Below are 227,519 nucleotides of genomic sequence, written 5' to 3'. Positions count from 1 at the left end.
GATCCGCTGGAAGTCTTCAACACCGCTCTCGGTAACGTGAAGCCGGTCGTTGAAGTCAAGAGCCGCCGTGTTGGCGGTGCAAACTATCAAGTTCCGGTCGAAGTGCGTCCGTCGCGTCGTATGGCATTGGCGATGCGTTGGTTGCGTGAGGCCGCGAAAAAGCGTAGCGAGAAGTCGATGGCCCTGCGCCTGGCAGGTGAGCTGATCGAGGCCTCGGAAGGCCGTGGCGGCGCCATGAAGAAGCGTGACGAAGTTCACCGCATGGCCGAAGCCAACAAGGCATTCTCGCACTTCCGCTTCTGACGCTGGCAAGCAGTACCTAGAGCAGAAACCGGGGCGGGTGCGCATGAGAAATTGCGCCTCGCCCGTTTGTGTTAGTAGCCCCCTCAAAAATGGCGGCTACATTGAAAGAGGCTTAAAGTGGCTCGTACAACCCCTATCGAGCGCTACCGCAACATCGGTATCAGCGCTCACATCGACGCAGGTAAGACCACGACGACCGAGCGCATTTTGTTCTACACCGGTGTGAACCACAAAATCGGTGAAGTGCACGATGGTGCCGCGACGATGGACTGGATGGAGCAGGAACAAGAGCGTGGCATTACGATTACGTCGGCTGCCACGACCTGCTTCTGGTCCGGCATGGCGAACAATTACCAAAAGCACCGTATCAACATCATCGACACGCCGGGACACGTCGACTTCACGATTGAAGTCGAGCGCTCGATGCGTGTTCTCGATGGCGCGTGCATGGTGTATTGCGCCGTGGGTGGCGTGCAGCCCCAGTCGGAAACCGTTTGGCGTCAGGCCAACAAGTACGGCGTGCCGCGCCTGGCGTTCGTCAACAAGATGGACCGTACCGGCGCGAACTTCTTCAAGGTCTACGACCAACTGAAGAACCGCCTGAAGGCCAACCCGGTGCCGGTGGTGGTGCCGATCGGTGCAGAAGAAAGCTTCAAGGGCGTGGTCGACCTGATCAAGATGAAGGCGATCATTTGGGACGAAGCGTCGCAAGGCATGAAGTTCGACTACGTCGACATTCCGGCCGAGTTGCAAGCGGAAGCTCAGAAGTGGCGCGAAGGCATGGTCGAGGCTGCTGCCGAGTCGAGCGAAGACCTGATGAACAAGTACCTGGAAGAGGGCGACCTTTCCGAGGCTGAAATCATCAACGGTCTGCGCACGCGTACCATCGCTTGCGAAATTCAGCCGATGCTGTGCGGTACCGCGTTCAAGAACAAGGGTGTGCAGCGTATGCTGGACGCCGTGATCGACTTCCTGCCGTCGCCGGTCGACATTCCGCCGGTCAAGGGCACGGACGACAAGGAACAGCCGGTCGAGCGTCGTGCGTCGGATGACGAGAAGTTCTCGTCGCTGGCGTTCAAGATCATGACCGACCCGTTCGTTGGCCAGTTGATCTTCTTCCGCGTCTACTCGGGCGTTGTGAACAAGGGCGACACGCTGCTGAACTCGGTCAAGGGCAAGAAGGAACGTCTGGGCCGTATCGTGCAGATGCACGCGAACCAGCGCGAAGAAATCGACGAAGTGCGCGCAGGCGACATCGCCGCAGCCGTCGGTTTGAAGGACGCGACCACGGGTGACACGCTGTGCGACCCGACCGCCCCGATCGTGCTCGAGCGCATGGTGTTCCCGGAGCCGGTGATTTCGCAGGCTGTCGAGCCGAAGACCAAGGTCGACCAGGAAAAGATGGGCCTCGCCCTGAACCGCCTGGCGCAGGAAGACCCGTCGTTCCGCGTGCAGACCGATGAAGAATCGGGTCAGACCATCATTTCGGGGATGGGCGAGCTTCACCTCGAAATTCTGGTCGACCGTATGAAGCGCGAATTCGGCGTGGAAGCCAACATCGGCGCACCGCAAGTTGCTTACCGCGAAACCATTCGCAAGTCGGCAGCGGACGTCGAAGGCAAGTTCGTCAAGCAGTCGGGTGGTCGCGGCCAATTCGGTCACGCGGTCATCACGCTGGAGCCGAACGAGCAAGGCAAGGGCTATGAGTTCCTGGACGAGATCAAGGGCGGTGTCATTCCTCGCGAATACATCCCGGCGGTCGACAAGGGGATTCAAGACACCCTCAAGAACGGTGTTCTGGCTGGCTTCCCGGTCGTGGACGTCAAGGTGCATCTGACGTTCGGTTCGTACCACGATGTGGACTCGAACGAAAACGCGTTCCGTATGGCCGGTTCGATGGCTTTCAAGGAAGCCATGCGCCGCGCCAGCCCGGTGATTCTCGAGCCGATGATGGCCGTGGAAGTCGAAACGCCGGAAGACTACATGGGTAACGTGATGGGCGACTTGTCGAGCCGTCGCGGCATTATCCAGGGCATGGACGACATGGTCGGCGGCGGCAAGATCGTGCGCGCTGAAGTTCCGCTGTCGGAAATGTTCGGCTACTCGACATCGCTGCGTTCGGCCACGCAAGGCCGCGCCACGTACACGATGGAGTTCAAGCACTACGCTGAAGCTCCGAAGAACGTGAGCGAAGGCATCATCAGCGCTAAGAACAAGTAATTGATTTGGTGGGTGAGCGCATCGGGCGATGCGGCACCCTACTCACTGTTTAATCGTCTATTCAGTATCTGAGGATTCGGAAATGGCAAAGGAAAAATTCGAGCGGACTAAGCCGCACGTGAACGTTGGCACCATTGGTCACGTTGACCACGGCAAGACCACGCTGACGGCTGCTATCGCAACGGTTCTGTCGTCGAAGTTCGGCGGTCAGGCCAAGAAGTACGACGAAATCGACGCAGCACCGGAAGAAAAGGCACGCGGCATTACTATCAATACCGCGCACATCGAGTACGAAACGGCCGCTCGCCACTACGCACACGTTGACTGCCCGGGCCACGCCGACTACGTCAAGAACATGATTACCGGTGCCGCCCAGATGGACGGCGCGATCCTGGTTTGCTCGGCCGCTGACGGCCCGATGCCGCAAACGCGTGAGCACATCCTGTTGGCCCGTCAGGTTGGCGTGCCGTACATCATCGTGTTCCTGAACAAGTGCGACATGGTCGACGACGCCGAGCTGCTCGAGCTGGTCGAAATGGAAGTTCGCGAACTTCTGTCGAAGTACGAGTTCCCGGGCGATGACCTGCCGATCATCCAGGGTTCGGCCAAGCTGGCACTGGAAGGCGACAAGGGCCCGCTGGGCGAAGAAGCCATCATGAAGCTGGCTGATGCTCTCGACACGTACATCCCGACGCCGGAGCGCGCTGTTGACGGCACGTTCCTGATGCCGGTGGAAGACGTGTTCTCGATCTCGGGCCGCGGCACCGTGGTGACCGGTCGTATCGAGCGCGGCATCATCAAGGTCGGCGAAGAAATCGAAATCGTCGGTATCGCCATGGACGGCGACAAGCCGAAGATCGACAAGACGACCTGCACGGGCGTCGAAATGTTCCGTAAGCTGCTCGACCAAGGTCAAGCTGGCGACAACGTCGGTATTCTGTTGCGCGGCACGAAGCGTGAAGAAGTTCAGCGTGGTCAGGTTCTGGCCAAGCCGGGCACGATCAAGCCGCACCGCAAGTTCTCGGGCGAGGTCTATATTCTGTCGAAGGACGAAGGTGGCCGTCACACTCCGTTCTTCAACAACTACCGTCCGCAGTTCTACTTCCGTACGACGGACGTGACCGGTTCGATCGCCCTGCCGGAAGGTAAGGAAATGGTCATGCCGGGCGACAACGTGTCGATCAAGGTTGAACTGATTCAGCCGATCGCCATGGAAGAAGGTCTGCGTTTTGCAATTCGCGAAGGTGGCCGTACCGTCGGCGCCGGCGTCGTTGCCAAGATTGAAGACTAATCGCGAATCCGATGACCCAGGTGCCGGTGCTGCCGGCACCTGTTTCTCGAAGTCTGTTTGCTCTTTGTGATTTACCCGGCACCCGAACGAGGGCTGCCACGCTCTTTGGAGAATTTCCATGCAGAACCAAAAGATCCGCATTCGCCTGAAGGCTTTCGACTACCGCCTGATCGACCAGTCGGCCGCCGAAATCGTTGAAACCGCCAAGCGCACCGGCGCCATCGTCAAGGGCCCGGTGCCCCTGCCGACGCGCATCGAGCGTTTCGACATCCTGCGTTCGCCGCACGTCAACAAGACGTCGCGCGACCAGCTTGAAATCCGCACGCACCAGCGCCTGATGGACATCGTCGATCCGACGGACAAGACCGTTGACGCGCTGATGAAGCTGGACCTGCCGGCTGGCGTCGACGTCGAGATCAAGCTGCAGTAAGGCTTGCGAGCGACTTTGCTCTTGAAAGCCCCGCCAATGCTGGACCGGCGGGGCTTTGTTATGCGATTTAGCAACACTTGTCAAGCGATAAAAGTCCGTCTATAATGGCGGGCTCAAGTGTAGTTTTGAAAAGATGGCCCACATCCGTGGACCATCCTTTTGTCATTTAGCCCCGGCCAATCGCAGTCGGGAATGGAGAAAATCATGAGCCTTGGCCTTGTCGGTCGCAAGGTTGGCATGACGCGTATTTTCACGGACGACGGCGATTCGATTCCCGTTACCGTGCTCGACGTGTCTAACAACCGCGTGACGCAAATCAAGACGGATGAAACGGACGGCTACACCGCCGTTCAAGTCACTTTCGGCAATCGCCGCGCAACGCGCGTGGTTAAGGCCGCCGCCGGTCACTTCGCGAAAGCGGGTGTCGAAGCCGGTGAAATCCTCAAGGAATTCCGCGTTGACGCTGCCAAAGCTGCTGAATTGCAGCCGGGCGCAGTGGTTGGCGTCGATCTCTTCCAAGTGGGCCAGAAGGTCGACGTGCAAGGTGTGTCGATCGGTAAGGGCTACGCCGGTACCATCAAGCGCTACAACTTCGCTTCGGGCCGCGCTTCGCACGGTAACTCGCGTTCGCACAACGTGCCGGGTTCGATCGGTATGGCGCAGGATCCGGGTCGTGTGTTCCCGGGTAAGCGCATGACGGGTCACCTGGGCGACGTCACCACGACGGTGCAGAATCTCGAAATCGCGCGCATTGACGCTGAGCGTAACCTGATCTTCGTGAAGGGTGCCGTTCCGGGCGCCAACGAAGGCAAGGTTTTCGTGACCTCGGCAGTCAAGGCCAAACTCGCGAAGGGAGCGTAACAATGGAACTGAAGCTCCTGAATGAGCAAGGTCAGGAAGGCGCTGCTGTCAACGCGTCGGACGTCGTGTTCGGCCGTGACTACAACGAAGCGCTGATCCATCAGGTTGTGGTGGCTTATCAAGCCAACGCCCGTAGCGGCAATCGTGCGCAGAAGGACCGTGAACAGGTCAAGCACACGACCAAGAAGCCGTGGCGTCAGAAGGGTACGGGCCGCGCTCGTGCCGGTATGTCGTCGAGCCCGCTGTGGCGCGGCGGTGGCCGTATCTTCCCGAATTCGCCGGAAGAGAACTTCACCCACAAGGTCAACAAGAAGATGTACCGCGCCGGTGTGTGCTCGATTCTGTCGCAGCTCGCCCGCGAAGGTCGTCTGTCGGTCGTCGAGGACATCAAGCTGGATGCTCCGAAGACGAAACTGCTCGCTGAGAAGATCAAGGCCATGGGCCTTGAGTCGGTGCTGCTGATCACGGATAGCGTGGACGAGAACCTGTTCCTGGCCTCGCGCAATCTGGCTCACGTTGCCGTCACCGAGCCGCGTTTCGCCGACCCGCTGTCGCTCATCTACTTCAAGAAGGTGCTGCTGACGAAGGGCGCGATCGCCAAGATTGAGGAGATGCTGTCATGAGCGACGTGCGTAAAAACGACCATCGTCTGTACCAGGTCCTGCTCGCGCCGGTGATCTCCGAAAAGGCGACGCTGGTGGCTGACAAGAATGAACAAGTGGTGTTCCAAGTTGCACGCGACGCGAACAAGCAAGAAGTGAAGGCTGCGGTTGAGCTTCTCTTCAAGGTGGAAGTCGAGTCGGTGCAGATCCTGAACCGTAAGGGCAAGCAAAAGCGCTTTGGCCGCTTCATGGGTCGTCGCGACCACGAGAAGAAGGCCTACGTGAGCTTGAAGCCGGGTCAGGAAATCAATTTTGAAGCGGAGGCCAAGTAATCATGGCACTCGTCAAAACGAAACCGACGTCGCCGGGCCGCCGTGCGCTGGTCAAGGTTGTCAACAAGGATCTGCATAAGGGCAAGCCGTTCGCCCCGTTGCTCGATACCAAGAGCAAGACCGCTGGCCGTAACAACAACGGTCACATCACCACCCGTCATATGGGTGGCGGTCACAAGCAGCACTACCGTATCGTCGATTTCCGTCGCAACAAGGACGGCATCACGGCGAAGGTCGAGCGTCTGGAATACGATCCGAACCGCAGCGCGAACATCGCTCTGCTGTGCTACGCCGATGGCGAGCGTCGTTACATCCTTGCACCGAAGGGCGTGACCGTCGGTCAGCAACTGGTGAGCGGCTCGGAAGCGCCGATCAAGGCTGGCAACACGCTGCCGATCCGCAACATTCCGGTCGGTACGACGATTCACGGCATCGAGCTGCAACCGGGCAAGGGCGCGCAAATCGCTCGTGCCGCAGGTACCTCGGCAATGCTGCTGGCTCGCGAAGGCACGTACGCTCAAGTGCGTCTGCGTTCGGGTGAAGTTCGTCGCGTGCACATCGAGTGCCGCGCGACCATCGGTGAAGTCGGTAACGAAGAGCACAGCCTGCGCCAACTCGGCAAGGCCGGTGCAAAGCGTTGGCGCGGTATTCGCCCGACCGTTCGCGGTGTGGCGATGAACCCGGTGGATCACCCGCATGGTGGTGGTGAAGGTCGTACGGCTGCTGGTCGTCATCCGGTCAGCCCGTGGGGTCAGCATACCAAGGGTAAGCGTACCCGCTCGACCAAGCGCACCGACAGCATGATCGTTCAGCGTCGCAAGAAGCGTTAATTGGAGCTAGCAAATGACTCGTTCTGTTAAAAAAGGTCCGTTTTGCGACGCTCATCTGCTGAAGAAAGTGGAAGCGGCAGCTGCATCGCGTGACAAAAAGCCGATCAAGACCTGGTCGCGTCGTTCGACCGTCCTGCCCGATTTCATCGGCTTGACGATCGCCGTGCATAACGGCCGTCAGCACGTGCCGGTGTACGTGACGGAAAACATGGTCGGCCACAAGCTGGGTGAGTTCGCGCTCACTCGTACCTTCAAGGGCCATGCGGCCGACAAGAAGGCGAAGAAATAAGGGGCCGATCATGGAAGTGAAAGCAATTCATCGCGGTGCCCGTATCTCGGCGCAGAAAACGCGTCTGGTCGCTGACCAGATTCGTGGCCTGCCGCTGGAGCGTGCACTGAATGTCCTGACCTTCTCGCCGAAGAAGGCCGCGGACATTATCAAGAAGGTTCTCGAGTCGGCTATCGCCAACGCCGAGCACAACGAAGGTGCTGACATCGACGAACTGCGCGTTAAGGGCATTTACGTCGACAAGGGCACCTCGCTCAAGCGTTTCACGGCCCGTGCAAAAGGCCGTGGTAACAAGATCGAGAAGCAAACCTGTCACATCACTGTGACGCTGGGCAACTAAGGGGTCACGATGGGACAGAAAATTCATCCGACTGGCTTCCGTCTGGCTGTCAGCCGTAACTGGGCTTCGCGTTGGTACGCCAACAACCAGAATTTCGCAAAGATGTTGAAGGAAGACATCGACGTTCGCGAATATCTGAAGAAGAAGCTGAAGAACGCTTCGGTCGGCCGCGTGATCATCGAACGTCCGGCACGTAACGCTCGCATTACGATTTTCAGCTCGCGTCCGGGTGTTGTGATCGGCAAGAAGGGCGAGGACATCGAAATCCTCAAGGCCGAGCTGCAAAAGCGCATGGGCGTGCCCGTGCACGTGAACATCGAGGAAATCCGCAAGCCGGAAACCGATGCGCAGCTCATCGCTGATTCGATCGCTCAGCAGCTCGAGCGCCGTATCATGTTCCGTCGCGCAATGAAGCGCGCGATGCAGAACGCGATGCGTCTGGGTGCCCAAGGCATCAAGATCATGAGCGCCGGCCGTCTGAACGGTATCGAAATCGCCCGTACCGAGTGGTATCGCGAAGGCCGTGTGCCTCTGCATACGCTGCGCGCCGACATCGACTACGCAACTGCGGAAGCGAAGACGACGTACGGCATCATCGGTATCAAGGTGTGGGTGTACAAGGGTGACACGCTGGGCCGCAACGACGCTCCGGTGGCTGAAGAGCCGGCCGAAGAAAAGCGTCCGCGCCGCAACGCGCGTCCGGGCGACCGTCGCCCCCGTCGTGACGACGCTGGCGATAAGGCCGGTGCGAAGCGCGGTGGTGCACGCCGTCCGGCTGGCAAGCCTGAAGGCGACGCCAAGACTGGAGAATAATCATGCTGCAACCGAAACGCAGAAAGTATCGCAAAGAGCAGAAGGGCCGTAACACTGGCGTCGCCACTCGTGGCAACGAAGTGTCGTTCGGCGAATTCGGCCTGAAGGCGGTCGGTCGTGGTCGCCTGACGGCTCGTCAAATCGAAGCCGCGCGTCGTGCCATGACTCGCCACATCAAGCGCGGTGGTCGTATCTGGATCCGTATCTTCCCGGACAAGCCGATCTCGCAAAAGCCGGCAGAAGTGCGTATGGGTAACGGTAAGGGTAACCCGGAGTACTACGTCGCCGAGATTCAACCGGGCAAGATGCTGTACGAAATGGACGGTGTGGATGAAGCGCTGGCGCGCGAGGCGTTCCGCCTGGCTGCCGCCAAGCTGCCGATTCAGACGACGTTCTTCGTACGTCGCCTTGGCGCCTGAGGGGAGAATTTGAAATGAAAGCATCCGAACTTCGTGCCAAGGATGTCGACGGCCTGAACAAGGAACTGTCGGATCTGCTGAAGGCCCAATTCGGTCTTCGCATGCAAGCGGGCACCCAACAGCTGAGCAACACCAGCCAGCTGAAGAAGGTGCGCAAGGACATCGCGCGTGTGCGTACCGTGTTGACTGAGAAGGCGAGCCAGAAATGAACGATACCGCTAAGACCTCGCTGAAGCGTACCCTCGTGGGTAAGGTTGTCAGCGACAAGATGGACAAGACGGTTACCGTGCTGGTCGAGCGTCAAATGAAGCACCCGCTCTACGGCAAGTACATCGTGCGTTCGAAGAAGTACCATGCGCACGATGAGACCAACCAGTACAAGGAAGGCGATACGGTCGAGATTCAAGAATCCCGCCCGCTGTCGAAGACCAAGGCCTGGGCGGTCTCCCGTCTCGTGGAAGCCGCCCGTATCATCTAAGGTGAGCTGAAGCGAAGGCTTGACTTGCAAGTCCGGAATTATCATTGTATAATTCCGGACTTTCCGCTTCTTTCGCTAAAACCGGTCTTTGGTTTCGCAAGGGGGTGGATGGCTTCCTGACCCGATTCGTATCCTCTACGAGTCAGGTGAAGGTAGCAAGGTTGTCCACTTTTGAACGACTCAACCCAAACGGCACCCTTTGGTGCTGACGGGGACCAAGACTGACCGACGCGTATGTGTCGGATTAAGTTGGGAAGATAACACCATGATTCAAACTGAAACCCGGCTCGAAGTAGCCGACAACACCGGTGCGCGCGAAGTGATGTGCATCAAGGTGCTGGGCGGCTCCAAGCGTCGCTACGCCGGCATTGGCGACATCATCAAGGTCAGCGTGAAAGACGCTGCCCCGCGTGGTCGCGTCAAGAAGGGCGAAATCTACAACGCAGTGGTCGTGCGCACCGCCAAGGGCGTGCGTCGCCAGGACGGCTCGCTGGTCAAATTCGACGGCAACGCCGCCGTGCTGCTTAACACCAAGCTCGAGCCGATCGGCACCCGTATCTTCGGGCCGGTTACGCGTGAACTGCGTACCGAACGCTTCATGAAGATCGTGTCGCTGGCCCCGGAAGTGCTGTAAGGAGCCGACACATGAACAAGATTCGTAAGGGTGACCAGGTCATCGTACTGACGGGTAAGGACAAGGCCAAGCGTGGTACGGTCCTGGCCGTTGATGGCGACAAGTTGGTCGTCGAGGGCGTGAACGTTGCCAAGAAGCACGTCAAGCCGAACCCGATGAAGGGCACGCAAGGTGGCGTGGTCGACAAGACGATGCCGATCCACGTTTCGAACGTGGCGCTGGTGGATGCCAATGGCAAGCCGTCGCGTGTGGGCATCAAGGTCGAAGACGGCAAGAAGGTCCGCTTCCTCAAGACGACCGGTGCTACGGTCGTCGGTGCCTAATCGCAGGGAGTATAGATAATGGCCCGTTTGCAAGAATTCTATAAAGACAAAGTTGTCGCCGAGCTGACTAAGCAGTTCGGTTACAAGTCTGTCATGGAAGTGCCGCGCATCACCAAGATCACCCTGAACATGGGCCTTGGTCAAGCCGTTGCTGACAAGAAGATCATTGAGCACGCCGTTGGCGACCTGACGAAAATTGCCGGTCAAAAGCCGGTGGTGACGAAGGCTCGCAAGGCTATTGCCGGTTTCAAGATCCGCGAAGGTTACCCGATCGGTACGATGGTGACGCTGCGCGGTGAACGTATGTTCGAATTCCTGGATCGTTTCATCACCGTGGCTCTGCCGCGCGTGCGTGACTTCCGTGGTATTTCGGGTCGTGCGTTCGACGGTCGTGGCAACTACAACATCGGTGTGAAGGAACAGATCATCTTCCCCGAAATCGAGTACGACAAAATCGACGCGCTGCGTGGTCTGAACATCAGTATCACCACGACCGCGAAGACTGACGAAGAAGCCAAGGCTCTTCTGTCAGCGTTCAAATTCCCGTTCCGTAACTGAGGTAATCGTGGCTAAACTGGCACTTATCGAACGCGAAAAGAAACGCGCCCGTCTGGCGCAGAAATTTTCTGCCAAGCGCGACGCCCTCAAAGCGATCATCGAAGACACCAGCAAGTCGGAAGACGAGCGTTATGAAGCACGCCTGGCGCTGCAACAGCTGCCGCGTAACGCCAATCCGACGCGTCAACGCAATCGTTGCGACCTGACTGGCCGTCCGCGCGGTACCTTCCGCAAATTCGGCCTGGCCCGTAACAAGATCCGTGAAATCGCCTTCCGTGGCGAAATCCCGGGCGTGACCAAAGCTAGCTGGTAATAGGAGAAGCACCATGAGCATGAGCGATCCTATCGCCGATATGCTGACTCGCATCCGCAACGCTCAGATGGTTGAGAAAGCATCGGTGAAGATGCCCTCTTCCAAGCTGAAGGTCTCGATCGCCAAAGTCCTTAAGGACGAAGGCTACATCGAAGACTTCGCGGTTGAAGCAGAAGAAACGAAGCCGGTGCTGAACATTGCACTGAAGTACTACGCTGGCCGTCCTGTGATTGAGCGCCTCGAGCGCGTGTCGCGTCCGGGTCTGCGTGTGTACAAGAGCCGCAACGACATCCCGCAGGTCATGAATGGCCTCGGCGTTGCTATCGTCTCGACCCCGAAGGGCGTGATGACCGATCGCAAAGCACGCGCCACCGGCGTGGGCGGCGAAGTCATCTGCTACGTCGCCTAACCGAGGAGAGTTGAAATGTCTCGAGTAGGTAAGAGTCCCATTGCACTGCCGAAGGGCGTTGAAGCAACGCTGGCTGGCAATGTGCTGACGATCAAGGGCGCCCTGGGTTCGCTGACCCGCGGCATCAATCCCCTTGTGATCGTCAAGATCGAAGACGGCACCGTCACCTTCGCCCCGGCCGATGAAAGCCGCGAAGCGAATGCGCTGTACGGTACGGAACGTGCGCTGGTCAACAATATGGTGACCGGCGTGAGCAAGGGTTTCGAAAAGAAACTGCAACTCGTTGGCGTGGGTTACCGTGCCAAGGCTGAAGGTAACAACCTGAAGCTCGAGCTGGGTTTCTCGCACGATGTTGTGCATGCCATGCCGGAAGGCGTGAAAGCAGAGACCCCGACGCAGACGGAGATCATCATCAAGGGCGTTGATAAGCAACGCATCGGACAAGTGGCTGCGGAAGTTCGCGGTTACCGTCCGCCCGAGCCCTACAAGGGTAAGGGCGTCCGCTATGCGGACGAGGTGGTGATCCTCAAGGAAACCAAGAAGAAGTAAGGGTGCGAAACATGGACAAGAAACAATCTCGTGTGCGCCGCGCTCGCCAGACTCGTATCAAGCTGGCAGCTCAGAAGGTGCATCGCCTTTCCGTGCATCGCACCAACGTGCACATTTACGCGCAAGTTTTCTCGGAAGACGGCACGCAAGTGTTGGCCAGCGCTTCGACGCTGGAAGCCGAAGTGCGCAAGGAACTGGGCGACAAGGAAGGCAAGGGTGGCAACGCTGCCGCTGCAGCGCTGATCGGCCGTCGTATCGCCGAAAAGGCGAAGGCTGCCGGCATCGAAAGCGTTGCTTTCGATCGCTCGGGCTTCCGCTATCACGGTCGCGTTAAGGCTCTCGCCGACGCTGCCCGTGAAGCCGGCCTCAAGTTCTAAGTAAGGATCCGTCATGGCAAAGATGCAAGCGAAAGTTCAGGCTGACGAACGCGACGACGGTCTTCGCGAGAAGATGATCGCGGTCAACCGTGTCACGAAAGTTGTGAAGGGTGGCCGTATTCTCGGTTTTGCCGCGTTGACCGTGGTTGGTGACGGCGATGGCCGCATCGGCATGGGCAAGGGCAAAGCGAAGGAAGTCCCGGTTGCCGTTCAAAAGGCAATGGAACAAGCCCGCCGCAATATGTTCAAGGTGCCCCTGAAGAACGGCACCCTGCAACACAACGTTCTCGGCCAGCATGGCGCCTCGCGCGTCCTGATGTCGCCGGCAAAGGACGGTACCGGTGTTATCGCCGGTGGCCCGATGCGCGCGGTGTTCGAGGTGATGGGCGTGACCAACGTGGTGACGAAGAGCCTTGGCTCGACGAACCCGTACAATCTGGTCCGCGCCACGCTCGACGGCCTGAAGAAACAATCGACTCCTGCTGACATCGCCGCCAAGCGTGGCAAGTCGGTGGAAGAGATCCTCGGCTAAGGGTGATCAATATGTCGCAGCAAACTGTGAAAGTTAAGCTGGTCAAGAGCCTGATCGGTACGCGTGAAGAACACCGCGCGACCGTCAAGGGTCTGGGCCTGCGTCGCCTCAATTCGGTCAGCGAGTTGCAGGATACGCCCGCTGTGCGGGGCATGATCAACAAGGTCTCGTACCTTGTGAAGATCGTCGACTGAGCGAGGGCAAAATGGAATTGAATTCGATTAAGCCGGCAGAAGGCGCCAAGCACGCCAAACGCCGCGTTGGCCGTGGCATCGGTTCGGGTCTGGGTAAAACCGCCGGCCGTGGTCACAAGGGTCAGAAGTCGCGTTCGGGCGGCTTCCACAAGGTGGGCTTCGAAGGCGGTCAAATGCCGCTGCAACGTCGTCTGCCGAAGCGTGGCTTCAAGTCGCTGACGCGTCGTTTCGTGGGCGAAGTTCGCCTGGCTGACCTGAACAACCTGCCGGTCGACGAGATCGATCTGCTGGTTCTGAAGCAGGCTGGTCTGGTGAGCGAGCTGTCGCTGTCGGCCAAGATCATCGCCTCGGGCGAGATCACCCGCAAAGTCGTTGTGAAGGGTCTGGGCGTCACCAAGGGTGCGCTCACCGCCATTCAAGCGGCTGGCGGTTCGGTTGCAGAGTAAGTTAGGTCACCCCGGAGCCAGCATTGGCCAAGTCTCCTAATCTCGCTAAGCCTGGTACGCAGGGCCCGAAGTATGCGGATCTGCGTCGGCGGCTGGTTTTCCTGCTGCTGGCGCTGATTGTCTACCGTATTGGTGCGCATATCCCGGTGCCGGGCATCGACCCCGATCAGCTGGCGCAGTTGTTCCAGCGCCAGTCGGGCGGGATCCTGGGCATGTTCAACATGTTCTCGGGCGGTGCGTTGTCGCGTTTCACGATCTTCGCGCTGGGGATCATGCCGTATATCTCGGCATCGATCATCATGCAGCTGCTGGCGATGGTTTCGCCTCAGTTGGAAGCATTGCGTAAGGAAGGCCAAGCCGGACAGCGCAAGATTACGCAGTACACCCGGTATTTCACGGTAGTACTCGCACTCTTCCAGGCTGCGGCGATCGCGGTGACGTTGGAAAGCGAGCCGGGGCTCGTCGTCGATCCGGGCATGTTGTTCCGCCTGACGACGGTGATCACGCTCGTGACCGGCACGATGTTCCTGATGTGGCTCGGTGAGCAGATCACCGAACGCGGCCTCGGTAACGGTATCTCGATCATCATCTTTGGTGGTATCGCGGCCGGTTTGCCGAATGCTGTGGGCGGTCTGTTCGAGCTTGTCGGTACCGGTTCGATCGGTCCGTTCTCGGCCATCGTGATCTGTGTCCTCGTGGTGCTCGTGACGTTCTTCGTCGTGTTCGTCGAACGTGGTCAGCGCAAGATCCTTGTGAACTACGCCAAGCGTCAGGTTGGCAACAAGGTGTACGGCGGTCAGGCTTCGCACCTGCCGCTCAAGCTGAACATGGCAGGCGTGATTCCGCCGATCTTTGCGTCGTCGATCATCCTGTTCCCGGCAACGATTGCGAATTGGTTTGGTGCGGGTGATAACGCGCGCTGGCTCAAGGATATTGCGGCGAAGTTGTCGCCGGGTCAGCCGATCTACGTGATGCTCTACGCACTGGCGATCGTGTTCTTCTGCTTCTTCTACACCGCATTGGTGTTTAACAGCAAGGAGACCGCCGAGAACCTGAAGAAGAGTGGTGCGTTTGTTCCGGGGATCCGTCCCGGCGACCAGACTGCGCGATATATCGACAAGATCCTGACGCGCCTGACACTGGCCGGCGCAGCTTACGTCACCTTGGTGTGTTTGCTGCCTGAGTTTCTGGTGTTGCGTTGGAATGTCCCGTTCTACTTCGGTGGAACCTCACTGCTGATTATCGTGGTGGTGACGATGGACTTCATGGCGCAAGTGCAGTCGTATGTGATGTCGCAACAATATGAGTCGCTGCTCCGTAAGGCGAATTTCAAGGGCGGCAATAACATGACGCTTCGCTAATGATCCTGGATCATGTCGAAAGACGACGTTATTCAAATGCAGGGTGAGGTCCTTGAAAACCTCCCCAATGCCACCTTCCGGGTAAAGCTGGAAAATGGCCATGTAGTACTCGGACATATCTCCGGCAAGATGCGGATGCATTACATCCGCATCCTTCCCGGAGATAAGGTGACGGTAGAGTTGACGCCCTACGATCTGTCGCGTGCGCGGATCGTCTTCCGGGCGAAGTGATTAGAGAGAGGGAATTGTCATGAAAGTTTTGGCATCTGTTAAGTGCATCTGCCGCAATTGCAAGTTTGTGAAGCGCAAAGGCGTGCTGCGCGTGATCTGCAGTTCGGATCCGCGCCACAAGCAACGTCAGGGCTAATCGGCCTTTAACGCTATTTAGTTGGGGAATTACGAATGGCTCGTATCGCAGGGGTTAACATCCCGAACCACCAGCACACCGCTATCGGCCTGACGGCTATTTACGGTGTCGGCCGCACGCGCGCTCGCCAGATTTGCGAAGCCGCCGGTGTGCCGTTCTCGAAGAAGGTCAAGGACCTCGACGACGCTGATCTCGAAAAGCTGCGTGATCAAGTCGGTCAATTGACGGTTGAGGGTGACCTGCGCCGTGAAGTGACGATGAACATCAAGCGCCTGATGGATCTGAGCTGCTATCGCGGTATGCGTCACCGCAAGGGCTTGCCGCTCCGCGGTCAGCGCACCCGTACCAATGCGCGTACCCGTAAGGGCCCGCGTAAGGCCGGCGTCTCGCTGAAGAAGTAACCAGAGGATAGGAACTCATGGCTAAGCAACAGAACAACGCCGCTTCGCAGCGCGTTCGCAAGAAGGTCAAGAAGAGCGTTGCAGAAGGCGTCGTGCACGTCCACGCTTCGTTCAACAACACCATCATCACGATCACCGATCGTCAGGGCAATGCGCTGGCATGGGCGACGTCGGGTGGCCAGGGCTTCAAGGGTTCGCGTAAATCGACCCCGTTCGCTGCCCAGGTTGCTGCTGAGTCGGCCGGTCGCGTGGCACTGGAATACGGCGTGAAGAACCTGGAAGTTCGCATCAAGGGCCCGGGCCCGGGTCGCGAATCCGCAGTTCGCGCGCTGAATGCGCTGGGTATCAAGATCACGGCCATCTCGGACGTGACGCCGGTCCCGCACAACGGCTGCCGCCCGCCGAAGCGTCGTCGTATCTAAGACGCTTCAAATCCTGCTATAATCGCGGGTTCGCGCACGGTCTCGGCCGTGCGCGTAGCAATTTCTAAGACCACCGTCCGGTACATTGGTACCGGACTTGCGTAGTGGACAAAGTTCGCTACGTCAGATTTTGAGATAAAGGAACAACCGTGGCACGTTATATCGGCCCGAAGGCCAAACTCTCCCGCCGTGAAGGTACTGACCTCTTCCTGAAGAGCGCACGTCGCTCGCTCGCCGACAAGTGCAAGCTGGATAGCAAGCCGGGTCAGCATGGCCGCACCTCGGGTGCTCGTACGTCGGACTACGGCAACCAACTGCGTGAAAAGCAGAAGGTCAAGCGTATTTACGGCGTGCTCGAGCGTCAGTTCCGCCGCTATTTCGCGGAAGCCGACCGTCTAAAGGGCAACACGGGTGAAAACCTGCTGCAAGTGCTCGAGTCGCGCCTGGACAACGTCGTGTACCGCATGGGTTTTGGCTCGACGCGCGCTGAAGCGCGTCAGCTGGTCGGCCACAAGGCGATCGTGCTGAACGGTGTTGTTGCCAACATCCCGTCGATCAAGGTCAAGGCCGGTGACATCATCACCGTGCGCGAGAAGGCCAAGAAGCAAGTGCGTATTCAAGAATCGCTGTCGCTGGCTGAGCAAGTCGGTTTCCCGATCTGGGTTTCGGTTGACGCCAAGAAGATGGAAGGCACTTTCAAGGCACTGCCGGAACGTAGCGATATCGCGGGCGACATCAACGAAAGCCTGATCGTCGAATTGTATTCGCGTTAATCCGTATGCTGACGCGCCTCACGGCGCGTTTTGCGTTCCGTGCAGGTTTGTCACCCATCAGCCTTATCGGTGTAACGAGCCGAGGGTATTGAAAAGGAAACCTATGCAAACCAGTTTGTTGAAGCCCAAGATCATTGCGGTTGAGCCGGTCGGTGAGCATCACGCCAAAGTCGTGATGGAGCCGTTCGAACGTGGCTACGGCCACACCTTGGGCAACGCGCTTCGCCGCGTGCTGTTGTCGTCGATGGTGGGCTACGCGCCAACCGAAGTGACGATCGCCGGCGTTGTGCATGAATACTCCACCATCGACGGTGTCCAGGAAGATGTCGTCAATTTCCTGTTGAACCTGAAGGGTGTCGTGTTCAAGCTGCATAACCGTGACGAAGTCACTGTTACGCTGCGCAAGGATGGTGAAGGTGTAGTGCGCGCTTCGGATATCGAAGTGCCGCATGATGTGGAACTGATCAACCCCGATCACGTGATTGCGCATCTGGCCAAGGGCGGTAAGCTCGACGTTCAGATCAAGATCGAAAAGGGGCGTGGTTATGTCCCGGGTAACGTGCGCCGTTATGGCGATGATTCGGCCAAGGTGATTGGTCGTATCGTCCTCGACGCGTCGTTCTCGCCGGTCAAGCGTGTGAGCTATGCGGTCGAATCGGCCCGTGTGGAGCAACGTACGGACCTGGACAAGCTCGTGATGAACATCGAAACCAACGGTGTGGTGTCGCCGGAAGAAGCGATCCGTCAATCGGCTCGCATCCTCGTCGACCAACTGTCGGTGTTCGCTGCGCTGGAAGGCACGGAAGCCGCCAGCGAAGCGCCGTCGCGTGCGCCGCAGATCGATCCGATCCTGCTGCGTCCGGTGGACGATCTCGAGTTGACGGTGCGTTCGGCCAACTGCCTGAAGGCCGAAAACATCTACTACATCGGCGACCTGATCCAGCGTACCGAGAACGAATTGCTCAAGACCCCGAACCTGGGTCGCAAGTCGCTCAACGAGATCAAGGAAGTGCTTGCCTCGCGTGGTCTCACGCTGGGCATGAAGCTCGAAAACTGGCCGCCGGCTGGTCTCGAGAAGTAAGTTGTAACGACATGGCCGCCTTCGGGTGGCCATGTCGCTACGTAAGTGCGGCACGTCGGAGTGTTCCGATACGGCCGATAGCGAAGGTACCGGCCCGCGGTGTTTGTCACCGATAGAAGAGCTAGGTCGAAAACTCTGTTTAAAGGAAAGTCGAAATGCGTCACCGCCATGGTTTGCGTAAACTGAACCGCACCAGCAGCCACCGTCTGGCAATGCTGCGTAACATGTCGAACTCGTTGATCCAGCACGAAGCGATCAAAACCACGCTGCCGAAGGCCAAGGAACTGCGTAAGGTTGTCGAGCCTCTCATCACCCTGGGTAAGAAGGACTCGGTTGCCAACCGTCGTCTGGCGTTCAATCGCCTGCGCGATCGTGAAATGGTCACGAAGTTGTTCAACGAACTGGGTCCGCGCTTTGCCAACCGTCCGGGCGGCTACCTGCGTATCCTGAAGATGGGCTTCCGCGTGGGCGATAACGCCCCGATGGCTTTCGTCGAACTGCTGGACCGTCCGGAAGTCGACACGGAAGCGCCGGAAGTCGCTGAGTAAGCGATTCACGCAACGATCTTTTCGAGATCGTGAGTCATATGAAAAAGCCAGGTCGTTGACCTGGCTTTTTTCGTTTCGGCGTGTTGTCCGAAGACGTGATGGCATCAGTCCGGAAATCGCAGACCGGTTGCGCACGTTTCACGGTGTCGGTGTACAGTGAACAATCCTCATGCCTGAACGGTCTACCGCACACTATGGATGCTCTTCTTATCGTCATGACGACGTTTCCCGACGAGGCTAGCGCCGAAGCCGCGATCGACGGCATGCTTTCCGAGCGGCTGGCGGCGTGTGTGCAACAAATGACGCCGGTGCGTTCAAGCTATCGGTGGCAAGGCAAGCGCGAGGCGAGTGTGGAAGTGCCGCTCATGATCAAGACGACTGCCGCGCGTTATGGCGCGCTTGAGCAGTACATCAAAGAACATCATCCTTACGACGTACCCGAAATCGTTGCATGGCCCGCCACTGCGGCATTGCCTGCCTATGCGCGCTGGGTCGAAGATGAGACGCGGGGGAAACTGCATGTTTGATGTGACGAGAATTGCTGGGCCGCTGATCGTGAGAGCTGGTAGCGATCCGCGGGCATTACTACGCAATCGCGTCTTCCGGCGATGGACGTTTGCATGGCTGGTCTTGGCCGTCGTGCTATCGCTAGGCGCAGGGCTTGCACATGCTGCCGACGATTTTCTCGATCCGGATGTCGCCTTCAAGGTATCGAAAACGGAGCAGCCCGGTGCTGTTCTGCTGCATTTCGAGGTGGCAAAGGGCTACTACCTTTACCGCGAGCGATTCGCCTTCGCGGCAGACAACCCTGCCGTCAAGCTTGGTACGCCGGAATTTCCGAAGGGAGAGGTCAAGCATGACGAGACCTTCGGCAAGGACATGGAGGTGTATCACGAACCCATCGACGTTCGTATTCCCGTCAGTCAGGCGGGCGGCCCGTTCACACTGAATGTCACCATGCAGGGCTGTGCGGACAAGGGGCTGTGCTATCCGCCGATGGATAAGCCACTCAAGATTTCAGCGGCTGCGGTTGGTGGTGCGGCGAGCGAGAGTTCAACGGCCGCACCGTCATCTGGGTCAGTCACGAAGGCACTGCTCGGCGACGGGGCGCAGGCGCCTGGTGGCAAGCCGGCTGAGGCAGCTCAGGCGGTAACGTCCGCCCGCACGGCAGGTAGCTGGTTGTCGGCGCGAGAAGACTACAGCGAGGCGGAGCGCATTCTTTCCGGCGGCAGTTTTGCGCTGGCGCTGGCCATCTTCTTCGCGCTCGGTGTCGGGTTGGCTTTCACGCCATGCGTATTGCCGATGGTCCCGATTCTTCTGTCGATCGTCGCGGGACAAGGGGCTAGCCGCGGTAAGGCGATACGTCTTGCCATTGCTTACGTGCTCGGCGTGGCCGTGGTGAATACCGTCATCGGTGTGGCCGCCGGACTATTGGGGCAAGGTCTCATCGCGTTCTTGCAAGCCCCGTGGGTGTTGGTTCTGTTTGCGTTGCTGATGGTCATCCTGTCGCTGTCGATGTTCGGGATGTACGAGATTCAGTTGCCGTCTGCATTGCGCGCCAGAATCGATGATGCCGCACGCAAGCAAAGGTCCGGTCAGTGGATCGGTGCTGCCATGATGGGCGTGCTCTCGGGGCTGATTGTCAGTCCATGCGTGACGGCTCCGCTGGCGGCCGCGCTCGCCTTTATCGCGAAAACAGGGGATGCAGTCTTTGGTGGTGCGACGCTCTTTGCATTGTCGTTGGGGATGGGGTTGCCGCTCGTGATCCTCGCCGGCGGTGGTGGCGCATTGCTGCCGCGCGCCGGGGCGTGGATGGACGGCGTGAAGCGTTTCTTCGGCTTCCTGCTCCTTGGTGTCGCCCTGTGGATTGTGCGGCCGTTGCTGCCAACGCCCGTTCTGTTGTTGGGCTGGGGAATCCTGCTGTTGGTGGCCGCTTCCTTCATGCACGTTTTCGACAACCTGCCTGAGGGCGTGAGCGGTGCTCGACGCCTTCTCAAGGGGCTCGGTGTTGCCGTTGCGCTTCTTGGGGCTGTCGCGTTGGTGGGCGCTGCGGCCGGGGCACGTGATCCGCTCGCGCCACTGGCCGGGCTAACGACGGTGGCTTCGGGGAACGCCGGTGCGAGTTCTGTGGCGGTCGAGGGCGTCAGGTTCCAGCGCGTGCGCAGCGTTGCGGAACTCGATCGGGTCTTGGCAACGGCGGGGCGTCCGGTGATGTTCGATTTCTATGCCGACTGGTGCATTAGCTGCAAGGAGATGGAGCGCTTTGTCTTCACAGATCCGAAGGTGAAAGCACGCCTTGATCAGATGGTGCTCGTGCAAGCCGATGTCACTGCGAATAATGCCGACGATCAGGCGCTACTTAAGCGCTTCGGATTGTTTGGGCCGCCCGGCATCATCTTCTTCGATGGCCGTGGCGAGGAAGTGGCTGGCACACGCGTCATCGGCGCACAATCCGCAGACCAGTTCCTGCGCAGCCTCGACAAAGCATACGGACCGCCGGTTTGAGCGTCTGAGCCTCTGAGTGGCAGCCGATGTGTTTGCCGGCCCGAGTCTGCGGATCTGGCGATAGCTTGATCCCATAGCAATGCAAAACGGCCAACCCGAGATGGGCCAACCTCCGAGCGTTGGGTGCAAACCCAACCCTTGGGGGCAGTTCAGAAATCGGGTTGGCCGTTCTTTTCGCCGCAGAAGATTGCGCTAGCGCAGGCAGCCAAGTCGCGTTGGCTGATCTGACGCCACGTGCAAATTCTGCCGTTCGCGTTTTGCGCCGCGCTCAGGCCTGCGTGCGGATCAGACGTGCTGCATCAAGGGCGAAGTACGTCAGGATGCCATCCGCCCCAGCCCGCTTGAATGCGAGCAGCGATTCCATCATCACCTTGTCGTGATCGAGCCAGCCGTTCTGCGCGGCGGCCTTGAGCATCGCGTATTCGCCGCTGACTTGATATGCGTACGTGGGGAAGCGGAACTCATCCTTCACGCGGCGCACGATATCGAGATACGGCATGCCGGGTTTGACCATCACCATGTCCGCGCCTTCCTCGATGTCGAGCGCCACTTCGCGCAGCGCTTCGTCCGAGTTGGCTGGGTCCATCTGGTAAGTCATCTTGTTGCTTTTGCCCAGATTGGATGCCGACCCGACAGCATCGCGGAACGGGCCGTAGAAGGCCGATGCGTATTTGGCGGCGTACGCCATGATGCGCGTATGAATGTGGCCAGCCGCCTCAAGGGCTTCGCGAATAGCGCCGATACGCCCGTCCATCATGTCGGAAGGGGCGACGATGTCCACACCGGCTTCGGCCTGTGTGAGGGCTTGCTTCACGAGAATGCGCGTCGTCGTATCGTTGATGACGTAACCGTTTTCGTCGAGTACGCCGTCCTGACCGTGGCTCGTGTACGGGTCGAGGGCCACGTCGGTCAACACGCCGAGATCGGGGAAGTTACGTTTGAGTTCGCGCACGGCGCGCGGGATCAGACCGTCCGGGTTGGTCGCCTCAATGCCATCGGGGGTCTTCAGAGATGCCTCGATGTTCGGAAAGAGCGCAATCACTGGTACGCCGAGCGTGACGCATGTGTCGGCCACGTGGAGCAGCTCATCGACGGAGACGCGCTCGACGCCGGGCATCGAATCGACTGCCTCACGGCGTTTTTCGCCTTCGAGCACGAACACCGGGTAGATGAGGTCGTCGCAAGTCAGGCGGTTTTCACGCATCAGACGGCGTGAGAAGTCATCGCGACGCATGCGGCGCGGGCGAAGCAGGGGGTAGGAACTCATGCGATCGGTCCTTTGGACGAAGAGTGGTGCTTCGAAGGTTCCCGCGAAATCGGCGGTGTGGACGTGTCCCGAAAACGGATAGTCGTTGCGTTTGGCTCAACGGCTCCCTAAGAGGGAAGGTGCGCAAAAAAGGGCACTTGCCGGGAAACTTTCGAACGCATGGTATATCATACCAACCGGATGTTCGCACTGTGTGCGAGGTCCCCCGCTTCTCCTCCCTGAGCGGGCGCCTGTCGTTCTACGATAAGGCTTATTTGAACCCGCCGTGCCTACACGGCGGTTTTTTTATGTGCGCGCGAATCGTCGCGGCAAAGCCCCGGACAATCGGGCTTCCCGGCCGATTCAAACGATCTCATCCGTTCGGCTGAGGGGACGCTACGCCGTCAGGTGCGCTCACCAATTCTCGATGACTCCAAGAATCGCCGCGCGGCTCGCCGCGACGATTTGTCGCGCCCGTTGTGCATGTCCGCCGTCTACCTTAGCGGTTTGACGCAGCGCTGCCTCGCGGTTACGGTAAGTGTCGTTCGCGGGACTGAACATTGCCGAGAAGGACGCGTCCGCCCCACGTGTGCGATAGGCCCGGATAACCTTACTTCTTGGCGGTGTTGCGCGCCGGAATGGCGAGCCACGCTTCGAGCATGCTCTGCGCCGCATCGACACCCGTGCGCTTGAGCGACGAGAACAACTGGGCCGTGAACTGCGGCGGCGTCGCGGGATCGTCGGACGGCAGCCCGTCGGTGCGAGGCAGCGCAGCCAGGCGTTTTTGCGTGTCGCGCAGTACGACAGTCGCTTCCTGACGCGTGAGTTTGTCCGCTTTGGTCAGCAGCACATGGATGGGACGGCCCGTCGGCATGAACCAGTTGATCAGTTCGCAATCGAGGTCGGTGAACGGCCGGCGCGAGTCCATGACGAGCACGAGACCGCGCAGTTGCGGACGCTGCACCAGATAGTCGCCGAGAAGCTGCTGCCAGTGAACCTTCACGCCACCGCCGACTTCCGCGTAACCGTAACCCGGCAAATCGACGAGATAACCGTACAGGTGTTCGAGGTGAGCGATCTCGAAGTAGTTGATGTGCTGCGTACGCCCCGGCGTCTTGCTCGAGAAGGCCAGCCGCTTCTGGTTGCAGAGGATGTTGAGTGCGCTGGACTTACCCGCGTTCGAGCGTCCCGCGAAGGCGACCTCGGGCACGGCCGTAGGCGGCAGATCGCGCAGATGATTGACGGTCGTGAAGAAGCGGGCTTGATGAAGTAGGGACATGACGGAAACCGGGGAGCGCTGCAGCCACAGGGATCGGGCCGCAACGCGGGTGCAGGGGCGCAAAACGGTGAGTTTGATGCCCACCGGCAACAGGCCGGGGAGCCCCGTTCTGCGGCCTTCTACATGGAAATCCCCTAAAGTCGGGGAAAGACTTTATTGTACAATATGAAAGTTAACCTTGGCCTTGCCAGGGCTTGCCCGAACGTCTCGCGCGCCGTGAGGTTGGAGGAGAAACACGGCGTCGGACGGTGAGTTCGAACGACCGATTTCCCGACAAAACAGATATAAGGTGTGCGAATGAACCGAGGAGTGTGGAAGTCTCTCGCTGCAACACCGTTGGCGCTGGCATGCTTTCTTCTGAGCGGTGCAGGACAAGCCGCCGAGCCCCAGGCGCCTGCCAAACCGGACCTGAACCGGGGACAGGCAATTGCTAGTCAGGTCTGCGCCGCGTGCCACGCGGCAGACGGCAATAGTACTGGCGGCGCCTACCCGAAGCTCGCCGGCCAGCACGCCGAGTATCTGGACAAACAGCTCGTCGACTTCAAGGCGCAACCCGGCAAAACTCCCGCGCGTAACAACCCCATCATGGCCGGCATGGTCGCGGCACTGTCCGAACAGGACATGCGCAACGTGTCTGCCTATTTCGCCTCGCAGACCGCGAAGCCGGGCGTCGCGCGCAACAAGGATACCGTGCCGCTGGGCGAGAAGATCTATCGCGGTGGTCTGGCCGAGAAGGGGGTGCCCGCGTGCGCCTCTTGCCACGGCCCCACCGGTGCCGGTATGCCGTCGCAGTATCCGCGTCTGTCAGGCCAATGGGCAGACTACACCGCAGCTCAACTGGTCGCGTTTCGCGATGAGACCCGTAAGAACAATGCTCCCATGCACACCGTGGCCTCGCGTTTGTCGGACAAGGAAATCAAGGCAGTCGCGGATTACATTGCCGGTTTGCGCTGATCGGCAGCCCCTGCCCTGACATCATGTGAACGTCAGGGTATATTCGCTGACTTATAACGAAACCAGCAGCGGCGCCGCAGAGCGACCGGATCGATCTGGTTTAGCATACACAGGGTGGCGGGCGCGTGAGAAACGCGTCCCCGCCCTTTTTTGTTGTCGGAAACAGGATGAGCATCAGTACCTCCGGAATACAGATCAAGGGCGCGCAACGATGGGTGCGCGATGGTATCGAGCTGGTCAGTTCGATGCGTTTTGCCATCAGCCTGCTGACCGTGCTCGCCATCGCCAGCATCGTTGGCACCGTGCTCAAGCAGGGCGACCCGTATCCCAACTACGTCAATCAGTTCGGTCCATTCTGGGCCGACGTTTTCCGTTCGCTCGGCCTGTACACCATGTACAGCTCGTGGTGGTTCCTGCTGATCCTGTTCTTCCTGATGGCGTCGACGACGCTGTGCGTCGTGCGCAATGCGCCGAAGATGATCGCGGACGTTCGCAGTTGGCGCGATCATGTGCGCGAGGGCAGCCTGCGCGCCTTCGGTCACAAGGCCGAATTCACCGGGCCGACGTCGCGCGGCGACCTGCTGCCGCGCCTCACGAGCTATCTCGGACGCCGCGGCTACCGTTTCGTTGTGCGCGAGCGCGACAACGCGACGCTCGTCGCGGCCAAGGCGGGCGCAATCAACAAGATCGGCTACATCTTCGCGCACAGTGCCATCGTCATCATTTGCCTGGGCGGGCTGGTCGACAGCGATCTGCTGATCCGTGCCCAGATGCTGCTGTTCGGTAAATCGCCGATGCAGGGCAATGCGGTGATCTCGCAGATTCCGGAGACGCATCGTCTCTCGCCGAGCAATCCGGCGTTCCGCGGCTACGCGTTCGTGCCGGAGGGCGGTAAATCGACGACGGCGATCCTGAATTTTCAGGATGGCTCGGTCGTGCAGGATCTGCCGTTCGCCATCGAACTGAAGAAATTCCACGTCGACTACTACTCGACGGGCATGCCGAAGCTTTTCGCGAGCGACATCGTGGTCACCGACCCCGAGACCGGCAAGACGATGGACGCGACGGTGAAGGTCAACGAGCCGTTCATCTTCAAGGGCGTAGCGATCTATCAATCGAGCTTCGAGGACGGCGGTAGCAAACTGAAGCTGACCGGTTACCCCATGCACGGCGCGTCGGATCGGACGTTCGCGTTCTCGGGCGACATAGGCGGCTCGACGCAACTGCGTGGCGGTGCCGCAGGCAAGGACGAATACACCGTGGAGTTCAGCGACTTCCGGGCGATCAACGTTGAGAACATCAGCAATGGCGGCGGCGAGCGCGATGTGCGCGGTGTGGCTCGCAAGTCGTTGCGCGACGACCTGAGCGCACAACTTGGCTCGGGCGCCCGTACGGATCTGAGCAAGGATCTGCGCAACGTCGGCCCCTCGGTGCAATACAAGGTGCGCGATCGCAGCGGACAGGCGAAGGAGTACCGCAACTACATGCTGCCGATTCTGGTGGGCGATGGTGAGCGTGTCTTTATGACGGGGGTGCGTGACACGCCGGACGGTCCGTTCCAGTACTTGCGCATTCCGGCGGACGAGGACGGCTCCGTCAAGCAATGGATGCTGCTGCGTGCCGCCCTTCAGGACGATGGCGCGCGCGCCGAAGCCGCTCGCCGCTTCGCTGCACAGTCGCTGCCGGCGCAGACCTCGGCGACGCTCCGCGGTCAGTTGCAAGAAAGCGCCAAGCGCGAACTGGATCTGTTTGCCGGTGTGATTCCGGCAAGCAAAACCAGCCAGACGAAGGGCGGCTTGCAGGCGATTGCGGAGTTCGTGAACGAAAAGGTGCCGCAGGAGCAGCAATCCAGCGCCGCAGACATGTTCCGCCGCATTCTCGATGGTACGGTCTGGCAATTGTGGCAGGTCGCCCGTGAACAGGCCGGGCAACCGGCGATGACGCCCTCGCCGGAGAACGAGCGCTTCGTGCACACGGCCACCAACGCGCTGTCCGACAACTTCCTGTACGACGCCCCGGTTTTTCTGCAACTCGATTCGTTCGAGCAAATCCAGGCGAGCGTCTTCCAACTCACACGCTCGCCGGGCAAGAAGATCGTGTATCTTGGCAGCTTGCTGCTGGTACTCGGCATCTTCTCGATGTTCTACGTACGCGAGCGGCGTCTGTGGATGTGGCTGAAAGACACGCCGGACGGTGGCAGTTCGGTATTGATGGCGGTATCGACGACACGCCGCACACTGGATTTCGAAAAGGAATTCGCCCGCACGAAGGCGGAGATGGACGAGATCGTCACAAAACGATGAAGGTGAGACAGATGGAGTTATCGCAAAGCTATTCAGACGTCTCCTGGCTGCGCCAGCGCAGTATCGGCGACTGGCTGTTCGCACTGGCGCTGGCGATCGGTGCGGGCTTTGCCCTCAACCGCTACGGCCATTACATGGATTACTACGAGCACACGATTCTGGTGCTCGCCGTACCCACCTTCGCGCTACTCGGCTGGCATTGGCGATCCGTGCGCTGGCTGATGGCCGGGATCGCCATTCTCGCGCTCTCGGGTATCGGCTTGTATCACCATGATCTGGCGCGGGCCGATCAGGCGTTCTTCCTCAAATACTTCCTCTCGAGCCAGTCGGCCATCCTGTGGATGAGCGCGCTGTTCTTCCTGGCGACGCTTTTCTACTGGGGCGGTCTGCTCGCCCGTTCGCCGTTCGGTGCGAGCGTGGGCTCGTCATTGTGCTGGGCGGCGGTGCTGCTTGGCTTCACCGGCATGATGGTGCGCTGGTACGAATCGTATCTGGTGGGGGCCGACGTCGGCCACATTCCGATCTCGAACCTGTACGAAGTCTTCGTGCTCTTCTGCCTGATCACGGCGCTGTTCTACCTGTACTACGAGCGTCGCTATGAAACGCGCTCGCTCGGACCGTTCGTGCTGCTCGTCATCAGTGCGGCCGTCGGTTTCAACCTCTGGTACAGCGTGGCGCGCAGCGCCTATGAGATCCAGCCGCTGGTGCCGGCGCTGCAAAGCTGGTGGATGAAAATCCACGTGCCGGCGAACTTCATCGGTTACGGCACGTTCGCTCTCGCCGCGATGGTCGCGGTTGCGTATCTGCTCAAGTCGAGCGAAAACCGGCGTCTGGCAGCGGCCGGCAAGCCGCTCGACAGTGGTTTCTTCTCGTCGCGCCTGCCGTCGCTCGAATTGCTCGACGACGTGATGTACAAGGCCATCGCCGTGGGTTTCGCTTTCTTCACGATCGCCACGATTCTCGGCGCGTTGTGGGCTGCCGACGCGTGGGGCGGTTACTGGAGTTGGGACCCGAAGGAGACATGGGCGCTGATCGTCTGGCTGAACTACGCCGCGTGGCTGCACATGCGCCTGATGAAGGGGCTGCGTGGTGTGGTGGCGGCGTGGTGGTCGCTGACCGGTCTGCTGATCACGACGTTCGCGTTCCTCGGTGTGAACATGTTCCTCTCGGGGTTGCACAGCTACGGACAGCTCTGACGCGGGTCACCGCGTCGGGGCCCGCTCGGAAAGCCGCCGCGCTCAGGTGCCGGCGGTTTTTTTCATCGTGCCGTATGATTTCCCGCGGCGTGGTGGCGGGAACGGCGTCGCCGGAGCGTCAGTCTCAGTCGACAGTGGCGTCCGCCATTCAACGGAATGGACAACAGAGGCAGACCGGGCAGGTCTGGGAGGCGAATCATGAGTACGAGCAAATCGCGTTTGCGCGGTGCCGACATTCCGGCGAGCAGCATCACGCCTCGCGAGGTCGTCACCGGACGACGGCGCTTTCTGCGCGCTTCCGGCGCCGGACTGACGGGGCTGGGCGGTGCGGCCTTCGGCGTACTGCCGCAACGTCTCGCGTTCGCAGCCGATAGCCCCGGCACTGGCCTTGCAAAACTGACGTCCACACGTAACACGCGCTACGTGATTACCGACAAGCCGACCGACATCAAGGACGTCACCACCTACAACAACTTCTACGAGTTCGGCACCGACAAATCCGATCCGGCGCGCCGGGCCAGCACACTCAAGCTGCGCCCGTGGCAGATAGCGATCGAGGGCGAGGTGAAACAGCCGAAGGTCTACGATATCGATGCGCTGCTCAAGCTCGCACCGCTCGAGGAGCGTATCTATCGTCATCGGTGCGTCGAGGGCTGGTCGATGGTGATCCCGTGGATTGGCTACTCGCTCGCCGAACTCATCAATCAGGTACAGCCGACGGGCAACGCGAAATACGTGGAATTTGTCACGCTGGCCGATCCGAAGCAGATGCCGGGGCTGTCGTACCCCGTACTCAGTTGGCCGTACGTCGAGGGCCTGCGCATGGACGAGGCGATGCATCCGCTTTCTCTTCTGACGTTCGGGCTGTACGGCGAGGTGCTGCCGAACCAGAACGGCGCACCGGTGCGGATGGTGGTGCCGTGGAAGTATGGGTTCAAGAGCGCTAAATCCATCGTGAAGATCCGTTTCGTCGAAAAAATGCCGCTGACGAGCTGGAATCGTGCCGCGCCGGAGGAGTATGGCTTCTATTCCAACGTGAATCCCGGTGTCGATCATCCGCGCTGGAGTCAGGCGACCGAGCGGCGCATCGGCGATGGCGGTATTTTCACGCCCAAGCGCAAAACGTTGATGTTCAACGGCTACGGTGAGCAAGTCGCCAGCCTGTATCAGGGTATGGATCTGCGCAAATTCTTCTGAGCCGACAACCTCGTGCCGATGACGCCATCCAATTCGGGCGATGTGCCCGGCGCTGCCGCCGGCGCCGCCCGTGCCGCAAAATATTCGCCCCCCGTGCCGCGTTGGCTGCCGGGGGCAAAAGCGGCTATCTTCCTGCTGGCGACGGTGCCGTTGCTGCGGCTTGGCGTCTACGGATTGACGGATCGGCTTGGTGCGAATCCGGTCGAGTTCATTACGCGTTCGACAGGCACCTGGACGTTGGTGATGCTTTGCGTCACGCTCGCGATCACGCCGGTGCGTCGCGTGTTGGGGCAGCCATGGTTACTGCGCTTGCGCCGCATGCTCGGGCTGTTTGCGTTTTTCTACGGCGCGCTGCATTTCACGACGTATTTCTGGCTGGATCAGTGGTTCGATTGGGCGAGCATTCTGCGCGACGTGTCGGGCAAGCGCCCGTTCATTACCGTGGGTTTTGCGGCGTTCGTGCTAATGGTGCCGCTGGCGCTTACGTCGCCGTACGCGATGGCGCGACGCATGGGCGGGAGGCGCTGGCAGCGGCTGCATCGCGTGATCTATGCGATTGCCGTGCTGGCGATCCTGCACTACTGGTGGATGAAGGCGGGCAAGAACGATCTCGCCCAGCCGGCGATCTATGCGATCGTGGTGGCAGGCCTGCTCGGCGCCCGTCTGATCTGGGCACTTCGCAGGCAGTGGGGTCAGGCGTTCCCGGGCAGCAGCCGTTCGCCGGCAAACAGCGACTCGACCGTTTCACGTTCGCGCACGAGGTAGGCCTGGTCGCCGTCGACCATGACTTCGGCGGCGCGTGGACGCGTATTGTAGTTGGAACTCATCGTGAAGCCGTAGGCGCCCGCCGAGCGGATCGCGAGCAGATCACCCGGGGCAATCGCCAACGCGCGGTCGCGGCCGAGCCAGTCGCCGCTCTCGCACACGGGGCCTACCACGTCATAAGTCACTTCATCGGCTGCGCGACGCGCAACCGGGTCGATCGCGTGATATGCCTCGTACATTGCCGGACGCGCCAGATCGTTCATCGCCGCGTCGACGATGGCGAAATTCTTCGTCTCGCCGTGCTTGAGGAATTCCACGCGCGTGAGCAGCACGCCCGCGTTACCGACGAGCGAGCGGCCCGGCTCGAACAATACCTGACGATGACCATGACCGCGCTTGGCGATGTGATCGAGCAGCGTGGTGGCGAACGCGGTGATGTCCGGCGGCGTCTCGTCCGTATAGGTGATGCCCAGGCCGCCGCCAACGTCGATGTGATGCAGTGAGATGCCGGCGGTTTCGAGTTTTTCGACGAGATCGAGGATCTTGTCGGTCGCGTCGAGATACGGCGAAATTTCCGTGATTTGCGAGCCGATATGGCAGTCGATGCCAACGACTTCGAGGTTTGGCATCGCGGCGGCGACGCGATAGGCGTCGAAGGCTTCTTCGTAGGCCACGCCGAACTTATTGCCGCGCAGACCCGTGGAGATATACGGGTGCGTCTTGGCATCGACGTTCGGGTTCACGCGGAGCGACACGCGGGCACGCTTGCCGGCTTGTCCAGCCACTTCGTTGAGACGGTCGAGTTCCGGACGCGATTCCACGTTGAAGCAGAAGACATCCTTTTCCAGCGCGTAGCGCATCTCGTCCGCATGTTTGCCGACGCCCGAGAACACGGCGCGCTTCGGATCGCCCCCCGCCGCGATGACACGGGCGAGCTCACCGGCCGACACGATATCGAAGCCTGCGCCGAGCTTGGCGAACACGCCGAGCACGGCGAGGTTCGAGTTGGCCTTGGCGGCGTAGTGCACGGCGGCGTTGCGGCCTTCGCACGCCTTGGCGTAAGCCTGATAGGCGTTCGTCAGGGCCGCTTTCGAATAGACATACAGCGGCGTGCCGAAACGCTCGGCGAGCACGGGCAGGGCAACGTTCTCGGCGTGGAGTACGTTGTCGCGGTAGGAGAAGATAGCGTCGGACATCGCAAAAACTCGGTAATCAACTGGGGCACGCTGGCAAGGCGGAGGGCTTTCAGGCCTGACCCTGCTTATTCCGGCTTGGCTGCAGGCAGCGACGCGGCCGAGGGCACGTCGACCGACGGTCCACGCTGCGGCTCTGGCACGAGCGGCGGTGGCAGCAGCGGTGCACCTGGGGGCGGCACCGGTTTCGCCGGACGGGCCGGTATGTACAACGGCCCGGCCTGACCGCAGCCAGCCAACACGCTCAAAAGGGCAATCGAGGCTACAATCGCGCAGGTTCGAATAGGTGCAGTCATTGGGGGTATCGCCGCGTGGTGCGGCATGCGAACGATGACGCAAAGCATGGAGTTTAACATGACGGAAAGTGAATTCCTGGCGCTCGCCGAGGCAGTGCTGGCGCAGGTGGAGGTGGCCGTCGAGGGGAGCGACGTGGATATCGATTGCGAACGTACGGGCAACGTCCTGACGCTCGAATTCGAAGACAGCAGCAAGATCATCGTCAACCTGCAAACGCCGATGAGCGAAATTTGGGTGGCCGCGCGCTCGGGCGGTTTCCACTACCGTCTAAAGGGCGACGAATGGCGTGACACGCGCGACGATTCCGAACTGTTCGACGCACTGTCGCGTTTTGCGTCGCTACAGGCGGGCGAGACGGTGACGTTGCAGGCCGGCTGACAAAAAAATCGCGGTGCAGGGCTCCAGCCACGCTGGAGCCCTGCACCGCGTGGCGGTCCTGGGCGGTGCCGAGAGTTTCCGGGCCGCTGGCCCGGAGGACCGCGTCAGGGCTTGCTGTTGAACATGTCCAAAATGCGCTGACGCTCCTGACGGTCCACCGGTACGGGGGCTGGATTCGATTGAGCGGGTATCTGACCGGGCAGCGATCCGCCCGACGGGCCGGGCGCCGCCGACCCATCCGGCGCGGTATCGGCGCTCAAACCGACCGTACTCACCGCGCGTCCCGGCGGATAGTCATCGTAGAAGTAGTCGCCATTCGCCTGAATGATGCCCTGCGGCATCGCCCGCGTCGATTCCGGCACGCCGCGCAAGGCCTTCGACATGTAGTCGATCCAGATCGGCAGTGCCAGACCGCCGCCCGTTTCTCGATCGCCCAGATTGCGCGGCTGATCGAAGCCGATCCACGCCACGCCCACCAGTTGCGACTGATAGCCGGCGAACCAGGCATCGTGCGAATCGTTTGTCGTACCCGTCTTGCCGGCCAGATCTCTGCGCTTGAGCACGTTGGTCTTGGCTGCGGTCCCGCGTGTCGCGACGTCGTGCAACATCGAATTCATGATGAACGCATTGCGTGCCGGAATGGCCCGGATCGTCTCATCGCCCGCCATGGAGGGTTTTTCCTCCATGACGACATTACCCTTCGAGTCGGTAATGCGCGCCACGATGAACGGATTCACGCGGAAGCCGCCATTGGCAAACACTGCATAGGCGCTCGCCATTTGCAGTGGCGTGACCATCCCCGCACCCAGCGCCATCGGCAGATAGGCCGGATGCTTATCGGCTTCGAAGCCGAATCGTCCGATGAACTTCTGCGCATAGCCAGGCGTAATGCTCTGCAGGATTCGGATGGACACGAGGTTGCGTGAGCGCATCAGCGCAACGCGCATCGGCATCGGGCCTTCGAAGCCGCCGCCGTAGTTCTTCGGCTCCCACGGCTGACCACCCGTCTGCGCCGCCGTGAAGTACAGCGGGCCGTCATTGATGACGGTCGCCGGCGCGAAGCCCTTTTCAAGGGCCGCCGAGTAGATGAACGGCTTGAAGCTCGAGCCCGGTTGACGCCACGCCTGTGTGACGTGGTTGAACTTGTTCCGGTTGAAATCGAAGCCACCGACCAGCGATCGAATGGCGCCGTTCTGTGGGTCGAGCGATACGAACGCCGCTTCGATATCCGGCATCTGCACGATTTGCCAGTTTTCCTTCGCATCTTTTGTCACACGAATCACCGAGCCCCGGCGAATCTTCTGTTTCGGCTGGGCTTTTGCATTCAAACCGGCTGCGGCAAAGCGCAAACCGTCGCCGGTCACGGTAACGTCGTCGCCATTCAGCAGCACGGCCTTGACCTGCTGGGGCGAGGCGGAAAGCACCACAGCGGCAACCATATCGCCACTGTCCGGATGCTCGACCAGCGTGTCGTCGATCAATTGTTCGCGCTCGTCCTGATCGTCCGGCAGATCGATATTGGCCTCGGGGCCGCGATAGCCATGACGCAACTCGTAAGCCATGACGCCGGCGCGCAATGCCTCGTAGGCGGCTTCCTGATCGGCGGAATTGATCGTCGTGTAGACGTTGAAGCCACGCGTGTAGATCTCGTCCTTGAACTGGGCGTAGAGCAACTGGCGAACCATTTCCGCGACGTACCCTGCATGCACGCTGAACTCGCTGCCCAGCCCGCGCACTACCAGTTCCTGTGCGATGGCCTGATCGTATTCGGCCTTCGTGATGTACCCGAGGTCGTACATCCGCTTGAGGATGTACTCCTGACGCACGCGAGCGCGCTTGTAGTTGACGATCGGGTTATATGCCGACGGCGCCTTAGGCAGTCCGGCGAGCATGGCGGCCTCAGCGAGCGTGATGTCCTTCAGATCCTTGCCGAAGTAGACGCGTGCCGCACTGGCGAAGCCGTAGGCGCGTTCTCCGAGATAGATCTGATTCATGTATAGCTCGAGAATCTGATCTTTCGTGAGGCGTGACTCGATCTTGTAGGCGAGCAGCGCTTCGTAAATCTTGCGCGTATAGGTTTTCTCGCTCGACAGGAAGAAGTTGCGCGCGACCTGCATCGTGATCGTACTGGCGCCCTGCGAGGACCCGCCACGTGTGAAATTCGCGACGCCCGCGCGGAAAATGCCGATGAAGTCGACCCCGCCGTGTTGATAGAAGCGATCGTCCTCGATGGCGATCACCGCTTTCTTCATGACGTCCGGAATATCGGCGAAGTGCACCAGATTGCGACGCTCCTCACCGAATTCGCCAATCTGGATTTCATCGGCGGTGTAAATGCGCAACGGGATCTTGGGCCGGTAGTCGACGATCGTGTCGAGCGATGGCAACTGTGGCGTCATCACCACCAGGATGTACCCCACGAGCAACGCGCCACAGACGACCATCGCGGCGATCAGGCCGGCGAACCAAAGAGCGAGGCGCAGCCAGATGGAGCGGCGCAATTTGGGCGGGCGCTTGTCGCGGGGTGTCTCAGTTTGGGGTGTGCTTGCCATGGGGGAACCGGAAAAATCGATGGGCCGATTATAACGAACGACCCGCAACCTCCCGTTGCAGCCCCCCGAAATCGGGGTTCAGGCCTACGGGTTCCAGGAATTGGACGAAGAAAAAGCGGCGTGAATTCCTAAAGCGCATCTCGCTTACCTCGTCGACGCGTGGATTCGGACTGGTCCGATTGGGCTGTCTCGTTGCGCTGGATAGCATCGATCACATCGACAAGAAGAGAGAAGGGAGGACGTCATGATCGAAGCGGTCTTGCGCAGTGTGCGCCACGTCGGCAGCCAGTTTTCGGCGGTGTTGCCGCGCGCCGGGGGTGGGGGTTGCGGTATTTATTTTGACGCTGGCGGCCTGCATTTCGTTCGCCTGACGCGTGTGGCCGGACTTGCGCGATTGCGTCTGGCCGGCCACGGGTCGGCCGTGTTGGAGGATGACATGCTGCGCGGTGCGTTGATCGCCAAGCCGGAAGCGGCAGCCCGTCGTCTGGACGAGCTACTGGAACGAATCGGCATCAACGCCACGGATTTGCATGATGACACCATCGTGCTCGCCCTACCTGCGCACGGGCTCAAAACGCAGGTCGTCGACTATCCGGCGGACCTTCCGGCGCGTGCGTTGCGCGCTTGGTGCGAGCGGCGCGCCGCCTTGTTGTTGCCTGGGGACGGCGACCCCGATTTGCGCAATCGTGTCGGTGTGACGTGGGCCGACCCGGGCAATCACCGGCTGCGGTTGTACGCCTGCGAGGCCGAATTGGTGGACGACCGCGTCGCCGTGCTCGAAATGTCGGGACTTCGCGTGCATGCGATCGACGCGGCGCACGAGGCGGGGCGCAGAGCATTCCGATGGGCGTGGCCGACAGATGGCGACGCGAGTGCGCCCGAGCGAGCCGGCACGCCTAAGGCGCTGTTGCAGGTGGATGCTCACGATCTCGATCTGTCGGTATTCGACTCAGACACCTGTGTTGCCGACGCGCGAGAGCGATTCGATGGCGTCGGTGCGCATCCCGATGCATTGGCAAGCGTTGTGCGAGAGTTGGCGGGCAAGCTGCCGGTCGGTCCCCGCGTCATGTACGTGGCTGCGCAGGGCGCGAGTCCCGGTGAGCTCGTGGCGATCTGCGATGCCTTGGGTGCGGCGTGCGGCATACCGGTGAGGCCATTCGATCCGCTGCGGCGCTTTGAGGCGCAGGGTGCGGCGGGGCCGAGGCGTCAGACGTTCGCGCAACGCACATCGCTTGCTGTGCCGTGCGGGCTCGCACTGCGTGCCATGTCGATGCAGGGGGTGGCATGCGAATGAGTGTGGAAATGCCGCCGCTCGATTTCCTTCCCACCTTGGCTCAGCGACGGCAGCGCGACTTTCGGCGGCAATGCCGCATGTGGGCGTGCGTGGCGGCGTTCGGCGCGCTGGCGTCGCTTGTGCCGATTGTCCGCGACATTCACCTGCATCGTGAGGCGCTGGCGCAATTGGCAGTGTTACGCGTAGCCAGCGACAAGTTGAGCGCAACGTTGACGGCGTTCGACATCACGGGGCGCAAACTCGCCATCATGCATGCTCATCGCCGGGCTGCCGTCGCACTGGTCGAACGGCGGCAACCCGTCGCTTACCGATTGCTGGACATCATGCGCGCCTGCGCCGACGGCGTGCGATTGACCGCGGTGACGACGGGCGACGCTCAGCTACGTGTCGAGGGCTATGCGACGACGCAATCGCGAGTGCGCGAAACACAGAAGCGCTTGAGAGCGCTACCGTGGGTGCGCAAAGTGGCGGAAGTCGAATCGAGTGTCGTACCGGAGCGCGTCAGACGTCAGTGGGTGAGCGCTGCGGCGCAGGCACTGGCGCCGAACATCCGGCGATTCACGCTACGTATCGAATGGAAAGTGGACGCTAAACCGATTGCACTCGCCGTCGATGCGGATGCCGGCGTTGCATCGAGAGAAGAGGTGCCCGATGTACGGTGAGCACCCTCCGCCGGATGATGTCCGCGACATTTTTCACGACGTGGTGGCCCGTTGGCGCGCGCGACGGTCGGCATGGCGCTCGGTCTCGCCGGCCGAATGGGCGCGGCCGGTGCGGTGGGCGCTGGCAAGCCTCGCGTGGCTGATGGGCCTTGCAATGGCGTGGTCGGTCTGGTGGCTGGTGGGCTTGCCTGCGCGCGCAACCTTGCAGAAGGATCTCGGCGTCGAGCAGCAGACATTGGATAGTGCTCACGACGCTGCGCGTCGATTGCCCGTCCTGATGGCGGCGCTTCAAGATGCAGAGGCCGAGTCGGCGGCCTGGCGGCGTTTGCTGCCGCTCGCCGTGAAAGGCGAAGGCGATGACGCTCTGGCAACGGGTCAGTCCGAGACTCCGCTGCCCGAATCCGCGAATGACGCGGATTCGGCGTGGCGTGCCGATCTCGAGCATCTCGTTGCTCGCGCGGGCCTGACGTTGGAGACGGCCCGCGCGGGACCGTCGGCGTTAGCGGGCGATATCGCGATCGAGCGGGCGGAAGTCCGCGTCAGGGGGCCCGTCTCGAACTTGCTTGGCTGGCTCGCCGAGATCGACAGCGTGCCGCGTCATGTGGCTGTCGAGCACCTGTCGCTTCAGGGGCCCGGATGGGGATCGTCGGGCGCGACAGGTGCAGGCGATGCCGACGCCGGACTCACCGTCACGGTGGCTGCCTACCTCTGGCAGCAGCCCTCGGATCTGCCCGGTGCGCCCGTGGCGCAGCCTTTGCCGGCGTTGCCGGTGCCTGCGTCGCGCTGGCGCATGCCCGAAGACACGAATGACGTCTTTCGCACACCGCTCACACGTCATTCCGCGCAAGACGCCGTGACGATGTCACCTTCCGGGCCGCAGCAGGCATCGGACGACGATGGGACGCCGGTCGGATCGATGCGTGCGGGATCGCGTCAAGTCACGCTGCGACGCACGACCACGCCCGGATTGGCGGCGACATGGCACGAGGAGCCGTCACGGCAACGGACAGCGGATGCGCTGTGCGTTGATATCACGCTCCATGGTGTCGACGTGGTCGATGCGCTACGGGCATTCGCGCGTCTGACCGAGCGGAGCGTGGTGATCGGCGAGCGTGTTGCAGGGCGCCTCGACATGGAGGTGCGGTGTGTGTCTGCGGCCACGGCATTCGACGTGATGATCCGGAGTGCCGGCCTCGGCGTCCAATCCCTGAACGGCGTCGATTGGATCGCCCCGCGAGCTGACCTGCTGGCCGACGAGCAGACGCAACTGGAGGCTGCGGCAAAGCGTGAGGCGTTGTTGCCGCTGGCCAGCCGGCGCTTCACGCTGAACTACCCCCGGGCGTTGGCGTTGCGGGAGATCATCATGGGCGAGAAAGACCGTAAGGGGCAGCGGCTGTTGTCCTCGCGAGGCAGTCTGATCGCCGATCCGCGAACGAACCAATTGTTCGTGACCGACTTACCGGAAAAACTCGATGCGCTGGCTTCGTTCGTTGCGCGGATCGACGTACCCGTGCGGCAGGTGCTGATCGAAGCGCGCATCGTTGAAGCCGACGACCGGTTCAGTGAGTCGCTTGGCATCCGGCTGGCGGGATACGACGGGCGGGGAGATAGTGGGCAGAGGGCGCGCGGCCGACCTGCGGCAGGCAATTCGTCCGGCAACGGCGGCACGAACCAGAGCGATGGACAGTCGCAAGGCCATACGCTCGACGTTGGCCTGTCTGCGGCGGCGCTGGCAGGCGTCACGCCGCCCAGTCTGGCAATCACGCTATTCGGTCGCTCGGCAACGCGCTTTCTGCAATTGGAACTGTCGGCGCTCGAGACGACCGGGCGTGGGCGTGTCGTTTCCCGGCCGCGCGTGGTCACGGCGGATAAGATTCAGGCCGTCATCGAGCAAGGCACGGAGTTGCCATACCAGACCCGCAGCGGGCGTCGTAGCGTGACTTCCGTCCAATTTCGCAAGGCTACGCTGAAGCTCGAAGTGACGCCGCTGATCACGCCCGATGGTCAGGTGATCCTGGATGTCGACGTGCGCAAGGACAGCATTGGGCAAGCCGTGGCCGAGGGCTTTGCTGTGGACACCCGGCACGTCAAGACGCAGGTCCAGGTCGAGAACGGCGGGACCGTGGCTATCGGCGGGATCTACCAGGAGGAGCGCCGCGACACTCATGCCAGCGTGCCATGGTTGGGGAATGTGCCATTGCTGGGGGCGCTGTTCCGTAATCGAGCCAACAACGACCGCCGTACTGAACTGCTGGTGTTTCTCACGCCCAGCGTGGTGCCTGAGGGTAAGCATGGTGAAGCTACTGCCGATCCTGCGAGGCATTCATCCTTGGGCGCGGGCACGAGCATGGGCACGAAAGCCGGCCCGTCGAGCCCCGGTGGCGCGGTGGATGGCGCGCATGCGCTGGCGCCGGGGCAAGCGTCAGCACAGGGCGCAACCCCGAACTCCCCCCGAGCAGCCCGCATCCCGCCAGCATCGGGGACGTTGCCGGCAGCGCTCTTCGAACCGTCGCCAAACGTCCTGCTGTTTGGCCATCCCCGGCTTACCGGGGTGTTCCCCGAGGCGACGCGTTCCGCACGCCCGACGCATATCCCGGTATCATCGGGGGCTGGAACCCAAATATCAGCGATTTATGCTGGAAAACGTAATACTTGTCGGATTGATGGGGGCGGGCAAGACCACGGTTGGACGCGCAGTGGCACGACGTCTTGGACGGCAGTTCTATGACTCCGACCATGAGATCGAGGCGCGCACGGGTGTGCGCATTCCGGTCATCTTCGAACACGAAGGCGAGGACGGCTTCCGTCAGCGCGAAGCCCAGACCATCGACGAACTCACCCAACGCAGTGGAATCGTACTCGCGACGGGCGGGGGCGCGGTGCTGCGCGCCGAAAATCGCGAGAACATCAAGTCGCGGGGCACCGTCGTGTATCTGCGCGCCAATCCGCACGATCTCTGGCTGCGCACGCGTCGCGACAAGAACCGTCCGTTGCTGCAAACCGCAGACCCGCGAGCGCGTCTCGAGCAGTTGTTCCAGGAGCGCGACGCGCTGTATCGCGAATGCGCGACCTTTGTCATCGAGACCGGTCGGCCGAGCGTCAATGCGCTCGTCAATATGGTGCTGATGCAACTGGAAATGGCTGGGATCGTACCCAGCAACGCCGGGGTGTCGCACGAGGTGCCGGACACCGCCGAGGGTGCGCAAGCCGAGGCTCGCGACGTCGCGCACGATGTAGCGCACGACATGACAGGGCAGGCGGACGGCAGCGACGGGGATCCCGCGCAAGCCGGTCGCGAGGATGCGCCGCAGACGACACCTGCGACACCCGCACCCGACACGCTTCCTCGCTGATTCCGCCGATATCGCTGAACATGACAACAAGCGGCATGATTACCCTCAAACTTGATCTCGGCGAGCGCGCCTACCCCATTCACATCGGCACCGACCTGCTTACGCAGGAAGCCCTGTTCGCGCCGCATGTGCGTGGCACGCACGCCGTGATCGTGACGAACACGACCGTTGCCCCGCTTTACGCGGAACGTGTCGCAGCAACGTTGCAACGACTCGGCAAGCGCGTGGTCACCGCAGTGCTACCCGATGGAGAGGCACACAAGAACTGGCAGACGCTCAATCTGATTTTCGACGCGCTGCTGGGGGCGCAGGCGGACCGTAAGGCTACACTCATCGCGCTGGGCGGCGGTGTCGTCGGCGACATGACGGGGTTTGCCGCCGCCTGCTACATGCGGGGTGTTCCCTTCGTGCAAGTGCCGACGACGTTGCTCGCGCAGGTGGATTCGTCCGTCGGCGGCAAGACGGGCATCAACCATCCGCTCGGCAAAAACATGATCGGGGCGTTTTGGCAGCCGAGCGCGGTACTCGCCGACATTGGCACGTTGTCCACGTTACCTGAGCGTGAGTTGGCGGCCGGGATGGCAGAAGTCATCAAGCACGGCGCGATTGCCGATGAAAAGTACTTCGACTGGATCGAAGCGAGTATCGACGCATTGAATGCCCGCGATACGGCGGCGCTCTCTTATGCGGTGCAGCGTTCCTGCGAGATCAAGGCACAAGTCGTCGCCAGCGACGAACGTGAACAAGGCCTGCGTGCTACGCTGAATTTCGGCCACACGTTCGGTCATGCCATCGAAGCCGGGCTTGGCTACGGCGAATGGCTGCATGGCGAAGCCGTGGGATGCGGTATGGTGATGGCCGCCGATCTGTCGGCTCGGTTGGGCTTCATCGACGAAGCCCTCCTGTCGCGTATCAAGGCGCTGGTCACGGCGGCCAAGCTGCCAGTGAAGGGGCCGGACCTCGGGGAAGATCGCTATATCGCTCTGATGCGGGTCGACAAGAAGGCGGAAGGCGGGGACATCCGCTTCGTGCTGCTTAACCGGCTGGGGCAGGCGTTCATGACGAGCGTTCCCGACGCCGAACTTCGCGCTACCTTGCGCGCCAATACTTGAGGACGGAGGGCTGGCGATGATCGATTACGAAGCGTCGCTTGCCCCTTACGCGGCGCGCTCCAGCGCGTCACGCGGGCGGCGGTTCAAGGAGCCGGTATCCACGACGCGCACGGACTTTCAGCGCGACCGCGACCGCATCATTCATTCGACCGCATTTCGCCGGCTCGAATACAAGACGCAAGTCTTTGTGAATCACGAGGGCGATCTGTTCCGCACGCGTCTGACGCACAGTCTGGAAGTCGCGCAGATTGGCCGGTCGATCGCGAGGAATCTGCGCGTCAACGAAGATCTCATCGAGGCGATAGCGTTGGCGCATGACCTGGGGCACACCCCCTTCGGCCACGCCGGACAGGACGCGCTCAACGCCTGCATGCAGGACCACGGCGGGTTCGAGCACAACTTGCAAAGCCTGATCGTTGTCGACGAACTCGAGGAGCATTACGGCGGCTTTAACGGTCTGAACCTCTGTTTCGAGACCCGCGAAGGCATTCTCAAGCATTGCTCCCGCGCCAATGCGAGAGGCTTGGGCGAGCTTGGCGAACGTTTCCTCAAGGGACGCCAGCCCGGCATCGAGGCGCAGATTGCCAATCTCGCCGACGAGATCGCGTACAACAATCACGATATCGACGACGGCGTGCGCTCAGGTTTGCTGTCACTCGATCAGCTTGACGACGTACCGCTCTGGAAGCGCTACTGCGCTGAAGCACGGTTAGCATGGCCGGAGATTTCCGGTCGGCGGCTGGTGCATGAAACAACGCGACGGATCATCAACGCACTGATCGTCGACCTGATTACGACCACACGCCAACGTGTGACGGACGCTTCGCCGTCCTCGATGGATGACGTGCGCGGCGCTGGGCCGCTAGTGGCTTTCAGCAGCGAGATGCGCGAGCAGGCAGGACACCTCAAGCGGTTCCTGTTCGATAACCTGTATCGGCACTACCTTGTCATGCGCATGGCCGCGAAAGCGCAGCGTATCGTTCAGGAGCTGTTCGATGCTTTCCTTGCTGATCCCCGCTTGCTGCCACCGAATTACCGCGCCGGGAATGCAGAGGATCAGCCGCGCTGGATCGCGCACTACGTCGCTGGGATGACGGATCGTTACGCCATCAAGGAATACCGCAGGTTGTTCACGATCGAGCCCACGCTTTGAGGCCCGGTGAGGGAATAAAACGAAACAGCCGGCATTTGCCGGCTGCTTTCATCCTGGCCGTGCCGACGAGAATCTGGATCGCTTCGTCAGACGGAAAACCCGGACGTGTGCAATGCCTTGCCGGGAACGATCAACTGCGTCCCGCGATGAAACCGAGTACCAGCGCCACGGCGGCTACGGCGCCCAAGGTCTGCCACGGACGTTCGTGCACGTAGCCGTCGGCTTCCTCCCAGACTTCGTTGGCGCGGCGGCGCAGGTTGGCACGCACATCGCCGAAGTCGCTGCGCGCCTGCCGGAGTTTGTCGCCGATTTCGGCTCGCAGGGCCTCAACATCCGAAGCCGATTTGGCGTTGGAGAGGGCGTGCTCAAGATCGTCCAGCAGATCGCGCACACGCGCCGAAACATCGCCGTTTGCCAGACGCGCTGCGCGCGCCGCACGTCGTCCGGCATAGCGCGCATCTTCCAGACCGCTGTTGAGTACTGTTTCCGCTTTCGAGGTAATTCCCATTTTCAGACTCCCAAAAGGTGGTATTGAAATGCGGCGTTCGATGCACCCTGGTTGGGCCGACGCCGGTGGAACCCTGAGGCGAACAGCCATTATGGCGCGGCAGTTCGCGTGCGTACACCTTCAGAGACAGTGGAGGAAGAAAGAAAGTTGCGGTGTGTTTGCTGAAGATCGTGTGAGAAGACGCCTACGTTGTTGCCAGAAATGAGAAAACGCCGCGCGAGGCGGCGTTTTCGGAACCGCTTGACGCGTCTTTCGACGCGTCGAGGCTGGTTAGAAGCGATAACCCAGCGACAGGAACGTCACCACCGGGTTCAGTCTGACCTTGGCTTCGCTGGTCGTCGTGATCGGACCGCGAGTCGTCGTCAGCTTGGCCGTCGTGCTGACCGGGATGTACGACACCGAGAAAGCCAGCGTCCAATGCTTGTCCATGTTGTAGTTGATACCGGCGTTGAAGACCGGAGCCCACGAATTGGTCAGACTTGCCGTCGTGTTGCCGCCGGGGCCGAGGGTCAGCGCATTGCTGGCCAGCGACTGGAAGCCCGGCGTGAGTTCGATGTTCGAGTAGAAGAAGTAGCTGGCCCCGATACCCAGGAACGGGCGCCACTTGTCGTTTGCCTGGCCGAAGTAATACTTCAGCAACAGCGCAGGGCTCCACTGCTTGGCCGAGGCGAGCGAGCCTCCACCCGGCAACGCAAGGCTACCCTGGCCGTACAGGCGGAACTTCGGCGGAAGGCCGAGCACAGCTTCCACGGCGATGTTGTCGGTGAAGAAGTGGGAAACCGTGAGGCCCACCGTGTCGGCGTCGTCCACCTGTGCGCCGGTGTTGCCCAGGCGGCTGTTCAACGCATTGGCCAGGCCAGGTACGGTCGATCCCGTCACATTCAGCGGCTTACTCGAGACCTGGGGCGAGAGATGGAACCAGCCAAGGTTGATAACGTTATCGCCAGCTTGCTGTGCGAAGGTGGCCCCCGATGCCGTCAGCATGGCTGCGGCAGCAATTGTCAAATGCTTCAACTTCATCGATTCGTCTCCTGCTCAAGATTCTTTATTGTTGAGAATTCCGTTAAATGAAATTCAGGGCCATTATGCCGACCGTGCAAAACGCCGGATAGCAAGAGTCTGGAGGCCGCGCTCTAAAGGTGTTGTTTCCGCGCATCGAATCATGGAATGCCCCTAGAAAAAAGCGCTGGACGAAAGAAAAGCGTGCCCTTATACGTCAGGCACGCTTTTGGGAATTCACTGCGGAGTCCGACATGCCGGACGCATTTTGCGTCCCGCACACTGAGTTTTAGAACTTGTAGCCGAGCGATACGAAGGTCACAATCGGATTCAGCTTGATTTCGGCGTCCGATGACGAGAGAACCGTTCCGTCCTGCGCCTTGATCTTGATGTTCGCGGTGGTTTTGAGTGGCAAGTAGGAGACCGATGCGCTCGCGACCCAGTGTTTGTCGAAGGCGTAGGAAAGGCCGGCGTTAAAAACCGGTTGCCACGACGCCGACGATTTCGCTTCAACGCTCGTTGGCCCGTTATGCCCGGAAGTCAATGCAAGCACGCTACCGAAATTCTGATTCAGTGCCGCTTCGAAATTCGGATTGAGACTGACGTTCGTGAAGAACGTGTAGCTCACACCGACACCCAGAAAAGGGCGCAACGACGAATTGGCTTGTCCGAAGTAATATTGCAGCACGAGCGCCGGACTCCATTGGCGAACGCTTTGCACAATCGGGTTGTTTTGCGCCACGCCGAGGTCGATACTCGTAAGCGCGCCGGCGATGCTTGGCGGTGCGATCACGCCCTGACCCGTGAGCTTGAATTTGGCGGGAACACCGGCCACTGTCTGCAAGGCAATGTTGTCGGTGAAGAAGTGGGTAACGACAAGCCCGAGCGTGTCGGCGTTGCTGACCTTCGCGCCGCTGCCGGGAGAAGTGAAGTTCGACGGCACCAGGGCCGGTGTGAGACCCTCCTGAGTGACGCTGGTGGTCATCGGCTTGCTGGAGTCTTGCGGGGCGATGTGAAACCATCCGAGGTTGACGACGTTGTCGCCGGCTTGTTGGGCAATGGCGCTGGTGGACGCCAGGGAAATGCCGAATCCGAGCGCGCAAAGGCGCGCCGCGAACCGATAGGTTCGAGTTGTCATTTGTCTATCCTCCCAAGATTATTTATTTATTTTTCGGTGCATTATGCGCTTGGGATTTCATGGCGCAATTGCCGGATCTAGAGCTTTTGCACGAATTAACGGGTTTGGCTGGATATCAGTATTTAAAGAGATTTTTCGAGATAAAACTCTCTCGTGAATCGTGATGTCGAGCTTTAAAGAATTACATTTAAACAAGCATGGCCCGATTACCGAGACTTTTTATTCCGCGCCAACCGCAGCATGTCATTCTGCGCGGCAATAACCGGCAAGCAATCTTCGTGGACGATGAAGACCGCCGCGTATTCCACGACCGGCTGCGCGACGCGGCGCGCGCCAACGGATTGGCGATTCACGCGTGGTGCATGATGCCGAACCATCTGCATCTGGTCGCTACGCCGTCCGACGAGCGCAGTCTGCCGGCAACCTTGCAGGCGGTCGGCCGCTATTACGTGCTGTATTTCAACCGTCGCCACCACCGCACCGGCACCCTGTGGGAAGGCCGGTATCGCGCCACGGTGATCGAGGCCGAACACTATCTGCTGCTGGCGAGCCGTTATGTCGAGCTCAATCCGGTACGCGCAGGTCTGGTAGACGCCCCAGGTAATTACGTGTGGTCGAGTTACAACCATCACGTCGGCCTCACGGTCGACAGCCTGGTGACGGACCACGCGCTGTACTGGGCGCTCGGCAATACGCCGTTCGAACGTCAGCGCGCTTACGCAGAGGGGTTCTCGATTCCGCTGCCACCGCATGAGATCGACGCACTGCGTACAGCAACGCAAAAAGGGTGGTTGCTCGGCGGCCCCGAGTATCAGGCGCGCATGTCGCTCGCCGCGAATCGCCGGGTGAGTCCGCTAACGCGTGGCCGCCCCCGAAAGCCGGTGTCCGATACCCTTTGATGCACCTCCCGGCGGGCCGGCTCCGGTCCGCCGTCTATCTCCCAAGCACTTGAAATCACGAATCTTTCCTCAAATCTTTATCGTGCGAAATTGATTTGACCCCAATAAAAACAAGCCTTCTTTTGGTGCGGTTTTTAATTAGAATCTGACCCCATTAAAATATTTTGTCATTGTGAATTTCATGGCGTATATTCCAACTTCGGCCGATTGGTGCGATGCGCAAAAGCGTGCGCGCTGAGTCGGCTTCTGTGGCGACGCCCGAGAACGATCTTCGACGCGCGCGAATCCGCAGCCCTGGCCCGCCCGGCCAACCCCACTTAACCCGGTCGACCGCGACGAGCATGCGCGCGGCGACCTCGCCAAGAGACGGTGTAACTCGTGGAAATGAAACAACAACCGATTGCGACGGCAGCAGCGCTGCCGGGTGAGGCGTACTTGGCGCCGGACGCACAGGGCATGTACGATCCGGCCAACGAACACGATGCCTGCGGCGTGGGCTTCGTGGCGCACATCAAGGGCGTGAAAAGCCACGCTATCGTCGAGCAGGGCCTGAAGATTCTCGAAAACCTCGATCACCGGGGCGCCGTCGGTGCCGACCCGTTGATGGGGGACGGCGCCGGTATCCTGTTGCAGATTCCCGACCAGTTCTACCGTGAAGAAATGGCCAAGCAGGGCGTGACCCTGCCGCCGGCCGGTGAATATGGCGTCGGCATGATCTTCCTGCCGAAGGAGCACGCGTCGCGTCTGGCCTGCGAACAGGAACTCGAACGCACCGTGAAGGCTGAAGGGCAGGTCGTGCTGGGCTGGCGCGATGTCGCGATCGATCGCGACATGCCGATGTCGCCCAACGTGAAGGCCACCGAGCCGGTGATCCGTCAGATCTTCATCGGTCGCGGTCAGGACATCATGGTGACGGACGCCCTCGAGCGTAAGCTGTACGTCATCCGCAAAACGGCGAGCCACCGTATCCAGGCGCTCAAGCTCAAGCACGGCAAGGAATATTTCGTGCCGTCAATGTCGGCACGCACCATCGTCTACAAGGGCCTGCTGTTGTGCGATCAGGTCGGTCGCTACTATCGCGATCTGGCCGATCCGCGCACCGTCTCGGCACTCGCTCTCGTTCACCAACGCTTCTCGACGAACACGTTCCCGGCCTGGGAACTGGCGCACCCGTATCGCATGGTCGCGCACAACGGTGAAATCAACACCGTGAAGGGCAACGTGAACTGGATCAACGCCCGCACGGGCGCGATCTCGTCGGCAGTGCTCGGCAGTGATCTGCAAAAGCTGTGGCCGCTGATCTATCCGGGCCAGTCGGACACCGCATCGTTCGACAACTGCCTCGAAATGCTCACGATGGCCGGCTACCCGCTCGCGCACGCCGTGATGATGATGATCCCGGAAGCCTGGGAACAGCACACGCTGATGGACGAGAACCGCCGCGCGTTCTACGAATACCACGCCGCGATGATGGAGCCGTGGGACGGCCCCGCCGCGATCGCGTTTACCGATGGCCGTCAGATCGGCGCGACGCTCGACCGTAACGGTCTGCGTCCGGCGCGCTTCGTGATTACCGACGACGAGATGGTTATTCTGGCGTCGGAGTCGGGCGTGCTGCCGATACCGGAGTCGAAGATCGTCAAGAAGTGGCGTCTTCAACCGGGCAAGATGTTCCTGATCGACATGGAGCAGGGCCGCATCATCGACGACAAGGAACTCAAGGACAACCTCGCCAACGCGAAGCCGTACAAGAGCTGGATCGACGCTGTGCGCATCAAGCTCGATGAGATCGAGCCGAAGGTCGAAGAGGCTGGTGTGCATCACGACACCGCCACGCCGCTGCTCGACTTGCAGCAGGCGTTCGGCTACACGCAGGAAGAAGTCAAGCTGCTGATGACGCCGATGGCGATCAATGGCGAAGAAGCCGTGGGCTCGATGGGCAACGACAGCCCGCTCGCGGTCATGAGCAACAAGAACAAGACGCTCTATCACTACTTCCGCCAGCTCTTCGCGCAGGTGACGAACCCGCCGATCGACCCGATCCGCGAGAACATGGTGATGTCGCTGGTGTCGTTCATCGGCCCGAAGCCGAACCTGCTCGACACGAACAACATCAACCCGCCGATGCGTCTCGAAGTGTCGCAGCCGGTGCTGGACTTCAAGGAAATCTCGAAGATCCGCCACATCGACAAGTACACCGGCGGCAAATTCCGCTCGTACGAGTTGAACATCTGCTATCCGGTTGCGTGGGGCAAGGAAGGCATCGAGGCACGCCTCGCGTCGCTGTGCGCCGAAGCCATTGACGCCGTGAAGTCGGGCTACAACATCCTGATCGTCTCCGACCGTCTGACGAACCGCGAACAAGTCGCGATCCCGGCGCTGCTCGCCACGTCCGCCGTGCACCAGCATCTGGTCACGCAGGGGCTGCGCACGAGCACGGGCCTGGTGGTCGAAACCGGTTCGGCGCGTGAAGTGCACCACTTCGCATTGCTCGCGGGCTACGGCGCGGAAGCCGTGCACCCGTACCTGGCGATGGAAACGCTTGCCCAGATCGCCCGCAAGCAAGGCGGCGATCTGACGCCTGAAAAGGCGATCAAGCACTTCGTCAAGGCCGTGGGCAAGGGCCTGCACAAGGTCATGTCGAAGATGGGCATCTCGACGTACATGTCGTACACGGGCGCGCAGATCTTCGAAGCCATCGGCCTGTCTCAGGAACTGGTCAGGAAGTATTTCCACGGCACGGCATCGAACGTTGGCGGGATCGGCATCTTCGAAGTGGCCGAGGAAGCCGTGCGTCTGCATCGCGACGCCTTCGGCGATAATCCGGTGCTGGCCAATATGCTCGACGCCGGCGGTGAATACGCGTTCCGCATTCGTGGCGAAGACCACATGTGGACGCCGGACGTCATTGCCAAGCTCCAGCACTCGACCCGTTCGAACTCGTACCAGACGTACAAGGAATACGCGAACCTCATCAACGACCAGAGCAAGCGCCACATGACGCTGCGCGGTCTGTTCGAATTCCGCGTCGATCCGCAACGCGCGATCCCGCTCGATCAGGTGGAGTCTGCCAAGGACATCGTGAAGCGTTTCGCCACGGGCGCCATGTCGCTCGGTTCGATCTCGACCGAAGCACACGCCACGCTGGCCGTCGCGATGAACCGTATCGGCGGCAAGTCGAACACGGGTGAGGGCGGTGAAGATCCGCGCCGCTATCGCAACGAACTGAAGGGCATTCCGATCAAGAAGGGGGAATCGCTCGCGTCGATCGTGGGTCGCGATGTCATCGAGACCGATATCGAATTGCAGGATGGCGACTCGCTGCGCTCGCGCATCAAGCAGGTCGCGTCGGGCCGCTTCGGCGTGACGGCCGACTATCTGGTCTCGGCCGATCAGATCCAGATCAAGATGGCGCAGGGCGCGAAGCCGGGCGAAGGCGGTCAGTTGCCGGGTCACAAGGTGACGGAATACATCGGCAAGCTGCGCTACTCCGTGCCGGGCGTCGGCCTGATTTCGCCGCCGCCGCACCACGACATTTACTCGATCGAAGATCTGGCGCAGCTCATTCACGATCTGAAGAACGTGAACGCCTCGTCGTCGATCTCGGTGAAGCTCGTGTCCGAAGTGGGCGTGGGCACGGTTGCCGCCGGTGTCGCGAAGGCCAAGGCCGATCACGTGGTGATCGCCGGTCACGACGGTGGCACGGGCGCGTCGCCGCTCTCGTCGGTGAAGTACGCCGGCACGCCGTGGGAACTGGGGCTGGCGGAAACGCAACAGACGCTGGTGCTCAACCGCCTGCGCGGCCGTATCCGCGTGCAGGCCGACGGTCAGATGAAGACCGGCCGCGACGTGGTGATCGGCGCATTGCTCGGCGCAGACGAATTCGGCTTCGCGACGGCACCGCTCGTCGTCGAAGGCTGCATCATGATGCGCAAGTGCCACCTGAATACCTGCCCGGTGGGCGTGGCGACGCAAGACCCGGTGCTGCGCAAGAAATTCCAGGGCAAGCCGGAACACGTCGTCAACTACTTCTTCTTCGTGGCCGAGGAAGTGCGCGAAATCATGGCGCAACTGGGCATCTCGAAGTTCGACGACCTGATCGGCCGTGCCGACCTGCTTAACACCAAATCGGGCGTGGAGCACTGGAAGGCGAAGGGGCTCGATTTCTCGCGCATCTTCTATCAGCCGGAAGTGGCCGCCGACGTGCCGCGTATGCATGTCGAATCGCAAGACCACGGCCTGACGGGGGCGCTCGATCATGCGCTCATCGAGAAGGCGCTGCCGGCGCTCGAGAAAGGCGAGCATGTCTCGTTCATCCAGCCGGTACGTAACCGTAACCGTACGGTCGGCGCGATGCTCTCGGGCGAAGTGGCCAAGCGCTACGGTCACGACGGCCTGCCGGACGACACGATCCATGTGCAGCTCAAGGGCACAGCGGGTCAGAGCTTCGGTGCGTTCCTCGCGCGCGGCATCACGCTCGATCTGGTGGGTGACGGCAACGACTACGTAGGCAAGGGGCTCTCGGGCGGCCGCATCATCGTGCGTCCGACCAACGACTTCCGTGGCAACGCCGAAGACAACATCATCGTGGGCAATACCGTGATGATCGGCGCCATCGAAGGCGAAGCCTTCTTCAACGGTGTGGCCGGCGAACGCTTCTGCGTGCGCAACTCGGGCGCCACCGCAGTGGTGGAAGGCACGGGCGATCACGGTTGCGAATACATGACCGGCGGTACGGTGGTCGTGCTGGGCGAGACCGGCCGTAACTTCTCGGCCGGTATGTCGGGCGGTGTGGCTTATGTGTACGACGCTGACGGTACGTTCACCGCGAAGTGCAACACGGCGATGGTCGCACTCGATCCGGTGCTGCCGCACGCCGAGCAGGAGCGCACGGTGAGCCAGGGGCTGTGGCATCGCGGCCAGACCGACGAGGCACAACTGCGCGAACTGATCGAGCGCCATTTCCAGTACACGGGCTCCACGCGCGCGAAGGCGCTGCTCGAAGACTGGGACGGCGCGCGTCGCAAATTCGTGAAGGTGTTCCCGAACGAATACAAACGAGCCTTGGGCGAAATGGCCAAGGCGGGCGACAAACAAGCACTGGCGGCCTGAAGCCGCTCGCGCGGCAACGCCACGGGGTGAGGGCCCTGCGGCGTGCCGCGCGCGGGCGAGGCACGGTAACCACAAAACTTTCCGACTGAAGAAACATGGGCAAGGTCACAGGTTTTCTCGAATTCGAGCGCCAGAGCGAGTCGTATGAAGCACCGCTGGCGCGCGTGAAGCACTACAAGGAGTTCGTGCTCGCGCTCTCCGACGATCAGGCAAAAGTGCAGGGCGCACGCTGCATGGACTGCGGCATTCCCTTTTGCACCAACGGTTGCCCGGTCAACAACATCATTCCCGACTTCAACGATCTGGTGTATCGCCAGGACTGGAAATCGGCCATCTCGGTGCTGCACTCGACGAACAACTTCCCGGAGTTCACGGGCCGTATCTGTCCGGCGCCGTGTGAAGCTGCGTGCACGCTGAACATCAACAGCGACGCGGTGGGCATCAAGTCCATCGAGCACGCGATCATCGACAAGGCGTGGACCGAAGGCTGGGTCGAACCGCAGCCCGCGAAGCACAAGACCGGCAAGACGGTCGCTGTGGTCGGTTCGGGCCCGGCGGGCATGGCGGTGGCGCAGCAACTCGCACGCGCCGGTCACGACGTCACCGTGTTCGAAAAGAACGATCGCGTGGGCGGGCTGCTGCGTTACGGCATCCCCGACTTCAAGCTGGAGAAGTGGCTGATCGACCGTCGCATGCGCCAGATGGAAGCCGAAGGCGTGACGTTCCGCACCGGGGTTTATGTCGGCCGCGATGCCCCCGATGCGCACATCAACAACTTCTCCAAAGAGACGATTACGCCGGATCAGTTGCAGGCGCAGTTCGACGCCGTGGTGATCGCGGGTGGCGCAGAGCAGCCGCGCGATCTGCCGGTGCCGGGCCGTGAGCTGGAAGGCATCCATTTCGCGATGGAATTCCTGCCGCAGCAAAACAAGGTGAACGCGGGCGACAAGCTGGCGAACCAACTGCTGGCCACGGGCAAGCGTGTGATCGTGATCGGCGGTGGCGACACCGGCTCCGATTGCGTGGGCACGTCGAACCGCCACGGCGCAAAAAGCGTGACGCAGTTCGAACTGCTGCCGCAGCCGCCCGAGCACGAAAACAAGCCGATGGTGTGGCCGTACTGGCCGACCAAGCTGCGTACGTCGTCGAGCCACGAAGAGGGCTGCGAGCGTGACTGGTCGGTGGCGACGAAGCGCTTCGAAGGCAAGAACGGCAAGGTCGAGAAGCTGATCGCCGTGCGTCTCGAATGGAAGGACGGCAAGATGCTGGAAGTGCCGGGCTCGGAATTCGAACTCAAGGCCGATCTGGTGTTGCTCGCGATGGGCTTCGTCTCGCCGTTGCAGACCGTGCTCGACGCGTTCGGCGTCGACAAGGACGCACGCGGCAATGTGCGCGCCTCGACCGAAGGCGAGCGCGCCTACACGACGAACCTGCCGAAGGTCTTCGCCGCCGGTGACGTGCGCCGTGGTCAATCGCTGGTGGTGTGGGCGATTCGCGAAGGCCGTCAGTGCGCCCGTGCCGTCGACGAGTTCCTGATGGGGCATTCGGAACTGCCGCGCTAAGTGTCAAAGCGTGCCCTTCGGGGTGCGCGCAGGTAATGCCTGCCAAAACCACAAATACGGGGTTGAGAGGAGGGGCGCAGAGGTAGGCATCTGCGTCACTGTGGAGAAACCGTCCGGACGGCAACGTCCGGGCGGTTTTTTCTTGCCCATTCATCTCGCCTGCAAGGATCTGTGGCACCCCTGATGGAACTGATGAATCCGTCGATCTCCAAATATAAGATGTCATACAACAAAACTTTTTCGCCACTGATTCATATGTAGGAAAACGTTCAAAGCATATGTAATCTTCAACTAATGCAAGGGTTATAGCGTCAGACGGCGGAATCGAAGGAACCCCTAGGGATTATCCGTAAACAGCGTATCAGGCCATTGTCATCGTACATCTTCTGACGTAGGATGCCTCTCCATGCGAGCTGCGCGCTCGCGACAAGAATACTCACGGAGAGAGACAACCATCATGGCACTGAAGGTCAAAGGCCTGCGCTGGTGGATGATCGGACTGCTGACGCTCGGCACGGTCATGAACTACCTTGCGCGCAGCTCGCTTGCCGTTGCCGCCCCCACGGTAATGAAGGATCTCCACATTACGACTCAGCAATACGGCTGGATCACCGGCGCATTCCTCGTGTTGTATCCGATCGGCGCCCCGCTCACCGGCTACCTGATGGACCGCATCGGCCTGCGATTGGGCTTCCTGTTGTGCGGCGTGATGTGGTCGGTGGTGTGCATGCTGCACGGTCTGGCAGACGGCTGGATCGGTCTGTTCGTGCTGCGCGGGTTGCTGGGGCTGGCCGAGGCGTCGTTCATTCCGGCCGGCATGCGCGCGGCCGCGTTCTGGTTCCCGTCGAAGGAGCGTGCGCTTGCCGCAGGCATCTTCAACATCGGTACGTCAGTAGGCGCGATTCTCGCGCCGCCACTGATCGCCTGGTCGATCATGCGTTACAACTGGGAAACGGCGTTCGTGATCGCGGGCGGTCTCGGTCTCGTGTGGGGCGTGCTGTGGTACCTGTTCTACCGTCACCCGACCGATCATCCGGCACTCACGACGGCAGAGTCCGAGTACATCAATGAAGGGCATGCCGTCGACCTCGCTGCCGACGCACGCAAACCGAATCCGCTTTCGATCCTGCGTCAGCGCAATTTCTGGGGTATCGCCCTGCCGCGCTTCTTCGCCGACCCGGTGTGGGGCACGATCGTGTTCTGGATGCCGCTGTACCTCAATCAGGCGCGCGGTTTCGATCTGAAGACGATTGCCGCGACGGCATGGCTGCCGTTCGTGGCGGCGGACATCGGGTGCCTGATGGGCGGCACGATTTCCGTCTGGCTGAACAAGCATTTCAAGATCACGATCTTCAACGGCAAGCGGGTTGTGTTCACCGTCGGCGCCATCATCATGACGGCGATGTGCGGGGTGGGCTTCGTCGCTGACCCGATGATGGCAATCTTCCTGCTGTGCCTGGGCGGCTTTGCGCACCAGACGCTTTCGATCAGCGTGATTTCGATGTCGGCCGACCTGTTCCCGCGTAATGAAGTGGCAACGGTGACGGGCATGGCCGGATTGTCCGCCGGGATCGGCAACCTGCTCTTCACGCTGGTGATCGGCACCTTCGTGACGGCGGTGGGCTACGCCCCGTTCTTCGTGGCGCTGGGCCTGGGCGATCTGATCGGCGCGGTGATTTTGTGGAGCGTGGTCAAGCCCGGCATCACGGGCACGGCCACGCCGTCGCCGGGTAGACGTGTCGACGTAGGCCGCACGGCCAATGCGTAGCGGTAGCGGACTAGGCGGCGAGGCAAGACTTCGCTGCATGACGATTTGACGTGCGTCGCGCCGCGCACTTCCCCTCGGGCGTGCGGCGCGGCGTCGGCTTTGTTGTCGCGATGCAGCGTGGCATGCATTGCGATCTACCGATGAACAAGGAGTGACATGAGCCAGACTTCCGGCAAACCCTTCCGCCGTCTGCTGCTGACCGGCGCGGCGGGCAATCTTGGCAAACAGCTGCGCGGCAAGCTCGCCGAATGGGCAGACATCGTGCGCGTGAGCGACATCGTGCCGCTCACGGCCGATGCCCCGCACGAAGAAGCCATGCAGGTCGACCTCGCCGATCGCGCAGCGGTGCACGCCTTGCTCGAAGGGGTGGATGCGCTGGTGCATCTGGGCGGCGTTTCCGTCGAAGCGCCTTTCGACGACATTCTGCAAGCCAACATCCTCGGCTTGTATAACGTCTACAGCGCGGCGCAGAAGCAGGGCGTGAAGCGTATCGTCTACGCCAGCTCGAATCACGCGGTCGGTTTCCATCCCGTGACGGAAGTGCTCGACATCGACACACCGCATCGCCCGGACGGCATGTACGGCATCTCAAAGTGCTTTGGCGAAGACTTGTCGCGCTACTACTTCGACCGCTTCGGTCTCGAGACCGTGTGTCTACGCATCGGGTCGTCGTTCGAGCAGCCAAAGAATCCGCGCATGATGGTGACGTACCTGAGCTATCGCGATTTCGTCGAACTCGTGCGTTGCTCGCTGTTCACGAATCGCGTGGGACATGCCATTGTCTACGGCGTGTCGAACAACCCGACGCTGTGGGTCGATAACACGAAGGCCGCGTTCCTCGGCTTCCGTGCGCAAGACAGTTCCGCCGAATTCGCCGGTCTGTTCCCGCCCAAGGCCCCCGATCCGCAGATGGACGACTGGACGCAGCGCTTCCAGGGCGGCCCGTTCGTGTTGTTGGGACCGATGGAGCCCAAGGCATGAGCGTGTCCATCGAACGACTCGAGCCGTCGCGAGACACACCGCACGCGGTGGGGGAAAGCCCGCTGTGGTGCGCGAACGAGCAAGCGCTCTACTGGGTAGACATCACCGCGAAGCAATTGCATCGTGTGACGCCCGCCGACGGCGAGCATCGCCAATGGACCTTCCCGGAACAGATCGCGTGCTTCTCGTTCGACGTCTCGGGCACGTTGCTCGCGGGTTGTGAAACCGGGCTGTTCGCGGTGCGGCTGGGGACGCCCGGCGTCATTGCGGCATCCGAATGGCAGCGGGTGGCCGCCCCCCCGTTTCCCGCGCCGGGCATGCGCTTCAACGACGGGCGCTGCGACCGTCAGGGCCGCTTCTGGGCGGGCACGATGGTGCAGGACATGTCGCTCGCGAGCGACGCGGGTTCGCTCTTCCGTTACGATGCCGAGGGGCGTCTGTCTGCACCGCTCGTCGACGGACTTGTCACCCAGAATGGTCTGGGCTTCTCTCCCGACAGCCGCACGATGTACCTTAGCGATTCGCATCCGACGCGCCGTCGCGTGTGGGCGTTCGACTTCGATGCCGAGAGTGGCGCGATCGGCGAGCGGCGTTTGTTCGTGGACATGAATCGATATCCGGGCCGCCCCGACGGCGCGGCCGTCGATGCCGATGGCGGCTACTGGACGTGCGCCAACGATGGCAGCCGTTTGCTGCGCTTCACGCCGGCGGGCGAGCGGGATCGCGAGATTGTGCTGCCGGTGTCGAAGCCCTCGATGTGCGCGTTCGGCGGGCGCGACTTCGATACGTTGTTCGTGACATCGATTCGTCCGGGCGTGGGCGCCAACGAGCACGATGGTCATGTGTTTGCCGTGCGTTGCGGTGTGCAAGGATTGCCGGAAGCGCCTTATGCAGGATCGGCAGGATCGGCGGGCGCATTCTCGGCGGCAGGTGTGTAGGCGGGGGTGTGTCGGTGGCGACGCCGCGCAAGCACATAAGCGGCGAGCACTGCGGAAGTGGTTCCGGGTTGGCTGGCTTACACGGATGGCCACCCGGTGAGGCGGCGGGACGTCGGATCGACGGTAGTCAGCGATCCGGCGTCCCGTTTTGCCATCGGCGGACCGATGGCGTTTCGTGGCATCCGTGCGATCAGTGCGTGAAGTCCGCCGTGACGAGCGATTTGCCGCGCGTCTCGGGCAACAGCAGCGCGCACACAACCACGAGCAGGTAACCGCCACCCGCCACCATGCCGATGGCCTTCACGAGCGAGCCGGTTTGCGCGAGCATGCCGACGGCGATGGGGAAGAACGAGCCGATGCCGCGTCCCAGGTTGTAGCAGAAACCTTGTCCGGAACCGCGAATGTGGTTCGGATACAGTTCGGTCAGATACGCGCCGATCCCCGCGAAAATGCCTTGCACGACGATGCCGAGCGGGAAACCGAGCAACAGCATCGCGCTGTCGGTGATCGGCAGCATCGTGTACGCCATGCCGAGCAGGAACGATGCGACGGCGAAGAAGATGAAGGCGCCGCGACGTCCGAGTTTGTCGGAGAGAATCGCACCGACGATGTAGCCTACGAACGAGCCGACGATCAGCACGATCAGATACGCGCTCGTGTTGAACACCGAGAGCCCGCGCACGGTCTTCAGATAGGTCGGCAGCCATGTGGTGATCGCGTAGTAGCCACCCAGCATGCCGGAGCACAGCAAGCTGCCGAGGATTGTCGTCTTCAAATGCTCCGGGGCGAAGATCTGCATGAAATTGCCGTGCAGTTTGCCCTCGGCGATCTTGCGGCGGGTCTGCGTGTAGATCTCTGGGTCCGACACGTTACGGCGCACGTACGTGATCCACAGCGCGGGCACGATGCCGATCCAGAAGCACGCGCGCCATGCGGTGCCCTCGTCGAGCACGGCGAAGAAGAACCAGTACAGCAGCGCGGCGGCGGCCCAGCCGACCGACCAACTGCTTTGCACCGTGCCGACCGCCTTCGCGCGATGCTGCGGCGAGCGGATCATCTCGCCCATCATCATCGTGACGACAGTCCATTCCCCGCCGAAGCCGATGCCTTGCAACGTACGCGTGATGAGCAACTGCCAGAACGAGTTCGTGAAGCCCGAGAGGAACGTGAACAGGCAAAACGTGGCGATCGTCCACTGAAGCACGCGCACGCGGCCGAAGCGATCCGCGAGAATGCCGGCGAGCCATCCGCCCACCGCGGACGAGATGAGCGAACTGGTCGCAATCATGCCCGCTTCGCCCTTCGTCATCCCCCACGCTGCGATGAGCGTGGGAATCAGGAAAGAATAGATCATGAAGTCGAACGCATCGACGGCGTAGCCGCCGAAGCCCGCATACAGGGCCTTGCGCTCCTTCGTGTTGAGTTCCTTGAACCAGGAAAAAAATGCCATGAAGACTCCTCGGTGGATCGTGTGCTTGTCGTTATGTGTGTGACGTGTGTTGTTTTTTTGTACCTGCGCGGGTCACGTGTGACTCAGAGTGTCAGGCCCCCGTCGACGTGGATCACCTGTCCCGTGATCTGGCGCGCGTGCAGGCCGAGCAGGAAAACGGCGAGCGCGGCGATATCGTCGGGCTCACAGAGGCGGCCGGTCGGTGTGGCGTCGGCCGCGCGCTGCCATGCGGCCGGATCGATGGCCGAGTGCCCGCTGTCCTTGCGCGTGTAGCCGGGTGCAACGCAATTGATCGTCACACCCGAGCTTGCATATTCGGCGGCGGCGCTTTTGGCGAGCGCTTCGATGGCGGCTTTGGCGGCGGCCGTGGCGGGAAAGCCGGGCTGATTCGGTGCGAAGCGATGGGCGACGAACGAACTGACGGCGACCACGCTGGCCTGCGGCGAGCGTTGCAGGTCGGGTAACGCACTGCGCAGCAGCGCTGCAAACGCGCCCGGCATGGCCGCGAGCGTGAGCGCGAAGGCGTCGTCGTCCACGTCGGTCAAGCGCTGGCGCGTCGCGAAACCTGCGTTGCTCACGAGTTGATCGATAGGGCCGAAGGCGTCGTGCGCGGCGTCGATCAGACGCGCGGCGGCGGAGGTCTCAGCGAGATCGCCGAACCAGACGGCGCACTGCGCGCCGAGACTCTCACAGGTCTGACGCACCTCGGCGAGACGCGCCTGACTCGCGTCGGACGCCCCACGGGTGTGCAGCAGCAGACGCGTCTGCGTAGAGGCGAGCCGGCGGGCAATGGCCGCGCCGATGCCGGAAGCGGCGCCGGTCACGACGATAGTGCGCGCGGCGCGGTGATGAGACTGGCCGGACGAGGAAGCAGGGGTGGTCACGATGAACCCGAGTCGAGCAAAGGGTGCTCGTGATTATGCCAAAGCCCTTGTGCACCGGGACAGACGTATCAATATTATTGAGGAAGTGAATGAATTGGCGTGCATGCGTGCTAGGCGGCGCCGACCACCCGTGAGCGTTCGACGTCGTTGGTCGCATGCAGTGTCATGGTGTGTTGATGGAAGCGCCCGAGTGTTTCGCGATGCGCCACGCTGACCATCATGGTGCCGGGCAAGCGCGAGTGCAGGGCTTCGTACACGGCCTCCTCGGTCTCCACGTCAAGCGCGCTGGTCGCTTCGTCGAGGAACAGGTAGTCGGGTTTCTGAAGTAAGGCGCGTGCGGCTGCGATCCGTTGCTGTTCGCCGCCCGAGAGCCGCCGCGCCCAGTGCGCGACCGTTTGCAAGGCGTCATTGTATTGGCCGAGATTGACGGCAGTCAGCACCGCGCGGCACTCGGCGTCGCTGAACGCGTCGGGCGGCGAGGGGAACGCCAGCGCGGCCTTCAGCGTGTCGATGGGGAGATAGCTTTGCTGCGAGAGGAACAGCACGCGGGCGTTGGCGGGAACTTCGATGCGGCCGCTGCCGAAGGGCCACAGCCCGGCGAGCGCGCGCAGCATGGTGCTCTTGCCGCAGCCCGAGCGGCCGCGGATGAGCCAGCGTGAGCCGGGCGTGAACGCGAACGATCCGGCCACCGCGAGCGGTGCGCCGTTGGGAAGCGCGAGATGCAGATCGGTCGCTGCATACGCGGGAGACGCCGAACTGCTCGCCGTCACGATGGAGATCGCGCCCTCACGCGGCACCTGCGGCGGTTCGTCGATCACGCGCGTGAATTCGCACAGACGATTGACCGTCGCCTTCCAGTCGGCCAGGGTCGCGAAACTGTTCACGAACCACGAGAAGCCGTCGCTCACCTGCCCGAAGGCGTCGATGATCCGCATGAGCACGCCGAGCGTGAATGCCCCCGCGAAGTAGCGCGGCGCGGCCGCCATGATCGGGAAGACGATGGCGATCTGCGCATAAATCGAGTTCGCGAAGATCAGGCGCTTCGTCACGACCATGATCTGCCACCAGTTGTCGCGCACGGCGCCGAAGGCCGCCTTCAGGCGCGACAACTCGGCGCCTTCGCCGCGATAGAGGGCGACCTGCTCGGCCGATTCGCGCAGGCGCATCAGCAGAAAACGGAAATCCGCTTCCACCTGCTGCTGCCGATAGCTCAGCCCGACGAGCGGGCGGCCGACCTTGAAGATGAAGTACGAACCCACGACGGCGTATAGCGCCGCGACCCAGACCATGTAGCCGGGAATCGTGATGTTCATGCCGCCCAGCGCGAATGACACCGCGCCCGAGATCGTCCACAGAATCGTGATGAACGAGAACAGCGAGACGAGTGTCGTCAGCAAGTCGAGCGACAGCGCCAGCGACGAACTCACGAGCGTGCGGATGTCTTCCGAAATACGTTGGTCGGGGTTGTCGGCGAGATGGTCGCGTTCGATGCGGTAATACGCCTGATGGGTAAACCACTTTGCCAGGTTCGTATCCGTTATCCATTGCCGCCACCGGATTTCGAGCATCTGCCGGAAGTACGTGCGGAACGTGGCGATGATGATGAAGCTGAAGGCGAGCATCGCGAATTCGGCGAGCGAAGACTTGAAGACGGGCCAGTCGCGCTTATCCAGGGCGTCGTAGAAGCCGGCGTTCCACGCGTTCAGGCGCACGTTGATGAACACGACCGCAAGGTTGAGCACCACGACGAGGGCGAGCAACCGGCGTCCCTCCCAACGCTTCTCCGAGATCCAGTAAGGCCGGATCAATTGCCAGGCTGTGGGGTGCTTTGGCGGTTTGGGCGCGGGTGCAATAGGGTCGCCGGCCGGCGGCACGTCGGAAGATTGGGGAGGCATCGGCGTGTGAACCATGATCGTCTGGCGGCGCTGCCGCAGGGGTGCAACGTGTTATGGGGGCGACGGCTCATTTGACCTCAGTTCCCGATGCTGCGTTGCACGAATTCCGGCCTGGAACTCGCGTCACGTCGAAATTCAGTTTACGTGTCGTTACAAGGCTCGGGAGATTCGTCAAAAAACGAGACGCGACGGACGTGCAACCGGCCGGAAACCTAGCTTGCACGGGCGTCGGCATCTATGTTGTAATGGCTGCGGGCGAAACAGGGGTGCTCCGTGCCGGACGCGGGTGTTGACCATGCGTAACGATGTCACGGGGCTGAGAGAGACCCTTTGCACCCGACCCGGGTAATACCGGCGTGGGAAGTTTCCGACTCCTCCAGTGGGGTAAGGTGTCCAACACCGTTTCGTCCTTTTGCTTTCATGAGGAAAGGACCCCCATGCGCTGCCTTCCACAAATTCCTTCGTGTTCCCCTGAGTGCCTGCGCGCCGTGATGGCTTGCGCGGCGGTGCGCGTATGAGCGCATCCACTTCGCGTTCCGCTTCCCGTCCTGACGTCGCCGTCCTTGGCGGCGGGCTGTCCGGCCGTCTTCTCGCCTGGCAACTGATCCGCGCCGGCGCGCGCGTGGCGCTGTTCGAGCGCGGCGACGCCGACGGGTCGTCCGCTGCCGGCTGGGTCGCGGCCGCCATGCTCGCACCGCTGGCCGAGGCCGCCGTGGCCGAACCGAGCATCGTCGAGATGGGCGCGGCGGGCCTCGAGCGCTGGCCGTCGTTGATCGACGGCCTGCCTGAGCATGTCTTCTTCCAACGCAACGGCACGCTGGTCGTGTGGCATCAGCCCGACCGTGCCGAAGCACTCATGTTCGATCGCCGCATGCGCGCGAATGCCCCGCCGGCATTGCTGCGCGGTGGCGTCGAGCGGGTGACGGGCGCGCAATTGGGCGAGGTCGAGCCTGCGCTTGCCGGACGTTTTCAGGAAGGCTGGTTGCTGCCGAACGAGGGCCAGCTCGATAACCGTCAACTGCTGCGCGCGCTGGCGGCGGGGCTCGCCAAGGCCGGGGCGGAACTGCATTGGCATACGGAGATCGCCGAGGGGGCCTACCCCGACGCCGGTCTTGTCATCGATTGCCGCGGGCTGGGCGCACGCGGTGTGCTCACGCGCTTGCGCGGCGTGCGTGGCGAAGTGGTGCGCATTCACGCGCCGGGTGTCGGACTGCGCCGGCCGGTACGGTTGCTGCATCCGCGATATCCGATCTATATCGCGCCCAAGGAAAACGATCTGTATGTGATCGGGGCGACCGAACTCGAGTCGGAAGACATGTCGCCGATGACCGTGCGCTCGGCGCTCGAACTGCTCTCGGCGGCGCATTCGCTGAACCCGGCGTTCGGCGAGGCGCGCATTATCGAGTTGAACGTCAACTGCCGCCCCGCGCTGCCCGATCATCTGCCGCGCGTGCAGTGGGACGGTGCGCGGCTGCTGCGGGTGAACGGCTTGTACCGGCACGGCTATTTGCTGGCGCCGGCAGTCACGGGGGAGGCTTGCGCGCTGGCGCAGGCGTTGATGCAATCGACGGGTGCGCCAGCGGGCGTTGGCCATGCGTTCGACTGGGAGACGTGGCGAGCGAGCCGGCCGTGGCCGGACCTGTTCCGTCAGGTGTGAGAGGGAGCTGTACGCGATGGACATCCATATCAATCAGCAGACACTGAGCGTGGCCGAGACGGCGACGCTGGCCGAGGCGCTGGTCGCCTACGGCGCCAAGCCGCCGTTCGCCACGGCGATCAACGGGCAATTCGTACCCAAGACGCAATACGCGGCGCGTTCGCTCTCGCAGGGCGACAAGATCGATGTCGTGCAACCGGTGGCCGGAGGCTGAAATGAACGCAATCACCGAATCGGCCAACGTGGCCGCAGGCAGCGCGCGCGACGCGCTTACGCTGTACGACACCCGCTTTGGCAGCCGTTTCCTGCTCGGCACGGCGCGCTATCCGTCGCTGCAAGCGCTGAGCGATTCCATCGACGCGGCGCGTCCGGGCATGGTGACGGTGGCGCTGCGCCGTCAACTGTCGGGTGCCGGGGCGCAGGCCTCGGAGGGACCTTTCTGGGAGACGCTGCGCCGTCTCGCGGTGCCGGTGCTGCCCAATACGGCGGGCTGCCATTCGGTGCAGGAAGCGATAACGACGGCGCAAATGGCGCGCGAAGTCTTTGAGACCGACTGGATCAAGCTCGAACTGATCGGCGACGACTATACGCTCCAGCCCGATCCGTTCGGTCTCGTGACGGCCGCGGAGCAATTGATTCGCGATGGCTTTAAGGTGCTGCCGTATTGCACGGAAGATCTGGTGCTGTGCCGCCGTCTGCTCGACGTCGGCTGCCAGGCGTTGATGCCGTGGGGCGCGCCGATCGGCACCGGTAAGGGGGTGATCAATCCCTACGGTTTGCGGCTGCTGCGCGATCGTCTGCCGGACACACCGCTGATCGTCGACGCTGGCCTCGGTCTGCCGTCGCATGCCTGTCAAGTGATGGAGTGGGGCTACGACGGCGCGCTGCTCAACACCGCCGTGGCGCGCGCCGCGCAACCGGTGGAGATGGCCGGTGCGTTTGCCATTGCGATCAAGGCAGGGCGCGCCGCGTGGCTTGCCGGGCCGATGGCCGAACGCGAGAGCGCCGAAGCCAGCACGCCGGTGGTCGGTGTGCCGTTCTGGCATCAGACGGGCGTCTGAACGTCGTTCGCCGCTAGCCCGAACTTCGCCCGTCGCCCCGCATCGCCCGATTCACAAGGAAATTTCATGACGACGCATACCGGCGCCGCCCCGTTGCCGCACGTGCAATGCCTGCCCGCCGACACACCGCTTGCCATGGCGTGGCAGCAGGCCGCTGCCGACATTCGCGCGCGGCTCGCGCCATGGCCCTCGGACAAGACGGCACCGCATTGGCGTCTGCATGCGCAGACGCCGGCCGGCGCAGGTCGGGGTGACGTGGTCTGGTGGCCGCTTTCGCCGCAAGGCGAGATGGGCACGGCCGCATCGGTGCAGCTCGACGTCTGGCGCGCGGCGGGTGCCGTCGTGCTGTGTTCGCACGCGCTCGCGCATGGGCATGTGCAAGACACGCTGTACACGCATGACGCGATTTATCGCGTGGCGGGCGTGGCCGATCCCGCCTTCTTCCCCGCGTTCGCCGCGTTTCTCGACTGCGGCTTCGCGCCGCACGACGCCCTCGTGCTGGCCCGAGCCTGGCGCACCGACGGCAGCCACGCGCGCCCGGAAGATGAGAGTGCGCTGGGGGCATGGCCGACCGTGCTCGAGACATTCCCTGCTGTGCTTGGACAGGTGCCGTCGCCCGGGCGCTTCCCGGCCTGCCCGTCACGCCTCGGCCTGTATCCGGTGTTGCCCGATGCCGGCTGGTGCGAGCGCATGGCCGATCTTCAGGTCGGTACCGTTCAATTGCGCATCAAGAACCCGGCGCACCCCACGCTGCGTTCGGAGATCGAACGGACGGTGGCCGCCGGGCGCCGCGTGACGCGCGACAGCGCATGGTTCATCAACGACCACTGGCGCGAGGCGGCGCAAGCGAACGCGTACGGCGTTCACCTCGGGCAGGAAGACATGGCGGCGCTCTCGGCCGACGAGGTGGCGGCGCTGTTTGCGAGCGGCATGCGGCTGGGTATCAGCACGCATGGCTATTACGAAATTCTCGCGGGGCATCACTTCCGGCCAAGCTATCTGGCGGTCGGGGCCGTGTTTCCCACGACGACCAAGGTGATCGCAACTGCGCCGCAGGGGCTTGCGAAGCTGGCGCGGTATGTGAAATTGATCGCTCCGCATTACCCGCTGGTGGCGATCGGCGGCATCGACGCGGCGAATCTCGCGCAGGTGCTCGATACGGGCGTGGGATGCACGGCGGTCGTGCGTGCCGTGACGGAAGCCGTCGATGTCGTGGCCGCGGTGCAAGGAATGCAGCGGGAGTTTGCGCGGCGCGCCTGATGTGCCGTGATGTGCCGCAGGCCGGAGGCTACAGGTTGCGTGTCATGAACACTGCACCGTCGCCGTACCCGGCCAGCTTGGCGGCAATGAGCGGCGAGACATCCGTCGCGGCGACATAACCGAAGCGCGCCCAGAACCCTTGCGATTGCTGCACCGCGACAAGCGCCGACGCACGCAACCCCAGCGACTGCGCCGAAGCCAGTGCGACGGTATACAGTTGGCTTGCGACACCCGCGCCGCGCGTGCGGGGGGCGAGCGCCATATCGTGCACATACCAGCAGTCGGGCGCATCGGGCAGGGCGTCGAGGGCAGTATCCAGCGGCGGCGGGGCGGCGATGCGCCAGGGATGCGTGAACAGATAGCCGGCCACCGGAGCGTGCGCCGAGCCAGCGTCGACCGCGACCCAGCAGGTGGACGCCGACAACGTGAGCCGCGAGGCCAGCGTGGCTTCCGACTCATGCATCAGATCGAGATAGGCTTGCGCCTGCACCGTCAACACCTGGGGAATATCGCTAGGTTGCATCGGACGAATCCGAAACTTCGGCATCTCCGTAGGCTGCGTCGGAAGGGGGCGGGAAGGCGATGACGTGGCGCGGGACATTCGGGTCAATGACTTATTGCGTGAAACGCCATATTGTAGCAACCGCACAACACCCATGCAGGCAACGGTATTGGTAAGTCTTTGCTGCGGTTACGTTTTCTGTCTGTTGCGCGCTTCGGAACGCGTCGGCGCGAATATGCCAAGGCACTGTAGAATGCCGCGGGGCTGCGCCGATCCTCGCTTTCGCCCACCCTGGTTGGGCGGCATCGATTTGCATTCCCCCCTATAATTGGCGTTTTGCGCCGCACTATAAGACCCGAAACGTGCCTACCCCGAATCCGGAAAATTTGCTCGAATTGCGCGACGTTAGCTTTGGTTACGGCGAACGTCTGGTGCTTTCCGGGTTGAATATGCGGTTTCCCCGCGGAAAGGTCATTGCCGTCATGGGCGGCTCGGGTTGCGGCAAGACAACGGTGCTGCGCCTGATCGGCGGGCTCGTCCATGCCAGCCAGGGCACTGTCGATTTCGACGGCACCGATGTTGCCTCGCTCGACCACAACGGTTGGTACCGGCTGCGTCGCCGCATGGGCATGCTGTTCCAGTTCGGTGCACTCTTCACCGACATGACGGTGTTCGACAACGTGGCGTTCCCGCTACGCGAACACACCCGGCTTGATGAAGAACTCATTCGCGATCTTGTGCTGATGAAGCTCAACGCGGTCGGACTGCGTGGCGCACGCGACATGAAGCCGGCCGAGATCTCGGGCGGGATGGCGCGCCGTGTGGCGCTGGCACGCACGATGGCGCTGGACCCGGACCTCATCATGTACGATGAGCCGTTCACCGGTCTGGACCCGATCTCGATGGGCATTACGGCGAATTTGATTCGCAAGCTCAACGATGCGCTGGGCGCCACGTCCATCATTGTTTCGCACGATGTTGTGGAGACGTTCACCATCGCCGACTACATCTATTTCATCAGCGAAGGCCGCATTGCGGCAGAGGGTGAGCCCGACGCGCTGCGTGCCTCGAACGACCCGACGGTGCGCCAGTTCATCGACGCGCAGCCGGACGGCCCTGTGAAGTTTCAGTATCCCGCACCACCGCTGGCGGAAGATTTCGGTATCGGAGCGCGTGCATGATCACCGCCATTGGCAGTTTTGTTCGCGGCCACGTTGAGCGAGTCGGCTACGGCGCACGCTTGTTCCTGCGCATGCTTCGCTCGAGCGGCGCGCTGTTGCGCCGGCCCCGTCTGGTGACCGACCAGGTGCATTTTCTGGGCAACTATTCGTTCGTCATCATTGCCGTCTCGGGCCTGTTCGTCGGCTTCGTGCTGGGCTTGCAGGGCTATTACACACTCAATAAGTACGGCTCGGAACAGGCGCTGGGGCTGCTCGTGGCGCTCTCGTTGGTGCGTGAGCTGGGCCCGGTGGTGTCGGCGTTGCTGTTCGCTGGACGCGCCGGCACTTCGCTCACGGCCGAAATCGGTCTGATGAAGGCGGGCGAACAACTGACCGCCATGGAGATGATGGCGATCGATCCGATCGCGCGTGTGGTGGCCCCGCGTTTCTGGGCCGGCGTGATCGCCATGCCGATTCTTGCGGCGATCTTCTCGGCCGTGGGTATTTTTGGCGGTTATCTGGTCGGCGTGCAATTGATCGGCGTGGACTCCGGCGCGTTCTGGTCGCAGATGCAAGGCGGCGTGGACGTGTGGGCAGACGTCGCCAACGGCGTCATCAAGAGCATCGTGTTCGGCATTGCCGTCACATTTATCGCGCTGTATCAGGGGTTCGAGGCGCATCCGACACCGGAGGGCGTGTCGCGTGCGACTACGCGCACGGTGGTGCAGGCATCGCTGGCCGTGCTCGGCCTCGACTTCCTGCTCACGGCCCTCATGTTCAGCTAACGGGCCAACGTGCCTGCCAAGACATAGACAGACAGTTTGCGCACACTGACACAATGAAAAAACACCCCCTCGACTTCTGGGTCGGCCTGTTCGTGGTTCTCGGATTTGCAGCACTGCTGTTCCTCGCGCTCAAGGCTGGCAACATGAGTTCGCTGTCGTTCTCGAGTACGTATCCGGTAACGGTGCGCTTCGACAACATCGGCGGTCTCAAGCCGCGTGCGCCGGTCAAGAGCGCGGGCGTGGTGGTCGGTCGCGTGGCGTCGATCAGGTTCGACGACAAGCGTTATCTGGCCGATGTCACGCTCAATATCGATGCGCAGTACCAGTTTCCGAAGGACTCGTCGGCGAAGATCCTGACCTCGGGTCTGCTCGGCGAGCAATACATCGGCCTTGAGCCCGGCGGTGACGATCAGATGCTCAAGGGCGGTGATACGATCACGCTCACACAATCCGCCATCGTGTTGGAAAATCTGATCGGCCAGTTCCTGTATAACAAGGCGGCGGATGCCGGTGGCGCCCAGGCGGGCGGTGCATCGGCTGCGCAGGCGCCGGCAACTCCTGCTGCCCCACCGGCGCAAGGGGCAGCAACGGTAAACCAAGGAAAATAAGAGAATGACCCGCTTCCGTACTTCGGTAGTGCTCGCCGCCGGCGCAATGACGCTGGCAGGTTGCGCCACCGTCACCAACCCGAATGCCGCTGACCCCATCGAAGGTTTCAACCGTTCGATGTATACATTCAATGACACGCTCGACAAGGCTGTCCTGGTACCGGTAGCCAAGGGCTACCGCTACGCGGTGCCGGATCCGGCGCGCGACATGGTCACGAACTTCTTCTCGAACGTGGGCGACGTGTACAACTTCGCCAACAATCTGTTGCAGTTGGAGATCACGGCCGCCGCGCAGGATCTGATGCGCCTGACGATCAACACGTTCTTCGGCGTGGGCGGTCTGTTCGACTTCGCAACGCCGGCCGGGCTGCCGAAGCACAGCCAGGATTTCGGCGTGACGTTGGGCAAGTGGGGCTTGCCTGATGGTCCGTACCTCGTGCTGCCATTGCTCGGGCCGAGCACCGTGCGCGACACCGTCGGCATGGCCGGCAACATGGTCATCGATCCGACGTCTTACATCAGGCCGGACTGGGTGAGCTATTCGCTCTTTGGCGTGCGTCTGGTGAACACGCGGGCGAACCTGCTCGACGCATCGAGCCTGCTGGAAGCTGCCGCACTCGATCCGTACTCGTTCACGCGGGACGCCTATCTGGCGCGTCGCAAGTACCTGATCAATGGCGGCGCATCGGGTGATGCCACGCTGCCGAACTACGAGGACGAAGGGGACGCGGCGGGCGCCGCAGGGGCCGCCGGCGGCAAGCAACAGCCGATGCCGGCCACACCCGCGTCGGGCGCAAGCGCGCCGGCACCGGCGCCGGCCTCGGGCGCGCAGGGCGAATCGGAAGTGCCGCAAGGCTCGCCGGTGCCCGGAAAGTTGGTCCCGGGCGGCCTGCCGTTCCATCGTTGATCGACGCGGATCGAGCGCAGTTCGGCGTCGATCCGAATATATGAAGCGCGCCCCGCTCGCCGGGGCGCCGTCGGCAGGCCCTTCGGGCAACAGTTTGTTACACGACACTGCCGTCATTCCGAGAACTCAAGACACGACGCGGGTATCCAATCTCGCAACACTCGTTACTCGAAAGAGGAAGTCCACAATGAAGAAGTTCTGGCTCATTCCCGTCATGGCGTTCATGACGTACACCGCCGCCGGCTCCGCCGTGGCGCAGGCGCAGGCCCCGGAAGTGCTGGTCAAGCAGACCGTGACCGAAGTCATGATCGCCGCCAAGAGCGATCCGAACATCCAGAAGGGCGATCTGAACAGCATCACCAAGCTGGTCGAGCAGAAGATCATGCCGCACGCCGACTTCAAGCGGACCACACAATTGGCGACGGGCCGCGCTTGGGCAACGGCGACCGAAGTTCAGCGTCAGCAACTGACGGAGCAGTTCAAGATGTTGTTGCTGCGCACGTATGCAGGCGCCATTGCGCAGATTCGTGACCAGCAGATCAACTACAAGCCGTTTCGCGCTCAGCCGAACGACACCGACGTCGTGGTCTACACCGATGTCATCAACAACGGTCAGCCGGTCGAACTCGACTACCGCCTGTACAAGACGGCCAGCGGCGAATGGAAGCTGTACGACTTAAACGTGCTGGGCGCCTGGCTCATCCAGACGTACCGCAATCAATTCTCGGAGAAGGTCAATCAATCGGGCATCGATGGCCTGATCAAGTTCCTGACCGAGCGCAACCAGCAACTCGCCGGCGGCAAGTAAGCGCATGCTCGCGTTGCAGACCGACCTCACGCACGACACCGCCGGCGACGTTCTCGCAAAGGCTATCGATCGCATCGATGCGGGCGAAACCCAGATCGATTGCGCCGGACTGACGCATTTCGACTCGTCGGCGCTTGCCGTGTTGCTGGCGCTGCGCCGCCATGCGGTTCGCCGCGGTGCGACGTTGGCGTTCACTAACTTGCCGACGGGATTGGCCAGCCTTGCGCTGGTGTACGGTGTCGACCATCTGCTCTCGAGCTGATGCGTCTGGCCGGACTGCCGCCCCTGAAGAAAGCGCCGTCTCCCTACGGCGCTTTTTTTGTGGGCCATGCGGTAGTGCCCGCCGAACGTCGTGTGTTACAGCCGTTACCGGCGTTATGGGCGTTATGGACGTTACGGCACTGCCAGACCGGCTGTAAGCACGGCCAGTACCGGCTTCCTTTATAATCAGGGGTTTTCTGCCGACTTTTGGGCAGTTATCTCCATCCGGGCACCCTTGCCGCCGATTTGGCTGCTGCCGCGATCCCAGCGGTCAGCGCCCACGGCCAGCCGTGACCGGAGAACACAATGGCGTGCCCGCCAAGACGGGTGCGCGCAGTCCATGGCCGCCATCGAAATCCGTAACGTCAAAAAACGCTATCAGGCGTTGCAGGCGCTCAAGGGCGTCAGCTTCTCGATCGAAGAAGGTGAATTCTTCGGTCTGCTCGGCCCCAACGGCGCTGGCAAGACTACGTTGATCAGCATTCTCGCGGGCCTCGCGCGCGCGGATGCGGGCAGTATCAGCGTGCTCGGGCACGACGTGGTACGAGACTACCGCAATGCCCGCCGCAAGCTCGGCGTGGTGCCGCAGGAACTCGTTTTCGATCCGTTCTTCTCCGTGCGTGAAACGTTGCGTATCCAGTCCGGCTACTTCGGACTGACGCGCAACGACGACTGGATCGACGAAGTGATGGCCAACCTCGATCTGACCGACAAGGCGAATGCCAACATGCGCCAGCTCTCGGGCGGCATGAAGCGGCGCGTACTCGTGGCGCAGGCGCTCGTGCACCGTCCGCCGGTGATCGTGCTCGACGAGCCGACCGCCGGGGTCGACGTGGAACTGCGTCAGACGCTCTGGAAGTTCATCTCGCGTCTGAACCGTGAAGGCCACACCATCGTGCTGACCACGCACTATCTGGAAGAAGCCGAAACGTTGTGCGATCGCATCGCCATGCTCAAGCGCGGTGAAGTCGTAGCGCTCGAGCGCACTGCCTCGCTGCTTCAGCGCTTCGCGGGCACGCGTCTCGTGCTGCGTTTCAAGCAAGGCACGCTGCCCGACGAACTGCGCCCCCTGCTGGTCGACGGACAGGACACGGGCGGGCATCAGTTCGCGCTGCGTCTGGCAGGCTGCGACGAAGTGGAATCGATTCTCGCCACCTGCCGTGCGGCGGGCGGCATCGTCGAGGACATCGACATTCAGAAGGCCGATCTCGAGGACGTGTTCGTGCAGATCATGTCCGGCTCGCGCGCGCAGGAGGTGGCAGCATGATCGGCTTTCGCACGCTGCTCTATAAGGAAGTGCTGCGTTTCTGGAAGGTGAGCTTCCAGACCGTGGGTGCGCCGGTGCTCACTGCGCTGCTGTATCTGATGATCTTCGGCCATGTGCTCGAAGATCGCGTGAAGGTCTATGACCAGATCACCTACACCGCGTTTCTGGTGCCGGGTCTCGTGATGATGAGCGTGTTGCAGAACGCGTTCGCCAACAGTTCGTCGTCGCTGATTCAGTCCAAGATCACGGGCAACCTTGTGTTCGTGCTGCTGCCGCCGCTCTCGCATTGGGAGATGTACGGCGCGTACGTGCTCGCCGCCGTGGTGCGCGGGCTGTCGGTGGGGCTGGGCGTCTTCGTGGTGACGGCGGCGTTCACGCATCTGTCGTTTGCCGCGCCGCTGTGGATCATCGGCTTCGCGTTCCTCGGGGCGGCGATTCTCGGGACGTTGGGACTGATCGCGGGCATCTGGGCCGAGAAGTTCGACCAGCTCGCGGCGTTCCAGAACTTCCTGATCATGCCGGCGACGTTCCTCGCGGGCGTGTTTTACTCGATTCACTCGCTGCCGCCGCTGTGGCAGGCTGTCTCTCACTTCAACCCGTTTTTCTACATGATCGACGGGTTCCGCTACGGCTTCTTCGGCGTGTCCGACGTGGCCCCGGAGACGAGCCTCGCCGTCGTCGGCGCGACGTTCCTGATACTCGCAATCGTGGCGCTGAATCTGCTGCGCCGCGGCTACAAACTGCGTCACTGAACTTCTCTAGGATCGGCAATGCTGCCTACCCCCGAACAAATCAAACAGTACATCGAAGCCGGTCTGGCTTGCGAACACGTGGCCGTCGAAGGCGATGGTCAGCACTTCTTCGCGACCATCGTGAGCGCGCAATTTGAAGGCAAGCGCCTCATTGCGCGTCATCAACTCGTGTACGCCGCGCTGGGCGATCGCATGAAGGCGGAAATTCATGCGCTGTCGATGAAGACCCTCACGCCCACGGAGTATCAGGCGCAATGAGGATTACGCAAGAGAGCGCTGGCGCCGCCGGCAACAGCGAGGCCGCCGCCGGCGAGCGCGTGGCCGCGGACCACCTTGAAATCGAAGGTTGCGAGCGGCTGGCAGGAGAGATTACCGTCTCGGGTGCCAAGAACGCCGCGCTGCCCATTCTGTGCGCGAGTCTGCTCACGGCTGAGCCGCTGGTGCTCGGTAACGTGCCCGATCTGCACGACGTGCGCACCATGCTGACACTGCTCGCGCGCATGGGCGTCAAGGTCGAGCGCCGCGGCGAATCGGTAACGCTCGACGCGTCGCAGATCACCGAGCCTGCGGCCCCTTACGACCTCGTGAAGACGATGCGGGCGTCGATTCTCGTGCTCGGCCCGTTGCTCGCCCGCTGTGGCGAAGCGCGCGTGTCGCTGCCGGGCGGATGCGCCATCGGGGCGCGTCCGGTCGATCAGCACATCAAGGGCCTGCAGAAGATGGGCGCCGAGATCATGCTGACGCACGGCGACATCGTCGCCAGGGCGGCACGCCTGCGTGGCGAGACGCTCGTGACGGACATGATTACCGTGACGGGCACCGAAAACCTGCTCATGGCGGCAACGCTCGCCGACGGCGTGACCGTGCTGGCCAACGCCGCACGCGAGCCGGAAGTGACGGATCTGGCCCACCTGCTGGTGAAGATGGGGGCGAAGATCGAGGGCATCGGCACCGATCGTCTGGTGGTGACCGGCGTGGCCCGCTTGCATGGTGCAACGCACGATGTCGTGCCCGACCGGATCGAAGCCGGCACGTTTCTATGCGCGGCCGTGGCAACGCGTGGCGACATCACGCTGCGTCGCGTAGTGCCGTCCACGCTCGACGCCGTGATCGGGAAGTTGCGAGAAACCGGCGCCAACGTGAGCGCCGGTGCAGATTGGCTGCGCGCGACGATGGACCGGCGCGCGCGCGCGGTGAGTTTCCGGACGTCGGAATATCCGGCGTTCCCGACCGACATGCAAGCCCAGTTCATGGCGCTGAACTGCATTGCCGAGGGGGCCTCGCAGGTCGTCGAAACGATCTTCGAGAACCGCTTCATGCACGTGCAGGAATTGATGCGTTTGGGCGCAAATATCGGCGTCGACGGCAACACGGCGCGGATTTCCGGCGTGGATCGCCTGTCGGGTGCGCATGTCATGGCGACCGATTTGCGCGCTTCCGCCAGCCTGATCGTCGCGGGCTTGACGGCCGACGGCCGCACGCTCGTTGACCGTATTCATCACCTCGATCGCGGCTATTATCGTATCGAGGCAAAGTTGCGCGCCGTGGGCGCGCGAATCCGGCGTGTCGAAGCACGCCAGGGAGAGATTGCATGAGTTCCGCCAAGCCGGCCCAGCCGCTCGCTCAGCCGTTGACGCTGGCGCTTTCCAAAGGCCGTATCTTCACGGAGACGCTGCCGTTGCTGGCCGCTGCCGGTATCGAAGTCACGGAAGACCCGGAGACCTCGCGCAAGCTGATTCTGCCGACGACGGACCCGAACCTGCGGGTGATCATCGTGCGCGCGACCGACGTGCCGACCTATGTGCAATATGGTGCCGCCGACTTCGGCGTGGCCGGCAAGGACGTGCTCATTGAACACGGCGGCGGAGGTCTGTACCAGCCGATTGATTTGAACATTGCGCGCTGCCGCATGTCTGTGGCTGTACCGAAGGGCTTCGATTACGCGAATGCTGTACGTCAGGGTGCGCGCCTGCGGGTGGCGACCAAGTACGTGCAGACCGCGCGCGAGCACTTCGCGGCCAAGGGCGTGCACGTCGACCTGATCAAGCTGTACGGCTCGATGGAATTGGGTCCGCTCGTGGGACTGGCCGACGCGATCGTCGATCTGGTGAGCACTGGCGGTACGCTGCGGGCCAACAATCTGGTGGAAGTGGAAGAGATCATGGACATCTCGTCCCGCCTCGTAATCAACCAGGCTGCGCTCAAGTTGAAACGTGAGTCGTTGCAGCCTATTCTGGATGCCTTCGAGCAGGCGTCCCGGCAAACAGCATGAAACTCGATATTCGCAAACTCGATTCCTCCGCTGAAGGCTTCGCGAAGCAGCTTCGCGACGTTCTGGCGTTCGAGGCGAGCGAAGACGCCGCCATCGACCGCGCGGCCGCCGAAATTCTTGCCGACGTGAAGACGCGCGGCGATGCGGCCGTTATCGAATACACCAACAAGTTCGACCGTCTGAGCGCGGGCGGCATGGCGGCGCTCGAACTGCCCGCCGAGGCGCTGGCCGCAGCGCTCGAGAGCCTCGAGCCGAAGCGCCGCGCCGCGCTCGAAGCGGCGGCCGCCCGCGTGCGTGCCTATCACGAGAAGCAACGCATCGAATGCGGCACCCATAGCTGGCAGTACACCGAGCCGGACGGCACGGTGCTGGGCCAGAAGATCACGCCGCTCGACCGCGTGGGCATCTATGTGCCGGGCGGCAAGGCGGCGTATCCGTCGTCCGTGCTGATGAACGCGATTCCGGCGCGTGTGGCTGGCGTGAAGGACATCATCATGGTGGTGCCCACGCCGGACGGCGTGCAGAACCCGCTGGTGCTTGCCGCTGCGCACATCGCCGGTGTGGACCGCGTGTTCACCATCGGTGGCGCGCAGGCCGTCGCGGCGCTGGCGTATGGCACCGAAACGGTGCCTGCCGTCGACAAGATCGTCGGCCCGGGCAACGCCTTCGTGGCCGCAGCCAAGCGTCGTGTGTTCGGCACCGTCGGCATCGACATGATCGCCGGGCCGTCCGAAATCCTCGTCATCTGCGATGGTTCGACAAACCCCGACTGGGTTGCCATGGACCTGTTCTCGCAGGCCGAGCACGACGAACTCGCACAGTCGATTCTGCTGTGCCCGGACGCCCAATACCTTGCACGCGTGCATGCCTCGATGGAGCGGCAGATCGACGAGATGCCGCGTCGCGACGTGATCGCTGCGTCGCTGCAAGGCCGTGGCGCGCTGGTCAAGGTGCGGGATATGGCGGAAGCCTGCGAGATCGCCAACGTGATCGCGCCGGAGCACCTCGAAATCTCGGCCGAGACGCCGCAGCAGTGGGGCGAGAAGATCCGTCACGCCGGTGCGATCTTCCTCGGCAAGTTCACGAGCGAGAGCCTGGGCGATTACTGCGCTGGTCCCAACCACGTGCTGCCAACGTCGCGTACCGCGCGTTTTTCGTCGCCGCTGGGCGTGTACGACTTCATCAAGCGTTCGAGTCTCATCGAAGTGAGCGAGAGCGGTGCCCGCATGCTCGGCGAGATTGCCGCCGAACTGGCGTACGGCGAAGGCCTGCAAGCGCACGCGCGCAGTGCCGAATACCGTTCGCATCGCGAGTCCTGACATGCGCGACGACGCCCTGCGGCCCGCGTACTGTCAAACGACGCCGGCCGCCGCCTGGCGTCGGACCCGCGCAATTCCTGCTTCCCCGTCGTTTTCGCTGTCAGCCCGCTTTGCGCGGGCTGCGCTGCGGGCTGCCGCCGTGTTTGCCCTCGGTGTCACGGCCAGCGCCGCTGCTCATGCCGCCAGCAATAACTGCCAGCACGCGACGTTCGACGGTGCGTCCGCCGAGCGTTTGACGGTGTGCGTGCGTCGTCAGGCATTCGACAACGACGTCTACGTATTGCGGCTCAACGGCAAGACCGCCCTGCGCGGCACGGACGACGAAGTCGCCCACGGGGTGTTCGGACGCGTTGGCAACCGCCTTGTGGCCATGCGCTGCGAGGCCGAGGCGTCGCCCGCGCGTGTGAGTCCGGCCGTGGCGCAGGCGCTGTCCTGGCAGACCGGCGTGCGCGTGCAGCGCATTACCGACGCCCTCGGCAGCGTGGAGACCGGCCGCCGGTGCACCGTCAAGATCGACGGCGCCGATGCGGGACGGCTGACCTTCGCTTTCAACTGATTCGCGCTACACGACCTTCACACACGAACCTCATTCTTCGCCATGTCCGTCGATCAAGTGATCCGCCCCGACGTGCTCGCCATGAGCACCTACCCCGTGTCCGATGCCAGCGGCTTCCTCAAGCTCGACGCGATGGAGAACCCGTATGGCCTGCCGGACGCACTGCGCGGCGAACTGGGGCGTCGTCTGGCCGACGTGGCGCTCAACCGCTACCCGGCGCCGCGTCCGCAGGCGCTGCTCGACAAGCTCGCGCGCACGATGGGCGTGCCGGCCGGGGCGCGGCTGTTGCTGGGCAACGGGTCGGACGAGATCATCAGCATGATCGCCATCGCCACGGCGCGTCCGGGCGCTGCCGTGATCGCCCCGACGCCGGGCTTCGTCATGTACGAGATGTCCTCGCGCTTTGCGGGCATCGAGTTCGTTGGCGTGCCGTTGCGTCCCGACTTTTCGCTCGATATGCCGGCGATGCTGAACGCCATCGCGGCGCATCCGGGCGCGGTGGTCTATCTGGCCTACCCGAACAACCCCACGGGCAATCTGTTTGCCGACGACGACATCGAAGCACTCATACGCGCCGCTGGCCGGGGGCTGGTGGTGATCGACGAGGCGTATCAGCCGTTTGCCCGGAAAACGTGGATGCCGCGCCTGCCGGAGTTTCCGAATCTGCTGGTGATGCGCACCGTCTCCAAGCTCGGTCTGGCGGGTATCCGGTTGGGCTACGTGGCGGGCAGTGCGGACTGGCTGGACCAACTCGACAAGGTGCGCCCGCCGTACAACGTGAATGTGCTTACTCAGGCGTGTGCCGAATTCATGCTCGATCACCTCGATGTGCTCGACGCGCAGGCGGCCGAATTGCGGGCCGAACGCACGCGGCTGGCTGCGGCCGTGGCGGCGCTGCCCGGTACGACGGTGTTCCCGAGCGACGCGAATTTCCTGCTCGTTCGTGTGCCGGATGTGGACAAAACGCACGCTGGCATGCTCGCACACAAGGTGTTGATCAAAAACGTGGGTAAAATGCACGTATTGCTGGCCAATTGCCTGAGATTGACGGTCGGCACCCCCACGGAGAATGCGGCAATGGTTCAGGCCCTGGCTGCATCGCTCTAACAAGCTATACGACGAGAACTCACCATCATGCGCATTGCGGAAGTCGTTCGCGATACCAGCGAAACGCAAATACGCGTCAAGATCGATCTGGACGGCGCCGGCCGGAAGACGCTCGATACCGGCGTGCCGTTTCTGGACCACATGCTCGACCAGATTGCGCGCCACGGCCTTATCGACATGGAAGTCGAGGCCCGAGGCGATACTTTCATCGACGATCACCACACGGTGGAAGATGTCGGTATCACGCTGGGTATGGCTGTCGCCAAGGCCATCGGCGACCGGAAGGGCATCGTGCGCTACGGCCATAGCTATGTGCCGCTCGACGAAGCGCTCTCGCGCGTGGTGATCGACTTCTCGGGCCGTCCCGGTCTCGAATTCCACGTGCCGTTCACGCGCGCCCGTGTCGGTAATTTCGACGTCGACCTGACCATCGAGTTTTTCCGTGGCTTTGTGAATCACGCGGGCGTCACGCTCCATATCGACAACCTGCGCGGTATCAACGCCCACCACCAATGTGAAACGGTGTTCAAGGCGTTCGGCCGCGCGTTGCGCATGGCGGTGGAGATTGATCCGCGTGCGGCGGGTGTCGTGCCGTCTACGAAGGGAAGCCTGTAACGCGAGACCGACCGGCGCCGTCTGCCGGATAGGATAGCCCGCCGGTCTGTCAGGCCGGTGGCCCCCGACGACGCATCATCGACCGGCCGGACGCCGGCGCCGTGTGCCCCTTATGACGCTCGACGCCTTCAAGTTCTTCATCTCGCTGCTGGCCCTGATCAATCCGCTCGGGGCGATTCCGCTGTTCATCAGCCTGACGTCCACGCAGACGCGCGAAGAGAAACGCCATACGATCGACATTGCGGCGATTGCCGTGGCGCTGGTGGTCGCAGGTTCGGGACTGTTCGGCGAAGCCATCATCCGCTTCTTCGGCATCTCGATTGCGTCGCTTGAAGTTGGCGGCGGCGTCATCATGTTGCTTATGGCGGTGAACATGATCAACGCGCAGACGGGCAACACACGGGCGACGGCCGAAGAGCGTCACGAAGCGGAAGAGCGGCCGAATATCGCCGTGGTGCCGCTTGCAATCCCGCTGCTCACCGGTCCGGGCACGATCAGTACCGTGATCATTTACTCGGGCCGTGCGCATGGCTGGGCGCAGATTTTGGCGCTTGTGGCGATCGGGGTGGGCGTGGGCGCGGTGTGCTGGGTGGCGCTGCGCAGCGCCGGGCGTATCGAAGGCTGGCTTGGGCGCACGGGCATCAACATCGGCACGCGTCTGATGGGGTTGATCCTCTCGGCGCTGGCCGTGGAATTCATTATCGATGGTTTGAAAATACTGCTGCCGAGTTTGAGATGAACAAGATTGCGATTGTCGACTATGGAATGGGCAACCTGCGCTCGGTTTATCAGGCGCTGCGTGCGGCCGCGCCGGAGGCCGACGTGAGCATCAGCAGCGACGCCTCCGAAATTCGCGCCGCCGATCGCGTGGTGCTGCCCGGGCAGGGGGCCATGCGTGACTGCATGGGCTGTCTGAACGAATCGGGCCTGCGCGAAGCGGTCGTCGAAGCCGCCGCCACCAAGCCGATGTTCGGCGTGTGCGTGGGCGAGCAGATGCTGTTCGACGTGTCGGACGAAGGCAACACGCCTGCCCTCGGCCTGCTGCCGGGGCGCGTGGTGCGCTTCGACCTCGAGGGCCAGTTGCAGGATGACGGCTCGCGCTTCAAGGTGCCGCAGATGGGCTGGAATCGCGTGCATCAGACGCACGGTCACCCGATCTGGGCCGGTGTGCCCGACGACAGCTATTTTTACTTCGTGCACAGCTACTACGTTGTGCCCGCCAAGCCCGGACTGACGGTCGGCGAGACGGTTTATGGCGTGCCCTTTACCTGTGCAGTGGCCCAAGATAATATCTTCGCCACCCAGTTCCACCCGGAAAAGAGCGCCCAGGCCGGCCTTGCCCTTTATCGCAACTTTGCGCAGTGGAAGCCCTGATCCTGATCGCGACCCGAGTGGCACGTGGGCGCCCCAATTCCTCTCGGAGCGCTTGTGCCATCACGGCTTATACTGTGTGTCATGTTGACGAATCCGATCCCGATGTGCCGGTGCCCGGCAAGGCAGGGATCGGTTTTGTGTTGTCCGCGTAATTTGCGAATTTCTTTTTCTTCCCACTAGCGACGTTTCACGATTGCCTATGCTGCTCATCCCGGCCATCGACCTTAAAGACGGTCAATGTGTTCGCCTCAAACAAGGCGACATGGATCAAGCCACCGTATTCTCGGAGGACCCCGCTGCCATGGCTCGACATTGGGTCGAGCAAGGCGCACGCCGCCTCCATCTGGTGGACTTGAATGGTGCATTCGTCGGCAAGCCGCGCAATGAAGCGGCCATCCGCGCCATCATTCAGGAGGTAGGCGCCGATATTCCCGTGCAATTGGGCGGCGGCATTCGTGACCTGAATACCATCGAGCGTTATCTCGACGACGGCCTGTCGTACGTCATCATCGGGACGGCTGCGGTCAAGAACCCCGGCTTCCTGAAGGACGCATGCACCGCGTTCGGCGGACATATCATCGTCGGCCTCGATGCCAAGGACGGTAAAGTCGCCACTGACGGCTGGAGCAAGCTCACGGGCCACGAAGTCGTGGATCTGGCGCGCAAGTTCGAGGATTACGGCGTCGAGTCGATCATCTACACCGACATCGGCCGCGACGGCATGCTCCAGGGTATCAATATTGATGCGACGGTACGTCTGGCGCAGGCGGTGACCGTGCCGGTGATCGCCAGCGGCGGCCTGTCGAATCTGGGCGATATCGATGCGCTGTGCCAGGTCGAGCACGAGGGTGTCGAAGGCGTCATCTGCGGCCGCGCGATCTACTCGGGCGACCTGAATTTCTCGACGGCGCAAACGCGCGCCGATGAGCTTTCCGGAGGAGCGGCATAAGCGAGCCCACGGCTGCGGCCGCCTCGCCTGCCATCATCATGGCTCTCGCTAAACGCATCATCCCGTGTCTGGACGTGACGGCCGGCCGTGTGGTCAAGGGCGTCAACTTCGTTGAACTTCGCGACGCGGGCGACCCCGTCGAGATCGCCCGCCGCTACGACGAGCAGGGTGCCGACGAGCTGACGTTCCTCGACATTACGGCGACCTCCGACGGGCGCGATCTCATCCTGCCGATCATCGAAGCGGTGGCCGCGCAGGTCTTCATTCCACTGACCGTGGGCGGTGGCGTGCGCGAGGTGGCCGATGTGCGCCGCCTGCTCAACGCCGGTGCGGACAAGGTCAGCATGAACTCGTCGGCGGTGGCCAATCCGCAACTGGTGGCCGACGCGGCTGCCAAGTACGGCTCGCAGTGCATTGTCGTGGCGATCGACGCCAAGCGTGTCTCGGCCGACGGCGAAGCGCCGCGCTGGGAGGTTTTCACGCACGGCGGCCGTAAGGGAACCGGGCTGGACGCGGTCGCCTGGGCGAAGCGGGTCGAAGCGCTCGGCGCGGGCGAAATTCTGCTCACCAGTATGGACCGCGACGGTACGAAGAGCGGTTTCGATCTGGCGCTCACGCGCGCCGTGTCGGACGCCGTGAGTATCCCCGTGATCGCCTCGGGCGGCGTGGGATCGTTGGCCGATCTGGCCAACGGCGTGACCGAAGGTCATGCCGATGCCGTGCTCGCCGCAAGTATCTTCCACTACGGCGAGCACACTGTCGGCGAAGCGAAGCACTTCATGGCCGACAAGGGCATTTCGGTGCGGCTCTGAACGGGAATCGACGGATCATGACGCAAGACTGGCTGGACAACGTAAATTGGGATGCGCAGGGCCTCGTGCCCGTCATCGCGCAGGAAGTCGGCAGCAACGACGTACTGATGTTCGCCTGGATGAACCGTGAGGCGCTCGCGCGCACGGTGGAGACGGGCGAAGCTGTCTACTACTCGCGTTCGCGCAAGCGCCTGTGGCATAAGGGCGAGGAGTCGGGCCACGTGCAGAAAGTGCGTGAGATTCGACTGGATTGCGACGAAGATGTGGTGCTGATCAAGGTCGAGCAGATCGACGGCATCGCTTGCCATACCGGCCGTCATTCCTGTTTCTTCCAGAAGTTCGAGGGCAGTGTCGACGATGGCCGCTGGGCCGCTGTCGAGCCGGTGCTCAAAGACCCCCACAAGATCTACAAGTGACCGCCATGAACGATACGCTCGAGCGTGTTGCCGAAGTGATCGCCTCGCGCAAGGGCGGCGATCCCGACAAGTCGTACGTCGCCCGTCTGTTCCACAAGGGCGACGACGCCATCTGCAAGAAAATCGGTGAAGAAGCCACGGAAGTGGTGCTCGCGGCGAAGGACATTCGCATCGGCGGGGCCGACAATCTGCGCCAGAAACTCGTCAACGAGACGGCCGATCTGTGGTTTCACTGCATGGTGCTGCTGGCACATCACGACCTGAGCCCGAACGAAGTGCTCGCCGAACTGGCGCGCCGCGAAGGATTGTCGGGGCTCGTCGAGAAGGCGCAGCGCAGCACGCGCGGCGAACACGCGGACTGACTCCCCTTTGGCCGTCATGCCCGACTTGACTCACATGGCGGGCAGGCTCACGCGAGGAAACGCCTCATGAACGATCCGCAGACCGGTACGACCGGCTCACCCGGCAGCACGGACCACCCATACGTCGCCAACACGCCAAGCGCACCGAGCGCCGAGCAGGAGCGGGCGCTGCGCAAGCTCACGCACGTGCTCTACGCACTTTATGCGCTGTTCTGGCTCACGGGCGGCGTGACTGCCATCGTGGCGATCATCATCAACTACATCAAGCGCGACGACGTGGCCGGCACGCTCTACGCCTCGCATTTCACTTGGCAGATCCGCACCTTCTGGTGGTCGGTGGCCTGGGGCGTGCTTGGCGTGGCGCTCGCCGTGGTGATGGTCGGCTTTGCGATTCTCTGGGTGCTTGGCATCTGGACGCTGTACCGAATCGTCAAGGGCTGGCTCTATCTGAACGACAACAAGCCCATGTACGCTGCGCGCGCCTGAACCGCTTCGGGCCGCGCTTCGCTCCATTCGAGAATCCGTGAGGAAGACACACGCATGACGCAAGATAACTGTATCTTCTGCAAGATTATTGCCGGGCAGATCCCGAGCGCGCAGGTCTATGCCGACGACGACGTCGTGGTGTTCAAGGACATCAATCCGGCGGCCGACCTGCACCTGTTGATGGTGCCGCGCAAGCACATTGCCACGCTGCAGGATTGCAAGCCCGAAGATCAGGCACTGCTGGGCAAGATGATGATGCTCGCACCGAAGCTCGCTGCCGAACAGGGGTACCGGTTCGATGGCGATGCATCGAACGTTGAAGGCAACGGCTTCCGGGTCGTGATGAACACCGGGCCGGGGGGCGGGCAAGAGGTTTATCATCTCCACATGCACATTCTGGCCGGACCGCGGCCGTGGAAGCGCATGTAAGTGGTGACGGCGGCATTTCGTGACGAATTGCCGCGTTGAGTTGTTAGATTGTGCAACGCTCCCGCATCGGGAAAGGTTTCGCGAAACATTTATTTCTACCCGGCGCCCGGCCCGGTTACGATGCAGGGCGTGACATGCAATGTGCCACAATGGGGCATTGTTGCTGTGGGCGCCGGGGCAAACACAGAGCACCCCGACAAGACCTCGCCGCGAGGCGGCAGGGGTGGGGAAACGCAAGGAGAGTGGTCATGGGTTCGTTGAGTATTTGGCACTGGCTGATCGTGCTGGTGATCGTAATGATGGTTTTCGGCACCAAGAAGCTGCGTAACATGGGCAGCGATCTGGGCGGCGCGGTAAAGGGTTTCAAGGACGGCATGAAGGAGGGCGAAGGTGGGGCTCCGGCCGCCAAGGACGACCCGGCTGCTGCCAAGGAACTGCGCGATTCGACCACCATCGACGTGCAGGCCAAGGACGCGAGCAATCATAAGCAAGGCTAAGCCGGCGTCGACATGATCGATCTCGGCCTTTCCAAACTGATGTTGATCGGCGTTGTCGCGCTGGTCGTGATCGGTCCCGAGCGCCTGCCGAAAGTGGCTCGCACGGCGGGCGCGCTCTTCGGCCGCGCACAGCGCTATATCAACGATGTGAAGGCTGAAGTGAGCCGCGAGATGGAACTCGACGAGTTGCGCAACATGCGCACGCAGTTCGAGGACGCGGCCCGCAGCGCCCAGAACACCGTTCAGAAGCAGTTGCACGAGCAGGAAACGTCGCTCAACGACGCCTGGGCGAGCGCCACTGGGACGTCGACCGGCGAAATCGCCGGTGGCGGCACGGATGCAGCGACCGGGTATTCCGACAGCTATCTTGCCGAACCGGTGGTGACATCGGGTATCCGCGCGTCGACCAAGCGCCGCAACTGGCGAGTGCGCCGGGCTGCCACGCCGATGTGGTTCAAGCAGGCCAGCATCACGCGTACGCGGGTGCAGTCGGGGGCAGCGCGCGTGGCGCGTCATACGCCGGCCAAGCTGCGCCGGCCCGTCAAGTTCTTCTGAGGCGCTTGCGCACCGAACTTCCCGCCATCTGGCACTGTGCTGCCGGCTTTATTCCTGGATAAGTCGACGTGAGCGACGACAAGCAAATCCCCGACGGGGGCACCGAAGAGACTTTCATTTCGCATCTGATCGAGTTGCGAAATCGCATCATTCGCGCGGGTACGGCGGTGATCGTGGTGTTCCTCTCGCTGGTCTACTGGGCACCGGACATTTTCCGCCTGCTCTCCCGTCCGCTGATGCAATCGCTGCCCGCCGGCGGCAAGATGATCGTTACGGACATCACCGGCTCGTTCTTCGTGCCGATGAAGGTGACGATGATGGTCGCGTTCGTCGTCGCGCTACCCGTCGTGCTGTATCAGGCGTGGGCGTTTGTGGCGCCAGGGTTGTATCAGCACGAGAAGAAGCTGGTCATGCCGCTCGTGGTCAGCAGCTACACACTGTTCCTGCTCGGCATGGCGTTTGCCTACTTCCTGGTGTTCCCGACCGTGTTCCACTTCATGGCGCATTACAACGCGCCATTGGGCGCGGAGATGAACACGGATATCGACAATTACCTGAGTTTTGTCCTCACGATGTTCCTATGCTTCGGGGTGACCTTCGAAGTGCCGGTGGTCGTGGTGGTGCTTGCACGCATGGGCGTGGTGAGCATCGAGAAGCTCAAACAGATCCGTCCGTACGTGGTGGTGGGCGCCTTTGTGCTGGCCGCCGTCGTCACGCCGCCAGACGTCCTTTCGCAACTGATGCTGGCCATTCCGCTCATCATCCTCTACGAACTGGGTCTGATCGCCGCGCGGCTCTTCGTCAAGCAGGGGCGGCCGGAAGGCGAAGGCAGCGAAGGGAATGGGCAGGCGACGCCCTGACGACTTACTGCCGTAAAATAAAAAGCACGGGTCAGCGCCCGTGCTTTTTATGGGGGCCCTGTGACGACAGCCGCCTGGGCACTTGATTGGATTGCGGCCGCAAAGGCGTAACGCCGGCGGCCGGATGCGAAGCTCAGGACGGCATCGGACGACCGAAGAAGCGCAGCACCGTCGAGTACAGCTCCTTCACGTGGCTCTGGTCGTTGGGCGCGTATTGCGCGACCCCTGAGCTGAAATACGAGAACCCGGTTTCCTGGTGCATCCCGTTCTTGATCGCGACGAACGCGACGTGCGGCGCGAGCGGCAACTGCTTGCCATCGATTTCGACGAGCAGATCGGCATCGATCTCCTGCGGATACGTCAGCGTGACGAAAAGGCTGTCGCCACGGTTGTCGATCTCGCCAAAGATCAGCGTGCCGTCCTTGACCGTTTTGAGGCTCGACAAACGGGCCTGTGCTGCCGACGCCTCCTGTGACGAATAGAACTCCAGGAGGAAGTCGCGGGTCATGCGCGGCTGAATCGATTTGACGCGAACGCCGAGCTTGTCCATGAAGCTCGCGTGATCCTTGAGACGGTAGTAATACTTCACGCGGTCATACGGGCGTTGCGACAAGCCGGTCGCCACGATGACCTCCGTGTTCTTCAGGCTCATGTAATCTGCCACGAGCCGGTCGTACACCTCCAGCATTTCCGCGATCGGGTCCAGATCGCTGGACACGTACCAGGCGGGATTCGCGATCTTGGTCCGGCCCTTGACTATGCGTGAATTGAAGAAATAGTGATGCTGGATGTGCGCGCCGGCGTTCAGGAATACGGTGGAGAAATCGGGCGAGTGTGTGCGGAACAGCTTCGCATGGATGTCGTGCAGCAGCAGGTCGAGCACCAACGCCTTGCGCCACGATGCGCCCCGGGCCTTCGCCACGAGCTTGGCATACAGGCCGTAGTGCTTGGGCTGCGCGAAGCGCAGCAGCCCCAATGCCAAGTGCATCGCGCTCTTGGGCGTGATGCGGGCCTGCGCGTTGTCGTTGACCGTTTGCGATACGGCGTCCGTGAGCACTCGGCTCCACCATGAGCCATCGCTAGGTGTTGCCGTCCAGGGGTCAGGAATGAAGTAGGCGGGGGTATTCAGGCGGTTTTCCGCGTTCATCGCAGACACACAGCCGATGCGCAAGCCGCTTCGCTCGAGTTGCTCGAACAGTTGCGGGACGTTGGAGCCGACAATGTCGCCGAGGCGGAAGATGCCGTGTTCCGAATAGGACTTGCCGCTGTGGACGGAAGCCCATTGAATCCAGGGCTCGATTTCTTCGTAATTCTTTTCGCAGGTAGAACGGATGCCGGCACCGGCGATCAATTTGGCAATGGCGGGAAACCGCCCGGGGTACTCCCGGACATAATCCGCTCCAACGTCGAAATTGATTTCGTTCAGCTCAACCAGAACCAGCTTCTTGCGCACTGAAGTTTGTGAACTCTGCATCTCTTCGCGGCCTTGCATATGTGTTGGTGACGGCATCAATGCCAGATTTACGATGACAAGACGACCGGCCACACCATAACGTTCGCGGTGGGAGCGGTCATTGATCGGTGACAAAAGTGCTTCGGTTTCGTTTTGACGTTCAGGCGAGTCGAAGGGACTCAACGCATCGTCGTATTAAACGATTTTAACCCCGTGTATCTAACCGGGATGCCAATTCCGATGTGGCGCAATTCTCCAGTTTTCGTTAAAGCGGTATCAATGTCACATATTATAAATGCACCGCCTGGCGGTTCTCCCGAACTGCCGGGAGCGCCGCGGTCGCCGTGATCTTTGCGGCGGCATTGTCGTATCTCTATAACCTGGGGCGGGGCCGGGGATATTGGCGAGAGTCCGTTCTATAGGACTCTCGATCACGAGAATCCGGGCGAAATTGCCTGAACGCGTCGGCCGAGTTCAGTATCCGAAGGCGCCTGACCCGTCTCCACGCTTCAGAACGGGTCTGGTTCGGGACGTTGCGGGGCCAGAATCGCCTCAGTCAGCGCTGTTGTCGTCGCTGCCGTCGTCTTCTTCCTGTGCCGGCCGCTTGGGCGGCGGCGGGCGCATGCCGATGGTCGCCGTGAGATCCAGCTCCTTCTTCTTGCGCGTGACGTGCAGCTTGGCCTGCGTGCCCGGCTTGATCTGGGCGATGACGTTGAGCAATTCGGTCGTGTCGCGAATCGACTCGCCATTCACCTTGGTCAGGATGTCGCCCGGCTGAATGCCCGCCTTGTCGGCCGGTCCGCCCTGCACAACGCCGGCGATGATGACGCCCGAATCCTGCTGCAGGCCAAACGACTCGGCGATATCCGAGGTGATGTCCTGCGGCTCGACGCCGACCCAGCCGCGCGTGACCGCGCCGGTGGTGATGATGCTTTCGAGCACCGAGCGGGCCGTCGACACGGGGATCGCGAAGCCGATGCCCATATTGCCGCCGCTGCGCGAGTAGATCGCCGTGTTGATGCCAAGCAGGTTGCCGTTCACGTCGACCAGCGCGCCGCCCGAGTTACCCGGGTTGATGGCGGCATCCGTCTGAATGAAGTTCTCGAACGTGCTGATATCAAGGTGATTGCGCCCCAGCGCACTGATGATGCCCATCGTGACCGTCTGACCGACGCCGAACGGGTTGCCGATGGCGAGCACCACGTCGCCCACCCGCACCTGATCCATGCGGCCGAGCGTGATGGCGGGCAGGTTATCGAGCGTGATCTTGAGCACGGCCAGATCGGTCTCGGGGTCGCTGCCGACCAGCTTGGCGCGGGCCTTGCGGCCATCGGCGAGGGCGACCTCGATCTCGTCGGCGCCGTCCACCACGTGATGATTCGTGAGAATATAGCCTTCGCTGCTCACAATCACGCCGGAGCCGAGGCTCGACACCGGGTCTTGCCGCATCGTGCCGCCGTCGCCGAAGAAATAACGGAACAGCGGATCATCGAGACGCGGATCGCGGTTCTGCTTTTGTTCCTTGCTGGAAAAAATGCTGACGACCGCGGGCATGGCCTTTTGCGCACCATCGGCATACGAGCCGGCAGCCGGCTTGTCCGACAGACTTGGCGCAACCTCTTGCAAGGCGATGATCGGATTAGCCAGTTGCTTGCCGAACGAACCCTGGCGTTGCAGCCACTGAGGCTTGAGAGTGGCAATGATGAATAGCAACGCAAGCAGCACGGTGACCGCTTGCGCGAACAGTAGCCAGAAGCGTCTGAGCATGAAAGAGCGGAACCTTATATGAATCGTGTTGAACTCGAATTGTATCTGAACGATACCCTGCAAATCGCGCAATTTCGCGATTACTGCCCGAACGGCCTACAGGTCGAAGGGCGCAGCGACATCCGGAAAATCGCCAGTGGCGTGACCGCGAGCCTGGCCTTTCTCGAGGCTGCCCGCGACTGGGGAGCCGATGCCGTTCTCGTCCACCACGGCTATTTCTGGAAGAACGAAGATGCCCGGATTACCGGGATGAAGCGCCGTCGTCTGGGGGTGTTGATCGGTTATGACATCAACCTGTTCGCTTACCACCTGCCGCTCGATGCGCATCCCGAGCTGGGGAATAACGCACAACTGGGCAAATTGTTCGGTTTTGCCGACGATGGCGGGCGTTTCGGTCCGGATGAGCTCGGTTGGCTCGGTGCCCCGGCGCAGCCGACGACACTGGCGGCGCTTGCGGCGCACGTCGAGGCCCGGCTGGGGCGCGTGCCCCTGATGCTGGGCGATCCCAACCGGGAAGTGCGCCGAGTGGCGTGGTGCACCGGTGGGGCGCAGGGCTTCTTCGAGGCGGCGATTGCGGCCGGGGCCGATGTTTACATTAGCGGCGAAGTGTCGGAACCGACTCAGCACCTCGCGCTCGAAAGCGGGGTGGGATACCTGGCGGCGGGGCATCATGCGACGGAACGCGGCGGCGCGAAGGCCGTTGGCGAGCACATCGCGGCGCGCTTCGGGCTCGAGCATCGATTCTTCGATATGCCGAACCCGGCCTGACCTGAACAAGCGCCGGTAGGGGCGGCGCGTTGCCGCCCGGGCGATATTACCCGTTCTGTTTCTTCAGGCTGTCGCGGATTTCGCGCAACAGAACGATGTCTTCCGGGGTGGGGGCGGGTGCTGTCGGGGCTTCCGGTGCCGGGCGCTTGAGCCGGTTGACCTGTTTGACCATCAGAAAGATGATGAATGCCAGAATCAGGAAGTTGAGGGCAACGGTGATGAAGTTGCCGTAACCGAAGGCGGCCACACCGGCTTTGGTCAGGTCGGCGTAGGACGTCGGATTGCCTTTGAAGTCCGGCGGAATGGTGCCGAGCAGGATGAACTTGCTCGAGAAGTCGAGACCGCCGAAGATCGCGCCGACAATCGGCATGATCAGGTCTTTGACGACCGAATCGACGATCTTGCCAAAGGCACCGCCGATAATCACACCGACGGCCAGATCGATTACGTTGCCTTTGACGGCAAATTCCTTGAATTCCGACATGAAGCTCATGCCATTCCTCCGCTGTTTTGATGAGTGGCCGGGGGGAGCATCGCTGCGCCAGCCCTCACGAATTGGCATTGATTGACCGGTAACTCCATGCGGGCCGCAAGGCAGCGGCATCGGCAACGTCGAATAAATGTCACGCGATTGCCACAGGCCGCGCACGATGTCACCGGGACGAGACTGGGAAAATGATGACTAAATGTCGTGCACGCGTCAACGAAAGCGGCGATCATAGCGATTCTCGTGCAGCATCCCAGAAGCGAAACCCCGGGTGAGCGTTAGCCACCCGCAGGGTACGTTAATCCTTTGAAAATACGCGAAAACCACTAGGAGACTGGGGCGTTTTGCCGTTGTTTCAGGCATTTACGCTCGCGTATGATTTCAGGTTGACGGAAATACCAATTCAACCGTGTGGGGCTTGTGATGAGTGACAATCAAGAAAAGGCCGTCGACAGTAGCCGCCGGAATCTGTTGATTGCGACGTCCGTAGCTGGAGGTGTGGGCGGCGTTGCAACACTGGTTCCTTTCGTCAGTTCCCTCGAACCCTCGGAGCGCGCCAAGGCAGGTGGGGCGCCGGTCGAAGCCGACATCAGCAACCTCAAGCCCGGTGAGAAGATGACCGTGGCGTGGCGGGGTCTGCCTGTGTGGATCGTGCGTCGCACGCCGGAAGAGATGGCTTCGCTGTCCAAAGTGACGGCGGAGCTGGCTGATCCGGACTCCAAGGAAACGTTTTCTTACCCGATGCCCGACTATTGCAAGAACGCGTTCCGCGCGCGTGCCGAGCATAAAGATCTGCTCGTAGTCGTCGGCATCTGTACCCACCTCGGTTGTATCCCTTCCGGCCCCTATCAGGCGAATACCAACGCCGCGCTGGGCCACGATCCGGGCTTCCTGTGCCCGTGCCATGGTTCCACCTACGATATGTCGGGCCGTGTCTTCAAGAACAAGCCGGCGCCAAAGAATCTCGACGTTCCTCGTTTCATGTTCGTGAACGACACCAAGCTCGTGATCGGTAAAGACGAAAAAGGAGAAGCGTAATCATGGCCGCCGACAAACAGGTCGACACGACGGGCTTGCTGGGCTGGATCGATCGCCGCTTTCCGCTCAGCCAGCTCTGGAAGGAGCACGCGTCCGAGTATTACGCGCCCAAGAATTTCAACTTCTGGTATTTTTTCGGATCGCTGGCCATGCTGGTGCTGGTGATTCAGATCCTCACCGGTATTTTCCTGGTGATGAATTACAAACCCGACGCCAACCTCGCGTTCGCGTCGGTCGAGTACATCATGCGCGAAGTGCCGTGGGGCTGGCTCATTCGCTATATGCACTCGACGGGTGCCTCGATGTTCTTCGTCGTGGTGTATCTGCACATGTTCCGCGGGCTTTTGTACGGCTCGTATCGCAAACCGCGCGAACTGGTATGGGTGTTCGGCTGCCTGATATTCCTGTGCCTGATGGCCGAAGCGTTCATGGGCTATCTGCTTCCCTGGGGGCAGATGTCGTACTGGGGCGCGCAGGTGATCGTGAATCTGTTCTCGGCGATCCCGTTCATCGGTCCGGATCTGTCGCTGTGGATTCGCGGCGATTACGTCGTGTCGGACGCCACGCTGAACCGCTTCTTCGCGTTCCACGTGATCGCCGTCCCGCTGGTGCTTATCGGGCTGATCGTTGCGCACATCATTGCGCTGCATGAAGTCGGGTCGAACAACCCGGACGGCATCGAGATCAAGGACAAGAAGGACGCTAACGGCCGGCCGCTCGACGGCATTCCGTTCCATCCGTATTACACGGTGCACGACATCATGGGCGTGGGCGTGTTCCTGATGGTGTTCTCGGCGATCGTGTTTTTCGCGCCGACGATGGGCGGTTACTTCCTGGAAGCGAACAACTTCATCCCGTCCGATCCGCTGAAGACGCCCCCGCACATCGCGCCGGTGTGGTATTTCACGCCGTTCTACTCGATGTTGCGCGCTACGACCGATGACTTCAAGCACGTGCTCATGGTGCTGGCGGTGATCGTCACGGCCATCTGGTGGGTGAAGGGGAAGGCGGCGGCGACCACGAAGGTTGCGGCATCTGGCGGCGTGGTGTTGCTGCTGCTGGCGATGTACCTGATCGAAGCCAAGTTCTGGGGTGTGGTGGTGATGGGGGGCGCGGTGGTTACGCTGTTCTTCCTGCCGTGGCTGGACCATAGCCCTGTGAAGTCGATTCGGTATCGTCCGGGATTCCACAAAGTGCTGTTGGGTATTCTCGTCGTCGTTTTTGCTGTGCTGGGGTATCTGGGGATCCAGGAACCGACGCCCGTGAAGACCGCGATCTCGCAGGTCGGCGCGCTGTACTACTTCGGGTTCTTCTGGTTGATGCCGCTCTGGAGCAAACGGGGCACGTTCAAGCCGGTGCCGGAGCGCGTGACCTTCGCGGCGCACTGAGCGTACGCAAACGACGACTAGGGATATCAAGATGAGAAAACTGTTGCTTATCCTGGCGCTCCTGAGTGGTTTCACGGCGCCGGCTTTTGCTGAAGAGGGTGTGGCGCTCGACACGGCGCCCAACCGGATCGACGATCTCGCCTCGCTGCAGCGCGGCGCGAAGCTGTTCGTGAACTACTGTCTGAACTGCCACTCGGCGGCGTCGATGCGGTATTCGCGCCTGAAAGATCTGGGATTGTCGGACACGGAGATCAAGGACAATCTGCTCTTTACGACGGACAAGATTGGCGAGACGATGACCGTGGCCATGCGCACGGCCGATGCTAAAGAGTGGTTCGGTTCGGCGCCGCCAGATCTGTCAGTTGAGGCGCGGGCGCGGGGGACGGACTGGCTCTACACCTACTTGCGTACGTTCTATCGGGACGATGCCCGGCCGACGGGTTGGAACAATTTGGCGTTTCCGAATGTGGGCATGCCGAACCCGTTCTGGCAGTTGCAGGGACAGCGCGGCTTGAAGGGCGTAGAGGGTGCGGAGCATGGTCCGGCGCAGTACGTTCAGATCACGCAAGGGACGATGAAACCGGTGGAATTCGATTCTGCCGTGGCTGATCTGGTATCTTATCTGGATTGGATGTCAGAACCGGTGCAACGCACGCGCCGGCAGTTGGGTGTCTGGGTTTTGTTGTTCTTGGGACTCTTTACGGTACTTGCCTGGCGCCTGAATGCGGCCTATTGGAAGGACGTGAAGTAAAATAACGTCTGTACGACGGGGCCAGGGTTTGGGAAGCGTCGATTTCCCGCCCCGGCCCCGTTGGTTTTTAAGGAAGACGCGCTATGATGGTTTTGTACTCGGGCACTACGTGCCCCTTCTCCCAGCGTTGCCGGCTGGTTCTGTTCGAAAAAGGCATGGATTTTGAAATCCGTGACGTCGACCTGTTCAACAAGCCGGAAGACATTGCGGTGATGAACCCGTACGGTCAGGTGCCGATTCTTGTCGAGCGCGACCTGATTCTGTACGAATCGAACATCATCAATGAGTACATTGACGAGCGGTTCCCGCATCCGCAGTTGATGCCGGCCGATCCGGTGCAGCGTGCGCGTGCGCGCTTGTTCCTGTTCAATTTCGAGAAAGAGTTGTTTGTGCATGTCAGCTCGCTTGAAAACGAAAAGGGCAAAGCGGCTGAGAAGACGCACGAGAAGGCGCGAGGTGCGATTCGTGATCGTTTGACGCAGCTTGCGCCGATTTTCGTTAAGAACAAGTACATGCTGGGCGAAGAGTTCTCGATGCTCGACGTGGCGATCGCGCCGCTGCTGTGGCGTCTGGATCACTACGGCATTGAATTGTCGAAGAATGCTGCGCCGTTGATGAAGTATGCCGAGCGGATTTTCAGCCGTCCGGCGTACATTGAAGCGCTGACGCCGTCCGAAAAGGTCATGCGTCGCTAATGCGTTGAATTGCCTGCTGGCGAAGCTGGCTTGCCGAGGGTGGTGAGCGGGTTTCGCGGCGGGGTGAGTTGGTTATATGCCTGAAACGTCTACCAAGCCTTATCTACTGCGCGCGCTGTACGAGTGGTGTACCGACAACGGATACACACCGTATTTGGCCGTGCATGTCGATGCCAAGACGCGAGTTCCGCGCGAGTTTGTGAAAGATGGCGAGATTGTGCTGAACATCAGTTTCGACGCCACTAGCGGATTGCAGATGGGCAACGACTGGATTGAATTCAGCGCCCGCTTCGGGGGTATCTCACAGAAGGTGGAAGTGCAGGTACCGAACGTGCTGGCGATTTATGCCCGTGAGAATGGTCAGGGGATGGCATTCCCGGTCGACAAGCAGGCGTCTGCGGACGAAGGTACGGAGTTGGAAGCCGTGCCATCGGTGGTGCAGGAGCCGGGCGATGACGATCCGGAGCCACCGCGACCGGATGGCAACGCGCCAGCGGGTGGTAACGCCGGTCGCGCTCGCCTGAAGGTGGTGAAGTAATACGCGATAGCGGGTGAGTGGGGAGGTGCCTCCGAGCATTCCCCCAATTGCCCGCGTCCGCGGACGATTTTTCACCGTCAGGTAGCCGCAGTGGCCGATGAATCGGTTACAATACGCGACTTCGCCGGCTTAGCTCATCTGGTAGAGCAGTTGATTTGTAATCATCAGGTGGCGGGTTCGAGTCCTGCAGCCGGCACCATATACAGCAAGGGGTTACGTGATTTTCACGTAGCCCCTTGTGCATTCTGGGTGTTGAAAAGTATATTTTCAGTACAGCAAACTCTCAGAGCAGGTACATGGCGACCATCGTCAAGACGGCGTCCGGCACATGGAAGGCGGTCAACGTCACAAGCTAGATGAGAAGCATTTGATTATTGAGATTTACCAAATCAATGACAACCGAATCGCAGCTTATGCGTTATCTTTCACAAACGTTCTGACATCGACGGACCCAAGCTCGCCAGCAAGGGTCCGGACTACTGATTAAGCGTTACTGCGCGGTCCAGCCGCCGTCGACGGCCCACGTTGCGCCGCGCACCTCGGACGCCATCGGCGAGCAGAGCATCAGAGCCACATTTCCCAAGGCTTCGGGTGTCACGAACTCCCCCGACGGCTGCTTTTCTCCCAGCAAGCGAGCGCGCGCGTCGTCGGCAGACAAGTTCTCGCGCATGGCCAGATCGTCGATCTGCTTCTGCACCAACGGTGTCAGCACAAAGCCCGGGCAAATGGCGTTGCACGTCACACCGGTCTTCGCAGTTTCCAGTGCCGTGACCTTCGTCAGTCCCACCAGCCCGTGCTTGGCCGCCACGTAGGCCGATTTGTTCGCGGAGCCGACCAGACCATGCACCGACGCGATGTTGATAATCCGCCCCCAGTTCCGCTCACGCATGCCTGGAAGGGCGAGGCGCGTCGTATGGAAGGCCGAGCTGAGGTTGATGGCAATGATGTCGTCCCATTTGTCCGGATCGAAGGTTGCGATGGGGGAGACATGCTGAATGCCGGCATTGTTGACGAGAATGTCAACGCCGCCGAAGCGCGCTTGCGCGGCCGAAAACATCGCTTCGATCTCATGAGCGCTGCGCATGTCCGCTGCATGGTGGATGACTTGCGCGCCAATCGATTCGATGGCCGAGACGGCAGCATCTGCATCGCCAAAGCCGTTGAGCACGAGGTTTGCGCCCGCGTGTGCGAGCATCTGAGCGATGCCCAAGCCGATGCCACTGGTCGAGCCGGTGACAAGCGCGGTTTTTCCCTTGAGAGTCGTCATGGTGTCGCCAGAAGAATGCGTGAGGATCGAGTGCGTGCCTGTCATGTTCAAACCAGGCCCGTCACGTAGTAGAGCGCGATGACGAAGAACACGGCCATCGTCTTGATGACGGTCACGGCGAAGATGTCCCGATACGATTCGCGGTGCGTCAAGCCCGTGACGGCGAGCAGCGTGATGACGGCGCCGTTGTGCGGCAGTGTGTCCATGCCGCCGCTGGCCATCGCAACGACGCGATGCAGTACCTCGAGCGGAATGTGCATCTCCTGCGCGGCCTTGATGAAGGTATCAGACATGGCGGCAAGCGCAATGCTCATACCGCCCGACGCCGAGCCCGTAATGCCTGCAAGTGTCGAGACCGACACAGCCGCGTTGACGAGCGGATTGGGAATGCTCTTCAGGGCGTCTGCCACCACCAGAAAGCCCGGCAGCGCAGCGATGACGCCGCCGAAACCGTACTCGGAAGCTGTGTTGAGCGTGGCGAGCAACGCCCCGGAAACGGCGACCTTGGTGCCATTCGCGAATCGGTCGCGGACTTTGCTGAATGCCGCAATCAGCACCAGCAGGATACCGGTGAGCAACGCACCTTCCACGGCCCAGATGGCGACCACGCTGTTGATCGAGACCGACAACGGCGCATGAAGGCCGGGAAGAAGGTCGGGGGTCACATCGAAGCGATCACCATACCAATGCGGAATGGCTTTCGTGAGCGCATAGTTGACCACGCCGACGAGGATCAACGGGGCAATGGCGAGGAAAGGATTCGGCAAATTGTCCGAATTCACGCGCTCGGGTTCGTTGAGCAACGAAGTGCCATAGCCTTCTCCGTTGGCCGCGGCAACCCGGCGACGCCACTCGAGATAGGTCAGCCCGACCACGATGATGAAGAGCGCGCCGGCAATGCCGAGCACCGGTGCCGCCCACGCCGTGGTCTTGAAGAACGTGGTGGGGATGATGTTCTGGATTTGCGGCGTCCCCGGGAGCGAATCCATCGTGAAGCTGAAAGCCCCCAACGCAATGGCGCCGGGCATCAGCCGTTTCGGAATATTGCTCTGCCGGTAGAGTTCTGCCGCGAACGGATAGACCGCGAACACAACGACGAACAACGAAACGCCGCCGTAGGTGAGCAGCGCACACACCGCGACGATGACGGCATTGGCCCGTGTGCGTCCGATGTACTTGATCGCTGCCGCGACGATGGACTCGGAGAAGCCGGATAGCTCGATGACCTTGCCGAACACGGCGCCGAGCAGGAAGACGGGCAGGTAGAGTTTGACGAAGCCGACCAGCTTCTCCATGAAGATGCCGGAAAAAACGGGGGCGACGGCTTCGGGGCTGGTCAGCAGGATAGCGCCCAGCGCAGCAATGGGGGCAAAGAGAATCACGCTATAGCCGCGATACGCGACCAACATCAGAAACGCCAATGCGGCGAGCACGATGAGAAACGACATCTTGTCTCCAGTATGTTTGCCTGCGCTTTGTTGTGCAGGTTGATGTTCTTACGACCGGCTGCCCATACGCAAAAAGTATGCCGAGACGGCTTAAGTCGTTGATCGGGAAGGACTCCGACATGGATTGCGGGCTTTACGCGGTCGGTCGGCCAAGGGGAAGCCACAGTATGGCGGCGAAATGTCTCAATTTTGAGACGGTGGTGCGGGTGTCACCCCTGCAATGGGGCGAATCATCGGAGAATATTCGCTGAGATAGATATTTTCGCTGATGGAGTGCGTGTCTCTATTCGTGGAATAATCGTCTCGAAATGGAGACTGGCGGCAATTTCAATATGTACGAAGACGAAAAACCGGACCCGATTGCGTTGGGCGAACAACGTGGGTTGCTCTCCGACTATGCATTTGTTCGCAAGCAGGCGATGCAATCGCTGTTCGAGACGCTCGACACTTCCAGTGAAGGCACCGTTGTCGTGGATAGCGATGCGCGAATTGTCTGGATCAACCGGAGCTACGCGGAGCGATTCGGATTCACCAATCCGGAAGCCGTGATCGGGCTCGATTGCGAAGTCGTGATCCCGAACAGCCTGATGCGCGAGGTCGTCACGACCGGCAGACCGATCCTGCTCGATATTCTTGAGACGGGACAGGAGCCTCTGGTGGTCACCCGGTTGCCGATCAAGGATTCGCATGGCAAGACGGTGGGCGCAGTGGGGTTCGCGTTGTTCGATGAGTTGAAGGTGCTGACCCCTATGTTCAGCACGTACTCGCGACTACAGTCGGAACTCCTCGCGACCCGTCAGTCGCTCGCACAGGCGAGGCGGGCAAAATACAGTTTTTCGAGTTTCGTCGGCACCAGCGCGGCAAGTCTGGAGACGAAGCGCCTCGGGCGCCGCGCCGCACAGCTCGACTCGCCGGTGTTGCTGCTCGGTGAAACGGGCACCGGAAAGGAGTTGCTGGCGCACGCGATTCATGGCGCGTCTCCACGGGCCGACAAGCCGCTCGTCAGCGTTAATGTCGCCGCCATTCCCGACGCTTTGCTCGAAGTCGAATTCTTCGGCGCCGCAGCCGGTGCGTACACTGGCGCAGACCGGAAAGGCCGAACCGGCAAGTTCGAGTTGGCACAGGGCGGAACGCTCTTCCTCGATGAAATCGGCGACATGCCGCTGCCGCTGCAAGGCAAGCTGCTACGTGCCTTGCAGGAGCGGGAGTTCGAGCCGATCGGCTCGAACCGCGTGGTGCAGACGGATGTGCGCATCATCGCCGCCACCTCGGCGGATTTACCGGCGCTCGTTGCGCAGGGGCGATTCCGCGCGGATCTGTACTATCGGCTCAACGTACTGATGATTCGGGTGCCACCGTTGCGCGACCGTCCGTCGGACATCGAAGCCATGTCCTACGCCATTCTGGACAGGCTGAGTTCGCAGCGCGACGCAGGTCATCTGGAACTGGACGAGGGGGCCATCAAGCGACTCATGGCCTACCACTGGCCGGGCAATGTGCGAGAGCTTCAAAATACACTTGAGCGTGTCGCGTTGCTCTCCGAGAGCGAGCGCATCGACGCGCTCGCGCTGGCGCGTTTCATTGACGATGGGCGCGGTTCGACGAGCGAAGCCGGTGCGCAGAATGTCGCCAAGGTGGCCGATGTGACCGAGGCGATGCCGACGGAACCGGTGGTGGAGTGGAAACGATACGATGACGCAATGAAGGCGTTCGAGCGGCAATTCCTCACCGAGTCTCTGCGCGCCGCCGGCGGACGGGTGTCCGAGGCGGCTGCCCGGTTGGGCATGGGACGGGCGACGTTGTACAAGAAGATGACATTGCTCGGCATTGACCTGCTTGCCCCCGAATAGTCCTGCGGCGGTGTAGCGTCATTAGCCTTCTCAGTCGTGCATAATCTGTCACCAGGTACATAGGTTACCTAATTGTTTGCACTTGCGTTTTCGCGCATGCAAACGATCTCCATCCGTGCTGCCTCTGGGAATTGGTGTAAGCATCTATGTCGAATGCCGTGCCATCAATCAGGCTCAGAAGCTTTCTGCAAATGGCGCCCTATCTCGCCATGCGAGGGGTGTCGTCGCTGGAGTTCCTCCGGCGGCTTGGTATTTCGTCGGATTTCTTTCAAAACCCCGATATCTGGTTGCCACAGACGGCCTGCTTTCGTATCGGCAATGAAATGGCGGATATTACACAGGATCCGTTCGGCGGCGCGTATGTAGGATTCCTGACAGAAATACGCTCACTCGGCGCATGGGGGGAATCGATATTGGGTTCGGAGAACATAGCTCAGGCTTGTGCGCTGGCTGCATCCAATTCGGTCTTACTGCATCAGGCGGGCAAAGTAAAAATCGTCACCGAAGGCCGTACGACGAAACTGATTCACCAGTTCACGGGGCCATGCGAAGCCGATCCGAGGCATTTCATCCTGGGTAGTCTTGCCGTGCTCAGGAAAATTCCTCTCATGTCCGGTGAGCCTTCCGCCATACGCGTACACATCAAAATGCCAAGAGCGAGAGGGGACGATGTCCTTGAAGAATGCCTGGGTCAGAACCTCGAAACGGGCGCGGAGTACAACATGATCGAGTTCGACCGCGATTTGCTCGACAGTCCCCTGCAACATACTCGGGATAACGCGTGGAAAACCACAGAAGCCATCAGATCGACGCTGCAAACGGCAAACACGCTCATTACGCGGATATCGGATCGGGATCAATCAAAACTTGCCACTATTTCAAGAAGCGTTGGGCTGTCTCCCCGAACTCTGCAACGCCGTCTCAATTATTGCGGTGTTGACTTCGATGCCTTACGTGACGAGACACGTCGACTTGAGGCGCTCCAGCTAATTTCCAGCGGTAATTATTCCGCGACCGAAATTGCGTATATGGTCGGCTATAGCGATCAAGCACACTTTACTCGCGCCTTCAAACGCTGGACGGGGAGCATCCCGTCGCGCTATCGCTTTACCTCATAAATGGCAGGGCCCACCCAATGACGTCTCTCTGTCAATGAAGGCTAGAGGCCGTACGTCTTCGTTTTTGGCGCCAAATGGCAAGTCTCCATCGGGTCGTTCTTATATAGTCTGCAAGAACAGTTCCGAGGCCAACTAGCTGTGCGGCGTGCGATGCGTGCGCCATCCGATTATTTTTCTTATACATATAGGAATGCGAACTAACTGCTTGACTGTCGGCGCGACGGCATGCTTCTGATCCCGCCCGTGCGTCAGGTGGTTCACAACCCAGGGGTACGCGTATGAAGATTACTCGTCGTTCTGTATTGTTAGGTGGATTGGGCCTGGCCGCTGGCTCCGCAATGACCCGTTCGGCGCTCGCCGCGCAGGGGGCCCTTGACGCTTCGGGCGGCCGTTCCGAGGCTTCCCAGCTGGCGATCGACGCTTACGTCTTCGGATACCCGTTGGTGACGATGGAGATGACCCGGCGGATTATCTCCAATGTCTCCGAGATAGCAGGCTCGCGCGGACCGATGGGGCACATCATCAAGATGCGCAACTATCCTGACGCAGCGTTCAGGGACGTCACAGCGCCGAACGCCGACACGCTCTACACAAACGCCTTCTTCGACGTTGGCAGCGAACCCTGGGTGCTCAGCATCCCCGATATGAAGGGGCGCTATTTCCTGATGCCGATGCTCGATGGCTGGACAACGGTGTTCCAGGTTCCGGGTAAGCGCACGACGGGCACAGGCGCACAGACGTATGCGATCACCGGTCCGGGCTGGAAAGGAACGCTGCCCGACGGCGTGAAGGAATACAAGTCGTCTACTAATATCGTGTGGCTGCTTGGCCGCATCTATTGCACTGGAACACTGGAAGACTACGCTGAGGTCCACAGGCTGCAAGACGAGTTCAAGCTCGTTCCGCTCAGTGCCTATGGCAAGCCTTACACACCGCTGCCGGGCAAGGTCGACCCGTCAATCGACATGAAGACGGCGGTACGCGATCAGGTCAATCGTATGGATGCGGTGTCCTACTTCTCGCTGCTTTGCGAACTGATGAAGACGAACCCGCCGTCGGCTGCCGATGCGGCTCATATCGCGAGGTTCGCGCGCATCGGCATTGTCCCTGGCAAGCGCTTCGACGAGAGCAAGCTCAAAGGGGATTTCGTCAAGCGCGTGCCGGAGATCGGATTCAACAGGATCATGCAGCAGTACAAGACGCTCAAGAACGAGAACGGTTGGTCGTTCACGACCCGTACCGGCATCTACGGCACCGATTACCTGACGCGGGCTCTCATCACCGCTATCGGGCTGGGGGCAAACCGCCCGCAGGACGCGCTCTATCCGACCTCGAATCTGGACGTGAAGGGAAAAAAATACAACGGGTCGAACAAGTACGTCATGCATTTCCCCAAAGGCCGCTTGCCGCCCGTAGAGGGGTTCTGGTCGTTGACGATGTATGACGACGGCTACTTCTTCGTGAACAATACGCTCAACCGATATGCGATCAGTCCGCGCCAGAATCTGCGGGTCAACGCAGACGGCTCGACCGATCTCTACATCCAGAAGGATTCGCCTGGTAAGGATAAGGAGTCGAATTGGCTCCCGTCGCCTCCCGGGGACTTCATTCTGATGTTGAGAATGTACTGGCCGAGCGAGACGGACCCGTCCATCATCAATGGAACATGGACCATTCCTGCCGCCCGGATGGTTGGCTGAGGGAGGAGTGACCCGCCGGCGCGCTCGAGCCTGCTATAAATCCGGCGTGACCGTCGCGATGCCGAATCGCTTACCATCCTGCGCCGCTTCCAGAATTGGCGACTCGCAGATGCTGACGATGGGCATGTGGGGAAGCCGGACACGAACACTTGTCGCGCGGCCACGATGGCCTTCGCAATTCTGTCGATCTCCGTGTTCGACAGCCGCCCGAATGTGCCGGCCAGGTTCAGCACGCCCTGGTTGGCATGGGCTTCCACCGCATTGGGACTGGCAGCTTTGGCCGAGCTATGGGCGCTTCGGTTGATCGATGCTGTCGTCGATTGACCTCCCCCCGAAAAATCGTAGCATTCAAAGCTGTGGATTTCTGGCAAATTTGAAGCCCTGACAGGCAGGAGATTTGCATGAAGAAATCGAAGTTCACCGATGGGCAGATAGGTTTCGCGCTGAAGCAAGCCGCAGCGGGTACCACGGTGGCGGAAGTGTGCCGGAAGATGGATATTTCCGAAGCCACGTTCTACATATATGGACTGCCCTAGATAGCAAGTTGATGTTTTGATGAGCACGGGAGTCGATTGCGTACATATATCCGGCGTCATGGGTAAGCGCGAGCTGGCCAATTTCTTGATTCAAGCGTATCGGGTGAGCATCCGGTGGGCCACAGCGGTATTGCAGCTACGCCAGGCCACGCACTTCTATGTGCCGAGCCCAGGTGATGACCGCGCCGAGCATCGGCGCATCCGGGAGATTGCCGAAACTCGGATACGTTATGGCGTAGAGCGCATTCACGTTCTACTTCGACGCGAAGGCGGGGGATGTCGTGGCCACGATGTCTCATCGGAAAGCGCTGCGCGGTGCGCCGAAACGAATACAGGTCGATAACGGCAGCGAGTTCATCTCACATGCGCTGGATCACTGCGCGTATGAAAATGGCGTAATCTTGGACTTCTCCCGACCAGGCAAACCCACGGACAATCCGTTTATCGAATCATTTAATGGCAGTTTCCGGGATGAATGCCTGAACGTGCACTGGTTCTTGTCATTGGACGAGATTACAACGATTTCAGGCCGCATAGCTCGCTAGGCGCTCTGATCCCGCGCGAGTTCCGACTCGCACACCTTGACGCTGCAAATCTCCAGCCCAAGGTGCTCGGTTAATCGGGGGGAGGTCAATCGGAAAGATGGTGATCGGTCACTGAAGCAAGAACTCCGTGATCGCTTGTGCGACCTTTTCTGCCTGTTCGACTGGGCTGGCGTGTCCACCCGGAATTTTCACAAACCGCGCGTCGAGACATTGAGCGAGTGCCTTCCCCTCCTCAAGCGAAGCTATTCGATCTTCAGAAGCCGAAATGACGAGCGCGGACCCTTTCCATGGCTTGTTGATCATCTTGGCATCAAAAAGTTTTAGGGCGTCCAATTGGCGTTTCTGATCAGCCACTGACTGGGGAAAGGGATTGATTCTAAGCGCTTGCTTGAAATCGGCAATATTTTGCGGTTTTGCTAACCAGTCATTGCCAGAAAGCCAAGGAAGTGTCGCATCAATCAAAAGATCAAAGTCGACATTGGCCTTTCTCAGCGCCAACAGGCTTTCCAATGCTTTGAACGCAATGGTGTCAAACTTTTGTGATGAATTTAATATTACGCACCGATCGCCCACCTTTGGGAACTTAGCGAGTAATGATTGCACGATCGCTCCCCCCATGGACTGACCTATTACCGCAGGTTGCTGCAGCCCCAGGTGCTTGATCAGCGCGGCCGTATCAGCGGCCAGATCTTCGATCGAAAATGATTGACCGGCATCTTTCGTGCGGCCGATTCCTCGATTATCAAAGGTTATCACTTTGAAATGCCTTGCCAAATTAGGCACCATTCCTTGCCAGAATGTGTGATCGCAAGTGTAACCTGCGATCAGAACGATTGCTGGCCCTTTGCCATGAATTTCATAGTATATTTCCGCATCGTTGATCTGGGCAGTCGCCATAATATCTTTCCTCCATGCTGTAAATTTTTATGCTTTTGCTGATGAAAGGCGAGAATAATTTTAAAAAACAAGTAATGATTCGGCAACTCTGCAAAATTCACGTAAGTTAAATTTTTTCATAACTTACTCCATAATGCTCGAAATGCTTGACGGAGAAGCCCAGAGCCGCGAAGAGTTTTAAGGATGTCTAAAAGCGCGCAAGCACCAAGGAGTAACCCCATGGCTAGTGTTTCTCAGAACGTCATCAAACACAAGGTTGGCTTGCTGAACTTAGCGGCCGAGTTGGGCAACGCCTCTCGAGCCTGCAAGGTAATGGGCTTCTCGCGAGATACGTTCTATCGCTATCAATCGGCCGTGGAGGCTGGTGGTGTAGAGGCGTTGCTCGATGCCCGCCGCCCAATCTGCGTAACCGGGTCGAGGAAGCGACCGAAGCGGCGGTGGCGGCATTCTCATCGAATATTGCGGCAGGCCAGAGCAACACGACTACCCGCTTTACCTGGCCGTGAACGACATCGAGCACACGAAGACCTAGGCGAACCACCCGCAAACCAACGGGATCTGCGAACGGTTCCATAAAACGATTCTCAACGAGTTTTATCAGGTCGCCTTCCAGCGGAACATCTACCTGAACATTGAGGAGTTGCAGACCGATTTAGACGATTGGGCTGCACATCACAACACCGAGCGAACGCACCAAGGCAAGATGTGTTGCGGGCGCACACCGATGCGAACCCTCGGAGACGGAAAGGAGGCGTGGAACGATAAAATCACCACATTGAACAACTCAATTTGACCTGACAATCGCCTTCGTCAAATCGGGTAACCGTCAGATCAGATCGCGCTTACCACAATTCACCGCTCCACCCGGCACGTTGACGAGCCCGCCATAGGGCCGCGTCAACGAACCCATGCAACTCGCTCTCAGAACGCCCGGCGGAAGATCTCTTCGATCTCGGCTTGTTCTGCACGGCGCGGGTTGGTGAACCCGCAGGCGTCCTGCATCGCATTCGCGGCAAGCGTCGGGACGTCTTCGAGCTTCGCGCCGAGTTCGGTCAACCCGTTCGGAATCCCGATGTCCTTCGACAGCCGGCGGATCGCGGCAATCGCCACCTTTGCGCCTTCTTCGTCGCTCAGACCGTCCACCTTCTCACCCATCGCCTGCGCGATATCCTTCAACCGTCCCGCACTCACGCTCGCGTTGAACTCTTCCACATGCGGTAGCAGCACCGCGTTGCAGACGCCATGCGGCAAGTCGTAGAATCCGCCGAGTTGATGCGCCATCGCGTGCACGTACCCGAGGGATGCGTTGTTGAACGCCATCCCTGCGAGGAACTGTGCGTACGCCATGTTCTCGCGCGCCGTCATGTCGTCGCCATGCGATACCGCGCGACGCAGGTTCTGCGAAATCAGCGTGACCGCCTTCAACGCACAGGCATCGGTGATCGGCGTGGCCGCGGTCGACACATACGCTTCCGTCGCATGCGTTAGCGCATCCATCCCCGTCGCCGCCGTCAGCCCCTTGGGCATCGCCGCCATCAGCGCTGGATCATTGACCGACAGCAACGGCGTGACGTTACGGTCCACGATTGCCATCTTCACATGACGCTTTTCGTCCGTGATGATGCAGAACCGCGTCATCTCGCTCGCGGTGCCGGCCGTCGTATTGATCGTGACGAGCGGCAGTTGCGGCTTCTTCGAACGGTCGACGCCTTCGTAATCGGCAATCCGCCCGCCATTGGCAGCGCACAGCGCAATGCCTTTCGCACAGTCATGCGGCGACCCGCCGCCCAGCGAGATCACAAAATCGCACTGGCTCTGCTTGAGGATGGTAAGCCCGGCTTCCACGTTGCCGACCGTCGGGTTCGGCTTCGCGCCGTCGAATACCACGGATTGAATGTCCTGTTGCGCCAGCAGCTTCGCTACCTTGTCCGCAACACCCGCCTTGGCGAGTCCGGCGTCGGTCACGATCAGTGCACGGCGGAAATGGTACTGACGCAGGGCGCCAATCGCCTCGTCGAGGCTGCCGATGCCCATCATGTTGACGGCGGGGATAAAGAAGGTCGTGCTCATGGTCATGCTCCTTATTCGTTCTGTGAGGGGCACACCACGCGCGCCGGTTTCTCGACGCGAGCGCGCATGTGGTGTCCAGAATCATCGTTCGCAAGCACTGAAGACAGCATCGCACCTACGGCGCGATGCGTCTTTGATCTGCTGCAAACTCAGAGGCGACTAGAGTGAACGCTCAGAAGAATCCGAGCGGATTGATGTCGTAGCTCACCAGCAGATTCTTCGTCTGCTGATAGTGGTCGAGCATCATCTTGTGCGTCTCGCGACCGATACCGGACTTCTTGTACCCGCCGAACGCGGCATGCGCCGGATAGAGGTGATAGCAGTTGGTCCACACGCGTCCCGCCTGAATGCTGCGGCCCATGCGGTACGCGCGATTGATGTCGCGTGTCCACACCCCGGCGCCCAGACCGAACTCGGTGTCGTTGGCGATCGCCAGCGCTTCCGCCTCGTCGCGGAACGTGGTCACGCCGACTACCGGACCGAAGATCTCTTCCTGGAACACGCGCATGCGGTTGTCACCCTTGAGCAGGGTCGGCTGGATATAGAAGCCCGACGCCAGCGGGCCCTCCAGTATTTCGATGCCGCCGCCCGTCAGCACCTGTGCACCTTCCTTGCGGGCGAGATCGAGGTACGTGAGGATCTTGTCGAACTGCTGCTGCGACGCTTGCGCGCCGACGGCCGTTTCCGTGTCGAGCGGGTCGCCGCGCTTGATACGTGCGACCCGTGCCATCACGACTTCCATGAAGGGCTCGTAGATCGATTCCTGTACGAGCGCGCGCGACGGGCAGGTGCAGACCTCACCCTGATTCAGAAAGCCCAGCACGAGGCCTTCGGCGGCCTTCTCGATGAACTCCGGCTCGCCGCGCATGATGTCTTCGAAGAAGATGTTCGGCGACTTGCCACCCAACTCGACGGTGCTCGGAATCAGATTGGCGGCGGCCTTCGCCAGGATGTGCCCGCCCACGGGCGTCGATCCGGTGAAGGCGATCTTGGCGATGCGGCGGCTGGTCGCCAGGGCTTCGCCGGCTTCCTTGCCGAAACCCTGAACGATGTTCAGCACCCCCGGCGGCAGTAGATCGCCGACCAGTTCGGCGAACAGGGTGATCGAAAGGGGCGTTTGCTCGGCGGGTTTGAGCACCACGCAGTTGCCTGCGGCGAGCGCGGGGGCCAGCTTCCACGCGGCCATCAGCAGCGGGAAATTCCACGGAATGATCTGGCCGACGACGCCCAGCGGCTCATGGAAATGATAGGCGGCGGTGTGCTCGTCGATCTCCGCAGCCGTCCCTTCCTGCGCGCGGATGCACCCGGCGAAGTAGCGAAAGTGATCGATGGCCAGCGGAAGGTCGGCGGCGAGCGTCTCGCGCACCGGTTTGCCGTTGTCCCATGTCTCGGCGACGGCGAACCGCTCCAACTGCGCTTCGAGGCGGTCGGCGATTTGCAACAGAATGCGCGAGCGCGCCTGTACCGACGTCTTGCCCCACTTGGGCGCTGCGGCATGCGCCGCGTCGAGCGCAAGCTCGATATCTGCGCCGCTGGATCGCGGAAACTCGCCGATGATGCCGCCGGTGACGGGCGACGTGTTGACGAAATACCGTCCTTCCACGGGCGGGACGAACTTGCCGCCGATGTAGTTTTCGTACCGCGCTTGCAAAGACAGCAGGGCACCGGGCGTGCCGGGTGGGGCGTATCGCATGTTGTGTCTCCGGATATTGTCGTGTCGGCGGCGCTGTGGCCACGCGGGGTAGTAAGCAATTCGCGGGCCACCTTCGGCCAATGCCGTATCCACGCGGGTCACGGGCGTGTGGCGGTCGCCAGGTGTCACGAATCCGTGACACCTTTGTCTCGGACGGTGACATCCCTTGTCTCGTGGTCGTGACAGGCAATCGACTTGCGTCTTCCGATTGACATAGCGCATTGCAATGAGCTCCGGCATGGGACATGCTTCGGGAACGACTACGAGATCATCCGGCACGGGGGAGACCGACCAATGCCAGCCAATACAGAGTCTGCGCACGCGCGCCGTGTGCTCAATGCGGTACAGGGTCATTCGCTGCATGGTGCTGCCGCGACAGACCCGAACATCGCCGATTCCTGGCGCCGCTGTCTGGATACCCATGCGCTCGATCCGGGCGCGCGGATGGCGCCGCGCGTGCTGGAGTCGGCACAGTTGCGCGAGCGGCGCAGCGCAATGGAGTGCCTGCGCAGCGTGTCCACCCCTGTGCTCGAGCGTCTGCAACGCCAATTGATGAATCCGCACCAGGCGGTGTTGCTCACGGCACCGGACGGGGTGATCGTCGACTCCCGGCTCCACGACGGCCAGCGCGACGATTTCCATCGCGCAGGGCTTTGGCCGGGCGCCGACTGGAGCGAGTCGTGCGAAGGGACCAACGGTATTGGCACCTGCGTGGTCGAGCGTGCCCCCGTCATCATCTGTCAGCAGGATCACTTCCGAGCGCTGCATACGGCGCTCACCTGTACGGCAAGTCCCGTATTTGCCCCGCAAGGCGAACTGCTGGCCGTGATCGACGTGTCGTCGACGAGCGCCGACCTCACCCGGCAGAGCCAATTCCATACGCTCGCGCTCGTGAACCTGTCGGCGAAGGTGGTGGAGAGCGAGTATTTCTTCCTGCACTATCGCGACGAATGGCTGCTGCAATTGCAGGAGCAGGCCGATCATCTCGGCGGCTTCGCGCAGGCGTTGATCGCGTTCGACGACGCCGGCCGCGTGCTTGCCGCCAACCAAAGCGCGTTGAATCGACTGGGCGTGATACGCGACGAGATCGTGGGCACCCGCGTGGATCGATGGTTTGCGCAAACGCTCGACGCGCTGCTGGCACAAGCGCACCCCGCGCCGAGCGCGTGCTGGCCGATTCGCACGCATCACGGCGAATCGCTGCTGGCGATGGTGCGGGCGCCGCATCGCGCGGCACGGCGCATTGGCCATCTGCCGATTCCCGGGCAGGAAACGTCTGCGCCGCCGTTTTCCGATCCGGCGCTGGCACGCGAGTTTTCCCGGGCGTGCCGTGTCTTCGCCCACGATGTGCCGGTCCTCATTCGCGGCGAAACCGGGAGCGGCAAGGAAGTCTTCGCGCGCGCGGTGCACGCGGCAAGTGCGAGAGCGAACGGTCCGTTTGTCGCGCTGAATTGCGCGGCGATTCCCGAGTCGCTCATCGAGAGCGAGCTTTTCGGATACGTGGGCGGCAGCTTCACCGGGGCGCGCAAAGAGGGGATGAACGGCAAGCTGTGGCAGGCGAATGGCGGCACGCTGTTTCTCGACGAGATCGGCGATATGCCGTTTGCCATGCAAACCCGCCTGCTGCGCGTGCTCGAAGACCGCATGGTGTCGCCGCTTGGCGGCGGCGAGCCGGTGCCGCTGGACATTCGCATACTCAGCGCGACGCACCGCGACCTTTCCGAGCGTATCGCCGAACGGCTATTCCGCGAGGATCTCTTCTATCGCCTGAGCGGCCTGGAAGTCGGTGTGCCGCCGCTGCGCGAGCGTGAAGACAAGATCGACCTGATTCAGCGGCTATTGGCACAGGCCTGCGAGCAAGGCCGGATCACTGTGACCGACGCGGCGCAGGACCAGCTTTGCGCCTACGCGTGGCCGGGCAATGTGCGTCAGATGCGCAGCGTCATCCGCACGCTCGTCGCGCTGAGCGAGAGCGGTGTTGTCACGCTGGACGACTTGCCCGATGAGTTGCTCGACGTGGAGCGGGTGGCGGCCGAAGCATCTCAGACGGAGGCCCCGCTGGAAGCCGCAGAGCGCCAGGCGCTGCGGGCTACGCTCGACGCTTGTCAGGGGCAAGTGAGTGCAGCGGCGCGCAAGCTCGGCGTGAGCCGCAACACGCTTTACCGGAAATTGAAGCGATTCGGCTTACTGCGCGGATGAGGCCTGCCGCGCAGTAAGCCAGGTCGAGCGCTCACTTCATCGGAATCGGCGTGCCCCGGTCCACGGGCACCGCGGTCACGCTGTTCTGCGGGGAGCCGTCGATGAGCTTGTCGGAGTAGGTGAGATAAACGAGTGTGTTGCGCGTCTTGTCGACCATGCGCACGATACGCAGCTTCTTGAAGAGCGGGGACAGCCCTTCGGAGAAAACCTCTTCTTCCTTCGGCAGTGGCGCGCCGAACGAAATCGGTCCCACGGGGCGGCAGGCAATCGAGGCTTCGGACTTGTCTTCCGCCAGCCCGACCATGCCCTTCATGCCACCGGTCTTCGCGCGCGACACGTAGCAAGTGACGCCGCGCACCTTCGGGTCGTCGAAGGCATCCACGACAATCTTGTGATCCGGGCCCAGCAATTTGAATGCCGTGCTCACGTCGCCGATCCTCTCGGCATGTGCCCAATTCGCGGCGGCCGTCAGCGCCACTGCGAGTGCGAGTGCTTTCTTCATGAGGATGTGTCCCGTCAAATGTTGCGTTAGCAGCGACCTTCGCCCGCCATGTTCGCCGCGCGTTGCGGATTCTACCCGCGTCGCGCGAACTTCGTTACAACCATTGCGAGAAGGCCGCCGAGTCCTTCTCCGGCGTGATGTACCACTGTCGCCGCGCCGGGTCGTAGACGGCGCCGAGGGCCAGCAGTTCGTCTTTCGCGCCATAGGTGTCGCCGCTCAGATAGCGGCGCGCAGGTGCGGTGTCCACGGGCGCCGCCATGTTGCGAACGAGCGCATCGTCGGCGAGGCGAGTCGTGCGGGGCAGGTCGAGCGAGGCGATGAACCCGCTCTGACGGGTTTCGTCCCGCGACGTGATCAGCGACAGCGATTCCCGCGCCCGGGTGAGCGCCACATAGAACAGGTTCTTCTCGCTTTCCATCTGCGCGAACGGGTTCGGGAACTCGTTGCGTTCCAGAAAGGGAATGATGACGTGGTCGAACTCCTTGCCCTTGATGTTCGCAACAATGTCCACGCTCACGCGGGTGCCCGTTCGCGTGCGCCGGATGGCGGACAGGCGCGCCATCATCGATGAGAAATAGTCGGCGAGCGGTGTGTCCTCGGCAGGGAGTGTCGAGGCAAACGCGCGCAGCGTGCGTTCGACGAGATCGACATCGTAGGGGCGTGCATAGAGGCGCGTGGCAACCGCCTGAAAATCGATTTTCTGACGGATGCGACGGAAGGCGTCGCCGGCCGAGAGCGTCGGCAGGCTCGCGCGCAATTCGCGAATCAACTGCCCGATATTGGCGGCCGGTGTGCCCGGTGGCGCGCCTAGCAAATACGACGCGTAAATCTGTTCGATCAGTTCCGGGTGTTTTGCCGTCAGTTGGTACTGATCGCGTGAGAGGCGAATGTTCGCGAAGATGCCCAGCACTGCCGCAACGGACATGCGTTCGCGCTCGTCGATCGTCTCGTGTGCGCGCATCGCCAACGCGAATACGGCGCGCACGAAACGAATCTCTTCCCGGAACTGAAAGCCTTCCTTGTTCGGCGATTCGAACGGAATCTCGGCCTGCCACAGCGCCTCTTCTATCGCGGCGCTTTGATGCCAGTCGCGTAGAAGCACCGCGCACGTCGAACGTTTATCGCTCTCTTGCAGCCAGCGACGCACGTCTGCAAGCACGACGTGGGCAACGACATCTTGTGCGCTGTCGGCCGTGATTACCTCAATGGGCGTGTGACGCCGGACATACGATTCGATGGCCTTTCGCTTGAAAACAGCGACCGGATAGGCGATATGCGGGCCGTGGCGGAACGTATGCGTGAGTTTGTAGGCGGTCGCGCCGGAGAAATCCATCTGGAAGCGTTCGCCCATGTAGACGTCGCTCGCGCCCATCTCCCCGTGGATGACCTGATCGCGATCGCCAACGCCGACGAAGCGGCAATTCAGCGTGCGAAGCAAATGGCGCAGCACACGATACGATGCTTCGTTGAAGTCGTGTTGCTCGTCGCACACAATCAACCGGCACGGTGCGAAGTATTGCGGCGAGACACTCTCCCGGTCGATCAACTGCGCGAGATCGTACGTCGCGTCGAAACGGTCCCGGAACTTCGGTTCGTCCAGCGCGCCCAGGCGAATGCGTTCGTAAGCCTGAGCGATGGCGTACTGAGCCGGCGTGACGTCCAGACGTTCGAGCAAATCGTCAAGCTGTTCATCATCGACGTCATCGAATAGTGCGCCGCCCGCTTTGAGCTTTCGCATGGCTTCGAGACTCTGCGCCACATTGATGTGATTGTCTTCGAAGGCGCCCGGTGCGTAGCGGTGCTCGACGTCGTCCCGCAATGTTTCCATGGCGTCGGCGATGGAGGACGTGAGGAAGCTATCGCGCAGAATGCGCCGGGCTCGTTCGTTTGCGGTGGGCAAGGTCTCGAGCACCTCGTGGCTGTAGTCGTCGAAGGTCGAGACGCGCACGCGCTTGTGCAACTCAGGGTGGATGCCGGAGCGTTGCAGGCGGGCGCGCAGCACGTCGGCTGCGGTGGCGGTGAAGGTCAGCGCGAGGATCTGCTCAGGCGGTGTGCCGCCGGCGATGGCCTCGCCGATACGTGCGACGAGTGTCGTCGTCTTGCCGGTGCCGGCATTGGCCATGGCGATGCAGATCCGCTCGTTCGCGACCTGAAGGGCGATCTGCTCGACGGTCAACACGGGACCGTTGGGCACGAAGCGTGGGCTGCGCGCAGGGGATGGAGTTTCACTCATGACGTCGACCTTGCTGAGGGCGGGGTGACGCATGATGATGCCTCATGAGTCTGGCCCGTCGAATTCTGCGGCAGCGGCGACAATCGCCGACTGTTTGTGTCGCGGATTCTACTCGCCTCGCGCGGCCTGCCCCCGCAATATGCCTCGAAGCCCCCTCATGAAATTGCGGACAGCGCCGTCGCCCCGGCGTAGGGTGACGGCCTGCCGCTTGACTGCATGCTACGACTTGCTACGGTGCTTTACCACTTATCGTCTTGCGCCGGTGCCGATTGCGCGCTGGCCGGCGTCGAGCCCTTCTTCGTGGCCTTGCCTGCCACGGCGGCGGGCGCTGCGGTGCTCCCGGCCTGAGGTGCTGCGCGGCCTTGCCCGCCGGCAAGCTCGCCACGTACCTGAAGACCGGCGATCGGCAGGGTGTCGAGGTTGAGGTTGCTGCGCACGTTCTCGAGATGCCCGTACGACAGGTTCTGCGTCACACGTTCCACGACCAGTTCGCAGCACGGATTCTCGCTGCGTCCGAGACTTTGCCCCGTTTGCGGATCCTTGAACTCGTTGCCCAACGCGACGACCGCGTAGCGGCCCCCTTCGCGCAACGCCTGTCCGCCCTGGCTGACGACGACATTCGTGCCGTCGCGTCCGAGTACCGTGATCGGGAACGTCGATTGCAGGATTGCGCTGACGATGGCCTTGCTGGCCTGATCGGTCATCTCGGCGAGAATGCGTTGTCCGTCGACGCCGGTGCCCAGCGTGGTCGGCGCGGTTGCCGGCAACGTGTTGCTCAACGAACTGGCCGCCGAGACCTGACGTGTCGCCACGTTCACCATCTTTTGCGAAAGTGCCCAGCCGCCTGAATAGCTCACGAGTTGCCGATCGCTCGTGCGCAATTGGCGTGCCTGCCGCGTGTAGTTGAACGCGCTCACGCGTGCACTCCACACCAGATCGGCACTGGCGGCCTGCGAAAGCTTCGCCAGCTCGGCGCTGGGCGCTTCGCCAGACTTGATCATGTCGAGTTCTTGCTCGATCTCGGGGCTCATCTCGCGGTCGAGCACCGCAAAACGGCCGGTCTGCACGAGGGCATCGCTGACCCGTTGACGCAGCGTTGCCGCCACGTCTCGAGACGCAACGGTGGTGTCGCCCATCGGCAGCGAGGCCTGCGAGAAGACGACCGGACCGACGACGACCTTGAGCTTGCGCATGTCGGCAGACGGTTTGAACTTGGCGATATCGGCCTCGATGCTGGCCTTATAGCGTTTGGACAACACGCCCGGCTCGTCAAGGCTGATCACGCGCAGATGCTGAATGACCCCCCCCGAACGCTGCTGCACGATGTCGGCGAATGCGTTTGCGCGCAGCGATGCCGAATCCTGATTGAGACTGACGTCCAGCCCATACTTGGCCGTCACGCTGTCGGACTGCACCACGGCGCCGTTGACCTGCATCAGCGCGAGCTTCATCGCTTCGAGCATGGCTTCACCCGCCGTGTTGCCGAAACCGACCGCCGTTGTCTTTTCGGTTTCGACCTTACCCGCGTCCGGTACGGGCCCGGCTGCGCTCGGTGCGGAGGAGGGGACCTGAGGCGCGTCTGCCGGTTTCTCGGAGCATCCGGCAATAAAAAGGAGGGCCGCAAGGGCCCCCGTGAGCGAGTTACGCATCATGTTGTAGGTATAGGGTGCTTTGGCTTACAGCGCTGCGAGTGCCTTGGTGGCATCCGCCGGAACTTCGATGCCGTTGCTACGTGCGAAGTCGATGGCGTTCTTCAGTGCCTTGCCCGCTTCCGTGACCGAGCCCGGGAAGTTCGACACGACATAGGCGGCGCCGCCCAGCGAGGTGAGCGCCATCGGCGAGGCGCTCTTCATGTTGTTGCCCATCGACGTCACGTCGTTGCGCATGCCGACGTAGTGCACCATACCCAGAGCGAGGTGGCCGAGGCCTTGCGTGAAAGTCTTCTTCGAAGCATCGTCGAGCACCGGCTTTTCCTTGAGCTTCGCCGCGATAGCGCCGCTCGTGTCGCCCACGGCGTTGACGGCCTTCGAGGCCGAGTCCTTGTCCTGCGTCGAGCCCGACGACAGTTGCGCCACGACAGCGGCCGCTTGTTCGGCTTGCGTCTTCAGGCCGAGGGCTTCGCCCATCTTGGCGTTGGCGTTGAGCACGTCGACGTTGGCGGCGACGTAGTTCTTCACCAGCGCAGCTTGCTGGCCCGACAGATCGGCGGTGCTATCCGACTTGCTGCCGCCGCCCACGAGGCTGGTCAGCCCGCCGAGTTGAGCATACGAGGCGCCCGAGGCACCCACGAAAGCGGCCGCAACGGCGCAAGCGATGATTTTCTTCATGAACGTCTTCTCCAGGAGAGGGAGGGTTGAATCCGCTGATTAGCGCAGACTGAGATTGGTGATCTGGCTGGTCAACTCGCGCGCGGCGTTGTTGGCCGCCAGACGCAGCGCATTGGTTCGGGCCTCGTCTTCGGTCGGACCGGTGCCGGCGTACTGAACGGGGCCCACCGAGGCGACGGTATCCGGAATGGTCTGGCCGATGTCGAGCAGTTTTGCGTTGACGGTGACAGCCACGCGCATGAGCCCGGAGTTCGGATCGCGATCGGCGAGGCCGACGTCGAGCGTGCCCAGCGCGATGTAGGACATGCGTGCGACACGCATGCCCGAGACCATCGACGCGAGCGTTGCCGGCTTCAGATCCATGCCGTTCTTGTAATCGTTCTCGACGTTGGCGACCTTGAACTGGCCGCCCGTGTACGGCTCGACCAGCGCGGCTTCGTTGACCTTGAAGCCGGCCTTTGCGAACGTCGACGTGAAGACTTGCGACAGATTGGCGCTGGGAATCAGGCGGAACGTGTTGTCGGTGGCGCGTCGCGTGGTGCTGCCACCCGTCTCGACGGACGCGGAGCTTTGCATCGATGCGGACATTTTCGCGTTCGTCGCCGCATTCGTGCCGATCTGATTGCCGCGAATGTTCTCGCCCTCGGTGCCTTGCTCCGACGCATTGACTTGGGCTTTGACGTCGGCTTTGCGGTCAATGCGCTTGTACACGCGGTCGTCATACGCCCGCGAGGTGCCGACTTCACGAGAGACGAAGATGAACGCCAGCGGCGAGCGTCCGGCCGGACCGCCCTTGGCGACGGCGGAATTACTCTTCACGGCGTTGCGCAGATTCGCCACGTTGAGCGAGACGCGCACGGCCACGGTGTACTGCTTTTTGTCCGAGTTTTCCTCTTCGGCGAGGATCGTCGAGTCGAGGATGTAGCGATCCGGCTCGGCGAGAATCTTCTGGCGAATCGCGTCGAAGTTCTCCGACTCGGCTTCGCCAGCCTCGGCGTAGTAGAACTCCACGGCCTTCATTTGGGCGGCCGACAGGGCGCGTGCCTTGTCGTCGCGCGAGATCGACCAGCCCTCGTAGGTCACGGTCGCCTTGCCGCGTGCCTGCTGCACCTGTGCAGCGGCACCCGATGCGAACAGGGCCGCAGCCAACAACAACAAAAATCGCTTCATCACTTGCATAGCTTCATTAATCCCATCGTCTTGTCGATTTGCGACGAAATGTCCGACGCCGAAGCGGCAGACTTCACCCATGATGTGTCCGTCCCCGCCACCGACTCGGCAAGTTTCACGAACAGACCGTTGACGGAGTCGTAATAGGCCGGGAAATCGTCGACCCACGTCTGCGATGCAGGAACCGGCTTCACCTCACCGTTCTTGAGCGAGGTGTTCAGGTAGGTCGCACCCGTCAGCGGCTCGCGAATGGCGACATCCGCGTAGCTGCCGTAGATATACGCCGTGCCCACTGCGTTTTCGCTGTACTTGATCTTCTTGAAATTCTTGAGCGCGACGTCGATCTCATAGTCCGGCTGCGGCAGCTTGAGATTGAAGACGGTGCCGTCCATGATCTGCATCGACATGACATTGCCGATGGCATAGCCCTTCGAGTAAGGCACAACGGGCACGCCGATACGCGTGGAGATCGCTTCGCTGGCCATGTCGGCGACCCACGTCTGTGCGGCGGCGGGTGTGGCTTTCAGATAATCGGGCAGCACGGCCGCAGCTTCCGGCGTAACTTCCACGTGGGTGACTTGCAGATAGCGCGGTGCCTGATCGGGCAACTGCGCTTGCGCGACGGACGAGGCAAAGCGGGCGTATAGCCCGGGCTTGCCGTTCGCGCCGTCATAGACCATGCGCACGCGTTCCAGCACTTCTGCGCGCGTCGGCTCGTGATCGAGGTTGTCGACGTAACCGAAGCTGACCGGATAGGAGCGCAGTACCGTCATCGACTTGAAGTCGAAGAACAGCACTTGGCCACGCAGCAGGACAAACAGCTTGCGGATCGCCCCGAAGCGCTCGACGGAGACGGTCTCGGTATTGATAACGAGCGAAACGACGAGCGCCTGGTCGCGGCCCTTCAACTGGTCAATCGGCCCGGTCGTGAGCGTGAGGTGTCTGGCCGGATTCTGATTGACGGCCGCCAGCAGACGCTTATATGGCGAATCGCCCGCAGCTTTCAGGCCGTTTTCGTAAGCGCGCGAATAGGGAAATCGCTTGTCGATGCTGGCGGCGTCGCCCCCATAGGCTGCGCCCGCAAACGTCACTGTCTTGTCTGCGACCTGGGCCTGGACGCGGCCCGCAAACGCCATCGAGAATGCCATCGAAATGACGATGGCAAGACGGAAGAAGAATCCGCCGACTTTCATATTGTTATGCTCCCCCCGGTACGCGCCCATTGAAGACGGGCGCGTGGACGCGAAATACTGGATTACTAACTATTTCAAGTCAATCCATTGGCATTGATCCTATCGGAATTGATAGGGGTCGGCGGGGGCTGTTTGTATGCCTGATGTCGGTAATTTGGCGTGGATGCCGGGGCCGGAAATTCGATGGCGATACAGGAGGGGGCGATGGGCGGCCTTCCAATACGGCCCGCTGAAGCGCCCGAGGCGCGGGTTGTCAGCACCCGCCAAATGCGCTATAGTCACGCCTCTTCGCGCGGGGGTATAGCTCAGCTGGGAGAGCGCTTGCATGGCATGCAAGAGGTCAGCGGTTCGATCCCGCTTACCTCCACCAAACGAATGACGGTTTTCCGTCCCCTTCGTCTAGAGGCCTAGGACATCACCCTTTCACGGTGAGTACAGGGGTTCGAATCCCCTAGGGGACGCCATCTATCGGTAGCAGTGAGTTCACACTTCGCGATCGGCCGGCGTCGGATTCGGCAAAATGCATTAAAGGCCGGGTGTCTCACGACATCCGGCCTTTTTGTTTTTGCGCTTACCGCTGCGGCGAGGCAGCGGCGTCTGGAAATGGCACGTGCCCGGCTGCCGGCGCAATAGGTTAGATGGCGCAAGTCTCTCGCGACCTGCCCGCCCGCGGTTACATTTTGATGAAGGCGAGACTTCGGTGGCAACGTGTGGCGCCAATCGGACGAAACCGATGATTCCGATCGCCTGCGCTCCCTCGAAATCCGATGTGAGGACCACCCGGCGGCGGCGGCCCTCTCCCGCGGGGGGACCGTATGGGGACGGTCGCTTCGTACAATCGCGCTCAATCTCGATTCGGGGTGTCTCTGTACCGCGGGGACAAGTCTGTTGAGCACCAAGCCCCGGCTGGAGAGGAACGCCGTCCTTGACACGCAGCGATCAAAGTTGACTAATATCCATCGCTGCGCCGGAATTCGCTAAATATACGTCGCGTGCCAACGTGACAGGTTTTCGGATCTCTTTGGCGTTTCCGATGTGGTTCGATCCCATGTCAGACATTACCCTACTCGATATTTCCCGGGCCAATGAGTGGGCATTCCGCGCGACGGATACAGGCTCCGATACAGATGCAACCTAATGAAAGTTTTGTCTATTTTCGGAACGCGCCCCGAAGCAATCAAGATGGCGCCCCTTGTGACTGCATTGGATCGCGAAGCAAGTATCGATAGCGTGGTCTGCGTGACCGGCCAGCATCGCCAGATGCTCGATCAGGTCATGTCGCTGTTCGGTCTCCAAGCCAAGTACGATCTGGGCGTGATGGTACCGAATCAGACGCTCAATGGCCTGTTCGCCCGGGCTATCGAACGCGTCGATGCCGTGCTGAAGACTGAGGAGCCCGATTACGTGCTGGTGCATGGCGATACCAGCACGGCCTCAGCCTGCGCACTTGCCGCTTTTCACCGTCGCATTCCGATCGGCCACGTCGAAGCGGGGCTTCGTACGGGTGATCTGTCCAAGCCGTTTCCCGAGGAAATGAATCGACGCGTCGTCGACGCCATCGGCGACTGGCTGTTCGCGCCGACCGCCACTTCCAAGGCCAACCTGCTGCATGAGAATCTGCGCGGCCGCATTGCCGTGACGGGCAACACGGTGATCGACGCGCTTGCCACGCTCACGGCGCGGTTGCGCGACGATTCATCGCTGGCGAACGAAGTCGCTGCGCGTCATCCGTGGGTCGACGCGAATCGCCGTTTGCTGCTGGTTACGGGGCACCGGCGCGAGAGTTTCGGCGACGGCTTCCGCAACATCTGCGCCGCGCTGGCCGATCTGGCGCGCCGTCAGGATCTGCAGATCGTCTATCCGGTGCACCTCAACCCCGCCGTTCGCGATGTCGTGATGACAGAGCTGGCCGGATTCGAAAATGTCCATCTGATCGATCCGCTCGATTACGTGGACTTCGTCTGGTTCATGCAGCGCGCCTACGTGATCCTCACGGACTCGGGCGGGGTACAGGAAGAAGCGCCGTACCTCGGCAAGCCGGTGCTGGTGATGCGCGACGTTACCGAGCGTCCCGAGGCGGTGCAGGCCGGTACGGTTGCGCTTGTCGGCGCCCATCGCGAGCGCATCGTGAAGGGTGTGACCCGCCTGCTCGACGATCTCGCTTATCACACGTCGTTTTCGCGACGCGTCAATCCGTATGGCGACGGTCATGCGGCCGGACGAATTGTCGACGCGCTGTGCGGACGGCCAGTCGAGGAGTTCGCGCCTGGCCAGACGGGCATATCCCTCGCCAATTGAATACGAGTGCCGACAGTGTCCAATCACATGTGCGCGACGCCGCCAGAATTGCCGGCGCCATTACCCCCCGTATCGTCGCGATTGCGCGATGGCACGCCCACTCACGGAATATCCATGCCGTTGCCTAACCCGATGACCATCCACAGCGTTCCCTCCCGCCAGCCGTCGCGCGCGCCGCGCGCCGTGCGCCGTGCGACTTCGATCCTGGTGTGTGGCGTGCTGCTGCACGGTGTGGCGCATGCAAGCGCACTGGGCGACGGTGTCCGATCGCTGGGCACGGGCGCGAACCTCTCGCGTACCATCGCGCTGGCCGATCTGGGGATCACGGCGCCGGTCGTGCTGTCCGGCGATGCCAGTCAGGACTTCTACCTGCCGGTGCCCAAGGGCTTGCCTCTCGCAGACGCATCGATCGCCTTCGACGGTCGCTATCTGAAGGGGGAGAAGGGCCCCGCGTCGGTTGTGCTATCCATCGACGGACAGCCCCTGACGTCACAGTCCGTGCCGGATGGCGACGGCCCACTCCAACGCAGTCTCGCCGTGCCGTCGCGCCCCCGCGATACCGGCTTCGTGCGTCTCGGCGTGAACTGGCATTCGCGCACCGGCACCTATCGATGCGAGCCGGATCATTCGCTCGCCAATTCGGTGTCGATCTCGCCGCAAACGCGTTTGACGTATCGCATCGACCAGAGGTCGGTCACCAGCCTGGACGACGCATGGAGTACGCTGCCGGGCTCGCCCGTGCTGCTCGTTGCGTCGAAGACGCTGACGAAGGAAGCCTTCGACAGCGCGTGGCGTATCGGCGTGGCGCTCGAGCGTAGCGGCAAGCGTGTGGTCGTGCGTGCGCTGCCGGCCGTTGGCGATACGGTGGACACTCGCGATGTGGTTTTGCCCGCCGCGCTGGCCGGCGTGCCGGCGTTTGCCGCCATCAAAGACAACAATGCGGCCCACAAGCTGGCAAACGACGCCGAACTCGGCGCGTTGCTCGCCATCGGCGCTCCAGCCGTGAGCGGTGAGATCGCCGTGGCCGATGGGGCGATGCGCACGCGTCTTGCTGCCGCCTTCGACGCGCTGCAAGGCCAACTTGCCAACGATAGCGACGCCGCCGACGCTTTCAAGACGTGGCGCGCTCAACGTGCACCGCTCTCCGGCCAAGCGCTGGGAGCAAAGCAGATCCGTCTGCTGTCGATGGGCAGCCAGTCGGTCATCGCCATCGCCGGCGATGCGGGTGCGCAAGCGGCCGGTCTGTTCGACGATTCGCTGCGCCGCGTGTTGCTGTCCAGCAATGTGACGGCACCGATCGCTCATACGCCGGACATCGAAGACAAGCAGGTTGTGCGTCTTTCGAGCCTGGGAGGTTCGGCCGACAGCTTCGATGTGCTCGCACGTGGCGACTGGACGGTGAGCTTCCCGCTCTCAGCCGTAGCCTCGGGCGGACGTATGCCGGGCGAGATTTCGTTGTACCTGTCGGCAGCGCCTGGGCCGGCGACGTCCAAGCCGGTCGCGACCGTCTTCTGGAATGGCATTCTGCTGGCGGCCAAGCAATTGGACGCCAACGGCCGTCCCGAGCAACTCAAGGCGCGCGTACCGGGCTACGCGCTTGGCGTGAACAACAACCTGCGCGTTTCGGTGCAACGTCAGCCGTATTCGGCCGACTGTAACGAGATTCCGCAAGCCTATCCGGTCAACGTACTCCCGGCCGCCAGCTACGTGCGTCCGGGCAAGGCCGAGCCGGACGGCACTTTCGTCGGTCTGCTGCCGCTCATGGCAGGCAACCCGGAACTGATCGTGCCGGATCGCTATCTGCAATCGGCGCCGGAGAACATTCGTCGTGTGATCGGTATTGCCGCGGCGAGCGGTTTGTCGCCCTCGCGCGCTGAACTGACGGTGGCCGCCGGTGAAAAGAGCGTGAAACCGAGCAAGCCGTTCGTGGCGATGGAAGTGCAGGTCGATGGTGCGAAGCCGTCGGCTGTCGTGACCGATCGCCAGCGTCTGGAAATCGGCGGCAAGGACGCGAAGTGGCTCGACATTACAGGCCTGCAACGCCTGTCAACCGCAGAAGTCGTGCGCGGCGGCGGTCACGATGGTCTGCTGTGGTATGCGATTGGCGAACCGAAGGCCGACGTGGGCGCGCCGTTCCTGCTCAATCGCGGCAATCTCGCGATCATCGGACCGGCGGGGCCTGTGGCGTGGATCGACACGAGCAACCCGGATGCGAGCCTGCCGCCGGGCGCGGGAGAGAGCGCGTTCTACGAGTGGCGCCGTTACGTGTCGTGGGGTGTGCCGGCGATCGCCATTGCATTGCTTGTCTTCCTGACGTTGCTGGTGCTGGCACTGCGCGCCGGCCGGAAGAATAAGAGCAACGGTCACTAAGCGCTGGCGGCGGGTCGACGTGATCTCTTCGCTCTATTGGCCATATCTGGTCGCCGACTACTACCACACGCTCGAAATCGTGAGCGCGGTGGTCGGCGTCGTCATTCTGCTGTCGAGCATCGACGATCTGTTCGTCGATCTCTGGTACTGGGTGCGTCAGATTTACCGGTCGCTCTTCATCCGGCGGCGCTACACGCCGTTGCAGGCTTCGCAGTTGCGCGAGGCGCGCGAGCAGCCGCTCGCGATCATGGTGCCTGCATGGCTGGAGTACGATGTGATCGCCGCCATGCTCGAGAGTATGGTGGGCACGCTCGAGTACAAGAACTATATGATCTTCGTCGGCACGTATGCGAACGACGACAAGACGAAGAAGGAAGTCGAGCGCATGCGCCGGCGCTATCGCCAGCTTGTCCACGTCGGTGTGCCGCACGATGGCCCGACCTGCAAAGCCGACTGCCTGAACTGGATCGTGCAGGCCATCTTCAAGCAGAATCAATCGCAGCCCGAGCCGTTTGCGGGCGTGATTCTGCACGACAGCGAAGACGTGCTTCACCCGTTGGAGCTGAAGTACTACAACTACCTGCTGCCGCGCATCGACTTTATTCAACTGCCGGTGACGTCGCTCGAGCGCGAGTGGTACGAACTCGTCGCGGGCACGTATATGGACGAGTTCGCCGAGTGGCACACCAAGGATTTGGTGGTGCGCGAGAGCATGTCGAAGATGGTGCCGTCTGCGGGGGTGGGCACATGTTTTTCGCGCAAGGCGCTCGAAGAACTGGCCGCTGAGACGAACAACCAGCCCTTCAATACCGACACACTGACCGAGGACTACGACATCGGCGCACGACTGGCGCGGCGCGGAATGAAGCAGATCTTTGGCAAGTTCCCGGTCGAGTATGTGACCAAGCGGACGTCGTTGTTCGGCTTCGGCGAAGAGAAGGTGTCGACGATTCGCATGCCTCTCGGCATTCGCGAGTATTTCCCGAACACGTTCAAGACGGCCTACCGGCAGAAAGCACGCTGGACGCTCGGTATTGGCTTGCAGGGCTGGGCGCAGGTCGGCTGGGAAGGCTCGCTCGCCACGAAGTATCTGCTGTTTCGCGACCGGAAGGGACTGGCGACTTCGTTCGTCGCGATCCTCGCGTACCTGCTGCTGCTCAACTTCCTGATCTTCCTCGTCGCCGACAAGATGGGCTGGTGGAAGATCTATTACCCGTCGGTGTTCCCGCCGGGGGGCTGGCTCGTGACGCTGATGGGCATCAACGCGGTGGCGCTTGCGCTGCGCGTCTTCCAGCGCAGCTACTTCGTGTATCACATGTATGGATGGGAGCACGCGCTGCTGGCGTTCCCGCGCATGGTGATCGGCAATTTCATCAACGCGATGGCTGCGGCACGGGCGTGGCGTCTGTTCATTGTTCACCTCGTGACGGGCAAGCGCCTCGCGTGGGACAAGACGATGCATGACTTTCCCTCGACCGATCAGCTCTCGCAACAGCGCCAGCGTCTTGGCGAACTGCTCATGTCCTGGCAGGCCATCGACGAGACTAAACTCGCTTTCGCGCTTGAAGAGCAGAAGCGCGGAGGGCGGCCGCTGGGCAAAATTCTCATCGAGCAAGGATGGCTGGACGAGGCCACGCTGCACGAAGCCATCTTGTTCCAACAAGGCGGGGCGGGCCCGGGGCCAGCCGAGCTGTCAAGTGAGCCCAAGACCCCATGATGTTTTCTCTTCGCCCCATTGTGCTGGCGAGTGCGTTGGCGTGCTGTGCCGGCGTGGCGTATCAATTGCCGGTGTTCGCACAGGCCGCGAAGAAGCCTGCTGCCGAGGCCCCGCTCACGGGGCAGGCCTGGCAACTGGCCAATCAGGCATATTCGAACTATCAGGCCGGGCGCTTCGCCCAAGCGGCTGCGCAAGCCGAGGGGGCCGTCAAGCTGCGACCTGACGTATTGCGTCTGCGCATGCTGCTGATCTACTCGCTCCAGAAGGCCGGCAAGCTTGGCGAGGCCCAGAAGGCCGCCGACGATGCGCTCAAGGCGGGGCTGGATTCGCCGCAATTGCGTGATGCGAAGGCGAACCTTCGTCCTGCGCCTGCGGGTACCGGCAATACCTCGAGTGCGGCGTATCAGAAGGGCTTCCCGTTTGCTACGCAGGCATACAACGACTACAACAGCAGGGAATACGTGTCGAGCGCGCGCCGGGCCGAAGAGGCGTTTCGTATCGACCCGTCGCAGGGCGCATGGGCGCTGTTGTGGCTCGACGCGCTCGAAGCCCAGATGAAGTACGCCGAGGCCGCACAAGCCGCCGATACCGCACTGGCGCTCGGCGCACCGAACAAGAACGACCTGATCGCGCGTCGCCAGACGCTCAAGCGCCGCATGGCGGTGATTCCCGCGCAAAAGGGTTATCAGGCGCTGATCGCCGACGATCCCCATGCCGCTGTGCCGTTCGCGCGCGAAGCGGTATCGCTTGCGCCCGATATCGACAGCCACCGGCTACTGCTGATGACGTCGCTCATGCTCGACAACCAGTTGGGGGCAGCCGAAGACGCCGCGACCGATGCCCTCAGGCAGGACGACGAGAATACGGTAGCGCTCGTCATGCGCGCGTATCTTCGCCAGCGCCAGGGCAAGACCGCCGGGGCGAATGCCGATTTCGACGCGGCGCTGGCGCAGGACTGGCTTGACGAAGACCAACGCAAGAGCATCCGACTGATTGCGGCAGATGGCGCTATCGCGGCCGGCGATCCGAAGCGCGTGGCAGCACTGCTCAAGCCGCTCGATCCGAAGGACGAGACGGTCGTGCGCCGTATGCGCGAGGCGAAATCGACGCGTCCGTCCGACCTGTCGCTCGCGAGCTATCCCGCTCCGGTGCAGGATTGTCGCGACACGCCGTACGGAACCTCGTGCGAATTACGTCCGTCCGATACGGCCGGCGCTGGCGGTGCGAGCGCACAGGCGTATGCGGCCTACGCGCGTCAGGATTATCAGGAAGCGATTGCCCAGGCGCGCAAGGCCGTCGCCGAAGACCCGGACAACGCGGCATTGCAGCGACTGCTCACGACAACCCTGTCGGCAGGTACTGCGGCCCAGATGGACGAAGCCGGGCAGCGCCTGAACGAAGCGATGGCGAAGTCGCCCGATGACGCGGCTCTGCTCATGCAGCGCGGCTATCTGTATCAGCGCCAGGATAAGCCGGTGAAGGCGGTCGAGGACTTCCGCGCTGCTCGCGCGACGGGCAAGGCGCCGCCGTCTGCGATTCTCGACGAAGGCTATGCGCTCGCCAACGCCGGAGACAAGCGTGGTGCGGTCGATAGGCTCAAGCAGGCCATCGACATGAACGACGACGGCAAGCTGCCGCTCACACCGCAGCAGCGTTTCGACACGCGCAGTTCGATCGCGGGGCTGGATCGTGAGTGGGGCGCGACGTTGTCGGCCGGCTATCGCGGCGCGCGTCCGGCGGGGGCAGGGCTGGGGGGCGCGCCGATCACCGTGCCAGGAAATGCGATTTTCGGCACGGCGGAGGTGTTCTGGCGCCCGGCGAATTTCCTGAATTCGACGACACGCGTGTTCGAGCTTTATGGGCGACTGTCGCAAACGCTGAACAATAGCAGCGGCAAGACCGTTGCGCAGACAGTGAACGATCCCTGTTCGAACCTGCCGGTGCAGATCGGTGAGTCGACCAACAACGGCCTGTCGGGCATTCCGACGACAACGGGTTCGCTCGGTGCGCGTTTCACGCCGTCGACCGAGCTTGGTCTGACCATCGGTATCGAACGCCAATTCATGCTCGGCACGGCCACGCGTTCGGGACCCATCACGCCGGAATCGGCGGATTTGCGTTGCCGCTTGCGCGGGCCGAATACGATCAATGGCCAGACGCTGCCGAATCCGCTGATCGCCAACTACCTGTCGAAGGCCGGCAATGGCGGGTGGCTCACCTATCTGACGTATGGCTACTATCAGGGCACAATGCTGCGCGTCGACACGCCGAGCTGGTTCACGATGGAAGGCTATGCGCAGGCGGGTTATTCGTGGCAGGACATGCCTTCCGAGTTTTGGCTGACGGACTCGGTGACCGGTGAGCGTGTTGCGTCGTCGTCCGGTCGCCTGAAGCGCGACCAATTGTTTGCGGCATACGAATTGCGCGTTGGTCGCAGTTTCCGCGCCGACGTGGTGAGCGATCGTCTGGTCGTATTCCCGTATGTGGTCTTCGGTGGCGACATCATCAAAGAAAACGATCGCGTGGAAGTGCCCGCGGTGAGCCAGGGCTCCATTCCGTTGCTTGGCAACGGTAAGAGCTGGTCGATGGGCGCCGGCGTGGGTGTGAATTTCCGGTACTGGTTCCGTGAGGACCGCTACAATGCGCCGCGATCCTATATCGATTGGGCGACACAGTACCGATTTAACGTAGGCGGTGGTCAGGCAGATCGCGCCAAGGGTTTGTTCATGACGGTGACGCTGTCGTACTGACATACCACCGCGACGTGCCGGGCACATCGCCGCATCGACGGGGCTGGCACGGTGGCTAATCAAGGAGTCGTAGCATGAAGCAGGAGTTCTTTGCGCCGGTGGTGCGCGCCATGCGTCGCGCCTGTCGTGGCATGACGGTTCGTGCTGCGACGGCGGGTGCCGTCGCGCTGAGCACTATGGGGACGGGCGTGGCACTGGCACTCGCCCTCGCCCCAACGAGTACGCAGGCGCAAGACGCCTCATCGATCATCATCAAGGGCAAGGATGGATGGCTGTTCCCGGGCTGGGGCAGCCTCACTATGGTCGACCTGAAGGGGATCGACAACACCACGCGCCTGATCGCCCAGGCGCGCGACCTGCTTGCCGCGCGTGGCATCAAGCTCGAGGTGCTGCTGCTGCCGGACAAGACGCTTTTCTATCAGGACAAGCTGCCTGACGGTCGTTCTCTGAGCCCCGAGGTGAAGGCGCGTTACGCGACGATCCTCGGCAAGCTGCGTCAGGCCAACATCTCGACGTTCGACGACGAAGCCGTGCTGCGCAAGCTGCGCGATGCGGGAGAGAACGTCTTCTATCGCAGCGACCAGCACTGGACGCAAGTGGCCGCCGATGCCACGGCCGAGGCCACGGCGCAGATGATCGCACGCGATGTACCCAAGCTCGACGGTCAGCCCGGCACGGGCATGCCGCTTGGCAGCATGTTCAACGAGCGTCGCTACGGCGATCTGGCCGAACTCTTCCTCACGCCCGACGAGAAGAAGCAGGTGGGGCGCGAAGTGTATTCGGTGCGTCGTCAGGCGCAGGGGCAGAGTCTGATTGACGATGCCCCCGCACCAGTTCACGTGACCGGGCACAGCATGGTGCAGCCGTATTTCGGCTATCCGCAAAAGCTCTCGAACCTGATCGACCGTCCTGTCTCGGTGAATTGGAAGCCGGGTAACGTCGGGCAGTGGATTATGTTGCTCGAGTACGTTGAATCACCTGCGTTCAAGCAGCACAAGCCGCAGGTGCTTGTGTGGCAGATGTTCGAGCCGACCTACGCTCAGGGGCCGGACGCGTCGGGGTTGTGGGACAACGCGTCGATTATGTCGGCCGACGCCTGGCTTTCACGCCTGAAGACCGGGCTAGGGAACTGACGAAGTGAGGACTCCGGAACGGAATGTCGCCCTGGGGCACTGTTTAGGCGCGATCGTCTGGATCGTGCTCTTCGTGGCGGGTTTCGGCTGGGGCGCGTGGTCGCTTGCTCACGCCAGGCTCGATGCGAAGACCGTGCAAACGTCCGCATGGCTCGACGGATCGGCAGGCACGGCGCTCAACAAGGCGCTGCGACTGCCTAAGCAGGACATCATCGAAACCGTGAATGCGGCGGCGCGTTATCGTTTGCTCGGCGATCTCGGCGATCAGGCCGCGCTCGGTTGCCCGCAGTGGCTGTTCTATCGCGACGGTCTGCGTCCGCAACCGTCGGCGGGTTCCGGAGTGCTACAGGATCGTCTGCGTCTGATGCGCTACTGGACCGGCGAGCTTCGCGCACAACACATCGGTGTACTCGTGGTGGCGGTGCCGGACAAATCGCGCATCGAGGCGAGCCATTTGTGTGGCCAACCAATATCGCAGGTTATGCAGCAACGGCTGGATACGTGGCAGGCGGCGCTGCGCGCCGACGGCGTGCCGTTCGTCGACCTTCGTCCCGTGCTCTCCGGTCATACCGCATCGATGTTCTTCCGTACGGATGTTCACATGAATGCAGACGGCGCACGCAGTGCCGCCGCCGCCGTCGCCCGCGCGGCGTTGCCGTTGCTGGCTAACGAGAAGGGCACGCAGGCGTTCGACGTCGGCCAGCCCGGTGCCCCCGAGATTCGCATGGGCGATCTGATCGTGCTCTCCGGACTGGAACATGCGCCCGACGGCTGGCGTCCGGCACTGGAAAAGGTGCCGCCGCAGACCATCGAACCGGTACGCGGCGGCGGCCTGCTTGACGACACGCCGCCCGTCGAAGTGCTGCTCGCCGGCAGCTCCAACGGCCGCCGTAGCAATTTCGCGCCCTGGCTTGGGATCGGGCTAGGCCGTGAGGTGTGGAACCTGAGCATGGACGGTGGTCAATTCAGCGGTGCACTGGTCAGCGCGTTCAAGGCGCGCGGGCAATGGCCGAAGTCGCTCAAGCTGGTCATCTGGGAGTTTTCGGAGAACGCGCTGTCGCTACCGCTGACCGACGACGAAAAGGCAGTGCTCGAGCGCTTGCCGTCAACGACTGCCAATGCGGCCGGGACGGCTGCTCATCCGGCCTGAGCGGCCCGGGATCTCGCACCATGCTGTTCAATTCCTATCTCTTCTTGCTACTGTTCCTGCCGGTCGCGCTGGCAGGACACTATCTGTCCGGCGCGATCAGCCTGCGCCTCGCAGCGGTGTGGTTGTGCCTCACGTCGTTTGTTTTCTACGGATGGTGGAACCCGCAATTCGTTGCGCTGCTCGCCGCGTCGATCGCGTTCAATTACGTTATCAGTCAGATGATCCTGCGCTGCGCGGACAAACCGCGTCTGCAAGGGGTAATCACCGGTATCGGCGTGGCGGCGGATCTGGCCGCACTGTTGCACTACAAGTACTTCGCCACGCTCTTCAACTTCCTGAGCGACCTTGGCATTACGCACGGGATGATGGACACGCTCATCCTGCCGCTGGGAATCTCCTTTTTCACTTTCACGCAGATCGGCTATCTGCTCGATTGCCGCTCAGGCATCGTGAAAGAGAAGAGCCTGTTGAGCTACGTGCTGTTCGTAACGTTCTTCCCGCACCTGATCGCCGGCCCGATCCTGCATCACAAGGAAATGATGCCGCAGTTCGCGCAGCGCGATAACTATCGCTTCCGTGCGGAGAATCTGTCGATCGGCGGCATGCTGTTCGTGATCGGCCTTGCCAAGAAGGTGTTGCTCGCCGATGCGATTGCGCCGTATGCCGACGCCGGTTTCGCCTCACCCGGCGATCTTCAGTTCTGGACGGCGTGGGGCACGAGTCTCGCCTACGCATTGCAGTTGTACTTCGACTTCTCGGGCTATTCCGACATGGCGCTGGGGCTGGCGAAGATGTTCGGAATTCGCTTTCCGCTGAACTTTAACTCGCCCTACAAGGCGAGCAGCATCATCGACTTCTGGGCGCGTTGGCACATCACGCTGACGCGTTACCTCACGGCGTATCTGTACTATCCGGTTGCGATGGCGGTGTCGCGCGTGCGCGAAAAGCGCGGACTGTCCGTGGGGTCCGTGGCGGCCCGATCCCCTGGCGGTTTTGCTGCCACCATCGTTCTGCCCACTGTCTTTACGATGGGGCTGGCCGGCATCTGGCACGGCTCTGGATTCCAGTACGTGGTGTTCGGTCTGCTGCATGCCGTGTATCTGTCGGTCAACCACGCGTGGCGCATATTCTTCGTGGGACGCAAGCCTGCGGCGGCGCGCAAGAGCACACTGGCCGGCAAGGTGGCGAGCATTGCCGTCACGTTCGTGGCCGTGCTCGTGGCGCAGACCTTCTTCCGGGCGCACGGGGTCGGCGATGCGATGCGTCTGCTTGAAGGCATGGCCGGACTGCGCGGCTTCGAGTCGCTGGAATCCATTGCGTATGCTATGCACATGGCACCGGGCGACGCGTGGCGTCTGATCGTCGGCCATCACCTGCAACTGGTGTACGTGATCGTGCTGCTCGGTATCGCGTGGTTCACGCCAAACGCTCACCAGATTCTCGGCAAGTATTCGCCCGCACTGTTCAAGGTGCAGGAAGCGGCGCAGGTGTTCATGCGCTGGCGCCCGAATGCGCCGTGGCTGGCTGTCTCGCTGATGCTTTTCTTCCTGTGCCTGGCGAACCTGCACAAGGAAACGCGTTTCCTGTATTTCCAATTCTGATTGACTCGTATAACCGGAGTGATCCATGTCCACCCTGTCCATTAACGAAATCGAAGCCAAGGTCGCGCAACTGATCGAAAGCATCATCATGACTTCGGTCGAACCCGACACGCTGCTCATCGACTCCGGGTTGGTCGATTCGCTGTCCGCCGTCGATGTGGCTCTCGCCGTGGAGCGCGAGTTTGGTGTGAAGATCCCGCCGTCGGAAATCGATGTGCACCTGGAGTCGGTGCACACGCTAGCGCAGTTCATCGCGTCCGAAAAGGCATAAGGACGTCAGGGGCATAAGGCGAATCGCCTTATACCAAGAGTTAATCGCTTCAGCAGGGGAGAGCCCGCATGCGCTTCGATTTCGACCGTTTCGAATTTGCCGACGTGGACGTTGCGCTCGAGCGCGTGGCCGTCGTGGACACTCAGGGCGCGATGTGCTGGGGCGAACTCGCCGAGTCTGTGTCGGCCTGGATGGCAGCGGCCACGGCCGCCGGCGCGCAAGCCGACGTGCCGCTGGTGATCACCGGGCACAAGGAGTCGGCGTTTCTCGTCGCTATTCTCGGTTGTCTGCGGCTCGGCGTGCCGTTCGTTCCTGTGGACGTGATCAATCCGCCCGATCGCATCGCCCGCATCGGCGAGCTCGTGCATGCCGGATTGCGCTACGATGCGCAGGCGCGCGAATTCGTCGCCACCGGCAGCGCACCGGCCGTGCTGGCGCAGAAGGGGCTCGCGTACATCATGTTCACGTCGGGGAGTACGGGCGACCCGAAGGGCGTGCAGATCGGCCGCGAGAGTCTGGGTTTGTTCGCCGGATGGATTCGCGGTTGCCTGGCGCTCGGCGACGCGCCGGTCTTTATGGACCAGATGCTCTTCAGCTTCGACTTCTCGCTGTTCAACTGGGCCGGGGCGCTCGCGACGGGCGGCGCATGTGCGCTGTGCTCGCGCGAGGTCATCGAGAATCGCGCGTATTTTGCTGCTTACCTTGCCAGCGCGAAGGTCAATGTCTGGGCGTCGACGCCGTCGTTTGTGCGTCAACAACTGCTTGATCCGGCGTTCGATGCGTCGCATTTGCCGGACCTGCGCGTGTTCGTTTTCGGCGCGGAATCGCTGACCCCGACGGTGGCCGAAGCCTTGTGGAGCCGCTTTCCGAAGGCGCGCATCATCAATTCGTACGGCCCGACCGAGGCGACCTGTTCGACGACGTGGGTCGAAATCGACGCCGCATTACGTGCCGCCGCGCCGCTGCCGTTCCCGATCGGACGGGCCAAGCCTTACGCCGATGTGTTTCTCGACGACGGTGAAATCTGTGTGGCGGGCGATCACGTCATGCGTGGCTATCTGAACCGGTCCGATCTGAACGAGACCCGGATGTTCGTGCGCAACGGCAAGCGTGGCTATCGCACCGGCGATCTGGGCGAGATCGACGGCATGGGGCTGGTGACGTTCCGCGGCCGGCGCGACGATCAGATCAAGCTGCATGGGTATCGCATCGAACTGGCCGAAGTGGATGCCGCGCTGGCCACGTTGCCTGGCGTGCGCGCTGGGGCAGCCGTGGCGCTCAAGCGTCCAGACGGGACCATCGTGCGCATGATCGGCTTCGTCGATCCGGATGCCGAGGGGCCGCAGGAATTGATGCCGCCGCCGCCCGCGCTCGACGACTGGAAAGCCATTCTCGGCAAGCGCGTGCCGCCGTACATGGTGCCGTCGGAATTGGTTGTCTGCCATGGCTTTCCGCTGACGCAAACGCAGAAGGCCGACCGAAAACAACTGGAGCGCATGTATCTCGAAACCCGCATGCGTTCTGCCAAGGAGTTGAAAGCATGAAGGCCGTTTTTTCGCTGAACCGATTGAGCGCCGGACTCGCATTGAGTACGGCAGCGGCGTGTGCACTGATGACAAGCGTTCCTGTACATGCCGAAGGGGCGCTGGCGCAGTTGTACGCGGCGCGTCCGCCTGCCGGCTCGTCGTTCGTGCGGCTGGTGAATCCGGAAGGAGCAGCGCTCAAGGTGAAAATCGCCGACGGCCCGGTGCAGACGCTCTCGGGTACGAAAATCGCCAGCACCTACGCCATCGTCAAGGGCGACACGCCGTTCGTGGTGGAAATCGACGGAAAGCGTGCGGCGCCGATGCAGGTGGCGCGGGATAGCTTCAATACGCTCGTGCCGCGCCGCGAGGCAGGTAAAGTTGTCTTTACCGTCATCGATGATGGTGGGGGTTCGCAAGACGCGCTCAAGGCCGAACTGCGCTTCTATAATCTGAGCAGCGGATGCGCGAGCGCACGGCTTGATGTGGCTCCGTCGGGGCCGACGCTGTTCCCGAACGTGGCCGCACACGCGTCCGCCGCCCGCGCGATCAATCCTGTGTCCGCCAAGCTGACAGCGGCGTGCGCACAGCCGCAATCGCAGGCCGCGTCACAGGTACTGACCTTGCCTGCGCTGCAACCCGGCGATCATTACAGTCTGTTCCTGATCGGCGCGGCGGCCAAGCCGGTGCTGCGAGGACAAGCCAGCGCCACGGATACGTATAAGCAGTAAGCCGGCTGGCTGGTTTTGCCGCGAACAGGATAAAGCAGGAGGTCTTTCACGCATGCGCACCGTTTTCCGCGACGATCACGAACAATTCCGCGATCAGGTGCAGCGATTCATCGCCAACGAGATCCTGCCCCATTATGCGCAGTGGGAGCGTGACGGTGTCACGCCGCGCACCCTCTGGCAGAAGGCGGGTGAGAGCGGTCTGCTCAATTGCGCCATTCCTGCGCCGCACGGGCTCGACGGCGATTTCGGTCATGCCGCCGTTGTCATCGAAGCGCTGGCGCGCGCGAATTGTCTGGGCATCGGATTCTCGATTCACTCGGACATGGTCGCGCCGTATCTGGTCAACTTCGGCTCCGCCACGCAGCAGGCGAAGTGGCTGCCACGCATGACATCCGGCGAACTCATCGGTGCCATTGCCATGACCGAACCCGGCGCGGGCAGCGATTTGAAGGCGGTACGTTCGCGCGCGCGACGCGAGGGCGACGCCTGGGTGCTGAGCGGCCAGAAGACATTCATCACCAATGGCGTGAACGCCGGACTCGTGGTGGTACTCGCCAGCACGAATCCCGATCTCGGTGCGCGCGGATTGTCGCTGTTCGCGGTTGAGGAGGGAATGCCCGGTTTCACGAAGGGGCCGGCGCTCGCGAAAATCGGCCAACATTGCCAGGACACATGCGAGCTGTTTTTCGATGATGTGCGCCTGCCGTCCGACGCATTGCTGGGCGAGGAAAACGCGGCGTTCGAATACGTGACGCGAGAGCTTGCGCAGGAGCGTCTGGCGATTGCGCTGCGGGCTGCGGCGTCGCTCGAAGGTATGATCGACGAAGCGAAGGCGTATCTGTCGCAGCGCAAGGTGTTCGGCCGCCGGGTGCTCGACTTCCAGAACACCCGCTTCAAGCTCGCCGACGCGCTGGCAAAATCTACGATGCTGCGCGTATTCCTCGACGACTGTCTGGCCCGTCATATGAAGGGTGAGCTTGATGCCGTCACGGCCGCCATGGCCAAACTCAACGCCACCGAATTACAAGGGCAGGTTCTCGACGACCTGCTGCAACTCTACGGCGGATATGGCTACATGAGCGAGTACGGCATCGGCCGCGCCTGGGCCGATGCGCGTGCCCTGCGTATCTTCGGTGGCACCAGCGAAATTCTGCGCGAAATTGTCGGCAAACAGCTTTGACGGCGACAGCCTGGTAACCCGGTCGTATTGCCCGCGCTATTTCGGCGCGGACGCCATCGCGGACTGCCAACGCTTGAGCAATGACTTCGCGTCGTCGGAATCGCCCAGCACCCATGGGTCGAGCGAGAAGGCAACGATGCGCTGCGCGCCGTAGGCACGGGCGATATCCCACTGCGCTTCGATGCGGCGGAAGCTCGCGGAGCGCGCGTTGAACTCGGTGCCGTCGTTTTTCTTCGTCGGCAACTGTTCGAACAGTTCCAGAATCAGATCGAACTTCGCGTTACGCGCGACGAGCATGTCGTGCAGCGGACGCAGTGCATCGTAGTTGCCGATACCGGCCACGCCGACGCCGTCCTGAATCATGGGGTGGAGCTTTACCCGATCGAGCAGCACCGACCAGAGTCCCGCGAGGGTGCCCGTCGTGGGCAACTGACTGAAGTAGGTCGAGACGGTCGGTGGCTGTCCGCTTGTGGCGATAGCGATATCGGAGAAACTGTCGAGCCAGTTCGCGAGCTTGTCGATGCGAACCGGATCCGCCCAGTTGTATTGTTCGAGTTCATACGGGACGTACCAGCCGCGAAAGGCGTCGTGCAGTGTCCACAACGCGCTTTGCATGTAGCTCGCGCTGCGCTCGCCGGTGCGTTGCAGGAAGGCGTCCAGCGCGGCGTCGTTCTTGTTGCCGATAACCTTCCACCAGCGTTCGTCGTAGGGCACGCCCAGGTGAACGCCCATGCCGAGCGCAGCGCTCTCGTCGAGCAGCGTCTGAATGAGCGAGTCGGGGGCCATCCATGTGTTCGCCGGTTCGCCGTCGATGCCGGCCCATTGCACGAAAATTTCCTTACAGCCCAGGGCGTGCGTGGCGGTGAGGCGTTCACGCCATTGGCTGCGAGTCCAGTCGAGATGGCTGCGCCAGAGCTGTACGAAGGTGCCGCCGACTTCGGGGGGCGGTGCGCAGGCGGCGAGCGGCAGACAGGCGGCGAGTGCGGCGGCCTGTATCAGACGGCGGCGCATCGGGGAACGGGGGCCGGCAAAAGACGGGCGCATCGTGGATGGGCTCAGCGGTAGAGTTCGGATGAAAGGTTGGGGGGCCAGGGCGTATGCTGCGCGATGCGATTTCATGCGATTCGATACGCCCGACAGCGTGATGACGGCAGGCATCTTACCGCAACCCGGTGTCCTCAGCCCGATAAGGGATTGTCGTTACAATAACGCCTTTACGCGCGATATTGCGAGACGCGCGCCGCTACGAAATTCTCATGAGCAAATCCGCCCTCACTCTCAAGTTCAAGTGCACCAAGTGCGCCAAGCTGGTCACGTTGTATTTGCAGAAGACGACCGCCTGCTCGCACATCACCCCCTACCAGGGCTGGTGCAAGTGCGGCCAACTGATGCGTCACGCCACCGGCGACAAAGACGCCGTGGCATCGTTTGTCGATTCGATGGACCCGCTGTGGTCGCATCACCACCATCATTGAGTCGCAGCGTCATCGTGTACACATGGTGCCTGCGTCGCGTCCCCGGTGCGTCCCACCTTGGTGAGCGGGGCGTGGCATGACGACCGTACTCACGCCTTGGCGTCCCGCGCCCAGGGATCCGATGCGCTTCGTCTCGGCGTACCCGGCCGGCGTGCTCGCGCAGGTGCGCGAACTGATCGACACTGGACGCCTCGGCGCGCATCTGGACCGCCGCTATCCGTCGCGTCATACCGTGCAGACGGATCGCGCACTGTACGAGTTCACATCGGAGATCAAGCAGGAATTCCTGCGTAGCGCGCCACCCGTGCACAAGGTCGCCTACGACGCCAGGATCGACGTCGTGCATCACGCCCTTGGTTTGCATACTGCCATCTCGCGGGTGCAGGGCGGCAAGCTCAAGGCGAAGAAAGAAATCCGCGTGGCGTCGCTCTTTCGGGAGGCCCCCCCCGAATTTCTGCGCATGATCGTCGTGCACGAACTCGCGCATCTGAAGGAGAGCGACCACAACAAGGCGTTCTACAGGCTATGTGAATTCATGGAGCCCGGATACCATCAACTGGAATTCGACACGCGGTTGTTTCTCGTCCGGCGTGAGATCGACGCCGCATCGCCTGGCACCGAATAAGCGAGCCGTCGCATGCGCGCCAAAACGACAACGCCCGCCGGCATGACACCGGCGGGCGTTTTACTTGCAGCGCGCGTAGATGCGGCTAATGCACGTTGGGGTGCACGCACTGCCGCGGTTACTGCGGGTTACTGTGGGTACACCGTATCGTTCGCGACCGCAGCACGCTGGCCCTGTTGAACGCGCAGCGGCGGCGCTTGCGTCACGGTTGCCACGCGGCCGTCATCCAGACGCACCGTGATGCGGTAAAGCACGTTCGGTTGGCCCATGCCGTTCTCGATACGGTTGCCCGCGATGGCGCCGATCACGGCACCGCCGATGGTGGTGGCGGTGCGTCCGCGTCCGCCGCCCATCGTGTTGCCGAGAAGACCGCCGGCGGCGCCGCCGAGCACTGTCCCGAGGATGTTCGGGCTGTTGTTGGCGCCGTTCACCTGTTCAATCGATTCGACACGGCCGTACAGTGCGCCCGGAATCTGCTGTTGTTGCGGCGGTTGCTGGTAGCCCTGCTGATACCCCGGTTGTTGATAGCCTTGCTGGTAGCCCTGCTGGTAGCCCGGTTGCTGATACCCGTATTGCGGGCCTGGTGCAACGCAGCCGGCCAACATGGCAGCGACCAGTGCCGCGCTGATTCCCGTAAGTGCTTTGATGTTCATTTTGGTTCGTCCTCGTGAGCGTGAGGTAAATGCGTCGTCACCTTAGTCGGGTGACGTTGCGCACAATGTATCGCATCCACTGCGACCACGACGCGGAATGTAGGGTTCCGCAGACCTTTGTGCTGTAAGAAAAGGTAAGCGTTTGTAATGACGGAACTGACACGCTGACGCCGGTTGGCGGAGGACCCACCCGATTCGACGCGCCTTTCGATGATATTCCCATTGGGTGAGATATGGAGATATGTCCTGTGAGTGCTTAACGTATTGGGGGAATCTGCTGAATTTTATAGGATAATTCGAGCATTATTGCCGTTTTTTTGAGAAAACATGCCTTATGGCGCGGGAATCGTCTAAGCATATAACCACAAAACACTTGGATGCCTCGGTACCAAGCGGTAACATCGCGGGCTTTGGCGCTGGATCGGCCGACCATCGTTTTCTTCCTTGTTCCGCATCATGTCCGTTGACGTCTCCTTGTCCTCCGTCGCGCCCGCACACGCGAGTTCTGCGGCTTCGTCCGCTTCTCATGCCAAAGGTGCTGCCGGCCCTGCCGTGATCCGCTCAGCTGCCGATGTCGCGCAACTCGTCAACGAGGGCGGCGCCCGCGTGTCCAATGCCCGTTGGATCGTGGCCATCGCGCTCGGCGGTGTGTTCCTCGACGCGTACGACCTTGGGGCCCTCGCCTTCGGGCTGAAAGATGTGGCCCGCGAATTTCATCTCACGCCGGCAGGCACGGGCATGGTGGCGTCGGCCATCACGTTCGGCGCCATCGTGGGGGCCTTCCTCGGCGGCTACTTTACTGACCGCATCGGCCGCTATCGCGTATTTATGGCCGATATGCTGTGCTTCGTGATCGCTGCCATCGCCTGTGCGTTCGCCCCGAACGAGTATGTGCTCGCCGGCGCGCGCTTCGTGATGGGGCTGGGGGTTGGCATCGACTTGCCGGTGGCGATGGCATTCCTCGCCGAATTCTCGAAACTCAAGGGGCGAGGCAACAAGGCCGCGCGGGTCGCGATGTGGTGCCCAACCTGGTACGCGGCGATCTGCGCGTCGTATCTCCTCGTGCTGCTGTGCTACTCGGTGCTGCCGTCGTCGCACAGTGCGCTTTTGTGGCGAATCATCCTCGGTTTCGGCGCTATCCCCGCGCTGGCGATCATCGCCGTGCGTAGCCGCTACATGAGCGAATCGCCGGTGTGGGCCGCCAATCAGGGCGATCTCGAAAGCGCCGCGAAGATTCTGAAGCGTTCCTACGGTATCGATGCCGTCGTGGCAGCTGACGCCGAACGCGTGGCGCCGAAGCGTCCCGCCGCATGGAGCAACTACGGCGCGCTGCTCAAAGGTGTGTACCTGCGTCGCACGACGCTCGCGACCATCATCGCAGTGGCGTCGTCGTTTGCCTATAACGCGGTGGCGTTCGGGTTGCCGGTTATCATCGCGAGCTTTCTCGCGCAGTCGATGCTCACCACGATTCTGATGTCGCTCGCGCTGAACCTGCTGTTCGCGTTCACGGGCGGTTTGCTCGGCGTGCGCCTCGTACCGAAGGTCGGTGCGTGGAAGCTGACGGTACTCGGTTACGCATGCCAGTTGACCGCGCTCGTCGGCCTTGCGCTCGTCGGCAAGCCCGACGGTGCCGTGCAAGTCGCCTGGGCACTGGGTTTTCTCGCGCTGTTCCTGCTGGGCCAGGGCTTCGGCCCGGGGGCGCATTCGATGACCTTCGCGTCGCTGAGCTACCCGACGTCGCTGCGTGGCGTTGGCGTGGGCTTTAACCAGACGCTCATGCGCGCCAGCTCGACCGTCTCGCTGTTTCTGTTCCCGGTGCTGGCGGCCGCGCTCGCGACGAAGGTGTTTTGGGTGATCGCCGCCGCGCCGGCCATCGGCTTGCTGGCGCTGCTAGCGATCCGTTGGGAGCCGTCGAACTACGACGTCGACGCCGAAGACTTCTGAGCTTCTGAGCATTGCCTGCCTGCGAGCGGGGCAAGCGGCGGCGCTGCAACGGCGCCTGCCGGCATCGTGCGGCGGGCGCCGTGAAATGGATGTCCGTCAATCAGCGCGAGCCGATCTCGGGCGCGAACACGCGCTCGCGCTTCATGAATGGGTCGATGTCGTTTGCCAAATTGCGCTGGCGCGAGCATGTCTTCTTCCCATTCATCTCGATACACTCCCGGGTACCTAACGGATTGCCGCCCTCGCGCGTGGCCTTGGGGCCGCTCACCGCCGCCTGACCTGGCCCGAATTCGCGCTCGAAGGCGCGTTGCGCCACGCTGCCCTGCGCCGGGGGCGTGTCGTGTGGCGCGGCGCGTTGCGACTGCTCGGTGATCGCGCGTTCGGCACTTGCGACCGGCGACGAGGCTTTCGATGCCGCTTGTGTGCCAGCTTCCCGCGCAACGTCCGCGCGCCAGTCAAGGGCGGGGGCTGGGGCGCTCAATGCCGCGGGAGGTGATGCCCGCATCTCGGCGGGCTTTGCAGACGGCGAGGTCAGTCGTGGCTCCGGCGATGGCGCCGGAACACGCACTGTGGGCGTTGTCCTGTTCTCATGTGGCGATTCGGTGGGAATGGGGGGCTGAAGCGCCGAACGCCGTGGGGCCGGTGGTGTGATGATGGTGACCTGCATGGCCGTGCGCTCGGATGATTTGTCGCCGAAGTCGGTGAGCGGTACGGGTGTGGCGATCCACACCAGCCAATGCAGCGCCAGTACCGCAATCGCAACCCACCAGATGCTGCGCGGCAAACGCGCGCCAAGGGGGCGGGACGACAGGCGCCTGGTGATCGATAGCGCGTGACGTGCGAAGGCCGGATCGGGTGAGCTAAGGGATGTAGGCGACAAGGGGAGGCATGAATGCTGTCGAAAACCGGGAGGGGTGTTCGCATTTTGGCATACCCCTTGGCGTGGAGCAGGCCCGCCTCGGCACTTTGCGTCGCGTGCTCGAAAAAACGGCGCTTCGAATGAAGCGCCGTGCCCCTGATTACGCTGCCGGTTTTAATGCGATGCAATGCTGGGTGGCAAGAATGGCGGTAGTGAGTACTAGCTTAGCTGGGGCGCGGCGGTGTGCGGCCTACCAGTGCGGCGCCCCCGCCCATAATGTAAGTCTCGAGCTGATCGATGGTGAACTGCTGTTCCGTGATGATGGTCTTGACCAGATCGCCAATGGACAGCAAGCCGACCAGTTCGCCGTCTTTCATGACAGGCAGGTGACGAATGCGGTGTTCCGTCATCAGCGACATGCATTCCTCGTTGGTCTGATCGGGGCTCACGTAGCGTACGGCAGAGGTCATCACGTCGCGCACCGGCGTATTGACCGAGGTGCGCCCCATGAGCGCCACCTTACGGGCGTAATCGCGTTCGGTGAAGATGCCGACGATTTTGCCATCGTCGTCACTGACCAGTACCGCGCCGATCCGCGCTTCGGCCATCAGGGTCAAGGCATCGAGGACCGAATCGGTCGGGCGCACCTGGTACACCGTGTCGGCCGATTTGGACTTCAGGATCTGAGCGACTGTTTTCATGGTCTTCCTCCTGCGGGCTACGGATACCTACAGCATAGTTGAGCGCGCGTCGCGCGTCATGTTGGCATTGTCCCCGAGTGAATTCTGCAGCGGCAGACCGGCGCGGGCGCTGTCGGGCGGCTTCATTGATGCATTGCGCCACGAATACACGGCAAAAGCCTCCAAAAGGGCTTGTCGTCGTTATATTTTTCCCACGAGCGATGTAGAAAGGCGTATCCTAGCGGGATCGGCGAAAATTCGCCGATCATCGCCTGACGATCGCGAAATGCTTTATCGGCGCCGCTGACAGCCATGTCCTGCGAGCCGGATCACTCGCTGTGCCGATGACGCGGACCCCACGGTCTTCGCCCTCCCGACACGCACTGCTCGTCATTGTGGCACTGCCGCAATGTGCCTTGCTCCTTCGAACCATCGCCGCTTTTCGGTGCGCCGTCATGCCTTCATGGCCGGTCCACTGGGTAGGCTCCTTTTGGCGTTCGATGTGCACTCCGTCAAAGACAGGGTGCGGCGAAGGTATTGGCGAACGAACCTTCAGTAACACCGGTGCTGCGCCCTCGCGAGCGGCACCCTCAAGAGGACACGATATTGGCCAAGGAAGAACTGATCGAATTCAGCGGACACGTCTCGGATGTGCTGCCGGACAATCGCTTTCGCGTCACGCTCGAAAACGGCGTGGAAGTGATGGCATATGCGAGCGGCCGCATGCAGAAGAACCGCATCCGCATTCTGGCGGGTGACCGCGTGACGCTGGAAATGTCGCCCTATGACCTGAGCAAGGGCCGCATCAACTACCGTCACAAGAATTAAGTCAGCGAAGACGTCTGGCTTTTGCGCGCAAGTCGTTGCCCATCGCGGGCATAGCCATGCCGCGCATAGAAGCGATGTGCGGCGACCCGGTGGTCGCTGCTCGTCACTTCGAATTTCTCGCATCCCCGCTCGTTGAACCATGCGTGAGCGGCCGCCATCAGCGCGTGCCCGACGCCCGAGCCTCGCACATTCTCCTCCACCACCAGCGCCGTAATGCGCCCCAGCCGCCCCGCCAGATGAAACATGGTGAGTGCGTGCAAACCCATGCATCCCACGATCTGACCGTTCTCGTCGATAGCGACGAAGGCTGCGTCGTCGCCATTTGCCGCTGACAGGGCAATATTCCGCCGAACGATGTCCAGGGGCGTGTCGTAGCCCAGTTGCGCGAGCAGTGCGACGATGCGCGGCGCGTCGCTGTCGATGGCCTGACGAGTGCTGGGCGTGGGTGTTTTCATGTCAGAGCTGTTCGAAGCGGTCGAAACGGCGGCCGGTGTATTCCACTTCGCTCTCGAACTCCGTCACGCGCGCGCCGGGCGGTCCGTGCCGCATCCATTCGAGCATCTTGTCGACCTGGTCGGGCGTGCCTTGCACCGTGGCGAGAATATCGCCTTCGGGCAGGGCCTGCACCCAGCCGCGCACGCCGATCAGGTGACCCTCACGCACCGCTGCCTGACGATAGCCGACACCCTGAATCTTGCCGCGCAAACGGACGACAACGGTTTCGAGCGAGGTACTGGGCAGGAGTGACTTCATGGCGGCGAGCAGCGGGAGAACGGGTACGAGAAAGCGAAAGACGGGCTTTCGGGGCTGGGCGATTGTAGCGTCATCGCGCGACGGTCGCCCTCGCCCATATTCGTGAATGCGACGTTGCCACTCACGCCGTGCCGGGCACCAGACGCAGGCGCGTGATCTCCGAGGGCGCACCGAACCGCTTGGGTGGTCCCCAATAGCCCGTGCCCCGGCTGACATAGATCGCCAGACGGCCGAGCCGGTGCAGGCCGTGCACATACGGCTGTTGCAGCGGCACGAAGTACATCCACGGCCAGAATTGTCCGCCGTGTGTGTGTCCGGAGAGTTGCAGATCGAAGCCGGCTTCCTGTGCCGCCGACGCACTGCGTGGCTGATGCGCGAGCAACAGGCGGGGCACCCCCTCGGGGGCGCCGGCCACGGCAGCGAGCGGGTCGCTGCGTTTTTCTGGGTCGAAATGATGGGCGGTGAAGTCCGTCACGCCCGCCACCGTGAGCGACGCGCCTTCATGGTCGAGCACCACGTGTTCGTTTTCGAGCACGGTCAGGCCGATGCGCCGCAACTCTTCGACCCAGGCGGGCGCGCCCGAGTAGTACTCATGGTTGCCCGTGCACACATAGGTGCCGTGGCGCGAGGTGAGTTGGGCGAGTGGCGCAATGTGTTCGCGCAAGGCGGGAACACCGCCGTCGACCAGATCGCCGGTGATGGCGACGAGATCCGGCTTGAGTTCGTTGGTGGCTTCGACGATGGCCGTGATGTAACGGCGTCGAATCGTCGAGCTGACGTGAATGTCGCTCAACTGCACGATGGTGAAACCCTTGAGTTCGGGCGGCAGGTTTGCGATGGGAACGTCGACGTCGACCACGCGCGCAAGGCGTCGCGCGTTGTAGAAGCCCAGCAGGGTGGACAACGCAGTGAGCCCCAGCACGATGACTGCGGAACGGGTGACGAGCTGTGCGTCGAGTGCCGAGAGGGCCATCGCCACGCCCAGCACGACATCGCGCAGCAGCGTGAGGACGAATAGCGTAGAGAAGACGCCGATGGCCGTCATGCCGGCCCATGTCAGCAATGTCGCGAGCGGCTCTCGCTGGATGGCACGGCTCATCAGGCCCAGCGGGATCAGGACGGTCGAGGCGACGAGCCACATGCCGCCCAGCATCTTCCAGCCGAGCGCCATCGATAGCGGCGGGAGCAGGCGCCAGCCGATGTACGCATGCAATAGCGCGATGATGGCGAGCATCAACCAGCGAGGACGTGCGGGTAATGTGCGCCGCGACGACTTGCCGTGCGCGTGAGCGCCACCGGACGGCGGCTGCGATACCTGCGAGGCGTGTAAAGGTTGCGACATAGCGTTGTCTGATAGGAGTTCGGGGCGGATGTGGCCGTTATGCGGGCGCGGGGCGCAATTGCAAGGGCAGGCGAGGCATTACCTTTGCGGCGCCGGGTACTTCTGCGCGTTCATCACGAGTTTCTCGGACACGGCGCGGTTCAGATCGACGCCCAGAACCGACGACAGCCGCACGAGATACATGGCGATATCCGCCAGTTCCTGCTCGACGTGCCGTGCCTCGCTCGTCTGCATGACGGCCTTGGCCTCGGCATCCGTCTGCCACTGGAATATCTCGACCAGCTCCGCCACTTCGACGGATAACGCCATCGCAAGGTTCTTCGGCGTGTGGTATCGATGCCAGTCGCGCGCGTCGGCGAACGCGTGCAGGGCGGCTTCCAGCCCGGTCGTATTGACGAGGCGGGCGGGCACGGCATGGCCATCGGCGTCGCCGGAAACGGCAGAATCCTTGGGGGCAGCGGACATGGGTGACGGTATTCGGAGGTGAGGGCCGCAGGCGGGCTCGGGGACGCGACAAAAAGCCGCTGGAACGAGGTATGGTAGCGCGTTGGCGCAAGATGCGCCGTGCACCCTCCCGATCACTTCCGAACCCGTATCTTTTGGACAGCGCTTCCCCCGGCCCCGTCGCCCCACCTATCGAAACGCCCGAGCCGGCGCCTTACCGCGTCACGCTCATGCCGTCGGGCTGGCAGTTCGACGCCCCGGCCGGTAGGCCGATTCTGCTCGCGGCGCAAGCCGCCGGTTTCAAGCTGCCGAGCCTATGCCGCAACGGCACCTGCCGCGCATGTCTGTGTCAGGCGCAAACCGGCGGCGAGCCAGCGCCGGTGGTCTACCGCATCGAATGGCCAGGGTTGTCGCGTGAAGAGAAGGGGCAGGGCTGGCTGCTGCCGTGCTGCGCGCACGCGCGTGCCGACCTCGTCATCGACGCGCCTGACGCCGCGCTTTGTTAAACTTGCCGCTATCTGGCGCTCGCCTTCGAGCCGTCATAACCGTTTCAGGATCAGGAAAGCCGAATGGCACAGTACGTATTCAGCATGAACCGCGTGGGCAAGATCGTGCCGCCCAAGCGTCACATCCTCAAGGACATCTCTCTGTCGTTCTTCCCGGGCGCCAAGATCGGCGTGCTGGGCCTGAACGGTTCGGGCAAATCGACGCTGCTCAAGATCATGGCGGGCGTGGACAAGGAGATCGAGGGTGAAGCGATCCCGATGGCGAACCTGAATATCGGTTATCTGCCGCAGGAGCCGCAACTCGATCCGGAACAGACGGTGCGTGAAGCCGTGGAAGGCGGCATGGGCGAAGTGTTCGAAGCGCGCACGAAGCTCGACGGGATCTATGCGGCATACGCCGAGCCGGACGCCGACTTCGATGCGCTTGCCGCCGAGCAAGCCAAGTACGAAGCGATTCTCGCCGCGAGCGACGGCAACAACATCGAGCAAACGCTGGAAGTCGCCGCCGATGCGCTGCGCCTGCCGCCTTGGGACGCCAAGATCGGCGTGCTCTCGGGCGGTGAAAAGCGTCGTGTGGCATTGGCCCGTCTGCTGCTCTCGAAGCCGGACATGCTCTTGCTCGACGAACCGACCAACCACCTGGACGCCGAATCGGTCGACTGGCTCGAACAATTTCTCACGCGCTTCCCGGGCACCGTGGTGGCCGTCACCCACGATCGCTACTTCCTCGACAACGCCGCCGAGTGGATTCTCGAACTCGACCGCGGTCACGGCATTCCCTGGAAGGGCAACTACAGCTCCTGGCTCGACCAGAAGGAGCAGCGCCTGAAGCAGGAAGAGTCGACCGAGTCGGCCCGTCAGAAGGCGCTCAAGAAGGAACTGGAGTGGGTGCGCCAGAATCCGAAGGGCCGCCAGGCGAAGTCGAAGGCGCGTCTTGCCCGTTTCGACGAACTCAACAGCCAGGAATATCAGAAGCGCAACGAAACCCAGGAAATCTTCATCCCGGTGGGTGAGCGCCTGGGCAACGAAGTCGTCGAGTTCAAGAACGTGTCGAAGGCCTTCGGCGACCGTTTGCTGATCGACGACCTGAGCTTCACCGTGCCGCCGGGCGCGATCGTCGGCATCATCGGCCCGAACGGTGCCGGTAAGTCGACTTTCTTCAAGATGCTCACGGGCCGCGAGCAACCGGACAGCGGCGAGATCAAGGTCGGGCCGACGGTCAAGATGGCTTACGTCGACCAGAGCCGCGACGCGCTGGACGGCAGCAAGACCGTGTTCGAAGAGATCTCGGGCGGTGCCGACGTGCTGACGGTGGGCAAGTACGAAACGCCGTCGCGCGCCTATATCGGCCGCTTCAACTTCAAGGGCTCGGACCAGCAGAAGCAGGTTGGTTCGCTCTCGGGCGGCGAGCGTGGCCGTTTGCATATGGCCAAGACGCTGATCTCCGGCGGCAACGTGTTGCTGCTCGATGAACCGTCGAACGATCTGGACGTCGAAACCTTGCGTGCACTCGAGGACGCGCTGCTCGAGTTCGCCGGTTGTGTGATGGTCATCTCGCACGATCGCTGGTTCCTCGACCGTATCGCCACGCATATTCTGGCCTTCGAAGGCGACTCGCACGTCGAGTTCTTCCCCGGCAACTATCAGGAGTACGAGGCGGACAAGAAGAAACGCCTCGGCGAGGAGGGAGCAAAACCGAAGCGAATCCGCTACAAGCCGATCGCGCGGTAACGCAGGAAAAGGCGCCGCAAGGCGCCTTTTCTGTTTGAACGGTGGCTCGGCAGGTCGCCGCAACAGGCCTGCCGTCCGCAACCCGTGTTCGACGTGCCATGCCGACGCGCAGTGCGCGGCATGACCCGCCATTTTGACGAATCAGGAGTGTGCAAATGAGCCAGTCAGTGAATCAGTTGAATGGAAAAGTCGCCGTGGTCACTGGTGCGGCCAGTGGCATCGGGAAGGAAATCGCACTCACGCTCGCGCGCGCCGGTGCGGCCGTGGCGATTGCCGATCTGAACCAGCAGGGGGCCGACGCCGTGGCCGAAGAGATCAAGGCGGCCGGCGGCCGTGCCATCGGCGTGGCGATGGACGTGACCAGCGAAGAGGCGGTGAACAGCGGTATCGACAAGGTGGCCGCCACCTTCGGTTCGGTCGACATCCTGATCTCGAACGCGGGCATCCAGATCGTCAATCCCATCGAGAACTATGCGTTTTCCGACTGGAAGAAGATGCAGGCCATTCACGTGGATGGCGCGTTCCTCACCACCAAGGCGGCGCTCAAGCATATGTACAAGGACGACCGGGGCGGCATCGTCATCTACATGGGCTCGGTGCACTCGCACGAGGCGTCGCCGCTGAAGTCGGCCTATGTGGCGGCCAAACACGCCTTGTTGGGACTCGCCCGCGTGCTCGCCAAGGAAGGCGCGAAGCATAACGTGCGCTCGCACGTCATCTGCCCGGGCTTCGTGCGCACGCCGCTCGTCGACAAGCAGATTCCGGAGCAGGCCAAGGAACTGGGCATTTCGGAAGACGATGTCGTCAAGAAAGTCATGCTCGGCGGCACGGTCGACGGTGTGTTCACCACGGTCGACGACGTTGCGCAAACCGCGCTCTTCCTCGCCACCTTCCCGACGGCCGCGTTCACGGGCCAGTCGTTCGTGGTGAGCCACGGCTGGTTCATGCAGTAAGCGCAAGGTTTCACCCGCGCCGGCCATGTCACGCGCCGGCGCAGCCCCCACGTCAGCAGCAGCAAGTCTCAGGAGAACGGTCATGACGGCCAATCCGCCGAAAGTCCCCAAACGCACCATCGATCTGCCGCCTTACGAGACGGTCGCACTCGTTTTGCAGGGTGGCGGGGCACTTGGGGCTTATCAGGCGGGCGTGTATGCCGGATTGTTCGAAGCCGGGATTGCACCCAACTGGGTCGCGGGCATTTCCATCGGCGCACTCAATACCGCCGTCATCGCGGGCAATCCGCCGGAGCGTCGCGTAGCGCAACTCGAGGCGTTCTGGCGCACGATCTGCGAGCCCGCCGTATTCCCGCCGCTACCGGCGCCGCTCGAAGCGGCCATCCTCAATGGCCCCGAATCGGGGCGCATCGCCTACAGCGCATGGCAGGCGTGGCGCGCCACGGTCGAAGGCCAGAAGGGTTTCTTCACGCCGCGCTGGCCGCAACCGCTGCCCACCGCCATGGGCGATCCGGCACATGCGAGTTACTACGACACGTCGGCGTTGCGCAGCACGCTGGAGCGCTTCGTCGACTTCGACCGTATCAATTCGCGCGAGATTCGGGTGTCCGTTGGTGCCGTCAACGTGCACACGGGCAACTTCGTCTATTTCGACAACACCCGCGAAGTGCTGCGCGCGGAGCACTTCATGGCGTCCGGTGCTTTGCCGCCGGGGTTCCCCGCCGTGGAGATCGACGGCCAATATTTCTGGGACGGTGGGCTCGTGTCGAACACGCCGCTCTCGGAAGTGCTCGGTACGTCGCCGCGCCGCGACACGCTCGTGTTTCAGGTCGATCTATGGAGTGCGCGCGGGCCGCTGCCCGACAATCTGAACGATGTCGCCGACCGGCAGAAGGATATCCAGTTCTCGAGCCGCACGCGTCTCGTGACCGACAATCTGCAACGTGCGCAGCACTATCGCCGTGTGTTGCGCGAAGTGCTCGAACGGGTGCCTGCGCAGGTGCGTGCGCGAGACCCGTGGTGCCACGCGGCGGAAGACATCGCTTGCAGCAAACGCTATAACGTCATCCAGCTGATCTATCGCAACAAGGAGTACGAGGGGCACTACAAGGACTATCAGTTCGGCCTCTCTACCATGCTTGATCACTGGGCGAGCGGTCTCGATGACGTGCGGCGTACCCTCGCGCATCCCGAATGGCTGGCGATGCCCAACGACACGTCGGGCTTCATTACGCACGACATTCATCGTCACGAAGTCGTTTGACGCCGCCTGCGTTCTCATCCCGCTCATACGACCCCTGCGACCGGCGCTCGCGTCGCGCCCGCGATAACGTCGCGGTGCAGAAAGGAAAATCCCAGCGTGCGTTCATGATTCCCGTCCCACGAGTCGAAGCGCGGGGCGACGCGGCACCGCAGCGCCCCCGTTGACGCCGATTGTGCGCACATAGAACGTGTGATGCGCACAGTCGATGGTGAGTTGCCGTCCGATCTCGCCGCCAACTTCGAGGTGCACGATCGGAATGCCGGTCTCGGCAATCAACGCCTGCGCCATCTTGGCGTTGGCGACGCCGATCAGCTCGTGCCGGGCGGTCGGCGGGTGCGGCATCATGTTGCCGCCGCCTGCGATCACGGCTTCGATCTCGCTGCGGCGTGCGCCGTCGGCCTTCATCAACGCAAGCAGCGAAGGCACCGCTTGCGTTACGTACTTCGCACCGATGGTGAGCGTTGGATTCGGCGCTTCCGGCAACAGGCAGTGGGCAAGTCCATATAGCCCGCGCGATCGCCACATCAGGCCGATGCCCACACACGAGCCCAGGGTGGCGCGCAGCACGTCTTCGCCGCGCCCGATGCGCACCTCGCCCATCAACACCTGAATGTCATGCGATGGCCCCATTTGACGCTCCCTGATTCCGGTAAATGAGCGGTTGCTCAAACCGATAGCCGGTCGAGAGCCGCGCAAGCGACTCAGATTCACCGGCAATCAGCACGCCTTCGGGTGCAAGCGTGCGGCGAACGTTCTCGAAAACACGCTCCTGATCGGCTGTTTCGAAATAGATGAGCATGTTGCGCAGCATCACGAGATCTCGGAGATCGCCCGCTGCCGCATGATTGACCGTGTCGAGCAACAGCGCGACCTGCTGCATGATGTCGGTAGCGAACGTTACCCCTTTGGCGTGTGGTTCCTGCGGCTCCCTTTGGAATTCAGGCGTGGCGATTTCCATGACCTTCTCCCCTTATAGGCTAGCCTCGGCGCGTGTCGTGCGACCGTCACAAAAGGGATGCTGCGCGAGTCAAAAATTGGTGCGCAGTCCTCTATCGGCGCGATTACGACAGCGCAAAAGGCAACTTGAGATCAGTGCTTACCCGAATGTTGTTTTTTGCATCGAACCGCAAAAATGCTTCGAAAGACGCGTCAAATAAGGATTTAAAGATAGAGGAATGGTGCCAGAAGTCGACGCTGTTATAGCGTCAATACACTTCAAACACACAAATGAAGTGCGTAACCAGTGCGTGCCTGTGCGGGACATTGGTGCGATCCAGTGTCGGAAACGCTCGGCATAACAGATCGGACGGGCGGGAAAAATACCTCTCCCCGCGTTTGAAACGGGGGGAGGTTTGACTCAAAGTCGCACTCTTCGGGGCAATTGAAAGGGCGATATCTGTCGCCACGCAATCCCCGTGCCAGACCGGTTGGCCGCCGGAAACCCTTGTCGTTATTAAGTTCCCGCAGCTCTCGCCGACGCGACGTTACGGCCGCATTCGCCGGATGTTACGTAACAAAGTGCGACACATTCCCGATTTGGCAACCTTCGCTTACACGACTTACAGACGCGTGATGGGCTTCCTATAGGCGTGACGATATAAAAGAAAGCGAACGGATTCACGTTCCACTTTCAGGAGTCAGATCATGAAGTTCGTCGTTGCTGCGCTGCTAGCCGTCACGCTTGCCGGGTGTGTGGTTGTCCCGGCCCGGCCGTATTACGGCGGTTATTATGGGCATCCGTGCTGCTATCGTTATTAATGTGTGAAAAGCGTTTTGTGGCGTAAAAGCGTGAAGACAGGATAGAGAAAGCAGCGATGAAATCGCATCGCCCTAATAAGGGAAGAGGAAGCAAGGTATTTTCAAAACTCGATAAGAAAAGCCCCGCAGGTTTTACCTTGCGGGGTTTTTCTTATCTGCCGACGCGAACCTGTGTCACCGTCGAGACAGCATTCGCGGTGCGCAGACTTAATGGCGGTGATGCCAATCGCGGCGATCGTAATAGCGACGATCCCAGTCGCGATCGTGACGCCAATGACCCGGCGGCGGGCCACGCCAGTATTGCGGTCGCGGTGCGTAGACCACAGGCGGCGGCGCGATGACCATCGGCGCTGGTGCAGCGTAGACCGGCGGCGCATAGGCCGGGCCCGGCGCCACGATAGCCGGCCCCGGAATGCCGATGTTCACCGACACGTCGGTGCGTGCGAACGCACTGCTCGAAACGAGTATCGCTGCGATAGCCGCGATGGCCGCAGCGGCAGCCCGGTATTGACCCTTCATTCGTTCTCCTTGCCTTCCTGTCGGCGCGCATTGTCCGGACGCGCATTGACGCGCGATTCGTGGTCCCGATTTTACGGAGCGCGCGCGCCGGCCTGTGCTACGGCGGCACTACAGATGTAACAAGGCGTAAGGAAACCTGCGATGGCGTTTGCAGGCGAGGCGCGGCGGCGACTCAGCGTCGTTCGTGATCTCGTGGGGCGAGAAAGCTTGCGGGACGACGTCCGCGTCGTGCCGAAGTCGCAAAGTACGACGGCCGCCGCAAGTCCTGCGTCTCGTTCGGCGAGCGCCAGTAGGGGGTGCGCGGGGTGCCGAGCAGATCTCCCGGGCGATGTGGCGATAGCGTCGGCATCGACGCGGGCCATGCGATCTGACGCCAACGGGCACCGGCCGGCACGACGAGTACCAGCATGACGAAAACGAGCGTCACGACAGCATAGACGACAACAGGCGAGAGGGCGGTCTCCATGACAAACTCCGGTCGCGAACATGTCACACCACGGGGAAGGCGGCTTGGCACGCAAAGTGTGGCGTTTTCACTATAGTCCATGCGAGTCTTGCTGGCACTCGGTTGAGACTACGCATGTTGCGGGCCTACACGACATACGCTGTTTCCCGAATGCCGCTGCCATGCGGCGCGGCGGCCACGCTGGCGTCAACCGTGACTTCGCAGTTATCTGCTCGATCCGAAGAGATCAGGCCCGAACTGTGCGCGCAGATGGCGGAGCCGGCGGCCGGGCAGTGGCGAGGCGCGCTCGACACGTTGCAGCGCTGGGGCGATGGCGTGAGGCGAGCGGCCGCACGACGGCGCTCAGCCGACTCACTGCACTCACTGCGGACTCAGGCTTCGGTGTTCTTGCCAAGACCGTCCCAACTCGTGGAGACGGGCGCTGCAATGCCGAACAGATCGATCACCCGCGCGACCGTGTCGTCGACCATCGCATCGAGCGATTCCGGGCGGTTGTAGAACGCGGGCAGAGGCGGGTAGACGATGCCGCCCATTTCGGTGACAGCTGTCATGTTGCGCAGATGCGCAAGATTGAAGGGCGTTTCGCGCACCATCAGCACAAGGCGGCGGCGCTCCTTCAAGGTGACGTCGGCCGCGCGGGCGATCAGGTTGTCCGAGAGCCCGTGCGCGACACTCGCGAGCGTCTTCATCGAGCAGGGGGCGACGATCATGCCCGCCGTCGCGAAAGAGCCGCTGGCGATGTTCGCGCCGATCTCGCGCACGCTATGGTACTGATCGGCCAGCGCCTGCACGTCGGCACGCTCCAGCCCAAGTTCGTGACGCAGCGTCAGCCAGGCTGCGCTCGACACGATCAGATGGGTCTTGACGCCGCCCATGGCGCGCAGCCGTTCAAGCAGGCGCACGCCGTAGATTGCACCGGTCGCGCCGGTCATGGCAACGATCAGACGCGCGGGCCGCGGCGTTCCCGTCGACACTGTCATCGAGACGGTGTTACACGAGGTCGGCGAGAACCTGCTTGAGTTCGCCGCTCTGGTACATCTCCATCATGATGTCCGAGCCGCCGATGAATTCGCCGCCGATGTAGAGCTGGGGAATGGTCGGCCAGTTGGCGAATTCCTTCACGCCCTGGCGGATTTCTTCGTCTTGCAGCACGTCCACCGTGAACAGATTGTCGACGCCGCAGGCCTTCAGGATCTGCACGGCACGGCCCGAGAAGCCACACATCGGGAATTGCGCGTTGCCCTTCATGAAGAGCACGACGGGATGTTCGGTGACGATTTGCTGGATACGTTGCTGGGTGGTCATGGTGGAAAAGCCCGTGGGGGATGCCGGAAATTCGGCGTATCTCGCATTTTAGCGGTTTTCGGCCGCGCCTGTCGTCGGCGGGCGCTCAGACGCGCCGGCCACCCGTGGTGCGCTCGATGCCCGCCAGATCGCGTTCAGAGAAAACGTCGGCAAAGCCCACCGCCTGGCAAAGTTCGCGAACGTCGGCGGCCTGATGGTAACCATGCTCGCATAGCAGCCAGCTATCCGGCAGCAGGCGCGAGGGCGCCCCGGCCACGATCGTGCGCAAAGCGGCAAGGCCGTCCGCGTGGTCGGTCAGGGCGTCGACCGGCTCGAAGCGCAGATCGCCTTGCGAGAGATGTTCGTCCCCCGACACGATATACGGCGGATTCGAGACGATGATGTCGAACGGTGCAGCGTCGCCGGGCAATACCGCGTACCAGTCGCTCTCGACGAACGCAACGCGCTCGTCCAGACCGAGTCGCCGTGCGTTTTCACGAGCAACGTCGAGCGCATCGGCCGAGCGGTCGAGCGCGGTGACCTGGGCGTCGGGCCGGCTGTGGGCAATGGCCAGCGCAATCGCGCCGCTGCCGGTGCCCAGATCGAGCACACGCGGCGCCGTGCGAGCTTCCAGACGCGCAAGCGCCAGCTCCACGAGCAATTCGGTTTCCGGCCGGGGAATGAGGACGGAAGGGCTGACCGTCAGTGTCAGGCCGAAGAACTCCCGCGTACCCGTCAGATAGGCGATGGGCTCGCCCGCTATGCGACGCGCGTGCAGCGCGCGATAGACGGCGAGCGTCTCGGGCGCAAGTGGCTCGCGGTCGCGGGTAATCAGTTGCGTGCGGCTCCAGCCGAGCACATGCGAGAGCAGGATGCGCGACTCCAGCGGTGGCAGCCCCGGTTCGCGCAGCAAGGACGCGACGGTGCTGACCGTGGCGCCCGTGTGCGGCGCGTCGCCGGCGTCGTGCGTCATCAGGCGGCCTCGCCCAGTGACGCCAGCAGTTCGGCCTGATGCTCGGTGACGAGGGCGTTGATCATTTCGTCGAGATCGCCGTCCATGATGTACTCGAGCTTGTAGAGCGTGAGGTTGATGCGGTGGTCCGTCATCCGCCCTTGCGGGAAGTTGTACGTGCGAATGCGCTCCGAGCGGTCGCCCGAGCCGATCAGGCTCTTGCGCGTGGCGGCTTCCTTGGCTTGCTGGGCGCGCATTTGGCTGTCCTTGATGCGCGCGGCCAGCACCTTGAGCGCTTTGTCTTTGTTGCGATGCTGCGAGCGGTCGTCCTGACACTCGACGACGATGCCCGTCGGCAAGTGCGTGATACGCACCGCCGAGTCCGTCTTGTTGACGTGCTGCCCGCCGGCCCCCGACGCGCGGAACGTGTCGACGCGGATGTCGGCCGGGTTGATTTCGACGTCGGCGACGTCGTCGGCTTCAGGCATCACCGCCACCGTGCAGGCGGACGTGTGAATGCGGCCCTGTGTTTCCGTGGCCGGCACGCGTTGTACGCGATGACCGCCCGATTCGAACTTGAGCCGGGAATACGCGCCCTGGCCGATCAGCCGCACGATCACTTCCTTGTAGCCGCCCAGATCCGATTCGCTCGCCGACATGATCTCGACCTGCCAGCGTTGGCGTTCCGCGTAACGCGTGTACATGCGCAGCAGATCGCCGGCGAACAGCGCCGATTCGTCGCCGCCGGTGCCCGCACGGATTTCCAGATAGATGTTGCGGTCGTCATTCGGGTCGCGCGGCAGCAGCATGCGTTGCAGCGTGCCTTCCATGTCGTCCATGCGTGCGCGGGCATTCGCGGCTTCGTCTTCCGCGAACTCGCGCATCTCGGGGTCGGCCGCCATCTCTTGCGCCGCCGCGACATCGTCCTGGGCGTCGCGGTATTGGCGATATTGTTCGACGACCGGCGCCAGCTCGGCGTGCTCGCGTGTGAGCTTGCGGTAGTTGTCCAGATCGCGCGTGACGTCGCTCTGGCTCAATAGCCCATCAAGCTCGACCAGACGTTGCATCAACTGGTCGAGCTTGGCTTGCATGCTCGCTTTCATCTATTTTTCGGCGTTTCCCGAGGTGCGGAACAGTTCGGGAATGAGGTGAATGATTTGCTCGCGCGAATCGCCGCGCGCCGTGTTCAGGGCGTGGGTCGGGCCGTGCAGGAATTTCTTGGTGAGGGACTGGGACAGGGCTTCGAGCACGGCGGCGGGATCGTCGCCACGCGCGAGCATGCGCTGGGCACGCTCGAGTTCGGTCAGGCGCATGGCCTCTGCGGTGCCGTGAATGTCGCGGATGACCGGCACGACGCTGCGGGCGTCGAGCCATTGCATGAAGTTCTGGACGCGCGTCTCGATAATCGCCTCGGCCTGCGCGACCGCCGCCTGACGCAGCGCATTGCCTTCGCGCACGACCGCGCCGAGATCGTCGACCGTGTACAGGAAGACGTCGGCCAGACGGCCGACTTCCGGCTCGATGTCGCGCGGCACGGCCAGATCGACCATGAACATCGGCTTGTGCTTGCGGGCCTTGATGGCGCGCTCGACCGCGCCGAGTCCGATCAGCGGCAAGGTGCTCGCGGTGCACGACACGACGATGTCGAATTCATGCAGACGCAGCGGCAACTCCGACAAACGGATGGCCGTGCCGCCCAGACGCTCGGCGAGCTTTTCGCCGCGCTCGGCGGTCCGGTTGGCGATGAACAACGCTTTTGGATTCTGCGCGGCGAAGTGCGTGGCGCACAGCTCGATCATCTCGCCCGCACCGATGAACAGCACCTTCTGCGTGTCGATGCTCTCGAAAATGCGCTGGGCAAGCCGCACCGCGGCGGCGGCCATCGACACCGAATGCGCACCGATCTCGGTCTGGCCGCGAACTTCCTTGGCGACCGCGAACGTGCGCTGGAAAAGCTGGTTCAGATACGTGCCCAGCGCGCCGGCTTCGGCGGCGGTGCGCACGGCATCCTTCAACTGACCGAGAATCTGTGTCTCGCCGAGCACCATCGAGTCGAGCCCGCTCGCCACGCGAAAGGCGTGACGCACGGCGTCGGACTGGGGAAGGGCATACAGGTGAGGGGCGAGGTCGCCCGCCGGAATGTTGTGAAACTCGGCCAGCCAGTGCACCGCACGCTCGCGCGCGGCGGTATCGTCGGTGACGCAGTAGATCTCGGTGCGATTGCACGTCGACAGAATGGCTGCCTCGGGGGCGCTCAATTTGCCACTATCGCTGCCGGTCCACAGGCTCTTGAGGCCTGCCAGCGCCGGCTCGATTCGCTCGAACGGAAACGCCACCCGTTCGCGCAGCGAGACGGGCGCGGTGTGATGGTTCAGGCCGAGAGCGAGCAGTTGCATGATGTGGGGGGATCTGATAGCCCCTGATTATAGCGCGTCGACGCGATGCCCGTTTCCGTGGCGCCGCGTGCCCCGCGCGGTGGGACAGCGTACGCCATCATCGCGCAGCCGTCTGGTTTTGACAAATAGGCATCCCCTATATTCCATATAGCGCGGACCGCCACCATCGTCTTCATTGATATATCAGGTGACCGCCACGGCCGGCGGGGCGATTCGTGGTGATTGCCGAAACGTCCGGTTTCAAGGCTATACTGCCGTCGGGTTCCCGTCCTTGGAGACACGAAATGGGCATTATCGGCACCATCGTCGTCGGTCTGATTGTCGGCCTCATCGCACGCGCCCTGCATCCTGGGCGGGATAGCATGGGCATCATCGTGACCATCATCCTCGGCATTGCCGGCGCGCTGTTTGCCCGCTATGTCGGACAGTTCCTCCATCTCTACACCGAAGGGCAGTCGGCTGGCTGGATCGCCTCCATCATCGGCGCGATCGTGCTGCTGGTGATCTACGGCGCCATCAAGCGCAGCCGCGCGGCCTGACGTCACACACGAGACCGGTCATGGACATTGTGGTGCTCTTGCTGGTGGGACTTGTGGCGGGTTGGCTTGCCGGGATGGTGGTCGGCGGCGGCTTCGGTCTTGTCGGCGACATGGTCGTCGGTGTGATCGGTGCGTTCGTCGGCGCCTGGCTGCTGCGGCATCTGGGCATTGCCGTGGGATACGGCACGCTCGGGCGAATCATCACCGCCACGGTCGGCGCCATCGTACTGCTCGCGTTGTTGCGCCTGGTGCGACGATAGGCCGCACAAGCGCGCCGAAAATCGGGACGCTCGATGTCGCGCCGCGGCAACGGCGGAATGCCGGGCGGGCGTCGCGCGGGTCTTTTCGTCGTCCAAAATCTTCTAAGACCTGTCTCGGAGAAAGGTCTTTTGCGAGGCGCTAATCTCCGCGGCATAAGGGTTTTCGGCTCACGGCCCGATGACGCCGTGAGTGCCGTACGCGTTTTTCCACGTTCGGCTATGCTTGTCGCCATCGCCAGACCCAAGTCGTCTTGACTACGCGTGCGGCATCGCCGCCACGTTCGATCCCCGTCTTCCGTCCTCTGGCGTGGCTGCCGCCCCTGACAGGGGTGCGGCGGCACTCATCGCAAGTTGGTGCGCTCGATCCCCCACATTAGAAGAACACATGTCTGCGACACGCCATTCCATGCGGCCATTCATCGTGGCATCCGTCATGGCAGCGACCTCCATGGTTGCCATCGAGGCCACGATCATTTCGACGGCCATGCCGCAAATCGTCGCCCAGCTTGGCGGCCTGAATCTGTATAGCTGGGTCTTCTCTGCCTTCCTGCTCGCACAGACCGCCATGACCGTGGTGTTCGGCAAGCTGGCCGATCTCTATGGCCGCAAGCCGATCATCCTCGTGGGGATCGCCGTCTTCCTGGTGGCCTCGCTCGGCGGCGGGCTGGCGTGGTCCATGCCAGCGATGATCGCGTTCCGCCTGTTGCAGGGCATGGGCGCCGCGTGCATTCAGCCGGTCAGCCTGACCATCATTGCCGACTACTACCCGATCAGCGAGCGCGGCAAGGTGCAGGGCTATCTGGCGAGCGTGTGGGCCATCTCGGCCGTGCTCGGCCCGATGCTCGGCGGCATCATCATCCGCGATCTGTCGTGGGCGTGGATCTTCTGGATCAACATCCCCATCGGTCTGCTGGCGGCGGCGGGTTTCATCGCGTATCTGCACGAAGACGCTCCGCGTCAGCGCCCGAGCATCGACATACTCGGCGCCGTGTTCTTCACGATTGCCGTGGCGGCGCTCATGATCGCCCTCACCGATGCCAACGCCTTCTCCGACACGCATGTCTGGGCCGGGGTGCTCGCGTGCGCCATCGCATCGCTGCTGTTCGTCTGGCAGGAGCGCCGCGCCAAAGACCCGATGATCTCGTTCGCGCTGTGGAGCCGCCGCCCGATTGCGGCGGCCAATGCGGCGACGCTGCTCTCGGGCATGGTGCTCATGGGGTTGACGACCTTCCTGCCGATGTACGCGCAGGGCGTGCTGCGTCAGACCCCGGTCGTGGCGGGCATGGCGCTCACGATGATCATGGTCGGCTGGCCGATTGGCGCGACGCTCGCCGCCAAGACGTTCACGCGTTTCGGCCTGCGCCGCATTCTCGTGGGCGGCAGTCTGTTGATGCCGGTCGGCGGAATCGTCTTTGCGTTGCTGGGGCCGAGCAGTTCGCCGCTGCTCGCCGGGTTCGGCTCGTTGCTCATGGGCTTCTCGATGGGCACGGGCAGCGTGAGTGCGCTCGTGCTGATTCAGGAACTGGTCGACCCGTCGCAACGCGGCAGCGCCACAGCGTCGAACATCTTCTCGCGCAATCTCGGCAGCACACTGGGCGCGACGCTCTTCGGCGCCGTACTCAACTTCGGGTTGACGCATTCGAGCGACGTGGGCGTCGTCACGTCCGATCAGTTGCGTCACGTGCTGGAAGACCGGGGCGTGTCGACGGTGGCCGATCAGGCCATTCGCGCGGTGCTGCAACATTCGCTGCACCTCACATTCCTGTCGATCCTGGCGATTTCGATCGGTGTCGTGCTGTTGCTGCTGTTGGTGCCGACCAACGCCGTGGACCGCTCGCGTGACGCCAAGCGTGAGAAGCCGGAATTCGTGCCGGGCGGTCACTGATCGACGTATCCGCGCGACATGAAAAGAAGCGGCCGGTCGGGATCTCCCACCGGCCGTTTTGACGTCTTCGATGCTGAAACTAACGATGGCTCAACGTGACGCCTCCGGCACCAGATGCAGACGCGACTCGGTGTCCGCCTCGACCGCCGCACGCGAGTACGGCAGCTTGAAGTACTCGCCGTCGAGCCACTTCTGTGCCAGATCGCGATAGTGCGGGCTGTCCGGGTTGCCCGACTCGCCCGGCAGGTTCATCGCGCGCGTGTTGTCCCAGTTGCCCACATCGACCACGATCCGGAACGACGGGCCGTTCGTCTGCCGGAAGTCGCTCACTCGATAGGTCGACTGGTTCGGCGTGAACGGACTGCCGCCCTTGGGCAGCGGGCCGACGTTGAGCTTGGCGCGCATATCGGCGTCCACAGCATCGGCGAGCGGGTGGGCGTTCAGATTCGTCTGGAGCTTACCCCACTGCCATGCACCGGGATCGCCGCCTTGCAGCTTGACCATCTCGCCCCACGCTTCGCCCAGACTCGTGAGCAACACGGCGTCACGCTTCGCTTCGGCGTTCTCGCCGAAGCGGGCGGCGGGTTGTTCGAGGGCGACGAGCATGGTGGCTGGGTCGGGCGCACCGAAACTCTCGGCAGCGGCCTTGGGCAGTACCGCGTTCTTGTAGGTGCGGCCCAGATGGCGGCTGAACCAGACTTCCTCGAGCGCGGCCTGGGCAGAGTCTGCCCGCATGTCGGCATTCCAGCCCTTGAGCAACTTAAGTGCGGCGGCAGTTTGCGGGTCGTCGCTCGAGAGCGGGGCGAGCAGCGCGATGAGACGCCGCGCCGGAATCGACACGATGTCGTTTTGCAGCCGCTCCGAGTCCTCGATCGAGACCTTGTCTTTCGCCTTGAGTACTTCGTCGATGCGAGCATGCCGTGAGCCGTTGGTCCATTCGAAGCCGAGCTTGCGCTCGGCGTACGGATAGCCGGCCGGCAGGTTCATTTCGTTGGACGTCGTGAAATAGCCGGTCGCCGGGTTATACGCCGACGGCAATTGATCGCGCCGCCAGAAACCGGCCCATTCGTAACGACCATCGCCCGGCACGGGCATCAGGCCGTCCCAGTTGGGGCGGATCGGGGCCATGCCGCCGGGTACCCAGCCGATGTTGCCGGCCGTATCCGCATAGACTTGATTGACGGTCGGCGCACCCCACGTGTTGAGCGCTGTCTGAAACTCGGCGTAGGTTTTCGCGCGCATGTAGCGCATGGCGTCGAAGTAGGGCGACATGCCCGGCTCCAGCCACGCCGTGCGCACAGCGTACGCGCGATGCTTGGCCGTGTCGACGTAGATCACCGGCCCATGCTTCGTGAACTTGAGATCAGTCTGCACCGGCGCGCCGTCGCGCACCGCGATGGTCTCGTGCACCGTGCGCATCGGCACCCACTTGCCGCGATAACGATACTGATCGGGGTTGGCGGGGTTCAACGCGTAGACGTACAGATCTTCCTGATCGATGTTGAAGATCGTGAGACCGAATGCGATGGTGCCGTTGTGGCCGATCGCCACGCCGGGAATGGCCGGCTCACCCGCGCCAATCAGATTGAGCGTGGGCGTGCTCACCTGCACGATGTAGCGCAGGCTCGGCGCGGCATAGGCACGATGAGGGTCGTTCGCCATGATGGCGCGGCCCGTGGCAGACTTCTGCGGCGAGATCACCCAGTTGTTGCTGCCTTCGGCCGATTCGGTCGAGACATCGTACGGGCCGTTGTCCGCGAGTTGCACGATATCGGCGTCGGCGTGTTGCAGCGAGTCCCTGGTGATCTTCACGCCTTGCGTGGCGAGATCGAAGACCTTCAGCAGATCGTCGGGCAGACACGGATCGAGGCCGTCGGGCACTTGCGTTTTCCACGTCGGTTGCAGGCCCACGCGCACGCTGTCGGCGTCGAGCGAAGCGCGGCATACGACCTTGGCGCGGGCGACTTCGCTTTTCAGATTCCGTGTCAGGCCGTGGCTGCGAATGCGCACGATGTCCTCAGCCGACCACTTCGCGGGCCAATAGCCGACCTTGCGGAACTCATACGGCATTTGGTCGGGGTGCGAGGCGAGCCAGCCGATATAGGCGTTCACGCCGGCGGCGAACGCCTCGGCGGCAGGTTTCGCGTCGGGGCCATACCGGCGCCACTCGGTGGCCATGTCGCCCCGGTAGACGAAGCGGCGCGCGGCGTCGTCCTGAGCGACGTAGGCGCGCCCGAACACTTCGGATAACTGGCCGAGTCCGCGGCGCCGCCACAGGTCGATCTGGAACAGACGGTCGCGTGCGGCGTTGAAGCCCTGCACGAAGAAGCCGTCGCGCTCGTTGGCGGCGAAGATATGCGGCACGCCGTTATGATCGATCAGGATGTCGGCCGGCTGCGATAGACCGGCGACGGTAAGCGTTTGCGATAGCGTAGCTGTCGCCGCACCATCGGCGGCATGCAGGGACGCGCTCCACGTCGTGACGGCAAAGGCCAGCACACTAGCGACGTGGACGGCATTGGGGCGTTGCATTGTCTTCCTCCTGTTCTTGTTTGGGGGCTTGATGCCGTGGAGTACCACGCAATCCTAGACGCATCGCACAGACGTGCAACCCAAATTCCGGGAAATGGCATAAATTCCTAATCGTCGAGCCGTGGCGAGGCGTAGTGCCGAGACCGCATCGCCAAGCGCTGCCTATGCGCGTGGGTGTGCTCGTATCGTCAGGTGAACCCGCCATCGCCTTCGTTGGTCACTTCTGAGACTACGCCAATGCCGGATACGCGTCGGACGTCTTCAACCGAACCCGCCCCCCTTGGGCAGCGCTGGCGCGCCTCGCCGCACATGCGCACGCTGGTTGTACCGCTCATGCGCTTCGGGGTCTCGGGAGTGATTTCGACGGCCGTGCATGTGATCGTGGCGATCACACTCATCGAAGTTTTCGGGGCCGGGTCGGTGCTGGCGAATGCCGTGGCGTTCTGCACCGCTACGCCCTGTTCCTATTTGCTCAATACCCTATGGAGCTTCTCTGCGCGGGTGCATCGCACGAGTTTCACGCGTTTCGTGCCGGTGGCGATCTTCGGGCTATTGCTCACGACGGTCGTCGCGCGCACGGTGGAGCATCTTGGTGGCAATCACTGGGTGGGCATCGCCGCCGTCGTGCTGATCGTGCCGCCGACCACATTCTTGCTGCATCGCTACTGGACGTATCGGCACGCGTGAGGCATCTCTGGCGCGCTTGCCGTTGCCTCAACGCACGACGAAACGGTGGGCGCGCGAGGCAAGCGACTTGCCGCTACCGGCTTGCGCCCGGAGCGTTTTTCGCGCAGACGGCAGCCGAGCCCCAAATGCATGCGACGGCGCGCGCGACGGCAAATGGCTCACCTTGACGCTGGACTGGTAGCGACGCCGCACCAGATATAGCGGACGCCCCTTCGACTCGTAGTAAATCCGCCCGACGTACTCGCCGATCACACCGATGCCGACAAGCTGGATGCCGCCGAGGAACAGAATGCCGACGAGCAGCGAGGCATAGCCGGGTACGTCGATGCCGCGGATGAGGGTGCGCAGCACGATATAGCTGCCGTATGTGAGCGAGACAAGGGCGAGCGACACACCGATATACGTCCAGCAACGCAGCGGCACGGTGCTGAAGCTGGTAATGCCTTCGAGCGCGAAATTCCACAGCCGCCAGCCCGAGAACTTCGATTCGCCCGCACTGCGCGTCTCGCGCACGTACTCCACGATTTCGGTGTGGAATCCGACCCACGCGAACAATCCCTTCATGAAGCGGCGGCGCTCGGGCAGCCGTTTGAGCGCGGTCACCACACGCCGGTCAATCAGGCGGAAGTCGCCGACGTTCTCGGGCAGCTTCACTTCCGAGAGACGGTTGTGCACACGGTAATAGAGGCCTGCTGCCACCCTTTTGGCGAAGCTGTCGCTCGCGCGGTTCGTGCGTTTGGCCCGCACGACTTCGGCCCCGTCGCGCCAGCACTCGATCATCACGGGGATGAGGGCGGGCGGATCTTGCAGGTCGGCATCGATGGGGATGACGGCGTCACCCTGCGCTTCGTTGTGACAGGGCACGACGAGCGAGACAAGCGGCGGGCGCTGCGGAGACGGCGAACGGCGGGTATCGGCGGCGCGGGGCATGGTGATTACCTCGTGGACGCGGGCGCGGTGACGGACGAACGGCGACTGGGGATGGCGCTGCCGGGGGTGTCCAGGGTATCCGGCACATCGGATACATCGGGGACATGCGCGAGGCGGCGACGGCGGCGCCACAACAGTACGAGCGTTGCCAGCGTGATGAACGGCATGAACTGGAAGCCGATGTATTGCACGCCGAGCAGGCCGAACATCGGCGTGAGCCACAACACGACGAGCCATTCGCGCTCGCCGCGCAGCCACCCGCGCGCGATGCCGTCGCGCACATACCAGGCGATGACGAGCGAGAGAATCGTGAGGTCGTAGTCGTAGAGATAGGGGCTCACGAGCGTGGTCGCGCAAACCAGCATGGCCGCGCGCAACGCAAATGCGCTCGGACGCCGCCAGAAGTCGATCATTGCCGCCACGGCGCAAAGTGCCACCGCGGCGTGAATGACGGCTGCAACCAGGAGCGGTGCGCCCAGCATGCGTGCCGTGACGAAGAACGTCGGCACGCGGATGATCAGTGCGGTGCCGTCGACGATGCTTTGCCGCGCGAATGCCGTTGCGTGCAGGAACGTCGGATAGGCATCGGGGCCGAAGACCGCAGCGGCAAGCGCCGTTGTCGCGATGACCGTGGCAACGGAGGCGGCCAGCGCGCGCCATTGGCGGGCGCAGAGAAAGGCCAGCGGGAAGAGCAGGGCGATGTGCGGTTTGACGAAGAGCAGCCCGGTGAGAATGCCCGCCCACACCGGCCGTTTGCGTAGCATGACGAGCGCGAAGCCCGCGAGCGCAGTGACGTAGAACGAGATCTGTCCTGCCAGGATCACCAACAGTACGCCGGGAAAGCCGACGGTGGCCAGGCGCGCATCGCGCCACGGGGCGGTGCATCGCAGGGCGGCGTAATACAGACTGAAGCCGACGCAGGCATACACCGTGTAGGCGTAGGTGAATGGGAGCAGCGCGATCGGCGCGAGCAGAAGCATGACGAAGGGCGGATAAAGCCAGGGCATGACGCCGCCCAACTTCTCGGCCCACGGTTGCTCGGCAATCTGCACGCGGGTCATCAGTTCGACGTTGTAGGCGTCGAGCGGATGCCCGTGCAACACGAAATGCGAAGCCCCCCAGAACGGCAGGAAGTCGAGGCCGACCGGGCCGACCTTCGGTGCCGGCAGGAACGAGTGCTGATACCACCAGGCGACGCTCACGGCGATGGCGAAGAGCAGACCAGCGCCGCTGTACAGCCTAATGCGAGCGCGGTCGTCGGACCAGTGCCGGCGCTCGCGCGGTGCGACTTCAACGACGGTCGACGGCTTCGATGTCATGCATGAACCTCCCCTCGGCTGCATGAAAGCGGCGATGTTCGACTACGGCGACTGCATGGGGTGACGCGCGGCATCTTCTTGTTCTTGTCTTATGCGCGATTGTCGCGGGTCGCGCACGGCGATCTCAAGCAGGGCATTCCCGGTATGGCGCGCGGTGCTGCCTTGTGCGCCGGGCGCACAAGGGCGATGGCTTCGATCAGCGAGGCATTCTGCGGCCCTGCACGCACGATTTCATCGTAGACGAGACGGTCTCAGAAAGGATCGAGACGAGTCGCTTCGGTGCTCGTCCGCCCGAATTCCCTTGGCGAATGTGGCAAACCGGCGTTTGAAGGAGAAATTCCAGCGGAAAGATCGGGCGATGGGCCGCAGCCTGTCGCACGTTACAGCATTCAGTGAAGACGCAGCAGGCCGATGAGTTGCCACCAGAGCGCGGTCAGCGGGACGACCGTCACCAGCGCGATGAGCGCGCTCGCCACACAGTAGCGGGTGGCGTCGCGAATGCCGATGCCGGCCAGCGCCATGGCCAACACGAGCGGCGGCGCCTGATAAGGCAGTGCGATGGTGGAGATGCCGACGGCCTGCGTCAGCAAGACCGCCTTCACGCCGAGCGGTGCGCCGAGTGCGAGTGCCGGCACCAGGGGGGTGTAGAGCGCGGGGGCGGCGTTCGAGGTGACGAGGAACGTCAGCGCCACCGACAGCGCGACGAGCACCAGATAGGCCGACGCGCTCGACATCTGCGCCAGATCGAGCCGGGACAGCACCGGGCGCAGCGTATTGGCGAGTCCGGCGTGATCGACGGCGGCCGTCAACCCGATGATGGCGGCGACGAACCACAGCGGGGCGAGCTTCACCTGTTTCAGAAACGCATCGGGGTTCACCAGTCGCAACGGTCCGAGGCACAACAGCGCCACGCCGAGTCCGACCCAACCGGCGGCGATGTGATGCCACGGCTCAGTCAGCCAAAGGCCGAGCATCAGCGCCAGCGCGGCGAGCAGGCGCCACTCGCCGGGGCGCATCGGCGTGGGGGCGTTATTCACGCTATCGACGTTATCGAGCGTCGTGGCTTCGGCGAGGAGTGTCAGCCGGTCGGGAAAGAGCCGCGTCGCCACCACCACCAGCACCACACCGCGCACGAGGGCGAGCACGGGCACCAGCGCAATCGCGTACTCGCCATATCCGAGTCGCAGACCGAGCACGGTCTCGGCGGTGCCGGCCATCACGAGGTTGGGCAGGTTGGCGGGAAGAATGGCCGTCGACAATTCGCAGCTGGCCAGCGCGGTCGCCAGCAGAAGTCCGGTGCGGCCAGGGCGGCCGCGCGTCAGTCCGATGCGTTCACAGAAACTCAGCACGATCGGCGTGAGGATGGCGATGCGGCCAAGCGTCGACGGCATCACGATGCCGAGGATGAAAGCAATGGCGACGAAGCCCGCGAGCGCGACGCCGTAGGCGTGACCGCAATGATCGGCGAGCCGCGAAGCGACACGCTCGCCGAGCCCTGTGACACCGAGTGCCATGCCAATGACCGCGCCGCTGAACACAAGCCAGAACGCGCTCGACGTAAAGCCCGAGAACACGACGTTCGCGCCGAGCGACGTACAGGTGGCGAGCAGGAACATCAATACGAGCGATACGAGGAAGTCCGGTAACCAGCCGGTCGCCCAGTAGCCGAGGCAGAACAGAACGATAACCGCCACGGCAAGCGTATCGCCACGCAGTCCAGCGGCGTATAAGCCGAGACCGGCGGCGGCGCTGATCCCCGCGAGGAGGGCGTGACGCCAAAGGTGGCGCGGCGCGAACGTGTCGGCGGCAGTTGCCGTCGCGACGGGCGCGCGAGCGGACGAGGATGGGTTGACCGTAGGCATGGGCATCACCAGTCGTTAAATAATATATAATTATTAATTATTATATATAGTTAACCGGAGGAGACAGTCAATGCGCCAGGAATCGGGCATGGGAACGGCGGTGGAGCGCACGTATGAAACGCTGCGCGAGCAGATCGGCCGTGGCGAGTTGAAGCCGGGTGAGGCCTTGCGTCAAGACCATCTGGCGGCGGCGCTCGGCGTGAGTCACGTGCCGGTGCGCGAGGCGTTGACGATGCTGGCGGCGGATGGGCTGGCGGTGAGCCGGGTCAATCGTGGCACGGTGGTGGCGGCGCTCACGGCGGAAGATGCGCTGGAGTTGGCGGATTTCCGCGCGCTGCTGGAGGGGCGGATGATGGCGCTGGCGATGCCGAATCTGTCGCGCGCGGATCTCGCACGGGCGCGGGCGGCACTCGATGCGTTGGAGGCTGCGACCGACCTTGCGGACATCGTGACCCGTAACGCGGCGTTTCACGCCATGCTGTACGCGAAGGCGGAGCGTCCGTATTTCCAGCGCGCCGTGGCGACGGCACGGCTCAACCTCGGACGCTATCTGTTCCTCACATGGCAGAAGGTGGGCAACGCACAGCGCTCGCACGAAGAGCATCGTGAGTTGCTGCGTTTGTGCGAGGCGGGGGACGATGCCGGCGCCGTGGCGCTGGTACAAGCCCACAATCGCACGACGGGCGAGCAGATCGCCAGGATCATTTGTGAAGGATGGGCGGCCTGAATAGTAGCTCGCGAGGAACCCGCCATGGCGGCGGGATGTGTGGCTGATTCCTCGCGCGGTTCGACGTGCTTTTGGCTTTAGCCGACAAACGCTTCCCCACCGGGGCGCGTGCGGATGCCGGCGGCAAGACGCGTCCACGGGAGATCGGCTGGGTCGGCTGTCATCGGTCCGGGCGCCTTGGCGACGAGTACCGCTTCGGCAATCGGTTCGAAGTCGGCCCGAAAATGCACCGAACTCTTGTTCACCAGAATTTTCATCTCTTCCGGCTGGATACCTGCCATGCGGTAGAGATTTCGATCGAGCATTTGCGCTTTGCCGGAACTCACCGCGATTAGCACATCGTCGATGCGCAGGCACGCAACAGGGCCGAGGTCGGCCTGCATCCCGTTCATCATCGGTCCGTCATACCGGCAACGGCCGTCAGAGAGAAACACGACTTCGAAGCGCCCGGCGAATGCGAGATCACCGGTCACGCCCGACTGTCCACCAAGCGCTACGTCGATCTGAGCGCCAAGGCCTGCCTTATGCGCCGCTGCCGCGACTTCCGGATCGCAAATCAGCCCGATTGCCGCCCGTTTGGCACCGTGACGCACGAGCGCACGAAGCATCCCCATCGTGTTGGCGTCGCCTCCCGCGCCGGGATTGTCCTGGGTGTCGGCGATCACTACCGGACGGGGCGCGCCTTCGGACAATCGTATCGCTTCATTCACGGCATCGTCCGGTGAAAGGAACGGGACTCGCCACTCCAGCTCGTTGTCGATCATGCGGCCATACAGTGTCTCGACCGCAGTATTCGCGGCGTCGGCGGTGCTGCCGTAAGCCCATACGACCGGCCCGCATTCAGGGAAATCTGCTGCGGGAAATCCCGGCGCGAACGATGCCGATAGCACTTCCCCGCACTCGACCTCCGCTACGCGTTCATACATTCCGCGTGCCGGCTCCAGCATCGTGCACATGCCGTTGATCGGAATCAGAAACGGCAACCGCCGCGATGAGCGATGCAATGTTTCGCCGTGCATCAAGCGCTCGAGCAGTTCCGCCGAGCGTGCGCCGGTTTGCGCCATGTCGACGTGGGGATACGTCCGGTAAGCGACGAGCGCGTCGGCCGCGCTTAGCATCCGCTCTGTGACGTTTGCATGCAGGTCCAGCGACGCGACGATCGGCACATGCGCCCCCACAACTTCACGGACTCGGGCAAGTACTTCGCCTTCGCCATCGTCGACATGTTCGGCGACCATCGCGCCGTGCAGATCGAGATACACCGCATCGAAGGTCTGCGTGCGGGCGGCTTCGACGATTTCGCCGCTAATCCGCTCGAAGGCATCGCGTGTCACGTGGGCCGACGGGCTTGCGCCTGCCCAGATGACCGGTATCAGCGTGTGGCCGGCGGCTTCCGCTGCGCGGATGAAGCCACCGGCAGGAATGTTGACGTCACGCAGCGCGAGCACGTCGGCGCCCCGCGCCATCATGGGAAAACCTTCGCCGCGCTCGAAGCTCTCGTAAGTCGCTTTCGAAGGCGCAAAGGTATTGGTTTCATGCTGAAACCCCGCGATCAGGATCGTGCGGTGGGAACGAGACAAGATGAGACCTCTTCTTTGAAGATTGGAATCCGATGGGGAAGCGCCGGCATCACGCGGCGCGAGCTTCGCGCATGGCAATCAGTGCGAATCCACCGAGGGCGAGCAGCGCCACCATGACGTAAAGGCCGGCGTGCAGGCTGCCGGTCAAGCCTTGCGCCCAGCCGATGATCGTCGGGCTCAGGAAGCCGCCGATCAGCCCGATGGTGTTGATGAGTGCAATACCGCCTGCCGCCGCGTCGCCCTTCAGGTAGTCGGACGGCATCGCCCAGAACACCGTATAAGCGGTCCACATCGCGGCAGTGGAAATGGTCATGCAGGTCAGCGCTATTGCCAGATTGCCGCCAAAGAGAGTGGCGAGGGCGAGCGTTGCCGAGCCGATGAGCGCGGGCACGGCAGCGTGAAAACGACGCTCGCCGCGGCGATCCGAGCTACGTCCGACCAGTACCATGGCGATGGCCGCGACGACATAGGGAATCGACGAGTACAGGCCGATTTGCATCGTGTCGCGCACGCCGGCCGACTTGATGATCGACGGTAGCCAGAAACTTACGGCATAGATGCCGCAGATAAAGCAGAAGTACGGCAGCGCCAGCAGATAGACGCGCGGATCCTTCACAACCTGCGCGAACGAGTGATGCGTGCCCGGCAAGTCTGTTTCGGCAGCCAGCATGCGCTTCTCGTCGGCACTGAGCCAGCGCGCGTTGGCGGGACGATCGTCGAGAAAGAACAGCGCCACCACCCCTAACACCACGCATGGCAGACCTTCGATCAGAAACATCCATTGCCAGCCGCCCAGACCGTGCGTGCCGGAGAACGAGGTCATGATCCAGGTCGACAGCGGTCCGCCGAACATTCCGCCGATCGGCCCGGCAAGCATCACGATCGCCATGACCTGAGCCATGCGTGCGCGGCCGTACCAGTAGGTGAGGTAGAAGATCATGCCGGGCGCGAAGCCCGCTTCGAAGACGCCGAGCAGAAAGCGCAGCGTGTAGAACATGGGTTCCGAATTCACGAACATCATGGCGGCGGAGGTTGCCCCCCAAAGCACCATGATGCGGCTGATGGTCTTGCGCGCACCGACCCTCGGCAGCAACAGGTTGCTGGGAATTTCAAACAACACGTAGCCGAGGAAAAAGATGCCCGCGCCGAGTCCGTATACGGCGTCGGAGAAGCCGAGATCGCTTTGCATCTGCAACTTGGCAAAGCCGATGTTCACCCGGTCGAGAAAGGCGAAGGTGTAGCAGGCGAGCAGGAACGGAAGCAGTCGCCAGTTAAGTTTGCGATATAGCGCGGCTTTGCGTTCGGCGACGAACGTGGAGGGAATGGCAGCCAAGATCGTTCTCCGTTGTGGGTTGACTCGATCGATCATCGACAGCCAAAATCCGACGAGCAAGAGTAACTAATGTCGGTTATCGTTGCCTACAGAGCAACGCTGCAAGTCAGGGGAGGGGAACGGTGCGTGAACTGAATCAACGGCGTTTGCGGTATTTCCATGAAGTGCTTACCCACGGGTCGATCCGTGCGGCGGCGGACAGTCTCAACACTGCGGCGTCGGTCATTACGCGGCAGATTCGGCTGCTGGAGGAGGAGATCGGCGCCACGCTGTTCGAACGCAGGGCGCGGGGCGTGCAGCCGACCGAGGCGGCGGCGCATTTGCTCGAGTATTGGCGGGGCTGTCAGTCGCAGCAAGAGCAGCTCGAAGATCGGATTCAGGCATTGCGCGGATTACAGCGCGGCAGTGTGCGGCTGGCGATCAGCGAGGGCTATATCGACGGATTGATGGAAAACGTGCTCACCGACTTCTGCGCCCAGTATCCCAAGCTCGACGTGGTCGTGGATGTGCTGCCCGTCAGCAGTGTGCTTGACGATGTGGCGCAAAGCCGTGCGCACATCGGGCTGGCGTATAACCCGCCCGTGCACCAGGACATCGAATTTCGGGCAACGTCGTCGCAGCCGGTTGTCCTGCTCGTCAATGCGCGCCACCCGCTGGCGGTACGAGGCGGCAGCGTGACGGTCGACGAGATGCTGAACTACCCGCTGGCGCTGATGCCGCCTGCCTTCGGGCTGGGACAGGTCATAGAGATGGTGGCTTTCGCAGAGAACGTGACGATCCGGCCGACGCTCCTGACGAACTCGCTTCAGGTGCTGCGCCACTTTGTCGCGCGCGGCGATGGGGCGACGCTGATCGGTGAATTCTCCGTGTATCGGGAAATCGATTCCGGCGAATTCGTGGCGCTACCCGTGGCGCACCCGCTATTCGAAGCGGCGAAGGCACGGGTGCTCGTCAAGTCGGGGCGTCCGTTGTCGGCGGCCGCCGACGAACTGCTGACGTGGATTCTGCAAAGAATGCCGATGTTTTCGGCGGATCAGGCCTCCTGAGGGGAAGCCGAGATCCGGTAGCGGCGCTTTCGAATGATGGCGGTCATTCGCTTGCCCTGCGGATGCCATGCGAACGGACACCATCGCGTGGTGTCCGTAGGCGTCACATGCCGAAGTGAATGTTCGTGTCGACTCAGACGTTAAGCCGTGATTGTGACGCTTTAGCCTTATCTGTATTGGGCGGTGCGCGGTGATGTGACGTTTCATACCCGCATTTATACCCGCTTTCCAGAAAGCCACCTCATATTTTCGGGCGACCGAAGCCCCTGACGTCGCCTGCGAAGAGTCACGGCGCGCACATCTCAATTTGCCGGACGAAAAAATCCACCCGGGACACCCGGGACAACTCGAAAGAGTACCGAAAAACCTTGCCAGCATTAGGATTCACTGTCCCGGGTATTTTCTATGTTTGTCTGGGACACACCCAATTACCCGGGACAAACTCGGGGCACTCTTCCGAATTCACACCAAAAAATAAGGGATCTAAAGGCATTTCGGCCGAGAAGCCGCACCAGTAGGCAATCTGAGGAATGAAGCGGGGATGTCGGAGTGGCTGTGGTCGCGCGTGGATTGTCGCCCGCATTCTGGAATTACGCGCAATGGAAATTCCCCGCCGCCGCCGCTACCGCGAGCACGACGTGTGATGGCTTTGCCACTGTAAAATGCCGTCACCAAGAGTAGGAGGGGCGCCCGAGAGCCGGGACCCTTCGCCGGTTGGCTTGGCTCCACGCGAGGGGCACATTTACGGGTGTGACGTGAACATTTTCTTACCTGACTGGACGGACGAATCAGCGTACCCAGACCCCGCCGACAACACTTTCACGCTAAGCGAGTGGGCTTGGCAGTTCCTGCGCCGAAACGAAGGTTATCAAGCTGACTGGATTGAGTATGTTCGGAGCTTGGATGCCTTGGCGAACCGAGTGCCGAGCCTGACGGACGTTTGCCGACTTGAGACGGATCCGGCGTTTAGGCGCAGTGCCGCTGGGCAAGCGTTTCGTCAATTGATGGATGACGGGACCGGAGAAGAATACGATCTCGTTCGCGATCAAGTTGAATGGAACCATTTGTCAGTGGCTGTGCTTGAGGGTGAAACGAGTGTGACGCAAGTAATGCGCCGTGCGATACGCGATGGCCTGCCGTGGCGGCGTTGCTCGTACTCCTCATGGTTGGGACGCAAGTGGGGGATGCGTCGGATGCGTCATCCTAACCTCGGCGGTGGAGCTGCGGCGTTCGTGCGGTCCGGCGTCGGGTTTCGGGAACTCGGTGCGCGGAATCCGTTTGTGGGTAGTATCGAATACTGCACGCCGGTTTTTGATCTGCGCTTGCCTGTAGATGTGTTGAGGGCGCAGTTTGAGTGCGTGATCTCAAAAAAAATGATGATGAAACGGGCAAGAAAAATGGAGTCGACCGACGCGGAATGCGTTGAAGAGGTAACGACCCGGCCTGAGCGTCAACGGCAGAATTTTAGGCGCTATCTGCAAGTGCTCGATGCGCAAAGCTCGGGAGTGGCGCGTGCCGAGATCGTCCGTGTACTTCGCTCAGATGCAGTCGGAGACTCGGCGAAAACGGTAAGAAATTGGCTGATTGCAGCGGAGCTGCTACGAGACTCAGCGTATTTGGATCTCCCGTTATGGGAGCGACTGAGCCCACAGTCTCAAGCTAAGGTACGTCCGCAACGGAGCTAGTTGCCGTGCGGCTAACAGCGTCTCTTAAGTTGCAGAAAGTGCCAGTTTGCGCAAAAACGCAAACTGGCATATCATCGGGCCATTATGAAGATCGTCCCAACTGATTACAAGACGCCTGGCCAGCTCATTGATGCCCTCCTGACGGAAAGGGGGTGGCACAAGCGCGTGCTCGCCATCATTTTGGGCATCGATGATAGCGGGGTCAATCGCATCGTTTCTGACAAGCGGGCCGTAGATGCTCCTCTCGCAATCGCGCTGGAGGAGGTCTTTGGCGTTCCTGCAGAGATGTTTCTCGATTTGCAAAAATCATACGATTTGGCACGTGCACGTATTATTGCGCGACCTGATCCCAAGCGAGCCGCTCGTGCTCAATTGTTTGGCGGCCTTCCTGTTGCCGAAATGATCAAGCGGGGTTGGCTGGATGCAGAGAATCCACGTGACGTTGCCGAAGTAGAGCGCGCGATGTCAAGGTTCTTCAAGGTCGAGTCGGGTAGTGAAGTGGAGATTCTTCCCCATGCTGCCAAAAAAACCGAAGTGCTCGGCTCAGCCACGTTCGTCCAACTCGCTTGGCTATATCGGGTTCGCGAGATCGCTAGCGAGATGCTGGTTCCTAAGTTCACCCAGCACTCTGGTCGTAAGGCCTTGGAGCGTCTTTCCTTGTTGCTTGCGGCAGCAGAGGAGGCTCGCCACGTTCCTCGAATTCTGGCTGAGAGCGGTATTCGGTTCGTCGTTGTCGAATCGTTAACCGGGGCAAAAATTGATGGTGCCTGCATGTGGTTGGATGAGCATTCACCTGTAATCGGAATGTCGTTGCGACACGACCGCATCGATAATTTCTGGTTTGTCTTGCGACATGAGTTAGAGCACGTTCTTCAAGGGCATGGTAGGCAATCGCGGCAGGCGATTCTCGATGCGGAGTTGGAAGGGGAGAACGCAGGAACCGGAGCAAACGTTTCGGAAGAGGAGCGTGTTGCAAATGCAGCAGCAGCAGATTTCTGCGTTCCTCAAAAGAAGCTTGACGCATTCGTAGCTCGTAAAGCCCCCTTCTTTGCCGAACGGGACCTTCTTGGTTTCGCAAAGACAATTAATGTTCACCCGGGTCTGATCGCCGGTCAGTTGCAGCACAGGACCGGGCGGTATGACAGGTTCCGGGCTCATCTCTCAAAGATTCGATCGATAGTGGCACCGTCCGCAATGGTCGATGGTTGGGGCGACGTGGCCCCGGTTGGCTTGTAATTCGTTGATGGGAGTAAGCGGTGAAAAAGCACGAAGAAATGCTACGCCTCATTCGCCTGTATAAGGAAACGACAGGTGAAACGGAGGTCGAGATGCACAAAGTGGCGAAGTTTGCCAATGCACGCGGTTGGCCCGTGCCGCAACCCAAAGATCCTATGGCCCTCTTGGCACGTGAGTTTACGCAGGCGGCGCGTCAAGAGTTTCGGAAGGATGCGAAGACGGGTAGACCGTATCGCGCCAATCATGCGCTGTACGAAGTGCATGGCACGCAGCAAATGGTCTTGTGGGTTGATATTGATGAGGCTACGCGACCGCAGATGCACAAATCGCTTATCAATCGGCGGGAGCAGATGATTGGCGATGGTCTTCAGCTCACGCTCGATAGCGATCACTGGAACAGCATCCACCCGGAAGAAGAGCCGATTCAGATTCCGATGGATCTTACTGATGACATCGAGTGGAGAAAGAACGCCCCGGACGACGACAAAGAGGCCGCGTAAAAAAGGCCCACAACGTTAGCAGCGTTGTAGGCCTTCGGGAAAATGCGAAGCTCAAAAGACTCTATGAGCGGCGCATCTTGATACTACGGTGCATTGGAAGTGCAGCCGAATGATAGGTGTTCGTGTTTACGCCCGTCAAGTCAAGTTACATGTTGGAGGCACATTTTGTGAGTAATCCATCATGCAGGAAGATGGCGAGCAGGTCATCTATCGGATGACCATCACGGTGAAAGGACGGAAAATCCGTCGCCCGAACGGTCAGCCGTTTCGGATCGTGATCAAGAATAAACGAACGAAGTAGGCCTCGTTCGTCTGTCCGATGTGCCCTCTGCCGACTTTTTCGGTAGAGGGCATTTTTGTTTCGCGCATCTTTTGCGAAGCCGGGGCACAGATGCTGCGTAGCATTTGCGGCGTATAGGCAAGGGCAATTAGACCGGTACGTCTAGCTAGCCATCACTTCATATCATTGGGTTACAGCCGTTCACCGGCCACCTAATCTTCCTCCAGCTACTAACGAGCCCCAAGCAGCTTACTGGGGCATCACGGAGGATGTCATGCCCGACACTCAAATGCGCCCGCGCCGCTTGTTGCGCAGGGCAACCGTCAAAGAGATCACTAGCTTTTCTGACTCTGAACTTGATCGCCGCGTCAAAGAGGGGCGCTTTGTATCGCCGATTCGGCTGGGGCCGCGTACTGTTGTCTGGGACTCGGATGCTGTCGAAGCATGGCTCGCTTCAGTTCTAAACGGAGGCGGGCAATGAGCGATACAAACGTTGTTCTATCGTCCGACGATCTGCGAGCACTCAAAGCGCAGGCCGTGGCGGCAAAGTCTGCTGCGCGGGCTTGTGAGTTGGGTGCGCTACGCAATGCATATGCGGTGGCATTCAGCGAATGCGCCGATACAGAAAGACGGACGCACGGACGGGTGCTGCATGACGCTGCCGACCACTTCGCCGCTCTCGGACGTATGGCGTCTGCGCAGAAAGCCATGCGCCTGGCCGCGCTGATGGTGGGAGGGAAGTGAAAATGCCGACACTGCCCGCCTTTCTGGCATTTGTGGCGGCGCTTGCACTGCCATATTCGCTGGGGTATCCTGCGACCGTCACGGAGACAACCGTGACCGGGTTTGGAAGCCCGAACTACGTAAGCGCACAGCCGCGCAAAGCGGCTTTTTTGTGCGTGTCGCCTTCGCGCGCCTCGATCAATGGGCGGGCCTTGGTGGGGAGGGCTTCGGCCCTGCCGGGTGCTTACGTGACCGGTCTTCCAACCTCACCCTGTGCCCGCCCACCCCATTTGGAAGTGGGGAGCGGGTTAACCGCTTACGTAAGAGGTCGCACCATGCGCCATATCCCCGCTCATCCTGAGCAAATCGAATCCCCCGTTCTTTCCATCGTGCGCAATGCCTTGCGCGCTGCTGCTCTCGCATCGTCTGATCGTGCCGCACTCGATGTGGCCGGAGAGGCATTGCGCCGTATCGCCGAGTTGGTTGTTGTGGAGGTGCGCCATGCGTGAGCAAACCACGACGCAACGTCCCCCGATGGCCGAGGTTCCCGCTATGCGTGGTGCCAACGCACTCGATACGGGTATTCCGGCAACGCTGCAACACGCCGTCACGATGGGCGTTATGTCCGCAGATGCATGGATGTTTGATTGTTGCGGCCGCGTTCGCCTGCATGACCACATTGTGCAATCACTGCGCTTCTTTACGGCCGTCGTGAGTGCCGGTATGGCTGCTGACGGTCGCACGTCGGTTGCCGAGGTGAGAGCCAACGAGGATGCTTTTACGGCGGGCTACATGGGCCGAATTCAGCAATTCGCGATGGTTGGCGGTTACGAAGCGTCGAGCGCTTCCAACGTTCACTAAGGGGCGCGCAATGGCAAAGAAGAACAAGGTCAGCGCCGCCCAAGACGTGGGGCAATTTGCCGCAGAAATCAATCGCGTCGATCAGGCGAAAGCCGGTATTCGCATCTCGGATGCGATGGAGCTTATCGATGGCTTGATCTGGGCGGCTCACAACGCTATCGATGATTCGCAGTTCATCATGGCGATCACACTCATGCGCGCGTCATTGCCTTCTATCGGCGCAGCGCTCGAAGCCGCCAACGATGCCTTGGGCGAGCCACGTATTGGCAAATATGTGTACAGCAATGATGTGAGCGCGGGCGGTGCTGTCCTGCGCGTGGAGGGACGCTATGTCGATACGGCCCACCACTGAAACAGTGCGGGCGGCGCTTGGGTTCATTCCTGCGGATGATCGCGAGATCTGGGTGCGCGTGGGTATGGCGCTCAAATCGGAATTCGGCGATGAGGGAGAGTCCATGTTTCACGCATGGAGCCAGCAGGCTGACAACTACGACGCCTCGGGCGTCAAGTCATCGTGGCGTAGCTTCAAGAACGGTGGCGTCACTATCGGCACGCTCATTCACGAGGCGACACAGCGAGGCTTTGACCCCAAGGGCCACGCACCGGCTGTACCGCTCTCGGGCGACGAGCAGCGCCGTCACGACGCCGAGCGCGAGGCTCGTGTGCAGCGAGAGAAGGTCGAGACGGCGCAGCGTCATGAAGCCGTCGCAAAGGATGCGGGCAAGGTATGGGCGAGCGCGTCGGCGACCGGCGATTCGCCGTATCTGTCCCGCAAGCGGTGCGGTGCACATGGTGTGCGCTTTGACGCGGGTGTTCTGCTCGTGCCGGTGCGCGACGTTGAGGGCAAGCTGTGGAGCCTGCAACGTATTGCTGCCGATGGTGGCAAACGTTTTCTGCCGGGCGGTCGCGTGGCCGGGGGCTTTCATCTGATTGGTGAGGCGGCGCATGACGGGTGGTTGCTGGTGGCAGAGGGCTACGCAACGGCGGCAACGCTGCATGAGGCGTGCGGGCTTGCTGTGGCCGTTGCGTTCAATGCTGACAATGTGCGCAAGGTGGCGGCGGCGCTGCGGGAGAAATATCCCACGGCCCGTCTGCTGATCTGTGCGGACGATGACCGGCAGGCCGAGGCGCAAGGACGCAGGAACGCGGGCGTGAGCGCCGCCAGCGCCGCCGCCAAGGCGGTTGACGGGCGATGGATCAAACCCGATGCGTTGCCCGATGACGGTACGGATTTTAACGATATGGCCCTCGCGTCAGGGGTGGATGCGGTACGTGCGCAGGTCATGGCCGTGGTCGAGTCGGCAGAGGGCGGGAAGGCAACCAAGTCGAAGCCAAACGGGGCAGTCGCCAGTGCCAAGGCGTCGAAGCGTGTGGCGAACAATGCGCGACGGTCCGGTGGCGCGTTTTACGACGTGAAAGACGATGGCGTGTGGTATCACGGCTTTGATCGCAACGGCGATCCGATGCCGCCTCAATGGATATGCTCACGCATGGATGTGACTGCCGAGACGCGGGACGATACCAATGGCGAGTGGGGCTATCTACTGGAATTCCATGACGCCGACGGCGTTTCGAAAGCGTGGGCCATGCCCTCGCGCATGCTTTCCGGCGACGGCTCCGAATATCGCTCGAATCTTCTCGCGATGGGTCTCAAGATTGCACCGGGGGCGAGCGCACGAACGCAACTGACGAACTACATTCAGACAATTCGCACAGAGGCGCGGGCACGATGCACGGATCGTATCGGCTGGCACGGCGGCGCTTTCGTCTTGCCGGATCGCACCATTGGCGATGGCACGGAGCGCGTCATTTTCCAGTCGTCAGGCGCGGTGATCAGTCAGTTCAAACAACGTGGGACGTTGGCCGAGTGGCGCGAGCACGTCGCGGCGCTATGCGCGGGCAATAGCCGGTTTATGTTCACCGTCTCGGCCGCCTTCGCGGGGCCGCTGCTCCACTTGGCCGGGGTGCAGTCCGGTGGCTTCCATCTGGTCGGCGGTAGCAGCTCAGGCAAGACCACGGCACTTGAATGTGCGGCGTCCGTATTTGGCGGCAAGGACTATGTGCGCAGTTGGCGAGCAACGGATAATGCCCTTGAGCTGACGGCGGCCCAGCACTCGGATGCTGTGCTTATTCTCGATGAAATCGGGCAGGTCGATCCGAAGGTTGTTGGCGACGTGGTGTACATGCTCGCCAACGAGACGGGCAAGGGGCGGGCGTCGCGTACTGCTACAGCCCGTCCTACGCTCTCGTGGCGGTTGCTGTTCTTGTCGGATGGTGAGGTCGGTCTGGCTGATCATATGTCGGAGGCCAACAAGTCGGCCAAGGCGGGGCAGGATATTCGCCTGGCTAACATTCCGGCAGACGCCCGCAAGGGCTATGGTGCGCTCGAAGTGCTGCACGACTTTGCGACGAGCAAAGCGCTATCGGATCACTTCAAAGCGGTGACACGTCAGTATTACGGCACAGCGGGTATGGCGTTCATTGAGTTTGCTACGAAGGAGTGCGAGAGGCTTGCGGACGTGCTCAAACACCGGGTTAGTCAGGCCGCTCATGCTTGGGTGCCAATGGGCGCGAGCGGGCAAGTGCATCGTGTCGCGACGCGGTTCGCTTTGGTCGGCGTGGCGGGCGAGATTGCAGGCAAGGCAGGAATTACCGGCTGGCCGCAAGGCGAGGCGATGGAAGCGGCTCGTACGTGCTTTCTGGCATGGCTGGATATGCGGGGCGGCGCTGGCGATGCGGAACAGTCGGCGATGCTGCGGCAGGTGCTCGGCTTCTTTGAGGCTCACGGTGCAGCTCGCTTTACGTGGTGGCATCGAGCGGCTGACGATCACAGTCCGAACACAATCAACCGGGCGGGCTTTCGTCGCATGATGACGCATGACGGCGTGGCAATCGACTCGAACGCCAAACACTGGGCGGAGTTTGGCGACAAGTTGGATGCGCAAGCGGCTGAAGGGACACAGACGGAGTATTACGTGTTTTCGGAGGTGTTTCGCAAAGAGATATGCAAGGGCTTTGACTATCGGGCCGTTGCGCGTCTGCTGGCGGAACGTGGTGCTTTGCTGCCCGAAGGTGATAGTCATACGCGTAATGAACGACTGCCGAGCATCGGCAAGACTCGCTGCTATCGCATCACGAACAAGCTGTTCGACATCGCGGCGTAAGCATGTTGCCCGTTGCCGGAAGGGGGCGGCGGCGGGATACCCTTTCGCGCTGCAAAGTGGCTTTGCGGTCTGAATTCCAGAGGATGAGGGGCGGCGAAACGTCGAGGCATGCGGCCATCGATTCGGTACTAAAAGTACTTATTTGTCCCGAGTGCCCCGGGTTTCTATAGCTGTCCCGGGACAAGTAGCTGGGACAGCGAAACCCAACGTTAGTAAAGGTTTCCGGGCGATTTTCAACGTTGTCCCGGGTGTCCCGGGTAAAAATGAATCATCCCCAAGTTGGACGGATCCTCCTCGCAACATGAATCCAATAAATACAACAGGTTGCGGAGGAGGGGCGGAATGGCGATGTCGAGGTGTGATTTGGTGCTAATGAAAAAGTATCGAATGGGCCGGTTGGCATCTTCGTCGTCGATCCGGTTCGACTCGGGTGAGTGTCGTGCCTCTGGAATTCCTCAATGCGTTTGGGGATCAGTAAGTCTGGCGAGTGCTCGCGTTGCCGTCGCCAACGCTCGTTGTATCTCGTGTAGATCCCCGCCATCGAAGGCGAGCGAAATGTAATGCCGGATCGTCTCCAAGTCTCTCAGTGCGTCGGCGGCATCGAATGCATGCAAGTCGTCTAATTTCACGGCGTGGCCTCACGGGTGCGTTGGGGGAGGGGTACCCTCAATTCCTAACTCTTGTCCGCTGCGGGGACTGAGCGCCCCGCCAAATTTTTACATGCGCAAGTTTCGGTGGGGGGGGGGTATCAACGCGTCTGATCAGGAAGCGGGGGGAGATACGGAAGCGGAGTTAGCTTGCCTCCTCTAGACCTCCGATAGAACCCACTCGGTTGTGTCGATACTGCAGCATTGACTCGCTCTTCCGTTTGTCTCTTAACTTCGGCGGCAAGAAAGGACATTACGTCGCTGCGATGGAACACCCATGAGCGTCCAATCTTCGCCCCCGGGATCATCCCAAGCTTGGCAAGCCTGGCGGCGCTATTGGGGTGAATCTTGAGAAAGGCGGCGCACTCGTGGAGCCCGAGTGTTTCACGAAGTTCAGGTGCACCTCCGCACGTACAGAGTCGCCAAACCAAGTCGCCTTCCACGAATACCCACCTCCGACCAATTTTTGCCGCTGATACTCGACCCTCCGCCGCAGCGCAAACCAACGTGCCATAGCTCGTTTCCGTAAGCTCTGCGGCTTCGTTTGCATCGTACGTATTCGCGAAGATGTCCATATCGAGCGTTCCCCTCGGTTGCGATACCCCGTGCCCCATCCATGTTAGGAGAGTTTGGCTAGTGATGCTCGGCTTGATGGGTTGGAGGGGGGGAGGGGGGATTTCTTGGGTTCGCGCGTCCGGGACCGAGCGCCCAGTTAGACATTTTCGGCGAGCGATTTTGGAAGGGGGGAGGGTCGAAACTCTCAGTCCGTGGTGCCTCGATTGAAGACTCCCGAAGGGCATTGCGACCCTCATGAAGCGCCGCCGCCTTCACGGCGTGCTATGGTGGTTTACCGAGCCTCTGCCATGCACTGGGGCATTTCGCCGGTGCTGTGGACGTTGGAAAGATATTCCTATCAGGCAGCGCGGGAGGTCAAGATTGGTACGACCTTATTCCCTTGTTTGACGCTGTCGAGATAGTCGGCCCACTGCTGCATCATGGGAGTGCGTTGCGCCATATGGTCGGCATGGTTGTATGTGCGCCGTACAGCGTTCGGCTCTGCGTGGCCGAGTTGACGTTCAATCCAATCTCCGGGGAATCCCATCTCGTTAAGGCGTGTGCTCCCCGTTGTGCGTGTTGCATGAGGGCTGTATCGACCTGCCCACCCAATTTGCTTTAGCGCTTGGCGAAGCGTCGCATCGCTCATGGGATTCTTGCGGTTGTCCCTGTGTGGGAACACGTGAGCGTGCCGCCCCGTGATGCCGTGAATTGCTCGCAGCATTTGAACGGCCTGTGTTGGCAGGGGAACGGAATGCGCCTTGCGCTGCTTGGTGCGTTCAGCCGATATGTGCCAAAGCGCCGCGTCCAAGTCGAACTCATCCCACTTTGCCTCCGTCGCTTCGCTCGGTCTGCACAGCGTCCACCACATCAGGCGGAAGGCCGCCACAGTTTGGTGGTTCCGCTCATAGCCGTCGATGTCGCGCAGTAGCTGGCCGATTTCTCCGGCGTCGAGCGGGCCTTTGTGCTGCGTCTTGTTGGGCGGCAGTGCTCGCCGAACTGGATGTACTGGGTCACTGCTGGCGCGTAGCGTGGCTATCGCCAGTTCAAACACGCCAGACATTGCGCGGCGGATCTCGGCGGCGACGGTTGGGCCGTTCTTCTCGGCTGCTGCTCGCAGTACTTCCAAAATGTGAGCCGGCTGTACGTCCTTGATGGGGAGTGCCCCGAGTTTCGGGAATGCCACGCGGGAAAGCGTATCAAGTCGCCGCGCCTTAGTTTTCGCCTCCCAATCCTTCATTGCGACCCACTCGCGAGCGACCGCCTCAAAGGTGTTGGCGTGCTGCTGTCCGCGCTCAATGCGCTCAAGCTTGCGCTGTTGTGCCGGGTTGATGCCTTGTTTCACCAGTGCCCGGGCCTTGGCTCGTTCGTCTCGGGCTTCCGCAAGCGTGAAGCGCCCGCCCATGCGGCGTGCATGGGCCTGATTGGCTGTTTCTCCTGCTGGGGCTTGGGCGTAGTCACCAATGGCGAATAGGTTTTCGCGTGCTTCGGTTCCCGCCGTCATGCGAAACCTGTATCTCCACGCCTTAACTCCATTGGGTTTCACTTCGAGATAAAGGCCGTTGGAGTCGGTCAGCTTGTACGGTTTAGCTTTTGCCTTTGCATTTCGGCATTGCGTATCGGTAAGCATGGCGCGGGTTTCCGGGAAAAGCGGGTATGCCGCCTGTGTGGTCGGGTGGTGTCGGTGCATTGTACCCGCTTTTGTACCCGCTTTTTTCTGGGGAGGTGTGGGGGTGTATGGTGGAAATGGGCGTAAAAAAACCCGCAGTGACGCGGGTTTCGGCGGGATTGTGGAGGTGTCTGGTGCCTCCTGAATTCATCCGTTCGACTCAGACGTTGAACAGGAAGTTCATGACGTCGCCGTCGTGCACGACGTATTCCTTGCCTTCGGCGCGCATCTTGCCGGCTTCCTTCGCGCCCTGTTCGCCCTTGTACTGGATGAAGTCGCCAAAGGCGATGGTCTGCGCGCGGATGAAGCCGCGTTCGAAGTCGGTGTGGATCACGCCGGCGGCTTGCGGGGCGGTGTCGCCCACGTGGATCGTCCAGGCGCGCACTTCCTTCACACCTGCGGTGAAGTACGTCTGTAGACCGAGCAGCTTGAAGCCCGCACGGATCACACGATCCAGACCCGGTTCTTCCATGCCCATGTCGGCCAGGAATTCCGCCTTGTCGGCGTCTTCCATGTCGGCAATTTCCGCTTCGATCGCCGCACATACCGCCACCACCGGTGCATTCTCCGATTCGGCGTACTTGCGCACGGCGTCCAGATGCGGGTTGTTTTCGAAGCCGTCGTCCTTCACGTTGGCGACGTACATGGTCGGCTTGGCCGTAATCAGGCAGAACGGCTTGATGAGCGCCTGTTCGTCCTCCGAGAGCTTGAGCGAGCGCACCGGGCGCGCTTCGTTGAGCACCGGCACGATCTTCTCGAGCACGGCTACGAGCTTCGCCGCTTCCTTGTCGTTGCCCGACTTGGCGGCCTTCGTGTAGCGTTGCAGCGCCTTTTCGACGGTGCCCAGATCCGCCAGCGCCAGTTCGGTGTTGATGACTTCGATATCCGAAATCGGATGCACCTTGCCCGCCACGTGGATGACGTTCTCATCTTCGAAGCAGCGCACGACGTGCGTGATGGCGTCCGTTTCGCGGATGTTGGCGAGGAACTGGTTGCCCAGCCCTTCGCCCTTCGACGCGCCCGCCACCAGACCGGCGATGTCCACGAATTCGACCGTCGCCGGCAGGATACGCTCGGGTTTGACGATTTCGGCCAGCTTGCCCAGACGCGGGTCAGGCACTTCCACCACGCCGACGTTCGGCTCGATGGTGCAGAACGGGTAGTTCTCGGCAGCGATGCCTGCTTTGGTCAGTGCGTTGAAAAGGGTCGACTTGCCGACATTGGGCAAGCCGACGATGCCGCATTTGAGGCTCATGCTAAATCCTGTCTAATCCGATATATGCGCCGTTGCATTCGCCGGCCGTTGCGTCGGTGATTGCGTCGCGGAAAGTGCGCTATTGTACTCGTTCCGCTTCCAACAACGCCCTTGGCCCCACTCCATCCGCCTTAGGCGCGGCCCCGGCCTCGGCGCCGCACTCAACTCAGTTGCTTCGCCGAGAAGGTGTCGCACTTGCGCACGTCGCCGTTTTGCAGCCCCTGACGCAGCCAGTACACCCGCTGGGCACTCGTGCCGTGCGTGAACGATTCGGGCGCCACGCGGCCCTGCGACTGCTGCTGCAAGCGGTTGTCGCCAATGGCCGCCGCTGTCTTCAGGCCCTGTTCGATGTCGCCCGGCTCCAGCAACTGCTGATTTGCCTTTGCCGCATTGTTCGCCCAGACTCCGGCGAAGCAATCGGCCTGCAACTCCAGACGCACCGACAGCGCGTTGGCCTGCGCCTCACTGGTGCGGCGGCGAATTTCGTCGAACTTCCCGGAAATGCCCAGCAGATTCTGGATGTGATGACCCACTTCGTGCGCAATCACATAGGCCTGTGCGAAGTCGCCGCCCGCACCGAAGCGCTGCTGCAACTCGTCGTAGAACGCCAGATCGATGTAGACCTTGCTGTCGCCGGGGCAGTAGAACGGCCCCATCGCGGTTTGTCCGGTGCCGCAGGCGGTGGGCGTCGCGCCCGAGAACAGCACCAGTTTCGGCGGCACGTACTGACGGTTCAGTTGCTGCGGGAACACGGTTTCCCAGGTGCGCTCGATATTGCCCAGCACCTTGCGGGTGAAGACCGTCTTCGGATCGTTGGCCGGTGCGGCGTTCGGGGCGGATTGGGGCTGCGACTGCGTTTGCCCCTGAATCATCTGCGAGCCCTGAATGATGACGCGCGGGTCGATCCCGAAGAAGTACGAAGCGGCCAGTGCGACCACAATCGTGCCGATGCCAATCGTGGTGCGCCCACCGAAACCGCCGCCCCGCCGATCTTCGACGTTCTGGCTTTCGGATTCATTGTCGAGACGCATAGGGGGCCCCGTGTCGGTAATCGATCGTCGCGGAAGTATAGCGCCGGGCCATGACACGCGACGCTGCGTCGCAGCAGCGCACCGGTGGCCGGACGTCGCAGGCACGGCAGGCGTGCGACAATACGCCATCTCGTTTTCTGAACCAGCCGGCTCGCGCGATTCAGGCGCTGGCGCTGCATTCGCCGCATGTCTCAAACGCAAACCTCCAGCCAAACGCACGATGTCGTTGTCGTCGGTGGCGGTCTGGTCGGCAAGGCTGCCGCCCTGCTGCTCTCGCAGGCTCGCCTGTCCGTCGCACTGCTCGCCCAGCCGGCCGCCGCCGCATCCGGCACGGGCGGTACCGACAGCGATCGATGGGACGCCCGCATCTACTCGCTCTGCGCCAGCTCGCAGGCGCTCTTCGAGCGTATGCGCGTATGGCAGGCAGTCGACCCCGCGCGCGTGAATCCTGTCTACGACATGGAAGTCTTCGGCGACGATCGCGGCAGTCTCCACTTCTCCGCATATCAGGCCGCCGTGCCGCAACTCGCCTGGATCGCCGAATCGTCGAATCTCGAACGTGCGCTCGACGCGGCGCTTCGGTTCTCTCCGCAAGTGCAATGGCTCGACGCCCGCGCCGATGCGCTCGAAGTCGACGCCGCCGCCGCGTCGGTGCGTCTGTCGGACGGCAAGACCCTACGCGCCTCGCTTGTGGTCGGTGCCGACGGTGCGCACTCGTGGGTGCGCAGTACCGCCGGCCTCGACGGCACCGTACGTCCCTACCAACAACTCGGTGTAGTGTGCAACTTCCGGGCCGAGCGCGCGCACCGCGATACCGCTTTCCAGTGGTTTCACGACGGCGAGATCATCGCCCTGCTGCCGCTGCCCGATCAGCATGTTTCGCTGGTCTGGTCGGCCGCAGAGGATCACGCCAGACATCTGCTCGCGCTCGACCCTCAAGCGCTGGCCGGTCGCGTCGGCACGTTCTCGTGCGGTGAACTTGGCCGTCTCACGCCGGTCTCAGCGCGGGCTCAGGGCTTCCCGCTCGTGCTGGCGCAGGCCAAGCGCCTGATCGCGCCGCGCGTGGCGCTGGTCGGCGATGCGGCGCACGTGGTGCATCCGCTTGCCGGTCAAGGCATGAACCTCGGTCTGCGCGACGTGGCAGCGCTCGGCGATGCGCTCGCTGCACGCGAGTCGTTCCGCGACTGTGGCGATGCGGCGGTATTGCGTCGCTACGAGCGGGCCCGCAAGGAAGATATCGGCAGCATGGCGCTGACGACGGACGGTCTGCACAAGCTATTCTCGACGAGCAGCCCGCTCGCGAAGTTCGTCCGCAATGCGGGGCTCGACAGCGTGAACATGCTGCCCTTCGTGAAGAAATTCCTGATCGGCCGTGCCCTGGGCTGACCCCATTGCGCGTGTGCGCCGGCCGCGCCTCTCGCTCGATACACTCTGGAGAAATTCGATGTTGCAACGTTATCGCGCCACGGCGCTCGCAGCGCTAGGTTCGGCAGCCGTCTGCGCCGCCATTTTCACGACATCCGCTGCCGCGCAAAACAAGCCCGATGCGTCGCTCGACCGCGTGAAGGCTGCCGTGCAGAAAACGCTCGGCGCAGATGCCCCGATCAAGTCGGTGGCGCGCACGCCGATTCCGGGGCTCTATGAAGTGTCTATCGGAGGCGAGATCATGTATACCGACGAGAAGGGGCAATACGTGATTCTCGGCGGCAACATCATCGATACGAAGACGCGTCAGAACCTGACCGAAGCGCGCCAGTCGGTGCTGAACAAGGTCGACTTCGCCAAGCTGCCGCTGGATCGCGCCATCAAGTACGTGAAGGGCAACGGCAGCCGCAAGATCGCTGTCTTCTCCGACCCGAACTGCCCGTACTGCAAACGCTTCGAAGACTCGCTCAAGAACTCGAAGCTCGACAACATCACCGTCTACACCTTCTTGTACCCGGTACTCGGCCCGGACTCGGACGCCAAGTCGAAGGCGATCTGGTGTGCCTCCGACCCGCTCAAGGCGTGGCATGACTGGATGCTCGACAAGAAGGCGCCGCCGACCTCTTCGGCCAAGTGCGACGACAACGCGGTCAAGCAGAACGTGGCGCTCGGTCATGAATACAACGTGACGGGCACGCCGACCATCATTCTGTCGGACGGCCGCCGCCTGCCGGGCGCCGTTCCTGCCGAGCAACTGGAGAAGGAACTCACCACGCTCAAGTAACCGTCCGGTCAATGCCGGATGCTCCCGATAACAAGAAGTCGCCACGTCATGAAAGCCACGTCTGCCTTGCCTGCCATCCGGTACGCGATCGTTCCGAAATCGCCCGCCGCCCACCTGTTCGAAGTCACCGTCACAGTCTCGAATCCTGCGCCCGAAGGGCAGCGATTCACCTTGCCCGCATGGATTCCGGGCAGCTACATGGTGCGCGAGTTCGCCCGCAATATCGTGACGATCGGCGCGACGTGCCGTGGCCGCAAGGTGGCGCTCGACAAACTCGACAAACACACGTGGCAGGCCGCGCCCTGCAAGGGCACGCTGATCGTGACCTATGAGGTGTACGCATGGGATCTGTCGGTGCGTGCCGCGCATCTCGACGACACGCACGGCTTCTTCAACGGCACGAGTGTGTTCCTGCGCGTGGAAGGCCAGGCACAGGCGCCGTGCGAGGTCGACGTGCTGCGTCCGCGCGGCGCGGCGCACAAGGCGTGGCGCGTCGCCACCGCGCTCGAACCGGCGCAGGGAACGGCCGTGCTCGACTTCGGCCGCTATCTGGCCGTCGATTACGACGAACTGATCGACTCGCCGGTCGAGATGGGTACATTTGTGCACGGCACATTCAAGGCCTGTGGCGTGACGCACGAAGTCGCGATCACCGGACCGGTGCCGAATCTCGATCTGGACCGTCTGTTGCGCGACATGAAGAAGATCTGCGAAGCGCAGATCCGGTTGTTCGAACCGGGTGCCAGTTCGCGTTCGCGCGTGCCGATGTCGCGCTACGTCTTCCTGCTGATGACGGTGGGCGACGGCTACGGTGGTCTGGAGCACCGGGCTTCCACGGCCTTGCTCGCCAGCCGCAACGATCTGCCGGTGCAGGGGCAGGCACGCATGAGCGACGCCTATCGCGGCTTTCTCGGCCTGGTGAGCCACGAGTACTTCCATACGTGGAACGTCAAGCGCATCAAGCCGGCGGTGTTCGCGCCGTACACGCTCGATCAGGAGAGTTACACGCGGCTGTTGTGGTTGTTCGAAGGCTTCACGTCGTATTACGACGATTTGATGCTCGTGCGCAGTGGCGTGATCGATCCGGCGGCGTATTACGAACTCGTTGCGAAGACGGTGGCGAGCGTGCTGCGCGGCAGCGGCCGTCTCAAGCAAACCGTGGCCGAGAGTTCGTTCGATGCGTGGACGAAGTACTACCGTCAGGACGAAAACGCGCCGAATGCGCTCGTCAGCTATTACACGAAGGGCTCGCTGGTCGCGCTGGCGCTCGATCTGACGATCCGGTCGCGCACACGCGGCCAGAAGTCGCTCGACGACATCATGCGTGCCCTGTGGCAAGGCTATGGCCGGGACTTCTATCGCGGTTCGCCCGTGGGCATCGATGAAGACGCCGTACAGCCGTTCTTCGAGGAGGTCTCGGGGCTCGATCTGTCGGAATTTTTCGCCACGGCGATCAACGGCACGCGCGATCTGCCGCTCGCGGCGCTGCTCGAACGTGTTGGCCTCACGCTGGCACCGGTGACGCCGGAGAATGGCCGTCCGGCGCTTGGCGCGAAGACGGCCAAGCGCGGTGACGATCTCACGCTCGCCCAGGTGCTCGACGGTGGCGCCGCACAAGCCGCGGGCCTGTCGGCGGGCGATGCACTCGTCGCCATCGACGGTCTGCGCGTGACGTCGGGCAACATCGACAAGCTGCTCGAACGTTATCGTCCGGGCGACCGGGTGACGGTTCACGCTTTTCGCCGTGACGAACTGCGCGAGGCCACCCTCACGCTCGACACGCCGGAGATCTCGCAATACCGCATCGCCGAGACGCGCGATCGCGCCGCCGCACAGCGCCGCGAGAAGTGGCTGTCGGCCTGACGCGTCGTACTGCCTCGCGCGCGGTCTGTGTGCGCGAGGCTTAGTCGGCTGCCGGCCCCGGCACCGATGGGTCCCGGTTCTCTTCAGGACATGCCCTCGCGACCGTGAGCATATGCTCGATGAACGCCTGCGTTTTGCGAGGGAGGAAGCGTCGCGACGGCGTAACCAGATGCACCGGACTTTCCGGCAACGACCACTCCGGCAGCACCTTCACGAGACGGCCCGTTCGCAGGGCGTCTTCGGCCAAAATGTCCGTGAGCGCGGCGACGCCGCTGCCCGCCAGCGCCATCTCCTTGACCATCCCCATGCTGTTGACCTGAATCGCCCCGTGCATGGTGATGTCCACGCGCTGGCGGCCCTTGTGCAGGGTGTCCGAGTTGAACAGCCGGCGCGCGCCCTGGAGGATCACGAAACGATGCCCCGCCAGTTCGTCGGGCGAGGCAGGCAAGCCCGTCGCGCTCAGGTACAACGGGCTCGCGTACAGGCTTCGAGTGAGCTTGAGCAGCGGCCGCGCGACGAGCGTGGAATCGGAGAGTTGCCCGGCACGGATGGCGACATCGACGCGCTCGGCAATCAGATCGACATGCCGTGAACTCAGATCGACGTCCACCGTGATCTCGGGATAGGCGGCGCAGAAGGTGGCGAGCGGGACGGCCAGCCACTGTGCCGCGAAGTCGGCGGGCGCGGTGATTCGCAGACGTCCGCGCGGCTTGTTCGACAATTGCGAGGCGAAGTCCCGCGTCTCTTCCACCTCTTCGAGAATCGGCAGGCAACGCTCGTAGTACGCCTCGCCCACCTCGGTCAGATCGAGGCGGCGCGTTGTCTTGTGCAGCAGCTTCGTGCCGAGACGCATCTCCAGCCGCGACAGTCGCCGGCTCACCGTTGCCTTGGGCAGATCGAGCCGCTCGCCGGCACGCGTGATACTGCCTGTGCGCACCACTTCCGCGAAGATCAGCATGTCATTCAGATCGTCAATCATCGCGTGCGCTCCTCGGTGACGCGGGTCGTCCGGCAAGAACCACGGGCCGGCAGGCATTGTTCCAAAATAGGAACAAACAATTCGATTTTACCGGCTTGTTTCATTTTTGTGGGTAACTAGAATTCATCCCAAGCCGACGCACAATTCACGGCACTCCTGAGATGGGGGCCGGTGCGCACGGAATATCGAACCCCCAGGCTCAGGAGCCACTGAAATGACCACGATTCTGCAAATCAATTCCGCCGCCCGCTCGCAAGGCGCCAACTCGACCACGCTCGCCAACGAAACGGTGGCACAACTCGTCTCGAAGAACCCCGGCGCCCAGGTTGTCGTGCGTGACCTGCTGACCGATGGCGTGCCGCATCTGGACGAAGCCGTGATCGGCGCGTTCTTTACGCCGGAAGAGCAGCGCTCGGCCGAACAAAAGGCCATCATCGCGCGCAGCGACGAACTGATCGCCGAAATTCAGGCTGCCGACTATGTCGTGTTCGGTGTGCCGCTGTACAACTTCCAGGTGCCGACGCAACTCAAGGCGTACTTCGACTGGATCGCCCGTGCCCGCGTGACCTTCCGTTACCGCGAAGACGGCAGCGTGGAAGGCCTGATTCAGGGCAAGAAGGTGATCGTGGCGTTTGCACGCGGCGGCAACTACAAGGACACCCCGGCTGACAGCCAGACCCCGTACATCAAGACGATTCTCGGCTTCCTGGGCATGACGGACGTGACGTTCATCTACGCCGAAGGTCTGGCACGCGGTCCGGAATCGGCAGCAACCGCCTTCGCGAATGCTCGCGAAGCCATCGCTGCGCTGTAAGCTCTCGGGTAACGCTGTTCCCCCGCACGCGCAGGCTCTCCATGGTCAATCCGACGCCCTTGCATCCGCGTCAGACGAAGCGTTCGGCAGCTCATGCCGACGCGAGCCCCATGCCGCGCGTGCTTCCTCACGTGCTTCCTGTTTCCCGGCCCGGCCGTTGTGCCGCGGCCGTGGGGGCAGGCGTTTTCGATCGGGTCGACGAGACGGACCCGTTTCTGTCGGTCGATATCTTTCGCCGTCACGGCGCGTGCATACCACCGCACCCCCATGCGGGATGCGTGGTGGCGACCTATCTGTTCCCCGAATCGACGACCTCGTTGCGTTGCCGTCATGCCCATGGTGGCGACGACATTTTGCGTCCGGGCGATCTGCTCTGGCTGGAGGCGAACTGCGGCACGGTGCACGAGGAGCGTCCCGATCACGCACGTGCTACGGCGCGCGGCGTGCGGATGATCGTCAACCGTGCAGGCCGTCACGCCCATGGGGCGCCCGCGCAAACGGTAGTCCGCGCCGACGCCATGCCGCGTTGGCGCGAAGGGGCTGTCGATCTGACATTGGTCTGCGGGCAGTGGAACGAGCATCAGGTGGCGCGTGCGGAAGGTGAGCGCACTACGTTGTTGCAGCTCGACTGGCGCGACGACGATTTGTGCACGCTGACCATTCCTTACGATGGCCGTCGTTGGATGGCGTTGATTGCACAGGGCGAAGCGGCGCTTGCCGGTCACGCCTTACGTGCGGAAGGTGGCGGGGCGGAAGCGATCTTGCTGCCCCCCGGTGCGTGGCAACTGGCCGGACGCGCCGGCGCCCGTTTGATGCTTGCCAGTGGCGAGCCGCTCGCGGAGCCCGTGGTCTATCGCGGCAACTTCGCGGCGCGAGACGAGAGCGATCTCGTCGCACTCACGCGGCGCTATCAGCAGGGCGCGATGGGCACACTGGCGCCCATCACTGAGTGACGCCCGCGTCCGCCAGCGCCTTGCGAATGCGGTCGACCTTGATCGCGTTGTTGTAGGTCGCTCTCTCGTTGTCTCCCCCGTAGCCACCGTAATGCAGTCCGACGATCATGCCGTCCGACAGACGCACGACGGGCGAGCCGGAGTTGCCGCCCCATGTCGACGAATCGTACGAGAACTGTTGAGGATCGAGGCTGGGGTTGACCAGCAGCATGCCCGGTGCGAGACGCTCGGCCGGGAAGGGAATCTGGCTGTCCGGGAGCTTGAACATCGTATCGATCTGCTGTTCGGATAGGTAGGTGCAGTCGTCGTTCGCGTCCGCCCCCGCGCAACTGACCGGACGCGACGGATAGCCGATCACCGCAACGCGCGACCCCTCGGTCAGATCGAATCTCGCTGCCATGGGGGCGGCGGGCGGCAGGGCGTTGTCTTCCGTGCGCAGAATGGCGTAGTCGTCGTTCTCGCCATCGCCCCCCACGGCTTCGATGGCGACGACGCGAACCTCTCGCGGCGTCGTGCGCACGGAACAACTCGAGTATTCCCACGGAAACGACACGACGAGCACCTGCTTGTCATAGAGGCGCCACGCCCCTGCGCTGTCGAGATACGCGTAGTTCTGCAGCACGTGCCGATTGGTGATGACGTGCGACTTGCCCACGACGAACGCTGTCGCGCCAAGGCTCATATATCGCGGCTTGCTGCCGGCATCCGCCTGATAGTACTGGAAGATCACGCCTACGCTGCGGGCGACGGCCGCCAGCGGGGTCGACACGGTGTTGATGTAGTCGCGCCAGCTACTCCATGCGGTCATTTGTTCATTCGCCCACGGCGCGCCGGAGCACAGGCCGTAGACCGGGCGCGTGACGACCCGGATCGTCTCCGTTTTCTCTTTCAGATCCTTGAGCGATCGCGGCGGCTCGCCGTCGAGCATGCGTGCGGCGGCAGCGATGTTCTCGCGCGCTTGCCCGATGTCCTGCACGCGCGCGGCGACCAGCGATGTCTGAGAGGCTTTGAGCAGCACCGTCTGCTCTTTTTTCAACGCCTGATCCTGCTTTAGCAGCAGCGCCTTGACGTTGACGGATTCCGCTTCATGCAACGCTTGCGACGTCGCGGGAGTGGCCACGCTCGGTGCTTGCGTTTGCGCGATGCCGCTACCCGTGGCGCTCGAGATCAGCAGGCTCGCCGCGATCAGATGGGGCACGCGAATCATTGCTTCCACGCCTCCGGAACGTTGCGTACAGCGGCGTCGACGGCCGCGTATTGCGACTTCGCTTTGTCGAAGTCATCCTTCAATTCCTTGAAGAAGGCGACCAGATCGGAAATCGACACATGCTTGTCGCCCACGAGCGTGACGAGTTGTTGTTCCGCTGCAACGAGCTTGTCACGCAACACCGCCGGCGACGGACTGGCGCGCAGGGCGTCGTATTCGGCGAGTTGTTCGTTCGCCAGCATGCCGAGTTCGCGGATGCGGATGTCGTCTTCGGCAGGCGTGATGTTCGCCGGAGTGATCAACAGCTTGCGGAACGTCGCCAACGGGCGTTGCAACGACACGATCTGACGGCGGTTCCACGCGCTTGCGAGGGTCGACGCCTTGAAGTCGTTGTTCATCACCGTCTCGAACTTCGGATGGAACTCGTGAACGTACTTCGCGAAACGCTCCTTGGCGGCCAGATCGTTGTATGCCGTCAGGCCGGTCTGGAAGAGCGTGGCTATCGCCTTGTAGGCGGCAATGGCGACGGGCACGACTGCGGTAATACTCTCGGCGCTGACTTCCGTGGAGGGGCGGACCTTCCATTCCGTCAGGCGCTTTTTCAGGTCGTTGGCGCACGCGCGAACCGCGTTTTTCGGCACGGTGTCGTCCGGCAGGCCGGGGACTTCTATGGGTTTGCGCTGTGCCTGAAATCTTGCCCACTGCCCGCCAATCGAGTCGTCGCCTTCGGCGAGCACCTGTTTGAGGCCACCGGAATAGGTGGTGGCGAAGGTCATGGCGGCACGTTGACTCACGAAGTCGTCGGTGCCCGCGCACACAAAGCGGGCGAAGGAGCCCAGTTCGTCGTCGGCGTCGATATCGAAGATACGTACCTCGCCCGGTTTGACCCGGCGGGTTTGCACATAGTACTCAACGGCCTCGGCGCGCCGCACCCGCGCGCGCGAGTTGAGTTCGGTATCCAGCGCGCCCTGAGACGCTTTTACTGCGGCATCGAAGCCATTGGCGGCACCCTGCAGCGAGTCTTTGCTACGGAGCTGGACGGTAGCGCATCCCGCGAGTGTGGCGATGACGGCAACCACGATGAACGACCGCGCGGCGGTAACACCCGCAGTCACAACGACTCCCCGATTTGCCATCTCGAACCCCCGTACGAACAAGGCAAAACTGCGTGAAGAAAACGTCCTTTTTTGATTGCCGACTGCCGGGATGCGACGCGCTCGAACGGCGCTTGACCGGCAACGCGGCGCCATCATGGCACGGGCATCATGAGCACGCAAGGAAGGAGACCTGGATGAAGCGGTCGTTTGAAATAAGGGTTCGTTTTATGACCCATCGGGGCGCAACCCGGCATGAGGGCGCGGCGGGCGGAAAGAGGCAGGTGTGGCGGGCGGAAGTCAAAGGGGGGGCGGCATAATCGCCGGCCTCCCCGTCTTCAGGGCTTATCGAAGGTGATTACTGATGGAAGTTCAGCGTCAGCATGGCGGTGCGGCCGGGAGCCCACGTGGCGTAGATCGGATAGGCGCTCGCATAGTACTTCTTGTCGAAGATGTTCTGCACGTTCAATTGCAGATCGACGGCGCGCGACACGCGGTACGTCGCCATGGCGTCGAAGCGTGCGTAACCCGGCGTCCACTTGCGAGTGGTTGAGGACACCGACGCGTAGGTGAGGCTCGAGAGCGTCATGCCGGCGCCGACGGTGAGTTTCGGCATGACTTCGTAGTCGGTCCACAGCGTCAGGTTGTGCTTCGGCACCATGACCATCGGCAGGCCGTTCGAGCCCGGGGCGGCTGCCGGCCCAGCGTCCGTCGTGATCGCATTGAGGTACGAGTAACCGCCGAATACGCGCCAATGGTTCGTCAGACTGCCCGCCCAGCCGAGTTCGGCGCCGCGCACGCGTTGGCTGCCTGCGTTGATCGTGCCGCCGAGACCATCCGATACGCGCGCATTCGTCTTGTCCGTCTGGAACAGCGCGGCGGTCAGCGACAGACGCTGATCGATCACGTCCCACTTCGCTCCGACTTCGATGTTGCGGCTACGCTCCGGCGCGAGGTTGTTGTTCGTCGTCGTGAGTTGGTCGGTACCGCCGCCCAGGCCGCTGTTTGCGCCCGGCGGGTTGGCCGACGTGCCATACGACGCATACAGGCTCAGCGACGGCAGCACCTTGTAGATCACACCCAACTGGAAGCTGAACAGGTTCGAGATATTCTTCAGATCGGGCGCACCGGCTTGCACGGCGTGCACATCGAAGCGATCGACGCGCGCACCGGCGTTGACGAGCCAGCGATCCGAGAGCTTCACGCTGTCGAACAGATAGGCCGATGCCACGTTGGTACGCGTGTTGGTCGCCGCGCCGGGGAAGCCCTTGTCGCCGTTGAGCGCGAGGCTGCCGGTCCAGGGGGTGTCCGGATTCCAGTTGCCGAGGGTCGTGCAGTTGTAGGGCACGGCGCACAGTGGGAGCGAGTTCGTCGAACGGATGTTGTTGCCCGCACTGTCCGTGACGAGGTAACCCTCATAGCGGCTTTGCTCGTTGCTGAATTCGACACCGCCGGTGAGCGTGTGCTCGAAGCCGAGAAGCGTGGCCTTGCCCGTGAGTTCGGTCTGGTTGGCGATGCTGTTGGTGGCGTATTTGCCGCTCTTCGCCTGCAACGCGATGATGTTCGAGTTCGCGTTGACGAACTGCGGGTTCGTGGCGACGTAATCGAGTGTGGCGCGGCCGACCATGGTCGTGTTCTTGATCTTCCACGTGTCGTTGATGCGGTGCTCGACCTTGATTTCGCCGGTGTCGGTCTGGCCGCGGCGATAGTCGCGGTTGTTCAGGCCGTAGAACTGATTGCGCTGGAAGCCGCCGTCCGGCGTGCCGCCTGCCGAGCGGAACGGTGCGCTGAAGTCCGGCATGTCATACGAATTCAGGTGGTAGTAGCTGACCGTGACGGTGGTCGGGCTATTCAAACCGAACGCCACCGAGGGCGCTACGCCCCAGCGCTTGCTGTAGACGTTGTTGCGGCCGGCCTGATCGGCGTCGTGGCCCATCACGTTCAGGCGCACGGCTGTCTGATCGTTGACCTGACGGTTCACGTCCATGGTCAGACGCTTGAAGCTGTTGGTGCCGAGGCCGAGGCTCGCGTTGGTGAAGTCTTCCAGACGCGGTGTTTTGGTGGTGATGTCGATGCTGCCACCAACGGCGCCGCGACCGGCGTAGACCGAATCCGGACCCTTGATGACGCTGATGTTCTCGATGGCGAACGTCTCGCGATTCTGCACGCCCGAGTCGCGCATGCCGTCGACGAAGATCGAGTTGCGCGATTCGAAGCCGCGAATGACGGGGCGGTCTGCCGACGGGTTCGCCGCGGCGTCGCCACCGATGAACGTGATGCCCGGCACGGTCTTGAGCGCGTCGGCAAACGTTGTGGCGTTCGTCTGCTTGATCAGTTCTTCCGGGATGACCGTGATCGAACGGGGCGTGTCGCGCAGCGGGGCGACGAACTTGTACGACGGCAGTGTCTTCGTCTGCATGGGCGACGCCACCGCGTTGTCGTTGACCTGCGTGGTCGGCAGTGTGACCGCAGGGGCGGCGGACGTCTGCCCGCTGGCCGGCGAATCCGACGATGCGGCCGGCGTCGACACGGACGTCTGCGCGTGAGCGTTCAGGCTGGTGAAGCTGCCGGCAGCCACAAGGGCGCAGGCGGAGGCAAGCAGGCGCTGGCGCGTCTGGAAAGTGGTGGACATACGTGTGTTCCGGCAGTGGCGTCACCGTCGGACACTTCACAGGCCGGGTAACGCACGGTTATAGTTTTTGATAATGAGACGGATTCTCATTACGGAACGGGAGTGTAATGTTTCGGAACATTTCTGTAAATGCTTGATCGTGTGCGCGCCGCCGCGTATCTCACAGTGTGAAATTCAATGTGACGATGCGTACTGGCCTTTACTGGCTGGGCGACGAAGCGCCGGCACGCGTGCAAACGAGATCGCCGCAACGATCACGTTCGTCGCAACAGGGCGTTTGGCGGGGAATGGGGGATTGGGGATTGAGGATGACACCAGGCGCGGGGGAGCCCCGCGTCGGCTCAATCCGGCACTCGCCAGTCGATGGGCGTCTTGCCGTGTTGCACGAGGAAGGTGTTGGCGGCGCTGAAGTGGCCGCAGCCGAGAAAGCCGCGATGCGCCGAGAGGGGGGACGGGTGCGGGGCTTCGAGCAGCAGATGGCCGTGACCGGCGAGCAACGGCGCTTTCGCCTGCGCATGGCTTCCCCACAGGAGAAAAACCAGCGGACCTTGTTGCGTGGCGAGACCCGAGAGCAATGTGTCCGTACAGGCTTGCCATCCGCCGGTCTTGAACGGCTTCGCGTGACTCGCCGCGTTGGCGGCTTCCACCGTCAGGGTGGTGTTGAGCAGCAGCACACCCTGTTTCGCCCAGGCGTCGAGATTGCCGTGCGACGGGGCGGGGATTCCGAGATCGCGCTCGATTTCCTTGTAGATGTTGCGCAGCGAAGGCGGCACGCGCACGCCGCGTTGCACCGAGAACGCCATGCCATGCGCCTGCGCGATGCCGTGATCGTCGCCGTGATACGGGTCTTGCCCGAGGATGACGACCTTGACGTCCTTGGGCGACGTCATGCGAAGCGCATGGAAGATGTCTGCCGGGTAGACGGTCTTGCCAGCGGCGACCTCGGCGTCCACGAAACGGCATAGCGGCACGTATGCCTCGCTCCGGACAAACGGCGACACCAGCGTTTTCCAGTCGCTGGGCAATGCGTCGAACTGATCTTCTACACGTCCCTTGAGCGGGCCTGCGGTATTGGCGTTGTCTGTGCCGGGTTTGGCGGCGGTTGCGACTGGCGTCGATGCCGGCTTCGGCGGACGTCCGCGCCGGCGCTGCGGTGCGTCGGACGTTGCGGGCGGTGTTTGCGCCGGCAATGTCGCGTCGGCTGCGCTGGCTGCCGAGGCAGGTTCGTCGAACAGCGAGCCTTGCTGTTCATCGTGTTTCGCCGGGGGGAGCGCGGTGCGTGAGCGTGATGTCATGCAATAGGTCTGTCGAAGGAGCCGAAAGGGCGCGCGATGAAAGGAGCTGTGATGTCGGGCAGCAACGCGCAGCGATCAGCGGCCGAGTACCGCTTGCCGCAGACGATAGCCGCGTTGCGCCTTGCTCACGTTGTCGCTTTGCAACTCGGGCAACACGTCGCGCAAATTCTGGGCAAGCGCGTGGAGAATGCGTTCGCCCTGGTCTTCGCGGTCATCGTCCGGCACGTCGAGCAATTCCAGTTCGACTTCGATGAGCGGCGCCGTGTGACGCTTGCCATCGGCCTCGACGGCGACTTCGCCACGATCGAAAGCAATCTCCACGGCCGTGCCGTCACCTGCGATATAGCGCCACAGGCGCCGCACGAAATTCGTCTCGAACTGCGCGACGACGTTTGCACCTTCGGTGCGCAACAAGCCGGCGGTGGCGGGCACGTCGCAAGCGGCGATCAGTTTCGGGAGTTCGAGTGCTTCGCCTTGCACCGCTTGTTCCCATTCGTGACGCACATGCAATCCGTCGCGCGCTTCGCCGACCGACTTGAGCGTTTGCAACCATTGCCCGGCGTGGCCGTCGCGTGCCACAAAACGCAGCCGCAGCGCGGCCTTGGCGCTGGCGAGAGCGAGCGACGGCGTGTCGAAGTAGCGATTGACGAGATGACGCTCGCCACGGGCTTCGGCTCCGGGCAGGCGGTCGAGATGGGAGATCAGCGCGTCGGCGCGTGCGGCGGGCAAGTCGCCCGGAAGAGCAAGTTTGAGTTCGCGTTCGATGGCCATCGGGCCGCTCCTTTGAGGGGGGACGCCGTGCGCGCCGTGCGCCGCAACACCGGCCGGGAGCGATGTGCCTTGCCGGCGCTTGGACGGTATCCCGTGAGGGACACTGGGCCATCGATCGCCTGGGTGACGAGGGGTAGCGCGTCAGCGGGGCATGTCGAACAGCGTGGCGAGTGCATCGCCCGGCTCGGGCGCGCGCATGAAGGCTTCGCCGACGAGAAAGGCATTGACGTTGGCCGCGCGCATGCGCGTCACGTCGTCACGCGACAGGATACCCGACTCCGTGACGACCAGACGATCGTCCGGAATGTGTTTGAGCAGGCCGAGCGTCGTGTCGAGCGACACTTCGAAGTTGTGCAGGTTGCGATTGTTGATGCCCAGCAGCGGCGTGCTCAACTCGAGCCCTGCGTCCAGTTCACGGCCGTTGTGCACTTCGACGAGCACCGCCATGCCCAGATCGTGGGCCTGCGCTTCAAGGTCGCGCATATGGGCCAGTTCCAGCGCGGCGGCGATGAGCAGAATGCAGTCGGCACCCATGTCGCGCGCCTCGTAGACCTGATAGGCGTCGATCATGAAGTCCTTGCGCAGCACGGGCAGATCGCAGGCGGCGCGCGTCGCCTTCAGATACTCGGGCGCGCCCTGAAAGAACTGCTTGTCGGTCAGTACCGACAGACAGGCGGCGCCGCCTTGCTGATACGACTCGGCGATCTGGGGCGGGACGAAGTGCTCGCGAATCACGCCCTTGGACGGGCTGGCCTTCTTGATCTCCGCGATCACGCCGGGCAGACCGCCGTCGATCTTCGTGCGCAGCGCGCCCACGAAATCGCGCGTATGCAGCGCGCTGTCGCCGACAGTAGCTTCGGCATCGCGGCGCAGGCTGGCGAGGTCGCGCACGCGCTTTGCAGCCGCGACTTCTTCGGCCTTCACGGCCAGGATCTTGTCGAGAACGGTAGACATATCGATGGATGATTCGGGGGCTACGGAAAGGGGCGGGCGTGATCGGAGCCCGCCGTGGTCGTGTCGAACTTCAGGCCTTGTATCGCTGCGTGAATGTGACGAAGGCATCGAGCTTCGCGCGTGCCGCGCCGCTGGCGATCGATTCGCGTGCCATCGCGATGCCGTCGCTGATCGATGCTGCGCGGTTGGCGGCATACAGCGCGGTACCGGCGTTGAGCGCCACGATCTCGCGGGCCGTGCCTGCCTTGTTCTCAAGTGCCTCGATCAGCATCGTCTTTGATTCCTCGGCGCTGCCGACCTTCAGGCTACGGTTGCTCATCATCTGCAGGCCGAAGTCCTCCGGATGAATTTCGTACTCGGTGACCTTGCCGTCCTTGAGTTCGCCGACCAGCGTGGCGGCACCGAGCGACACTTCGTCCATGCCGTCTTTGCCGTAGACCACCAACACGTGTTCGGCGCCCAGACGCTCCATCACGCGAACCTGGATACCGACCAGATCGGGGTGAAACACGCCCATCAACTGGTTGGGGGCTCCCGCCGGATTCGTGAGTGGTCCGAGGATATTGAAGATCGTGCGCACGCCCATTTCCTTGCGGACGGCGGCAACGTTCTTCATGGCCGGATGATGGTTCGGCGCGAACATGAAGCCGATGCCGACGTCGCGCAAACACTCGGCCACCTGTTCGGGCGAGAGCATGATGTTGACGCCGAGCGCTTCGAGCACGTCGGCGCTGCCCGACTTCGAACTCACGCCGCGGTTGCCGTGCTTGGCGACCTTTGCGCCGGCGCCTGCGGCGACGAACATCGAGGCGGTGGAAATGTTGAACGTATGCGACACGTCGCCGCCGGTGCCCACGATATCGACGAAATGCTCATCGGCCGGTGCTTCGACGTGATTCGCGAACTCGCGCATGACCTGGGCGGCGGCGGCGATTTCGCCGATGGTTTCCTTCTTCACGCGCAGGCCGGTGATGATGGCGGCGGACATGACCGGGGAAATCTCGCCCTTCATGATGAGGCGCATCAGGTGCAGCATCTCGTCGTGGAAGATTTCACGGTGTTCGATGGTGCGCTGCAGGGCTTCTTGCGGGGTAATCATTGTGGTCTCTCTCTTCTGTCGGTTCTTCCAATGCAGAGGGGCTCAGGCCGCTTGGGCCACGCGCGGGGCGGCTTGCAGGAAGTTGCGCAGCACGTCGTGGCCGTGTTCCGACAGAATCGACTCGGGGTGGAATTGCACGCCTTCAACGTCGAGCGTCTTGTGGCGCACGCCCATGATCTCGCCGTCGTCCGTCCACGCGGTGACTTCGAGGCAGTCGGGCAGCGAAGCGCGCTCGATCGCCAGTGAGTGATAGCGCGTGACGGTAAAGCGTCTGGGCAGATTCTCGAACACGCCTTGTTGCGTGGTTTCGATCTCGCTCACCTTGCCGTGCATGATTTGCTGGGCGCGGATGACCTTGCCGCCGAAGGCTTCGCCGATGGCCTGATGGCCGAGGCAGACACCAAGAATCGGAATTTCGCCGGAGAAGCGCTTGAGCACGTCGAGCGTGATACCCGCGTTGGCCGGGCAGCTGGGGCCGGGCGAGAGGCAGATGCGGTCGGGGGCGAGTGCCGCGATGGCGTCGAGAGTGATTTCGTCGTTACGAAAGACCCGCACGTCTTCGCCCAATTCACCGAAGTACTGGACGATGTTGTAGGTAAACGAGTCGTAGTTGTCGATCATCAGCAGCATGATGGTCCCTGTTCGTCTGGTGACAAAGGATTGTCGAACGCATGAGATTTGCGAATTCCCCCTGAGCGTGCCCCCACATTGAGTTCGCGATCCGCGGGGGAGGGCGCTATGGGGATGAGATAGACGTGGCGGGTTACCGCCACCAGCGCAGGGCGGCGGTCAGGGGCGACCAGAGGAGGGAGATAGACTGATGCGACTTCATGGTGATGCCGATTGTAGCAGCATCTGCCGGGTGTCGTGCGCGGGGCGTCGCAAAAAGGAGGCAATCGTCGGGTTTCGCGCGCGAACGAGGTGTTTCTTGCAAGAATGTGTGCGCCGCAGCGACCGTCCTTCGACGATTCTGCAACGGCGGCATGGGCGGCCCCGCCTTTGGGGGGCCGCCCGCCGGGGGGGGGCTTCAGCGAGGGCCGAGTACCGATGCCAACGCTTCGGGGCGCGGCATGCCGTTCACGCGTTGAATCAGGCCCTCGTCGTCGCGATAGACGATGCCGGGCGTACCGCGAAACCCAAGCTCTGCCATCAGTTGCTGATGGGCGTCGAGCGTGTGGGCAATATCGGGTGACACGCTTGGCGCTGGTGCGATGCCGCCGCTGGCGAACTGCCGTTCGTTCTGCAACAACGCGGCGGCGCGATCGGGGGCGCCGAGAATGGCGGCTGCCTTCGTGCTGCTGTCGGCCTTGATGACACCGACTATTACGTGGCGCAACTGCACCTTGCCCGAATCGACCCACGGGCGCGCCGCCGCCCAGAAGCGATTGCAGTAGCGGCAATTTGGGTCGCTGAACGTGTACACCACGCGCGCGGCGTCCGCCTCGCCGTCCTGCACCCAGGTGGAGGCGGCGAGTTTCGACCATACGGCGTCGCTCATTGGCTCGGCGAAGAGGTTGCTGACGCGCTCCACGTCCATTGGCTTGCCGTCGGCGTCGATGCGTGTGCCGACGATGGCTGTGCCGTCGCGTAGCACGTAGAGGGCGACCGGCTGTTCGTCCACCGTCCCGGCGAAGCCGCGAAGCTCCGTGCCCGTGTCGAATGGACGCAGACCGGCCAAACCTTCGCGTGCCAGCGCCTGAACGACGGCTGGGGTGTCCTTGCTGGCAGCCGACTTGCCCCAGGTGCCGGCGTTGCTGGAGACAATCCCATAGACGGCGGCGGCGAGCGCCGGCACGGCGATCAGGGCGGGAATAAGAAACCTGCGAACAGACATCGATGACTCCTATGGCGTACGAGGTGCCGGGGATTGGTGAAGACGGCCTTGCAGCGTGGCGCGCAGACGCGCCGCCGTGAGTTCGCCCAGATGGGTGTCGACCAGACGGCCGTCGGCATCGAAGAACAACGTAGTGGGCAACCCGCGTGAGCCGGTCGCCTGCATGGCTTGCGAGGCGGGATCGAGCAGCAGATCGTCGAACTGAAGGCCCTCCGACCGGATGAACGCTTCGACCGTGTGCGCGGACTCCCCCTGATTGATCAACAGGAACCGCACGTCAGGGTAGTCGGCCTGCGCCTTTTCCAGCACCGGCATTTCGCGTCGGCACGGCGGGCACCAGCTTGCCCATAGATTCATCACGACGGGGCTGCCGCGATAGGCGTCGAGTGAGACGCTGCCGCCGTCCGTCGTGGAGAGCGTCAATGACGGCAGCGGCGGCGCGGTGCGTTGCAGGACGCTCAAGCCCGCCTGTGCGGCGGCCCAGATCGCTACGCCTGCGGCGAAGCCGTACAGCATCGGGCGGCGCCCGGCGGGCTGACGTTTCATGCGCCACAACGCCCAGCCGAGGGCGGCGGGCAGGCCGGCCCAGACATTGAATCCGCCGTCGCCAATCGCGATGATGGACAGCGGGGTCGCGAAGTATTCCGGCCACCAGCGCAGCACGTAGGCGACGCGCGCGGCGAGCAGGCCGACGAAGAGCGCGTCGAGGAGTGTGCTGGCGGCGGTGCGGCGCGACGTGGTGTCAGTGCTGCGCAGGAGATAGCGCGCGACGAGCCACGCCACCCCCATCGCTGCCGCCACGGCGACCGTCTGTATCGAGAAGGGGCCGAGACCGGTCATACCATCCCCGCGGTGTCGAGGCGCTGCAGGAAGCTACGCGCATCGAGTTCACCGACCGAGCGCTGCGCGCGCACCTCCTTGCCGTTCGCGTCGATGAGAATGAGCGTGGGCGGGCCGAGCACGCCCCAGTGTTTCATCAGGGCCTGATCGATCTTGTCGTTCTTCGTCACGTCCGGGCGCAGCACCTGCATACGTGCGAGTCGCGCGGCGACCGCCGGATCGCCGAACACATTGCGTTCGATGACATGGCAACTTACGCACCAGTCCGCGTAGAAATCGATCAACGTCCATTGCCCTTTCGCGGTGGCTTGCGCGATGCGTGCGTCCACATCTTCCGTCGATTTGACGCTCACATACTCGAAGGTCTTCGCGCTGCGCGCGTCAGCGCTGCTCACGATGGCGGGGGCTGCCCGTTCCAGCGGCCGCAGTACGGAATCGCTGCCGGACGCTGCTCCCACGAGCATGAACACCGACCAGACACCGGCGAAAGCCGACGCGAACATCAGTGTCCAGCCGGGTGGTTTGCCTCGCAGCGTCCATGCCCACGCGGCGAATCCGACGGCCAGTCCGAGCCCGAGGGTACCCCAGAGCAGGAGACTGACGTTGCCGGGCAGGAAGCGACTCAACATCAGAACGGCCATACCCGTCATTACGTAGGCGAATGCAATGCGCACTCGCACCATCCACGGGCCCGGACGGGGCAGAACCCGCGAGCCGAACACGGCGATGACGAGCAGCGGCAGTCCCATACCGAGCCCCAGCGCGAACAGCGCGATGCCGCCCGTCCACGCGTTGCCTGTCTGGCCGATATAGAGCAGGGCGCCGGCCAGCGGGGCTGTCATGCACGGGCCGACGAGCAGGGCGGAGAGGAAGCCGAGTGCGGCGGCGCCGGCGAGACTGCCGCCGGTACGTTGGTGTCCGGTGGCGTCGAGTCGATTCGTCACGAACGCGGGCAGACGCAGTTCGAACAGACCGAACAGCGATGCAGCCAACACGAGAAACAGACCTGCGAAGGCGCCGAGCAGCCATGGGGATTGCAGCGCGGCCTGTAAATTGGCGCCGGCCAGACCTGCCGCGACGCCGACCGCGGCATAAGTGAGTGCCATCGCCAGCACGTATGAAAGCGAGAGTGCCAGCGCCCGCAACGGTGCGGGTCGATTGCCCACGATCATCGTCGAGACAATGGGGATCATCGGCAACGTGCAGGGCGTGAAGGCCAGCAGCAAGCCGAAGCCGAAAAACAGCAGCGTAGCGGCGACGGGGCCGACCGTGGCGAGCCGCTGCGCTGCGGCCTGATCTTCCGCGAGCGGGGTGGCGCTGGCGTCGGGCGAGGCATCGACGGAGGCGGCCGGGGGCACAGCAGAGACTGCCGGGGCATTGGCAACCGATGTCGAGCCAGCGGGCAACGTGACTTGCATCGTCTGTGGCGGATAGCAGATGCCTGCTTCTGCGCAGCCTTGCCAGTACAGCGTCACGGGGCCTGGCGTTGCCGGGGGCAGACGAATGCGCAGGGCGTCACGGGTATAGATCTCGGTGTCGCCGAAGAACTCGTCCGTATGCTTCGCGCCCTCGGAGAGCGTCAGATCGATCGGTTGGCCAGAGGCATCTTCAGCGCGTAGCGAATGCCGGTAAACGTAGTAATCCTTAGCAACGCTTCCAACGACTTCGAGATGACCGTCCACCTCGGTGACAGGGGAAAGCGTGAGTACCTGAGACGCGTCGAGGAACTTCGGCTCGCTTTGCCAGGGAAACGCATCGGCGGCGCGCATCCCGCCGAGCGCACCGAGCAAAATCACAAAGATGTAGAAAAATCGGCGTAGCAAATCTTTTTCTCCTGAAGGCGTTCCAAAGCAGGCTAGAGCGTGCCCTGCGCCGATTAACCGAGAGTTAACGCCCGCAGCGTTGGTTGGTTATGCGTCAAACCTCGCATTTACCGCGCTCAACGGCGCTCAATGGGTTACGCAAATTGCGTAACATGAAGCGGTATTCAAGGGAGGTACGGATTCATGCGAGTGTTGCTGGTTGAGGACGATGCGTTGATTGCGAGCGGCATTGTTGCGGGGTTGGAGGCGTTGGGCATTGCAGTCGAGCATGCGGCGAGCGGGTTGGCGGCGGTGTCTGCGCATGCGGAAAACACGTTCGATGCGTTGGTGCTCGATCTGGGTTTGCCTGACGGTGACGGTCTCGGGGTTCTGGCGAATATCCGGGCGGTGGAGCCTGAAGTGCCTGTTCTCATCTTGACGGCGCGCGACGCGATAGAGCATCGGATTGCGGGGTTGAATGGCGGGGCGGACGACTACATGGTCAAGCCGTTCGATTTGCGCGAGTTGTCGGCGCGATTACATGCGTTGATGCGTCGCGCGCAGGGGCGGGCTGCGCAGGTCATCGAAGCGGGGCCGTTGCGATTGGAGCCAGCGAGTGGATTGGCGTGGTTGGATGGTGAGCCGGTCGAGTTGTCGCGCAAGGAGGTTGATTTGCTGGCGCATTTGGCGAGTACGCGGGGGCGATGGTTGACGCCGGACATGTTGCACGAGCGGATGTATGGTTTGTCGGAGCGGGTCAACAGTAATGCGTTGAACGTTCACATCCACAACGTGCGTCGCAAATTGGGGTGCGAGGTCATTCAAACGGCGCGTGGTTTGGGGTATCGATTGGGGTGGAAGTTGTCATGAGCCTTCGACTGAGAGCGGTATTGATTGCCGGTATTGCGTTGATAGTGCTTTGGGTGGTGGCGGCGGGATGGATGATGCGAGGGGTGGAGGCCAATCTTGACAGGGCGTTGGATCAACGTTTGGCGATGTCGGCCCGGATGGTATCGGGTTTGTTGGCGCGGGTGGCGTTATCGCCGTTGGGGCCGACTGTGGGGCAGTCGGATTGGGGAGAGGTGATACGCGTGGGCACCAACGATGGCATCGCGTGCGAAATACGTTCGGTGCAGGGCGTGGTGTTGGCGCGGACCGATGGTGGGCCGCAGGCGGTGGAAAAGGCGTTGCCGATGGGTTTCAGCACGATGGAGATTGATGGCAAGCGTTGGCGAATTTACGTATTGCAGGACGACCGGGGGTATCAGGTCATGACGGCGGATTTGTTGGAGAGGCGGGCGGGCTTGAGCAATGCATTGTTGAGAGCGGCGGGCGTACCGTTTCTGATCGCTGTCATGGGGGGATTGATTGCATTGTGGATAGGCATAGGCCGGGGTTTATCGCCGTTGGAGACCTTACGTGCGACGTTGCGTGACAAGCGTGCGGACGACACGGCGCCGATTGATCTGGGCCGGGCCCCGACGGAATTACGTCCGGTAGTTTCGGCATTAAATGGATTATTGGATCGTTTGACGCAGGCATTGGCGTATCAGAGGGCGTTCACGGATGCGGCGGCGCACGAGTTGCGCACGCCGTTGACGGCGGTGGACACACACTTGCAGGTAGCTGAGATAACGAGTGGAGAGCCGGCCAGACACGCGTTGAATATGGCGGGCGTTGGTGTGCGCCGGTTACGGCATACGCTGGATCAGATGATGACGTTGGCGCGTGCTGAGGCGCCGGCACATGAGCAGGACACGTGCGGGTCGGTGCGCGGTGCAATAGAGGGGGTATTGATCGAATGGGAGGAGACGGACCGGGGCCCCGTTCCGCCGCGAGTTGGGTTTATGTCTGAGTGGAGGAATGGGGCTCCGGTCCGTCGTGGGGGACCACGGGTGGTCTTTAGCATGGAGTGCGAAGACCGGGGCACGGCGGTTCCCCATTCGATGTTGGGCACGGCGATAAGAAACCTTGTGGACAACGCGATGCGTTACTCGCCCGAGGGAAGCCTTGTGGATGTGAGGGTGGAGATGGACGAGGATCGGCGGCGGTATTGCATTGAGGTGGGGGATCGGGGGCCGGGTCTTACGCCGGAGCAGGCGGGGCAAATGGGGCAGCGATTCTGGCGAGGGGATCGGGGTCGGCAGCAGGGAGAGGGGGCGGGATTGGGGATATCGATAGTGAGGGCGATAGCGTCGCGTTTCGACGCTACTGTGGAGTTTGCGGCACGCGAGGGGGGAGGTTTGTTGGCAAGGATCTATGCGCCGATAGGGCGATGACCGGGGGTAGACCACCGGTGCATCGTTGGTAGAGAGAGTTCAGCGGGCTTTCCTGGTTTTCGGGGCACTAGTTGTGCGAACGGTTTTCGCGGCGGCGGTGCTTGTCTTTGCGGCTGGGGGGCGCTTGCGGGGCGTGGCGCTGGTGTTTGCGGCGCGTGCGGTGCGTGCAGTGCGTGAGCCGGATTTCTTTGGCGCGGCAGCGTGTTCCGTGTTGGCCATCTGCTGCGAAGCGGCGTTTTCGAAGACCGCCAGCACCTGTCGCAGATCGCGTTGCTCGCTGTCGTCGAGCGGTACGGCGAGGCTGAGATCCTTCACGGCCTTCGCCACACGCCGGATGTTCGCCGGTGTCGAATGGGCGAGCATGCCGGGAATCGCGTCCATTGCTGCGTCGGGCGCCATGCGTAGCAACCCGGCCTGACGGCGGATCATCTCGCGGAAGCGCTCGATTGAAATATCGCTCTCGCCGCGCACCAGCGAGCGTGCGAGGTTGAATTGTCGTTCATCGGCTTCACCATGCAGACGATGCACCCAGAGCAGTGCGCGAATGCCGGCTTCGAGCAATCCGCCCTGGCGCAGTTCGTGACGGCGATGCGTTAGCGTGTCCTTGACGAACGCGATGTGTTCCGGCGATGTGCCGGGATGCACCCGAACCGCTGCACCGTCGCTGCCGTGCAACCCGGCGAGCGCTTGCACCCATGGCTGTCCGTAAATCAGTTCGAAGGCCTTTTCGTAGCCATCGTCGCGCGTATCTCGATAGAAATTGAGCGATTGCTCGATGGTGCTCGACACCGCCGATTCCAGCGCAAGGAATGGATTGTCCGACGGCACCGGATGGCGCGTCTCGCGCACGCGCTCTGCTTTCGCGGCGAACGGCACGGCAAATGGATTGCGATCCGACCAAAGCTCATAACTCACGCGCAGCGGATGCAGCACACGCATCCAGTACGCCGAATTTGGCGTGACCATTGCGCGCACCCATGGTTGAACGAGACTGCGATACAACCCGAGATTGATGTCCGAGAGATGTGCCACTGCTGCAAAACGCCGATCGCTCTCGGCATCCGGTTGGACAATGGCGCGTACATCCTCGACGCTGCGTTGCTGAATCGACATCACGTAATCGCCGTCGATCAACTCCCGATGCGGCATATCTTCCGTCTTGTCGGCGATCTGCGCCTGATAGATCCCGGCCGGCAGCACGTCGATCAGATCGATATTGTTGACGAACTCACGGTGCTCCTTGCGCCCGGTGCTGCCCGACACGAAAATGCCAAGGTGGCCGATGCTGTCGTGCGTGGCGTACACAATCGTCTGATCGTGACTGAGCACTTCCGAGTCGTCGCGATACATATCCGTCACGAAGCCCAGCGCCTGCGGCGGCGGCGTAATGTTGTCGCCGTACGAGCAAAACACCACGATAGGCGAGCGGATATTTCGCAGATCGATCCGGATGCCGTCGCTCGTGATCAACTCCGCGCTCGTCAGGCGGTTGCCGACGAACAGATTGTCGACGATGTACTGCATCTCCTGCGCGTTCAGAAACACATGCCCGCCCCAGTACTTCTCGAAACCGAGATAGCGCGGCGCTTCCGTGTCCACGTTGGCGTAAAGGTGATACTTCTTGTGCCACAGCGTATTGGCCGGGTCGAGATTTTCGAAGTTCTGCACCAGCCAGGCGCCGTCAAAGCGACCGTCGCCGAGATCGCTCGTGAGCGCCGTCAACCAACTGCCGCCGAGAAGTCCCCCCGAATATCGCATCGGGTTGCGCCCGCGCCAACCTGCCCAATAAGACAGCGGCGCCCCGGCCACGATGATCGGCCCGAACAGTTCGGGACGCATCGCCGCCGTCATCAACACCTGCCAGCCCGCCTGACAATTGCCGATGACCGCCGGTTTGCCCGCACTCTCGGGATGCAGAGAAATCACCTTCTCCAGAAACGCGGCCTCCGCGTGCATCACGTCCTCAACCGTCTGGCCGGGAACAGGGTCGGGCAGAAAGCCCACGAAATAGCACGGATGCCCCGCTCGCAGGGCGGCACCGATCTCGCTGTCCGGCTTGAAGCCGCCGATGCCCGGGCCGTGACCTGCGCGGGGATCGACCACGACAAACGGGCGTGCATTCGGTCGCGCCGGCGTATCGTCCGGCGGCAGAATGCGCACCAGCGCGTAGTTGCACGGACGCGGCAAGTCGTGCGCGTCGAGCACCACCTCCGCGGGAAAGTCGAGCACGTTCGGCGCCGATTCGGCGAGGTGCGCCTGATACTGATTGCCGCGCTGACGCATGACGTCGGCGTAGAGCACGCTGCGTTGCCAAGCATCGACGGCATACTCGGCGGCTGCGGCCATCCACGGCAGGTTGGCCAGCCACGGGTTGGCGGCAATCCACGGGGTATCGGCAGCTTTGGCTGCACCAGTGGACGCCGTGGCGCGGGAAGACCGACGTTCGAGTGCGGCAGACGACTTGGCGGGCATGGCCATGACCTCACAAATCCGGTAGACAGGGCTGGCGAACGGCGCGCGGGCGCAGGGCGTTACGCCATCGAACTGAGTGTGCGGCGAAAACGTCGCAACGAGAAAGCGAAGAACACGGCGCCGATGACGGTCAGCGCCACGAACTGCACCCACACCGCGCCGATGCCGGCGCCACGGAACAGGATCGCTTGACCCAACTCGACGAAATGCGTCGTGGGTGCGGCGAGCATCACGTCTTGCACCGCCTTCGGCATGCTCTCGCGCGGTGTGATTCCGCCCGAGAGCATTTGCAGCGGCAGCAGTACCAGAATCATCAACATACCGAACTGCGGCATCGAGCGGGCGAGCGTTGCCAGATAGATGCCCATCGACGTGGTGGCGAACAGATGCAGCGTCGCGCCCAGCATGAACAGCGCCACCGAACCGCCAATCGGCACATGCAGCGCGCCGCTCACGATCAGCCAAAGCGACATGCCTGCCGCGATCAGCACCACCAGCCCCATCGACCAGACCTTCGCCAGCATGATCTCGGCCGGTGTCACCGGCATGACCAGCAAATGCTCGATCGTGCCGTGCTCACGCTCGCGAATGAGCGCGGCACCCGTGAGAATGATCGAGAGCATCGTGATGTTGTTGATGATCTGCATCAACGCACCGAACCACGCACGCTCCAGCGTCGGGTTAAAGCGCACCCGCAACGCCAGATCCACCGGCAATTCCGGCGTCGACCGGTATCGTTGAAGGAATTCGCGCACCTCTGCCGACACGATCTGTTGCACATAGCCACTGCCCGAAAACGCCTGACTCATGCGAGTCGCGTCGACATTGAGCTGCACCTCCGCCGTGCGTCCCGCCAGAATGTCGCGCTGAAAATTTGGCGGAATGTTCAGCGCGAACGTGTACGCCCCCTCGTCCATTCCCTGGTCGACGGCATTGGCCGTAATCATGCGCGGCAGCGTGAACTGCGGCGGATAGAAGGCCGAGACGATGCGCTGCGAGAGCGGCGACACGTCTTCGTCCACGATGGCGATCGGCGCGACGTGCAGCGTATCGGGCTGGGCCGTGGCCGCCGAATACACCGACGCCGTGAACGTGTAGACGATGAGCACCAGCATCATCGGGTCGCGCACCAGGCTCCAAAGCTCCTTCACCCCGAGCCGGTAGATGTTTGCCAGATGCCGCCGCCACGGATGCGCGTGGCGCGGCGTCGCGACGCTGGCCTTTGCCGGTGGCGCTGGTGGGGGAGAGGCTTGCGGCGCGCTCGGGCTCGTCATCACTTGTCCTGTTTCTTGAGCATCAGGATCGTGACGCCCAGAATGACCGGCACGGCGACGAGCATCGGCCAGAAGGCGCTGCCGAGATCGGCAAACCCGAGCGCCTTGTTGAAGACGCCGCGGCTGATGATGAGCATGTAAGTCGCCGGGTAGATCTCGCCGATAAGCCGGCCCGAGCCCTCCATCGATGGCACCGGCGTGAGCATTCCACAGAACTGGATCGCCGGAATCATCGTGCCGATCATCGTGAAGAACAAAGCCGCGATCTGGCTGCGGGTAAACGTCGACGCGAGCAGGCCAATGCCGGTGGCGACGACGTTGAAAATGAAGACGGCGGTCGTCAGCGTGAGGAAGCTGCCCTTGATCGGCACGCCGAACAGCGTCACGGCGATCAGCGCCATGAGCAGGAAATTCAGCATCGCCAGCGCGACATACGGGATCTGCTTGCCGATCAGGAATTCCGTGCGCGTTACCGGGGTCACGTACAGATTCAGGATCGAGCCGAGTTCCTTCTCCCGTACCACGGACAACGCCGTGAGCATCGCAGGCAGCATCAGCAACAGCAGTGGAATCACCGCAGGCACCATCGCCGGCAGGCTCTTCACGTCGGGGTTGTAACGATAGCGCGTCACGATATCGAGCGATGCCGTCAGGCGCATACCGAGCCGGCGCAGGGCCTCATCGGCCAGCCAGTTCTGGTGCATGCCCTGCACGTAACCCTGCACCGTCTCCGCGCGTAACGGCATCGCGCCGTCGATCCACGCGCCGATCTGCACGGCCTTGCCGTGCGACACATCACGGGCGAACCCCGGTGGAATCTCGATAGCCAGCGACAGTTCGCCGCTGCGCAGCCGCCTGTCCATGTCCTCGTAATCGGTGATCGGGGGTTGTTCGATGAAGTAGCGCGACCCCGAGATATTGAGCGCGTAGTTCTGACTCAGCGTGGTCTGGTCGCGGTCGAGTACGGCGTAGCGCAGATCTTCCACATCCAGACTGATGCCGTAGCCCATCACGAGCATCAGCACGAGCGAGCCAACCAGCGCGAGTGTGGCGCGCACCGGATCGCGTTGCAGCTCCAGCGTTTCGCGCCAGAGATAGCTGATCATGCGGTTGAGCGAGAACGCCTTGTGTTGCGCGTGCGTCGCTTCGGCGAACGCGGGGCCGGGCACCGCCGGCGCGGGCGTCCCAGGCGTTTCAGCCTTACCGCCGCCCGCTTCGACAAGGTATTCGATGAAAGCCTGCTCGAGCGTGGCCGCGCCTTTATCTTGCGTGATCTTCGCAGGCGGATCGGACACAAGTACCTTGCCCGCGTGCATCAGCGAAATGCGGTCGCAGCGCTCCGCCTCGTTCATGAAGTGCGTGGAAATGAAGATCGTCACGCGGTCCCGGCGCGACAACTCCACCAGCAGACGCCAGAAGTTGTCGCGCGCCACCGGATCGACGCCCGACGTCGGCTCGTCGAGAATCAGCAATTCGGGTCTGTGCACCATCGCCACGGCGAGCGACAGACGCTGGCGCATGCCCAGCGGAATGCTGTCGGGCAGGGCGTCAAGCTCATCGGCGAGGCCGAAGCGTTGCACCATCTCCGCCACGCGCGCGTCGACTTCCGCCTCCGGTACGTGGAACAGCCGCGCGTGCAGCACAAGGTTCTGATGCACCGTCAACTCGGTATAGAGCGAGAACGCCTGCGACATATAGCCCACGCGGCGACGGGTGTCGATGTCCTTCGGATCGACTTCGTTGCCGAACAGCCATGCCTGACCCTCGCTCGCTTGCAGCAAGCCCGTGAGCATCTTCATCGTGGTCGACTTGCCGCAGCCGTTCGAGCCGAGAAAGCCGAAGATCTCGCCGCGACGGATACGAAAATCCACGTGATCCACCGCCACGAAATCGCCGAAACGCATCGTCAGGCGCTTGGCCTCGATGGCGATCTCCGTGTGCTCGTCGACGTGCAGCGGCGGAATCGAGACCGGTTCATAGCCGATCTTCTCTTCGTCCGGCAACAACGCGATAAACGCGGCTTCGAGGGTGGCGCAGTGCGTGCGCGCCAGCAACTCGGCCGGCGTGCCGGTCGCGAGCACATTGCCCGCGTCCATCGCCACGAGCCAGTCGAAGCGCTGCGCTTCGTCCATGTAGGCAGTAGCGACGATCACGCTCATGGCCGGTCGCTCCCGGCGAATGCGTGCGATCAGATCCCAGAACTGCGCGCGGGCGAGCGGATCGACGCCGGTCGTCGGCTCGTCGAGAATCAACAGATCCGGGTCGTGAATCAGCGCGCAGCACAGGCCGAGCTTCTGCTTCATGCCGCCCGAGAGCTTGCCCGCCGGCCGATCGAGAAACGGATACAGGCCGGTGCTGCGCGTGAGGTCGTCGATGCGGCGGCGACGCTCGGCGGTGTCGTGGCCGAACAGGCGTGCGAAGAACTGCAGGTTCTCTTCGACGGAGAGCGTCGGGTAGAGATTCCTGCCGAGCCCCTGCGGCATATAGGCGATGCGCGGGCACACGAGATCACGGTGGGCCTTACTCGCCATGTTGCCGCCGAGCGCTTCGACCGTGCCCGTCTGCACCGCTCGCGCCCCCGCAATGAGCGAGAGCAGCGTGGACTTGCCCACACCGTCCGGCCCGATCAGGCCGACCATGCCGTTGGCCGGAATGTCGATGCTGACGTCGTTCAGGGCAACGGTCTTGCGGCCATAACGCAGCGTCACGCCAGCCATGTGTACGACCGGCGGCACGTCGTGGCCCGGCGAGGACGAAAGCGAGGGGGGCGCCGTCATGATGCGAGGCTCACTGCGGCAGCTTGGTCTGCAACTGGGCAGGCCAGGCTGCCTGGCTATCGGTCTTCACCCACGTCACACCGGGCAGGCCCGTCTTCACCAGCGACAGATGCTGTTGCAGCAACGCCGGCGCGATCTGAGCGCGTACGCGGAACATCAGCTTCTGGCGCTCGCTCTCGGTCTCGACCGTCTTGGGCGTGAACTGCGCCGTGCTGGAGACGAACGAGATGCTCGCGGGAATCACATACTGCGGCGCCGCGTCGAGAACGATGCGGGCTTCGGCGCCGATGGCCAGACGCCCGGCCACCGTTTCGGGCAGGAAAAACGTCATGTACACATCCGACAGGTCGACGAGATTGAGAACCTTGCCGCCCGCCGCAAGCACCTCACCCGGTTGGGCCACGCGGTACTGCACCCGACCGTCGCGCGGCGCCTTGAGTTCGCTGTCCGTGATATCGGCTTCGATGCGAGTGACGGTGGCCTGCACGGCCTGGACCGTCGACTTCGCGCCCGTGACCTGAGCGTTGGCAGCTTCGACCGCAGACTGCGCGGCCGCCACCTGCGCGCGCGCGGCGGTAACGGCGGCGCGTGTGCTGCGAACCCGCGCACGGTCGTCGTCCAGTTCCTGCACCGACGAGGCGCCCTCCTTCGATAGCGTTTCCGAGCGCGACAACCTGCGTTGGGCCGCGTCGAGTTCGGCCTCGCGTGCGGCGACATTGGCTTCGGCCGTCGCTTTGTCGGATAACCTTGCTGCCGCCTGCGCCTGAATCGCCGCGACGTTGGTCACGGCCTGCTGATACTGCGCGCGGGCTTCGTCGCGCTGCGCGTTGAGCGTGTCGATCTGCATCTTGGCGAGTACCTGACCCGCCTTCACGAAATCGCCCTCCCGAACGTAGATGGCTTCGACACGTCCCGCGAGCTTGGTGGCCACGTCGACCTCGGTGGCTTCGATGCGGCCGTTGCCGCTCGTAAAGCCGGCGCCGGGGCCCGTGTGGTTATAGGTTTTCCATCCGTACCAACCCAGCCCGACGACCGCTAGCACGATCAGTGCAGGAACCAGTTTCTTGGCGTTGGGAAGCGTCATGTTTAGCCCTTTGACTTTATTGGACGGCCGGTGCGACGTTCGCCGGACTCGCTGCGCCAACCGCGCCGGGCGGCGATGGCTCGACGACGCGAGGCGTGCGGGCGAACGGTCCACCGGGGGCGTCGGCTGCGGGCATGAGGCGGCTGCCGCCCCCGAGCGCCGTGTAGAGCGATACGCGCGCGGAGAGCAGCGCGCGACGCGTCTGCACCGTTTGTTGTTCGATGGCGAGGAGATCGCGCTGGGCGTCGAGCACTTCGAGGAACGCCGCCGCGCCGTGGTCGTAACGCAGCTTCGCGAGCCGTGCGCGCTCGGCCTGGGCATCCTGCGTGGCTTGCAGGATCGTGACCTGATCGGCCAGCCAGCGGCGCGCGCTCAGGGCATCGGCGACATCGCGGAATGCCTCCTGAATCGTCTTCTCGTAGTTCGCAACGGACTCGACGCGACGGGCTTCGGCGAGATCGAGGTTGTTCACGAGGCGTCCGCCCTGGAAGATCGGGATATTGATGCTCGGCGTGAACGCCCACGCGGCGCTGCCGGCGGTGAACAAACCGTCGAGCGCGCTGCTTGCCGTGCCGACCGAGCCGGTGAGCGTGATCTGCGGGAAGAAGGCCGCGCGTGCCGCACCGATGTTCGCGTGAGCGGCGCGCAATTGATACTCGGCAGCCATGATGTCCGGCCGGTCTTCGAGCAACGACGACGGCAGGCCGGGCTGGAGATCGCGCATCAGGCGGGCGTCGTCGGCCGTGTGGTCGAGCGCCAGCGGCGAGGTGTCGATCGGTGCGCCCACCAGCACTTGCAACGTGTGGGCCTGCGCGGCGCGTTGTTGCTGGAGTTGCGTGACGAGCGCACGCGCTTGCTGCCAGAGGGTGGTGACTTCGGTGAGATCGAGCTTCGACGTCGAGCCGACCTGCTCGCGACGCGTGAAGATACGCAGCGACTCGGCGCGGCTGTCGACCGTTTGCTGCGCCAGGGCAATGCGTTCGTCTAACTCGCGCAGGTTCAACCACGTCTGTGCGACTTGCGAGATCAGGCTCAGTTCGAGGGCGCGGCGAGACGCATCGGAAGCCAAATATTCGTCGAGCGCGGCATCCTTCAGGTTGCGAATCCGGCCCCAGAAGTCCAGCTCCCACGTCGACAGGCCGAGGCCGACCTGATATTGGCTGCTGACATAGGGCTTGCCGGTGAGGCTCAAATCGCCGGGTACCCGCTGACGTGTCTCGCTCGCGCCGCCACCCAGCGACGGAAACAGATCGGCGCGTTGAATGCCATAGGCCGCTCGCGCCTGTTCGACACGAGCAAGTGCGACGCGCAGATCGCGATTGTTGGTCAACGCGGTTTCGATGAGCGTGCGCAACTGCGGATCGACGAAATATTCTCGCCAATCGAGCATGGACGCAGACTGCACCGCCGCGGTGGCGGGGGATGTGCTGACATCGGGTGTCCACACATCGGCCACCGGGGCCGCAGGGCGCTCATAAGTCGGCGCCATCGAAAGACAACCGCTAAGCAGGGTAGTGACAAGTGCGGCTATCGCAGCAATCGCAAAGGAGTTTGCGACGCCGGAACGCATAGGTGAAATACATGATTTCGCCATAGAAGCTTCGACCTCCCGACGGACGATTAACTATAGCGTGGTGACGTCAATTGGCGTATACCGGAGGCGTCGAAAAAAAGCGAACGGTTGTGCTAAATCAACAAGGGCCCCGAATCGAGTAGAGATTCGATTCAGGGCCCTGAGAATGTCGATGTCACGCCAATGCAATATAGGGAACGCGTGGGCGTTTCAAGCCGCGGCGTGCGTCACCTTGGTGCGGCGGCGCGAGACGTGGATGGTGCGCCGCGCCGGATCAGGACTCGGCGTCGAGACCATCCTGCACCTGTTCGGCCGCACGCAGCACGGCGCGGGCCTTGTTTTCCGTTTCTTGCCATTCGGATTCGGGCACCGAGTCGGCCACAATACCGGCAGCGGCTTGCACATACAGATTGCCGTCCTTGATGACGCCGGTACGAATCGCGATGGCGACATCCATTTCGCCGCCGAACGACAGATAGCCCACGGCGCCGCCGTACAGGCCGCGCTTGACCGGCTCGAGTTCGTCGATCAGTTCCATGGCGCGAACTTTCGGCGCGCCGGTGAGCGTGCCGGCCGGGAACGTGGCGCGCAGCACGTCGATGTTGGACAGTCCCGGTTGCAGACGGCCTTCCACCGAACTCACAATGTGCTGCACATGTGAGTACTTCTCGATGACCATCTTGTCGGTGACTTCGACGGTGCCCGTCTGTGCAATGCGGCCCACGTCGTTGCGTGCCAGATCGATGAGCATGACGTGCTCGGCAATTTCTTTCGGATCGCAAAGCAATTCGGTGGCTAGTTCCGCATCGCGCTCGGGCGTGGCGCCACGCGGGCGCGTGCCGGCCAGCGGGCGAATCGTGACGATTTCGTGCTCGCCGTCGGGTGTCTGGCGACGCTCCTGACGCACGAGAATTTCGGGCGATGCGCCGACCACCTGAAAATCGCCGAAGTTATAGAAATACATGTACGGCGACGGGTTGAGCGAGCGCAGCGCACGGTAGAGCGACAGCGGGGCGTCGCGATACGGCTTGATGAGACGCTGGCCGACTTGCACTTGCATCAGTTCGCCGGCTTCGATGGCTTCCTTGGCCTTCGCAACTGCCGCGAGGTAATCCGGCTTGGCGAACTCGCGGAAGGTTTCGGTGCGCACGCTGCCGGACGTGACGGGGGCATCAACCGGCGCCTTCAGGCGAGCGCGCAACTCGCGCAGACGCAGGCGCGCCTTCGAATACGCTTCCGGCTGTGTGGGGTCGGCGTAAATGATGAGGTAGAGCTTGCCGGTCAGGTTGTCGATCACGGCCAGTTCTTCCGTGAGCAGCAACTGAATGTCGGGCAGGTTCAGATCGTCGCGCGGCGTGGTGTGCGCGAGCTTCTTCTCGATGTAGCGCACGGCGTCGTAGCCGAAGTAGCCGGCCAGGCCACCGCAAAAACGCGGCATGCCGGGGCGCAGCGCCACTTTGAAGCGCGCTTGGAACTGGGTGATGAATTCGAGTGGATCGCCGTGGTGCGTCTCGACGACGGCGCCGTCGCGCACGACCTCGGTTTTCGGACCGAAGCTGCGCAGCAGCGTGCGTGCGGACAGGCCGATGAACGAGTAGCGGCCGAAGCGCTCGCCGCCGACGACTGACTCGAGCAGGAAGGTGTTCGCGCCACGCCGGTCGCCCAGCGCCAGCTTGAGATACAACGAGAGTGGGGTGTCGAGATCGGCGAAAGCCTCGGCGATCAGCGGAATGCGGTTGAAGCCTTGATTGGCCAGCGATTTGAATTCGAGTTCGGTCATGTTGCACTCTGCCTGCAAGTTTGCCGGCGGGTAGTCCCGCAGAATCGGCGTGGATTGGCGTTGAGAATACCTGAGTCGTGTCGGGGTGGATGTGCTGACCCACACCGGGTCACGGCGAACGCGCGCGCACCTGCGATGCGACGACGATTACCGCGTCTCGGCGAACCCGCGCGCCGTGCGAAACGGCGTGCCGATGTGTCACTTCTTGGGAACAACAACGATGCAAGAAACGGGTTGCTGAAGACGAACTCCAGCGGTCCCGGCCACCCCTTTGGGAAGGGTTCAGCAGGACCAGCGTCGCCAGGGCCAGGCCCCCCGGTCGATCACGCTAAGACTCCGTTTCTTGTTCAGGAACATGCGCTTGAATGCAGTGTGGAAGACGGCGAATTCAACTCGCCAGCGCGGGCGTTGCCTTGGGCAGAATGGCCCGGGCGGCGCCCAGAATTGAGGCGACTATACCATCCGTGTCGATCGTTTGTACAGATTCGCCATGGTTGTAGCCATACGGCACCGTGAGCGACCGGCAACCCGCTGCGCGGGCGGCTAGCGCGTCGTTGCCCGAGTCGCCGACCAGCACGGCTTGCGCCGGCGATACGCCGAACGCTTCGCAGGCTTTGACGAGCGGCATCGGGTCGGGCTTGCGCTTGGGCCACGAATCGCCACCGTACACAAGGTCGAACTGATCGGACAGGCCGTAGTGCTCGAGCAGCGTCACGGCAAAGCGGTGTTGCTTGTTGGTGATGCACGCCACCGGCAGACCGGCGTCGCGCAAGGCCGCCAGCCCTTCGCGCACTTCCGGGTAGAGCGCCGTGTGCTTGCCGTTGATCGACGTGTAGACGGCTTCGTACTTGTCTTGCGCACGGTCGAACAGGCTGTCGATTTCGGGCGCGGCGAACCGCTCGGCGAGGGTCTTGCGTACCAGATTGGCCGTGCCTTTGCCGACAAACGTCATCAGACGCTCGGTCGGTACGGGCGCAGCACCCAGATCGGCCAGCATGGCATTGAGCGCCACGCCGAAGTCACCTGCCGTGTCGACGAGCGTGCCGTCGAGGTCGATCAGCACTGCGCGGATGCCGTCCAGTTGGAGAGAGGCGGTATGGGTCATGCCACGTTCGCCAGTTGGGCGCGCATCTGGTCGATCACCGCCTTGTAGTCGGGTTTGCCGAAGATCGCCGAACCGGCCACGAATGTGTCGGCGCCGGCGGCGGCGATTTCGGCGATGTTGTCGACCTTGACGCCGCCATCGATTTCCAGACGGATCTCGCGGCCGGTCTCGGCCGTGTAGGCGTCGATGCGCGCGCGCACGGCACGCAGCTTGTTGAGTGCCTCGGGAATGAACGACTGACCGCCGAAGCCGGGGTTCACCGACATGACGAGCACCATGTCGAGACGATCCATCACGTGATCGAGATAGTGCAGCGGCGTGCCGGGATTGAACACGAGGCCGGCCTTGCAGCCGTTGTCACGAATCAGGCTCAGCGTGCGGTCGACGTGTTCCGAGGCTTCCGGGTGAAAAGTGATCAGGTTGGCGCCGGCTTTGGCGAAGTCGGGCACGATGCGGTCGACCGGGCGTACCATCAGATGTACGTCGATGGGCACGTCCACGTGCGGGCGGATCGCCTCGCACACCATCGGGCCGATGGTCAGGTTGGGAACGTAATGGTTGTCCATCACGTCAAAGTGAATCCAGTCGGCGCCAGCCGCCACAACGTTACGGACCTCTTCGCCCAGCCGGGCAAAGTCGGCGGACAGGATGCTGGGGGCGATACAGAATTGCGTCATGGCGGGACAGGGAATGGCGTCAAAAGCGATATTTTAAAGCTTTCGCATGACCCCTGCCCGTAGTGAGCTGAATGTGCGGGCGCCTTTGCGGCATGTTTGCCGGTTGCGACCCGCGACGACTTGCCGCAGAATGCCTTGCAAAACGGGATGGCGCCTGTGCCGCACGTCCGTCACGATGCCGGTAGCAGGCATCGTGACACCTTAGGCAGCGCAGCGCTGTCAGACCAGAACGTCATCAGAGAGCACCATGCGCAACAGGAACACCCGATGAGCCAGTATGAATTTACCGTCACGGTGCGCCCGCAATACCTCCCGGAGCAATCGGAACCGGACCGTCGGCAATTCGCTTTTGCCTACACGATCACGATTCGCAACAGCGGGGAAGTGCCGGCCCAACTGATCTCGCGTCACTGGGTGATCACCGACGGCGACAACCATGTGCAGGAAGTCAACGGTCTGGGCGTGATCGGCCATCAGCCGTTCCTGCAACCCGGTGAGCAATTCGAGTACACGAGCTGGGCGATGGTCGCCACGCCGGTCGGCACCATGCGCGGCGAGTACTTCTGCGTGGCCGAGGACGGCACGCGCTTCGAAGCGCCCGTCGCCGAGTTCGCGCTCACCATGCCGCGCACCCTGCACTGAGCCGGGAAGGCGCACGGTGTTCGAACCTCAGCGACGATCGTCGGACCAGTCTTCCCGTTTGAGCGGATCGTCGGCTGCGCGAGCGGCCGGGTCCGGGCTCGAAGGATCGACCGGGTCTACGGTATCGCTCGGCATCGGCCGGATCGCGCGCGTCTGGCGAACCCTGCGTTTGAGCGACGGTTTGCGTCGCATCACGACAATGGCGGCGACGATCACGATCGCCAGCAACACTTCCGGCAAGACCAGCAAGGCCGGATATTCATCGAACAGATTACCCATGACGCTCTTCCTGAATATGTTTGGGCGGTGGCGCGCCGGCCGGGGCCTGGCGCTTGCCGCGTTTGCCGCATTGCTCTACGGTTGTTCGAGTGTGCCTTCGCCTCCTTCGGGCACTTATCGTCCAGGCACGCCGCCGTCGACGGTCGCGACACCGCCTTCCGGTGCGGGCCGCATGCAGCCCGTGTCGTGGTCGCAGGTCGATGGCTGGCAGGACGACTCACTCATCGGTGCGCGTCTCGCGCTGGCCCAGAGCTGTGTGAAGCTGGGCCGTCAGAACAACTGGCAGCCGGCCTGCCGCGCGGCCGAGCATCTCGACGATCTGGACCCGGCATCGGTGAGGCTGTTCTTCGAGCAGTACTTTACGCCGTTTCGTATCGCGAACTCCGACGGTACGCAATCGGGCCTGATCACAGGCTACTACGAGCCGCTGCTGCACGGCTCGCGTGTGCGCGGCGGCGTCTATCAGACGCCGCTCTACAAATGGCCCGCCGGCCGCAAGGCCGGATCGCTGCCCGCGCGTGCCGAACTCATGCGCAGCGGCATGCTGCGCGGCTACGAACTGGTGTACGTGGACGACCCCATCGAGGCGTTCTTCCTGCAAGTGCAAGGCTCCGGCCAGGTGCTGCTCGACGACGGCTCGATCATGCGTGTGGGCTATGGCGGTAACAACGACCAGCCTTACAAGTCGATCGGACGCTGGCTGATCGATCGTGGCGAGATCACGGCCGCCCAGGCGACGATGCAGGGCATTCGCGCCTGGGCGCGCGCCAATCCGTCGCGTGTCGACGCCTTGCTCGACGTGAACCCGCGCTTCGTCTTCTTCCGCGAAATGCCGAACCACGGCGTGGGCGGTATCGAGGGGCCGATTGGCGCACTGGGTGTGCCGCTCACGGCCGAACGCTCGATTGCCGTCGATCCGGCATCGATCCCGCTGGGCAGTCCGGTGTTTCTCTCGACGACGCGCCCGCCCTTCGGCGCGCAGGCGAACGCACCGATCAACCGGCTGATGTTCGCGCAGGACACGGGCAGCGCGATCAAGGGCGGTGTGCGTGCCGACTTCTTCTGGGGCTTGGGCGACGATGCCGGCGATCTGGCCGGACGCATGCGCCAGAGCGGCCGGATGTGGGTGTTCCTGCCCAATCAGTGAGGTCTGGCGCCAACGAAAAAGCCCGCGAAATTCGCGGGCTTTTTTCATGGCGACGAACGCCGGCAGCGTTGAACGCGGAATTAATGTGGCATTAGCGTGGCATTAGCGCGGACGCTTGTCCAAAACCCGTCGCGCTTTGCCCACCGAACGCTCGATGGCGCCGACCGGCTTCACGCGCACGGCGCACGACACGCCGATGAGGGTCTTGATGTCGCGCTTGAGTTCGCCGGCCGCCGATTGCAGCGTGGAGTCATCGTTGCAGCCGACGGCCGCTTCGATTTCCACCGCCATCGTGTCCATCGGACCTTCCTTGTCCAGAATGATCTGATAGTGCGGCGAGAGCACCGGCTGACGCAGCAGCAGTTCCTCGATTTGCGACGGGAAGACGTTCACCCCGCGAATGATCATCATGTCGTCCGAGCGGCCGGTGATCTTCTCCATGCGGCGCATGGTGCGCGCCGTGCCGGGCAGCAGACGCGTGAGATCGCGCGTGCGATAGCGGATGATCGGCAGCGCTTCCTTGGTGAGCGACGTGAACACCAGTTCGCCGAACTCCCCGTCGGGCAGCACTTCGCCCGTTTCCGGATCGATGATTTCGGGGAAGAAGTGATCTTCCCAGATGGTTGGGCCGTCTTTCGTCTCGGCACATTCGCAAGCCACACCGGGGCCCATCACTTCCGACAGACCGTAGATGTCGACCGCATCGATGCCCATGCGCTTTTCGATGGCCGAGCGCATGTCGTTCGTCCACGGCTCCGCACCGAAGATGCCGATGCGCAGCGACGAGTCGGCCGCCACCACGCCCTGGCGCTCGAGTTCGTCGGCAATCGCGAGCATGTAGCTCGGCGTGACCATGATGATGTCGGGCTTGAAGTCCCGAATCAGTTGCACCTGCTTCTCGGTCTGCCCGCCGCCGAACGGGATCACCGTCAGGCCGGCGCGCTCGGCGCCGTAGTGCGCACCCAGACCGCCCGTGAACAGGCCGTAACCGTAGCTGATGTGCACCTTGTCGCCGCGACGCGCGCCCGAAGCACGGATCGAGCGTGCGACCAGATCGGCCCACGTGCTGATGTCGTTGGCGGTGTAGCCCACGACCGTCGGCTTGCCCGTCGTGCCCGAAGACGCATGCACGCGCGAGACCTGTTCCATCGGTACGGCGAACATACCGAACGGATAGCTGTCGCGCAGATCCTGCTTCGTTGTGAAGGGGAACTTGGCCAGATCGGCCAGCGAGGTCAGATCGTCCGGATGGACGCCGGCCTCGTCGAACTTCCGGCGATACACCGGCGAATTTTCATAAGCATGCCGCAACGTCGTCTTCAGACGGTCGAGCTGAAGGCTGCGCAGTTCGTCGAGGCTCGCTTTCTCGATCGGCTCGAGCGGCAGGGCGGTGGTCATGACTGTCTCCTTGGGACTTGCTACTTCTCACTGTTACGCATGTGTCTCGCGAACCCGTGCCCGGATTCGCGTATTGCCGGGCGTGTCAGACGACATTGCCCTTGATCTGTGCGGACTTGCCGCGGAACATCGCCACCACGTCGCCCGCCGAATTCGTCAGGCGAATGTCGTAGATGCCATGGCGCCCCGAGAGCACCTGCTCCTGTGCCTCGGCCGTGAGCGTGTCGCCCCCCGAGACCGGCTTCAGGAATTCGATGCTGCATCCGGCCGCGACCGTATTGATGTTGTAGCTGTTGCACGCGAAAGCAAAAGTCGAGTCGGCGAGCGTGAACATCAGGCCGCCGTGGCAGATGGCGTGACCGTTGAGGAATTCATCGCGAATGCGCATCGTCATGCGCGCGTAGCCCGGACGCACATCCTGCAACTCCATGCCTAGCCACTGGCTCGCACGGTCGCTGCGGTACATGGCCTCGCCCGTCGCGCGGGCGAGTTCTTCCGGGGTCATCTCACTGGTTGCCTTGGTGGCGGGGGAGGTCAGGCTCATCGTGTCTCTCGTCTTGTTATGGTGTCGGTCTTTCGTGCGGCGCGCGTGGTTTTGGCGTGCTTCGTGCGTTGTTGCTGCGCTTGTCCCGCCGTTTCCCCGGCCCGTGCAGTGTCTATGATCAGCGGCCTTCGAACTTCGGCGCGCGTTTCTCGAGGAACGCGTTCACGCCTTCGGCATAGTCGTACGACGCGCCCAGTGCACGCTGGGCGTCGCGCTCGACATTGAGCTGCTGGTCGAGCGTGTTGGTCGCCGAGGCGTACAGCGCTTCCTTGATGTTCGCGAGGGCCTTGGTCGGCTGCGTCGCCAGTTGTGCGGCGAGTTTCTGCGCTTCGTCAAGCAAGGCGTCGTCGTTGACGCAGCGCCAGATCAGTCCCCATTGTTCGGCTTGTTCGGCCGGCAACTTGTCGCCGAGCATCGCAAGCCCCATCGCGCGGGCCATGCCGACGCGTTGCGGCAGGAACCACGTGCCGCCCGTGTCGGGCACCAGGCCGATCTTGACGAACGCCTGCACGAAGTTGGCCGACGCGCCCGCGAGCACGATGTCGCAGGCGAGGGCCAGATTGGCCCCCGCGCCAGCGGCGATGCCGTTCACCGCAGCGATCACCGGCAGCGGCATTGCGCGCAGCTTGCGCACGAGCGGGTTGAAGTTCTCGTCGATCAGTGCCCCGAGATCGGTTGAGGCGCCCGGCGTGAAGTCGAGATCCGCCAGATCCTGACCGGCGCAAAAGCCGCGTCCGGCACCGGTCAGCACAATGGCTCGCGCCCCTTGTGCCTGCGCGCTATCGAGGGCGTCGCGCAGCGCCGCATGCATCTGCCGCGTGAAGCTGTTGAGCTTCTCGGGACGGTTGAGCGTGATCGTTGCGACGTTCGCGTTCAGCGTCAGTTGAACCGTGGCGGTCATCGGTGTCTTCCTCCGGGTGTCTTGTGATGTCGGGGCGGTGCCGGGCGCTCAGACGCGCTCGATGGCGATCGCAATGCCCTGGCCCACGCCGATGCACATCGTGCACAGCGCGAAGCGTCCGCCGGTGCGGTGCAATTGGTACATCGCGGTCGTCACCAGACGCGCGCCTGACGCGCCCAGCGGGTGGCCCAGCGCAATGGCGCCGCCGTTCGGGTTCACGCGGGCATCGTCGTCGGCAACGCCGAGTTGACGCAACACCGCCAGACCCTGACTCGCGAAGGCTTCGTTCAGCTCGATCACGTCGAACTGATCCAGTGTCATGTTCAATTGCTTGAGCAGCTTGACCGTGGCCGGGGCCGGGCCGATGCCCATGATGCGCGGGGCGACACCGGCGGTGGCCATGCCGAGCACGCGCGCACGCGGCGTGAGGCCGTGCCGCTTGGCGGCGCTTTCGCTCGCGAGCAGCAGGGCGCAGGCGCCATCGTTCACACCCGAAGCGTTGCCTGCGGTGACGGTGCCGTCCGGGCGCACCACGCCCTTGAGCTTGGCCAGCGATTCGAGGCTCGTCGCGCGCGGGTGCTCGTCGCGCTCGACGACGATCGGATCGCCCTTCTTCTGCGCGATCGATACCGGCGTGATCTCTTGTGCGAGTGTGCCGTCCGCTTGGGCGCGTGCGGCCTTCTCCTGGCTGCGCAGGGCGAAGCGGTCCTGATCTTCGCGGTTGATCTTGAAGTCGTCGGCCACGTTCTCGGCCGTCTCCGGCATCGAGTCCACGCCGTATTGCGCCTTCATCAGCGGGTTGATGAAGCGCCAGCCGATGGTCGTGTCGAAAATCGCGGCCTGACGGGCGAACGCGCTGTCGGCCTTGCCCATGACGAACGGTGCGCGGGTCATCGACTCGACGCCGCCAGCGATCATCAGCCCGGCTTCGCCTGCCTTGATGGCGCGCGCGGCGCTGCCGATGGCGTCCATGCCCGAGCCGCACAGACGGTTGAGCGTGGCGCCCGGCACGTCGATCGGCAGTTCGGCGAGCAGTGCGGCCATGCGGGCCACGTTACGGTTATCTTCGCCGGCCTGGTTGGCGCAGCCGTAGATAACGTCGTCGATCAGCGTCCAGTCGACGTTCGGGTTACGCGCCATGAGCGCTTTGAGCGGGATCGCGCCGAGGTTGTCGGCGCGAACGTCCTTCAGGGCGCCGCCGTAGCGGCCGATGGGCGTACGGATCGCGTCGCAGATGAAGGCTTCGGTCATGATGTCTCGTTCCTGTCTTTTCGTGGGGCGGGGGCACGGCGGCGGCCGCGCGACGGTGAGTGCCTAGGATAGTGGCTGAGCGTCGCGCTGACATGCCGTAAGGTGTTTGCCGCCCTCTCTCTATATAAATGGATGGTGGTGCTCAGGCGGCGCCGGTGTCGGACTTGGCCGGCACGTGGTGGCGGCTCTGTACGACGCGGAAACGATTTGCGACGAAGGCGGCGTCGGCGAGGCTCGCGTTCGCGGCCGGATTGCCGCCCGTGCCGTGGTAATCCGAGAAGGCAGCGGACTGGTTCACGAACACGCCGCCGGTCAGGTTGAGCGACAGCGCGACGCGACCTTCGATGGCGGCGTCGATCGCCTGGGCTTCGCCTTCGGCCGTCGTCGTGTAGGCCGACAGCGTGAGCGCGCCATGTTCGGCTGCGGTGCGGCCGGCCAGTGCAAAGGCTTGTGCGCTGTTGTCGACGGCAATCACGAAGGCGATCGGGCCGAACCACTCGCGGGTGTACGCAGCTTCGTCGGCGACGTCGAGGGCGACGATCAGCGGCGTGCGCACGCGGGCATCGGCGAAGGCTGGGTGCTGGAGCGTCTGGCTGTCGAGCACGATGCGGCCGACCTTGCGGGCTTCATCGATACGGGCGAGCACACCTTCGTTCTGAATCGCACCGAGCAGTTCGACGGCCTTGGCCGGGTCGCTGCAGGTCTTCTGGACGCTACCGGCGATGGCGGCGACCACTTCGTCGAACGACACTTTGCCGTCCGGCGTCTGGATGCCGTCGCGCGGAATGTAGATGTTCTGCGGCGCCGTACACATCTGCCCCGAGTACAGCGCCAGCGAGAAGCCGATGTTGCGGGCCATGCCCTTCAGGTCGTCCGTCGAATCGATCACGATTTGGTTCACGCCGGCCTTCTCGGTGTAGACCTGCGCCTGACGGGCGTTGGTCTCCAGCCAGTCGCCGTTGGCGGTGCTGCCGGTGAAGTCGATCACGCGCACTTCATTGCGCTTGGCCAGTTGCTGGACGATGGCGCCGTCGTTCGGGTTGGTGGCCGCGAGCGTGACGACATCCGGATCGAAGCCGGCTTCCTTGAGCACGTCGCGTGCAATCTTGACGGTGATGGCGAGCGGAAGGATCGCGCCCGGGTGCGGCTTGACGATCACGGCGTTGCCCGTGGCGAGGCTGGCGAACAGGCCCGGGTAGCCGTTCCACGTCGGGAACGTGCAGCAGCCGAGCACCAGTGCCACGCCGCGCGGCACGACGGTGTAACGCTTTTCCATCGCCAGCGGCGGGTTCTTGCCTTGCGGCTTCTCCCAGTAAGCATCCGCCGGGATGCGGCGCAGTTCGTCCCAGGCGTACGCCACGGCTTCGAGGCCGCGATCCTGTGCGTGCGGGCCGCCGGCCTGGAAGGCCATCATGAACGCCTGACCCGTCGTGTGCATCACGGCGTTGGCCATTTCGAAGCTGCGCGCGTTCAGGCGCTTGAGGATTTCCAGCGACACCCCGACCCAGGCGTCCGGGGTGGCGGCACGCCACGACTTGTGGGCGTCGCTCACGCGGGCGAGCAGGGCGTCGATCTCGAAACCGGGATAGGTCGTGCCGAGCGCGAAGCCGAAGGGCGATGCCTCCTGACCCACGCTGCCCGTGCTGCCGCGCTGCTCCAGCGGGAAGGCCGCGTTCAGGTACTGCTTGAAAGCGGCTTCGCCGTCGGCGGCGGCCGTCTCGCCATACGCACGCGGGCTCGGCATTTCCGTGAACGGGCTCCAGTAACCACGCGTGGCGATGGCCTGAAGGGCGCGCTCGAGAGTCTCTCGGTGTTTGGCGAAGAGGGGATGAGTCATGGTTGTGGGTTTGTCCGTGTCGGGATGCGGCTGGCGGATTCGCTGTCTGCCGACGGGCACGTTCGTGCAGGCGCGCGGCAAGACGCAGGAAACGGCACCGGGTCGTGGTCGATATGTCTCATGAACATTAATTGACCGACCGGTTGGTTTGTTAATATAGCATCAAATCTTTCGGGCGTGGCACGCGATGACGCCGGGTTTTCCCCGACGGATTGCACGGCGTCCGGGTTTATGCGGCGGCATGCATGGCGCTGCGGCCCGGTGCGGCGCGCACGGTTGGCCGTTTGCTTGGCGCAAGAGAGGTGCGTGGCCGGGAGATCGATGGCATCATGCCTAACCACTGCAGTCGACGCCCGGCAAGCCCTTTTTACCGCGGTTTGCCGTGTGCGCCGCAGCGCCGTTGCCAACCAATGGCGTGTCCATCGCCTTATGCCTGTTTCCGGCGACGGCGAAGGTGTGACGCCTTAGCCGCGCTGCCCCCCAAACCACAAGACGACTTTGACTGGAGGAAAAAGAGGATGACGTACGAGAACATTCTGGTGGAGACGCGTGGCCGCGTCGGTCTGATCACGCTGAATCGTCCCAAGGCGCTCAACGCGCTGAACGATGCGCTGATGGACGAACTGGGCACCGCGCTGACCGCCTTCGACGCTGACGAGGCCATCGGTTGCATGGTGATTACCGGCAGCGATAAGGCGTTTGCGGCAGGGGCGGATATCGGCATGATGTCGAAGTACACCTTCGCCGACGTATTCAAGGGCGACTACATCACGCGCAACTGGGAAACCGTGCGTCGAATCCGAAAACCGGTGATCGCTGCCGTGTCGGGTTTCGCCCTCGGTGGCGGGTGTGAGCTGGCGATGATGTGCGACTTCATCATCGCGGCCGACACTGCAAAGTTCGGTCAGCCGGAAATCAAGCTCGGCGTGATTCCGGGCGCGGGCGGCACGCAGCGTCTCACGCGCGCGGTGTCGAAGGCCAAGGCGATGGACATGTGCCTGACGGCCCGTTTCATGGATGCGACGGAAGCGGAGCGGGCGGGTCTCGTGTCGCGCGTGGTGCCTGCGGACAAGCTGCTCGACGAGGCCATTGGTGCCGCCAACACCATCTGCGAATACTCGCTGCCGGTCGTGATGGCTGCCAAGGAAGCCGTCAATCGCGCATTCGAATCGACGCTCGACGAAGGGGTGCAGTTCGAGCGCCGCCTATTCCATTCGCTGTTCGCGCTCGAGGATCAGAAGGAAGGCATGGCGGCGTTCGTCGAGAAGCGAAAGCCGGTTTTCAAGCATCGCTGAGCCCGTTGTAGAAAACCGGGATGACCTCCGGATGCGGGGGTCGTCCTATGATAGGCTGCCGGTTTTTTCAGCAAGGGGCGAATCGATGGCGATGAAACGACGTGCATTTGCGCTGGCTTTGGTAGCGGCCTCCGGGCTGTTATTGAGCGCCTGCGGGAAGAAGGAAGAATCGGCCGCGGGCCGGTCAGTCGGGCCGGATGGCTCGCAACCTGTGTACGTCGTCGGTTCGGACGCCGCCTATGCGCCGTTCGAGTATGAGACCGATACCCGGCAGATCGCCGGCTTCGATATCGAAGTGATGAAGGCCGTCGCCGACAAGGCGGGCATCTCCATCCGGTTCATCAATACGCCGTTCGAGGGCATCTTCAATTCGCTGGTGCAGGGGGATCGGGACATCCTGATTTCGGCGATCACGATTACGAATGAGCGTCGCAAGCAGATGAACTTCTCGACGCCTTACTTCGAGGCATCCCAGTTGATTGCCGTCCCGGCCAACTCGACTGTGCAGAAGTTTGAAGATCTGAAGTCCCTGAAGGTGGGTGTGCAGACGGCGACCACGGGCGATGAAGTCGTGCAAAAGCTCATGGGCAAGAACAATCCGGCGGTCAAACGCTTCGAAGGTACGCCGCTTGCGATGAAAGAGCTTGAGGCGGGCGGTGTCGATGCGGTGGTGGCCGACAATGGCGTCGTGGTGAACTTCATTGCGAATAATCCGAATGCCAAGTTGCGTACGGTCGCCGATAGCAACTTCCCGAAGGAGTATTACGGCATTGCGGTACGTAAGGGCGATGTCGAGCTGTTGGCCAAGATTAATAAGGGCATCGATGCGATCAAGGCGGATGGCACGTACGACGCCATCTTCGAGCGCTACTTCGGCAAGAAGTCCTGAGGTTCTCTCGCCCGTTGGATATAGGGCATTGGCACCGGTAGGTGCCGATGCCTGATAAAAAAGCCCCGTCATTTACGGGGCTTTTTATAGGTTTTCAAATTATTTTCACAAAGGGCTTGCCAGGGTTCGGGGTTTTCACTAATATCTCGTCTCTCGCAACGATGGCGA

216 protein-coding genes, 3 tRNA genes, 4 pseudogenes and 1 riboswitch (1 of these 224 running past the window's edge) are annotated in these 227,519 nt (G+C 62.3%); of the genes and pseudogenes, 144 read left to right on the top strand and 79 right to left on the bottom strand.

Going from position 1 to position 227,519, the window contains the following annotated elements:
- From rpsG to dsbD (PHO31112_RS15125), 34 genes are all read left to right on the top strand, one after another.
- A protein-coding gene (rpsG, locus tag PHO31112_RS15290) for a 30S ribosomal protein S7 (protein WP_010804141.1) crosses the window boundary here: on the top strand, positions 1-303 show its 3' portion. 168 nt of this gene lie to the left of the window's left edge; only the last 303 of its 471 coding nucleotides appear in the window; its start codon lies off the left edge, out of view; it ends in the stop codon at positions 301-303.
- Between the two features lie 117 nt (positions 304-420).
- Entirely contained in the window at positions 421-2,523 is a 2,103-nt protein-coding gene (gene fusA / locus PHO31112_RS15285) for an elongation factor G (RefSeq protein WP_010804140.1), read from the top strand.
- Positions 2,524-2,605: 82 nt separating this feature from the next.
- Positions 2,606-3,814, top strand: a complete 1,209-nt coding sequence (gene tuf, locus PHO31112_RS15280) for an elongation factor Tu (RefSeq protein WP_150621260.1) — start codon at positions 2,606-2,608, stop codon at positions 3,812-3,814.
- Between the two features lie 118 nt (positions 3,815-3,932).
- Positions 3,933-4,244 carry a 30S ribosomal protein S10 gene (gene rpsJ, locus PHO31112_RS15275; RefSeq protein WP_010804138.1) on the top strand — a complete coding sequence of 104 codons (312 nt, stop codon included), beginning with the start codon at positions 3,933-3,935 and terminating at the stop codon, positions 4,242-4,244.
- Positions 4,245-4,448: 204 nt separating this feature from the next.
- The gene (gene rplC / locus PHO31112_RS15270) at positions 4,449-5,105 is read left to right on the top strand and encodes a 50S ribosomal protein L3 (protein ID WP_010804137.1); all 657 of its coding nucleotides are present in this window, start codon (positions 4,449-4,451) and stop codon (positions 5,103-5,105) included.
- 2 nt (positions 5,106-5,107) lie between these two features.
- Complete coding sequence (gene rplD, locus PHO31112_RS15265; protein WP_010804136.1) at positions 5,108-5,728, top strand: 50S ribosomal protein L4; 621 nt, start codon at positions 5,108-5,110, stop codon at positions 5,726-5,728.
- Entirely contained in the window at positions 5,725-6,039 is a 315-nt protein-coding gene (gene rplW, locus PHO31112_RS15260) for a 50S ribosomal protein L23 (RefSeq protein ID WP_010804135.1), read from the top strand. Before rplD ends, rplW begins: the two co-directional genes overlap by 4 nt.
- Before the next feature lie 2 nt (positions 6,040-6,041).
- The gene (rplB, locus tag PHO31112_RS15255; protein WP_010804134.1) at positions 6,042-6,869 is read left to right on the top strand and encodes a 50S ribosomal protein L2; all 828 of its coding nucleotides are present in this window, start codon (positions 6,042-6,044) and stop codon (positions 6,867-6,869) included.
- Between the two features lie 13 nt (positions 6,870-6,882).
- Positions 6,883-7,158 carry a 30S ribosomal protein S19 gene (gene rpsS / locus PHO31112_RS15250; RefSeq protein WP_010804133.1) on the top strand — a complete coding sequence of 92 codons (276 nt, stop codon included), beginning with the start codon at positions 6,883-6,885 and terminating at the stop codon, positions 7,156-7,158.
- Between the two features lie 10 nt (positions 7,159-7,168).
- Positions 7,169-7,498, top strand: coding sequence for a 50S ribosomal protein L22 (gene rplV / locus PHO31112_RS15245; RefSeq protein ID WP_010804132.1), 330 nt, complete (start codon positions 7,169-7,171; stop codon positions 7,496-7,498).
- A gap of 9 nt (positions 7,499-7,507) precedes the next feature.
- Positions 7,508-8,311 (top strand): 30S ribosomal protein S3, encoded by an 804-nt coding sequence (rpsC, locus tag PHO31112_RS15240; RefSeq protein ID WP_010804131.1) that lies wholly within the window; start codon positions 7,508-7,510, stop codon positions 8,309-8,311.
- Between the two features lie 2 nt (positions 8,312-8,313).
- Positions 8,314-8,730, top strand: a complete 417-nt coding sequence (rplP, locus tag PHO31112_RS15235) for a 50S ribosomal protein L16 (protein ID WP_010804130.1) — start codon at positions 8,314-8,316, stop codon at positions 8,728-8,730.
- Between the two features lie 14 nt (positions 8,731-8,744).
- Positions 8,745-8,939: a 50S ribosomal protein L29 gene (rpmC, locus tag PHO31112_RS15230; protein ID WP_010804129.1), complete on the top strand. Its 195-nt coding sequence runs from the start codon at positions 8,745-8,747 to the stop codon at positions 8,937-8,939.
- On the top strand, positions 8,936-9,208 hold the full coding sequence (gene rpsQ, locus PHO31112_RS15225; RefSeq protein ID WP_150621259.1) for a 30S ribosomal protein S17: 273 nt from the start codon (positions 8,936-8,938) through the stop codon (positions 9,206-9,208). Before rpmC ends, rpsQ begins: the two co-directional genes overlap by 4 nt.
- Before the next feature lie 265 nt (positions 9,209-9,473).
- A complete protein-coding gene (gene rplN, locus PHO31112_RS15220; RefSeq protein ID WP_010804127.1) occupies positions 9,474-9,842 on the top strand; it encodes a 50S ribosomal protein L14 in 369 nt (122 codons plus the stop codon).
- Between the two features lie 11 nt (positions 9,843-9,853).
- Positions 9,854-10,165, top strand: coding sequence for a 50S ribosomal protein L24 (gene rplX, locus PHO31112_RS15215; protein WP_010804126.1), 312 nt, complete (start codon positions 9,854-9,856; stop codon positions 10,163-10,165).
- An 18-nt stretch (positions 10,166-10,183) separates the two neighbouring features.
- On the top strand, positions 10,184-10,723 hold the full coding sequence (rplE, locus tag PHO31112_RS15210; protein ID WP_010804125.1) for a 50S ribosomal protein L5: 540 nt from the start codon (positions 10,184-10,186) through the stop codon (positions 10,721-10,723).
- A gap of 7 nt (positions 10,724-10,730) precedes the next feature.
- The gene (gene rpsN / locus PHO31112_RS15205; protein WP_010804124.1) at positions 10,731-11,036 is read left to right on the top strand and encodes a 30S ribosomal protein S14; all 306 of its coding nucleotides are present in this window, start codon (positions 10,731-10,733) and stop codon (positions 11,034-11,036) included.
- A 13-nt stretch (positions 11,037-11,049) separates the two neighbouring features.
- Positions 11,050-11,445 carry a 30S ribosomal protein S8 gene (rpsH, locus tag PHO31112_RS15200; RefSeq protein ID WP_010804123.1) on the top strand — a complete coding sequence of 132 codons (396 nt, stop codon included), beginning with the start codon at positions 11,050-11,052 and terminating at the stop codon, positions 11,443-11,445.
- 15 nt (positions 11,446-11,460) lie between these two features.
- Positions 11,461-11,994, top strand: coding sequence for a 50S ribosomal protein L6 (gene rplF, locus PHO31112_RS15195; protein WP_010804122.1), 534 nt, complete (start codon positions 11,461-11,463; stop codon positions 11,992-11,994).
- An 11-nt stretch (positions 11,995-12,005) separates the two neighbouring features.
- Positions 12,006-12,371 carry a 50S ribosomal protein L18 gene (gene rplR, locus PHO31112_RS15190; protein WP_010804121.1) on the top strand — a complete coding sequence of 122 codons (366 nt, stop codon included), beginning with the start codon at positions 12,006-12,008 and terminating at the stop codon, positions 12,369-12,371.
- 13 nt (positions 12,372-12,384) lie between these two features.
- Positions 12,385-12,903: a 30S ribosomal protein S5 gene (gene rpsE, locus PHO31112_RS15185; RefSeq protein WP_010804120.1), complete on the top strand. Its 519-nt coding sequence runs from the start codon at positions 12,385-12,387 to the stop codon at positions 12,901-12,903.
- 11 nt (positions 12,904-12,914) lie between these two features.
- Entirely contained in the window at positions 12,915-13,097 is a 183-nt protein-coding gene (gene rpmD, locus PHO31112_RS15180; RefSeq protein WP_010804119.1) for a 50S ribosomal protein L30, read from the top strand.
- 11 nt (positions 13,098-13,108) lie between these two features.
- Positions 13,109-13,543, top strand: coding sequence for a 50S ribosomal protein L15 (gene rplO / locus PHO31112_RS15175; RefSeq protein ID WP_010804118.1), 435 nt, complete (start codon positions 13,109-13,111; stop codon positions 13,541-13,543).
- A 23-nt stretch (positions 13,544-13,566) separates the two neighbouring features.
- Positions 13,567-14,904, top strand: a complete 1,338-nt coding sequence (secY, locus tag PHO31112_RS15170) for a preprotein translocase subunit SecY (protein WP_150621258.1) — start codon at positions 13,567-13,569, stop codon at positions 14,902-14,904.
- 12 nt (positions 14,905-14,916) lie between these two features.
- The gene (gene infA / locus PHO31112_RS15165; RefSeq protein WP_010804116.1) at positions 14,917-15,135 is read left to right on the top strand and encodes a translation initiation factor IF-1; all 219 of its coding nucleotides are present in this window, start codon (positions 14,917-14,919) and stop codon (positions 15,133-15,135) included.
- A gap of 19 nt (positions 15,136-15,154) precedes the next feature.
- Positions 15,155-15,271, top strand: a complete 117-nt coding sequence (gene rpmJ / locus PHO31112_RS15160) for a 50S ribosomal protein L36 (protein ID WP_010804115.1) — start codon at positions 15,155-15,157, stop codon at positions 15,269-15,271.
- A gap of 35 nt (positions 15,272-15,306) precedes the next feature.
- The gene (gene rpsM, locus PHO31112_RS15155; RefSeq protein WP_150621257.1) at positions 15,307-15,672 is read left to right on the top strand and encodes a 30S ribosomal protein S13; all 366 of its coding nucleotides are present in this window, start codon (positions 15,307-15,309) and stop codon (positions 15,670-15,672) included.
- Between the two features lie 17 nt (positions 15,673-15,689).
- A complete protein-coding gene (gene rpsK / locus PHO31112_RS15150) occupies positions 15,690-16,094 on the top strand; it encodes a 30S ribosomal protein S11 (RefSeq protein ID WP_010804113.1) in 405 nt (134 codons plus the stop codon).
- 149 nt (positions 16,095-16,243) lie between these two features.
- Positions 16,244-16,867: a 30S ribosomal protein S4 gene (rpsD, locus tag PHO31112_RS15145; RefSeq protein WP_150586518.1), complete on the top strand. Its 624-nt coding sequence runs from the start codon at positions 16,244-16,246 to the stop codon at positions 16,865-16,867.
- Between the two features lie 103 nt (positions 16,868-16,970).
- Positions 16,971-17,948 carry a DNA-directed RNA polymerase subunit alpha gene (locus PHO31112_RS15140; RefSeq protein WP_010804111.1) on the top strand — a complete coding sequence of 326 codons (978 nt, stop codon included), beginning with the start codon at positions 16,971-16,973 and terminating at the stop codon, positions 17,946-17,948.
- Positions 17,949-18,103: 155 nt separating this feature from the next.
- The gene (rplQ, locus tag PHO31112_RS15135) at positions 18,104-18,496 is read left to right on the top strand and encodes a 50S ribosomal protein L17 (protein WP_010804110.1); all 393 of its coding nucleotides are present in this window, start codon (positions 18,104-18,106) and stop codon (positions 18,494-18,496) included.
- 194 nt (positions 18,497-18,690) lie between these two features.
- Entirely contained in the window at positions 18,691-19,023 is a 333-nt protein-coding gene (cutA, locus tag PHO31112_RS15130; RefSeq protein WP_150621256.1) for a divalent-cation tolerance protein CutA, read from the top strand.
- 1 nt (position 19,024) lies between these two features.
- The gene (gene dsbD, locus PHO31112_RS15125) at positions 19,025-21,001 is read left to right on the top strand and encodes a protein-disulfide reductase DsbD (protein ID WP_246178234.1); all 1,977 of its coding nucleotides are present in this window, start codon (positions 19,025-19,027) and stop codon (positions 20,999-21,001) included.
- Between the two features lie 268 nt (positions 21,002-21,269).
- On the opposite strand, the gene hemB is transcribed toward dsbD (PHO31112_RS15125), so the two are convergent.
- On the bottom strand, positions 21,270-22,268 hold the full coding sequence (hemB, locus tag PHO31112_RS15120) for a porphobilinogen synthase (RefSeq protein WP_150621254.1): 999 nt from the start codon (positions 22,266-22,268) through the stop codon (positions 21,270-21,272).
- Between the two features lie 589 nt (positions 22,269-22,857).
- The gene (yihA, locus tag PHO31112_RS15115; RefSeq protein WP_150621253.1) at positions 22,858-23,526 is read right to left on the bottom strand and encodes a ribosome biogenesis GTP-binding protein YihA/YsxC; all 669 of its coding nucleotides are present in this window, start codon (positions 23,524-23,526) and stop codon (positions 22,858-22,860) included.
- A gap of 297 nt (positions 23,527-23,823) precedes the next feature.
- Here yihA and PHO31112_RS15110 point away from each other — a divergent pair, with 297 nt between their 5' ends.
- From PHO31112_RS15110 to msrQ, 5 genes are all read left to right on the top strand, one after another.
- A complete protein-coding gene (locus PHO31112_RS15110; RefSeq protein ID WP_150621252.1) occupies positions 23,824-24,480 on the top strand; it encodes a c-type cytochrome in 657 nt (218 codons plus the stop codon).
- A 167-nt stretch (positions 24,481-24,647) separates the two neighbouring features.
- Positions 24,648-26,783, top strand: a complete 2,136-nt coding sequence (locus PHO31112_RS15105; RefSeq protein ID WP_246178231.1) for a cytochrome c biogenesis protein ResB — start codon at positions 24,648-24,650, stop codon at positions 26,781-26,783.
- An 11-nt stretch (positions 26,784-26,794) separates the two neighbouring features.
- Positions 26,795-27,979, top strand: a complete 1,185-nt coding sequence (gene ccsB, locus PHO31112_RS15100) for a c-type cytochrome biogenesis protein CcsB (RefSeq protein WP_150621251.1) — start codon at positions 26,795-26,797, stop codon at positions 27,977-27,979.
- Positions 27,980-28,177: 198 nt separating this feature from the next.
- Positions 28,178-29,176 (top strand): protein-methionine-sulfoxide reductase catalytic subunit MsrP, encoded by a 999-nt coding sequence (msrP, locus tag PHO31112_RS15095; RefSeq protein WP_150621250.1) that lies wholly within the window; start codon positions 28,178-28,180, stop codon positions 29,174-29,176.
- Between the two features lie 18 nt (positions 29,177-29,194).
- Entirely contained in the window at positions 29,195-29,941 is a 747-nt protein-coding gene (gene msrQ, locus PHO31112_RS15090; protein ID WP_150621249.1) for a protein-methionine-sulfoxide reductase heme-binding subunit MsrQ, read from the top strand.
- On the opposite strand, the gene lysA is transcribed toward msrQ, so the two are convergent.
- Positions 29,869-31,137, bottom strand: coding sequence for a diaminopimelate decarboxylase (gene lysA / locus PHO31112_RS15085; RefSeq protein WP_150621248.1), 1,269 nt, complete (start codon positions 31,135-31,137; stop codon positions 29,869-29,871). The two genes, msrQ and lysA, sit on opposite strands and share 73 nt — an antisense overlap.
- Positions 31,138-31,202: 65 nt before the next feature.
- A complete protein-coding gene (gene lptM, locus PHO31112_RS15080; RefSeq protein ID WP_150621247.1) occupies positions 31,203-31,430 on the bottom strand; it encodes an LPS translocon maturation chaperone LptM in 228 nt (75 codons plus the stop codon).
- A gap of 58 nt (positions 31,431-31,488) precedes the next feature.
- On the opposite strand from lptM, the gene cyaY reads away from it, so the two are divergent.
- Positions 31,489-31,809 carry an iron donor protein CyaY gene (cyaY, locus tag PHO31112_RS15075; RefSeq protein ID WP_150621246.1) on the top strand — a complete coding sequence of 107 codons (321 nt, stop codon included), beginning with the start codon at positions 31,489-31,491 and terminating at the stop codon, positions 31,807-31,809.
- Positions 31,810-31,913: 104 nt separating this feature from the next.
- Here the strand turns inward: cyaY and PHO31112_RS15070 are convergent, their stop codons facing one another.
- A complete protein-coding gene (locus tag PHO31112_RS15070) occupies positions 31,914-34,361 on the bottom strand; it encodes a penicillin-binding protein 1A (protein ID WP_150621245.1) in 2,448 nt (815 codons plus the stop codon).
- A gap of 244 nt (positions 34,362-34,605) precedes the next feature.
- Here PHO31112_RS15070 and pilM point away from each other — a divergent pair, with 244 nt between their 5' ends.
- From pilM to PHO31112_RS15040, 6 genes and pseudogenes are all read left to right on the top strand, one after another.
- The gene (pilM, locus tag PHO31112_RS15065; RefSeq protein WP_150621244.1) at positions 34,606-35,655 is read left to right on the top strand and encodes a type IV pilus biogenesis protein PilM; all 1,050 of its coding nucleotides are present in this window, start codon (positions 34,606-34,608) and stop codon (positions 35,653-35,655) included.
- Between the two features lie 8 nt (positions 35,656-35,663).
- Positions 35,664-36,317 (top strand): PilN domain-containing protein, encoded by a 654-nt coding sequence (locus PHO31112_RS15060; protein ID WP_150621243.1) that lies wholly within the window; start codon positions 35,664-35,666, stop codon positions 36,315-36,317.
- Entirely contained in the window at positions 36,307-39,045 is a 2,739-nt protein-coding gene (pilQ, locus tag PHO31112_RS15055) for a type IV pilus secretin PilQ (protein WP_174995726.1), read from the top strand. Before PHO31112_RS15060 ends, pilQ begins: the two co-directional genes overlap by 11 nt.
- Positions 38,951-39,469: pseudogene (locus tag PHO31112_RS15050) on the top strand (shikimate kinase); the annotation flags it as partial. The gene pilQ and the pseudogene PHO31112_RS15050, both read left to right, overlap by 95 nt.
- Positions 39,470-39,705: 236 nt before the next feature.
- The gene (aroB, locus tag PHO31112_RS15045; protein WP_150621240.1) at positions 39,706-40,782 is read left to right on the top strand and encodes a 3-dehydroquinate synthase; all 1,077 of its coding nucleotides are present in this window, start codon (positions 39,706-39,708) and stop codon (positions 40,780-40,782) included.
- Positions 40,783-40,798: 16 nt separating this feature from the next.
- A complete protein-coding gene (locus tag PHO31112_RS15040) occupies positions 40,799-41,935 on the top strand; it encodes a deoxyguanosinetriphosphate triphosphohydrolase (RefSeq protein WP_150621239.1) in 1,137 nt (378 codons plus the stop codon).
- A 130-nt stretch (positions 41,936-42,065) separates the two neighbouring features.
- Here the strand turns inward: PHO31112_RS15040 and PHO31112_RS15035 are convergent, their stop codons facing one another.
- The 3 genes from PHO31112_RS15035 to PHO31112_RS15025 form a co-directional block, all read right to left on the bottom strand.
- Positions 42,066-42,443: an ElaB/YgaM/YqjD family protein gene (locus PHO31112_RS15035; RefSeq protein ID WP_174995725.1), complete on the bottom strand. Its 378-nt coding sequence runs from the start codon at positions 42,441-42,443 to the stop codon at positions 42,066-42,068.
- 270 nt (positions 42,444-42,713) lie between these two features.
- Complete coding sequence (locus PHO31112_RS15030; protein WP_150621237.1) at positions 42,714-43,463, bottom strand: OmpW/AlkL family protein; 750 nt, start codon at positions 43,461-43,463, stop codon at positions 42,714-42,716.
- Between the two features lie 268 nt (positions 43,464-43,731).
- A complete protein-coding gene (locus PHO31112_RS15025; RefSeq protein WP_150621236.1) occupies positions 43,732-44,580 on the bottom strand; it encodes an OmpW/AlkL family protein in 849 nt (282 codons plus the stop codon).
- A gap of 197 nt (positions 44,581-44,777) precedes the next feature.
- Between PHO31112_RS15025 and PHO31112_RS15020 the strand changes: the two genes are divergently transcribed.
- The 6 genes from PHO31112_RS15020 (at position 44,778) to PHO31112_RS14995 (ending at position 55,840) form a co-directional block, all read left to right on the top strand.
- Positions 44,778-45,479, top strand: a complete 702-nt coding sequence (locus PHO31112_RS15020; protein ID WP_010808150.1) for a transposase — start codon at positions 44,778-44,780, stop codon at positions 45,477-45,479.
- A gap of 384 nt (positions 45,480-45,863) precedes the next feature.
- The gene (locus PHO31112_RS15015) at positions 45,864-50,591 is read left to right on the top strand and encodes a glutamate synthase-related protein (protein ID WP_484555862.1); all 4,728 of its coding nucleotides are present in this window, start codon (positions 45,864-45,866) and stop codon (positions 50,589-50,591) included.
- A gap of 95 nt (positions 50,592-50,686) precedes the next feature.
- Entirely contained in the window at positions 50,687-52,153 is a 1,467-nt protein-coding gene (locus tag PHO31112_RS15010) for a glutamate synthase subunit beta (protein WP_150621235.1), read from the top strand.
- 457 nt (positions 52,154-52,610) lie between these two features.
- The gene (locus PHO31112_RS15005; protein WP_150621234.1) at positions 52,611-53,921 is read left to right on the top strand and encodes an MFS transporter; all 1,311 of its coding nucleotides are present in this window, start codon (positions 52,611-52,613) and stop codon (positions 53,919-53,921) included.
- A 156-nt stretch (positions 53,922-54,077) separates the two neighbouring features.
- Positions 54,078-54,902, top strand: a complete 825-nt coding sequence (locus PHO31112_RS15000; protein WP_150621233.1) for an NAD-dependent epimerase/dehydratase family protein — start codon at positions 54,078-54,080, stop codon at positions 54,900-54,902.
- Complete coding sequence (locus PHO31112_RS14995; protein WP_150621232.1) at positions 54,899-55,840, top strand: SMP-30/gluconolactonase/LRE family protein; 942 nt, start codon at positions 54,899-54,901, stop codon at positions 55,838-55,840. The genes PHO31112_RS15000 and PHO31112_RS14995 overlap by 4 nt, the downstream gene beginning before the upstream one ends.
- A gap of 190 nt (positions 55,841-56,030) precedes the next feature.
- On the opposite strand, the gene PHO31112_RS14990 is transcribed toward PHO31112_RS14995, so the two are convergent.
- From PHO31112_RS14990 to PHO31112_RS14980, 3 genes are all read right to left on the bottom strand, one after another.
- A complete protein-coding gene (locus PHO31112_RS14990; RefSeq protein WP_150621231.1) occupies positions 56,031-57,290 on the bottom strand; it encodes an MFS transporter in 1,260 nt (419 codons plus the stop codon).
- 83 nt (positions 57,291-57,373) lie between these two features.
- A complete protein-coding gene (locus PHO31112_RS14985) occupies positions 57,374-58,174 on the bottom strand; it encodes an SDR family NAD(P)-dependent oxidoreductase (protein WP_150621230.1) in 801 nt (266 codons plus the stop codon).
- A gap of 110 nt (positions 58,175-58,284) precedes the next feature.
- The gene (locus tag PHO31112_RS14980; protein ID WP_150621229.1) at positions 58,285-60,069 is read right to left on the bottom strand and encodes an ABC transporter ATP-binding protein/permease; all 1,785 of its coding nucleotides are present in this window, start codon (positions 60,067-60,069) and stop codon (positions 58,285-58,287) included.
- A 252-nt stretch (positions 60,070-60,321) separates the two neighbouring features.
- Positions 60,322-60,449, top strand: a riboswitch (TPP riboswitch).
- Positions 60,450-60,583: 134 nt separating this feature from the next.
- Between PHO31112_RS14980 and PHO31112_RS14975 the strand changes: the two genes are divergently transcribed.
- From PHO31112_RS14975 to PHO31112_RS14960, 4 genes are all read left to right on the top strand, one after another.
- Complete coding sequence (locus PHO31112_RS14975; protein WP_150621228.1) at positions 60,584-61,726, top strand: FAD-dependent oxidoreductase; 1,143 nt, start codon at positions 60,584-60,586, stop codon at positions 61,724-61,726.
- Positions 61,727-61,742: 16 nt separating this feature from the next.
- Positions 61,743-61,940 carry a sulfur carrier protein ThiS gene (gene thiS, locus PHO31112_RS14970; RefSeq protein ID WP_150621227.1) on the top strand — a complete coding sequence of 66 codons (198 nt, stop codon included), beginning with the start codon at positions 61,743-61,745 and terminating at the stop codon, positions 61,938-61,940.
- Between the two features lies 1 nt (position 61,941).
- The gene (locus tag PHO31112_RS14965) at positions 61,942-62,787 is read left to right on the top strand and encodes a thiazole synthase (protein WP_150621226.1); all 846 of its coding nucleotides are present in this window, start codon (positions 61,942-61,944) and stop codon (positions 62,785-62,787) included.
- A gap of 66 nt (positions 62,788-62,853) precedes the next feature.
- The gene (locus tag PHO31112_RS14960; protein ID WP_425495201.1) at positions 62,854-64,047 is read left to right on the top strand and encodes a thiamine phosphate synthase; all 1,194 of its coding nucleotides are present in this window, start codon (positions 62,854-62,856) and stop codon (positions 64,045-64,047) included.
- Between the two features lie 28 nt (positions 64,048-64,075).
- Here the strand turns inward: PHO31112_RS14960 and PHO31112_RS14955 are convergent, their stop codons facing one another.
- Positions 64,076-64,570 carry a GNAT family N-acetyltransferase gene (locus tag PHO31112_RS14955; RefSeq protein ID WP_246178229.1) on the bottom strand — a complete coding sequence of 165 codons (495 nt, stop codon included), beginning with the start codon at positions 64,568-64,570 and terminating at the stop codon, positions 64,076-64,078.
- Positions 64,571-64,911: 341 nt separating this feature from the next.
- Between PHO31112_RS14955 and PHO31112_RS14950 the strand changes: the two genes are divergently transcribed.
- From PHO31112_RS14950 to tatC, 26 genes are all read left to right on the top strand, one after another.
- Positions 64,912-65,730, top strand: a complete 819-nt coding sequence (locus tag PHO31112_RS14950; RefSeq protein ID WP_150621224.1) for an ABC transporter ATP-binding protein — start codon at positions 64,912-64,914, stop codon at positions 65,728-65,730.
- Entirely contained in the window at positions 65,727-66,494 is a 768-nt protein-coding gene (mlaE, locus tag PHO31112_RS14945; protein ID WP_150621223.1) for a lipid asymmetry maintenance ABC transporter permease subunit MlaE, read from the top strand. Before PHO31112_RS14950 ends, mlaE begins: the two co-directional genes overlap by 4 nt.
- A 53-nt stretch (positions 66,495-66,547) precedes the next feature.
- Positions 66,548-67,102 (top strand): outer membrane lipid asymmetry maintenance protein MlaD, encoded by a 555-nt coding sequence (gene mlaD, locus PHO31112_RS14940; protein WP_150621222.1) that lies wholly within the window; start codon positions 66,548-66,550, stop codon positions 67,100-67,102.
- 4 nt (positions 67,103-67,106) lie between these two features.
- Positions 67,107-68,009: an MlaA family lipoprotein gene (locus tag PHO31112_RS14935; protein WP_150621221.1), complete on the top strand. Its 903-nt coding sequence runs from the start codon at positions 67,107-67,109 to the stop codon at positions 68,007-68,009.
- A gap of 187 nt (positions 68,010-68,196) precedes the next feature.
- The gene (locus PHO31112_RS14930) at positions 68,197-68,817 is read left to right on the top strand and encodes an MlaC/ttg2D family ABC transporter substrate-binding protein (protein WP_150621220.1); all 621 of its coding nucleotides are present in this window, start codon (positions 68,197-68,199) and stop codon (positions 68,815-68,817) included.
- Positions 68,818-68,821: 4 nt separating this feature from the next.
- The gene (locus PHO31112_RS14925; protein WP_010808169.1) at positions 68,822-69,079 is read left to right on the top strand and encodes an STAS domain-containing protein; all 258 of its coding nucleotides are present in this window, start codon (positions 68,822-68,824) and stop codon (positions 69,077-69,079) included.
- Between the two features lie 339 nt (positions 69,080-69,418).
- Positions 69,419-70,345, top strand: coding sequence for an ABC transporter ATP-binding protein (locus tag PHO31112_RS14920; protein WP_010808170.1), 927 nt, complete (start codon positions 69,419-69,421; stop codon positions 70,343-70,345).
- A complete protein-coding gene (locus PHO31112_RS14915; protein ID WP_150621219.1) occupies positions 70,342-71,097 on the top strand; it encodes an ABC transporter permease in 756 nt (251 codons plus the stop codon). The genes PHO31112_RS14920 and PHO31112_RS14915 overlap by 4 nt, the downstream gene beginning before the upstream one ends.
- 18 nt (positions 71,098-71,115) lie before the next feature.
- Positions 71,116-71,355: a BolA family protein gene (locus PHO31112_RS14910; RefSeq protein ID WP_010808172.1), complete on the top strand. Its 240-nt coding sequence runs from the start codon at positions 71,116-71,118 to the stop codon at positions 71,353-71,355.
- Complete coding sequence (gene murA / locus PHO31112_RS14905) at positions 71,352-72,692, top strand: UDP-N-acetylglucosamine 1-carboxyvinyltransferase (protein ID WP_150621218.1); 1,341 nt, start codon at positions 71,352-71,354, stop codon at positions 72,690-72,692. Before PHO31112_RS14910 ends, murA begins: the two co-directional genes overlap by 4 nt.
- Positions 72,689-73,369 carry an ATP phosphoribosyltransferase gene (hisG, locus tag PHO31112_RS14900; protein WP_010808174.1) on the top strand — a complete coding sequence of 227 codons (681 nt, stop codon included), beginning with the start codon at positions 72,689-72,691 and terminating at the stop codon, positions 73,367-73,369. The genes murA and hisG overlap by 4 nt, the downstream gene beginning before the upstream one ends.
- The gene (hisD, locus tag PHO31112_RS14895; RefSeq protein ID WP_150621217.1) at positions 73,366-74,688 is read left to right on the top strand and encodes a histidinol dehydrogenase; all 1,323 of its coding nucleotides are present in this window, start codon (positions 73,366-73,368) and stop codon (positions 74,686-74,688) included. Before hisG ends, hisD begins: the two co-directional genes overlap by 4 nt.
- Position 74,689: 1 nt before the next feature.
- Positions 74,690-75,244 (top strand): hypothetical protein, encoded by a 555-nt coding sequence (locus PHO31112_RS14890; protein ID WP_150621216.1) that lies wholly within the window; start codon positions 74,690-74,692, stop codon positions 75,242-75,244.
- 42 nt (positions 75,245-75,286) lie between these two features.
- Complete coding sequence (hisC, locus tag PHO31112_RS14885; protein ID WP_150621215.1) at positions 75,287-76,351, top strand: histidinol-phosphate transaminase; 1,065 nt, start codon at positions 75,287-75,289, stop codon at positions 76,349-76,351.
- Between the two features lie 27 nt (positions 76,352-76,378).
- Positions 76,379-76,966, top strand: a complete 588-nt coding sequence (gene hisB, locus PHO31112_RS14880; protein WP_150621214.1) for an imidazoleglycerol-phosphate dehydratase HisB — start codon at positions 76,379-76,381, stop codon at positions 76,964-76,966.
- Positions 76,967-77,078: 112 nt separating this feature from the next.
- Entirely contained in the window at positions 77,079-77,705 is a 627-nt protein-coding gene (locus tag PHO31112_RS14875; RefSeq protein WP_150621213.1) for a MarC family protein, read from the top strand.
- Complete coding sequence (gene hisH, locus PHO31112_RS14870) at positions 77,702-78,340, top strand: imidazole glycerol phosphate synthase subunit HisH (RefSeq protein WP_150621212.1); 639 nt, start codon at positions 77,702-77,704, stop codon at positions 78,338-78,340. Before PHO31112_RS14875 ends, hisH begins: the two co-directional genes overlap by 4 nt.
- Positions 78,341-78,539: 199 nt before the next feature.
- Positions 78,540-79,289, top strand: a complete 750-nt coding sequence (gene hisA, locus PHO31112_RS14865) for a 1-(5-phosphoribosyl)-5-[(5-phosphoribosylamino)methylideneamino]imidazole-4-carboxamide isomerase (protein ID WP_010808181.1) — start codon at positions 78,540-78,542, stop codon at positions 79,287-79,289.
- A 38-nt stretch (positions 79,290-79,327) separates the two neighbouring features.
- Entirely contained in the window at positions 79,328-80,101 is a 774-nt protein-coding gene (gene hisF, locus PHO31112_RS14860; protein WP_150621211.1) for an imidazole glycerol phosphate synthase subunit HisF, read from the top strand.
- 17 nt (positions 80,102-80,118) lie between these two features.
- Positions 80,119-80,517, top strand: coding sequence for a phosphoribosyl-AMP cyclohydrolase (gene hisI / locus PHO31112_RS14855; protein ID WP_150621210.1), 399 nt, complete (start codon positions 80,119-80,121; stop codon positions 80,515-80,517).
- Positions 80,518-80,522: 5 nt separating this feature from the next.
- A complete protein-coding gene (locus PHO31112_RS14850; RefSeq protein WP_010808184.1) occupies positions 80,523-80,879 on the top strand; it encodes a phosphoribosyl-ATP diphosphatase in 357 nt (118 codons plus the stop codon).
- A 66-nt stretch (positions 80,880-80,945) separates the two neighbouring features.
- Entirely contained in the window at positions 80,946-81,365 is a 420-nt protein-coding gene (locus PHO31112_RS14845) for a DUF4870 family protein (RefSeq protein ID WP_246178226.1), read from the top strand.
- Positions 81,366-81,419: 54 nt separating this feature from the next.
- A complete protein-coding gene (locus tag PHO31112_RS14840; RefSeq protein WP_150621209.1) occupies positions 81,420-81,794 on the top strand; it encodes a histidine triad nucleotide-binding protein in 375 nt (124 codons plus the stop codon).
- A gap of 248 nt (positions 81,795-82,042) precedes the next feature.
- Positions 82,043-82,291: a Sec-independent protein translocase subunit TatA gene (tatA, locus tag PHO31112_RS14835; RefSeq protein WP_010808187.1), complete on the top strand. Its 249-nt coding sequence runs from the start codon at positions 82,043-82,045 to the stop codon at positions 82,289-82,291.
- Between the two features lie 12 nt (positions 82,292-82,303).
- Positions 82,304-82,846 carry a Sec-independent protein translocase protein TatB gene (gene tatB, locus PHO31112_RS14830; RefSeq protein WP_150621208.1) on the top strand — a complete coding sequence of 181 codons (543 nt, stop codon included), beginning with the start codon at positions 82,304-82,306 and terminating at the stop codon, positions 82,844-82,846.
- Between the two features lie 68 nt (positions 82,847-82,914).
- A complete protein-coding gene (tatC, locus tag PHO31112_RS14825; protein WP_150621207.1) occupies positions 82,915-83,706 on the top strand; it encodes a twin-arginine translocase subunit TatC in 792 nt (263 codons plus the stop codon).
- A 133-nt stretch (positions 83,707-83,839) separates the two neighbouring features.
- Here tatC and PHO31112_RS14820 read toward each other — a convergent pair whose 3' ends face one another.
- Complete coding sequence (locus PHO31112_RS14820; RefSeq protein WP_150621206.1) at positions 83,840-85,180, bottom strand: hypothetical protein; 1,341 nt, start codon at positions 85,178-85,180, stop codon at positions 83,840-83,842.
- A gap of 531 nt (positions 85,181-85,711) precedes the next feature.
- Complete coding sequence (locus PHO31112_RS14815) at positions 85,712-86,926, bottom strand: Do family serine endopeptidase (protein ID WP_150621205.1); 1,215 nt, start codon at positions 86,924-86,926, stop codon at positions 85,712-85,714.
- Between the two features lie 18 nt (positions 86,927-86,944).
- Here PHO31112_RS14815 and PHO31112_RS14810 point away from each other — a divergent pair, with 18 nt between their 5' ends.
- Positions 86,945-87,694 carry a Nif3-like dinuclear metal center hexameric protein gene (locus tag PHO31112_RS14810; RefSeq protein ID WP_150621204.1) on the top strand — a complete coding sequence of 250 codons (750 nt, stop codon included), beginning with the start codon at positions 86,945-86,947 and terminating at the stop codon, positions 87,692-87,694.
- A gap of 46 nt (positions 87,695-87,740) precedes the next feature.
- On the opposite strand, the gene mscL is transcribed toward PHO31112_RS14810, so the two are convergent.
- On the bottom strand, positions 87,741-88,187 hold the full coding sequence (gene mscL / locus PHO31112_RS14805; RefSeq protein WP_150621203.1) for a large conductance mechanosensitive channel protein MscL: 447 nt from the start codon (positions 88,185-88,187) through the stop codon (positions 87,741-87,743).
- Positions 88,188-88,604: 417 nt separating this feature from the next.
- On the opposite strand from mscL, the gene petA reads away from it, so the two are divergent.
- The 7 genes and pseudogenes from petA (at position 88,605) to PHO31112_RS14775 (ending at position 92,790) form a co-directional block, all read left to right on the top strand.
- Entirely contained in the window at positions 88,605-89,219 is a 615-nt protein-coding gene (gene petA / locus PHO31112_RS14800; protein ID WP_150621202.1) for a ubiquinol-cytochrome c reductase iron-sulfur subunit, read from the top strand.
- A gap of 149 nt (positions 89,220-89,368) precedes the next feature.
- A pseudogene (locus tag PHO31112_RS14795) lies at positions 89,369-90,463 on the top strand (cytochrome b); the annotation flags it as partial.
- Positions 90,403-90,642 (top strand): Bbp19 family protein, encoded by a 240-nt coding sequence (locus tag PHO31112_RS28325; RefSeq protein WP_484555861.1) that lies wholly within the window; start codon positions 90,403-90,405, stop codon positions 90,640-90,642. The pseudogene PHO31112_RS14795 and the gene PHO31112_RS28325, both read left to right, overlap by 61 nt.
- On the top strand, positions 90,639-91,358 hold the full coding sequence (locus PHO31112_RS14790; RefSeq protein WP_150621201.1) for a cytochrome c1: 720 nt from the start codon (positions 90,639-90,641) through the stop codon (positions 91,356-91,358). Before PHO31112_RS28325 ends, PHO31112_RS14790 begins: the two co-directional genes overlap by 4 nt.
- 83 nt (positions 91,359-91,441) lie before the next feature.
- Positions 91,442-92,053, top strand: coding sequence for a glutathione S-transferase N-terminal domain-containing protein (locus PHO31112_RS14785; RefSeq protein ID WP_010808196.1), 612 nt, complete (start codon positions 91,442-91,444; stop codon positions 92,051-92,053).
- Positions 92,054-92,129: 76 nt separating this feature from the next.
- Positions 92,130-92,591, top strand: a complete 462-nt coding sequence (locus PHO31112_RS14780) for a ClpXP protease specificity-enhancing factor (RefSeq protein WP_150621200.1) — start codon at positions 92,130-92,132, stop codon at positions 92,589-92,591.
- A gap of 123 nt (positions 92,592-92,714) precedes the next feature.
- Positions 92,715-92,790, top strand: a tRNA-Thr gene (locus PHO31112_RS14775).
- A gap of 291 nt (positions 92,791-93,081) precedes the next feature.
- On the opposite strand, the gene PHO31112_RS14770 is transcribed toward PHO31112_RS14775, so the two are convergent.
- Positions 93,082-93,858 (bottom strand): 3-hydroxybutyrate dehydrogenase, encoded by a 777-nt coding sequence (locus PHO31112_RS14770; protein ID WP_150621199.1) that lies wholly within the window; start codon positions 93,856-93,858, stop codon positions 93,082-93,084.
- A gap of 47 nt (positions 93,859-93,905) precedes the next feature.
- Positions 93,906-95,306: a GntP family permease gene (locus tag PHO31112_RS14765; RefSeq protein WP_150621198.1), complete on the bottom strand. Its 1,401-nt coding sequence runs from the start codon at positions 95,304-95,306 to the stop codon at positions 93,906-93,908.
- 419 nt (positions 95,307-95,725) lie between these two features.
- On the opposite strand from PHO31112_RS14765, the gene PHO31112_RS14760 reads away from it, so the two are divergent.
- The 5 genes and pseudogenes from PHO31112_RS14760 (at position 95,726) to PHO31112_RS14745 (ending at position 101,129) form a co-directional block, all read left to right on the top strand.
- Complete coding sequence (locus PHO31112_RS14760) at positions 95,726-97,156, top strand: sigma-54 interaction domain-containing protein (RefSeq protein WP_425495204.1); 1,431 nt, start codon at positions 95,726-95,728, stop codon at positions 97,154-97,156.
- Positions 97,157-97,347: 191 nt separating this feature from the next.
- Positions 97,348-98,274, top strand: a complete 927-nt coding sequence (locus PHO31112_RS14755) for an AraC family transcriptional regulator (RefSeq protein WP_246178223.1) — start codon at positions 97,348-97,350, stop codon at positions 98,272-98,274.
- Between the two features lie 338 nt (positions 98,275-98,612).
- Positions 98,613-99,974, top strand: a complete 1,362-nt coding sequence (locus PHO31112_RS14750) for a DUF1254 domain-containing protein (protein ID WP_246178221.1) — start codon at positions 98,613-98,615, stop codon at positions 99,972-99,974.
- Between the two features lie 165 nt (positions 99,975-100,139).
- Positions 100,140-100,298 carry a hypothetical protein gene (locus PHO31112_RS27160; RefSeq protein WP_174995724.1) on the top strand — a complete coding sequence of 53 codons (159 nt, stop codon included), beginning with the start codon at positions 100,140-100,142 and terminating at the stop codon, positions 100,296-100,298.
- 77 nt (positions 100,299-100,375) lie between these two features.
- Positions 100,376-101,129 (top strand): annotated as a pseudogene (locus PHO31112_RS14745) (integrase core domain-containing protein).
- Between the two features lie 34 nt (positions 101,130-101,163).
- Here the strand turns inward: PHO31112_RS14745 and PHO31112_RS14740 are convergent.
- Entirely contained in the window at positions 101,164-101,952 is a 789-nt protein-coding gene (locus PHO31112_RS14740) for an alpha/beta fold hydrolase (protein ID WP_150621194.1), read from the bottom strand.
- A gap of 219 nt (positions 101,953-102,171) precedes the next feature.
- Between PHO31112_RS14740 and PHO31112_RS14735 the strand changes: the two are divergent.
- A pseudogene (locus tag PHO31112_RS14735) lies at positions 102,172-102,745 on the top strand (helix-turn-helix domain-containing protein).
- Positions 102,746-102,873: 128 nt separating this feature from the next.
- Here the strand turns inward: PHO31112_RS14735 and yiaY are convergent.
- Positions 102,874-104,022: an L-threonine dehydrogenase gene (yiaY, locus tag PHO31112_RS14730; RefSeq protein WP_150621193.1), complete on the bottom strand. Its 1,149-nt coding sequence runs from the start codon at positions 104,020-104,022 to the stop codon at positions 102,874-102,876.
- Positions 104,023-104,194: 172 nt separating this feature from the next.
- Positions 104,195-105,715: an acetaldehyde dehydrogenase ExaC gene (gene exaC / locus PHO31112_RS14725; protein ID WP_150621192.1), complete on the bottom strand. Its 1,521-nt coding sequence runs from the start codon at positions 105,713-105,715 to the stop codon at positions 104,195-104,197.
- Between the two features lie 294 nt (positions 105,716-106,009).
- On the opposite strand from exaC, the gene PHO31112_RS14720 reads away from it, so the two are divergent.
- Entirely contained in the window at positions 106,010-107,914 is a 1,905-nt protein-coding gene (locus tag PHO31112_RS14720) for a sigma-54-dependent Fis family transcriptional regulator (RefSeq protein WP_150621191.1), read from the top strand.
- Between the two features lie 31 nt (positions 107,915-107,945).
- On the opposite strand, the gene PHO31112_RS14715 is transcribed toward PHO31112_RS14720, so the two are convergent.
- From PHO31112_RS14715 to PHO31112_RS14690, 6 genes are all read right to left on the bottom strand, one after another.
- Positions 107,946-108,416, bottom strand: a complete 471-nt coding sequence (locus tag PHO31112_RS14715; protein ID WP_150621190.1) for a CreA family protein — start codon at positions 108,414-108,416, stop codon at positions 107,946-107,948.
- 94 nt (positions 108,417-108,510) lie between these two features.
- The gene (locus PHO31112_RS14710; RefSeq protein WP_150621189.1) at positions 108,511-110,682 is read right to left on the bottom strand and encodes a UvrD-helicase domain-containing protein; all 2,172 of its coding nucleotides are present in this window, start codon (positions 110,680-110,682) and stop codon (positions 108,511-108,513) included.
- Positions 110,683-110,888: 206 nt separating this feature from the next.
- The gene (locus tag PHO31112_RS14705; RefSeq protein WP_246178217.1) at positions 110,889-112,112 is read right to left on the bottom strand and encodes a CsgG/HfaB family protein; all 1,224 of its coding nucleotides are present in this window, start codon (positions 112,110-112,112) and stop codon (positions 110,889-110,891) included.
- Between the two features lie 213 nt (positions 112,113-112,325).
- On the bottom strand, positions 112,326-112,976 hold the full coding sequence (locus PHO31112_RS14700) for a hypothetical protein (protein ID WP_150621187.1): 651 nt from the start codon (positions 112,974-112,976) through the stop codon (positions 112,326-112,328).
- A gap of 39 nt (positions 112,977-113,015) precedes the next feature.
- Positions 113,016-114,146 (bottom strand): hypothetical protein, encoded by a 1,131-nt coding sequence (locus tag PHO31112_RS14695; protein WP_246178214.1) that lies wholly within the window; start codon positions 114,144-114,146, stop codon positions 113,016-113,018.
- On the bottom strand, positions 114,146-115,339 hold the full coding sequence (locus PHO31112_RS14690; protein ID WP_246178212.1) for a hypothetical protein: 1,194 nt from the start codon (positions 115,337-115,339) through the stop codon (positions 114,146-114,148). The genes PHO31112_RS14695 and PHO31112_RS14690 overlap by 1 nt, the downstream gene beginning before the upstream one ends.
- Before the next feature lie 294 nt (positions 115,340-115,633).
- Between PHO31112_RS14690 and PHO31112_RS14685 the strand changes: the two genes are divergently transcribed.
- The 13 genes from PHO31112_RS14685 (at position 115,634) to PHO31112_RS14625 (ending at position 132,063) form a co-directional block, all read left to right on the top strand.
- A tRNA-Ala gene (locus PHO31112_RS14685) sits at positions 115,634-115,709 on the top strand.
- Positions 115,710-115,727: 18 nt separating this feature from the next.
- Positions 115,728-115,803 (top strand) — tRNA-Glu (locus PHO31112_RS14680).
- A gap of 673 nt (positions 115,804-116,476) precedes the next feature.
- Entirely contained in the window at positions 116,477-117,637 is a 1,161-nt protein-coding gene (gene wecB / locus PHO31112_RS14675; protein ID WP_150621185.1) for a non-hydrolyzing UDP-N-acetylglucosamine 2-epimerase, read from the top strand.
- A 114-nt stretch (positions 117,638-117,751) separates the two neighbouring features.
- Positions 117,752-120,007: a cellulose biosynthesis cyclic di-GMP-binding regulatory protein BcsB gene (locus tag PHO31112_RS14670; RefSeq protein WP_246178210.1), complete on the top strand. Its 2,256-nt coding sequence runs from the start codon at positions 117,752-117,754 to the stop codon at positions 120,005-120,007.
- Positions 120,008-120,026: 19 nt separating this feature from the next.
- Positions 120,027-121,724, top strand: a complete 1,698-nt coding sequence (locus PHO31112_RS14665; RefSeq protein ID WP_150621184.1) for a glycosyl transferase family protein — start codon at positions 120,027-120,029, stop codon at positions 121,722-121,724.
- A complete protein-coding gene (locus PHO31112_RS14660; protein ID WP_150621183.1) occupies positions 121,721-124,474 on the top strand; it encodes an NfrA family protein in 2,754 nt (917 codons plus the stop codon). Before PHO31112_RS14665 ends, PHO31112_RS14660 begins: the two co-directional genes overlap by 4 nt.
- A 74-nt stretch (positions 124,475-124,548) precedes the next feature.
- Entirely contained in the window at positions 124,549-125,607 is a 1,059-nt protein-coding gene (locus PHO31112_RS14655; protein WP_425495200.1) for an alginate O-acetyltransferase AlgX-related protein, read from the top strand.
- Between the two features lie 4 nt (positions 125,608-125,611).
- Positions 125,612-126,757, top strand: coding sequence for an alginate O-acetyltransferase AlgX-related protein (locus PHO31112_RS14650; protein ID WP_150621182.1), 1,146 nt, complete (start codon positions 125,612-125,614; stop codon positions 126,755-126,757).
- A 20-nt stretch (positions 126,758-126,777) separates the two neighbouring features.
- Positions 126,778-128,358 carry an MBOAT family O-acyltransferase gene (locus PHO31112_RS14645; RefSeq protein ID WP_150621181.1) on the top strand — a complete coding sequence of 527 codons (1,581 nt, stop codon included), beginning with the start codon at positions 126,778-126,780 and terminating at the stop codon, positions 128,356-128,358.
- Between the two features lie 25 nt (positions 128,359-128,383).
- Positions 128,384-128,629, top strand: a complete 246-nt coding sequence (locus PHO31112_RS14640) for an acyl carrier protein (protein WP_425495199.1) — start codon at positions 128,384-128,386, stop codon at positions 128,627-128,629.
- A gap of 68 nt (positions 128,630-128,697) precedes the next feature.
- Entirely contained in the window at positions 128,698-130,173 is a 1,476-nt protein-coding gene (locus PHO31112_RS14635) for an AMP-binding protein (protein ID WP_150621180.1), read from the top strand.
- Positions 130,170-130,883, top strand: coding sequence for an alginate O-acetyltransferase AlgF (locus tag PHO31112_RS14630; protein ID WP_150621179.1), 714 nt, complete (start codon positions 130,170-130,172; stop codon positions 130,881-130,883). The genes PHO31112_RS14635 and PHO31112_RS14630 overlap by 4 nt, the downstream gene beginning before the upstream one ends.
- Positions 130,884-130,935: 52 nt before the next feature.
- Entirely contained in the window at positions 130,936-132,063 is a 1,128-nt protein-coding gene (locus PHO31112_RS14625; RefSeq protein WP_150621178.1) for an acyl-CoA dehydrogenase family protein, read from the top strand.
- 36 nt (positions 132,064-132,099) lie between these two features.
- On the opposite strand, the gene PHO31112_RS14620 is transcribed toward PHO31112_RS14625, so the two are convergent.
- Complete coding sequence (locus PHO31112_RS14620) at positions 132,100-133,074, bottom strand: DUF4434 domain-containing protein (protein ID WP_246178209.1); 975 nt, start codon at positions 133,072-133,074, stop codon at positions 132,100-132,102.
- Positions 133,075-133,319: 245 nt separating this feature from the next.
- Here PHO31112_RS14620 and PHO31112_RS14615 point away from each other — a divergent pair, with 245 nt between their 5' ends.
- Together PHO31112_RS14615 and PHO31112_RS14610 are read left to right on the top strand one after the other, a co-directional pair.
- Positions 133,320-133,538, top strand: a complete 219-nt coding sequence (locus PHO31112_RS14615) for a hypothetical protein (RefSeq protein WP_150621177.1) — start codon at positions 133,320-133,322, stop codon at positions 133,536-133,538.
- 121 nt (positions 133,539-133,659) lie between these two features.
- Positions 133,660-134,163, top strand: a complete 504-nt coding sequence (locus PHO31112_RS14610; protein ID WP_150621292.1) for a M48 metallopeptidase family protein — start codon at positions 133,660-133,662, stop codon at positions 134,161-134,163.
- A gap of 128 nt (positions 134,164-134,291) precedes the next feature.
- Here PHO31112_RS14610 and PHO31112_RS14605 read toward each other — a convergent pair whose 3' ends face one another.
- Positions 134,292-134,816 carry an outer membrane lipoprotein gene (locus PHO31112_RS14605; RefSeq protein ID WP_150621176.1) on the bottom strand — a complete coding sequence of 175 codons (525 nt, stop codon included), beginning with the start codon at positions 134,814-134,816 and terminating at the stop codon, positions 134,292-134,294.
- Between the two features lie 456 nt (positions 134,817-135,272).
- Between PHO31112_RS14605 and PHO31112_RS14600 the strand changes: the two genes are divergently transcribed.
- Positions 135,273-136,760, top strand: coding sequence for an MFS transporter (locus tag PHO31112_RS14600; protein ID WP_174995723.1), 1,488 nt, complete (start codon positions 135,273-135,275; stop codon positions 136,758-136,760).
- 100 nt (positions 136,761-136,860) lie between these two features.
- On the opposite strand, the gene PHO31112_RS14595 is transcribed toward PHO31112_RS14600, so the two are convergent.
- Together PHO31112_RS14595 and PHO31112_RS14590 are read right to left on the bottom strand one after the other, a co-directional pair.
- Positions 136,861-137,640, bottom strand: a complete 780-nt coding sequence (locus PHO31112_RS14595) for a hypothetical protein (RefSeq protein WP_150621175.1) — start codon at positions 137,638-137,640, stop codon at positions 136,861-136,863.
- Positions 137,641-137,843: 203 nt separating this feature from the next.
- Complete coding sequence (locus tag PHO31112_RS14590) at positions 137,844-138,320, bottom strand: CBS domain-containing protein (protein ID WP_010808710.1); 477 nt, start codon at positions 138,318-138,320, stop codon at positions 137,844-137,846.
- A gap of 585 nt (positions 138,321-138,905) precedes the next feature.
- Between PHO31112_RS14590 and infA (PHO31112_RS14585) the strand changes: the two genes are divergently transcribed.
- Positions 138,906-139,127, top strand: a complete 222-nt coding sequence (infA, locus tag PHO31112_RS14585) for a translation initiation factor IF-1 (protein ID WP_010808709.1) — start codon at positions 138,906-138,908, stop codon at positions 139,125-139,127.
- Here infA (PHO31112_RS14585) and PHO31112_RS14580 read toward each other — a convergent pair.
- The 4 genes from PHO31112_RS14580 to PHO31112_RS14565 all read right to left on the bottom strand — a co-directional run bounded on the left by PHO31112_RS14580 (position 139,124) and on the right by PHO31112_RS14565 (position 141,687).
- A complete protein-coding gene (locus PHO31112_RS14580; RefSeq protein WP_150621174.1) occupies positions 139,124-139,582 on the bottom strand; it encodes a GNAT family N-acetyltransferase in 459 nt (152 codons plus the stop codon). The two genes, infA (PHO31112_RS14585) and PHO31112_RS14580, sit on opposite strands and share 4 nt — an antisense overlap.
- A 1-nt stretch (position 139,583) precedes the next feature.
- On the bottom strand, positions 139,584-139,880 hold the full coding sequence (locus tag PHO31112_RS14575) for an acylphosphatase (protein ID WP_150585301.1): 297 nt from the start codon (positions 139,878-139,880) through the stop codon (positions 139,584-139,586).
- Between the two features lie 121 nt (positions 139,881-140,001).
- Positions 140,002-141,114, bottom strand: coding sequence for a metallophosphoesterase (locus tag PHO31112_RS14570; RefSeq protein WP_150621290.1), 1,113 nt, complete (start codon positions 141,112-141,114; stop codon positions 140,002-140,004).
- A gap of 186 nt (positions 141,115-141,300) precedes the next feature.
- Complete coding sequence (locus PHO31112_RS14565) at positions 141,301-141,687, bottom strand: nucleotide pyrophosphohydrolase (protein WP_150621173.1); 387 nt, start codon at positions 141,685-141,687, stop codon at positions 141,301-141,303.
- A 71-nt stretch (positions 141,688-141,758) separates the two neighbouring features.
- On the opposite strand from PHO31112_RS14565, the gene PHO31112_RS14560 reads away from it, so the two are divergent.
- The 4 genes from PHO31112_RS14560 (at position 141,759) to PHO31112_RS14545 (ending at position 146,120) form a co-directional block, all read left to right on the top strand.
- Positions 141,759-142,172: a 2Fe-2S iron-sulfur cluster-binding protein gene (locus tag PHO31112_RS14560; RefSeq protein WP_343042746.1), complete on the top strand. Its 414-nt coding sequence runs from the start codon at positions 141,759-141,761 to the stop codon at positions 142,170-142,172.
- A gap of 63 nt (positions 142,173-142,235) precedes the next feature.
- Complete coding sequence (gene ettA / locus PHO31112_RS14555) at positions 142,236-143,903, top strand: energy-dependent translational throttle protein EttA (protein ID WP_150621172.1); 1,668 nt, start codon at positions 142,236-142,238, stop codon at positions 143,901-143,903.
- Between the two features lie 155 nt (positions 143,904-144,058).
- Positions 144,059-144,856: a 3-hydroxybutyrate dehydrogenase gene (locus PHO31112_RS14550; RefSeq protein WP_150621171.1), complete on the top strand. Its 798-nt coding sequence runs from the start codon at positions 144,059-144,061 to the stop codon at positions 144,854-144,856.
- A gap of 82 nt (positions 144,857-144,938) precedes the next feature.
- On the top strand, positions 144,939-146,120 hold the full coding sequence (locus tag PHO31112_RS14545; protein WP_150621170.1) for a DUF3734 domain-containing protein: 1,182 nt from the start codon (positions 144,939-144,941) through the stop codon (positions 146,118-146,120).
- 102 nt (positions 146,121-146,222) lie between these two features.
- Here the strand turns inward: PHO31112_RS14545 and PHO31112_RS14540 are convergent, their stop codons facing one another.
- The 9 genes from PHO31112_RS14540 to hemA all read right to left on the bottom strand — a co-directional run bounded on the left by PHO31112_RS14540 (position 146,223) and on the right by hemA (position 153,495).
- Positions 146,223-146,750 (bottom strand): chemotaxis protein CheD, encoded by a 528-nt coding sequence (locus PHO31112_RS14540; protein WP_150621169.1) that lies wholly within the window; start codon positions 146,748-146,750, stop codon positions 146,223-146,225.
- Positions 146,734-147,078: a CheR family methyltransferase gene (locus PHO31112_RS27655; protein ID WP_150621168.1), complete on the bottom strand. Its 345-nt coding sequence runs from the start codon at positions 147,076-147,078 to the stop codon at positions 146,734-146,736. Before PHO31112_RS27655 ends, PHO31112_RS14540 begins: the two co-directional genes overlap by 17 nt.
- A 1,007-nt stretch (positions 147,079-148,085) precedes the next feature.
- Positions 148,086-148,397 (bottom strand): hypothetical protein, encoded by a 312-nt coding sequence (locus PHO31112_RS14530; protein ID WP_150621167.1) that lies wholly within the window; start codon positions 148,395-148,397, stop codon positions 148,086-148,088.
- 172 nt (positions 148,398-148,569) lie between these two features.
- A complete protein-coding gene (locus PHO31112_RS14525) occupies positions 148,570-148,863 on the bottom strand; it encodes a hypothetical protein (protein WP_150621166.1) in 294 nt (97 codons plus the stop codon).
- Between the two features lie 371 nt (positions 148,864-149,234).
- On the bottom strand, positions 149,235-149,843 hold the full coding sequence (locus PHO31112_RS14520; RefSeq protein ID WP_150621165.1) for a UbiX family flavin prenyltransferase: 609 nt from the start codon (positions 149,841-149,843) through the stop codon (positions 149,235-149,237).
- Between the two features lie 10 nt (positions 149,844-149,853).
- Positions 149,854-150,168, bottom strand: a complete 315-nt coding sequence (gene grxD / locus PHO31112_RS14515; RefSeq protein ID WP_150621164.1) for a Grx4 family monothiol glutaredoxin — start codon at positions 150,166-150,168, stop codon at positions 149,854-149,856.
- A gap of 85 nt (positions 150,169-150,253) precedes the next feature.
- The gene (prmC, locus tag PHO31112_RS14510; protein WP_150621163.1) at positions 150,254-151,120 is read right to left on the bottom strand and encodes a peptide chain release factor N(5)-glutamine methyltransferase; all 867 of its coding nucleotides are present in this window, start codon (positions 151,118-151,120) and stop codon (positions 150,254-150,256) included.
- On the bottom strand, positions 151,120-152,202 hold the full coding sequence (gene prfA / locus PHO31112_RS14505) for a peptide chain release factor 1 (protein ID WP_150621162.1): 1,083 nt from the start codon (positions 152,200-152,202) through the stop codon (positions 151,120-151,122). Before prfA ends, prmC begins: the two co-directional genes overlap by 1 nt.
- Positions 152,203-153,495, bottom strand: coding sequence for a glutamyl-tRNA reductase (gene hemA, locus PHO31112_RS14500; RefSeq protein ID WP_150621161.1), 1,293 nt, complete (start codon positions 153,493-153,495; stop codon positions 152,203-152,205).
- Between the two features lie 284 nt (positions 153,496-153,779).
- Between hemA and PHO31112_RS14495 the strand changes: the two genes are divergently transcribed.
- The 3 genes from PHO31112_RS14495 (at position 153,780) to PHO31112_RS14485 (ending at position 156,179) form a co-directional block, all read left to right on the top strand.
- A complete protein-coding gene (locus PHO31112_RS14495; RefSeq protein WP_150621160.1) occupies positions 153,780-154,034 on the top strand; it encodes a GlsB/YeaQ/YmgE family stress response membrane protein in 255 nt (84 codons plus the stop codon).
- Between the two features lie 20 nt (positions 154,035-154,054).
- Positions 154,055-154,294, top strand: coding sequence for a GlsB/YeaQ/YmgE family stress response membrane protein (locus tag PHO31112_RS14490; RefSeq protein ID WP_010808688.1), 240 nt, complete (start codon positions 154,055-154,057; stop codon positions 154,292-154,294).
- A gap of 385 nt (positions 154,295-154,679) precedes the next feature.
- Complete coding sequence (locus PHO31112_RS14485; RefSeq protein WP_150621159.1) at positions 154,680-156,179, top strand: MDR family MFS transporter; 1,500 nt, start codon at positions 154,680-154,682, stop codon at positions 156,177-156,179.
- 90 nt (positions 156,180-156,269) lie between these two features.
- On the opposite strand, the gene PHO31112_RS14480 is transcribed toward PHO31112_RS14485, so the two are convergent.
- A complete protein-coding gene (locus tag PHO31112_RS14480) occupies positions 156,270-158,711 on the bottom strand; it encodes a penicillin acylase family protein (RefSeq protein WP_150621158.1) in 2,442 nt (813 codons plus the stop codon).
- A gap of 237 nt (positions 158,712-158,948) precedes the next feature.
- Here PHO31112_RS14480 and PHO31112_RS14475 point away from each other — a divergent pair, with 237 nt between their 5' ends.
- Positions 158,949-159,398 (top strand): GtrA family protein, encoded by a 450-nt coding sequence (locus PHO31112_RS14475; RefSeq protein WP_246178204.1) that lies wholly within the window; start codon positions 158,949-158,951, stop codon positions 159,396-159,398.
- A 27-nt stretch (positions 159,399-159,425) separates the two neighbouring features.
- Here the strand turns inward: PHO31112_RS14475 and PHO31112_RS14470 are convergent, their stop codons facing one another.
- The 3 genes from PHO31112_RS14470 to PHO31112_RS14460 all read right to left on the bottom strand — a co-directional run bounded on the left by PHO31112_RS14470 (position 159,426) and on the right by PHO31112_RS14460 (position 163,509).
- A complete protein-coding gene (locus tag PHO31112_RS14470; RefSeq protein WP_150621157.1) occupies positions 159,426-160,328 on the bottom strand; it encodes a glycosyltransferase in 903 nt (300 codons plus the stop codon).
- A gap of 5 nt (positions 160,329-160,333) precedes the next feature.
- A complete protein-coding gene (locus tag PHO31112_RS14465) occupies positions 160,334-161,647 on the bottom strand; it encodes a glycosyltransferase family 87 protein (RefSeq protein ID WP_150621156.1) in 1,314 nt (437 codons plus the stop codon).
- 389 nt (positions 161,648-162,036) lie between these two features.
- Complete coding sequence (locus PHO31112_RS14460; protein ID WP_174995722.1) at positions 162,037-163,509, bottom strand: SLC13 family permease; 1,473 nt, start codon at positions 163,507-163,509, stop codon at positions 162,037-162,039.
- A gap of 70 nt (positions 163,510-163,579) precedes the next feature.
- Here PHO31112_RS14460 and PHO31112_RS14455 point away from each other — a divergent pair, with 70 nt between their 5' ends.
- On the top strand, positions 163,580-164,236 hold the full coding sequence (locus tag PHO31112_RS14455; protein WP_150621154.1) for a GntR family transcriptional regulator: 657 nt from the start codon (positions 163,580-163,582) through the stop codon (positions 164,234-164,236).
- 77 nt (positions 164,237-164,313) lie between these two features.
- Here the strand turns inward: PHO31112_RS14455 and PHO31112_RS14450 are convergent, their stop codons facing one another.
- Positions 164,314-165,816 (bottom strand): M81 family metallopeptidase, encoded by a 1,503-nt coding sequence (locus PHO31112_RS14450; RefSeq protein ID WP_246178202.1) that lies wholly within the window; start codon positions 165,814-165,816, stop codon positions 164,314-164,316.
- Between the two features lie 49 nt (positions 165,817-165,865).
- Positions 165,866-167,149, bottom strand: a complete 1,284-nt coding sequence (locus PHO31112_RS14445; RefSeq protein ID WP_246178200.1) for an MFS transporter — start codon at positions 167,147-167,149, stop codon at positions 165,866-165,868.
- A 122-nt stretch (positions 167,150-167,271) separates the two neighbouring features.
- On the opposite strand from PHO31112_RS14445, the gene PHO31112_RS14440 reads away from it, so the two are divergent.
- From PHO31112_RS14440 to PHO31112_RS14395, 10 genes are all read left to right on the top strand, one after another.
- Entirely contained in the window at positions 167,272-168,195 is a 924-nt protein-coding gene (locus PHO31112_RS14440) for a LysR family transcriptional regulator (RefSeq protein ID WP_150621152.1), read from the top strand.
- A gap of 755 nt (positions 168,196-168,950) precedes the next feature.
- Entirely contained in the window at positions 168,951-169,880 is a 930-nt protein-coding gene (locus PHO31112_RS14435; protein WP_150621151.1) for a transcriptional regulator domain-containing protein, read from the top strand.
- 84 nt (positions 169,881-169,964) lie between these two features.
- The gene (locus PHO31112_RS14430; RefSeq protein ID WP_150621150.1) at positions 169,965-171,116 is read left to right on the top strand and encodes a helix-turn-helix domain-containing protein; all 1,152 of its coding nucleotides are present in this window, start codon (positions 169,965-169,967) and stop codon (positions 171,114-171,116) included.
- A 20-nt stretch (positions 171,117-171,136) separates the two neighbouring features.
- On the top strand, positions 171,137-171,616 hold the full coding sequence (locus tag PHO31112_RS14425; protein WP_217427033.1) for a hypothetical protein: 480 nt from the start codon (positions 171,137-171,139) through the stop codon (positions 171,614-171,616).
- A gap of 554 nt (positions 171,617-172,170) precedes the next feature.
- Positions 172,171-172,377 (top strand): helix-turn-helix transcriptional regulator, encoded by a 207-nt coding sequence (locus PHO31112_RS28215; RefSeq protein ID WP_150621149.1) that lies wholly within the window; start codon positions 172,171-172,173, stop codon positions 172,375-172,377.
- Complete coding sequence (locus PHO31112_RS14415; RefSeq protein ID WP_150621148.1) at positions 172,374-172,640, top strand: hypothetical protein; 267 nt, start codon at positions 172,374-172,376, stop codon at positions 172,638-172,640. Before PHO31112_RS28215 ends, PHO31112_RS14415 begins: the two co-directional genes overlap by 4 nt.
- A gap of 314 nt (positions 172,641-172,954) precedes the next feature.
- The gene (locus PHO31112_RS27150; RefSeq protein ID WP_174995721.1) at positions 172,955-173,128 is read left to right on the top strand and encodes a hypothetical protein; all 174 of its coding nucleotides are present in this window, start codon (positions 172,955-172,957) and stop codon (positions 173,126-173,128) included.
- On the top strand, positions 173,121-173,480 hold the full coding sequence (locus PHO31112_RS14405) for a hypothetical protein (protein WP_150621146.1): 360 nt from the start codon (positions 173,121-173,123) through the stop codon (positions 173,478-173,480). The genes PHO31112_RS27150 and PHO31112_RS14405 overlap by 8 nt, the downstream gene beginning before the upstream one ends.
- Positions 173,481-173,490: 10 nt before the next feature.
- Complete coding sequence (locus PHO31112_RS14400) at positions 173,491-173,832, top strand: hypothetical protein (RefSeq protein WP_150621145.1); 342 nt, start codon at positions 173,491-173,493, stop codon at positions 173,830-173,832.
- The gene (locus tag PHO31112_RS14395) at positions 173,810-176,644 is read left to right on the top strand and encodes a DUF927 domain-containing protein (protein WP_150621144.1); all 2,835 of its coding nucleotides are present in this window, start codon (positions 173,810-173,812) and stop codon (positions 176,642-176,644) included. The genes PHO31112_RS14400 and PHO31112_RS14395 overlap by 23 nt, the downstream gene beginning before the upstream one ends.
- A 748-nt stretch (positions 176,645-177,392) precedes the next feature.
- Here PHO31112_RS14395 and PHO31112_RS28210 read toward each other — a convergent pair.
- The 4 genes from PHO31112_RS28210 to ypfJ all read right to left on the bottom strand — a co-directional run bounded on the left by PHO31112_RS28210 (position 177,393) and on the right by ypfJ (position 181,801).
- Positions 177,393-177,866 (bottom strand): helix-turn-helix domain-containing protein, encoded by a 474-nt coding sequence (locus tag PHO31112_RS28210; RefSeq protein WP_174995720.1) that lies wholly within the window; start codon positions 177,864-177,866, stop codon positions 177,393-177,395.
- A 338-nt stretch (positions 177,867-178,204) separates the two neighbouring features.
- Entirely contained in the window at positions 178,205-179,476 is a 1,272-nt protein-coding gene (locus PHO31112_RS14385; RefSeq protein ID WP_150621142.1) for a tyrosine-type recombinase/integrase, read from the bottom strand.
- A 199-nt stretch (positions 179,477-179,675) separates the two neighbouring features.
- Complete coding sequence (gene ychF / locus PHO31112_RS14380; RefSeq protein ID WP_150621141.1) at positions 179,676-180,770, bottom strand: redox-regulated ATPase YchF; 1,095 nt, start codon at positions 180,768-180,770, stop codon at positions 179,676-179,678.
- Positions 180,771-180,931: 161 nt separating this feature from the next.
- Positions 180,932-181,801 carry a KPN_02809 family neutral zinc metallopeptidase gene (gene ypfJ, locus PHO31112_RS14375; RefSeq protein ID WP_150621140.1) on the bottom strand — a complete coding sequence of 290 codons (870 nt, stop codon included), beginning with the start codon at positions 181,799-181,801 and terminating at the stop codon, positions 180,932-180,934.
- 186 nt (positions 181,802-181,987) lie between these two features.
- Between ypfJ and PHO31112_RS14370 the strand changes: the two genes are divergently transcribed.
- The 3 genes from PHO31112_RS14370 to PHO31112_RS14360 all read left to right on the top strand — a co-directional run bounded on the left by PHO31112_RS14370 (position 181,988) and on the right by PHO31112_RS14360 (position 185,873).
- On the top strand, positions 181,988-183,187 hold the full coding sequence (locus tag PHO31112_RS14370; RefSeq protein WP_150621139.1) for a UbiH/UbiF family hydroxylase: 1,200 nt from the start codon (positions 181,988-181,990) through the stop codon (positions 183,185-183,187).
- Between the two features lie 58 nt (positions 183,188-183,245).
- Entirely contained in the window at positions 183,246-184,010 is a 765-nt protein-coding gene (locus PHO31112_RS14365) for a DsbC family protein (RefSeq protein WP_150621138.1), read from the top strand.
- A gap of 66 nt (positions 184,011-184,076) precedes the next feature.
- Entirely contained in the window at positions 184,077-185,873 is a 1,797-nt protein-coding gene (locus tag PHO31112_RS14360; protein WP_150621285.1) for a M61 family metallopeptidase, read from the top strand.
- Between the two features lie 40 nt (positions 185,874-185,913).
- Here PHO31112_RS14360 and PHO31112_RS14355 read toward each other — a convergent pair whose 3' ends face one another.
- Positions 185,914-186,852: a LysR family transcriptional regulator gene (locus tag PHO31112_RS14355; RefSeq protein ID WP_174995719.1), complete on the bottom strand. Its 939-nt coding sequence runs from the start codon at positions 186,850-186,852 to the stop codon at positions 185,914-185,916.
- A gap of 214 nt (positions 186,853-187,066) precedes the next feature.
- Between PHO31112_RS14355 and PHO31112_RS14350 the strand changes: the two genes are divergently transcribed.
- Both PHO31112_RS14350 and PHO31112_RS14345 read left to right on the top strand, forming a co-directional pair.
- Positions 187,067-187,666, top strand: coding sequence for an FMN-dependent NADH-azoreductase (locus PHO31112_RS14350; protein ID WP_150621136.1), 600 nt, complete (start codon positions 187,067-187,069; stop codon positions 187,664-187,666).
- A 41-nt stretch (positions 187,667-187,707) separates the two neighbouring features.
- The gene (locus PHO31112_RS14345) at positions 187,708-188,619 is read left to right on the top strand and encodes a pirin family protein (protein ID WP_150621135.1); all 912 of its coding nucleotides are present in this window, start codon (positions 187,708-187,710) and stop codon (positions 188,617-188,619) included.
- On the opposite strand, the gene PHO31112_RS14340 is transcribed toward PHO31112_RS14345, so the two are convergent.
- The 11 genes from PHO31112_RS14340 to dsbD (PHO31112_RS14290) form a co-directional block, all read right to left on the bottom strand.
- Positions 188,609-189,826: a trypsin-like serine peptidase gene (locus PHO31112_RS14340; RefSeq protein WP_150621134.1), complete on the bottom strand. Its 1,218-nt coding sequence runs from the start codon at positions 189,824-189,826 to the stop codon at positions 188,609-188,611. The two genes, PHO31112_RS14345 and PHO31112_RS14340, sit on opposite strands and share 11 nt — an antisense overlap.
- Positions 189,823-190,941, bottom strand: coding sequence for a hypothetical protein (locus tag PHO31112_RS14335; RefSeq protein ID WP_150621133.1), 1,119 nt, complete (start codon positions 190,939-190,941; stop codon positions 189,823-189,825). The genes PHO31112_RS14340 and PHO31112_RS14335 overlap by 4 nt, the downstream gene beginning before the upstream one ends.
- A 337-nt stretch (positions 190,942-191,278) precedes the next feature.
- Positions 191,279-193,552 carry a TonB-dependent receptor gene (locus tag PHO31112_RS14330; RefSeq protein ID WP_150621132.1) on the bottom strand — a complete coding sequence of 758 codons (2,274 nt, stop codon included), beginning with the start codon at positions 193,550-193,552 and terminating at the stop codon, positions 191,279-191,281.
- A gap of 341 nt (positions 193,553-193,893) precedes the next feature.
- Positions 193,894-194,847, bottom strand: coding sequence for a uracil-DNA glycosylase (locus tag PHO31112_RS14325; RefSeq protein WP_150621131.1), 954 nt, complete (start codon positions 194,845-194,847; stop codon positions 193,894-193,896).
- 75 nt (positions 194,848-194,922) lie between these two features.
- A complete protein-coding gene (locus tag PHO31112_RS14320; RefSeq protein ID WP_150621130.1) occupies positions 194,923-195,618 on the bottom strand; it encodes a CYTH domain-containing protein in 696 nt (231 codons plus the stop codon).
- Between the two features lie 141 nt (positions 195,619-195,759).
- The gene (trpC, locus tag PHO31112_RS14315) at positions 195,760-196,572 is read right to left on the bottom strand and encodes an indole-3-glycerol phosphate synthase TrpC (protein ID WP_150621129.1); all 813 of its coding nucleotides are present in this window, start codon (positions 196,570-196,572) and stop codon (positions 195,760-195,762) included.
- A gap of 70 nt (positions 196,573-196,642) precedes the next feature.
- On the bottom strand, positions 196,643-197,671 hold the full coding sequence (gene trpD / locus PHO31112_RS14310; RefSeq protein WP_150621128.1) for an anthranilate phosphoribosyltransferase: 1,029 nt from the start codon (positions 197,669-197,671) through the stop codon (positions 196,643-196,645).
- A 42-nt stretch (positions 197,672-197,713) separates the two neighbouring features.
- A complete protein-coding gene (locus PHO31112_RS14305; RefSeq protein ID WP_150621127.1) occupies positions 197,714-198,301 on the bottom strand; it encodes an anthranilate synthase component II in 588 nt (195 codons plus the stop codon).
- Positions 198,302-198,698: 397 nt separating this feature from the next.
- On the bottom strand, positions 198,699-199,505 hold the full coding sequence (gene dsbG, locus PHO31112_RS14300) for a thiol:disulfide interchange protein DsbG (RefSeq protein WP_150621126.1): 807 nt from the start codon (positions 199,503-199,505) through the stop codon (positions 198,699-198,701).
- Positions 199,506-199,514: 9 nt separating this feature from the next.
- Complete coding sequence (locus tag PHO31112_RS14295) at positions 199,515-200,345, bottom strand: TlpA disulfide reductase family protein (RefSeq protein WP_150621125.1); 831 nt, start codon at positions 200,343-200,345, stop codon at positions 199,515-199,517.
- Positions 200,342-202,168 (bottom strand): protein-disulfide reductase DsbD, encoded by a 1,827-nt coding sequence (gene dsbD / locus PHO31112_RS14290; protein WP_281355096.1) that lies wholly within the window; start codon positions 202,166-202,168, stop codon positions 200,342-200,344. Before dsbD (PHO31112_RS14290) ends, PHO31112_RS14295 begins: the two co-directional genes overlap by 4 nt.
- A gap of 183 nt (positions 202,169-202,351) precedes the next feature.
- Between dsbD (PHO31112_RS14290) and PHO31112_RS14285 the strand changes: the two genes are divergently transcribed.
- Together PHO31112_RS14285 and PHO31112_RS14280 are read left to right on the top strand one after the other, a co-directional pair.
- Positions 202,352-203,017, top strand: a complete 666-nt coding sequence (locus PHO31112_RS14285; protein ID WP_150621124.1) for a response regulator — start codon at positions 202,352-202,354, stop codon at positions 203,015-203,017.
- Complete coding sequence (locus PHO31112_RS14280) at positions 203,014-204,426, top strand: ATP-binding protein (protein WP_150621123.1); 1,413 nt, start codon at positions 203,014-203,016, stop codon at positions 204,424-204,426. Before PHO31112_RS14285 ends, PHO31112_RS14280 begins: the two co-directional genes overlap by 4 nt.
- Before the next feature lie 39 nt (positions 204,427-204,465).
- Here PHO31112_RS14280 and PHO31112_RS14275 read toward each other — a convergent pair whose 3' ends face one another.
- The 8 genes from PHO31112_RS14275 to rpe all read right to left on the bottom strand — a co-directional run bounded on the left by PHO31112_RS14275 (position 204,466) and on the right by rpe (position 217,168).
- Entirely contained in the window at positions 204,466-206,772 is a 2,307-nt protein-coding gene (locus PHO31112_RS14275) for a DUF3141 domain-containing protein (protein ID WP_150621283.1), read from the bottom strand.
- A 185-nt stretch (positions 206,773-206,957) separates the two neighbouring features.
- Complete coding sequence (locus tag PHO31112_RS14270) at positions 206,958-208,172, bottom strand: ABC transporter permease (RefSeq protein WP_150621122.1); 1,215 nt, start codon at positions 208,170-208,172, stop codon at positions 206,958-206,960.
- Positions 208,172-210,949, bottom strand: a complete 2,778-nt coding sequence (gene rbbA / locus PHO31112_RS14265) for a ribosome-associated ATPase/putative transporter RbbA (protein WP_150621121.1) — start codon at positions 210,947-210,949, stop codon at positions 208,172-208,174. The genes PHO31112_RS14270 and rbbA overlap by 1 nt, the downstream gene beginning before the upstream one ends.
- 10 nt (positions 210,950-210,959) lie before the next feature.
- Positions 210,960-212,033 carry an HlyD family secretion protein gene (locus PHO31112_RS14260; RefSeq protein ID WP_150621120.1) on the bottom strand — a complete coding sequence of 358 codons (1,074 nt, stop codon included), beginning with the start codon at positions 212,031-212,033 and terminating at the stop codon, positions 210,960-210,962.
- A gap of 16 nt (positions 212,034-212,049) precedes the next feature.
- Entirely contained in the window at positions 212,050-213,603 is a 1,554-nt protein-coding gene (locus PHO31112_RS14255; protein ID WP_150621119.1) for an efflux transporter outer membrane subunit, read from the bottom strand.
- Positions 213,604-213,880: 277 nt separating this feature from the next.
- Positions 213,881-215,386 carry an anthranilate synthase component I gene (gene trpE, locus PHO31112_RS14250; protein WP_150621118.1) on the bottom strand — a complete coding sequence of 502 codons (1,506 nt, stop codon included), beginning with the start codon at positions 215,384-215,386 and terminating at the stop codon, positions 213,881-213,883.
- 388 nt (positions 215,387-215,774) lie between these two features.
- Positions 215,775-216,491: a phosphoglycolate phosphatase gene (locus PHO31112_RS14245; RefSeq protein ID WP_150621117.1), complete on the bottom strand. Its 717-nt coding sequence runs from the start codon at positions 216,489-216,491 to the stop codon at positions 215,775-215,777.
- On the bottom strand, positions 216,488-217,168 hold the full coding sequence (rpe, locus tag PHO31112_RS14240; protein ID WP_150621116.1) for a ribulose-phosphate 3-epimerase: 681 nt from the start codon (positions 217,166-217,168) through the stop codon (positions 216,488-216,490). The genes PHO31112_RS14245 and rpe overlap by 4 nt, the downstream gene beginning before the upstream one ends.
- A gap of 267 nt (positions 217,169-217,435) precedes the next feature.
- Between rpe and apaG the strand changes: the two genes are divergently transcribed.
- Positions 217,436-217,810 carry a Co2+/Mg2+ efflux protein ApaG gene (gene apaG, locus PHO31112_RS14235; RefSeq protein ID WP_150621115.1) on the top strand — a complete coding sequence of 125 codons (375 nt, stop codon included), beginning with the start codon at positions 217,436-217,438 and terminating at the stop codon, positions 217,808-217,810.
- Positions 217,811-217,837: 27 nt separating this feature from the next.
- On the opposite strand, the gene PHO31112_RS14230 is transcribed toward apaG, so the two are convergent.
- Positions 217,838-218,089 (bottom strand): hypothetical protein, encoded by a 252-nt coding sequence (locus PHO31112_RS14230; protein WP_150621114.1) that lies wholly within the window; start codon positions 218,087-218,089, stop codon positions 217,838-217,840.
- On the opposite strand from PHO31112_RS14230, the gene mltA reads away from it, so the two are divergent.
- Entirely contained in the window at positions 218,010-219,236 is a 1,227-nt protein-coding gene (gene mltA / locus PHO31112_RS14225) for a murein transglycosylase A (RefSeq protein ID WP_425495203.1), read from the top strand. The two genes, PHO31112_RS14230 and mltA, sit on opposite strands and share 80 nt — an antisense overlap.
- Before the next feature lie 102 nt (positions 219,237-219,338).
- On the opposite strand, the gene paaK is transcribed toward mltA, so the two are convergent.
- The 5 genes from paaK to paaN form a co-directional block, all read right to left on the bottom strand.
- A complete protein-coding gene (gene paaK, locus PHO31112_RS14220; protein ID WP_150621112.1) occupies positions 219,339-220,634 on the bottom strand; it encodes a phenylacetate--CoA ligase PaaK in 1,296 nt (431 codons plus the stop codon).
- 85 nt (positions 220,635-220,719) lie between these two features.
- A complete protein-coding gene (gene paaI, locus PHO31112_RS14215) occupies positions 220,720-221,178 on the bottom strand; it encodes a hydroxyphenylacetyl-CoA thioesterase PaaI (protein ID WP_174995718.1) in 459 nt (152 codons plus the stop codon).
- A gap of 118 nt (positions 221,179-221,296) precedes the next feature.
- Positions 221,297-222,079 (bottom strand): 2-(1,2-epoxy-1,2-dihydrophenyl)acetyl-CoA isomerase PaaG, encoded by a 783-nt coding sequence (paaG, locus tag PHO31112_RS14210; RefSeq protein ID WP_150621111.1) that lies wholly within the window; start codon positions 222,077-222,079, stop codon positions 221,297-221,299.
- 48 nt (positions 222,080-222,127) lie between these two features.
- Positions 222,128-223,330, bottom strand: a complete 1,203-nt coding sequence (gene pcaF, locus PHO31112_RS14205) for a 3-oxoadipyl-CoA thiolase (protein WP_150621110.1) — start codon at positions 223,328-223,330, stop codon at positions 222,128-222,130.
- 142 nt (positions 223,331-223,472) lie between these two features.
- Positions 223,473-225,167: a phenylacetic acid degradation protein PaaN gene (paaN, locus tag PHO31112_RS14200; protein WP_150621109.1), complete on the bottom strand. Its 1,695-nt coding sequence runs from the start codon at positions 225,165-225,167 to the stop codon at positions 223,473-223,475.
- A gap of 518 nt (positions 225,168-225,685) precedes the next feature.
- Between paaN and PHO31112_RS14195 the strand changes: the two genes are divergently transcribed.
- Complete coding sequence (locus PHO31112_RS14195; RefSeq protein WP_150621108.1) at positions 225,686-226,462, top strand: enoyl-CoA hydratase; 777 nt, start codon at positions 225,686-225,688, stop codon at positions 226,460-226,462.
- Positions 226,463-226,547: 85 nt separating this feature from the next.
- Positions 226,548-227,351 (top strand): basic amino acid ABC transporter substrate-binding protein, encoded by an 804-nt coding sequence (locus tag PHO31112_RS14190; RefSeq protein WP_150621107.1) that lies wholly within the window; start codon positions 226,548-226,550, stop codon positions 227,349-227,351.
- Positions 227,352-227,519 lie beyond the last annotated feature (168 nt).

Origin of the sequence: Pandoraea horticolens (assembly GCF_902459555.1) — a bacterium.
GTDB classification, from domain to species: Bacteria; Pseudomonadota; Gammaproteobacteria; order Burkholderiales; family Burkholderiaceae; genus Pandoraea; species Pandoraea horticolens.
The sequence above is the reverse complement of the archived record's forward strand: the minus strand, read 5'-3'. Positions and strand labels throughout refer to the sequence as shown.

Bases quoted from the DNA above. Each gene is read 5' to 3' on its own strand.
- tuf (WP_150621260.1), top strand. From the start codon at position 2,606: ATGGCAAAGGAAAAATTCGAGCGGACTAAGCCGCACGTGAACGTTGGC.
- rpsJ (WP_010804138.1), top strand. From the start codon at position 3,933: ATGCAGAACCAAAAGATCCGCATTCGCCTGAAGGCTTTCGACTACCGC.
- rplC (WP_010804137.1), top strand. From the start codon at position 4,449: ATGAGCCTTGGCCTTGTCGGTCGCAAGGTTGGCATGACGCGTATTTTC.
- rplD (WP_010804136.1), top strand. From the start codon at position 5,108: ATGGAACTGAAGCTCCTGAATGAGCAAGGTCAGGAAGGCGCTGCTGTC.
- rplW (WP_010804135.1), top strand. From the start codon at position 5,725: ATGAGCGACGTGCGTAAAAACGACCATCGTCTGTACCAGGTCCTGCTC.
- rplB (WP_010804134.1), top strand. From the start codon at position 6,042: ATGGCACTCGTCAAAACGAAACCGACGTCGCCGGGCCGCCGTGCGCTG.
- rpsS (WP_010804133.1), top strand. From the start codon at position 6,883: ATGACTCGTTCTGTTAAAAAAGGTCCGTTTTGCGACGCTCATCTGCTG.
- rplV (WP_010804132.1), top strand. From the start codon at position 7,169: ATGGAAGTGAAAGCAATTCATCGCGGTGCCCGTATCTCGGCGCAGAAA.
- rpsC (WP_010804131.1), top strand. From the start codon at position 7,508: ATGGGACAGAAAATTCATCCGACTGGCTTCCGTCTGGCTGTCAGCCGT.
- rplP (WP_010804130.1), top strand. From the start codon at position 8,314: ATGCTGCAACCGAAACGCAGAAAGTATCGCAAAGAGCAGAAGGGCCGT.
- rpmC (WP_010804129.1), top strand. From the start codon at position 8,745: ATGAAAGCATCCGAACTTCGTGCCAAGGATGTCGACGGCCTGAACAAG.
- rpsQ (WP_150621259.1), top strand. From the start codon at position 8,936: ATGAACGATACCGCTAAGACCTCGCTGAAGCGTACCCTCGTGGGTAAG.
- rplN (WP_010804127.1), top strand. From the start codon at position 9,474: ATGATTCAAACTGAAACCCGGCTCGAAGTAGCCGACAACACCGGTGCG.
- rplX (WP_010804126.1), top strand. From the start codon at position 9,854: ATGAACAAGATTCGTAAGGGTGACCAGGTCATCGTACTGACGGGTAAG.
- rplE (WP_010804125.1), top strand. From the start codon at position 10,184: ATGGCCCGTTTGCAAGAATTCTATAAAGACAAAGTTGTCGCCGAGCTG.
- rpsH (WP_010804123.1), top strand. From the start codon at position 11,050: ATGAGCATGAGCGATCCTATCGCCGATATGCTGACTCGCATCCGCAAC.
- rplF (WP_010804122.1), top strand. From the start codon at position 11,461: ATGTCTCGAGTAGGTAAGAGTCCCATTGCACTGCCGAAGGGCGTTGAA.
- rplR (WP_010804121.1), top strand. From the start codon at position 12,006: ATGGACAAGAAACAATCTCGTGTGCGCCGCGCTCGCCAGACTCGTATC.
- rpsE (WP_010804120.1), top strand. From the start codon at position 12,385: ATGGCAAAGATGCAAGCGAAAGTTCAGGCTGACGAACGCGACGACGGT.
- rpmD (WP_010804119.1), top strand. From the start codon at position 12,915: ATGTCGCAGCAAACTGTGAAAGTTAAGCTGGTCAAGAGCCTGATCGGT.
- rplO (WP_010804118.1), top strand. From the start codon at position 13,109: ATGGAATTGAATTCGATTAAGCCGGCAGAAGGCGCCAAGCACGCCAAA.
- infA (WP_010804116.1), top strand. From the start codon at position 14,917: ATGTCGAAAGACGACGTTATTCAAATGCAGGGTGAGGTCCTTGAAAAC.
- rpmJ (WP_010804115.1), top strand. From the start codon at position 15,155: ATGAAAGTTTTGGCATCTGTTAAGTGCATCTGCCGCAATTGCAAGTTT.
- rpsM (WP_150621257.1), top strand. From the start codon at position 15,307: ATGGCTCGTATCGCAGGGGTTAACATCCCGAACCACCAGCACACCGCT.
- rpsK (WP_010804113.1), top strand. From the start codon at position 15,690: ATGGCTAAGCAACAGAACAACGCCGCTTCGCAGCGCGTTCGCAAGAAG.
- PHO31112_RS15140 (WP_010804111.1), top strand. From the start codon at position 16,971: ATGCAAACCAGTTTGTTGAAGCCCAAGATCATTGCGGTTGAGCCGGTC.
- rplQ (WP_010804110.1), top strand. From the start codon at position 18,104: ATGCGTCACCGCCATGGTTTGCGTAAACTGAACCGCACCAGCAGCCAC.
- cutA (WP_150621256.1), top strand. From the start codon at position 18,691: ATGGATGCTCTTCTTATCGTCATGACGACGTTTCCCGACGAGGCTAGC.
- hemB (WP_150621254.1), bottom strand. From the start codon at position 22,268: ATGAGTTCCTACCCCCTGCTTCGCCCGCGCCGCATGCGTCGCGATGAC.
- yihA (WP_150621253.1), bottom strand. From the start codon at position 23,526: ATGTCCCTACTTCATCAAGCCCGCTTCTTCACGACCGTCAATCATCTG.
- PHO31112_RS15110 (WP_150621252.1), top strand. From the start codon at position 23,824: ATGAACCGAGGAGTGTGGAAGTCTCTCGCTGCAACACCGTTGGCGCTG.
- PHO31112_RS15105 (WP_246178231.1), top strand. From the start codon at position 24,648: ATGAGCATCAGTACCTCCGGAATACAGATCAAGGGCGCGCAACGATGG.
- ccsB (WP_150621251.1), top strand. From the start codon at position 26,795: ATGGAGTTATCGCAAAGCTATTCAGACGTCTCCTGGCTGCGCCAGCGC.
- msrP (WP_150621250.1), top strand. From the start codon at position 28,178: ATGAGTACGAGCAAATCGCGTTTGCGCGGTGCCGACATTCCGGCGAGC.
- msrQ (WP_150621249.1), top strand. From the start codon at position 29,195: ATGACGCCATCCAATTCGGGCGATGTGCCCGGCGCTGCCGCCGGCGCC.
- lysA (WP_150621248.1), bottom strand. From the start codon at position 31,137: ATGTCCGACGCTATCTTCTCCTACCGCGACAACGTACTCCACGCCGAG.
- lptM (WP_150621247.1), bottom strand. From the start codon at position 31,430: ATGACTGCACCTATTCGAACCTGCGCGATTGTAGCCTCGATTGCCCTT.
- cyaY (WP_150621246.1), top strand. From the start codon at position 31,489: ATGACGGAAAGTGAATTCCTGGCGCTCGCCGAGGCAGTGCTGGCGCAG.
- PHO31112_RS15070 (WP_150621245.1), bottom strand. From the start codon at position 34,361: ATGGCAAGCACACCCCAAACTGAGACACCCCGCGACAAGCGCCCGCCC.
- pilM (WP_150621244.1), top strand. From the start codon at position 34,606: ATGATCGAAGCGGTCTTGCGCAGTGTGCGCCACGTCGGCAGCCAGTTT.
- PHO31112_RS15060 (WP_150621243.1), top strand. From the start codon at position 35,664: ATGCCGCCGCTCGATTTCCTTCCCACCTTGGCTCAGCGACGGCAGCGC.
- pilQ (WP_174995726.1), top strand. From the start codon at position 36,307: ATGTACGGTGAGCACCCTCCGCCGGATGATGTCCGCGACATTTTTCAC.
- aroB (WP_150621240.1), top strand. From the start codon at position 39,706: ATGATTACCCTCAAACTTGATCTCGGCGAGCGCGCCTACCCCATTCAC.
- PHO31112_RS15040 (WP_150621239.1), top strand. From the start codon at position 40,799: ATGATCGATTACGAAGCGTCGCTTGCCCCTTACGCGGCGCGCTCCAGC.
- PHO31112_RS15035 (WP_174995725.1), bottom strand. From the start codon at position 42,443: ATGGGAATTACCTCGAAAGCGGAAACAGTACTCAACAGCGGTCTGGAA.
- PHO31112_RS15030 (WP_150621237.1), bottom strand. From the start codon at position 43,463: ATGAAGTTGAAGCATTTGACAATTGCTGCCGCAGCCATGCTGACGGCA.
- PHO31112_RS15025 (WP_150621236.1), bottom strand. From the start codon at position 44,580: ATGACAACTCGAACCTATCGGTTCGCGGCGCGCCTTTGCGCGCTCGGA.
- PHO31112_RS15020 (WP_010808150.1), top strand. From the start codon at position 44,778: ATGGCCCGATTACCGAGACTTTTTATTCCGCGCCAACCGCAGCATGTC.
- PHO31112_RS15015 (WP_484555862.1), top strand. From the start codon at position 45,864: ATGAAACAACAACCGATTGCGACGGCAGCAGCGCTGCCGGGTGAGGCG.
- PHO31112_RS15010 (WP_150621235.1), top strand. From the start codon at position 50,687: ATGGGCAAGGTCACAGGTTTTCTCGAATTCGAGCGCCAGAGCGAGTCG.
- PHO31112_RS15005 (WP_150621234.1), top strand. From the start codon at position 52,611: ATGGCACTGAAGGTCAAAGGCCTGCGCTGGTGGATGATCGGACTGCTG.
- PHO31112_RS15000 (WP_150621233.1), top strand. From the start codon at position 54,078: ATGAGCCAGACTTCCGGCAAACCCTTCCGCCGTCTGCTGCTGACCGGC.
- PHO31112_RS14995 (WP_150621232.1), top strand. From the start codon at position 54,899: ATGAGCGTGTCCATCGAACGACTCGAGCCGTCGCGAGACACACCGCAC.
- PHO31112_RS14990 (WP_150621231.1), bottom strand. From the start codon at position 57,290: ATGGCATTTTTTTCCTGGTTCAAGGAACTCAACACGAAGGAGCGCAAG.
- PHO31112_RS14980 (WP_150621229.1), bottom strand. From the start codon at position 60,069: ATGCCTCCCCAATCTTCCGACGTGCCGCCGGCCGGCGACCCTATTGCA.
- PHO31112_RS14975 (WP_150621228.1), top strand. From the start codon at position 60,584: ATGAGCGCATCCACTTCGCGTTCCGCTTCCCGTCCTGACGTCGCCGTC.
- thiS (WP_150621227.1), top strand. From the start codon at position 61,743: ATGGACATCCATATCAATCAGCAGACACTGAGCGTGGCCGAGACGGCG.
- PHO31112_RS14965 (WP_150621226.1), top strand. From the start codon at position 61,942: ATGAACGCAATCACCGAATCGGCCAACGTGGCCGCAGGCAGCGCGCGC.
- PHO31112_RS14960 (WP_425495201.1), top strand. From the start codon at position 62,854: ATGACGACGCATACCGGCGCCGCCCCGTTGCCGCACGTGCAATGCCTG.
- PHO31112_RS14955 (WP_246178229.1), bottom strand. From the start codon at position 64,570: ATGCAACCTAGCGATATTCCCCAGGTGTTGACGGTGCAGGCGCAAGCC.
- mlaE (WP_150621223.1), top strand. From the start codon at position 65,727: ATGATCACCGCCATTGGCAGTTTTGTTCGCGGCCACGTTGAGCGAGTC.
- mlaD (WP_150621222.1), top strand. From the start codon at position 66,548: ATGAAAAAACACCCCCTCGACTTCTGGGTCGGCCTGTTCGTGGTTCTC.
- PHO31112_RS14935 (WP_150621221.1), top strand. From the start codon at position 67,107: ATGACCCGCTTCCGTACTTCGGTAGTGCTCGCCGCCGGCGCAATGACG.
- PHO31112_RS14930 (WP_150621220.1), top strand. From the start codon at position 68,197: ATGAAGAAGTTCTGGCTCATTCCCGTCATGGCGTTCATGACGTACACC.
- PHO31112_RS14925 (WP_010808169.1), top strand. From the start codon at position 68,822: ATGCTCGCGTTGCAGACCGACCTCACGCACGACACCGCCGGCGACGTT.
- PHO31112_RS14920 (WP_010808170.1), top strand. From the start codon at position 69,419: ATGGCCGCCATCGAAATCCGTAACGTCAAAAAACGCTATCAGGCGTTG.
- PHO31112_RS14915 (WP_150621219.1), top strand. From the start codon at position 70,342: ATGATCGGCTTTCGCACGCTGCTCTATAAGGAAGTGCTGCGTTTCTGG.
- PHO31112_RS14910 (WP_010808172.1), top strand. From the start codon at position 71,116: ATGCTGCCTACCCCCGAACAAATCAAACAGTACATCGAAGCCGGTCTG.
- murA (WP_150621218.1), top strand. From the start codon at position 71,352: ATGAGGATTACGCAAGAGAGCGCTGGCGCCGCCGGCAACAGCGAGGCC.
- hisG (WP_010808174.1), top strand. From the start codon at position 72,689: ATGAGTTCCGCCAAGCCGGCCCAGCCGCTCGCTCAGCCGTTGACGCTG.
- hisD (WP_150621217.1), top strand. From the start codon at position 73,366: ATGAAACTCGATATTCGCAAACTCGATTCCTCCGCTGAAGGCTTCGCG.
- PHO31112_RS14890 (WP_150621216.1), top strand. From the start codon at position 74,690: ATGCGCGACGACGCCCTGCGGCCCGCGTACTGTCAAACGACGCCGGCC.
- hisC (WP_150621215.1), top strand. From the start codon at position 75,287: ATGTCCGTCGATCAAGTGATCCGCCCCGACGTGCTCGCCATGAGCACC.
- hisB (WP_150621214.1), top strand. From the start codon at position 76,379: ATGCGCATTGCGGAAGTCGTTCGCGATACCAGCGAAACGCAAATACGC.
- PHO31112_RS14875 (WP_150621213.1), top strand. From the start codon at position 77,079: ATGACGCTCGACGCCTTCAAGTTCTTCATCTCGCTGCTGGCCCTGATC.
- hisH (WP_150621212.1), top strand. From the start codon at position 77,702: ATGAACAAGATTGCGATTGTCGACTATGGAATGGGCAACCTGCGCTCG.
- hisA (WP_010808181.1), top strand. From the start codon at position 78,540: ATGCTGCTCATCCCGGCCATCGACCTTAAAGACGGTCAATGTGTTCGC.
- hisF (WP_150621211.1), top strand. From the start codon at position 79,328: ATGGCTCTCGCTAAACGCATCATCCCGTGTCTGGACGTGACGGCCGGC.
- hisI (WP_150621210.1), top strand. From the start codon at position 80,119: ATGACGCAAGACTGGCTGGACAACGTAAATTGGGATGCGCAGGGCCTC.
- PHO31112_RS14850 (WP_010808184.1), top strand. From the start codon at position 80,523: ATGAACGATACGCTCGAGCGTGTTGCCGAAGTGATCGCCTCGCGCAAG.
- PHO31112_RS14845 (WP_246178226.1), top strand. From the start codon at position 80,946: ATGAACGATCCGCAGACCGGTACGACCGGCTCACCCGGCAGCACGGAC.
- PHO31112_RS14840 (WP_150621209.1), top strand. From the start codon at position 81,420: ATGACGCAAGATAACTGTATCTTCTGCAAGATTATTGCCGGGCAGATC.
- tatA (WP_010808187.1), top strand. From the start codon at position 82,043: ATGGGTTCGTTGAGTATTTGGCACTGGCTGATCGTGCTGGTGATCGTA.
- tatB (WP_150621208.1), top strand. From the start codon at position 82,304: ATGATCGATCTCGGCCTTTCCAAACTGATGTTGATCGGCGTTGTCGCG.
- PHO31112_RS14820 (WP_150621206.1), bottom strand. From the start codon at position 85,180: ATGCAGAGTTCACAAACTTCAGTGCGCAAGAAGCTGGTTCTGGTTGAG.
- PHO31112_RS14815 (WP_150621205.1), bottom strand. From the start codon at position 86,926: ATGCTCAGACGCTTCTGGCTACTGTTCGCGCAAGCGGTCACCGTGCTG.
- PHO31112_RS14810 (WP_150621204.1), top strand. From the start codon at position 86,945: ATGAATCGTGTTGAACTCGAATTGTATCTGAACGATACCCTGCAAATC.
- mscL (WP_150621203.1), bottom strand. From the start codon at position 88,187: ATGAGCTTCATGTCGGAATTCAAGGAATTTGCCGTCAAAGGCAACGTA.
- petA (WP_150621202.1), top strand. From the start codon at position 88,605: ATGAGTGACAATCAAGAAAAGGCCGTCGACAGTAGCCGCCGGAATCTG.
- PHO31112_RS14790 (WP_150621201.1), top strand. From the start codon at position 90,639: ATGAGAAAACTGTTGCTTATCCTGGCGCTCCTGAGTGGTTTCACGGCG.
- PHO31112_RS14785 (WP_010808196.1), top strand. From the start codon at position 91,442: ATGATGGTTTTGTACTCGGGCACTACGTGCCCCTTCTCCCAGCGTTGC.
- PHO31112_RS14780 (WP_150621200.1), top strand. From the start codon at position 92,130: ATGCCTGAAACGTCTACCAAGCCTTATCTACTGCGCGCGCTGTACGAG.
- PHO31112_RS14770 (WP_150621199.1), bottom strand. From the start codon at position 93,858: ATGACGACTCTCAAGGGAAAAACCGCGCTTGTCACCGGCTCGACCAGT.
- PHO31112_RS14765 (WP_150621198.1), bottom strand. From the start codon at position 95,306: ATGTCGTTTCTCATCGTGCTCGCCGCATTGGCGTTTCTGATGTTGGTC.
- PHO31112_RS14760 (WP_425495204.1), top strand. From the start codon at position 95,726: ATGCAATCGCTGTTCGAGACGCTCGACACTTCCAGTGAAGGCACCGTT.
- PHO31112_RS14755 (WP_246178223.1), top strand. From the start codon at position 97,348: ATGGCGCCCTATCTCGCCATGCGAGGGGTGTCGTCGCTGGAGTTCCTC.
- PHO31112_RS14750 (WP_246178221.1), top strand. From the start codon at position 98,613: ATGACCCGTTCGGCGCTCGCCGCGCAGGGGGCCCTTGACGCTTCGGGC.
- PHO31112_RS27160 (WP_174995724.1), top strand. From the start codon at position 100,140: ATGGCCTTCGCAATTCTGTCGATCTCCGTGTTCGACAGCCGCCCGAAT.
- PHO31112_RS14740 (WP_150621194.1), bottom strand. From the start codon at position 101,952: ATGGCGACTGCCCAGATCAACGATGCGGAAATATACTATGAAATTCAT.
- yiaY (WP_150621193.1), bottom strand. From the start codon at position 104,022: ATGAGCACGACCTTCTTTATCCCCGCCGTCAACATGATGGGCATCGGC.
- exaC (WP_150621192.1), bottom strand. From the start codon at position 105,715: ATGCGATACGCCCCACCCGGCACGCCCGGTGCCCTGCTGTCTTTGCAA.
- PHO31112_RS14720 (WP_150621191.1), top strand. From the start codon at position 106,010: ATGCCAGCCAATACAGAGTCTGCGCACGCGCGCCGTGTGCTCAATGCG.
- PHO31112_RS14715 (WP_150621190.1), bottom strand. From the start codon at position 108,416: ATGAAGAAAGCACTCGCACTCGCAGTGGCGCTGACGGCCGCCGCGAAT.
- PHO31112_RS14710 (WP_150621189.1), bottom strand. From the start codon at position 110,682: ATGCGTCACCCCGCCCTCAGCAAGGTCGACGTCATGAGTGAAACTCCA.
- PHO31112_RS14705 (WP_246178217.1), bottom strand. From the start codon at position 112,112: ATGCTCGAAGCGATGAAGCTCGCGCTGATGCAGGTCAACGGCGCCGTG.
- PHO31112_RS14700 (WP_150621187.1), bottom strand. From the start codon at position 112,976: ATGAAGAAAATCATCGCTTGCGCCGTTGCGGCCGCTTTCGTGGGTGCC.
- PHO31112_RS14695 (WP_246178214.1), bottom strand. From the start codon at position 114,146: ATGAAGCGATTTTTGTTGTTGTTGGCTGCGGCCCTGTTCGCATCGGGT.
- PHO31112_RS14690 (WP_246178212.1), bottom strand. From the start codon at position 115,339: ATGAAAGTCGGCGGATTCTTCTTCCGTCTTGCCATCGTCATTTCGATG.
- wecB (WP_150621185.1), top strand. From the start codon at position 116,477: ATGAAAGTTTTGTCTATTTTCGGAACGCGCCCCGAAGCAATCAAGATG.
- PHO31112_RS14670 (WP_246178210.1), top strand. From the start codon at position 117,752: ATGCCGTTGCCTAACCCGATGACCATCCACAGCGTTCCCTCCCGCCAG.
- PHO31112_RS14660 (WP_150621183.1), top strand. From the start codon at position 121,721: ATGATGTTTTCTCTTCGCCCCATTGTGCTGGCGAGTGCGTTGGCGTGC.
- PHO31112_RS14655 (WP_425495200.1), top strand. From the start codon at position 124,549: ATGAAGCAGGAGTTCTTTGCGCCGGTGGTGCGCGCCATGCGTCGCGCC.
- PHO31112_RS14645 (WP_150621181.1), top strand. From the start codon at position 126,778: ATGCTGTTCAATTCCTATCTCTTCTTGCTACTGTTCCTGCCGGTCGCG.
- PHO31112_RS14640 (WP_425495199.1), top strand. From the start codon at position 128,384: ATGTCCACCCTGTCCATTAACGAAATCGAAGCCAAGGTCGCGCAACTG.
- PHO31112_RS14635 (WP_150621180.1), top strand. From the start codon at position 128,698: ATGCGCTTCGATTTCGACCGTTTCGAATTTGCCGACGTGGACGTTGCG.
- PHO31112_RS14630 (WP_150621179.1), top strand. From the start codon at position 130,170: ATGAAGGCCGTTTTTTCGCTGAACCGATTGAGCGCCGGACTCGCATTG.
- PHO31112_RS14625 (WP_150621178.1), top strand. From the start codon at position 130,936: ATGCGCACCGTTTTCCGCGACGATCACGAACAATTCCGCGATCAGGTG.
- PHO31112_RS14620 (WP_246178209.1), bottom strand. From the start codon at position 133,074: ATGCGCCGCCGTCTGATACAGGCCGCCGCACTCGCCGCCTGTCTGCCG.
- PHO31112_RS14615 (WP_150621177.1), top strand. From the start codon at position 133,320: ATGAGCAAATCCGCCCTCACTCTCAAGTTCAAGTGCACCAAGTGCGCC.
- PHO31112_RS14610 (WP_150621292.1), top strand. From the start codon at position 133,660: ATGCGCTTCGTCTCGGCGTACCCGGCCGGCGTGCTCGCGCAGGTGCGC.
- PHO31112_RS14605 (WP_150621176.1), bottom strand. From the start codon at position 134,816: ATGAACATCAAAGCACTTACGGGAATCAGCGCGGCACTGGTCGCTGCC.
- PHO31112_RS14600 (WP_174995723.1), top strand. From the start codon at position 135,273: ATGTCCGTTGACGTCTCCTTGTCCTCCGTCGCGCCCGCACACGCGAGT.
- PHO31112_RS14590 (WP_010808710.1), bottom strand. From the start codon at position 138,320: ATGAAAACAGTCGCTCAGATCCTGAAGTCCAAATCGGCCGACACGGTG.
- PHO31112_RS14580 (WP_150621174.1), bottom strand. From the start codon at position 139,582: ATGAAAACACCCACGCCCAGCACTCGTCAGGCCATCGACAGCGACGCG.
- PHO31112_RS14575 (WP_150585301.1), bottom strand. From the start codon at position 139,880: ATGAAGTCACTCCTGCCCAGTACCTCGCTCGAAACCGTTGTCGTCCGT.
- PHO31112_RS14570 (WP_150621290.1), bottom strand. From the start codon at position 141,114: ATGCTCGCCATCATCGCGCTATTGCATGCGTACATCGGCTGGCGCCTG.
- PHO31112_RS14565 (WP_150621173.1), bottom strand. From the start codon at position 141,687: ATGTCCGCTGCCCCCAAGGATTCTGCCGTTTCCGGCGACGCCGATGGC.
- PHO31112_RS14560 (WP_343042746.1), top strand. From the start codon at position 141,759: ATGGTAGCGCGTTGGCGCAAGATGCGCCGTGCACCCTCCCGATCACTT.
- ettA (WP_150621172.1), top strand. From the start codon at position 142,236: ATGGCACAGTACGTATTCAGCATGAACCGCGTGGGCAAGATCGTGCCG.
- PHO31112_RS14550 (WP_150621171.1), top strand. From the start codon at position 144,059: ATGAGCCAGTCAGTGAATCAGTTGAATGGAAAAGTCGCCGTGGTCACT.
- PHO31112_RS14545 (WP_150621170.1), top strand. From the start codon at position 144,939: ATGACGGCCAATCCGCCGAAAGTCCCCAAACGCACCATCGATCTGCCG.
- PHO31112_RS14540 (WP_150621169.1), bottom strand. From the start codon at position 146,750: ATGGGGCCATCGCATGACATTCAGGTGTTGATGGGCGAGGTGCGCATC.
- PHO31112_RS27655 (WP_150621168.1), bottom strand. From the start codon at position 147,078: ATGGAAATCGCCACGCCTGAATTCCAAAGGGAGCCGCAGGAACCACAC.
- PHO31112_RS14530 (WP_150621167.1), bottom strand. From the start codon at position 148,397: ATGAAGGGTCAATACCGGGCTGCCGCTGCGGCCATCGCGGCTATCGCA.
- PHO31112_RS14525 (WP_150621166.1), bottom strand. From the start codon at position 148,863: ATGGAGACCGCCCTCTCGCCTGTTGTCGTCTATGCTGTCGTGACGCTC.
- PHO31112_RS14520 (WP_150621165.1), bottom strand. From the start codon at position 149,843: ATGACAGTGTCGACGGGAACGCCGCGGCCCGCGCGTCTGATCGTTGCC.
- grxD (WP_150621164.1), bottom strand. From the start codon at position 150,168: ATGACCACCCAGCAACGTATCCAGCAAATCGTCACCGAACATCCCGTC.
- prmC (WP_150621163.1), bottom strand. From the start codon at position 151,120: ATGACGCACGACGCCGGCGACGCGCCGCACACGGGCGCCACGGTCAGC.
- prfA (WP_150621162.1), bottom strand. From the start codon at position 152,202: ATGAAAGCGAGCATGCAAGCCAAGCTCGACCAGTTGATGCAACGTCTG.
- hemA (WP_150621161.1), bottom strand. From the start codon at position 153,495: ATGCAACTGCTCGCTCTCGGCCTGAACCATCACACCGCGCCCGTCTCG.
- PHO31112_RS14495 (WP_150621160.1), top strand. From the start codon at position 153,780: ATGGGCATTATCGGCACCATCGTCGTCGGTCTGATTGTCGGCCTCATC.
- PHO31112_RS14490 (WP_010808688.1), top strand. From the start codon at position 154,055: ATGGACATTGTGGTGCTCTTGCTGGTGGGACTTGTGGCGGGTTGGCTT.
- PHO31112_RS14485 (WP_150621159.1), top strand. From the start codon at position 154,680: ATGTCTGCGACACGCCATTCCATGCGGCCATTCATCGTGGCATCCGTC.
- PHO31112_RS14480 (WP_150621158.1), bottom strand. From the start codon at position 158,711: ATGCAACGCCCCAATGCCGTCCACGTCGCTAGTGTGCTGGCCTTTGCC.
- PHO31112_RS14475 (WP_246178204.1), top strand. From the start codon at position 158,949: ATGCCGGATACGCGTCGGACGTCTTCAACCGAACCCGCCCCCCTTGGG.
- PHO31112_RS14470 (WP_150621157.1), bottom strand. From the start codon at position 160,328: ATGCCCCGCGCCGCCGATACCCGCCGTTCGCCGTCTCCGCAGCGCCCG.
- PHO31112_RS14465 (WP_150621156.1), bottom strand. From the start codon at position 161,647: ATGACATCGAAGCCGTCGACCGTCGTTGAAGTCGCACCGCGCGAGCGC.
- PHO31112_RS14460 (WP_174995722.1), bottom strand. From the start codon at position 163,509: ATGCCTACGGTCAACCCATCCTCGTCCGCTCGCGCGCCCGTCGCGACG.
- PHO31112_RS14455 (WP_150621154.1), top strand. From the start codon at position 163,580: ATGCGCCAGGAATCGGGCATGGGAACGGCGGTGGAGCGCACGTATGAA.
- PHO31112_RS14430 (WP_150621150.1), top strand. From the start codon at position 169,965: ATGAAGATCGTCCCAACTGATTACAAGACGCCTGGCCAGCTCATTGAT.
- PHO31112_RS28215 (WP_150621149.1), top strand. From the start codon at position 172,171: ATGCCCGACACTCAAATGCGCCCGCGCCGCTTGTTGCGCAGGGCAACC.
- PHO31112_RS14415 (WP_150621148.1), top strand. From the start codon at position 172,374: ATGAGCGATACAAACGTTGTTCTATCGTCCGACGATCTGCGAGCACTC.
- PHO31112_RS27150 (WP_174995721.1), top strand. From the start codon at position 172,955: ATGCGCCATATCCCCGCTCATCCTGAGCAAATCGAATCCCCCGTTCTT.
- PHO31112_RS14405 (WP_150621146.1), top strand. From the start codon at position 173,121: ATGCGTGAGCAAACCACGACGCAACGTCCCCCGATGGCCGAGGTTCCC.
- PHO31112_RS14400 (WP_150621145.1), top strand. From the start codon at position 173,491: ATGGCAAAGAAGAACAAGGTCAGCGCCGCCCAAGACGTGGGGCAATTT.
- PHO31112_RS14395 (WP_150621144.1), top strand. From the start codon at position 173,810: ATGTCGATACGGCCCACCACTGAAACAGTGCGGGCGGCGCTTGGGTTC.
- PHO31112_RS28210 (WP_174995720.1), bottom strand. From the start codon at position 177,866: ATGGACATCTTCGCGAATACGTACGATGCAAACGAAGCCGCAGAGCTT.
- PHO31112_RS14385 (WP_150621142.1), bottom strand. From the start codon at position 179,476: ATGCTTACCGATACGCAATGCCGAAATGCAAAGGCAAAAGCTAAACCG.
- ychF (WP_150621141.1), bottom strand. From the start codon at position 180,770: ATGAGCCTCAAATGCGGCATCGTCGGCTTGCCCAATGTCGGCAAGTCG.
- ypfJ (WP_150621140.1), bottom strand. From the start codon at position 181,801: ATGCGTCTCGACAATGAATCCGAAAGCCAGAACGTCGAAGATCGGCGG.
- PHO31112_RS14370 (WP_150621139.1), top strand. From the start codon at position 181,988: ATGTCTCAAACGCAAACCTCCAGCCAAACGCACGATGTCGTTGTCGTC.
- PHO31112_RS14365 (WP_150621138.1), top strand. From the start codon at position 183,246: ATGTTGCAACGTTATCGCGCCACGGCGCTCGCAGCGCTAGGTTCGGCA.
- PHO31112_RS14355 (WP_174995719.1), bottom strand. From the start codon at position 186,852: ATGATTGACGATCTGAATGACATGCTGATCTTCGCGGAAGTGGTGCGC.
- PHO31112_RS14350 (WP_150621136.1), top strand. From the start codon at position 187,067: ATGACCACGATTCTGCAAATCAATTCCGCCGCCCGCTCGCAAGGCGCC.
- PHO31112_RS14345 (WP_150621135.1), top strand. From the start codon at position 187,708: ATGGTCAATCCGACGCCCTTGCATCCGCGTCAGACGAAGCGTTCGGCA.
- PHO31112_RS14340 (WP_150621134.1), bottom strand. From the start codon at position 189,826: ATGATTCGCGTGCCCCATCTGATCGCGGCGAGCCTGCTGATCTCGAGC.
- PHO31112_RS14330 (WP_150621132.1), bottom strand. From the start codon at position 193,552: ATGTCCACCACTTTCCAGACGCGCCAGCGCCTGCTTGCCTCCGCCTGC.
- PHO31112_RS14325 (WP_150621131.1), bottom strand. From the start codon at position 194,847: ATGACATCACGCTCACGCACCGCGCTCCCCCCGGCGAAACACGATGAA.
- PHO31112_RS14320 (WP_150621130.1), bottom strand. From the start codon at position 195,618: ATGGCCATCGAACGCGAACTCAAACTTGCTCTTCCGGGCGACTTGCCC.
- trpC (WP_150621129.1), bottom strand. From the start codon at position 196,572: ATGTCTACCGTTCTCGACAAGATCCTGGCCGTGAAGGCCGAAGAAGTC.
- trpD (WP_150621128.1), bottom strand. From the start codon at position 197,671: ATGATTACCCCGCAAGAAGCCCTGCAGCGCACCATCGAACACCGTGAA.
- PHO31112_RS14305 (WP_150621127.1), bottom strand. From the start codon at position 198,301: ATGCTGCTGATGATCGACAACTACGACTCGTTTACCTACAACATCGTC.
- dsbG (WP_150621126.1), bottom strand. From the start codon at position 199,505: ATGTCTGTTCGCAGGTTTCTTATTCCCGCCCTGATCGCCGTGCCGGCG.
- PHO31112_RS14295 (WP_150621125.1), bottom strand. From the start codon at position 200,345: ATGACCGGTCTCGGCCCCTTCTCGATACAGACGGTCGCCGTGGCGGCA.
- PHO31112_RS14285 (WP_150621124.1), top strand. From the start codon at position 202,352: ATGCGAGTGTTGCTGGTTGAGGACGATGCGTTGATTGCGAGCGGCATT.
- PHO31112_RS14280 (WP_150621123.1), top strand. From the start codon at position 203,014: ATGAGCCTTCGACTGAGAGCGGTATTGATTGCCGGTATTGCGTTGATA.
- PHO31112_RS14275 (WP_150621283.1), bottom strand. From the start codon at position 206,772: ATGGCCGCAGCCGCCGAGTATGCCGTCGATGCTTGGCAACGCAGCGTG.
- PHO31112_RS14270 (WP_150621122.1), bottom strand. From the start codon at position 208,172: ATGACGAGCCCGAGCGCGCCGCAAGCCTCTCCCCCACCAGCGCCACCG.
- rbbA (WP_150621121.1), bottom strand. From the start codon at position 210,949: ATGACGGCGCCCCCCTCGCTTTCGTCCTCGCCGGGCCACGACGTGCCG.
- PHO31112_RS14260 (WP_150621120.1), bottom strand. From the start codon at position 212,033: ATGACGCTTCCCAACGCCAAGAAACTGGTTCCTGCACTGATCGTGCTA.
- PHO31112_RS14255 (WP_150621119.1), bottom strand. From the start codon at position 213,603: ATGCGTTCCGGCGTCGCAAACTCCTTTGCGATTGCTGCGATAGCCGCA.
- trpE (WP_150621118.1), bottom strand. From the start codon at position 215,386: ATGACCGAACTCGAATTCAAATCGCTGGCCAATCAAGGCTTCAACCGC.
- PHO31112_RS14245 (WP_150621117.1), bottom strand. From the start codon at position 216,491: ATGACCCATACCGCCTCTCTCCAACTGGACGGCATCCGCGCAGTGCTG.
- rpe (WP_150621116.1), bottom strand. From the start codon at position 217,168: ATGACGCAATTCTGTATCGCCCCCAGCATCCTGTCCGCCGACTTTGCC.
- apaG (WP_150621115.1), top strand. From the start codon at position 217,436: ATGAGCCAGTATGAATTTACCGTCACGGTGCGCCCGCAATACCTCCCG.
- mltA (WP_425495203.1), top strand. From the start codon at position 218,010: ATGGCGGCGACGATCACGATCGCCAGCAACACTTCCGGCAAGACCAGC.
- PHO31112_RS14230 (WP_150621114.1), bottom strand. From the start codon at position 218,089: ATGGGTAATCTGTTCGATGAATATCCGGCCTTGCTGGTCTTGCCGGAA.
- paaK (WP_150621112.1), bottom strand. From the start codon at position 220,634: ATGACCACCGCCCTGCCGCTCGAGCCGATCGAGAAAGCGAGCCTCGAC.
- paaI (WP_174995718.1), bottom strand. From the start codon at position 221,178: ATGAGCCTGACCTCCCCCGCCACCAAGGCAACCAGTGAGATGACCCCG.
- paaG (WP_150621111.1), bottom strand. From the start codon at position 222,079: ATGACCGCCACGGTTCAACTGACGCTGAACGCGAACGTCGCAACGATC.
- pcaF (WP_150621110.1), bottom strand. From the start codon at position 223,330: ATGACCGAAGCCTTCATCTGCGACGCGATCCGTACGCCCATCGGCCGC.
- paaN (WP_150621109.1), bottom strand. From the start codon at position 225,167: ATGACTCATCCCCTCTTCGCCAAACACCGAGAGACTCTCGAGCGCGCC.
- PHO31112_RS14195 (WP_150621108.1), top strand. From the start codon at position 225,686: ATGACGTACGAGAACATTCTGGTGGAGACGCGTGGCCGCGTCGGTCTG.
- PHO31112_RS14190 (WP_150621107.1), top strand. From the start codon at position 226,548: ATGGCGATGAAACGACGTGCATTTGCGCTGGCTTTGGTAGCGGCCTCC.